We start from the raw sequence: 230686 nt of genomic DNA on the forward strand, positions 1-230686 counted from the left end.
CGATCCTGCTGCGGGTCACCGGGGTTCGTCACGCTCAGTTCCCCAGGATGACGGAGCCGTCGGTGTCCTCGCCGGCTGCACCCTCGGTCGTGGCCGGGGCACTGATGCTCGGCGACGACACCCGGCGGGACCGCGAACGGCCCTGACCCGGCTGCTTCGGCTCGGGCAGCGCCTGGAGCACGGAGTCCAACAGCGACTCGGCGTCCGGGGCGACCTGACGCGGCTCGCGCTTCGGGGCGGCGTTGAGCGGGATGTCCAGGATCGCGACCGTGTTGTCGGTCGGGGTCACCGTCGCGCTGGAGCTGACCCGACGGCGGGCCGGGGCCTTGGCCTTCGGCTCGGCGGCAGGAGCAGCAGCCTCGGCGACCGCCTGCTTCGGCGCAGCCTGCTTCGGCTGGTCGCGCTTCGGCTCGGCCTGCTTCGGCTCGACAGCGGCCTCCGCCTCGACTGCGACGGGCGCCGACTCGGCGACCTCGGTGGCCTCGGTCGCGGCAGCGTTCGACTGCTCACCGCTCCGTCCACCACGGCCGCCACGGCGCCGACGCTTCGACCCGGTGGGCTGTTCGCCCGCTCCGGAGTCGTCGGACGCGGACGTCGCCGCGGGGACGTCGGCCGAGGTCGGTGCCTCCGCCGAGGTCGGCGATGCCGGTGAGTCCTCGTGCGGGATCGTCGAGGCGGCGATCCGCGACAGCGCACTCTTCACGTCGTCGGTGATCTGGTGCGCCTGGCTCGACTGCCCGTTCGACGAACCGGAACCCGAGCCACCGCCGGAGTTGCCCCCGCCGTTGCCGTGCCCGTTGCCACCGTTGCCGTTGCTGCCGTTGCCACCGGCACCGCTGCGTCCCTTGCGACGCCCCTTGCTCGGGCCAGGGTCGGCGTTGTTGTCGTTGACCTTCGCGTTGACCTCGTCGAGCGACTCGCGCAGGCCGACGCCGATTTTCTTGCGGGTCATCTGCACGAGGCCGAGCGAGGTGACCTCGGCGACCTGGTGCTTCGTGCGGTCGCGGCTCAGGCACTCGATCAGGCGACGGAGCACGAGGTCGCGGTTCTCCTCGAGCACCATGTCGATGAAGTCGACGACGATGATGCCGCCGATGTCGCGCAGGCGGAGCTGGCGGACGAGTTCCTCGGCGGCCTCGAGGTTGTTCTTCGTGACGGTCTCCTCGAGGTTGCCCCCGGAGCCGACGAACTTGCCCGTGTTGACGTCGACGACCGTCATGGCCTCGGTGCGGTCGATGACGAGCGAACCACCGGAGGGCAGCCAGACCTTGCGGTCGAGCGCCTTGTCGATCTGCTCGTTCAGGCGGTACTCCTCGAAGGAGTCCGGGCCCTCGTAGCGGACGACGCGGTCCTTCAGGTCGGGCGCGACGGCCGACAGGTACTCGTCGATGGTGCCGCCGGCGGCCTCGCCGTCGATGATGAGCTTCGTGAAGTCCTCGTTGAAGACGTCACGCACGATCTTGACGAGCAGGTCCGGCTCCGAGTGCAACATCACCGGGGCCTGGCCACCGGCGATCTTCTTCTGGATGGCCTCCCACTGGCTGGTCAGGCGCTGCACGTCGCGGGTGAGCTGCTCCTCCGTCGCACCTTCGGCAGCGGTGCGCACGATGACGCCCGCGTGCTCCGGCAGGACCTCCTTGAGGATCTTCTTCAGGCGCGCACGCTCGGTGTCGGGCAGCTTGCGGGAGATCCCGTTCATCGAGCCGTTCGGCACGTAGACCAGGTACCGACCGGGCAGCGAGACCTGGCTGGTCAGACGGGCACCCTTGTGGCCGACGGGGTCCTTCGTGACCTGCACCAGGACCTTGTCGCCCGGCTTGAGCGCGGCCTCGATGCGACGGCCGTGGCTGGTGTCGACCGAGTTCCAGTCGACCTCGCCGGCGTACAGCACGGCGTTGCGGCCGCGGCCGATGTCGACGAAGGCGGCCTCCATCGAGGGCAGTACGTTCTGCACCTTGCCGAGGTACACGTTGCCGATCAGCGACACGTTCTCGGACTTGGTGATGTAGTGCTCGGCGAGGATGCCGTCCTCGAGCACGCCGATCTCGATGGTCGACGAGCTGGAGCGCACGATCATCTGGCGGTCGACGCTCTCGCGGCGGGCGAGGAACTCGTCCTCGCTCACGACCTGGCGGCGGCGTCCGGCGTCACGGCCGTCGCGACGGCGCTGCTTCTTCGCCTCGAGCCGGGTCGAGCCCTTGATGCGCTGCGGCTCGGTGATGAGCTCGGGCTCGCGGCGGCGGGGCTCCTGGTTGTCGCGCGGCTCGCGCGGCGCACGGGCCTCGCGGTCGGCGCTGCTCCCCCGACGACGCGAGCGCCGGCGGGATCCGCCCTGCTCCTCGCGGTCCTCGGAGTCGTACCGGTCATCGCGGTCGAACCGGTCCTCGCGCTCGGATCGCTCGGAGCGGTCGGAGCGGTCGTAGCGGTCGTCTCGGTCGTCCTCGTCGCGTTCGTACCGCGCGGCACGGCGCGGCAGCTCCGGCAGGACGGGGGCGTGGAAGATCAGGCTGAGCGTGCTCGTCGCCTTCGGGACGAACGGCTCGGCTGGGGCGGCGGGTTCGCTCGCCTCGGCCGTCGGCTCGGTCTCGGTCGGACGGGAGGCACCACTCGGCTCCGCCACGTCGGCTGCGGGCTCGGTCGGCTCGGCCGTGACCACCGGCAGGTCGCCGGTCAGCGTGCTCACGTCGTCCGGCTCGGCGCTCTGCGCGGAGACGGCCTCGACCGCGACGGACACGGCTTCTGCCCGTGCCCCGTCCGCCGGTGCCCCGTCCGTCAGCGCGAGGGGCTCGTCGACGGCCGGCACCTGCACGGCGTCGGCCGTGACCTGCTGGCCGGACGACCGGGCGCGGCGTCCGCCGAACAGGCGGGTCCGACGCTTCGGGGCGTTCTCGTCGTTGGTCGTGTTGTCGTTGTTCTGCTCCACCATGGACTGGCGCACTCCTCGGCCCCACTCGCACCCTCGTCAGGCGGCGGGAATTCTTTGGTTGTGGCGGTGGCGTCGACGCCCCGCGCTCGCTGTCTTCGTGATCGGTCTGCGTCAACTTCTCGTTGCGTCCGCTGCCGTTCCGGTCCGGGCACCCGGCCCGGGTCGGCTCGGCGTCGGAGTGACGCTGTCCCGACCACGGTGCGCTCTCACCGCACCTGATCGTCCGGACACTGCCCCGTGGGGCACTGCCCGGAAAGCTCTCTTCGGTCTGCGGTTGCCCGCACGACCTCCGGCCAGTATCGCACGCCGCTCCCGGAAAGGACCGGAAGCCGCATGCGATGATGACGGCGTGAGCACGTCAGCGCCTGCCCCCCGTCGTCCGATCGCGATGGCCGTCTTCCTCTTGATCACCGGGTTCGTCGGCCTGTACGGGTCCTTCTCCCTGGTGCTCGACGAGTTCAAGAAGTACGCCGACCCCGACACGGTGCTCTCGTGCGACGTGAACCCGTTCATCAGCTGCTCGGACGTGATGGCGAGCTGGCAGGGCCACTTGTTCGGGTTCCCGAACCCACTGCTCGGCGTGATGGGCTTCGTGGCGCCGATCGCCGTCGCGGTGATGATGCTCGCGGGCTTCCGCAACGGTTCGCGGTGGTTCTGGATCGCGTTCAACGCCGGCGTGTTCCTGGCGTGGGTCTTCGTGACGTGGCTCTTCACCCAGACCGTCTGGTTCATCGGCGCGCTGTGCCCGTGGTGCATGCTCGTGTGGTCGATGACGATCCCGATGTTCTGGGTGTTCACGATCTGGAACGCCGCGCAGGGCCGCTTCGGTGCCCGCACCCAGCGGGTCGGCCGGGCACTGCTCCCGTTCTGCTGGGCGTTCCCGCTGGCGAACTACCTGTTCATCATCGTGACGATCATCATCAAGTTCCCGACCATCCTGACGGTCTTCTGATCCACCGCTGGGCGTCCCCGATGCGGCGCCCATGATGCATCGATGACGCGTCACCGAATTCCTGGGGGCTTCCCAGGCAGGACGCCCGATCGATCTCCGGGCAGCACCTACGCTCGATCTCGATGAGCGAGAACGAGAGCAAGAAGGTCCGTCGCGACGCCGCCCGAGAGCGCGCTCGCGAAGCCCGGGTGCAGGAGCAGGCGCGACGTCGCCGCAACAAGACGCTCGGGATCAGCGGCATCATCGTCGGCAGCTTGGCGGTCGTCGCCGTGGTCGTCCTGGTGATCGCGAACTCGGTGCAACCCGCGGGGCCCGGGCCGCGGAACATGGCGAGCGACGGCATCCTGTTCACCGGCCAGAGCGGCGAGATCGTGCCCGTCGAGACCAAGGCGACACCCGACGGTGGGACCCCGACGGCGACGGAGCAGGACGACTCGGTGGCGAACATCACCGTGTACTCGGACTACATGTGCCCGTACTGCAACCAGTTCGAGACGGCGCAGATGGACCAGATCGAGCAGTGGGTGAAGGCCGGGTCCGCGACGCTCGAACTGCACCCGTTCAACCTGCTCGACCGGGTGTCGCTCGGGTCGAAGTACTCCACCCGCTCCGCCGCCGCGGCCGCCTGTGTCGCGGACTACGACCCCGACGCGTTCCTGTCGTACAACACGTCGCTCTACGAGAACCAGCCGTCCGAGAGCACCAAGGGCCTGACGAACGACGAGCTGGCGTCCCTGGCGAAGGACGCCGGCGCGACGAACAGCAAGGTCACCTCGTGCATCACCGGGCAGCACTTCGCCGGGTGGGTCGCCGACGCCACGAACCGGGTGATGAACGACCCGATCCCGAACTCGTCACTCGACAAGGTGACGAGCACCCCGACGATCATCGTGAACGGCAAGCAGTTCACCGGCTCCCTGACCGACACCGACGCCTTCGCGTCGTTCGTCGAGCAGAACGGCGGCGCCGCGTAGGCACGAGGCAGCGCGACGACGAAGGCCCCCGCTTCCGGATGGAAGCGTGGGCCTTCGCTCGTGCGGGTGGTGCTACTTCGCCGCGGCGTCGATCGCGGTGATGACCGTGCTGAGGTCGTCGAGACGCTTGCCGTTGACGACCACGGTCGGCGTGCCGAAGCCCTGCGTGCCCTGCAGCGCCTCGTCCGCGGTGACGAGCTTCGTGGACTTGGTCACCCAGCCCTTGAACTGCTCGGTCGACAGGCACTCGGAGACGTTCGACCCGGTCGCGCCGCCCGCCTGCACGAGCTTCGCGATCTCGGCGTTCGTCAGGCCCGAGGTGCCCTCGGTGGGCTGGTTGTCGAAGAACTGCGTCTGGACGTCCAGGAACTTGTCCGGCGCGTAGTTCGCGACGCACATCGCGGCGTTCGCGGCCCGGCTGGCGTAGCGCGAGCTCTGGTAGCTGCGGTCGAGGATCGACACCGGCTGGATGGCCAGCGTCGCGTCGCCCGACTTCACCTTGTCCAGGATCTGGTCGGCGTAGGCGGCCTCGAACTGCTTGCAGACCGGGCAGGCCCAGTCGACGTACTCGGTGACCGCGACCGCACCGTCGGTGTTCGACGTCGGGACTGCCGACGGGGTTCCCTTCGCGGTGACGGCCTTCGTGGTCACCGGGGTGACCTCGCCGCCCTCGCCGGTGAACTGGATCGCGCCGGTGGCCATGTTCTTCGGCCCGGCAGCGGACACGGCGGGCGCGTTGTTCACGTTCACCACGACGAGCGTGATGATCGCGGCGATCGCGATGATGCCCAGGCCGATACCGCCCTGCAGGAACCACTTGTTGCGGCGCTTGCGACGCTTCTCGGCGTCGGCGCGCTGGCGCGAGACCTCACGCGCGTGCTGACGACGCTCGTTCTTGGTGGGTCGGTCGTTGTTCGTCACGAGTCGTTCCCCCGGCGTCTCAGGCGAACCAGAGCGCGAGCTCGCGCGCCGACGACTCGGTGCTGTCCGACCCGTGCACCAGGTTCTGCTGCACCTTGAGGCCCCAGTCGCGACCGAGGTCGCCACGGATGGTGCCCGGCGCGGCGCTGGTGGGGTCGGTGGTGCCGGCGAGCGACCGGAAGCCGGCGATCACGCCGTTGCCGGCGACGCGCACGGCGACGACCGGACCGGACTGCATGAACTCGACGAGCGGCTCGAAGAACGGCTTGCCCTGGTGCTCCTCGTAGTGCGCGTCCAACAGGTCGCGCGGCGCGGTGAGCATCTTCAGGTCGACGATCTCGTAGCCCTTCGACTCGATGCGGCGGAGGATCTCACCGGTGAGCTGGCGGGCGACGCCGTCGGGCTTGACGAGGACGAGGGTCTCTTCGAGGTCGGACACGCAGTACTCCTAGTGTGTTCGCGGGATCGGAGGGGTGGTCAGTCCTCGCCCATGGCGGCCCGGCGCGCGGCGTTCTGGCGGTCGAGCTGACCGCCCTTGACGAAGCAGAAGACCCACAGCGCCAGGAACACCACGGCGACCGCGAACATGAACGGTTCGATGAACCCGGTGGCGAGGATGGCCGCCTGCAGCAGCCACCCGAACCCTACACCGGCGGGGTTGCCGGTCAGACGTGAGGCCAGCGCCAGCACGACCATCGCACCGATGCCGCCGCCGAACGCCAGGGCCGGCGGCAGGGTCCCCTTGCCGAACACGACGAGCATCGGGAAGAAGAACATGATCGCCTCGAGCACGAGCGCGATCGACAGCAGGCTCTCCTGCGCCCCGCGGTCGCGTCGCGGCTTCCGGGTGCGCGGTGCGCGCCCCGGCCGGGAGGTGGGCCCACGCGAGCCGGTTCCAGACGACCGCGGAGCTTGCGGAGAGGTCGGCTGGCCGTGCTCGTGGGGACGTGGTGCGTTCGTCACTTCGTCTCGCCTTCCCGGTGGACCAGGTCCATGACCGCACCCACCATCACGATGGAGCCCGCGACGAGCACGAGGGCGTCCTCGGCGTCCGCCTCGTCCGCCAGGTCGCGTGCCTGCTGCAGCGCGGCGGCGAGCGACGGTTCGACGACGACACGGTCCGCGCCGACCTCGTCCACGACGACCTTCGCGAAGGCGTCCGCGTCGAGGGCACGCTCCCCCGGGGGCTGCGTGACGACGAAGGTCTCGACGGTGCCCTTCAGCGCGCGGACGAACCCGCGGGCGTCCTTGTCGCCGAGGATCCCGACGACGCCGACGACGTGCTCGGACGGGAACGCCACGGGCAGGGCCTCGGCCAGGGCCTTGGCACCGTGCGGGTTGTGCGCCGCGTCGACCACGACGGTCGGGTCGGTGGCGATCGGCTGGAGGCGACCGGGGCTGGTGGCACCGGCGAGGCCCTCGGACAGGACGTCCTCGTCGAGCGCCTGGGTGCCCCGACCGAGGAACGACTCGACCGCGGCGATCGCCACGGCCGCGTTGTGCGCCTGGTGCCGACCGAACAGCGGCAGGAACAGGTCATCGTAGCGGCCGGCGATCCCCTGCACGGTGATGAGCTGACCGCCCACCGCCGGCGTCACGTCCACGACGCTGAAACCGGTGCCCTCGACCGCGAGGGTCGACTCGGTGAGCTCGGCGGCACGCTCGAGTTCGACGAGTGCCTCGGGGACCTGCTCGCTCGACACCACGGCGGACGACGGCTTGATGATCCCGGACTTGGTCCGCGCGATCTCCGCCACCGTGCTGCCGAGCTGCTTCGCGTGGTCGATGGCGATCGGCGTGAACACCGCGACCTGGCTCTGCACGACGTTGGTGGAGTCCCACTCGCCGCCCATGCCGACCTCGATCACGGCGACGTCGACCGGCGCCTCGGCGAAGCACGCCAGGGCCAGGACGGTCAGTGCCTCGAAGAAGGTGAGCGGGAGCTCGCCCTTGGCGGTGAGCTCCTGGTCGGTCAGTTCGAGGACCGGGGCGATGTCGTCCCAGTTCTCGACGAGCCGGCTCGGCTCGATCGGCTGCCCGTCGATGACGATGCGCTCCCGGATCGACACCAGGTGCGGGCTCGTCATCAGGCCGGTGCGCAGACCGTGGGCACGGACGATGCTCTCGGTCGTGCGCGCGGTGGACGTCTTGCCGTTCGTGCCGGTGATGTGGATCACCGGGTACGCCAGGTGCGGGTCGCCGAGCAGCTCGACGGCGCGACGGGTCGCGGTCAGGCGGTGCTCGGGCGACTGTTCACCGATCCGGGCGTACAGGGCGGCCTCGACGCGCTTGACCTCGTCGTCGTCACCGCCGTACGGCACGGCCTCGACCGGGGCGTCTCCGGACGGCCCCACCGGGATCCGGATGCCGTCCTCGTCGTGCTGGTCGTGCTCGTCGTACTGGTCGTCGTCGCTCATGCGCGTGACACCTCCACGGTCACCTTCGCGCCGTCACCGACATCGGTGGTGGCGCCTGCCCCGAGGGGCACGATCTCGACGCTCGTCGCCAGGGTCTCCCCCGCGATGAGCTGCTGGTGGGTGCGCACCGACGCGTCGGCGGCCTCGTCGACCCCGAGGGTCAGGACGATGCGGTCGCTGACGTCCAGGTCGGCGTCGCGCCGGGCCTGCTGGACGGCACGGACGACGTCGCGGGCGAGCCCCTCGGCCTCGAGCTCGGGCGTGGTCACGGTGTCGAGCACCACGAAGCCGCCCTCGTCGAGGAACGCCACGGCGACCGACGGGTCGGCGACGGTGAGGTCGAGCGTGTACTCGCCCTCGACCAGGTCGACACCGCCGACGGTCACGCCGGACTCGGTCGCGGTCCAGTCACCCTTCTTCGCGGCCGGGATCACCTGCTGCACGGCCTTGCCGATGCGCGGGCCGGCGACGCGGGCGTTGACGGTCAGCTTCCGCTCGATGCCGTACTGCGCCAGGGATTCCTCGGCCTGCGCCTCGAGCACGACCCGCTTGACGTTCAGCTCGTCGCGCAGGATGTCGGCGAACGGTTCGACCGCCGCCGGGTCCGGCACCACGAGGGTGAGCGTGGCGAGCGGCAGCCGGACGCGCTTGCCGGTCGCCTTGCGGAGCGCGAGGCCCTTCGAGGCGACGTCGCGCACGCGGTCCATCGCCGCGACGAGGGCGTCGTCGGCGGGGAACTCGGCCGCGTCGGGGAAGTCCGTCAGGTGCACGCTCCGACCACCGGTCAGGCCCTTCCAGATCTCCTCGGTGACGAGCGGGGCGAGCGGGGCCGCGACGCGGGTCAGGGTCTCGAGCACCGTGTACAGGGTGTCGAAGGCCGCACGGGCGTCGTCCCCTGCCGCACCGTCGGCCCCGGTCCAGAACTTGTCGCGCGACCGGCGGACGTACCAGTTCGTCAGCACGTCGGCGAAGTCACGGACGGCCTGGGCAGCGAGCGGGGTGTCGAGCGCGTCGAGGTGCTGCTGCACGTCGGACACGAGCACCCGGGTCTTCGCGAGCAGGTACCGGTCGAGGACGTCGGTGCTGTCCGTTCGACGGGTGGCCTGGTACCCCGACTCCCCCGATGCGTTCGCGTAGAGGGTGAAGAAGTAGTACGTCGACCACAGCGGCAGCATGAACTCGCGGACGCCCTGGCGGATGCCCTCTTCGGTGACGACGAGGTTGCCGCCGCGGATCACCGACGAGGACATCAGGAACCAGCGCATGGCGTCTGCGCCGTCGCGGTCGAACACCTCGGAGACGTCCGGGTAGTTCCGGAGCGACTTCGACATCTTCTGGCCGTCCGAGCCGAGGACGATGCCGTGGCTGATGACGTTCTTGAAGGCCGGTCGGTCGAACAGCGCGGTGGACAGCACGTGCATGACGTAGAACCAGCCGCGGGTCTGCCCGATGTACTCGACGATGAAGTCGGCCGGGTTGTGCGACTCGAACCACTCCCGGTTCTCGAACGGGTAGTGCACCTGGGCGTACGGCATCGACCCGGAGTCGAACCAGACGTCGAACACGTCGGTGATCCGGCGCATCGTCGAGTTCCCCGTGGGGTCGTCGGGGTTCGGGCGGGTCAGGTCGTCGATGAACGGGCGGTGCAGGTCGACCTCGCCGTCGGCGTTCAGCGGCAGGCGGCCGAAGTCGCGCTCGATGTCCTCGAGCGAGCCGTACACGTCGGTGCGCGGGTACTCGGGGTCGTCGGACTGCCACACCGGGATCGGCGTGCCGAAGTAGCGGTTGCGCGACACCGACCAGTCGATGGCGTTGCCGACCCACTTGCCGAACTGGCCGTCCTTGACGTTCTCCGGCACCCAGTTGATGTCCTGGTTGAGCTCGCCCATGCGGTCGCGGAAGTCGGTGACCCGCACGAACCACGACGACACGGCCTTGTAGATGAGGGGCTTCCGGCACCGCCAGCAGTGCGGGTAGCTGTGCTCGTAGGACGCCTGGCGGAGCAGACGACCGGCGTCGCGGACGGCCTTGGTCAGCGGCTTGTTCGCGTCGGACCAGAGCATGCCGGCGACCTCGCCGAACTGCGAGGTGAAGACCCCGCCCTCGTCGAGGGAGAGCACCACGGGGATGCCGGCGGCGGCGCAGACCACCTGGTCGTCGGCACCGTAGGCCGGAGCCTGGTGCACGATGCCGGTACCCTCGCCGGTCTCGACGTAGTCGGCGACCAGGATGCGCCAGGCGTGCTCCATGCCCTCGGTCTCGGCGAGGAAGTCGAACAGGCGCTCGTACTCGACGCCGTCGAGCTCCGCACCCGTCAGGGTGCGGACGACCGCGGCAGCGGCGTCCTCGGCCGTCTCGTAGCCGAGGTCCTTCGCGTAGGCGGCCACGGTGTCCGAAGCCAACAGGTACGAGACGGAACCGGCGTCGGCGCCGTCAGCCGCGCCTCCCGGCCCCGCAGGGAGCACCACGTACGAGACCGCAGGCCCGACGGCCAGCGCGGCGTTCGTGGGCAGGGTCCAGGGGGTCGTCGTCCAGGCGAGCGCTCGCACGCCGGCCAGCCCGAGCGACTCGGCGCGCGCACCCTGCAGCGGGAACGACACCGTGACGGACTGGTCCTGGCGCATCTTGTAGACGTCGTCGTCCATGCGCAGCTCGTGGTTCGACAGCGGCGTCTGGTCGTTCCAGCAGTACGGCAGGACCCGGAAGCCCTCGTACGCCAGGCCCTTGTCCCAGAGCTGCTTCCACGCCCACAGCACGCTCTCCATGAACGTCGTGTCGAGCGTCTTGTAGTCGTCCTCGAAGTCGACCCAGCGCGCCTGGCGGGTGACGTACTGCTGCCACTCGTCGGTGTACTGCAGCACGGACTTCTTGGCGGCGGCGTTGAACACGTCGACGCCCATCTCGTCGATCTCGTGCTTCTCGGTGATGCCGAGCTGGCGCATCGCCTCGAGCTCGGCGGGCAGCCCGTGGGTGTCCCAGCCGAAGCGGCGATGCACCTGCTTGCCGCGCATCGTCTGGTAGCGCGGGAAGACGTCCTTCGCGTACCCGGTCAGCAGGTGACCGTAGTGCGGCAGGCCGTTCGCGAACGGCGGGCCGTCGTAGAAGGTCCACTCGTCGCAGCCCTGGCGCTGGTCGATGGACGCCTGGAACGTGCCGTCGCCCTTCCAGAAGGCGAGGATCCCCCGCTCGACGGCGGGGAAGGACGGCGAGGGGACGACGCCATCGGCATCGGCGTTCAACGGGTACGGCACCGGGACTCCTTGTGGGTTCGCTCGATCTCCACGAGGACGGAGCAGGCTCCGCGGTACCACCTCGCTTGCCACGCCGTGCTGTCCGCACGTCACGACCGCTCGTGTTCGGGTTCGGTGCGGCCCGGTCCGCCCGGTTCTACTGACGAGCCGCTCGCGCGGACCGCGTTCTTCCGGGAGCTCCCCGGTGATGGCCGGATCGACGCTCGTGTGACACGAGTTTAGCGGACGGGAGCATGCTGGAGGGATGCCCGACGACTCTGCCTCCGGCGAACGCCCGGAGTCCTCCCTCACCGTCATCATCGCCTTCGGCGCGAACCTGCTCGTCGCGATCGCAAAGACCATCGCGTCGCTCATCTCGGGTTCGGCCTCGATGGTGGCCGAGGCGGCGCACTCGTGGGCGGACACCGGCAACGAGATCTTCCTGCTCGTCGCCGAACGACGGGGCGCGCGGAAGCGCGACACCGCACACCCGCTCGGGTACGGACGCGAGACCTACATCTGGTCGATGTTCGCCGCGTTCGGGCTGTTCACCGCCGGCGCCATCGTGTCGATCTACCACGGCATCTCCGAGCTCGGCGAGACGGGTCCGGCCGAGGACGTCCTGCTCAACTACATCGTGCTCGCGCTGTCGTTCTGCCTCGAGGGCACGAGCTTCCTGCAGGCCTACCGCCAGGCGCACGGAGCGGCGACGAAGCGCAAGGTGCCGGTGCTGCGCCACGTGCTGCAGTCCTCGAACCCGACGCTGCGGGCCGTGTTCGCCGAGGACGCCGCTGCGCTCATCGGCCTCGTCGTCGCGTTCCTCGGGGTGTTCCTGCACCAGATCACCGGCCTGGCGATCTTCGACGCGATCGGGTCCATCGCGATCGGCCTGCTGCTCGGGGTCGTGGCGATCATCCTCATCGACCGCAACCGCCGCTTCCTGCTCGGCGAGAGCACGTCGCCCGAGCTCGAGAACGCCGTGCTCGTCGAGCTGCTCGGCCGCTCGCAGATCGAACGCGTCACCTACCTGCACCTGGAGTTCGTCGGACCGTCGCGGGTGTACCTCGTCGCCGCCGTCGACCTGACGGGCAACGAGAACGAGGAGCACGTCGCGGTGCGGTTGCGCGACGTCGAGAAGTCGCTCGAGGACAGCCCGTACATCGAGGAAGCCGTGCTGACGCTGAGCTACCCGGGCGACGCCTCGCTGCGGCCGACGAGCGACGAGGTGCCCGAGGTGGTGCGCGACGGGACGGCCTCGGACGTGGCCGCCGGCGGCGCCGGGACGCTGCGCACCGACTGACGCGCGGGCGCCCGTCGCCGGCGTCAGCGGGCGTCGAGGCCGGCGACCACCGGGGTCAGCGCCGCCGCGACGTACTCGACGAGCGGCCGGCGGGCCACCCCGTCGGCGACCCACACCCCGAACGCCGCAGCAGCCGCCCCGAGCACCGCGCCCGAGACCGTCTGCGGCCAGAGCGACCCCGGCTGCTCCCCCGTGCGCCCGGCCACGAAGGCGGCGACGGCCCCGTGCTGCGCCATCACCCGGACGGCGACCCCGGCGACGAGCTCGGAGCCGATGCCCATCACCTCGGCCTGCGCGACCGCCCACGGCACCCGCTCGGGGTCGTGGGCCCGGGCCGCGGCGAGCAGGGCCTGCTCCACCGCACGCACCGCGCTGGGTTCGGTCGAGGCCGCCAGGTACCCGGGCAGCCCCGCGACCGCGGCGTCGAGCTCGAGCCACATCACGTCCGACTTCGCCGTGAAGTAGTTGAAGAACGTCGCGCGACTGACCCCCGCACGCACGGCGATCTGGTCGACCGTGGTGCGTGCGTACCCCTGCTCGAGGAACAGCTCGGCAGCGGCGTCCGCGAGGACCTCGGCGCTCGAGCGTCGAGGGCGGCCACCGCGGCGGATCGGTTCGTCCATGTGCCCCAGTAAACCGCTAGACTCGTCCAGCCATGATCTTGGACTCAGTACAGAAAACCGTCGCCGCCGTCGCGAGCGCCACCGCCGTCGTCCTCGTCCTCGCGGGGTGCAGCGGCGCCGGGACGAGCACCACGAGCAGCAAGCCGATGAGCGGCGGGACCCTGACGTACGCCTCCGGCGACGCCGAGCCCACCTGCCTCGACCCGCACGTCGGCGGCAACTACCCGCAGGCGCTCCTGGCGACGCAGTACATCGAGGAGCTCGTCGGGCTCGAAGACGGCGAGCCGACGCCCGAGCTCGCGACGAAGTGGGCCACGAGCGACGACGGCAAGACCCTCACCTTCACGCTGCGCGACGACGTCACCTTCACCGACGGCACCCCGTTCGACGCCGCCGCCGTCGTGGCGAACATCGAGCACGTGCAGGACCCGGCCACCGCGTCGAGCACCGGGTACCTCGCGCTGCAGTCCATCACGAAGGCGACGGCCACCGACGACCACACCGTGACGCTCTCGCTGAGCCGTCCGGACAGCGCGCTGCTCGAGTCCTTCTCGCAGCCGTGGGTCGGCATGGAGTCCCCGAAGGCGCTCGAACGCAAGCAGGCGACGAACTGCGAGTCGCCCGTCGGCACCGGCCCGTTCGAGGTCACCGGATGGAAGCACGGCGACCGCGTCACCCTGACGAAGAACAGCGACCACTGGGGCACGACGAAGCCGCGCCTGTCCGGCATCACGTGGCGGTTCCTGCCCGACTCGACGTCGCGCTACGCGGCGCTGCAGTCCGGCCAGGTCGACGTCATCGACAACGCCCAGCCCGACCAGCTCAAGGCAGCGTCGGCGAAGGGCGCCATCCGCGACCTCGACGCCCCGCGCCCCGGTGCCTCGAACCGCCTCGAGCTGAACTCCGGCCACGGCGTGTTCCGTGACGAGGCCGTGCGGCAGGCGTTCATCGCGGGTGCCGAGATCGACCCCGGCCTGCAGTCGCTGTTCCTCGGCACCGCGAAGCGCTCGTACTCCGTGCTCTCGAGTGCCGAACCGCTGGCGTACTCGGAGAAGAGCCGGTTCGACTACTCGCCGTCGAAGGCGAAGCAGCTGCTCGACGACGCCGGCTGGAAGGTCGGGTCGGACGGCATCCGTGTCAAGGACGGCCAGCAGCTCACCGTGACGTTCCCGGTGTCGACGAACCAGTCGGTGCCGGCCGAGCGCAGCCTGTTCCAGCAGATCCAGGCGTCCGAGAAGGCCGTCGGGTTCAAGGTCGTGCTCGACGAACTCGACCTGTCCAGCTGGTACGCGGCCCTCGCGGCGAACGAGTACGACGTGGTCAGCGCCCCGTACACGAAGGTCGGCCCCGACGTCCTGCGCATCCTGTACGACAGCGCGAGCATCGAGCCGGCACCGTCCGGGTACTTCGCGAACCTCGCGCAGCTCGACGACCCCGCACTCGACACCCTGCTCGAGCAGGCGGCCCGCACCTCGGACGCCGACGAGCGCGCCGACCTGTACGAGCAGGCGCAGAAGACGATCCTGGCGAGCGACACCGTGCTGCCCCTCTACGACCAGCAGAACCACTTCCTGGTGCGCTCGGCCGTGCACGGCATCCAGACGACCTCGGTGTCCACGCCCTGGTTCGGCACGGCCTGGATCGACCGCTGACGCGGATGCCCTGGGTGTGGTGGGCCGTCCGACGGCTCGCGGGCGGGATCGGCGTGCTCTGGGCCGTCGCGACGATCGTGTTCGTCGCGATCCGGCTCATCCCCGGCGACCCCGCACTCGCGATCCTCGGTGGTCCGGGCTCGCAGGCCTCCGCCGAGGCCGTCGCCCAGGTCCGGCACGAGTACGGCCTCGACCAGCCGGTACTCGTGCAGTACGCGGTGTTCCTCGGACGCCTCGCCACCCTGCAGCTCGGTGACTCGTACGCCTTCCGCACCCCGGTCGCGACGCTGCTCGGCCAGCAGCTGCCCGTCACGCTCACCCTGGCGGTGGCCGGCCTGGTCGCCGCCTGGGTCCTGGCGATCCTCGCGGCCTGGTGGTCGACGCAGCGCGGTCGGTTCGCGGCCGGGCTGACGAGCGCGCTGAGCGTCACCGCGAGCGTGATGCCGCACTTCTGGCTCGGCAGCGTGCTCATCGTGGTGTTCGCGAGCGCCCTCGGTTGGGTGCCCGCGGTCAGCGACGGCACGGTGCGCGGCTGGGTGCTCCCGGTGCTGACGGTGGCCGTCCCGGTCGCCGGGTACCTGGCCGAGACCGTGCGCGACGGGGTCGTCGACGCGCAACGGTCCGCCTTCGCCCTCGCCGCGCGGGGCCGTGGCGAGACCCGACTCGGGCTGTTCGCCCGGCACCTGCTCCGCCACGCGGCGCTGCCCGGGATCGCCCTGTCCGCCTGGGCCTTCGGGTCCCTCGTGTCCGGCGCCGTCGTCGTCGAGTCCGTGTTCGCGCTGCCCGGCATCGGTCGCGCCCTGGTGACCGCGGTGACGCAGCGGGACATGCCGCTCGTCGCCGGCATCGCGCTGGTGTCCGCCGCTGCCTACGTCGTGGTGCTCGCGGTCGCGGACCTCGTCGAACGTGTCGTCGACCCGCGCACCGGCGCCCCGCGCACAGGACGCGCGCGTGCTCCGCGCGCCGCCCGACGCCGTGGAGCCGACCACGAGGCGGCCGCGCGGTGAGCGGCATCGCCGAGCCGAGCCTCCCGACCGACCGGTCCGCCGACGGACGCCCGGCAGCCGGACGCGGTCCCCGCGCCCTCGGCGTCCCCGGCGCCGTCGCGGGTGCCGTGGTCCTGCTCGCCGTCGTGGCGGCCGCGTGGCCGGCGCTGCTCGGCGGCGCCGACCCGCTCGCCGTGCACCCGTCGGAGGCGCTCCTCGCGCCGAGCGGCGCCCACCCGTTCGGCACCGACGAATCCGGACGCGACGTCCTGTCCCGGGTCGTCGCCGGCACGCGGGCCTCGCTCGTCGTCGGTGTCGCCGCGACCCTGATCGGCGGCGGGACCGGCGTCGTGCTCGGGGTCGTCGCCGGCCTCGGTGCCGGCGCCGGACGCGTCGGCCGACTGCTCGACGCCGTGATCGGCCGCGTCACCGAGGTCGCCTTCGCCCTGCCGCTGCTGCTCGTCGCCCTGGTGGTCATCGCCGTCACCGGCCCCGGCCCGGTCCCCGCCGTGCTCGCCGTCGGCTTCGCCACTGCCCCCGGCTACGCCCGCATCGTCCGTGGCCTGGTCCGCGCGGCCCGGTCGTCGCAGGTCGTCGAGACCGCCGTGCTGCTCGGCCGCTCCCCCGTCCGCATCGTGGTCCGGCACGTCCTGCCCACCGCACTCTGGCCCGTCGTCGCGGTCGCCACGCTCGGTGTCGGCCAGGCGATCGTCTGGGCCTCGGCGCTGAGCTACCTCGGCGTCGGGACACCGCCCCCGGCTCCGGAGTGGGGCGCGATGCTCGCCGACGGCCGGACCTACCTGCAGACCGCACCGTGGATGAGCACCTTCCCCGGCCTCGCCATCGTGGTGCTCGCGACCGCCGTCACCGTGCTCGGTCGCGCGATCCGCCGAACAGGAGTCGTCCGATGACCACCGTCCTCGAGGTCCAGGCGCTGCACGTCGCCATCGCGGGCACACCGATCGTGCACGACGTCGCGCTGCGGGTCGACGCCGGTGAGTGCGTCGCCCTGGTCGGCGCCTCCGGCTCCGGCAAGACCGTCACCGCCCGCGCCGCGCTCGGTCTGTCCGCGCCCGGCTCCGCCGTCCGCGCCGACGCCTTCACCGTCGCCGGCCTCGACGTCCGCGCGTTCTCCGATCGTCGGTGGCGCCAGGTGCGCGGGTCTCGGGTCGGCTACGTCGGCCAGGAGGCCCTGGGCGCGTTGGACCCGCTGCGTCCCGTCGGACGCGAGGTCGCCGACAGCCTCCGCCTGCACACCGAGTTGGGTGCGGCCGAGCGCGTGGACGCCGTGCGCGATGCCCTGCGGGCGGTGGGCCTCGACCCGGACATCGCGACCGACGGCCGACTCGCCGGCACGCTGTCGGGCGGGATGCGGCAGCGGGCCCTCATCGCCGCGGCCACCATCGGGTCGCCGGCGCTCGTGGTCGCCGACGAGCCCACGACCGCACTGGACGCCGGGGTCGCGGTCACCGTGATGGAGCAGCTGCGGGCGGCACAGCAGCGCGGGGCGGGGGTGCTCGTGATCACGCACGACCTCGGGCTCGTCGCGGGGTGGGCCGACCGGGTGGCCGTCATGCACGAGGGCCGGATCGTCGAGCAGGGTCCGGTCGCCTCGGTGTTGCAGGATCCGCAGCACGCCGCGACGCAGGCCCTGGTGCGCGCGGCCACTGGCGCTCGGTGCGAGGTTGATCACTCCGTGCGAGCTTCCGACGACGCACGGAGTGATCAACCTCGCACGGGGCGCGGCGGGAGGGCTGGCGGGAGGGCTGGCGTGCTCGTCGCCGCGGGCCTCGCGCGCGACTACGAGGGCGTCCGCGCCGTCGACGACGTGTCGTTCGGGCTCGACCGCGGGCGGGTGCTCGGGGTGATCGGCGCCTCGGGGTCGGGCAAGACCACCCTGGCGCGGATGCTCCTCGGGCTCGAGACGCCCGACGCCGGCACGGTCTCGCTCGACGGAGCCCCCTGGGTACCGCTCCCCGAACACGACCGACGACCCCGACGCCACCGGGTCGCGGCCGTCGTGCAGGACCCCGGCGCCACGTTCGACGAGCGGTGGTCGGTCGAGCGGGTCCTCGCCGACGCGTTCTCGCGGGGCGACGACCGCCGCGCCCGTGGTTCCCTCGCCGCCCGGGTGGACGCAGCCCTGCGACAGGTGGACCTCGACCCGGCGCTCCGGCCGCGGTCGCCGCTGACCCTGTCCGGTGGGCAACGGCAGCGACTCGCGATCGCCCGGGCACTCGCCACCGACCCCGAGGTGATCGTCCTCGACGAGCCGGTCACCGCCCTCGACGCCACCGTGCAGGACGCCGTGCTGACCCTGCTCGAGCGGCTCCGCGACGACACCGGCGTGGCGATGGTCTTCGTGTCGCACGACCTGCGGGCCGTTCGACGGATGGCCGACGACGTGCTGGTCGTGCACCGGGGCGCGGTCGTCGAGCACGGCCCCGCCGCGACGGTGTTCGCGCGCCCGGCGCACCCCGTGACCGCGCACCTGCTGCAGGCCGCGGAGCGGCTGGCGGCGGGCCCCGCAGCCGACTTCACGGGCTGAGCGACAGTTCGCGCGGTGCCGCGTCCGCGAACTGTCGCTGCGCGCGTGACGTCCCCCACGGCCCTGAACGTGACCGGAGGCCCGGCGCGCGTCCGTGGCGGACGTGCACCGGGCCTCCAGGGCGGGTGTGGCCGGGGTCAGGAGTCCGCGGACTCCTTCTTCGCCGCGTCACCCGAGATGATCGGGATCTCACTCGTCGCGAACTCCTTCGCCCAGTCGGACTGCGCGAACTCCGACGTCGGGTCGTTGTAGTCGTCGATCACGCCGGCGACCTCGTCCTCGGAACCGACCGTCGGGCCGGAGCCCATGAGCGGGGTGGCGGCGGTCTCCTTGGTGAAGTACACCGCGACGAGCCCGATGACAGCGGCCAGCATCAGGTAGAAGGCCGGGATGTCCTCGGCCCAGCCGTAGCCGGCGTCCTTCGCGGCGTTGATGAGCGCCGAGGTCGCGAGCGGGGTCGTGCCACCGAACAGCGACACCGAGACGTTGAACGCGATCGCGAGCGCGCCGTAGCGGATGATCGTCGGGAACAGCGCGGGCAGCGTCGACGGCATGGTCGAGGTGAACGTGACGAGCACGACACCGAGGATGAGCAGGCCGGAGAACACCCCGACGCCCGTGCCGGTCTGGACGAGCTTGAGGGCCGGCCAGGACAGCAGGATGAAGCCGATGCAGCCGGCGGCGAGCACCGGGCGACGACCGAACTTGTCGGACAGCCGGCCACCGAACGTGATGACGACCATCATGAGCAGCATCACGACGACGATCAGGATGAGGCCGAACGTGGCGTTCTGACCGAGGTTCTGCTCGAGGTAGGTCGGCATGTACGACAGCAGCATGTAGTCGGTCACGTTGAAGACCAGGACCAGGCCGATGCAGATGATGAGAGCGCGCCAGTTCTCGGCGAAGAGCTTGAGGAACGGGGTCTTCTGCCCCTCGCGCTCGGCGGCCTGCTCCTGCTGCTTCTGGAAGGCCGGGGTCTCCTCGAGCTTGAGACGCAGGTACAGCCCGATCAGTCCGAGCGGGCCCGCGATGATGAACGGGATGCGCCAGCCCCAGCTGAGCAGGGCGTCCTCGGACAGGCCGAACTGCAGGCCGGTGACGATCGACGCGCCGAGCACGTAGCCGGCCAGGGTGCCGAACTCGAGCCACGAGCCCATGAACCCACGGCGCTTGTCGGGCGAGTACTCGGCGATGAAGGTCGCGGCGCCGCCGTACTCACCGCCGGTCGAGAAGCCCTGCACGAAGCGGGCCACGAGCAGCAGGACCGGGGCCCAGAAGCCGATCGAGTCGTACGACGGGATCAGGCCGATCATCAGCGTGCCGGCGGCCATCAGGATCATCGTCAGCGCGAGGACCTTCTGCCGGCCGATCCGGTCGCCGATCGGACCGAAGACGGCGCCACCGATCGGTCGGACGATGAACGCCGCGGCGAAGAAGCCGAAGGTCGCGACGATGTTCGCGGCCGGGTCGCCCTGCGGCAGGAAGACCTGCGAGATCGTGACGGTCAGGTACGCGAAGATGCCGAAGTCGAACCACTCCATCGCGTTGCCGAGGGCGGCGGCCGCCACAGCGCGCTTGAGCAGCGACTCCTCGACGACGGTGACGTCGTCCTTCGTCAGGTTGCGCCGAGCGCGCTTCGCAGCGCCCTTCGTGCGCAGCGGTCGGTCGCCGTGCGGCAGCGGCCGATCGCCGTGCGGGTGGGGTGCGTCGTTCGGTGCCAAGTCGTTCCTCCGGTGTGCGGTGCGTCCTTCGGGCGTCCGGCGGACGGCAACGGTGCAGTTCCTGCGAACCCGCGCTCGCCGGACAAACTCCGACAGACTACCAGGTCTCCGGCGTGTCCGACAGGTCGGTGTGGTAATCGCCGCTCCGACGCGTCACCGATCGGAGCGGAGGAACACCGGGGCTGCCCGGACCCGCACCGACGCCGCACCGCGGACCACGGTCAGCCGGCTCGTCGCCCCGGTCGCCGAGACCAGCGAGGAGCCGCCCGGCACGCCGACCGACGTCGTGCGGACTCCCGACGTCGACCAGACGACGCGGACCACGTCCCCGCCCGAGCCGTACCTGACGATCCAGACCCCGCCCGTGCCGGCCCGTTCGACCGCCACGAACCGGCGATCACCGACGGTGCGCACGAGGACCGCGTAGGCCGCGGCAGCCCGCCGCGCCGTGTACCCACCGCTGGCGGAGCCGTACAGGCCGTACCCGGTCGGTGTCGACGCCGCGTCGTTCAGGGTGAACGGCACGACGAGCGTGGCACCGAGGTGCGCGGCGAGCGCTCCCCAGCGCACCAGCCAGGCGGACTGCACTGCGGGGGTGACGGTACCCGCCTGCCCCGGCGGACCGGCCTGCCAGCCGCCTTCGGTCCACCAGACCGGGACGGAGCGGTGTTGCGCCGTGAGGGCCGTCCGGAGCTCCCGCATCGCGGGCCCCAGAGTCGTCTCCGGCGGTCGTGTCCCGGTGTACGCGTGGACCGACACCGCGTCGACCGTCGCCGGACCACCTCCGGCGAGCCACTGCCGGAGCCACGGGTGCAGGCCGTCCGCCCCGAGCAGGCTCATGGCGGGACCCGCCACCACGGAGCCCGGCGCCGCAGCGTGGACGGCCGCGGACGCCGCCCGGGTCAGTGCGACGTAGCGTGCAGCACTGCTGGCCTCCGGCGCGACGGTGTTCGGCCACTCGTTCCAGATCTCGTACCCCGCCACGTCCGGGCCGAACGTCGCGGCGACGAACCCCGCGTACCGCGCGAACGCGGCGATGCCGGCGGCTGTGGTCGGACCACCACCGCCGTCGTGGTGGGGATTGCCGTAGTCGAGGACGATGAGCGGTCGGATCCCCGCCGCGCGGAGACGGTCGACGGACTTCCGGTACGACGCGGGCATGACGAGTTCGTCCCGGGCCTTCTCGACGCCCGTCCACCACAGGTCGACCCGAGCGGCCCCCACGCCGAGCCCCGCCGCGAGGGCCACCTTCGCGCCGTCCGCCGTGGTGTCGATGCCGGAACCGATCCCGAACCGAGCCGAACCGGTCGCGGCCGCGGCCGGCACCGGCGGGGACATCGGCAGGAGCAGCGCGGCCACACCGACGAAGGCGGTCGCGACTTTCTCGAAGGTATTCACGGATTGCACCCTACGAGCATTTCCTATCAATGCAAACAATTGCATTCGTGCGGCATTTGCGTATTTCCGCCGAAAGAATTCCCCATCCAGCATTCCCGCGGTCGACTCCGGGTCTCCGGCACCGGGTAACCTTGGGACACCACGCACCAGGCGTGGACAATCAGGCACCTCATCACGGACTCGGTGCCGCACACACGCACGGAAGGCGCAGCCATGACCAAGCCCATGCCCGAGAAGCCCAGCGTCGACGGACTCGAGCAGGTCTGGGGGCCGGTCTGGGAGCAGGACGGCACCTACCGCTTCGACCGTGACGCCGCCGGCCACCGCGACGCCGTCTACTCGATCGACACCCCGCCGCCGACCGCCTCCGGGTCGCTGCACATCGGGCACGTCTTCTCGTACACGCACACCGACCTCAAGGCGCGGTTCGAGCGCATGCGGGGCAAGCACGTCTTCTACCCGATGGGCTGGGACGACAACGGCCTGCCGACCGAGCGCCGCGTGCAGAACTACTACGGCGTCCGCTGCGACCCGACCCTCCCCTACGACCCCGACTTCACGCCGCCGTTCGAGGGCGGCGACGGCAAGTCGTCGAAGGCCGCCGACCAGCTGCCGATCTCGCGCCGCAACTTCATCGCGCTGTGCGACCAGCTCACGGTGCAGGACGAGCAGCAGTTCGAGGAGCTCTTCCGCACCCTCGGCCTGTCGGTGGACTGGACCCAGTCGTACCGCACCATCGACGACACCTCGCGGGCGAGCGCGCAGCGTGCCTTCCTCCGCAACCTCGAGCGCGGCGAGGCCTACCAGGCCGACGCCCCGACCCTGTGGGACGTCACGTTCCGCACCGCGGTCGCGCAGGCCGAGCTCGAGGACAAGGAGATGCCCGGCGCGTACCACGGCATCGCGTTCCACCGTGCGGACGGCGGCGACGACGTCGTGATCCAGACGACCCGTCCCGAGCTGCTGCCGGCGTGCGTCGCCCTCGTCGCGCACCCGGACGACGAGCGGTTCCAGGACCTGTTCGGCACCACGGTCCGCTCCCCCCTGTTCGACGTCGAGGTCCCGGTGCTCGCACACCACCTGGCGCAGAAGGACAAGGGTGCCGGCATCGCGATGGTCTGCACCTTCGGCGACACCACCGACGTGGTCTGGTGGCGCGAGCTGCAGCTACCGAACCGCGCGATCCTCGGCTTCGACGGCCGCGTCCGTTCCGACGAGCCCGCGTGGATCGAGTCGGCGAGCGGCAAAGCCCTCTACGCCGAGATGGCCGGCAAGACCGTGTTCTCGGCGAAGAAGGTCGTCGTGGACGCCCTGACCGAGTCCGGCGAGCTCGTCGGCGACGTCAAGACGATCAACCACCCGGTGAAGTTCTTCGAGAAGGGCGACAAGCCCCTCGAGATCGTCTCGACCCGCCAGTGGTACATCGTCAACGGCGCCCGCGACGAAGCCCTGAAGACGACGCTCCGCGCCCGCGGCGAGGAGATCGCGTTCCACCCCGACTTCATGCGCGTCCGCTACGACAACTGGGTCGGTGGCCTGTCCGGCGACTGGCTCATCTCGCGCCAGCGCTTCTTCGGCGTGCCGATCCCGGTCTGGTACCCGCTCGACGCCGACGGCAACCCGGTGTTCGACCAGCCGATCGTCCCGACCGAGGCGCAGCTGCCCGTCGACCCGTCGTCGGACCCGGCACCCGGCTACTCCGAGGACCAGCGCGGCGTGGCCGGCGGGTTCCAGGGCGAGCTCGACGTCATGGACACCTGGGCCACCTCGTCGCTCACCCCGCAGCTCGCGGGCAAGTGGGAGACCGACCCGGCGCTGTACGACCTGGTGTACCCGTACGACGTCCGCCCGCAGGCGCAGGACATCATCCGCACGTGGCTCTTCACGACGGTGCTCCGCAGCCAGCTCGAAGCGGACACCGTGCCGTGGAAGCACGCGAGCATCTCCGGCTTCATCGTCGACCCCGACCGCAAGAAGATGTCGAAGTCGAAGGGCAACGTCGTCACGCCGCTGTCGATCCTCGAGCAGCACGGTGCCGACGCGGTCCGCTACTGGGCGGCCTCGTCCAAGCTCGGCACCGATGCGGCGTTCGACCCGCAGAACCCGAAGCAGATCAAGGTCGGCCGTCGTCTGGCCATCAAGGTCCTGAACGCCGCCAAGTTCGTCTACGGCTTCCCGCTGCCCGAGGGCGCCACGAGCGTGACCGAGGCACTCGACGTCGACATGCTCGCCGAGCTCGGTGCGGTCGTCGAGCAGGCCACCGCCGCGTTCGACGGCTTCGACCACGCCCGCGCGCTCGAGATCACGGAGCGGTTCTTCTGGACCTTCTGCGACGACTACCTCGAGCTCGTGAAGGAGCGTGCCTACGGCACGGCGGCCGACGCGACGCACGAGACCCAGGCGAGCGCCGTCCTGGCGCTGCGCGGCGCGATCGACGTGCTGCTCCGACTGCTGGCACCGTTCCTCCCGTACGCGACGGAAGAGGTGTGGGCCTGGACCCACGAGACCAGCGTGCACCGGGCCTCCTGGCCGACCGCTGCTGACCTGCCCACCGACGCGGCCCCCACCGGGCTGCTCGCGGCCGTCGGACAGGCGCTCATCGGGATCCGCGGCGCGAAGACGTCGGCGAAGGCGTCCCAGAAGACGCCTGTCACGCGTGCCGTCGTCGCCGCGCCGACCGAGACGCGGGCGCTCATCGAGCGCGCGGCGGTCGACCTGGCGGCCGTCGGCCGCATCGAGAACCTGTCGTTCGTCGACGGCGACGAGCTCGCCGTCACCGAGATCGAGCTGGCGGAACAGCAGGCGTAACGTCGGTCGTCCGGGCCGGGTCGCGTCGGCGACCCGGCCCGTCCACCACCGGACAGGAGGCACGGATGCAGTTGGGCACACGATGGAGCGTGGGTGGGGAGCCGCCTGCGCGACTGCCCGAGGCGATGGTCGTCGCCGTGCGCGGGGTCGAGGACGAACTGGCGGCCGAGTCGGTCGACACGGGGACCTGGGGCTGGACCCTGACCTTCCTCGAGGGCAAGCCGATCGTCGAGCTCGACGACGGCACCTCGATCCACCTCGACGATGCCGGGCGCGCCCAGGTCACGAACCCCGACGACGCCGCGGAAGAGGACTGACGCGGGGCGCGTTCGCTCGGTGAGCAGAAATGGTCGGGTCCCCGGTGGGAACCCGACCATTTCTGCTCACGATGCGAGCGGCTACTCGGCGAGCCAGGTGAGCAGGACCTCGTTCACCTCGGCGGTGTGCGTGGTGAGCAGGCCGTGCGGGGCACCCTCGATCTCGACGTACTTCGCGGCCGGCAGGGCCTTGGTGAAGCGGCGACCGGTGGCGTCGATCGGCAGGATGTTGTCCGCCGTGCCGTGCACGATGAGCGCCGGGACGGTGACCTTGGGGATGTCCTGACGGAAGTCGGTCGGCCAGGTCAGCGGTGCTGCGGCGGACGCGATCGCACCCGAGCCGGCGGCGATGTTCCAGGCGTTGCGGACGGCCTCTTCCGAGATGCGCGAGCCGAGGTTCTCCGACAGGTTGAAGAAGTCCTGGTAGAAGTTCGTGAAGTACGCGTACCGGTCCTTCTTGACGTCGGCGGCGATGCCCTCGAAGAACGACATCGGGCCGGCGCCGTCGGGGTTGTCGTCGGTGATGGCCAGGAAGGGCTCGAGCGAGGCGAGGAACGCGACCTTCGCGATGCGGTCCTGTCCGTGGCGGCCGATGTAGCGGGCGATCTCGCCGGTGCCCATCGAGAAGCCGACCAGGATCACGTCGCGCAGGTCGAGGGTCTCGAGGACGGTGTGCAGGTCGTCGGCGAAGGTGTCGTAGTCGTAGCCGGTGCTCGGCTGTGAGGACTGCCCGAAGCCGCGGCGGTCGTACGTGATCACGCGGTAGCCGGCCTCGAGCAGGGCCGGGGTCTGACCCTCCCACGAGTTGCCGTCGAGGGGGAAGCCGTGGATCAGCACGATCGGCTGTCCGGTTCCCTTGTCCTCGTAGTGGAGTTCGATGTCGACGCTGTTCTCGGTTCCGACGGTGATGGCACCCATGATCGTTTCCTTCCCTGAGCCTCGCGGAGAACGTCAGTTCTCCGTCGATGTGCCTTACACTAGAGAACGATCGTTCCCGGCGCAACTCGGGAACGGTGAACACGCAGCGAACGGGGTACGTCATGGCAACCAGCACCATCAGCACGGTCGACGCCGGCGTCCGCGCACACATCGTGGACGTCGCCGACCAGCTGTTCTACGCGCGCGGCATCCAGTCCGTCGGCATGGACGAGATCCGCACGGGCGCAGGCGTCTCGCTGAAGAAGCTCTACGCGGCGTTCCCCGGCAAGGAGCAGCTCATCGCGGCCGTCCTGTCCGGGCGGCACGACCTGTGGGAGCGCGGCGTGCACGGCGCGGTCGAGGCGGCCACGACCCCGCGCGACAAGCTGCTCGCCGTGTACGACTTCCTCGAGTCGTGGTTCGGCGACGACACGTTCCGCGGCTGCGGGTTCATCAACGCCTTCGGCGAGCTCGGCGCGACCTCGCCCGCGGTCGCCGAGATCGCCCGCGACCACAAGGACTCGTTCCAGCGGTTCGTGCAGGAGCTCACCGCCGAGGTCGTCGCCGATCCGGACCGTGCCGAGGAACTCGCCGCACAGCTCGCCCTGCTCGCCGAGGGCGCGCAGACCACTGCTGCCATCGCCGGCACCACGGAACCTGCAGCGCACGCCCGCCGTGCCGCGTCGACGCTGATCGAGGCCGCGACGGGGCCGTCCCGCTGACCTGGTCGTTCCGGGCGTACCCGGTCGTTCCGGGCGTACCTGGTCGGTTCTTCCGACCAGGTACGCCCGATTCCGCTTTCCAGTCCGGTCGCGATGGGAAGGAACGCGACCACAGGGCGGACTGGGCCCACGCCGCCGGTTCCGGTGCGACGCGCCAGCGGCGCGACGGCCGTGCCGGTGGGGGGAGGCGCGGGGCCAGGCCGCCACGGGCCTCCCGTCCGCCCCGTCGCGGCGCGACGTCCGTAGGGTGGTTGCCATGGCAACCCCGTTCGACGTCCCGAGCACCCTCCCCTACGCCCTGCCGCCCTTCGGCGACGTGCGACTCGAGCACTACCGACCGGCCTTCGAGGCCGGCATGGCCGAGCAGCGCGCCGAGGTCGAGGCCATCGCCACCGATCCGCACGCACCGACGGTCGAGAACACCCTCATCGCCCTCGAGCGCTCCGGGCAGCTGCTGACCCGTGTCAGCCACGTGTTCTTCACGCTGTCGTCGGCGGACTCGACGCCGGAGCTGCACGACCTCGAGGCCGAGGTCTCGCCGCTCCTCGCCGCCCACCGCGACGCGATCACGCTGGACTCCCGGCTCTACGCCCGCGTGCAGTCCGTGCTCGACGGCGCCGCAGCCGCCGGGCTGGAGGGCGAAGCGCTCCGCCTGGTCGAGCGCACCCACGCCGAGATGACCCTGGCGGGCGCCGGGCTCGACGACGCCGGCAAGGAGCGCCTGACCGCGATCAACCAGGAGCTGTCCACGCTCACCACCACCTTCGAGCGCAACCTGCTCGAGGACACCAACGACTCCGCCGTGCACGTGACCAACGAAGCCGAGCTCGAGGGGCTCGACGACGGCGCGAAGTCCGCCGCTGCCGGTTCCGCTGCGGACCGCGGCCTCGAGGGCTGGCTCATCACCCTGCCGCTCTACACCGGCCACCCGTGGCTGCCGTCGCTCGCGAACCGCGACCTGCGCGAGCGCATCATGCACGCCTCGCTCGCTCGCGGCCGCCGCGGCAACCAGTACGACAACCGCGAGGTCCTGCTGCGCATCGTGCGGCTCCGTGCCGAGCGCGCCGAACTGCTCGGGTTCCCGAACCACGCCGCCGTCGTCACCGCCGACGAGACGGCGAAGACCCCCGAAGCCGTCGACGGCCTGCTGTCGTCGCTCGTCGGCGCTGCGGCACGGAACGCCGACGACGAGCGGGCCGTCCGGTCCCGCACGGTCGGGTTCGACATCGAGTCGTGGGACTGGGCCTACGCCACCGAGCTCCTGCGCGGGGAGCAGTTCGCCGCGGACAGCTCGGCGCTCCGACCGTACTTCGAGGCCGACCGGGTCCTGCACGACGGCGTCTTCCACGCCGCGGGTGCCCTCTACGGCCTGACGTTCACCGAGCGCCCGGACCTGCACGGCTACAACGACGAGGTCCGTGTCTTCGAGGTCACCGGCGACGACGACGAACCCGTCGGGCTCTACCTGCTCGACCTGTACACGCGCGACGGCAAGCGCGGCGGCGCGTGGATGAACCCCGTCGTCGAGCAGTCCGAGCTGCTCGGCACGCTGCCCGTCGTGGTGAACAACCTCAACGTCGCGAAGCCGGCGCCCGGGTCACCGACGCTGCTCATCCAGGACGAGGTCGAGACGCTCTTCCACGAGTTCGGCCACGCACTGCACGGCCTCATCGCCCGCACCACCTACCCCCGGTTCTCGGGCACGAACGTCGAGCGCGACTTCGTCGAGTTCCCGAGCCAGGTGAACGAGATGTGGGTGTCGTGGCCGTCGGTCCTGGCGAACTACGCGAAGCACCACGAGACCGGTGCCCCGCTGCCGCCCGAGCTCGTCCTGGGCCTGAGCGAGTCCGAGGGCTTCAACGAGGGCTTCGGCACGACCGAGTACCTGGCCGCGGCGCTCCTCGACCAGGCGTGGCACCGGCTGTCCTCCGCCGACGCCGCTGCGGTCACGTCGGTCGAGGACTTCGAGCGGAACGCCCTCGCCGCCGCCGGCATCGCCGTCGAGGCCGTGCCCCCGCGCTACTCGTCGACGTACTTCGCGCACACGTTCTCGGGCGGGTACGACGCCGGGTACTACGGCTACATCTGGTCCGAGGTGCTCGACGCCGACACGGTCGAGTGGTTCCGGGACAACGGCGGGCTGGACCGTGCAGCCGGTCGACGCTTCGCGGAACGACTGCTGGGCGTCGGTGGCTCGAAGGACCCGCTCGAGGCGTACCGCGACTTCCGCGGCCGCGACGCCGAGGTCGGCCCGCTGCTGCGTCGCCGCGGCCTCGAGTAGGGCGCTGCGCGCGGGAGGTCCCCTGCGGGGACCGGGCGTACCGCGTCGAATCGGGCGTACCTGATCGGAACTTCCGACCAGGTACGCCCGATCTCACTTTCCATCGCAGCCGTCATGGGAAGAACCAGGCGTCGACCCGCGGGCCGTGCCGACCGCCCCACCACGACGAAGCCCCGCACCGATCCGGTGCGGGGCTTCGGAGCGAGCGGAGCGCTACGCCGACTTCTCGACGCGCTTCGCCCGCGGCCGGGGCACGATGGTCGGCGCTGCGTTCTCGAGCACGGACTCGCGGGTGATCACCACGCGGGCGACGTCGTCGTCGGACGGGACGTCGAACATCACCGGGCCGAGGACCTCTTCGAGGATGGCGCGCAGGCCACGGGCACCGGTCTGGCGCAGCACAGCCAGGTCGGCGATCGCCTCGAGCGCGCCCTGGTCGAACTCGAGCTCGACGCCGTCGATCTGGAACATCCGCTGGTACTGCTTGATCAGCGCGTTCTTCGGCTCGGTCAGGATCTGCATGAGGGCGGCCTGGTCGAGCTGCGACACCGTGGTGACGACGGGCAGACGACCGATGAACTCGGGGATCAGGCCGAACTTGTGCAGGTCTTCCGGCAGGACCTCGGAGTACAGGTCCTGGTGGTCGGTCGCACTGTGCAGCGGCGCCCCGAAGCCGATCCCCCGCTTGCCGACGCGCGAGGACACGATGTCCTCGAGTCCGGCGAACGCACCGGCCACGATGAACAGGACGTTCGTCGTGTCGATCTGGATGAACTCCTGGTGCGGGTGCTTGCGACCACCCTGCGGCGGGACCGACGCGACGGTGCCCTCGAGGATCTTGAGCAGCGCCTGCTGCACGCCTTCGCCGGAGACGTCGCGCGTGATCGACGGGTTCTCGGCCTTGCGGGCGATCTTGTCGACCTCGTCGATGTAGATGATGCCGGTCTCGGCGCGCTTGACGTCGTAGTCGGCGGCCTGGATCAGCTTGAGCAGGATGTTCTCGACGTCTTCACCGACGTAGCCGGCCTCGGTCAGGGCGGTGGCGTCGGCAACGGCGAACGGCACGTTGAGGCGCTTCGCCAGGGTCTGCGCCAGGTAGGTCTTGCCGCAGCCGGTCGGGCCGATGAGCAGGATGTTCGACTTCGCGATCTCGATGTCGTCGCGGTCTTCGGCAGCGGTGATCTGCCCCTGCGCACGGATGCGCTTGTAGTGGTTGTAGACGGCCACGGCGAGGGCGCGCTTCGCCGGGTCCTGCCCGATGACGTACTCCTGCAGGAAGTCGAAGATCTCGCGCGGCTTCGGCAGTTCGAAGTCACCGCTCGAGGTGTCCTCGCCGGCTTCTGCCAGACGCTCCTCGATGATCTCGTTGCACAGCTCGACGCACTCGTCGCAGATGTAGACACCCGGACCGGCGATCAACTGCTGGACCTGCTTCTGGCTCTTGCCGCAGAAGGAGCACTTGAGGAGGTCCCCGCTCTCTCCGATGCGTGCCATTGCCGTGCCTCCCTGGTTGGACGTGCCGGCCCGCGCACTCGCACCGGCCGCTGGTGCACCGCTGCTGGTGGGCACCTCGTCGTGGACACGAGCCTAACCGCAACCGGTGACACCGACCGTGCGGCGCCGCGGGATTTCGCGCGCGCGTTCGCCCAGGGCGTTCGGGCCTGCTACCGTGATCCAGTCTTCTCTACAAGTTGTAGAAACACCGTCCCGACCATCGAAGGATCCCCATGCAGAAGCGTCTCGCCGCCGGCGGCGCCGTCACCCTCGGCGCCGTGGCCGTCATCGTCCTCGGCACCGCCGGCGCAGCCAGCGCGCACGTGTCCGCGACGGCCACCTCGACCGCCGCGAACTCGTACACCACGGCGACCTTCTCGGTCCCGCACGGCTGCGACGGCTCCCCCACCACGAAGATCGAGTTCCAGGTGCCGGAGTCCGTCATCGAGGTCACCCCCACCGTGAACCCGAACTGGAAGATCACGAAGGCGACCGAGCCGTACACGAGCCCCTCGGCCGCGGCCGACGGTGAGCACGCCGAGGATGCCGCCGAGCGCGTCACGAGCATCACCTACACCGCGAAGACCCCGCTCCCCGCCGACGAGCGCGACACCTTCGCCCTCTCCTTCTCGCTGCCGGACGGCAAGGCCGGCGACCTCGTCGAGTTCCCCGCGATCCAGACCTGCGAGAAGGGCTCGGTCGAGTGGAACCAGGAGCAGCAGGCCGGCGAGGCCGAGCCCGAGCACCCGGCCCCCTCGATCACGCTGACCGCGGCCGAGGCCACGGACGACGACGGTGACCCGGTCGCCGCCACCCCGACCGCCGAGGCCGCAGCCGGCTCGACGACCCCCGCGGACCCCGACCTGGTCGGCCGCTTCCTCGGCCTGGGCGGTCTGGTGCTCGGCGCCGTCGCCTTGGTCGTCGCCGTCGCCGGCACGCGTCGTCGGAGCTCCACCAAGTGACGCAGCGCGGCTCGCGTCGGACTCGGCTGCGGTCCTCTGCCTGGAGGCTCGTGGCCGGGTCCGCCGCGGCCGTCGCGATCGCGGGCGGTGCGGTCCTCGGGCTCGCGGGTCCCGCCAGCGCGCACAACTACCTGATCGCGTCCACCCCGGAGGTCGGCGGCACGCTCACGAGCCTGCCGAAGGCGTTCGAGATCACCACGAACGACAAGCTGCTCGACATCGGCGACTCCGGGTCGGGGTTCGCCTTCCGGGTCGTGGGTCCGGACGGGAAGTACTACGAGGACGGCTGCGTCGACATCGACGGCCCCTCGATGACCACGCCCGCCGCACTCGGCGACTCGGGGAAGTACACCGTCGAGTGGCAGATCGTCTCCGCCGACGGCCACACCGTCTCCGACGAGTACGCCTTCACGTGGAAGGCCCCGTCCGGCTTCTCCGCGGCCTCGGGGTCCACCACGCCGCCCACCTGCGCCACCGCGGGAGACGACTCCACCGAGGCCGCCACCACCGGCACCGCCTCGGGTGACACCGACTCGGCCGCGACCGACGCGCTCTGGATCGGCGCCGGAGGCGTCGTCCTCGTCGCCGCGGTCGTCGCGGTCCTGCTGCTCCTGCGGCGCCGCCCCGCGCCCGAGACGGACGACACCGAAGACTGAGCCGACGGGGCGGACCCGCGCCGCGCCTCCAGGCCGGTGTGCTGGCGAGCCGGCGCACCCAGGTTCCACGACTCGCCGCTCAGGTCCGCCGAGGTTCCACGGCACGTCGAAAGGGCGGTCGAGATTCCAAGATCTTGGAACCTCGACCGCCCTTCGTCGGCGCCGAAGCGGCCTACGGTGCTACTTGACGAGCGCCGGCAGGTTCTTGCGGCTGGTGAGGACCTGGTCGATCAGGCCGTACTCCACGGCTTCCTGCGCGGACATGATCTTGTCGCGCTCGATGTCGTGGTTGATCTCCGCCGGCGTCTTGTTCGAGTGCTTCGACAGCGTCTCCTCGAGCCAGGTGCGCATGCGGAGGATCTCCGCCGCCTGGATCTCGATGTCCGACGCCTGTCCGCCACCCTGCTGGACAGCGGGCTGGTGGATGAGCACGCGGGCGTTCGGCAGGGCCAGACGCTTGCCCGGCGTGCCACCGGCGAGGAGCACCGACGCGGCCGAGGCGGCCTGACCGAGGCAGACCGTCTGGATCTGCGGACGGATGTACTGCATCGTGTCGTAGATCGCCGTCATCGCGGTGAACGAGCCACCGGGCGAGTTGATGTACATGACGATGTCGCGGTCGGGGTCCATCGACTCGAGCACGAGCAGCTGGGCCATGACGTCGTCAGCCGACGCGTCGTCGACCTGGACACCGAGGAACACGATGCGGTCCTCGAAGAGCTTCGCGTACGGGTCCTGGCGCTTGTAGCCGTAGGCCGTGCGCTCCTCGAAGCTCGGCAGGATGTACCGATCGGAGGGAGCCGGGACGTTCTGCGCGCCACCGAGCATTGGGAGATGCATTCTCGTTTCCTTTTCTTCGGTGGGGGTCAGGACTGGGCGTCGGGGTCGGCAGCCGCGGTCGGCGTCGCGCCGTCACCGACGGTGCCACCACCGCCGACGACCTCGGCCGACGAGGCACGCAGGTGGTCGACGAAGCCGTACTCGAGGGCTTCCTGCGCGCTGAACCAGTTGTCGCGGTCGTTGTCCTTGAGGACCTGCTCGATCGACTTGCCGGTCTGCTCGGCCGTGAGCTCCGCCATGCGCTGCTTCATGTCGAGGATGACCTTGGCCTGCGTCTGGATGTCGGCAGCGGTGCCGCCGAACCCGCCGGACGGCTGGTGCAGCAGGACGCGGGCGTTCGGCGTGATGTAGCGCTTGCCCGGCGTGCCGGAGGACAGCAGGAACTGTCCCATCGACGCGGCCAGGCCGATGCCCACGGTGACGATGTCGTTCGGGACGAACTGCATCGTGTCGTAGATCGCCATGCCGGCGGTGATCGAGCCACCGGGCGAGTTGATGTAGAGGTAGATGTCCTTCTCAGGGTCCTCGGCGGCGAGCAGCAGCAGCTTGGCTGCGATCTCGTTCGAGTTGTCGTCGCGGACCTCGGAGCCGAGCCACACGATCCGGTCTCTCAGAAGGCGGTCAAAAACACTGGGGTTCAGTGTTGCTTCGGCCATGGAAAAACTCCCGTTCAGTTGTCGCTTGTTGTCGAACTTATCGGTTGCAACGCACCACTTCGCGTGTGTTCGCCGACAGCAATGCGGTGGTGCGGAAAACACGAGACGGGAGGCACGGTGCCAGCTGGCACCGTGCCTCCCGTCTGTATCGCTGGTGGCGTCGAGTTCGTTACTCGGCGTCCTCAGCAGGGGCCTGCGCGACGCCCGCCGTGAAGGCGGACAGGTCGACTGCGTCGCCGTTGGTGTCCTTGACGGTCACCTTCGACAGGACGGTCGCGACCGCCTTCGAGCGGGCGACCTCGCCGACCATGCCCGGGATCTGGCCGTTCTGGTCGATGACCTTGATGAACTCGGCCGGCTCCATGCCGTACTGCGCAGCAGCCTGGATGAGGTACTGGGTCAGTTCCTCCTGGGAGACCTGGATCTCCTCCTTCTCGGCGATGGAGTCGAGGAGGATCTGCGAGCGGAAGGCCTTCTCGCTGGACTCGGAGACCTCCTTGCGGTGCTCGTCGTCCTCGAGGCGGTTCTCCTGCTCGAGGTGACGGTGCACCTCGTCCTCGATGAGCTGCTCCGAGATCGGGATGTTCACGTCCTCGATGAGCTTCTCGACGAGCTTGTCGCGAGCCGCGGCGCCCTGACCGAAGGTCTTGGACTTCGCGATCTGCTCCTTCAGGTCCGCCTTGAGCTCGTCGATCGTGTCGAACTGGCTGGCGATCTGGGCGAACTCGTCGTCGGCCTCGGGGAGCTCGCGCTCCTTGACGGCTGTGACGGTGACGGCGATCTGGGCGGTCTCGCCCTCGCGGTCGCCACCGACGAGCTTCGACTCGAAGTTCGTCGACTCGCCGGCGGTCAGGGACTCGAGCGCCTCGTCGATGCCCTCGAGCAGGTCGCCGGAGCCGATCTCGTAGGAGACGCCGGTGGCCGAGTCGACCTCGTCGTCGCCGATGCTGGCGGTCAGGTCGATCTGCGCGAAGTCGCCGGTCTTCGCCGGACGGTCGACGGTCACGAGCGTGCCGAAGCGGGTGCGCAGGTTCTGCAGCTCCTCTTCGATCTCGTCGTCCGACACCTCGACGGCGTCGACGGTGAGCTCGTACGCGGAGTAGTCCGGCAGGTCGAACTCGGGACGGACGTCGACCTCGAAGGTGAGGACGAGGTCGCCCGCGAAGTCGGCGAGGTTCGGCAGTTCGGCGACGTCGGCCTCGGCACGGCCGAGGATGCGCAGCTCCTGCTCTTCGACCGCCTGGCGGTAGAAGTTGTCGATGGCGTCACCGACGGCGTGGTTCAGGACCTCGCCACGGCCGACGCGCTGGTCGACGATCGCCGGCGGGACCTTGCCCTTGCGGAAGCCGGGGATGTTGATCTGCTCGGCGATGTGCTTGTACGCGTGGTCGATGCTCGGCTTGAGATCTTCCGGCGTCACGTTCACGGTGAGCTTGACGCGGGTGTCGCTCACCTTGTCGACGGTGCTGGTGGCCACGGGATGTTCTCCTGTTGGTTGACGTTCGTGTGGTCGATGGTTCTCGAGGACCTGGTCGGGGCGACAGGAGTTGAACCTGCGACCTCCCGCTCCCAAAGCGGGCGCTCTACCAAGCTGAGCTACGCCCCGTTTGACTGGGCCAGGGTGTCCGCGCGCGCCGAAGGGCGCATGCGACGCCGATGAGTCTAGCGGTCCCCCGGTGCGCGGTTCCCGGGAGGGACGTCACTCGTCCGCTGCGGCGCGTCGCAGGCCGTTGCGCCACCGCACGCCGACCACCACCTGAACCCCGAGCGCCGCGACAGCGAGCACGATGCCGACGACGATCCGCCACACGTGCAGCAGGGCGTGCGCGGGCTGCGACTGCGGATCGCCGAACAGCTCCGGGCGCATCGAGAACACGATCGCGGCGAGGACCACCAGCGCGTAGGACACCACGCGCGACCGCTTGATCCGCCGTGCATCGGCGTCGCTCGGCGGGAGCATCACACGGGGTGGCATGTCGGTACTCGTTCGTCCGCTACGATGGTCGGGCTGCGACACGTGCGCAGCGCGGGGATGTAGCTCAATGGTAGAGCCCCAGTCTTCCAAACTGGCCACGCGGGTTCGATTCCCGTCATCCCCTCTCTCGTTCCTCCCTCTGTCTACGGTCGCCGCACGGTGCAGTGTTCTCCGGCCCGTGCACGGTTGCTTGCTCGGTGCGAGGTTGTTCCGGCGCACCGAGCGATCAACGTCGCACGGGGCGAACACGCGCGCACCGTGCGTCGTCAGGGACTGCCGAGTTCGAGCGTGATCTGCGGGGCGTCGCCGAGTTCCACCCGGGCACGCTTGCGCTCCGCCGCACGCAACGGCACGAGGTACCCGCCGTCCTTCGGGAACAACGAGGTGGTCCAGGTCACGGCGCCGATCGTCACCCGGGCAGGGATCACACCCCAGCCGTAGGTGAGCATCGGCGCGAGGTCGGCGATGACCTCGGCGACGTCCGGCGGCACGACGGCGAAGAAGAACGGTGACGGGCCGCGCCACTCGATCACCTCACCGCGGAACTCGAGCTCCATGTCGCGATCGTACGGCCGCGTCGTCGAGCGCGCCGGACCGGGTTCCGATCTCGGTCCGTGACGGTTCCGGTTCACGATCACCGGGATCTGCGAACCGGAACCGTCAAGCGCGAGGAGGAACTGGTGCCTCCTCGGAGCCAGCGGGACGTGGACGACGGACGCGCCCCGTGTTTCCAGGCCGGAACCGGGGAGCACGGGGCGCGAGCCGCCGTCAGGACGGAAGGGTCAGCGGTACGACGCGGCCTGCCCGTAGAGCTGCTGCGTCATCGCGGAGACGTAGGCGGACTTGTCACCTCCCGGCAGGTTGTACGTCATGAAGACGCCGTACCCGTCCGCCTTCGTGCGCTGCGCGAGCGACACCGCCGTCGACTGCGAGGTGTTCTGGATGTCCACCGCGGCAGCGGACAACCTGGACTTGTCGAGTCCCGGGATCGACGGCGCCGAGTACGTGCCGTAGTAGGGGTTCCAGGCGTAGTCGAGCTTCGAGCCGACGGTGCTGCTCGACGACGACAGCGAGGACGAGGCCGGGCCGATGTCGTAGAACGAGATGAGCTTGCCGGGCATCTGGGCACGCAGCGCGGTGATGAGCCAGCCGATCGACTGCTGGTTCGGCTGCGGGGTGCCGTTCGCGCCGTAGTCGGAGTACTCGTCGTCGAGGTCGACGCCATCGAGTCCGTACTTCGACACGGTGGCGGCGATCTGGGACGCGAAGTCCGACGCCGCGGCCTGGGTCGGGAAGTTGGCGATGCCCGCACCCTGGTGGTTGCCGAGGACCGACAGCGACACCTTGATGCCCTTCGCCTGCAGCGGCTTGATCTGCGTCGCGGCGTTGTCGAGGGTCGCCTGCACCTTGTCGTTGTTGTACAGAACCGCCTTGGAGCCGTTCCAGTTGATGTTCGCCGCGAAGATGATCGCGACGTCGAAGGCGTTCGCACCGCCGGACAGCGTGTAGCGGCCGACGTTCGCGAGCTGGTCGTTGTTGACCTCGACGTACGCGATGCTCGTCGGCCCGGACTTCGTAGCGGCGGCAGTACCGGCCGCTGCAGCAGCGGTCGGTGCTGCCGTCGCGGCGGACGGCACCAGTGGCGCCGCCAACATCGCGGCGATTGCCGCCACGATCCCGAACTTCATGGACTTCTTCATGACACTCCTCTTCGAGTGATGAACCGGCCGGCGGTCGCCGACCGGGGTCTCAGACGCGCGGGAACCGGAAGGTCCGCACCTCGTACGCGTCGACGGCGAACGACGACGCATCCGTATCGGTCAACGGCTCTTCGAGCAGGGTGACCTCGGCAGCCGGTCCGAACGGCCCGTCGACCTCGATCCCGCCGGTCCCCCGCCGCCCCACCGGCTCGTACACCCGCACGACCAGGTCGCCGGAGCGGTCGTCGGCGAGCTTGACGCTCGACAGCATGACCCCGCCGGACACCCGCACGAGCGGCGCGAACCCGTGCGCCCCGGTGACGGTCCGCGCGCCGGCGTTCATCCGGACGCCGGCCGCGGTGGCTCCGAGCTGGTCCGTCCCGATGACGATGCCGTACCGGTGCGTCTGCACGCCCTGGTCGGTCTCGGGGTCGGGGAACCGCGGTGCCCGCAGCAGGGACAGCCGCACGGTGGTGGTGACGTGCCCGTCGACGGCGTCGCGGGTGGTGTCGAACCCGTGGATCGAGTCGTTCACGAGCGCGACGCCGAAGCCCGGCTCGGACACCAGCACGTAGCGGTGCATCGACGTCTCGAACTTCGCGGCCTCCCACGAGGTGTTCGTGTGGGTCACCCGCTTCTGCGCCCCGAACTGCGTCTCGGCGACAGTGTGCTCGGCGCGGACGTCGAGCGGGAACGCGACCTTGAGGAACTTCTCGGTCTCGTGCCAGTCGGTCGTCTGGTCGAACTCGAGCGTGCGGGAGTCCGGTGCGAGGACGATCTCCTGCCGCACGGTCGAGTCGCCGAAGGACCGGGACACGACGACCCGGGCGACACCGGCGTCGTCGACCGAGGCCTCGAGCGACGAGACGTCCGCCAGGTCCTCGACCCGGTTCCGGTAGTACCGGTCGACGTCCCACGCGTCCCACATGTTCGGGAAGTCCTGGTGCAGCTGCAGCAGGTTCGCGGCCTGCCCGGCGGCGATCGCCTCGCGCCCGCTGGCCAGGTCGACGGCGCTCGTGACGAGTCCCTGATCGGTGACCGTGACGCGCACCAGCTCGTTCGTCAGCACGTACCCGCCGTCCTGCTCCGTCAGCGTGACAGCGGTCGGTTCCGCCACGTCGGTCGCCAGGACCGCGCCCTGCGCGGGTGCGCCGGCCTGGAGGAACGGGGCCGGGTTCACGACGACGGCTGCCTGCCCGGTACCGGCGAGCGCCGAGAGCGCCTGGCCGATGATCGCGGTCAGCGCCGCGGCCGTCTCGGCGTACTTCGCCTCGGCTTCGCGGTGCACCCAGGCGATCGAGGTGCCCGGCAGGATGTCGTGGAACTGCTGGAGCAGCACCTGCTGCCACAGGGCGTCGAGCTCGTCGTACGGGTAGGCGAAGTCGCTGCGTGCGGCGGCGGTCGTGGCCCAGAGCTCGGCCTCGATGAGGAGCTGTTCGCACCGGCGGTTGCCCTGCTTGGTGCCGTGCTGGCTGGTCAGGGTGGCGCGGTGCAGCTCGAGGTACAGCTCCCCCACCCACACCGGCGGGTCCGGCAGTTCGGCCTTCGCGCGGTCGAAGAACGTGTCCGGGTGCTCCCACCGGACCTTCGCGCTGCCCTCGAGGTCGGCGAGGCGTGAAGCCGTGCCGGTCATCTCGCGGGTCGTGCCGCCGCCGCCATCGCCCCAGCCGACCGGTGCGATCGAGCCCGTGGCAAGCCGGTTCTCACGGAACTGGCGGGAGGCCTTCGCGACCTCGCTGCCGGACAGGCGCGAGTTGTAGGTGTCCATCGACGGGAAGTGCGAGAACACCCGTGAGCCGTCGATGCCCTCCCACAGGAACGTGTGGTGCGGGAACTTGTTGACCTGGTTCCACGAGATCTTCTGCGTGAAGAACCACTCGAAGCCCGCACGGCGCATGAGCTGCGGCAGCGCCGGCGAGTACCCGAAGCTGTCCGGCAGCCAGACGCCCTTGGGTCGGATGCCGAACTTGCGCTCGAAGAACCGCTGCCCCTGCGAGAACTGGCGGACGATGCTCTCACCGGTCGGCATCACGGTGTCGGACTCGACCCACATGCCGCCGATTGGCAGGAACCGACCGGCCTCGACGGCGGCCTGCACCCGGGCGTAGACCTCGGGGCGGTGTTCCTTGATCCAGGCGTACTGCTGCGCGCTCGACATGCCGTACAGGAAGTCGTCGGTCTGGTCGATGAGCTCGGTCATGGTCGACGTGGTGCGGGCGACCTTGCGGATCGTCTCGCGGACGGGCCAGAGCCACGCGGAGTCGATGTGGGCGTGCCCGACGGCCGAGATCGTGTGCGCGGAGGCCTCGGCGGGAGCGGCGAGCACCTCGGCGAGCGCCGCACGGGCGTCCCCGGCGGTCTCCGGGATGTGCTGCAGGTCGAGCCGGTCCAACGCGTCGTCGAGGGCCTGCAGGATCCGCATCCGTCGTGGCCCCTCGGGCAGCTCGGCCTGCAGTTCGAGCAGGACGTCGATGTCGAGCGCGAGTTCGTGCACCTCGGACTCGAAGACGGCGAGGTCCATCCGGCGCGAGGTGTACAGCCGCTTCGACGACGAGGTCTGGATGTCGCCCTCGTGCGTGACGAGGAAGGGGTGGTAGTCGAGCAGGACGGGGTTCGACGCGGCCTCGACGAAGAGCTCGATCGTCTCCCCACCCTCGGCCCGTTCCGTCAGCAGCACCCACTGGTTGCGCGGGTTGATCGACTTCACCGGCGTGCCGTCGGCCAGGTAGACGAGCCCCTCGCACTGGAACCCGGGCATGTTCTTGTCGAACCCGAGGTCGATCACGGCCTCGACCCGGCGACCGGCCCACTCGGCCGGCACGGTCCCGGTCAGCCGGAACCACGTCGTCCCCCAGGCCGCACCCCAGGGCGTGCCGACCTCGTACGGTTCGAAGGTGAGCTGCAGGCCCTCGGTCGGCGGGACGGGCTCACCGGGCAGCTCGTGCCACGCGGTCTCCAACGGCACGGCGGTGGCGTGCACCGCCGGCGTGATGCGCTCGTCGAGGACCCGGCGGGCCCGTCCGGTGGTGAGGGGGATGTCGTCGTGCATGGGGGCTTCCAGGGTCGGGGCGTGGGCGCGGGTCAGCGCGTGGTCGCGGGGTGCGCGACGCGGATGGAGGTGGAGTCGAGCTCGGCGGGCACGTCGGCGCAGCGGTCGATGCCACGGGCGGCGAGCATCCCGGTGTCGCCGAGCCGAGACCGCAGGACGACCTGCGGGCCGCGACCGTCCGGTTCCGCCGACGCGACCGCGAGCCAGGCGGCGGCGAACCGTCCGCCGGGGGCGCAGTCGGCACGCATCCCGTGTCGGTCCGAGCCGTCGGGCAGCACGTCGTCGAGCACGAGCGCCGTGGCCGGCGGCACAGCAGCGGTGTCGGTGGCGCCGGACCGTGCGACGGCCGCGAAGGCCTCGCCGGCGGGCTTGATCCGGCCGTCGTTCGTGAAGAGCCCGAGGTCGTACTCGAGCTCCGGGAAGTCGGCGAGCGACCTGGCGACGTCGTGCGAGCACCACCACGTGACACCGAGCACCTCCTGCGCCCCGAGCACGTGCCGGATGGTCTGCTCGGTGAACGAGGCGGCGTCCTCCGGGGCGACGACGTTGGTGGGCGCCCCGACTTCCTGCAGCCAGTTCGGCCGTGCGGGGTCGCGGTTCCACGCGGCGGCGAGCTGGAGCAGGTACTCGCCGTGCCGCACCGATCCCGGTCCGAGTGCGCCGTGCAAGGCCGCCGAGCCGTTGAACACCCACGAGTGCGTGACGGTGGCGTCACCGTGGTCCGCCGCGTGCTCCGGTCCGAACGGCTGCGCGTCGTCGTACCAGGCCGCGTCATACTGCGCGACGGTGACCAGCGGCCGTGGACGCGACCCACCGCCGGACGGAGCCGACGCGGACGAGTCGACCCGGGCCTCCCGGCCGGACGAACCTGCCGAACCTGCCGAACCGGGCGGACCGGACGCGAGCCCGGACCGTGCCGCCGCGACCATCGCTGCCGCCCACGCGTGCCCCTGCTCCGCCGTGATGTCGTGCGGGGCGGGGTGCGGCGCGTGCGCGAACTGGTTCACCTCGTTGCCGATGGTGATGCCGAGCAGGTTCGGCTTGTCCGCGACCGCTGCGGCGAGCGCCCGGACGTACGCCGCGGTCGACGCGACGACGTCCGGGTCGGTGAACATGTTCCGACGGTGCCAGCTGTCCAGCCACGACGGCACGAAGTCGAAGCTCGACAGGTGCCCCTGCAGGGCGTCGACGTTGACGTCGAGTCCGAACGAGCCGGCGATGTCCACGACCGTCGCGACGTCCTGCAGTGCCGACGCCCGGATGAGGGTGCGGTTCGGCTGGACCACCGGCCAGAGCGGGAAGATCCGCACGTGGTCGGCGCCGAGCGAGGCGATCGCCTCGAGGTCCCTGGCGGTGTCCGACGGTGAGAAGTCGAGCCACGAGTGGAACCAGCCGACCGAGGGCGTGTAGTTGACCCCGAAGCGCATCAGCCCTTCACACCGCCCTCTTCGACGCCCTTGAAGAAGAAGCGCTGCAGGACGGCGAAGATCACGGCGATCGGGATGAACGCGATCATGGTGCCGGCGGCGATCATGCGCTGGTCGGTCGCGAACGTGCCCTGCAGGTACTGCAACCCGACGGTCAGGGTGAGGTTCTCCGGCGACTGCAGCACGATGAGCGGCCACAGGAAGTCGTCCCACGCCCCGATGAACGAGAAGATCGCGATGACGGCGATCGTCCCCTGCACGGCGGGCAACGAGATGTACCGCAGCCGCTGCATCGCGTTCGCACCGTCCATCACCGCGGCCTGGTCGATCTCCTCGGGGATCTGCCGGAACGCGTTGAACATGAGCAGCACGTTGAGTGCGGCGATCATGCCGGGTAGGGCGACGCCGACCAGGTTGTCGGCGAGGCCGAGGTCCTTGACGGTGACGAACTGCGAGATGATCGTCGCCTCGCCGGGCAGGACGAGGGTGGCGAGGAACAGTCCGAGCACGAGCTTGCGGTGCCGCCACTGCAGCCGCGCGAGGGCGAAGCCGGCGAGCGTCGCGAAGACGATGTTGCCGAACACGTCGATCGCGGCGACGAGCAGCGAGTTCCCGATGTAGCGCCACACCGGGATCGCGGCGGCCACCTTGAGGTAGTTCTCGATGGTCGGCTCGGTCGGGATGAACGACGGGTTCGCGGTGTAGATGTCCTCGCCGGCGCCCTTGAGCGAGGTGGACAGCTGCCACAGGAACGGGCCGATCGTGATGAAGAGCACCACGATGAGCAGGACGTAGCGCACGACCTTCTCGCGGGTGGACATGACACCCCAGACCGCGCGACGGCGCTTGCGTCCGCCTCGTCCGTCTCGTCCGTTCGGCCGGGAGGCCCGTCCCGCGTCCGTTGCGCCCGTCACGTCCGGCGTCGGGCTGGCTGCACCGCGCGCCCCGCCCAGGGCGGGTTCGGTGGTCGTCGTGTTCGTCACTTGTCCGCCTTGCTGTTCATCCGCGCGAGGGCGAGCATCGGGATCAGCGTCACGACGAAGAGCAGGAGGCTCAGGGCGGACGCATAGCCGAGGTTGCCGGTGAAGCCGCGGGCGTACTGCTGGATGAGCATGACGAGCGAGTTGTCCTGCCCGCCGGGTCCACCGGTGCCGTTGGTGAGGATGTAGAGCTCGCTGAACACCCGGAGCGCGGAGACGCACACCAGGATCCCGACGAGCGTCATGGTGCCCCGGACCCCCGGCATGGTGACCGACCAGAACCGGCGCACCGACCCGGCGCCGTCGAGGGCGGCCGCTTCGTGCAGGTCCTTGCCGACGTTCCCGAGAGCCGCGAGGAAGATGATCATGTAGTAGCCGAGGCCCTTCCAGACCGTCAGGCTGATCGCGCTGAGGAGCAGCAGCCACCGGTCGGTCAGGAACGGGACGCTGCCCTGCACGACGCCGAGCGCCTGCGCCATCTCGTTGATGACGCCGCGGTCGTCGAGGATCCAGGTCCAGATGAGCCCGACGACCACGGCCGACGCGATGACCGGCGTGTAGAACGCCGTGCGGAAGAACGCGATCCCCGGCAGCTTCTGCTGGACGAGCACCGCGATGAGCAGCGGCAGCACGGTCAGCAGGGGCAGGCAGATCGCCATGTAGATGACGCTGTTGAGCAGCGCCTCCCACACCTGCGGATCGGCGAGCAGGGTCTCGAAGTTCTTGAGCCCGACCCACTGGCTCACGCCCCCCAGCGGGCTCGCGTTCGTGAACGACAGCCGGACGGTGTTGATCGACGGCCAGAGGCTGAACGCGACGAGCCAGACGAGGGCCGGCAGGACGAGCAGCCAGGGCGTGAACCAGCGGTTGGCGCGCATCAGCCGTTGGCCAGCAGGCTGTTCATCTTGGTCTGAGCCGTCTGCAGCGCCTTCTCCGGCGCGACCTGGCCCTTCATGGCGAGGGCGATCTGCTGGTCGAGGAAGTCCGTCATCGCGGAGTTCGCCTCGACCGGGTTGAGGACCTTCGCGGTCTTCAGGGCCTCGTTCGCCAGGACACGGGCCTCGCCGTTGACGGTGCCGTCGTCCTTCGAGAAGTACGGGTCGGACTGCGAAGACGTGGTCGACGGGAAGATGTTGACCTTGTGCGCGAACGCCTCTTGGTTCTCCGCGTTCGTCATGAACTTCGCGAACGCCTCGGCGGTGGCGAGGTGCTTCGACTTGGCCGACACCGACAGGCCCTGCACGTACAGCGGCGGAGTGTCGAGCGCCGGGCTGACCGTCACCTTGCCCTTGAGTGACGGGTTGTTCTTCTCGAAGTCGGCGAGCGAGGTCGCGCCGCCCGTGGTCCAGGCGACCTTCTGCTGCGTGAACAGCGTCGAGTTGCCGAGGTAGTCGCTGTTCAGCACGTTCGAGGGCATGTAGCCGTCCTGGTACGCGTCCTTGTAGCGCTCGATCAGGTCGGCGGCCTTCGACGAGTCGGCGAAGGTGAACTTCGTGCCGTCCGCGTTGAGGACCTTCACGCCGGCCAGGGTGAAGTCGCCGAGGCCGGGCTTCCGGCTCATCAGGTAGTCGGCCGGGCAGTTCTCGTGCATGGTCTTCGCCTGCGTGAACAGCTCGTCGGTGGTCTTCGGCGGGTTCTTCGCGTCGAGGCCGCACTTCGCGAACATCGTCGCGTTCCAGTAGTCGACGTCGGTGTTGAGGTACCAGGGGTAGCCGAACGTGCCGTCGACGCCCTTGTACTTGTAGGAATCGAGCGCGCCGGCGACGTACGTGCTCGCGAGCTTCGTGTCGTCCTTCGCGACGTCCTGCAGGAACCCGCGCTTCGCGAGCGGCAGGGCGATGTCCGGCGGCAGGTTGATGACGTCGGGCAGCGAGTTCGACGACGCCTGGCTGAGCACCTTGTCGGCGTAGCCGTCGCCTGGCTGGTCCTGCAGCTTGACCTTCGCGTCGGGGTGGGCCTTCTCGAAGTCGGCGATCACCCCGTTCAGGTAGCCCGTGTACGTCGGCGTGAGCGCCCACGTCTGCAGCGTGATCGACCCGCTGATCTCCCCGCTGCCGGTGTCGGCCGCGTTGCCGCCGCTCGAGCAGCCGGTCAGGACGAGTGCCGTGGCGGCAGCTCCTGCGAGCAGCGCTGCGGCGCGGCTCCTCGTCGCACGTGTGGTGGTCCTCATGGCGTCTGACTCCCTCGTCATCCTGCGTGGTCATCGTGCTGAACCGGTTCAGTTCCTGTCCCTGAACCCGCTTGTCGCAGTGACTATGGAGGACTAAAACGCTATAGTCAAGCCCGTGGCCACGAACCGTCGAACGACGATCTCCGACATCGCCGCGCGTGCCGGCGTGTCCGTCAGCGCGGTCTCGTTCGCCCTCAACGACCGCCCCGGCGTGTCCGACGAGACCCGCGAACGCGTCCGCGCGATCGCTCGCGAACTCGACTGGCAACCGCACACCGCAGCGCGCGCCCTGGGCGGCGCGAAGGCTGGCTCGATCGGCTTCGTGCTGAACCGGCCGGCCCGCACGCTCGGCACCGAGTCGTTCTTCGGCGACCTGATCTCCGGCATCCAGCTCGGGCTCGCCGGCACCCACGTCGGGATGAACCTGCTCGTGGCACGCGACGCGGCCGAGGAACTCGAGACCTACCGGGCCTGGTGGCGCGGGCACCGGGTCGACGGCGTCGTCGTCATCGACCCGCGGCGCGACGACGACCGGCTCACCCTGCTCGCCGAACTCGGCATGCCCACGGTCGTCGTCGGCTCCCATCCCTCACCCGAGGGCTCCGCACCGAGCGTGTGGATCGACGACGGCGACGCGACCGACACGGTCCTGCGGTACCTGCACGCGCTCGGGCACCGTCGGATCGCGCACGTCGCCGGGCGCCCCGAGTTCGAGCACACCGCCATGCGGATCGGCCGCGTCCGGGCCTTCGCGGCGACCGAGGGGCTCACGGACGCCGTGTCGATCCCGACCGACTACTCGGCCGAGGCCGGCGCGAGCGCGACCCGGACCCTGCTGTCCCGCAGCAGCCGACCGACGGCGATCGTGTACGACAACGACGTCCTGGCGGTCGCCGGACTCGGGGTCGCGAGCGAGATGGGCGTCGCCGTGCCGACCGACGTCTCGATCGTGTCGTTCGACGACTCGGCGATGATCCAGCTCGTCCGGCCGTCCATCACCTCGCTGACCCGCGACACCGTGGAGCTCGGGCAGCGCGCGGCGACACTCCTGCGAGCGCAGATCGACGCCACTGCACCGCTGGCGTCACGGCCCGGACCACCACTGACCTTGAGCGTGCGGGAATCGACGGCGCGCGCGCAGCCCTGACCGCTCCCCGACACGCCGAGCGGCACGTCGGCGTCCGTCCACGGCGCGCGGCGGACTTGACTCCCGTTCGAACACACGTTCGAATACCGTCGTGGGACGGCGTCGCGAGAACCGGTGGCAGCCCCCGGAGCACCCGGAGGTCGAACGTCCGCGCGCCTACTCGCTCTCAGAGGACGCCCGCGGGCCCGACGTCTGCCACGCCGTCACCCCCGTGCCGGTCTGGGCGTGGATCCAGTTCCCGACATTCCACGTCCGGGTGAAGGCCTTCGCGAAGAGCTGGACCCGCGATGCCGTCATGGTCGAGTGGGCCCAGTTCGGACAGCAGGCGGACGCGTGGGTGTGGCGGTCCGCCGTGAAGCACCGCACCCTGCGCGCCGACCAGGCGGAGCGCGCGATGCGGAGTCCGCAGAACGCAGCGCGTTGACTTCTGCTCGCACCCCGAGGATGGTTTAGCGAACACCGGTTCGGCAAGTAACTCACTGATCGAGGCATTCGTTCGAGTGCCGCTCCGGGACGAGGAGGCACCATGAAGAACACAGCGGTGCCGTCCTGGGTCGCCCACGTGCTCACCCCGCCCGAGGTCATCAGCGCCTACGTCGAGGCCCGGGTCAACGATCCGGCCCTGCTGTCGGGTGAGCGCACGGAACCCACGTACGCCGACTTCCTCGGCGACGAGTAGACGGTCGTTCAGCGGCGTCGGCGGCGCGCGGACAGCGTGACGCCGACGCTGGCAGCGGTGACGCACACCAGCGCCACCGTCTCCAGCACGGACAGTCCCTCGCTGAGCACCACGAGGCCGGCCAGCGCGGCGATCGCCGGGCCGAGACTCTGCAGCACGCCGAACACCCGCGTCGGCATCCGCCGCAGCGCCAGCATCTCGAGGGCGTAGGGCAGCACGCTCGACAGCACGGCGACGGCGCCGAAGACGAGCAGCAGCACCGGTTCGCGGACCACGCCGTCGACAGCGGACGGGAGCCCGAACGGCAGCGACACGAGCATCGCGACCACCATCGACACCACCAGGCCGTCGACACCCGGGATCGCGGCGCCGACGTGCCGGTTCATCACGATGTAGCCCGCCCAGCACGCCGCCGCGAGCACGGCCCAGACCACGCCGCCGACCTCGGTCACGGCGCTCGGGCCGACCCCGAGCAGCACGACGCCGGCGAGCGCCAGGGCGGCCCAGAGCGCGTCCCGCCACCGCCGGGTGTGCACGAGGGACAGGGCGAGTGGACCGAGGAACTCGATCGTCACCGCGACCCCGATCGGGATGGTCGCGAACGACAGGTAGATGAAGACGTTCATCCCGCCGAGCGCCAGCCCGAGGCCGACCGCGCCGAGCCACTGCGCGCGGGTCCAGTGCCTGATGCGAGGACGGACGACCAGCGCGAGCACCACCGCGCCGATGACGAGCCGGAGCGTCGCGGCCCCGACCGCGCCGACGTCGTCGAAGTGGGTCTTCGCGATCGCGGCCCCGAGCTGGACGGACACCATCGCGGTGAGGGCGAGCAGCGGAGCCGGGATCCGGTCGGTACCGCGGGCCTGGTTCATCCGCGGGACCGGCTCATCCGAGGTAGGCGAGCACGGCGAGGACGCGGCGGTGGTCCTCGCCGGTGTCCTCGAGCGCGAGCTTGCCGAAGATGCTCGACACGTGCTTCTCGACGGCGCCGGTGCCGATGACGAGGGCACGGGCGATGGCCGCGTTCGTGCGACCCTCGGCCATCAGGCCGAGCACGTCGCGTTCGCGCGGGGTGAGCGCGGCGAGTGGGTCGCGCCGTCGGCTCATCAGCTGCGTGACGACCTCGGGGTCGAGCACGGTGCCACCGGCCGCGATCCGACGAACGGCGTCGTCGATCTCCTCGAGCCGGGTGACGCGGTCCTTGAGCAGGTAGCCGATGCCCGTCGCACCGGCGGCGAGGACGTCTTCGGCGTAGGTGGCCTCGACGTACTGCGAGAGGAGCAGGACCCCGGTGCGCGGGGCGATCCGGCGGGTCTCGACGGCGGCGCGGACGCCTTCGTCGGTGAAGGTCGGCGGCATCCGGACGTCCATGACGACGACGTCGGGAGCGCCGTCCGGCAGCGTCGCGAGGAACGCGCGGGCGTCGGCGTACTGACCGATGACGTCGATGCCGGCTTCGTCGAGCACGCGGGCCAGGCCCTCGCGCAGCAGGACGGCGTCGTCGACGACGACGGCCCGGATGCGTGCTGCATCCGGGCCGTCTGTCATGCCGACCAGCCTAGTGGGAGCGCGGGCGCTCCCGTGGGGTCACGACCGCGGGTTCGCCGTCGTGGGGACGCCGTTCAGGGCACCGAGCGGGATCCGCGCCGTGGCCTCGGTCGGGCCGCCCTCGGGGCTCGCGACGACCAGGTCGCCGTCGAGCGCGCGCATCCGGCCGATCAGGCCCTCGATGCCGTGGCCCTGCTGGGGTCGTGCTCCGCCGCGGCCGTCGTCGGTCACGCTGACGGTCAGGTACCAGAGCCCGGAGGCGTCGACCACGAGGCCGAGGTACACCCCGGCGGTCGTGGCACCGGCGTGCTTCATGGTGTTCGTCAGGAGCTCGCTCACCGTGAAGTACACGTTGCGCTGGATCTCCGTCGCGAGCTCGAGGCCCTCCGGCAGGCGGACGTCGAGGCCGACCGGGATCGGGGTGCGGGCGACGAGCGCTTCGAGGGCCGCCACGAGCCCGCGGTCGAGCAGGATCGGCGGGGCGAACCCGCGGGACAGCGCACGCAGTTCGTCGAGGGCGTCCTGCGCGTGCTCGGAGGCCTCGCCGATCAGCTGCTTCGCCTTCTGCGGGTCCTTCTCGAACGCGCGTTCCGCTGCCGACAGGTCCATCCGGAGCCGCACCAGGCGCTGCTGGGGGCCGTCGTGCAGGTCGCGCTCGATCTGGCGCAGGGCCTGACCCTCGGCGGTCACGGCACCGGCACGGGAGGCCTGGAGTCCGGCGACGCGCTGCTCGAGCTGCTCGGCACGGAACCCACCGAGCAGACCGAAGTCCACCCAGTAGTGCGCGATGACCGAGCCACGGGCCCAGAGCGGGAACAGCACGACCGAGGCGGCCATCGACAGCAACCCGAGGAACCCGAACCCGACGACGGAGGTCATGTCCCACCCGAAGTACTGCGCACTCAGTCCGTTCGCGAACGCGACCACCGCGAGCCCGACGGGCCAGAGGAACCCGGCGAGCAGCAGGACGCCGGCGCCCACGGTGAAGAGCGCGACGAGCGGGTAGACGACCGCTGCGTGCAGCAGGTAGAGCCAGTAGTGCGGGTTGGCGACCGCGGAACCGGTGCGCGTCCACCAGTTCTGCTGCCAGCGGGGCGTCCAGTCCACCGGGCGGATCGGACGTCGGTCAGCCCATCCGATGCGGAGCTTCTCGAACTGTCCGAGCCACCGCGCCACGAACAGCGCGATGAAGAACATCAGCAGCACGAACGGGTTGAACAGGTCGCGGAAGCCGCCGCCGAAGATCGCCGCGGGGAACGCGAAGTAGAGCGTGCAGAGCAGCACCCCGGTCAGGGCCATGTAGCCGAAGTCGCGCGGCAGGCGCTTCCACGACTCGCGGTAGAACGCACCGGCGGTCATGCCCGAGCCCGCACTGCCGCCCCGGCCGCCACCCGGCGCCGATCCGTTCGGCGGGGTCGCTCCCCACGACGCCGGCGGCGTCTGCTGGTCGTGCTGTCGCGGGTACTGCGGCATCGGCTTGGTGGCTCCAGGTGGGACGGAGTCGCCCAGCGGAACGGTCTGGGCCTGGTCGGGCGAGGGCGTGACGTCGTCCAGCGGGACGGTTCGCGCCTGGTCGAGGCGGTCGGTGTCGGTCATGACTCCAGCCTCGCGATCACGGGGCCGTTCCCCCATCCTGCCCCCTCCCCACCCCGGGTGGGGTTATCCCCCCTCTCCACAGATCTCCCGAGGCCGATCGTCACGGGACGGCCCGCAGGACATGCTCGTGGTGATGGGCGACGCACTCCGAGCACTGATCGACGCCGTCGGCCTCGAGGTCGGCCCCGGCGAGGAGGTCCGATCCGACGACGACCGCTGGACGCTCGATCTCGATCCGGACGGTACGCACGCCTGGGTCGCGACCCGGCACCGGCCGGTCTGGCTCCACCGCGACGACACACTCGTGTTCATCGAGGCTGGTGGAGCCGCACTGGTCGAGCAGCACCCGACGACGTCGATCGGCTCCGACCCCGAGCGGCACGGTCCGCCTCGAACTGCTCCTTCGTACGACTTCCCGCACGAGGCCCTGTTCGCCGACACCGGCGTCGTCGTCGGATCGGCGACGCTGGGGCCACTCGCTGCCGAGGTCCTCGCGCTCCCGTCGATCGCCACCACCCAGCCCGCGGGCTTCCCGTCGGCGGACGTCGTGCTGGCGCTGCGTCACGTCGGTCACCTCGACGGCGGCCGGTGGCACGGCGTGCAGCAGGATGCGCTCGCGCGACTCGTGGTCACGACCGTGCTCCACGACAACCCACCGCCGTTGCTGCGCGACAACAGCCTGGCGAGGGTCCTCGACCGGCTCTTCGACCCGGCGGGCGAGCACTCGACTGCGGACCTGCTCGACGGCGTCGGCATGTCTCCGCGCACCCTCGAGCGTCGGTGCACCGAGACCACGGGCTGCACGCCGGCCCAGCTCGGGCGGTGGTTCCGGAGCCTCGGCGTCCGGAGTGCACTCACCCGGGGTGACCGTCCCGCCGAGGTCGCTGCACGCTTCGGCTTCAGCACCACCGCCTCCATGCGACGCGCGCTGCAGCGGGTCCGCGCACCGGAGACCGACCTCCCTCGGAGGTTCTGACGGTTCTGGTTCACGAATCCCGCGGTTCGCGAACCAGGACCGTCAGCCGCCCGGACAGAACATGCTTTCCCCGCCGCGCGGGCTGCGCGTAGTGTGCGGGCATGCAGAACATCACGGGGGTTCGGGTGGTCTCGGCCGCGGCGGTCGTCGCAGCCGTCGTGTTCGGGGCGCGTGGACTGGTGGGGACGATCTGGCTCGCGCCGTGGGACTTGCCGAACGGACTGCTCCTCGTCGCCACGGTGGTGGCCGGGCTGGCGGGTGCGGTCGTGCTCGTCGCGGCGGTGCGGGCGAAGGACCGACGGGCGCTCGCGTTCGCGGTGTCGGTCCTGGCGTTCGCGCTCCTGTGGCCGGCGCCGGGTTGGGCCACCGCGGTGCTCGTCGTCGTCGCGCAGGGTGCACTCGTGGCGTTCGGCGTGCTGACCGTCCGGAACGAGGACGGCGCGCAGCGGGCCTTCGGCTGGGTCGTCACCGTGGCGGCGTCGCTGTGGTTCGTCAGCGCGCTGCTGTCGAACGCGGTGCTCCTCACGGCGCTGCCGCAGGAGGCACTCGGCATCGCGTTCTCCGTCCCGGGGCTGCTGCAGACCGTGGCCTACCTGGCGGCGACGGTGCTCGTCGCGGTCCCGCTCCTGCGTCCGGTGGGCCGGGGCGTGAACGCGCTCTGGGCCTCGGCCGAGGTGCGCTGACTCCGCAACGACGCTGAGCCGGCGAGCGCCCGTCAGCCGGCCCGTGCCGCCAGGCGCTCGGATCGGCGCACTGCCTGCTCGTCCGGGTCCGGCACCGGCGCGGCCTGGATGAGTCGACGCGTGTAGGGGTCCTGCGGCGACCGGAGGATGGCGTCGCGACTCCCCTGCTCGGCGACCTTCCCGCCGTGCAGCACGACGACCCGGTCGCACAGCGTGTCGACCACGGCGAGGTCGTGGGTGACGAACAGGCACGCGAAGCCGAGGCGTTGCTGCAGCTCACGGAAGACGTCGAGCACCCGCGCCTGCACCGAGACGTCGAGGGCGCTCGTCGGCTCGTCGGCGATGAGCAGTGCGGGGTCGAGCGCGACGGCGCGGGCGATCGCGACGCGCTGCCGTTGGCCGCCGGAGAGCTCGTGCGGGAAGCGCTCGCGGTACCCGCCGTCCAGGCCGACGTCGGCGAGCAGCCGGTCCACGCGTTCGTCGATCTGGGCCGACGGCAGGCGCAGGATCTGCCGGAGCGGCTCGGCGACGGTCTGTCCGACCGTGTAGCGCGGGTTGAGCGACCGGAGCGGGTTCTGGAAGACCACGCCGACGTGTCGCCGCATCTCCCGGCGCGCTGCTCGCCGGGCGACTGCCACGTCGGTGCCCTCGACGACGACCGAACCGGACGTGATCGGTGCGAGCCCCACGGCGGCGCGGCCGATGGTGGTCTTGCCGCTGCCGGACTCGCCCACGAGTCCGACGATCTCACCGCGACCGACCGTGAACGACACGTCGTCGACCGCGCGGAACCGCCCGCGCAGTGCACCGCCGTACTCGACCACGAGGTGCCGGACGTCGAGGACGATCGATGGAGCCTCCGTGACGGGGTCGACCCGCGCCTCCCGGCCGACCTCGGTGCCCATGCGTGGGACCGCAGCGAGCAGGTCACGGGTGTAGTCGGCGGACGGTGCGGCGAAGACCGCGGCGACGGTGCCCGTCTCGACGACGCGACCGCGGCGCATGACGACCACGCGGTCGGCGATGTCGGCGACGACGCCCATGTCGTGGGTGATGAGGAGGATCGCGGTGCCGGTGCGTTCGCGCAGCGCACGCAGGACGTCGAGCACCTCGGCCTGCACCGTGACGTCGAGTGCGGTCGTCGGCTCGTCGGCGATGAGCAGGTCGGGGTCGGCGGCGAGCGCCATCGCGATCATCACCCGCTGCGCCTGTCCGCCGGAGAGCTCGTGCGGGTACTGGCCGAGCCGGCGTTCGGGTTCCGGCACCTCGACGGCACGCAGGAGTTCGAGCGAACGGTGCCGGACGGCGGCGCGGTCGTGCGAGGCGTCGGCGCGGCGGACGGCCTCGGCCAGCTGGAACCCGACCGTGAACACCGGGTTGAGCGCGGCCGACGGGTCCTGGAAGATCATCGACACGCTGCGGCCGCGGACCCCGCGCAGGGTGCGCTCGTCGGTGCCGAGCACCTCGAGGTCGCCGAGCCGGATGCTGCCGGAGGAGCGCGCGCCGTCCGGCGCGATCCCCATCGCCGTCATCGCAGTCATGCTCTTGCCGGATCCGGACTCCCCGACGACGGCGACGACCTCGCCGCGGCCGACGGTGAACGAGGCGTCGTCGACCGCGCGGACCTCGGCGCCGTCGACGTCGAAGGTCACGGACAGGTGGTCGACGGTCAGGACGTCGGTCATGGGGTCTCCGAGCGGTCGGTGCGGTCGCGGGCGGCCTTGAACGCCTCCCAGTCCTCGAGCATCTTGTGGTGGTGGCCCTGCAACCACTGCATGTAGTCGCGGCCGTTGAGCAGGCGCTCGCGGACCTCGGCGTCGACGTCGCCCGCCCCGGTGCGGCCGGCGTGCTCGACCACCGCCAGGCCGTGTCCGATGATGTCGCGCTGCCGGTCGAGGTACTTCCGTTCGCCGGCGAGCCAGGAACCCCAAACGTCGGCCTCGGCGCGGAAGTAGTGGCTGCGCTCGCCGGCGACGATCTGCCGCTTCACGAACCCGGAGTCGACGAGCCGGCGAGTCGCCATCGAGACCGAACCCGAGCTGGCGCCGAGGGCGCGTTGGAGATCGGCGGACGACGAGTGCGGCGCGCGGGTCATCATGAGGTAGCCGAGCACGCGGGCGTCGGTGAGCGCCATGCCCGCACCGTCGTTGAGCATGAGGGCGAACTCCTCGACGAACGCCTGACGCTCGGGTTCGAGGACGACGTCGTCGCCCCGACCGTCGACGTCGCTCACGGTGCCAGCCCCGCCGCGACCTCGGGCGACTCGGTCGGGATCGTCCACGGTTCCTCGGTCATGCCACCGCCGGCGCGGATCGACCGGACGGCGCCGTCGGCGTCGCGCGTGAAGGTGATGTCCTCGTCGACCGAGCCGAAGCGGTTGCCGTGCGTCATCCGGAGCGTGTCCGCGTCGACGACCTCGAGTCGGGTGGGGGTGTCGAGCGGTTCGGGTCCGGACGGGTCGACCTCGACGAGCCGGTCGCCGATGCGGGCGATGTCGCTGACGCCCCACGGGTTGGCGAAGCGTCCGGTGTAGGCGGCAGTGTCGACGTCGTCGGGCACGGGGGTGCCGGGTGCGGACGTGTCCGCCGCGGCGTCGAGCATCTGCACGACGGCGGTGGCGATGAGGGTGGCGGGCCCGGCGGCGGCGCTCGTCATGACGGACACGACGAGTCCGGATGCCGGGTCGAACAGCGACTGCGTGATGTGCCCGGGGAACCCGCCGGAGTGGCCGCGGATCTCGCGCCCTCCGATGCGGTCGACGATGAACCCGGCGCCGTAGCCGCGGGCGGCCGGGTCGTCGGTGGCGCTCCAGGCCTTGCGCTGCGCGAGTCGCTTCGAGTGGTCGTCGAGCAGGCTGCCGGCCCCGATGACGTGCTGCGAGAAGTACTTGACCAGGTCGGAGGCGGTGCCGTGGAACCCGGTGGCGGCGGCCATGGCGTGGGTGTCCACGTGGTCGATGCGCTGCCGCTGCCGCGCGGTGTGGAACCCGGTGTAGCCGACCACGAAGTCGTCGGCGCGCGCGGGGTCCCAGTCCGGGCCGGTGTTCCGCAGGCCCAGGGGTTCGGTGATCGACTCGCGGACGAAGTCGTTGTAGGACTGCCCGGAGACCGCGGCGATGACGAGCCCGAGCAACGAGTAGCCGAGGTTCGAGTAGTTGAACGACGACCCGGTGGGGACCTTCTGCCCGCGGTCGAGCACGAGTGCCAACAGCTCCTGCTCGTCGGGGAACGGGCGCAGGAGCGACCAGTAGTCGCCGTCGTGGCCGTCGCGGATGACCCCGGCACCCATCTCCATGAGCTCACGGATCGTGGCGTCGGCGAGCGGGGAGCCGCCGTCGACCAGCGCCGGGACGTACGTGCCGACGGTGTCGTCGAGCCGGAGCGACCCGCGCTCGGCGAGCTGGAGCAGTGCCGTCGCGGTGAAGGTCTTCGAGTGCGAGGCGATGCGGAACAGGTCGGTGGTGGTCAGGCGACGCCCGGCCTCGACGTCGGCGTAGCCCCAGGCCTCGTCGAACAGCACCTCGCCGCCGAACCCGATGGCGACCTGCACGCCCGGCACCCGCAGCTGCCAGACCTTGTACGACACCCACTCGTGGATGTAGGGCAGGGTCTTCCGGTACGCGGAGAGGGTGTCGGTCACGGTGGTCCTTTCGAAGGGCGGTGGTTCGAGTCTGGCGCGTCGGTCGCGACGGCGCCCACCGCGACGCGGCGTGCACCGTGCCGGTCAGCGCCGACGCGGGTCGAGCGCGGCGCGCAACGTGTCGCCGAGCGCGATGACGGAGAGCACCGTGACGGCGAGGAACGCCGCGGGTGCGATGAGCATGTGCGGGGCGCGGAGGAACTGCGACGTCGCGGCGGAGAGCTGCAGCCCCCACGAGATCGCCGGGCTCTCGAGCCCGATGCCGAGGTAGGTCAGCGACGACTCGGACACGATGACGCCGCCGACGGTGATGGTCGCGAGCACGAGCAGCGGCGAGATCGACGACGGCAGCACGTACCGGGTGGTGATCCGCCAGGTGGACAGCCCCATCGTGCGGGCGGCGAGCACGAACTCGGCGTTCCGCACGCTGCGGACGCTCGACCGCACGAGCCGGGCCATCGTCGGCCACCCGAACAGCGCGAGCACGAGCGACACCGTCAGCACGGACCGCTCCCCCACGCTGTTGAGCACCACGACGGCGCCGAGCAGGAACGGGAAGCCGAGGAACACGTCGGTCAGGCGGGCGAGCACGGCGTCGACCCAGCCGCCGACCATGCCGGCGATCGTCCCGACGACGACGGCGACCATGCCGGCGAGCACGGTGGTGAGCACCGCGACTGCGATCGACGACCGGGTGCCGTACACGACGTTGGCGTACACGTCGCAGCCCTGCAGGTCGAAGCCGAACGGGTGTCCGCTGGTCGGCGAGGCGCCGCTCTGCCCGAGGTCGCACACCCGGGGGTCGCCGTGGCCGAACAGTCCGGCGAACAGCTGCGGGAACGACGCGATGAGCAGCACGACGACCAGGACCGAGGCGGGCACCCAGAAGCCCGGGGTGCGGGCCGCGGCCAGCAGGGGTCGTCGTCGGCCGCCGACGACGGGCTCGACGGTGGCGCTGAGCGCTGAGGTGGTCATGCGGCTGCTCCGGTCCGGACGCGGGGGTCGAGGGCGGCGTGCAGCAGGTCGACGAGCACGCTCGTGACGAGGAACACCAGGATGAGCGCGGTCGAGATGCCGACGACGACGGCACCCTCGTGCGACCGGATGCCCTGGAACAGCAGGTTCCCGACGCCGGGCAGGTTGAAGATGCCCTCGATGATCACGGTGCCGCCCATCAGGTACCCGAGGTCGGTCGCCAGGTAGGTGGCGGTGGGGATGAGCGAGTTCCGCATCACGTGCACGCCGACGATCCGACCGGGTGCGAGCCCCTTGGCCCGTGCGGTCCGGACGTAGTCGGCGTCGAGGGTCTCGATCATCGAGGTGCGGGTGAGCCGGGACACCGCGGCGAGGCCGAACAGCGCGATGACGAACGCCGGCAGGATGTACGCCGTCGGCCAGCCCGCGGTGACGCCGGCGACCGGGAACCAGTGCAGCCGCACCGAGAACACCAGCTGCAGGGCGACGCCGAGGACGAACACGGGGATCGCACCGACGACGATGGTGCCGACCAGGACCGTCTTGTCGAGGGCGGTCCCGCGCTTCAGGGCGGAGAGCACCCCGAGCCCGATGCCCAGGACGATCTCGAGGGCCCACGCGGTGAGCGCCAGGGTGATCGTGACGGGCCACCGCGAGGCCATCTGCTCGCCGACGGACTGCCCGTTGAAGTCGGTGCCGAAGTCGCCGCGGAACAGCCCGCCGACGTACTGCACGTACTGCAGCCAGAGCGGCTGGTCCAGGTGGTACTCGGCCCGGAGCGTGCGGACGACCGCGTCGCTGAGCGGCCGGTCGCCGCCGAGCGCCCGGATCGGGTCACCGGGCAGCGCGAACGTCATCGCGTAGATGAGGAACGTCACCCCGAGGAACACGATGGCCAGGCCGCCGAGCCGGCGACCGACGGCGAGCGTCGGACGCATCACGCGCCTCCCGACACGGCCGCCGACACCGGACGGGAGGCACGGGTCGGGTCCGCCACGTGCGCCGCGCAGGCGAGGATCGCCCCGTACTGCACCCCCACCAGTTTCCGCACCGGGATCGGGTCCGCCTCGGTGGCGGCGTCGGCCTGCCAGTGCGCGTAGCGCTCCGCCAGGCGGTCGCGCAGGCGCCGGAGCGGGGCGGACGCCGTACCGGCGGTGGTCTCCGCCTCGAACGCGCGCAGCAGCATGCCGCCGTAGCGCAGCCGGAAGCAGCGGACCAGGTCCTCGCAGCCGAAGCGCTCCGCGACGGTGGCCCGCCGGTCGACCGGCTCGCGGTCGGCCCGGCGGCGGTCGGTGTCCGCCGTGCCGGCGAGCATCGGCACGAAGGCCCGCGACGCCTCGAGGAACGGCGACGCGATCGACAGCATCGGCGACGCCTCGTCGAGCAGCTGCTGGAGTTCCTCGCCCGAGGCGCCGAGCTCGGCGGAGCAGCGCAGCAGCAGGTCGGCGTACGACTCGTCGGTCGGGGTCTGGTCGTCGGCGTCCGGGTGGCTCCAGTACGGCAGTTCGGCCACCATGCACAGTGCTCCGTGCCGCATCGCCCACGCCGCGCTCGACGCACCGTGGATGTGCTCGCCCGGGTCGACCCCGAGTGCTTCGAGGTAGTCGTACGCGGTCTCGATCCCGTCCATCGCGAACACCGCGGGGGCGAGTTCGCGCAGGAACGGCGACTCGGGCTCCCCGGTGTCGAGCGGCAGCCCGAGCGCGGCGGGGACCGCGTGCAGGGTGTCGACGACGTCGGGCAGGTCCTCGGACAGGTAGTAGTAGACCCCGCCCATCTCGCCGTTGTGCAGCGACACCAGCAGGTCCGGCTCGGTGTCGTCGATGAGCCGCATGAACGCGAGCGTCTCCGGCAGCACCTGGTCGAAGTACACCGACTTGTGGCTGTTCGGGAACGTCCACTCCACCTGGCTGTCCGGTGCCGGGCGGTAGAAGTGCCGCGAGTAGAACACGCGGTCGTGCGGGTCGTGGAACCACGCCTCGTTGAGCCGCATGCCGTCCGGGTCGATCGTCGGGACGATGTGCCAGGTGACGTCGAGCCCACGGGCGTCGTCGTCGGTGAGCACCGTCTCGGCGAGGTGCAGGGCCGTCCACGAACCGATCGGTTCGTTCGGGTGCACGCCGCCGACCACGACGGCGGCGTGCGACCCGGTGCCGATCCGGTAGGAGTGCAGTGGTTCGCCGAGGCGGCTGGTGCCGATCCGGGTGACCGTGACCTGGTCCGGGTGGGACGCTGCGAGCGCGTCGAACCGGGCGTGCAGATCATCGACGAGCGGGAAGCCGTCGTGGTCGGGGACCTCGGCCGCCAGGCGGAGGATGGTGCGCTGGTCCATGTGGTGGTGCCCTACTTCACGGCGATCTGCGCGACGACCGGGCTGCCGGCGACCGCGGGGAGCTTCGTGACCTTTTCGCTCGTGACGTACGAGTACTTGTCGAAGAAAGTCGGGACGACGGGGAAGTCCTCGAGCACGGCCTCCTGCGTCTTCGTGTAGTACTCGTTCGCCTCGTCCTGCGAGCCGGCCGAGTCGGCCTTCGCGAGCAGGGCATCGACGGTGTCGGACTGGTAGTACCCGGTGCAGGGCGAGCAACCGCCCGCCAGGGTGAACAGGGCACGGAGGGTGTTCTGCTGGCTGATGTACAGCGCCCCCCAGTGACCGAAGTGCGGGCCGGCGACCTTCTTGTCCGTCAGCTCGGAGTAGTACGAAGCCCAGTCGGTGGTGGCCTTCGCGACGGTGTCGACGCCCAGGTTCTGCCGGATCTGGTTGGCGTACGCCTCGTAGAGCGAGTCGAGGCCGCTGCCGCCGGGGTAGACGAGCGTGATCGTGCCGTCGAAGCCGCCGGACTTCGCCAGGAGCTTCTTGGCCGCCGCGGGGTCGAACTCGCACGCGTCGCCGCAGATGCCCTCTTCGGTGCCGGACATCGACGGGGGCGTGAGCGCGGTGGCGGGTTCGTACAGGCCGCCGTAGATTGCCGTGTTCACCTCGTCGCGGTCGATCGACATCGAGATCGCGCGACGGACGTCGGGGTCGGAGTACCGGTCGTCCCAGAGCGGGAAGCCGAGGTAGTCGATGCCCGGGGCGTCGAAGGAGTGCAGGCGGTCACCGAAGTCGGCCTTCGCGCTCGTCATCTTGTCGGTCGGCAGGAACAGCACGTCGGCGTTGCCCGCGAGGACGTCGGTGTAGGCGGTGTTCATGTCCGAGTAGCTCCGGAACGTGACGTCCTTCGTGACCGGCTTCGTGCCCTCGTAGTCCTTCCACGCGGTGACGGTGAACTCCTTGTCCGCCTTCCACGCCGACTGCATCTCGTAGGGGCCGTTCCCGATCGGCTTCTCGTCGTACGCCTTCAGGTCGTCGTAGGCGGCCTCGGGCATCGGGTAGAACGCCGTCTGGGCCTGGCTGAGCTGGAGCGGGAACTGGCTGTCGGCGTGGGTGAGCGTGACCGTGAAGGTGTCCTTGCCGGTGACCTGCAGCCCCGACATCTCCTTCGTCTTCGGGGTGCCCTTCGCCGGGTTGAGGTCCGTGTACCCGACGATCGCGGCGAGCTGCCCGCTGTTCTCCCACGCGTTGGGGCCGTAGGCGACGTGGTTCCAGGCCTTCACGTAGCTCTCCGGGGTGACGGCCTCGCCGTTCTGGAACGTCCAGCCGTCGCGGAGGGTGATGGTCCACGTGGTGGCGTCGTCGCTCTCGACGCTCTTCGCGGCGACGTCGTGGAGCTCGCCCTTCGCGTCGGTCTGCGTCAGCGGCGCGAACAGGCTCTGCACCTGGTCGAACGCGACGGTCTGTCGTCCGGGCGTCAGGTGGTCGGGCTCGCCGGTGGCGTACACCAGGCTCGATCCGCCGGCGGAGTCGGCCGTGCCGCTCGCCGAACAGCCGGTCACCACGAGCGCCAGTGTGGCTGCCGTGGCCAGGGCGGCGATGGTCCTGCGTCGCATGGGGGTCTCCTCGGGTCGTCGTTGATGAGTGAAGCTAGGCCCGTTCGAGCACCCGGCACAATGCTTCTTTCAATGAACTCTGAAACTTTTACCGTTCTGAAACACTCGCGAAACGACAGGTGTCGCGCTCGACCGGGGCCGTGTGCCACGCTCGGACCATGCGGCACACACCCCACTTCCTGATGACGGACGTCGACGAGGTCAAGCGCCTCGTCGCCGGCAACCCGTGGGCCACGATCGTGTCGCACACCGACGCCGGGATCGTCGCGTCGCACTACCCGTTCCTGCTCGAGACACCCGGGCCGGACGACGACCCCGACCAGGTCGTCCTCGTCTCGCACGTCGGCCGCCCCGACGAACTCGCGCACGAACTCGGCCGCCACGAGGTCCTGGTCGTGGTGCAGGGTCCGCACGGCTACGTCTCCCCCGCCTGGTACCCGCCGGAGCAGTTCGTGCCGACCTGGAACCACGTCACCGCCCACCTGTGGGGCACGCCGGAGCTGCTGTCCGACGACGAGAACTTCCGGGTGCTCGGCGAGCTCGTCGACCACTTCGAGCGCGTCATGCCCGAGCCGGTGTCCCTCGAGATCGACGAGGAGACCGCGCGCCGGATGGCGAAGGGCACCGTGGGCATCCGCATCCGGGTCACCCGGTTCGACGCCCGTGCGAAGCTCTCCCAGAACAAGGCCCCCGAGGTCGTCGACCGCATCATCGCGGGGCTGCGCGGCGACGGCCCCTACGCGTCGCCGGCGCTCGCCGACGAGATGGAGCGGGTCCGGTCCGTCGGGCCCACGACGGACAGCCGGGAGGCGCGATGAGCGAGATCCTGCTCCGTACCGTCCGCAGGGTGGGCACCTCCGGGGCCCCTGCCGACGTCCGCATCGCCGACGGCCTGGTCACCGAGATCGCGCCGGCCGGCACGCTCGACCCCGCCGGCCCCGACACCGAGGTCGTCGAGGCGGCCGGCGCCTGGCTCGGCCCCGGCCTCCGCGACCACCACACGCACTTCGACCAGTGGGCCCTGGTGCGCCGCCGCGTCGACGTCTCCGGCTGCGACTCCGCGGAGTCGACCGCCGACCTCCTCGCCGCGGTCGCGCGGACCGGGGTGCCGGACCGCGTGCTGATCGGCCACGGCTACCGCGACGGGTTGTGGCCGACCCCCGCACGACGCGAGCTGCTCGACCAGGCCGCACCGGGCCTCCCGACCGTCGTCATCAGCGGTGACCTGCACGCGGTCTGGTGCAACGCCCTCGCGCTCGCGCACTTCTCCGCACTCGTCGGCCGGCCGCTCGAGGCGGGTGACGACGGGATCCTGCGCGAGCAGGACGCCTTCGACGTGACCGGTGCACTCTCGCAGGTGCCGGACGACCTGCTCGACGGGTACGTCGTCGACGCCGCGGAAGCCGCCGCCGCCCGCGGTGTGACGGGCATCGTCGACCTCGAGATGCGCTTCGGCCTCGACCGCTGGGCGCGCCGGATCCACGCTGGCACCGACGCCCTCCGGGTCTCGTCGGGCGTCTACCCGGCGGAACTCGACGCCGTGATCGACCGCGGACTCCGCACCGGCGACGTCGTCGACCGGACCCGCGGCCTGCTCACGATGGGGCCGTTCAAGGTCGTCACCGACGGCTCGCTCGGCACCCGGACCGCGGCCATGGCCGACGGCTCCGGCGTGCTGGCGTGGGAGTTCGACGACCTCGTCGCGATCACCCGCCGAGCCGTCGACGCCGGACTCGTCCCCGCGATCCACGCCATCGGCGACCGGGCGAACACCCTCGCGCTCGACGTCTTCGAAGCCGTCGGCGCCCGCGGCACCATCGAGCACGCGCAACTGCTCGTCGACACCGACGTCGACCGGTTCGCCAGGCTCGGGGTGGCCGCCTCGGTGCAGCCCGAGCACGCCATGGACGACCGCGACATCGCCGACCGGCACTGGGCGGGCCGCACCGACCGCGCCTTCGCGTTCGCGTCGCTCGCCCGAGCCGGAGCGCGCCTGCTGCTCGGTTCGGACGCCCCCGTCGCGCCGCTCGACCCGTGGATCTCGATGGCCGCGGCCGTCGGACGCGACCGGGACGGCCGCGACCCGTGGCACCCCGCCGAACGACTCTCGGCGCTCGCCGCGTGGACGGGTTCGACGGACGGTCGGGTCAGCGTCGCGGTCGGCGACGTCGCGGACCTGGTGCTCGTCGAGTCGGACCCCCTGGCAGCGTCGTCGTCCTCGTTGCGTTCGATGCGGGTGCTCGCGACCGCGATCGCCGGACGGTTCACGTACTCAGAGCTCTGAAGCGCCCTACTTCTGGTCCTTCGGGCACCAGTAGAGCTTCCGGCCGGCCATGTCGGCCATCCGGATCTCGGTGCCGCACACCCGGCAGGGCTCACCCTGGCGGTGGTAGACCCAGTGCCGGTCCTTGCGCGACCGCTGCGCCTGCTTGTACTCGGCGTCGGACAGGCCGTCCATCGTCATCATCAGGCCGTCGCGGACGCCGTCGTGCAGCAGCTTCGACCAGTCCGCCCAAAGCGCCTTCGCCTGCTTGACGGTGATCTTCTTGCCGACCTTGTACGGGTCGATGCGCTGCCGGAACAGCAGCTCGGCCCGGTAGATGTTGCCGATGCCGCTCACCACGGACTGGTCCATGAGCAGCTGGCCGATGGCGACGTTCCGCTTCCGGACGTTGTCCACGAACGTCTTCTCGGCCTCGGGACCGTCGTCGTTCATCGGGTCGGGGCCGAGCTTGTCGAGGGCACGCTGCACCTCGGCCGGGGTCTCCACCACGCAGGCCGTCGGACCGCGCAGGTCGGCGACGGTGTCCTCGGTCAGGATCCTGACGCGCACCTGGCCGACGGGGTCCGGCGGGAACGACTCGATCGGGTCCTCGACCTTCTCCTGCTCGGCCATCCGGTACCGCGCCAGTCGGGGTGCGCCGATCGACGTGAGCGACTCCTCGCCGTCGTCGTCGGCGGACAGCGCCGTGGCGGTCGACAGGTCGCCGGCGAAGTCCCACGCACCGTAGAGCCCGAGGTGGACGCGCAGGAACAGATCACCCTCGAACTCGAGGAACATCTGCTTCGCCACCGCACGGGCAGCGATCATCCGCTTGCCGTCGATCTGGGCGGCCCCGGCGGCGAACCGCCCCTGCGGACTGGACACCTCGCAGCGCTTGCCGACGAAGTGCCGGGTGAACTGGTTGGCGATTCGGTGGACGGAGTGACCCTCGGGCATGGGACCTGTCTACTCGGCCGAGCCGTCGATCTGCTTGCCGGCGATGTGCCCCGTCTGCTCGTACTCGGCCAGCTGCGCGATGCGGCGCGCGTGACGCTCCTCGCCCGAGAACGGCTCGGCGATGAACAGGTCGACGAAGCGGATCGCTTCATCCTCGGTGTGCTGGCGGGCACCGATCGAGATGACGTTCGCGTCGTTGTGCTGGCGTGCGAGGAGTGCGGTCGACTCGTTCCAGACGAGCGCTGCGCGGACACCCTCGACCTTGTTCGCGGCGATCTGCTCACCGTTGCCGGAGCCGCCGAACACGACGCCGAGCGCCTGGACGCCGGCGCGCTGGTCCTGCACCACGGCGTGCGCGGCGTTGATGCAGAACGAGGGGTAGTCGTCGAGCGCGTCGTACTCGGTCGGTCCGTGGTCCACGACCTCGTGCCCGGCTTCGGTCAGGTGCGTTGCGAGGGTCTGGTTGAACTCGAGGCCGGCGTGGTCCGTTCCGAGGTGGATGCGCATGGAACCGATCCTATTCCTGCGGCTACTGCCCCCGGACCACCACGACGACGTACCGCGTGGGCCCCTCGCCCGGGTTCCGGTAGACCACGTCGGCGGGGTCACCGAGCTCGATCCGGTCGCCCGCGGCGAGCCGCGTCGGCTCGCCGCCGACGACGAGCTCGAGCACGCCGTCGACCACCCAGATGCAGTGCCGCAGGAACGCGTAGGCGGACGCCGGGTAGGCCACTTCGCGGCCGGCCGGGAGGCGCACCTCGGTGACGTCCGCGGGGAACGCCGCACTCGAGACCGGACGGCGGCGGTACCCGGTGTCGGGATCGGTCCAGGACTCCGCGGTCGCGCCGCGTTGGATGCCGCGTGCGTCGTCGGGGTCGGTCGCCCTGGGCACCTCGTGCTCGAGGGCTTCGTCGAGGAGCTGCGAGATCGTCAGGCCGAAGGCGCCGGAGAGCCGGCCGAGGATCGTCGCGGTGGGGCTCGACACCCCGCGCTCGACGCGGTTGATCATGGCGCGGGAGACACCGGACTCCTCGGCGAGCTCGGTGAGGCTCCACTTGCGTTCGGTGCGCAGGCGTTGGAGGCGCTCGCCGAGGGCCCGTTCCGCGAGACCCGGCTCGTCGTCTACGATGTGAGACATGACGACAGCATATGCGACGAACGGGACGGATCCGGTCGTGGTGCGCGATTGCGGACCCCGCGACCTCGACGTCGTGCACGCCTTGCACGTCGACGCCGTGCTGCACTCCACCGCCATCTGGCAGGAGACCCCGCACCCCCGCGCGTACTTCGACGGCTGGCTGGCCGAACGGCAGGGCGACGGGTACCCGGTGCTCGTCGCCGAGGTCGACGGCACCGTGGCCGGGTACGCCACGTACTCGCAGTGGCGGCCGCACCACGGGTACCGACTGACCGTCGAGCACAGCGTCTACGTGGTCGAGTCGTTCCGCGGTCGGGGCATCGCCTCGACCCTGATGCGGTCGCTCGTCGAGCGGGCGACCGCCGAGGGCCGGCACGTCATGATGGCCGGGATCTGCAGCACGAACACCGGGTCGATCGCCCTGCACACCAAGCTCGGGTTCAGCACGGTCGCGGTCGTGCCCGAGGTCGGACGCAAGTTCGACCGCTGGCTGGATCTGACGCTCATGCGCCTGCCCCTCGCCTGACGCGAGCCGAGGGGCGGGGGCGAGCCGCGCCTCCCGTCCGCTTGCCGGAGCGTCAGGCGGTGGTGTCGAAGACCGGGCCGACGGTGCGCGAGCGCTTGAGCTCGAAGAAGCCGGGGTACTTGGCCACGGCGACGACGCCGTCCCACATGTCGAGCGCTTCCTGGCCCTTGGGTGCCGGGGAGATGACCGGGCCGAAGAACGCGGTGCCGGCGACGGCGATGACGGGCGTGCCGACGTCCTGTCCGACGCGGTCGATGCCGTCCTGGTGGCTGACGCGCACGGCGGCGTCGACCTCGTCCGTCCAGGCGTACTCGAGCAGGTCGGCGTCGAGGCCGAGCTCCGCGAGCACGGCGGGGACCACCTCGTCGGGGTCCTGCTCCTGGCGGTGGTGGATGTGCTCACCGAGGGCGTCGTAGAGCGGCTTCACGATGTCCTGCCCGAGCCGGAGCCGCGCCGCCGTGACGATGCGCGGGTAGAGCTGCCCCTTGTGGATGCGCTCGCGGTACTCGTCGGGGATGTCCTGGTCCTCGTTCAGGACGAACAGGCTCATCACCTTCCACGTGACGTCGAGGTCGCGGTGCTCGGCGACCTCGCCCACCCAGCGGCTCGTCATCCAGGCCCAGGGGCAGTTCGGGTCGAACCAGAACTCCACGGTGGTGCGTTCGGTCGGGTGTTCCGTCGTGTGTTCCGTCGTCTTGTCCACAGTCGTCTCGCTCACGCTCCGAGCGTACGCGGCGTCGCTAGGCTGGGGATGACCGTCCCGCCGGTGCACGACGCCGTGCCGGGACTCCCCCTCGCGGACCACGATCGTCCGCGTCCTCAGCGAAGATGGAGCGTTGCGTGCCCGGAGAGAACCTCACCAGAACCGAAGCCCAGGAACGTGCCGGCATCGTCAGCGTGCAGACGTACGACGTCGAGCTCGACCTGACCCGCGGCGCCGAGACGTTCGGCAGCACCACCCGCGTGCGCTTCACCGCGACCGCCGGTGCGTCCACGTTCATCGACGCGATCACGAAGACCGTGCACTCCGTCACCCTGAACGGCACGGCGCTCGACGTCGCCGCGGTGAACGACGGCGTCCGCATCCAGCTCGACGACCTGCAGGAGCAGAACGAGCTCGTGGTCGTCAGCGACGCGCTGTACACGAACACCGGCGAGGGCCTGCACCGCTTCGTCGACCCCGTGGACGACGAGGTGTACCTGTACTCCCAGTTCGAGGTCCCCGACTCGCGCCGCATGTTCGCGGTGTTCGAGCAGCCCGACCTCAAGGCACAGTTCTCCTTCACCGTGACGGCGCCGTCACGGTGGCAGGTCGTGTCGAACTCCCCGACGCCCGAGCCCCACGTCGACGGTGAGAACGCGACCTGGGCCTTCGCGCCCACCGCGACCATCTCGAGCTACATCACCGCGCTCATCGCCGGCCCGTACGAGGTCGTCCGCGACGAACTCACGAGCAGCGACGGCCGCACCATCCCGCTCGGCGTCTTCGCGCGCAAGTCGCTGGCCGAGTACCTCGACCCCGAGTACGTGTTCGAGACCACGAAGAAGGGCTTCGCCTACTACGAGGAGAAGTTCGACGTCCCGTACCCGTTCGAGAAGTACGACCAGCTCTTCGTGCCGGAGTTCAACGCCGGCGCGATGGAGAACGCGGGCGCGGTCACGTTCACCGAGACCTACGTCTTCCGCTCGAAGGTGACCGACGCCATCAAGGAGCGCCGGGTCGTCACGATCCTGCACGAGCTCGCCCACATGTGGTTCGGCGACCTCGTCACCATGAAGTGGTGGAACGACCTGTGGCTGAACGAGTCGTTCGCCGAGTGGGCCTCCACGATCGCCACCGCCGAGGCCACCGAGTGGACCGAGGCCTGGACCACGTTCCAGGCGATGGAGAAGTCCTGGGCCTACCGCCAGGACCAGCTCCCCTCGACCCACCCGGTCGTCGCGACGATCAACGACCTCGAGGACGTCCAGGTCAACTTCGACGGCATCACGTACGCCAAGGGCGGCTCCGTCCTCAAGCAGCTCGTGGCGTGGGTCGGCATCGACGCGTTCTTCGCCGGCGTCTCGGCCTACTTCAAGAAGCACCACCACTCGAACACCGAGCTGCGTGACCTGCTCGTCGAGCTCGAGGCCACCAGCGGCCGTGACCTGTCCGAGTGGTCGAAGCTCTGGCTCGAGACCGCGGGCGTCAACACGCTCCGCCCGGAGATCGAGGTCGACGCGTCCGGCGCGATCACCGCGTTCGCCGTCCTGCAGGAAGCGCCGGCCGACTACCCGACGCTCCGCCCGCACCGGCTGGCCATCGGCGTCTACGCGTTCGGGACGGACGACTCCGCGCCGTTCGGTGCCGACACCGCGTCGTCCGGCGGCAAGCTCGAGCGCGTGCACCGCGTCGAGATCGACGTCGACGGCGCACGCACCGAGGTCCCCGAGCTCGTCGGCGTGCAGCGCGGCGACCTCGTGCTCCTGAACGACGACGACCTGGCCTACGCCAAGATCCGTCTCGACGAGCAGTCCCGCACGACGGCGATCGAGCACCTCGCGGCCATCGCGAACCCGCTCGCCCGCTCCATCGTGTGGGGTGCGATGTGGGACGCCACGCGCGACGCCGAGTCGCCCGCCAGCGACTACGTCCGGCTCGCGCTCGGCAACATCGCGACCGAGTCCGAGTCGACGACCATCCGCACGACCCTGTCGCAGCTGCTCCTGACGACGCGCAACTACGTCGCGCCGTCGAAGGTCGACGCCACGGTCCGCACGGTGGGCGAGACGCTCTGGCAGCTCGCGGCCTCGGCCGAGGCCGGGTCGGACGCCCAGTTCCAGTTCGTGAAGTTCTTCGCGCAGATCGCGTCGACGCCCGAGCACGTCGCCACCCTGCAGGGGCTGCGCGACGGTTCGGTCACACTGAACGGGCTCGAGATCGACACCGACCTGCGCTGGGAGCTGCTCGAGGGCCTCGTGCTCGCCGGTGCCGCCTCCGATGCCGAGGTCGACGCCGAACTCGCGGCCGACAAGACCGCGTCGGGTGAGCAGGCCGCGGCCCGCGCCCGTGCGACGATCCCGACCGCCGAGGGCAAGCTGGCCGCCTTCGCGTCGCTCGTCGACTCCTCCGAGCTGCCGAACGCGATCGTGCGCCAGACCACGGTCGGGTTCCAGCACGTGAACAGCCCCGTCGTGCTCGAAGGCCTCGTGCCGAAGTACTTCGAGGTGCTCACCCGCATCTGGGCCGAGCGCAGCTACCACATGGCCGACACCATCGTCTCGGGCCTCTACCCGGCGCCGCTCGCGTCGGCCGAGCTCCGCGACGCCGCCCACGCGTGGCTCGAGGCGCACCCGGAGACCCCGGCGCTGCGTCGCATCGTGTCCGAGAGCGTCGCGGGCACGGAGCGTGCGCTCCGGGTGCAGGCTGCCGACGCCTAAGCTCGAGTGACTGATCGGCGGGGTCTTGGCGTTCCTCATGGAACGCCGAGGCCCCGCCCTCTAGCATCGACCGGATCATGAGCCTCGCTGCAACCACCGATGAGACCACGAAGGCCGTCTCCAACGCCTTCACCGACTTCGTCACCACCTGGCACGACGCGATCGTCATCGTGATCACGATCCTCGTCGCGATCATCCTCCGGCTGATCCTGCGCCGAGTGATCCGTCAGGTCGTCGACCGCGTCGTCTCCGGCGTCAAGAAGCGACAGGGAGCGACCGACACGCAGGCGCTCATCGCGTCGCCGGTGCAGACCGCACGCGTCGTGCAGCGCACCCGCACACTCGGGAGCGTCCTGCAGAACCTGGCCACGGTCATCGTCGTGGTGATCGCCCTGGTCGTGATCATCCCGCTCCTGGTGCCGAACGCCGCCGTCGGCATCGTCGGTGGCGCGTCGCTCGTCGCCGCGGGCCTCGCCGTCGGCGCGCAGTCGATCGTGAAGGACCTGCTCTCCGGCATCTTCATGATCCTCGAGGACCAGGCCGGCGTCGGCGACGTCGTCGACACCGGGCAGGCCACGGGCGTCGTCGAGAACGTCGGGCTCCGAGTCATGCAGGTGCGCGACGTCAACGGGATCCTGTGGTTCGTGCCGAACGGGCAGATCCTGCGCGTCGGCAACCTGTCCCAGGGCTGGTCGCGCGTCCTCGTCGACATCACCGTCCCCTACGACACCGACATCGACGCTGTGCAGGACGCCCTGCTCGCGGCCGCCGTCACCATGTCGCAGGAGCCCCGCTGGCGCCAGCGCATCGTCGAGAAGCCCGAGATCTGGGGGCTGCAGTCGGTCTCCCCCGACGGCATGGTGTTCCGGCTCGTCGTCAAGACCCGCGCCTCCGAACTCGACGTCGTCGGCCGCGAACTCCGCGCCCGCCTGAAGCACGCCGTCGACGAGATCGGAGTCACCCTGCCGGCGATGGCGATGATCATGCCCGAGGGATGGGAGAACGCGACCTCGATCAACGGGCTGCGGTCGGTGCAGACGCGTCCCACCCCGGCGCCGACCAAGCCGCGCCGCCCCAAGCGCAACGTGCTCGGGCAACCCATCCGGACCGACGACCACCACGACGGCGGGAAGGACCCCCAGTGACCGATCCCACACCTCCGAGCAGTGGCCCCGGCAGGGGTGGGCTCGGCATGCCCGGCGTGCCCGGCGTGCCGGGTGTTCCGGGTGTTCCGGCGCAGCCGATCACGCTGCGGGTCGGCGAGCACGGGGTCTCGGCCACCGGCTCGCTCTTCGACCGCGTCGGTGGCGCCCCGACCTTCGACCGGCTCGTGCGCCGCTTCTACGAGGGCGTGCAGCAGGACGACGTCATCTGGCCGATGTACCCGGCCGACGACCTCGAGGGCGCGATCTGGCGCCTGTCGGCCTTCCTGCAGCAGTACTGGGGCGGGCCGGGCACCTACAGCGAGGAACGCGGACACCCCCGGCTCCGGATGCGGCACAACCCGTTCCGCATCACGTCCGAGGCCCGCGAGCGCTGGCTGCACCACATGCGTGAGGCCGTCGAGTCCCTGCAGCTCGCACCCCTCGACGAGGCCGAGCTCTGGGCGTACCTCGACCGCGCCGCGCACGCCATGACGAACACCTTCGACTGACGCCAGCTCTTCAGCCGCCCGGGTTCCGACTGCCGCCCAGGTTCCGACTGCCGTTCAGGTTCCGAAATCTGCACATCTCGGCGCCGCCTCGTCCCGTTCGTGGAACCTCGGCGAACGGTGCGCGGCATGTTGTGGAACCTCGACGGCGCTGACGCCGTCGTCGAGGGCCGTTCGTCGTCCTCAGCGCGCGTACGAGCCGGTGGCGAGGTCCTGGACCAGGGACGGGTGCGTCGGGTTCCAGCCGAAGGCGGAGCGGGCGTGGGCTCCGGACGCCTCCTGGTGCAGGAGCAGCGCGTCGGCGAAGGCCCCGCCGAGTCGCTCGCGCGAAGCATCGACGCTCTCGGCCACGACCGGTGCGCCGTGCGCCCCCGCTTCGGCGAGTTCGCGCACCGTCGGGTTGTCCCCGGTCGCGGCGACGATGTACCCGTCCTGCTCGGCACGCTCCAGCGCGAGGACGTAGAGCTCGCCGAGGTCGTCGACGTGCACCGTGGTCCAGCGCTGCGAGCCGTCACCGACCAGCGTGACCGGCTGGGTGCCGTCGCTGACGAACATCGCGGGGATGCCGGCACCCCGCCCGTACACGATGCCCGGGGCGACGATCGTGGTCCGCACGTCGCTCGCCCGCACGGCAGCCTCGTTCGCCGTGCGCCACGACGTCAGCTCGGGCGGATCGATCGGCGACTGCTCGGAGATGTCCGTCGAGTTGCCGAAGGTGAAGATGCCGCCGGTGTGCACGAACGGCTTCGGTGTGCCGGCGGACGCGCGCAGGACCGTCGCGGTGAAGTCCGGGTCGACGTCGGGCGCGGACGCCGTGTGGACGACGCCGTCGGTCTCGTGCACCAGTCGTTCGACGACCTCGGTGTCGGTGACGTCCCCGCCGAGGGCGTGCCCACCGGCGTCACGCACGTGCTGCGCCTTCTCGTCGGAGCGGACGATGGCGGTCACCTCGTGCCCGTGGGCGACGAGGGCGCGGAGGACGGAAGAGCCGATGTACCCGGACGCACCGGTGAGCAAGACGTGCATGCGGCCAGCCAACCACCTGGCCAGGACGTGACGTTCGCTACAGGTTCAGGGTCCAGGCGCGGCGTTTGACGAGCACGTGCCCGCGCGACGTCGTGAGACGGCTCCACGGACCGGTCTCGAACAGGCGGACCGGGTCGTGCCCGAGGAAGCCGAGGCTCTCCCCCGCGAAGCCTGCACCAGCGGGCAGGTGCTCGATGCCCGGCACCGGACGGCCCCAGACCTCGGATCGCACCTTGCGGATGATCGCCTCACCCGCGTTGGTCGGGACGGCGTCCGCGACCTCGGCGATGCCGTCACGGGTGGCGCGGCGCAGCAGCTCCGGCGAGACGTCGGGCAGCGGCACCCATCCGCCACGGGGCGGGGAGATCGCCGCCCACGTCACGGTGTGGACCTCGTGCGGGAGCTCGACCTCGATCGGGGTGGCCCGCGTCGGGTCGGCGCCGTCGGCGTGCTCGGCGTCCTGTGCCTCGGCGAGGAGCCGGAGCCGCTCGAGCAGGGACTGCAGCGGCACCACGGCGTCGATCGTCGCGGGCTCGGTGAGCGAGAACGTGCGGAGGCCGAGCACCGTCGGCAGCTCGTCGAGGAGTCCGAGGGGGTACAGGATCGCCGTGTAGACCGCGAGGACACCGGAGTCGGCGATGAACCGGACCGAACCGTCCTCGATCCGAGCGGCACGTCCGAGGTACGTGCGGAGGTCCCCGAGGGAGGCGGCGTCGGGAAGCGTGAACGAGGTGCCCATGTCGAACCGATCCTACCGGCGCACCCTGTGTTCGTAGACTGCACCACGTGAACGGCGAACCCGACTTCCTGCGGACACTCCGACTCGAGGACACCGGTGCGAGCACGGGTGAGACGATCCTCACCGGCGCGAACCACTGGTCCCCCGGCGGGCGGGTGTTCGGCGGCCAGGTGCTCGCCCAGTGCATCGTCGCTGCGCAGGCCACCATCGAGGGGCGTGACATCCACTCGATGCACGGGTACTTCCTGCGCCCCGGCGACATCGACGTGCCGATCACCTTCGGCGTCGAACGCATCCACGACGGTCGGTCCTTCGCGACACGGCGCGTGCAGGCCTACCAGCGCGGAGTTCCGATCTTCTCGATGATCGCGTCGTTCCAGGTGCCGGACACCGGGGTCGAGCACCAGGACCCGTACCCGGTGGACACGCCGTCACCGGAGTCGTTGCCGTCCGCCGCGTCGATCCTGTCCACCATCGACCACCCCGTCGCCAAGGCCTGGGCCGAGCGCTCGATCGACCTGCGGCACGTCGAGGGACCGGTGTTCGTCGACGTGCAGGGCGAGCACGTGCCGCACCAGGCGGTCTGGTTCCGTGTGCAGGGCGACCTGCCGGACGACCCGGCGCTGCACCGTGCGGTCCTCGGGTACGCCAGCGACCTGTCGATCCTCGAACCGATCATGCGGCGGCACGGCGTCGCCTGGGGCACGCCCGGCGTGAAGAGCGCCAGCCTCGACCACGCGATGTGGTGGCACCGCGACGGTCGGGCCGACGAGTGGATCCTGTACACGCAGGAGTCCCCCAGCGCCCAGGGCGGCCGGGGGCTCGCGTTCGGTCGGATGTTCTCCCGCGACGGACGCCTGCTGGCGACCGTGGCGCAGGAGGGCATGATGCGGGTCCCTACGGGCGGCTGAACTCCACCGGGGCCTCGAGGTACTGCTCGCACGCCGCACGCTCGGCCGCGGTCAGCCGCCGAGGACGGTTCGTGGCGGCGTCCACCATGACGAGCGCGGTCGTCGCCCGGGTGTAGAGCTCCGCCGGCTGCTGCCCGACCGGCGACCAGACCTCGTACGACACGTCGACGCTCGCCCCACCGAGCCGCCCGATCCACATCTGGATGTCGAGCGGCTGGCGCAGGTACGGGATCGACGCGAGGTACTCGAGGCGCTGTCCGGCGATCACCGTCATCGTGCCGGAGCCCGGCCGACCGTCGATGATCGGCTCGGGCAGGCTGCCGTCCGCCGACAGCTCACCCTCGTCCGGACCCCAGAACCCCACGATGCGCGCCTCCTCGAGCAGGCGCAGCATCGCGGAGTTGTTGACGTGGCCGTAGGCGTCGATGTCGCTCCACCGCATGCGGATGGGAGCGTGCAGTCTCGCCACGCGGGTCAGTCGCGGGTGAGCTTGCGGTACGTCGCGCGCCCGGGCTTCGCGGCATCGGCACCGAGGCGCTCGATCTTGTTCTCCTCGTACGCCTCGAAGTTGCCCTCGAACCAGTACCAGTTCGGCGTGCCGTCCTCGTTGAGGCCTTCCCACGCCAGGATGTGGGTCGCGATGCGGTCGAGGAACCACCGGTCGTGGGTGATGACCACGGCGCAACCGGGGTACTCGAGCAGGGCGTTCTCGAGGCTGCCGAGGGTCTCGACGTCCAGGTCGTTCGTCGGCTCGTCGAGGAGCAGCAGGTTGCCGCCCTGCTTGAGCGTCAGCGCGAGGTTCAGGCGGTTGCGCTCACCACCGGACAGGATGCCGGCACGCTTCTGCTGGTCCGGGCCCTTGAACCCGAACTGCGAGACGTAGGCGCGGGACGGGATCTCGGTCTTGCCGACCTGGATGTAGTCGAGCCCGTCGGACACGACCTCCCACAGGTTCTTGTTCGGGTCGATGCCGCCACGGCTCTGGTCGACGTACGAGATGTCGACGGTGTCGCCGATCTTCAGCGTGCCGCCGTCGAGGGGCTCGAGCCCGACGATCGTCTTGAACAGGGTCGTCTTGCCGACACCGTTCGGGCCGATGACGCCGACGATGCCGTTGCGGGGCAGCGTGAACGACAGGTCACCGATGATGACGCGCTCACCGAACTGCTTGTGCAGCTTCTCGGCATCGATGACCTGCGAGCCCAGACGCGGGCCCACGGGGATCACGATCTCCTCGAAGTCGAGCTTGCGGGTGCGCTCGGCCTCGGTGACCATCTCTTCGTACCGGGCGAGACGGGCCTTCGACTTCGCCTGACGACCCTTGGTGTTGCTGCGGACCCAGTCGAGCTCGGAGGACAGGCGCTTCGCGAGCTTCGCGTCCTTCTTGCCCTGCACCTCGAGGCGCGCACGCTTCTTCTCGAGGTACGTCGAGTAGTTGCCCTCGTACGGGTAGAGGCGACCACGGTCGACCTCGGCGATCCACTGGGCGACGTGGTCCAGGAAGTACCGGTCGTGGGTCACGGCGAGGACGGCGCCGTGGTACTGCTGCAGGTGCTGCTCGAGCCACTGCACGCTCTCGGCGTCCAGGTGGTTGGTGGGCTCGTCGAGCAGGAGCAGGTCGGGCTTCTGGAGCAGGAGCTTGCAGAGCGCGACACGACGCTTCTCACCGCCGGACAGGTGCGTGACGAGCTCGTCCCCCGGGGGGCACTGGAGCGCGGCCATGGCCTGCTCGAGCTGCGAGTCGAGGTCCCACGCGTCGGCGGCGTCGATCTCTTCCTGCAGTGTGCCCATCTCGGCGAGGAGCGCGTCGAAGTCGGCATCGGGCTCGGCCATCAGCGCGGAGATCTCGTTGAAGCGGGCGAGCTTCGCGTGGATCTCGCCGACGCCTTCCTGGACGTTCTCGAGGACGGTCTTCGTCTCGTCGAGCTCCGGCTCCTGCATGAGGATGCCGACGGTGAAGCCCGGCGTGAGCTTCGCCTCACCGTTCGACGGCTGGTCGAGACCGGCCATGATCTTCAGGATCGTCGACTTGCCCGCACCGTTCGGTCCCACGACGCCGATCTTGGCGCCGGGGAGGAACGACATCGTGACGTCGTCGAGGATCAGCTTGTCGCCGACCGACTTGCGGGCGCGGACCATCTGGTAGATGTACTCAGCCATATCGGCCCCAAGTGTAGTGACCCCGTCGGTGCGTCGCGCGCCCGGAACGGGATCGCCGCTTCGCGCACCCGGCGGGACGGGGGTCTGTCGGGATCCCTGGCGACGACGTAGGTTGTCCTCGCCAACCACCTCGGGGCCCGTCGCTCACCACGACGCGGACCGATCCAGGATCACGGACGGGATGACAACCATGACCAGGCACGCCACACGACTGCGCCGACTCGCGCTTCCCTTCGTCGGAGCGATCGCGCTCACCGTCGCCCTCGTCGCACCGGCCGCGCCGGCATCGGCCGCCGGTGCCGTCCCGAAGGGCAACCCGTACCTGCTCTACACGGCGAGCATCAGCGCCAACGGGTCCGGCACGGGCTACTCGTCGTACATCAACGTCCACGACGCCCACAACAACGCCTACTCCTTCGGCATCCAGTCGGACAAGGGGTCCCCCGAGAGCAAGGGCAAGCCGCGCTACATCTGGGAGCGCGTGCAGAACGGCAAGTTCACCTACGGCTACCTCGGTCCGGCGACGAACAAGCTCACGCCGATCGGGATGCGCTGGTACAAGAACGACGTCGCGACGATGATCGTGAACCACAAGACGATCGGCACCCTCAAGCTCAACCTGGACGGCCGGCTGTTCTTCAACGCCGAAGCGAACGCCCGACTCAACGGCGACGTCGTGCACTCGACCGTGCAGAACACGCGCATCACCGTCGGCGACCGGAAGGGCCAGACCGGCCTGAACGGCACGTGGAACACGAGCTTCTCGTTCCGCGGGCTGAAGGCGACGCAGACGAACAAGCCGAGGATCCAGGGCGCGACCTTCAAGATCGACGGCCGGGTCGCCGGGCTGCCGCGCGGTGGGAACTGGGACACCGAGCAGGTGTCCGGCATCGCGATGATCGCGCAGAAGTGGTGACCGTCCGGCGGGACTGACCGGACTCACGCGGCGACCCGGGCGAGGGGTCCGTCGTCATCCGGCGACTCGGGGTCGAACGCGGCACCGTCCTGTTCGAGCATGCGCTCCGACGGCCCGACCGGGTCGGCTTCGTCGAGTCCGTCGTCGATCCCGGCCCCGGTCCCGTGGTCGGTCCCGGGTGCGTCCTCGTCCTCGCGGTGGGCCCCGGCACCAGCCTCGGCCTCGTGCTCGTGCTCGGTGTCGTGCTCGTGCCGCGGACCGTCGAGCGCAGGAGCAGCGCCCAGCCCGCCGCCGTGCACCTCGCCGGTCCGGGGATCGACGCCCCGCACCCCGCCGTGCCCCGACGTCGTGTCGTTCACCTGCCGCGGCACCCGGACCCAGTTGCTGATGCCCCACGCCAGGTCGTGCCCGATGCCGTCGGCGTCGATCTCGACCGACGTACCGCCCCGGCCGTCGCGCTCCCAGGTGCGGATCCGGACGCGGCCGGAGACGACGATACGGTCGCCCTTCTTCAGGGACTTGAACACGTTCGACGCGAGGGAGCGGAACGCGGTGACGGTGTACCAGTTGGTCGCACCGTTGACCCAGGCCGCGCTGGCCCGGTCCCATCGACGTGACGGTGAGGCGAGCCGGAGGCTCGTGATGGCGATGCCGGTCTCGGTGACGAGGTGACGGGGTTCCGTGGCGACGATTCCGCAGACGGTGATGATGTCGTTCATGCGTCGATCGTCATCGAGCCCGGGGCTGCGGAAGCAGCCCCGGGCTCGATCTGTGGCGAGTGGACCCGATCAGGCGACCTGTGGAGGACGAGTCCCCCGGGCCTCCTGTCCGGCCCTGGACCGCTAGTGCGCTCGGAACTCGGGCCGCGCCGCGAGCGGGCCGAGCGCAGCGTGGACCGCGCCCTTCGCCGACTCGAGCGACGGGTAGAGCCCGCCGGCGCGCCCTCGTCCGTAGAGCTCGACCTGGAAGCCGTCCGCGGCACGGTGGATGCTGCCCACCGCACCCGCCGGACCGATCGCGACCCAGGTCCCGGTGTTGTTCGTCATCGTTCGACCACCTCCTCGTGGCCCCGACGCCCGAGGATCAGGACGCCAGGATGTACTGACTGTAGGCCTTGCGGACCTTGTTCACCTTCGGCAGCGCCACTGCGAGGCAGTAGCCCTGACCGGGGTTCTTCGCGAAGAAGTCCTGGTGGTACTCCTCCGCCGCGTAGAACGTCGTGAGCGGCTCGATCGTGGTGACGATCCCGCCGTCCCAGATGTCGGATGCGCGCTGGATCGCCTGCTCGAAGAGCGCGCGCTGCGCGTCGTCCGCCGGGAACATCGCCGAGCGGTACTGCGTGCCGACGTCAGCGCCCTGCCGGTTCAGCTGCCGCGGGTCGTGCAGCGTGAAGAAGACGTCGAGGATGACCTCGGCCGGGATCACCGTCTCGTCGAAGGTGACCGCGACGGCCTCGGCGTGACCGGTCGAGCCCGTGCACACCAACTCGTACGACGGGTTCTCCACCCGACCGCCGATGTAGCCGGACTCCACGTTCTGCACGCCCTGGAGCGTGCGGTACACGGCATCGAGACACCAGAAACACCCACCTGCGAGCACGAACGTGGTCATGGCGACAACCTACCTCGCCGACATCCGGCGGGGCCGAGCAGGGGACATCTCCTCCACAGCGCGCACCGCCCGTCCCGCCGTCCACGATGCGTCGGCAGAGCCCCGGCGTGTCGGTGGTGGCCCGTAGCGTCGAGACCACACCGACCAGGAGGCCACGATGCAGACCACGACCGAACCCGCACTGCGGATCCGCACCGTCCCGATCTCCCGGTCGCGCGGCGACTACCGCATCCTCGACGTCCGCGATGACCTGAGCCGCGTGACCCGCGCCAACGGCGAGATCGTCGGCTACGTCGACCGCATCGACGTCGCCGGTGACACCGCCTACCGCGCCCGTCGCTACGTCGCCACCGAGCGTCGGTTCGTCGAGCTGCCGAACGTGTGGTCCGCCGACGACGCCGTGGACTGCCTCCGTTGGTCATGATGTTCCAGATTGGAATCATCTCGGGTCGGATGCGCGGAACGCCGTTCGTCCTCCCCGGGGCCTGACCGTTTCGTGAGTATGGTGCGCGCATGGACTGGTGGAACGACCTGACCGACTGGACTTCGTCCGACGACGGGTGGCGGGTGATCTCGGGTGCCGTGATCCCCTTCGTCGCCATCGTCGTCGCCGGCGTGATCGCGGCGCTCATCGGACGGGGTGCGACCAAACGGGTCGTCGCCCTGCAGGAGCGCGAGTCGAAGAACGCCGCCGTCGCGGCGATCATCTCCGCGGCGCGCAAGGCCGCTGCTTGGGGTTCGCTCGGGCACGACGAACGCGGCTACGCGGACCACCTGGCAGAGGATGCCGACATCCGGCTCCGGCTGCTCCCCGTGCAGGGTGCGCCCCTCGCCGCCAACTGGGCACAGCACGAGATCGCCGACATCAAGAAGAACTCGTCGACCTTCAGCTTCCAGGCCGACCAGTCGCTCGCGGAGTTCCGCGACCGCCTGCTCGAGTGGCAGGCCCGTCCGGGCCGCGCTCGCAAGCTCTTCAAGGCCGACCTCGAGCGCTGGAAGTTCGAGTCCCCCGACCCGGATGCCGACCTGATCAAGCGCCAGCAGGACTGGAACGCCGACCAGAACGGCGCCGCCCGACCGCAGACCCCGGCAGCGCCCGCTCAGGCCGCTCCCGTCGAGCGCCCGACGCCGACGACGACGTCCCTGCGTCCGGCACAGCGTCCAGGAGGCACGCCCGCCTCCGCGCCGTCGGCCCCGGCCAACGCCGGGTCGGTCCCCGCCGGTGGCGCCCCCGCTGCCGCAGCCGGGTCGGCGTCCGCTCCCGCTGCAGGACCCGGGTTCTCGGTGAACCGCGGTGGGTCGGACGCCAACGCCACCCGCTCCTACGGCGAGAACACCACCCGCGTCTACGGTGACGACGCCGCACCGCCCGTGCGCCCGGCGCTCGGCACACCCACGTCCCCCGCACGCTCCACCCCGAGCCGCGGCACCGACGACACCGAGGTGGTCGACGACGACGCCGTCACCAAGGCCTTCGGCGACACCGATCGGGTGACCCCGGCCCGCGGCACCAACCGTCCCGCGTCGTCCACCGTCGCGACGCCGGCGCCCACCTCGGCCGACGCCCACGTCAACCGGACGCCCGCCAACGACGTCCCGACGACCCCGGGGACACCGACCACCCCGGGTGCACCGACGACCCCGGCGTCCGCTCCGGCTCCGAAGGTCGAGACGCCGGGCACGACGAACACGACGTCGATCCCGACCCGCATCACCCAGGCCCCGGCGGAGCCCACTGACGCGAGCGAGACGTCCGAGGCGCCGTACACGCAGCCGATCAGCGCCTCCGAACTCCGTCGCCGCGCCGCGGACGACGACGAGTAACGGGCACGGACACCCAGCACGCAGCACGCAGCACGCAGCACGCAGCGTCCGACACCCCCACGAACGAGCAACGGGCCGCCATCCGATCGGATGGCGGCCCGTTCGCGTCGTGCCCCCGGCAGGAATCGAACCCGCGGCACGGTGGGTAGAAACCACCTGCTCTATCCACTGAGCTACGGAGGCGAGCGACGTCGATTCTAACCGGGACCCGCCGCTCGAGCGGTTCCGGAACGGTTCGGCCGTCGTCTGCCCGCAGTTCGCCTCCGGGACACCCGCGCTTCGTACCGTCCGGGAGATGCACTCCTCTGCCACCGTCCTCGCCGTCGTCCCCGCACGCGCCGGCTCGAAGGGCATCCCGGGCAAGAACCTCCGGACGGTCGGAGGTCGGTCGCTCGTCCGTCGGGCCGTGGAGTCGGCACGCAGCGCAGCACTGATCGACGCCGTGGTCGTCACGACCGACGGTGACGCGATCGCCGCCGAGGCCCGCGCCGCCGGTGCCGACGTGGTCCGACGGCCGGCCGACCTCGCGGGCGACCAGGCATCGTCGGAGTCCGCGCTGCTCCACGTGCTCGACGAACTCGAGGCCGCCGGCGATGCGCTGCCCGAGATCCTGGTGTTCCTGCAGGCGACCTCGCCGTTCATCGACCCGGACGATCTCGACACGGCGATCCGGCGCGTCGCGGAGGGGCACGCCGACGTCGTGTTCGCCGCAGCGCCGTCGCACGCGTTCCTGTGGCGGGTCTCCGACGACGGTTCCGCCGTCGCCGTGAACCACGACGCGGCCACCCGTCCGCGTCGCCAGGACCGCGCGGCCGAGTACCGCGAGACCGGCGCCTCGTACGTCATGCGGACCGACGGCTTCCGGCAGCACCGGCACCGCTTCCACGGCCGCGTCGAACTCATCGCCGTCGACCCCGCCGGCGCGATCGACATCGACGACGAGACCGACCTGATCACGGCCGAAGCCACGGCCGAAGCCACAGCCCACGCCACGGCCGACGCCGTCGCTCCCCAGATCCCGGACCACGACCCATCCCTGACGCGGGCAGCCCCCCGCACTGAACGGAGCACCATGACCGTCACCATCGGCACGTCCACGATCGGCGCGGGCCACCCCGCGTACCTCATCGGCGAGATCGGCCTCAACCACAACGGTGACGTCGACATCGCCAAGCAGCTCATCGACGTCGCCGCCGACGCCGGACTGCAGGCCGTCAAGTTCCAGAAGCGCACCCCGGCCATCTCCACGCCCGAGCACATGAAGAACACGCCCCGCAGCACCCCGTGGGGCGAGATGACCTACCTGGAGTACCGCTACCGCGTCGAGTTCGACCGCGACCAGTACATCGAGATCGGCGACCACGCGACGCTGCGCGGCCTGGACTGGTTCGCCTCGCCCTGGGACGAGCCGTCGGTGGACTTCCTCGAGGACCTCAACGTCGTCGCGTACAAGATCGCCTCGGCGTCGGTGACCGACCTCGGGATGCTCGCGGCCGTCGCCGCGACCGGCAAGCCCGTCATCCTGTCGACGGGCATGTCGACGCTCGAGCAGATCGACGCCGCCGTCGACGCCCTCGGAACCGACCGCCTCGTGCTCATGCACGCCACGTCGACGTACCCGCTCCCCGCCGAGGAAGCGAACCTGCGCATGATCGACACCCTCGCGCACCGCTACTCGGGCGTGCCCGTCGGGTACTCCGGCCACGAGCCGGGCCTGCAGATCTCGATCGCCGCCGTCGCCCTCGGCGCCACCGCGGTCGAACGGCACATCACGCTCGACCGCACGATGTGGGGCTCGGACCACGCGGCCTCGCTCGAGCCGCACGGCCTGAAGACCCTGGCGCGGGACATCCGGATCATCGAGACCGCGCTCGGTGACGGGGTGAAGAGGATCTTCCCCGGCGAGCGGGCGCCGCTCGCGAAGCTGCGCCGCGTCGGCGCGTGAGCGGATGCAGTCCCCATCCGACCGCCGGCGAGCGGGCGCCGCTCGCGAAGCTGCGCCGCGTCGGCGCGTGAGCGGAGACCACGTGAGCAGAGACCACGTGAGCAGAGGGCACGTGAGCGGCCCGGTCAACGAGACCGGCGCCCTGGACGTGCCGGCTGACGGGGGTGCGTCGACCGTCAGACGGGAGGCGCGCCTCCCGTCCGGCCCGTCACCCCGCGGTCGACGGGTGGTCGCCCTGGTCGACACCGACTCGTTCGCCAAGTGGGGCGCCCACCTGCTCGCGGCGGCGCCGGCCGGCTGGGACCTCGACCTGCGGACCGTCGCGACGCCGCGTTCAGCCAGCGCGAAGCAGCTGCGCTCGGCGTTCCGCGGGCTCGACGCACGACTCGCGCACCTGCGGACGGCTCCGCCGACGCCGAAGGACGTCGATGCCGTCGTCGAGGAGCTCCGCGTCGATCCGCCCGACGCCGTCCTCGTGTCCCTGATCGGCCCGGTCGCCGAACTCGTCATCGACGAGGTGCACCGCCGGATCCCGGACCGGCCGGTGCTGGTGTCCGGCCTGCCGGGCATCTCGTTCCCGGCGAAGTGGAAGGGCATCTTCTTCCGTGCGCGGGCCGACCTGTTCGTGCTGCACAGCCACCGCGAGGTGCGGGCGTACGAGGAGATGGCCATCGAGGGCGGTGTCGAGCCGCACTTCGCGCTCGCCACCCTGCCCTTCGCCCGGAGCGCGAGCGCCAGCGCCAGCACGGGCGCGACTGCCAGCGCCAGCACGGGCGCGCCCGATGCGCCCGGCGCACACGTCCGCGACGCCGTCGTCTTCGCTGCCCAGCCGAGCGTCCCGCTGGAGCGCGTCGACCGGGCCCTCGTCGTGCAGTGGCTCGTCGCGACCGCACGGCAGCACCCGGAGTGGCGCGTCGTGATCAAGACCCGCGCGGCCGCCGGCGAACACCAGACACACCGCGAGGAACACCCCTACCCAGACCTCGTGCCGGCCGACACACCGGCGAACCTGGTGGTCGAGAGCGGGCCGATGGCCGAACACCTCGACCGTGCGGTGGCCCTCGTGACGATCAGCTCGACGGCGGTGCTCGAAGCGGCCGCACGTGGTGTGCCCGCGCTGACGTTGACAGACTTCGGCATCGGCCGCCACCTCATCAACGAGGTGTTCGTGTCGAGCGGCCTCGAGGGCGACTCTGTCGACCTGGTGGACGGCCGGTTCGGCACGGTCCGACCGAGCTGGATGCAGGACAACTACTTCCACCCGGCCTCGGACGACGACTGGCAGCGCCGGCTCACCGAGCTCATGGCGCGGCGGGACGCCGGGACGCTCGTCGACCGGGAACCCGCACGCCGCAGCCGAGGCGGGGTGCTGCGCCGGGCCTGGGAGCGGAAGAACGCCCTGGGCGGATCGGACCGCTCGGCGCTGGGCTGGCTCGCGCTCGTGATCGGGGCGCCGATCCGGACGACGAAGCGGCTGGCGCGGAAGGCCAGGGCGCTGGTCGACCCGCCGGAGCCGGTCGTGGTGGCGGCGCCGACTTCCCAACGGGCCGCGGGCGGCGAGCGCGTGGCGGCCGCCGGCGGCGCGGCGAACGCCGGGTCAGAGGGCCTTGGCGATCGCCAGCAGGAGCTGGTCGCGGGTGGGGACCCCGGGTGAACGGAAGACCTCGGCCCCGTCCTCCCGCCGCACGATGATCGTGGGCGTGGAACGGATGCCGAGGTCCTCTGCGTCGTCGGGGTACGACGCCACGTCGCGTTCGGTCACGGCGAGCCCGGGGACGAGCGCCGACGCCTCGGCCGACACCCGGCGGGCGGCGGCGCACGGCGCACAGAAGGCGGACGTCCAGAGGTCGAGCTGCATGTGACCGTGCAACGCGGCGGCGCGGGGTTCTACTCCCGGTCGAACTCGCCGCTGCGGTCGCCGCGGTCGGCGAGGTCGTCCACCGGGTCGGACTCCCCCGGCTCGTACGTGAACTCGACCGAGGTCTGGTCGAGGACCTGACGGGACTTGGTGGCGCGGTAGGTGAAGGCCGTCTGCAGGCCCTCGACGTCGGCGAACACCGTGACCTCGTCGTCCAGCGCGTCGCTCGTCGCGGTGCGGGTGTCGGTCGTGCCGTCGAAGGGTCCGCCGTGGAAGATCGCGGTGTACTCGTCGCCTTCGTGGATGGTGATGTCGCTCATGCATCCCTTCTACCAGGCGGTGCCTGTTGCGGCCTGGTGCGGCCTGTTGCGCAATGCATAGCATCGCTATATAGTTCAGCTATGGAAACAACGCGTGCGCAGACGATCGAGACGCTCCTCGTCTCCGTCAACCGCCTGATCCGCAGCGCCGCGCAGTCGACGGGCAACACCACGTCGGCCGCGGTCTGGCGCACGCTCGGCATCCTCGAGTCCGACGAGCCGCTCCGGCTCGGTGAGCTGGCGGCCGCCTCGCGCGTGGCGCAACCCACGATGACCCGGCTCGTCACGGGCATGCTCGCCGACGGCCTGGTCACGCGGAGCGTCGACCCCGACGACTCCCGCGGCCAGCTCATCGAGATCACCGACGCGGGCCGCGCCCGGCTCACCGCCTGGCGCGCCACGCTCACCGACACGGTCGGCCCGTTGTTCGCCGACCTCACCGACGACGACTGGGACGTGCTGCACCACGCGTCCGTCCTGATCGCCCAGCGCACCACCACCAGAACGGAGACCACCGCGTGAACGCCCACGCACCTGCCGGCCAGTCCGGCTCCATCCTCAAGCAGTCCTCAGCGGTCTGGGCGATCGCCTTCGCCTGCGTCGTCGCCTTCATGGGCATCGGCCTCGTCGACCCGATCCTCCCCGCGATCGCTGGATCGCTCAAGGCGACCCCGGCGCAGACCGAACTGCTCTTCACGAGCTACCTGGCCGTCACCGGCGTCGCGATGTTCTTCACGAGCTGGGTCTCGAGCCGCATCGGCGCGAAGCGCACCCTGCTCATCGGTCTGGCGCTCATCGTCCTGTTCTCGGTCCTCGCCGCGACGTCGAACAGCGTGTGGAGCATCATCGACTTCCGTGCCGGCTGGGGCCTCGGCAACGCGCTCTTCATCTCCACCGCCCTGGCGACCATCGTCGGTGCAGCGTCGGGCGGGACCGCCTCGGCGATCATCCTGTACGAGGCAGCGCTCGGCCTCGGCATCGCCGTCGGCCCGCTCGTCGGCGGCCTGCTCGGGTCGGTCAGCTGGCGCGGCCCGTTCTTCGGCGTCACCACGCTGATGGCCGTCGCGTTCATCGCGATCGTGGCGCTCCTCAAGACCGGCAGCCTCGAGAAGCCCACGCCCACGAAGCTCTCGGCGCCGTTCCGTGCCCTCGGCCGTCCCGCGCTCGCCGCACTCGCCGCGACCGCGCTCTTCTACAACATCGGCTTCTTCGTCCTGCTCGCCTACACGCCGTTCCCGCTCGGCTTCGGTGCGCTCGGCATCGGCTTCACGTTCTTCGGCTGGGGGCTCGGTCTCGCGATCACCTCCGTCTGGGTCGCCCCGATGCTCACCGCCCGTCTCCGCAGGACGACGGTGCTGAAGATCGCGCTGCCCCTGCTGGCACTCGACCTCTTCGCCGCGGCCGTCGTCGTGGACTCGCAGGTCGGCCTCATCATCTGCGTCATCATCGGTGGACTCGTGCTCGGTGTGCTGAACACGGTGCTCACGGAGTGCGTCATGGAGGCCACGGACCTGCCCCGCTCGGTCGCCTCGAGCGCCTACTCGGCCGTCCGCTTCATCGGCGGCGCCATCGCCCCGCCCGTCGCGACCCTGCTCGCCGACGCGTACGCACCCTCGGCCGCCTACGTCTTCGCCGGAGCGTCCGTCGCCGTCGCGTTCATCGTGATCCTCTGCACCACGAAGGTCCTGCGCCGCGTGGACGACGGTGCCGAGCCGGAGCGCGTCGAGGCCGAGGCCATCGGCGCCGGCGAGATGTCCTAGCCGCACACCTCCCCCGCCCCGCCGCCTCTTGCGCGAGCGGGCGAAACACCCGGGTGTCTCGAGACGCGGCCCGGGTATTTCGCCCGCTCGCGCTCTGCGCACTGGGCGCACGCACGTCCGCCCTCCGTCGTCCGCCCAGCTGGCCGCGAGCGGGCGAAATGTCTGGGCCCCCTGAAACGCGACCCGGGCATTTCGCCCGCTCGCGCGATGCGCACTGGGCGCGACCAGCCTGGAGGCGCGGCGCCAGTCCGTCGGACCGCCACCGGGCCTCCAGGCAGTCACCACCACGCCCCTCCGCCTCCGCCTCCGCCTCCGCCTCCGCCTCCGCGAGCGGGCGAAATGCCCGGGTGCCTCCCGCCGTGGCCGTGGCATTCCGCCCGCTCGCGGAAGCGCGGAGTGGCCGGAGCGCAGCCCCCTCCCGAGCGTCTCGCCGAGCGGGCGAAATACCCCGCCACCCCGCCGCGCAACCCCGGCATTTCGCCCGCTCGCGGTGCGCGCGCTGGACGCGACCAGCCGGGAGGCCCGACACGCGCCCGGCGGACCGCCATCGGGCCTCCAGGCCGTCACCACCACCGCCCCACGCGCCTCCGGCACGGCCGCGCCCGCGAGCGGGCGAAACACCAGGGTGCCTCTCGACGCGGCCCGGGCATTTCGCCCGCTCGCGGGTTCGGGGACGCGACCGCGCACCAGCGCGCACCAGCCGCGGACGCGACCGCGCACCGGCCGCGCACCACCTGCGCACGGGGCGCCCGCGGGCCGGGAATAGGATCGTGCACATGGCAACCGCGAATGACCGCCTCGTCTGGATCGACTGCGAGATGACCGGCCTCGACCTCGAGGTCGACGAACTCGTCGAGGTGGCCGTGGTCATCACCGACTTCGACCTCGAGCCCGTGCACCCCGGATTCGACATCGTGATCAAGCCGGACCAGTCCGCGCTCGACAACATGAACGAGTTCGTGACGAACATGCACGTCACGTCGGGACTCATCGAGGAGATCCCGAACGGCGTCAGCCTGGCGGACGCCGAGTACCAGGTGCTCGAGTACATCCTCGAGCACGTCCCCGCCGAGGGCACCGCTCCCCTGGCCGGCAACACCATCGGCACCGACCGTGCGTTCCTGTCCAAGTACATGCCCCGCGTCGACGGCCACCTGCACTACCGCAGCGTCGACGTGTCGAGCATCAAGGAGCTCTGCCGCCGCTGGTTCCCGCGCGTGTACTTCAACTCGCCGGAGAAGCACGGCGGGCACCGGGCCCTCGCGGACATCCTCGAGTCGATCCGCGAGCTCGAGTACTACCGCCGCGCGGGCTTCGTCGCCGAGCCGGGGCCGACCACCGACGAGGTGCGTGCCGTCCAGGCCGAGGTCGTCGAGAAGTGGGAACCGCGCCTGACCCAGCCTGCGGCCGAGTGACGACACGGGTGGTCGGCACCGCCCGCAGCATGTACTACTATTGAGTGGTCGCGCCGGTCCGCCGGTGTGTGCATGGTGGATATAGCTCAGTTGGTAGAGCGCCTGGTTGTGGTCTAGGAGGTCGCGGGTTCGAGACCCGTTATTCACCCCAGTCGAGGGAGAGTTCTGTTGCGTGTGACGCAACCGGGGCTCTCCCTCTGTGTTTGTCTGGACGCCTCCGGCGCCGTGCGGCTTCGCCGCGAGTGGTCAGGGCGGTGTGGGACGATCCCTGCGTGATGGAGATGTCCGCCGACGACTTCGAGCAGCTCGTGACCGACGAACTCGACCTGCTCCCCGACGAGATGGTCGACGGGCTCGACAACGTGGTGTTCGTGGTCGAGGACGAACCGGAGAACGGCGAAGAGCTCTTCGGCGTGTACGACGGCATCGCGGCGACCGAGCGCGGGCAGTACGGCTTCGGCGAACTGCCCGACCGCATCGTGGTGTTCCGCAAGCAGCACCTGGCCGAGTGCGACACCGTCGAGGAGCTCAAGGACGAGGTGCACACCACCCTCGTGCACGAGATCGGGCACTTCTACGGCATCGACGACGAGCGCCTGCACGAGCTCGGCTGGGCGTAGGCGCCCGACCGGCGCGAGTTTCGGGCTCAGCGACATTCCTCGGGCCCACGAGCGCGAGAACTGTCGCTCACCGCGAATACCCGCGGCCGCGGCCGCGGCCGCGCCCGCAGCCGCAGCAGCCGCCGCCGCCTCAGAACCGCGTCGGCCCCACCTCGTGGTACTTCTCCCACGCGTCCACCGGCCCCCGCCCGTGCAGTGCGTACTCCCCCACGAGCCGCTCCTTGTAGACCGCCGGGTTGTGCGACGCCACGACGCGGGCGTTCCGCCAGTGCCGGTCCAGCGCGCGCGTCCGGTCGGCCGCGGACGCCCCGCCGACCTCGAACAGCTCGGAGCACGACCGCAGCACCCGCGGCCCGATCTCGACCTGCGCCTGGTAGACCGCGTTCTCGGCGGCGTCCAGCAGTACGCGGTCGACCCCGACCCCGGGCTCGTTCGTCGCGACGACCTGGTCGAGCAGCCCCGCGGCCGCGACGACGAGCGACCGGGCGGTGAACGCCCCGGCGGACAACCGACCGATGACCGCCAGGACCTGCGGGTCCTCCCCCGGAGTCGCCGCGTTCGCGTGGATGTACGTCCGGGTCCGCGGCCGCACGAAGGCGACCGCATCGTCGGACACCGCCTGTCCGATCCCGGCCAGCACGGCCAACAGGTACAGCTGGAAGAAGGCCTGGATGTGCGACAGCGGCGCGTCCTTGTACGCCGACACCACGGCGGGGTCGACGGGCACCCCCTCGAACACGGTGGTGCCGGATGCGGTCAGCCGCTGGCCGAACCCGTCCCAGTCGTCGACGCTCGTCACACCTGGCGCGTCGACCGGAACGGCGAACGTCACGCGGTCGCCCGAGCGGTCCGCGGCCAGGTAGATCCAGTCGGCGTAGAGCGTGCCGGTCGAGTAGAACTTCCGCCCGTCGAGACGGAGGGAATCACCAACAGGCGTCACCGTCGTCGAGATGTCGGCCAGGGTCGTGCCGGTCCGCTCCGAGGTCGCGTTCCCCACGATCGCCCCGTCGACGATGCGCTGGAGCCACTCGTCCCGTCCGGCCGACGATGGCCGCAGCAGCACGAGTTCGGTGTACCCGAAGTGCCCTCGCCACAGGTGCGCGATGTTCGAGTCCGCGGCCGCCAGGTCCGCCACCAGGTGCACGAGTTCGACCAGCGTCGCGCCGAACCCGCCGCGGTCCTCGGGCACGCGCAGCCGGCCGAACCCGGCGTCGGCGAGTGCGCGGACCTCGGCGTGCGGCAACGGCCGGTCGCCGGGGGTGCCGGAGGCGAGCTCACGCTCGACCGCGCCCTCGCGGATGGTCGCGAACACGGGTGCGAAGCGTTCGCGCAGGGTCGCCAGACGATCGGCCGGGAGGCCCGTCACCCGTCCGTCGGTCGTCGTCGCGTCCGTCATGCGGTCACCTCCACGGCACGTGCCGCCTCCGACACACCGCTCGCGCCGCCCGTGAACGCGCCGCGCCACTGCCGGGCGGGGTGCGAGTCCGGCAGCTGCGTGTGCCCGAAGAGCTTCTCGCGCAGGGTGCCCTCGCGGTACTCGGACTGCATCAGCCCACGCTCCTGCAGGGTGGGCGCGATGTGGTCGACGAACTCCTCGTACGAGCCGGGCAGCGTCCAGTTGATGACGTTCACCCCGTCGACGCCGACGCGCTGCCAGTCGGCGAGTTCGTCGGCGATCTGGTCAGGCGTGCCGACGACCCGGGCACGGAGCTTGGCGGACAGGCGGGCGAGGTCGGCGATCGTGGGTTCGCGGTCGCCGGCGGCCTCGCGGAGCCACTGCAGGTGCGACTGCCCGGCGTGGGTGCGGACCTCGGACAGCGGGGTGTCCGGGTCGAGGGCCTCGCCGGTGTCCGGGTCGAAGCCGAGGTTCGAGTGCACCAGGAAGCCGTCGGCGGCCAGGTACTCGTCGATCTCCGCTTCCTTCGCCTTCGCCTCGGCCTCGGTGGACCCGGTGACGAAGGTCAGCCCGAGGAAGAACGCGATGTCCTCCCGCCGACGCCCCGCGGCCTGGGCGAGGTCGCGGGTCTCGCGGATGAGCTGCTCGGTGGCGTCGCGGTTCGAGGTCAGGATGAACTGAGCCTCGGCGTTCCGTGCCGCGAAGGCCCGACCGGCCGGCGAAGAGCCGGCCTGGAACAGCACCGGCGTCCGCTGCGGGCTCGGCGCGCTCAGGTGCGGCCCCTGCACGTCGTAGCGCTTCCCGTGGTGGTCGATGCGGTGCACCTTGTCGGGGTCGGCGTAGCCACGCACCGGGTCCTTCAGAACGGCGCCGTCCTCCCACGAGCCCTCCCAGAGCTTCGCGCAGACCTCGAGGTACTCCTCGGCCCAGACGTAGCGCTCGTCGTGCTCCTCGAGCCGGTCGGCGCCGAAGTTCCGGGCGGCGCTGTCGAGGGCGCTCGTGACGACGTTCCAGCCGATCCGGCCCCGGGTGATGTGGTCGAGGGTGGAGACCTTGCGGGCGAAGTCGAACGGGTGCGACTGGATGACGCTCGACGTGAACGCCAGGCCCAGGTGCTCGGTCGACACGGCGAGCGCGGAGAGCAGCACCGAGGGGTCGTTCGAGGGGATCTGCAGCCCCTCGCGCAGGTTGGTCGAGTAGTCGCCGCGTCCCGGTCCGTAGGTCCCGACGACGTCGGCGAAGAACATCGCGTCGAACTTGCCGCGCTCGAGGGTCTTCGCCAGGTCGGTCCAGAGCGTGACGTCGTCGAAGTCGGCCTGACGGGCGTCCGGGTGCCGCCAGAGGCCGTGCTGGATGTGCGACGTCGTGTTCATGACGAAGGCCGCGAAGCGCAGCGGTCGGTTCGGTGCATCGCTCATGCACCCCATGTTCCCCGTGGTGCCGTCACGAGGGGCAGTGAGGTGACACCGCGTTACGCGGCTGGTTCCACCGGACGTCGGAGCCGACCATGCTGCTGAGGCATGCCGACCCCGACCACTGCTGCCGCGCCTCCCGTCCGCCGTGCCGAACCGACGACGGGCGCGACCCGCCGTCGCGTCGCCCTCGCCTCGTTCGTGGGCACGACGGTCGAGTACTACGACTTCTACCTGTACGCGACGGCGTCCGCCCTGGTGTTCGCGCCCACGTTCTTCCCGTCGGTGACGCCGGCGATCGGCGTGATCGCGTCGTTCGCGACCTACGGGGTCGGCTTCGTCGCGCGGCCGCTCGGCGGGGTGATCGCCGGACACCTGGGCGACCGCATCGGACGGAAGAAGCTGCTCGTCGCGTCCCTGGTGCTGATGGGCATCGCGTCGACCCTGATCGGGGTCGTGCCGTCGGCGGCGACCATCGGCGTCGGTGCCGTCGTTGCGCTGGTGTTCCTGCGGCTGCTGCAGGGCGTCGCCGCCGGCGCCGAGTGGGGCGGGTCCGCGCTGCTGTCCGTCGAGCACGCACCCGAACGGCACCGCGGGCTGTTCGGGGCGTTCACGCAGATGGGGTCGGCGGGCGGGATGCTGCTCGCGACCGGCGTGTTCACCCTGGTGCGGTCCCTGCTCGGCAACGAGGTGTTCCTGGCCTGGGGCTGGCGGCTGCCGTTCCTGTTCTCCGCGGTGATCGTGGCCGTCGGCCTGGTGATCCGGCTCGGCGTGCAGGACGCTCCGGTGTTCCAGGAGCTGCGGGCCTCCGGCGGGGTCGAGCGGTTCCCGGTCTGGCAGGCGATCCGACACCACCCGCGCGCGATCCTGGTGACCGCCGGGCTGCGCCTGGTGCAGCCCGCGCTGTACTCGATCCTGACGACGTACTCGCTGACCTACCTCGCAGCCGTACGGGGGCCGTCGGGTTCGGACGCCGGGCTGCAGGCGGTGCTCGTCATCTCGGCGGTGTCGCTCGTGTCGACGCCGTTCTGGGGGTGGCTGTCCGACCGGGTGGGACGCCGCGTGCTCACGATCTGGTCGGCCGTCGGCATCGCCGTGCTCATCTGGCCGTTCTTCGCGTTCCTCGACGCCGGGCCGCTCGTGCTGCTGCCGCTCGTGGCGCTGATCGGGATGTGCGTCTTCCACGACAGCATCTACGGGCCTCAGGCAGCCTGGTTCGCGGAGCAGTTCCCGACCGGTCGGCGGTACTCGGGGATGTCGCTCGGGTACCAGATCGGGTCGATCTTCTCCGTCGGGCTGACGCCGCTGCTCGCTGCGGTGTTCGTGGAGCTCGGTGGGGGCTCGCCGTGGATCCTGTGCGGGTACCTCGGGGTGTACGCGGTGCTGACCATCGTGGCGGCGGTGTTCGCGGTGGATCCGGTCGCGCGGGCGCGGGGCCGCGCTGCTGCGCGGGGCGGCGTGCGGGGCGGTGCTGCTGCGCGGGGCGGCGCTGCTGCGCGGGGCGGCGCGCGGGGCGGTGCTGCTGCGCGGGGCGGCGCGCGGGGCCGAGTCTCGCGGTGAGCGACAGTTCTCGCGCTCGGACGTCCGTGAACTGTCGCGCAGCCCGAGACTCGGCGCGGCCAGCGCGAGACTCGGCGCGGCCAGCCCGAGACTCGCGGCGACCCGCTACGTCCGCAGCACCACGTCGGCCAGGGACGCCGGATCCTCGGCGGCGATGAAGTCCTGCTCCTGCGCCGCCCACCGGTCCCACTCGCGCGCGAAGGTGTCGCCGTCGCGGCCGATCGCCCGGTCCCAGCGGACTGCGTCGTCGGCCTCGAGCCACACTGCCAACGAGGCCAGCGGCACCGACGCCCGGGACACCGCCCCGCAGCCCTCGATCACGATCGGCAGGTCGGGGTCGACCGCGGTCCACTCCGCCGGGCCGTCGGCCACCCAGTCCCAACGGCGGTACCCGCCGGGAGGCCCGAGCACGTCGCGGGCCACGGCGTCGGCCGCCGCGCGGAGTCCGTCCCACCCCGGGTAGACGTCGTCGAGGTGCACGACCTGCGCCCCCAGCAGCTGCGCGAGCTGGGCGCCGAGGGTCGTCTTGCCGGTGCCGGAGCGGCCGTCGACGAGGACCACGAGGCGCCCGCCCGATGCCGCCGCGGCACCGGCCGCGGCCGCAGCGATGCCTGCGGCGAGGCCCCCGCCGTCCACCGCGTCCGACGGGTCCGACGGGTCCACCGGGTCCACCGGGTGCGCCGGCTCAGGCACGCCAGGTCCCCGCTGCCACGGCGACCGCGATCGACGCGACACCGATCCCGACGAGCACCGCGACCATCGCCCACTCCGGCCACGCGAACCGGGCGCCCCGGGCCCACGTGCGTCGCCCGGGAGCCCCGAACCCGCGCGACTCCATCGCCACCGCCAACGTCGTCGCCCGTCGCAGCGCCAGGACCAGCAGCGCGAACGCCAGCGACGCCCCGCGCCGCAGCCGTCCGGTGTCGGCAAGACCCCGCGCACGCCGCGCCATCGCGAGCTGCCGCCAGTCGTCCACCAGCAGCGTCATCATCCGGATGGCCGCGAGGGCCCCGAGCACGAACCGCGCCGGTAACCGCAGCACCTGCGCGAGCCCGTCGGCCAGGTCGGTGGGGTCGACGCGGAGAAACAACGCGACCGCGGGCAGCCCCACCGCGAGCACGCGGAGCGCCGTCGCCAGGGCGAGCGTCAGCGACCCGTCGGTGACGTGGGCGAAGCCGAAGTCGAACCACTCCCGTCCGGAGGGTCGCCCGTACAGCGCGATGCTCACCGCCGTGAGCGGCACGGCCACCAGGACCGGTGACACCCGCAGCAGCAGGGTCCGCACCGGCAGCCGCAGGAGGGGCAGCAGGGCGAGCTCGACCGCGAGGGCGACGGCTGCGGACACGACGTCCAGGCTCAGCACGAGGCACACGCCGAGCGCGAGGACGCCGACGAGCGAGGCCACCGGTTGGACGGCGGCTCGGTCGGCTCGGTCGGTTCGGCCTGGAGGCGCGGCTCGGCCCGCCGTCGTCGGCACCGTCTCCGGGGTGGTCGCCGTCGCACCCCCCTGGTCGCGTTCCACGCGCCCTTGGTTGCCTTCCACGCGCCGGGCGCCGTCCGCCGCGAGCACGACCTCGTCAGCGTCGAGCGCCCGGATCAGGTCGCGGTCGTGCGTGACGGCGACGACGGTGGTGCCGGCGTCGGCGAGTGCTCCGAGGTGCCGGACGACGGCGTCCCAGGTGGACCGGTCCTGCCCGGAGGTCGGTTCGTCGAGCACGACGACCGGCGGCCGCGCGGCGACCACCGCGGCGATGGCGAGCCGTCGCTGCTCGCCGCCGGACAGCGTGAACGGGTTGGCTTCGGCGAGGTGGGCGAGGCCGAACTCGCCGAGGAGCACGTCCGCCCGGCCAGCGGCGTCCGGAGCACCGATCGCGCGTGGGCCGGCCTCGACCTCCTCGCGGACGGAGCCGGCGACGAACTGGTGCTCGGGGTCCTGGAAGACGGTGCCGATGCGGGCGGCGAGTTCGCGGCTCGACCACGTGTGCGGCGCCGCGTCGAGGCCTGCGGCGAGGTCCGTCGTGGCCGCGAGCTCCCCCGCGACCGGAGGCAGGAGCCCCGCGAGCGTGAGGCCGAGCGTCGACTTGCCGATCCCGTTCGGCCCCGTGATCGCCAGGACCTGCCCGGCTCGGAGTTCGAGGTCGATCCCGCTTCCCACCCGCTGTCGCTTGCCCCGGCCGGTCCCGAGGTCCCGCGCTTCGAGCAGCGCGCCCGCTCCCGTGCCCGCCCCCTCGCCGAGCGGGCGAAATGCCGCGGTCCCCTCGGCAGCCGACCCGGGCATTTCGCCCGTTCGCGCAGCCGCAGCCGCAGCAGGCCGCCCGCGGGCCGCGCCACGCTCCGGCTCGGCGCCGGGCACCCACACCCCGGCCGCGGTGAGCGCGGCGCCGTGGCGGGCGAGCACCTCGGCAGGCGCGCCGTCCGCGACGACCCCGCCGCCGGGCTCGAGCAGCACGAGGCGGTCGACCAGGTCGAGCCAGGTGCCGATCCGGTGCTCCACCACGAGCAGGGTCGCCCCCGTCTCGTCGAGCAGTGCGCGGACGGCGTCGTGCACCTGGGCCACGCCGGCCGGGTCGAGGTTCGCGCAGGGTTCGTCGAGCACGAGGGCTCCCGGACGCATCGCGAGCACCCCGGCGAGCGCCAGTCGTTGCCGCTGGCCGCCGGAGAGCATCGCGGTCGAACGGTCGAGGGGCAGGTCGAGCCCGACGACCGCAAGCGCCGACCCCACCCGTGTCCAGGTCTCGTCGCGCGGGACGCCGAGGTTCTCGCACCCGAAGGCCACGTCGTCGCCGATCCGCGACATCACGGTGTGCGCCTCGGGGTCCTGCATGACGAGGCCGACACGCCCGCGGACCGCGCGGGGGTCGGCACCGTCGACCAGGACCGAACCCTGCACGGAAGCAGCGGTGTCGTCGGTGGGGTCGGGTTCGTCGGGCAGCACGGCGGCCACTGCCCGGAGCAGCGTCGACTTGCCGGAGCCGGACGGCCCGACGATCGCGACCCGCTCCCCCGGCTCGACGGTCAGGTCCACGCCGCGGACGGCCCACTCGGCACGTTCGGGGTAACGCCATCCCCAGTCGCGGAACGCGATGCGCGCGGCGCGCACGCCGACGACGTCCGGGGACGTCGACGACGGAGCGGACACCGTCACACCAGTTCGCGCGGCCGACGCCGGCTGTGCTCCCGGCCGGCCGCGAACGAGGACAGCACGCCGGTGCGTGCGAGCGCGCGGACGACCAGCCACGAGCCGGCACCCGCGATGACGGCACCGGACACGATCGCGCACACGACGTAGACGACCTTGAACGCGGCGTCGAGACCCGGGTACCAAAGCACGGTGTCGTTGATGCCGAGCGCGAGGCCGGCTGCGGCACCCGCCAGGACGACGACCGGCAGCCGGTACACGCGGTACAGGAAGAGTGCGAGGACGATCTCGGCGCCGAGTCCCTGGACCAGTCCGGCCTCGAGCGTCAGCCACCCCCACTGCGTGCCGAACAGTGCCTCGACGGACGCGGCGACCATCTCGCCGTAGAGCGCGGCGCCGGGCTTGCGGACGACGATCGCGACGAGCGGCCCGGCGAGCAACCACATGCCGCCGAACAGGGCCTTCGTTCCCGGGAGGACGAGGTCCATGACGGCGCTGATGGGTTCGTAGCCGAACTCCCACAGCCGGAAGACGACGCCGAGTGCCACCGCGAGCACGCTCGCGACGACGATGTCGACGACCCGCCAGCGCAGCGATCGCCGCGGGGCGGTGTGGACGGTTGATGACGTGCCAGAAGACATGGTGCTGGACTCCTCCCTGCGCCGGCATGATCCGGATCAGGTTCGACGGTCGGAGCGCCACTCGCTCCCTCTCAGCCCGGCGGTCCCGGACTCCCGTGTGTGTCCCAGCAGTCTAGACGTGGTCGCGACCACGTGACGGGTCGCGACCACACATCGGACGGGAGGCCCGTGGCGGGTCCGCCACGGGCCTCCCGTCCGGTGTGTCGCTACTTCTTCAGGACGCGCACCAGTTTGCGGAGCACGGTGCCGGTCACCCAGACGAGCGGGATGCTCACCGCGACGAGCGAGATGAGGTTCGGCTCGAACTCGAGGTCCTTGCCGGGGCGACGGATGTACGCGCCGACCGGGATCGACGCGCCGCCGCCACCGCCGCCGCCGTTCTCGTCGTCCCCGCCGCCCCCGAAGCCGAACCAGCCGAGGGACACCGGGATGAGGGTCTGGTCGCCGACCTCGACGGGGTCTCCGTAGTTCGTGGAGACGCCGATCGGGCGTACCTTGTCTGCGATCTGCGTGACGATGTTGGCCATGCGCGCGACGCTACTCGTCCGTTCCTCCACAGGGCGGGCCACGCGCGCACGGGTACACAGCTGGTGCTTGTCTGCGGACGCGGACGGGTGTCACCGATATGTTGGCGCGACCATCACCTGGAGGACCGTTTGCACACCTGGCCCGGCAACCCGTACCCGCTCGGGGCGACCTACGACGGAAGCGGCACGAACTTCGCGCTCTTCAGTGAGGTCGCCGAGCGCGTCGAACTCTGTCTGTTCGACACCGACGGCAACGAAGAGTGCATCCCCCTCGTCGAGGTCGACGCCTACGTCTGGCACGCGTACCTGCCGAACGTCGGCCCCGGCCAGGAGTACGGCTTCCGTGTCCACGGCCCGTACGACCCCGACAACGGCGCACGCTGCAACCCGTCGAAGCTGCTGCTCGACCCCTACGCCAAGGCGACGAGCGGCGAGATCGACTGGGACCAGTCGCTCTTCGCCTACACGTTCGGCGACCCGGACTCGACGAACGACGACGACTCCGCGGCGCACATGATGAAGGGCGTCGTGATCAACCCGTTCTTCGACTGGCAGGGCGACCGCGCACCGCGCACGCCCTACGGCGAGACGGTCATCTACGAAGCGCACGTCAAGGGCCTCACCGAGACCCACCCCGACGTGCCCGAGGAGCAGCGCGGCACCTACGCCGGCGTCTCGCACCCCGCGGTCATCGAGCACCTGAAGCGACTCGGCATCACGACGCTCGAGCTCATGCCGGTGCACCAGTTCGTGAACGACTCGACCCTGCAGGACAAGGGGCTGTCGAACTACTGGGGCTACAACACCATCGGCTTCTTCGCGCCGCACTCCTCGTACTCGTCCTCGGGCGACCAGGGGCAGCAGGTGCAGGAGTTCAAGACGATGGTGCGGGAGCTCCACCGCGCCGGCATCGAGGTCGTGCTCGACGTCGTCTACAACCACACCGCCGAGGGCAACCACCTCGGGCCGACGCTGTCGTTCCGCGGGATCGACAACGCGGCGTACTACCGCCTGGTCGACGACGACAAGAAGTTCTACATGGACTACACGGGCACCGGGAACTCGCTCAACGTCGGGCACCCGCACTCGCTGCAGCTCATCCTCGACTCGCTGCGCTACTGGGTGACCGAGATGCACGTCGACGGCTTCCGCTTCGACCTCGCCTCGGCGCTCGCCCGCGAGTTCTACGAGGTGGACCGGCTGTCCGCGTTCTTCGAGCTCGTGCAGCAGGACCCGATCGTGTCGCAGGTCAAGCTCATCGCCGAGCCGTGGGACGTCGGCCCCGGCGGCTACCAGGTCGGCAACTTCCCGCCCCAGTGGTCCGAGTGGAACGGCAAGTACCGCGACACCGTGCGCGACTTCTGGCGCGGCGAGTCGTCGACCCTCGGTGAGTTCGCGTCGCGCATCTCCGGCTCGGCCGACCTGTACGAGCACGACGGCCGGACGCCCAAGGCGAGCATCAACTTCATCACCGCCCACGACGGCTTCACGCTGTACGACCTCGTCGCCTACAACGAGAAGCACAACGACGCCAACGGCGAGGACAACAACGACGGCGAGAGCCACAACCGGTCCTGGAACTCCGGCGCCGAGGGTCCGACGGACGACGAGTCCGTGAACGCCCTGCGACTCCAGCGGCGCCGGAACTTCCTGGCGACGCTGCTCCTCAGCCAGGGCGTGCCGATGATCGCCCACGGTGACGAGCTCGGCCGTTCGCAGTCCGGCAACAACAACGTCTACGCACAGGACTCCGAGCTCAGCTGGATCGACTGGGACACCGCGGACGACGACCTCGTCCAGTTCACGGCCGACGTGGTCAAGCTGCGCCACGACCACCCGACGTTCCGTCGCACCCGGTACTTCAACGGGCGCCCGGTGCGCCGTGGTCAGGACGAGCCGCTGCCCGACGTGGTCTGGCTCACGCCCGAGGGCGACGCGATGTCGCCGGAGGACTGGGACTCCGGTTTCGGCAAGAGCGTCGGCATGTACCTCAACGGCGACGGCATCCGCGGGCGTGACTCCCGCGGCGAGCGCGTCACCGACGTGGCGTTCATCACGTACTTCAACGCCCACGACGACGTCGTGACGTTCACGCTGCCGCCCGAGGAGTACGCACCCGGCTGGACGGTCCGCATCGACACCGCCGAGCCCGGTGCCCGCGACGAGATCGTCGAGGCGGGCACCCCGCTCGACGTGCCCGCGCGCTCGATGATCGTCCTGCGTGCCGAGCCGAACCACGAGGTCTCGGTCACCCCGGTCGAGGTCCAGCACCACGACGGCGCCCCCGAGCCCCGGTCCCCGCAGGACGCCGTCACCCCGGCCAACCCGGCCGGCTCCACCGCACCGAGCGGCACCGCGCGATGACGAACGGCACGACGGGGGCCGGACGTCGCGTTCCCGTCTCGACGTACCGGCTGCAGGTCTCGGCGGACTTCGACCTGGCCGCCGCACGCGACCTCGTCGACTACGTGCACGACCTCGGGGCCGACTGGCTGTACCTGTCGCCGGTCCTGCAGTCGGAGCCCGGCTCGAACCACGGCTACGACGTCGTCGACCACACGCACGTCGACACCGACCGCGGCGGTGACGAGGCCCTCCGGGTCCTCGCCGAGGCCGCGCACGCGGTCGGGCTCGGCGTGCTGGTCGACGTCGTCCCGAACCACGTCGGGGTCGCCACCCCGGCGGTCAACCCGTGGTGGTGGTCCCTGCTCGAACTCGGCCAGGGCTCCCCCGTCGCCTGGGCGTTCGACGTCGACTGGGACGCCGGCGACGGCAAGGTCCGGGTGCCGGTCCTCGACGACCGGCTGCTCGACGCGGTCACGCTCGACACGTCCAACCCCGAGCACCCGGTGCTCCGGGTCGGCGACACCGCGTACCCGACCGCGCCGGGCACCGCCCACCCGGGCGACTCGGTCGAGGCCGTGCACGCGCTGCAGCACTACGCGTTCGTGCACTGGAAGCGTGCGGACCACGAGCTGAACTACCGCCGGTTCTTCGCGGTGAACACGCTCGCGGCCATCCGGGTCGAGGAACCAGAGGTGTTCGCGGCGTCGCACGGCGTCATCGGCGGCTGGTTCCGCGACGGCCTCGTCGACGGACTGCGCATCGACCACCCGGACGGACTGTACGACCCCGCCGGGTACCTGCAGGACCTCGCCGAGCTGACCGGCGGCGCGTACACCCTCGTCGAGAAGATCCTCGAACCCGGCGAGGAACTCCCGAGCTCCTGGCCGGTCGACGGCACGACCGGGTACGACGCCCTCGGTGTCCTGGACCGCGTTCTCGTCGACCCCGCGGGCGAACCCTCGCTGACCGCGGCGTCGGGCGCGGAGCCCGCCGACTGGCAGCAGCTCACGCACGACACCCGCCGCGGCATCGCCGACGGGATCCTCGGCAGCGAGGTCGAGCGACTCGCCCGACTGCTCGCGCCGGTCACCGCCGGAGCGGACGCGATCACGCACGAACGGCTCGTCGACGCCCTCGCCGAGGTCGTGGCGTCGTTCGACGTGTACCGCACCTACCTGCCCGAGGGCGCGCACCACCTCATCGCGGCGCTCGAACGCGCGGCAGAGTCCCGTCCCGACCTCGACGACGTCATCGACCGGATCGCACCGGCGCTCGTCGACCCGGACAACGCCGCCGCGATCCGCCTGCAGCAGACGAGCGGCATGGTGATGGCCAAGGGCGTCGAGGACACGGCGTTCTACCGCACGTCCCGCTTGACGTCCCTGAGCGAGGTCGGTGGTGACCCGAGCGTGTTCGCGGTGTCCGTGGCCGACTTCCACCAGGCGCAGCGCGACCGGCTCGGCAGCTGGCCGCACACCATGACGACGCTCACCACCCACGACACGAAGCGCAGCGAGGACACCCGCGCACGCATCGCGGTCCTGGCCGAGCTCGGCAGCGAGTGGGCCGACACGCTCGACCGGTTGCAGTCCCTCGTCCCGCTCGAGGACCGCGTGTTCGCCGACCTCCTCTGGCAGGCGATCGTCGGTGCCCGTCCCGCGAGTCGTGAGCGGCTGCACGCCTACGCCGAGAAGGCATCCCGCGAAGCCGGCGACAGCACCACCTGGACCGAGCCGGACACGGCGTTCGAGGAGCGCATGCACGCCCTCGTCGACGCAGCGTTCGACGAGCCCGCCGTGGTGGCCGTGCTCGATGCCCTCGACGAACGGATCGACACGGCGGGGTGGTCGAACGGACTCGCGCAGAAGCTCGTGCAGCTCACGGCACCCGGCGTCCCCGACGTCTACCAGGGCACCGAGTTCTGGGACCGTTCCCTCGTCGACCCCGACAACCGCCGAGCCGTGGACTACGCCGAACGACGCCACGTCCTCGCCGAGATCGACGGCCCGGACGACGACGGCCCCGAGGACCTCCCGGCGATCGGGATCGACGGCGCCGCGAAGCTCCTCGTGACCGCCCGTGCACTCCGTCTCCGGCGCGACCATCCGGAGCTCTTCACGCGGTACCTCGCGCTCGAGGCGACGGGCAGCGCGGCGGACCACGTCGTCGCGTTCGACCGCGGCGGTGCCGTGACGATCGCCACGCGACTGCCGATCGGCCTCGAACGGGTCGGTGGCTGGGGTGACACCCTCGTGCACGCCGTCCCCGTCGACCGGGTCGACCTGCTCACCGGCAGGACCTTCGCGGCCAGCCGGGGCATCGCCCTCGCGGACCTGCTCACCACCTACCCGGTCGCGCTGCTCGTGCCGGCCGCCACGGTCGGGGAACCCGGCCACGCCGACACGGTGACCGACGCGTCCGACGCGGAACGGGCCTCCCGGTCGACCGCCCGGACCACCCCGGCGACCGAGTCCGACGCGCAAGCGGAGATCGACATCCTGGAGGGTCACGCATGACCGCACCCGACCGTTACGCCGTCTGGGCGCCCGAGCCGGACCGCGTCCGGCTGGTCGTCGACGACGTCGAGTACCCGCTGACCCGGGGCGACGACGACTGGTGGTCGACCGACGCGATCATGCCGGTCGTCGGTGCCCGCTACGGGTTCCGCCTCGGCGACGACGACGCGGTCCGGCCCGACCCCCGCAGTCGCTTCCAGCCGGACGGGGTGCACGGCACGTCCGCCGTCGTCGACCCCGCGCGCTTCGCGTGGACCGACGAGTCGTGGACCGGACGTCCGGCCCGCGGCGCCGTGATCTACGAGATGCACGTCGGCACCTACACGCCGGAGGGCACCCTCGACGCGGCGGCGCAGAAGCTCGACCACCTGGTCGAGCTCGGCGTCGAGTTCGTCGAACTGCTGCCCGTGAACGGTGTGAACGGCGAGTGGAACTGGGGCTACGACGGGGTCGCCTGGTACGCGGTGCACGCCCCGTACGGCGGTCCCGACGCCTACGACCGCTTCGTCGACACGGCGCACTCACTCGGCCTGGGCGTCATCCAGGACGTCGTCTACAACCACCTCGGGCCGAGCGGCAACTACCTGCCGCTGTTCGGGCCGTACCTGGTGCAGGGGCTGTCGAACACGTGGGGCGACTCGGTGAACGTCGAGCACCCCGAGGTCCGTCGGTACGTGCTCGACAACGTGCGCATGTGGTTCCGCGACCACCACGTCGACGGGCTCCGGCTCGACGCCGTGCACGCGATCCGCGACACCACGCGGCCGCACGTCCTGGCCGAGATGGCCGACGAGGCGGACGCCTACGGTTCCTTCGTCGGTCGTCCGCTGTCGCTGATCGCCGAGTCGGACCTCAACGACCCGGTGATGTTCCGCCCGCGGGAAGCCGCCGGGTACGGGCTCGCCGGACAGTGGTCCGACGACTTCCACCACGCCGTGCACGTGGCGCTGACGGGCGAGACGAACGGCTACTACGCCGACTTCGCACCGCTGTCGGCGCTCGCGAAGGTGCTCGACCACGGGTTCTTCCACGACGGCACGTGGTCGTCGTTCCGTGGCCGACGCCACGGGCAACCGATCGACCGCGGGACTTCCCCGGCGACTGCCCTGGTCGTCACGAACCAGAACCACGACCAGATCGGCAACCGCGCGGCGGGCGACCGTCTGGCGGCGACGCTCGACGACGAAGGCCTCGTCATCGCTGCGGCGCTGACGCTGCTCGGTCCGTTCACACCCATGCTGTTCATGGGCGAGGAGTTCGCCGCGACGACACCGTGGCAGTTCTTCACGTCGCACCCGGAGCCCGAGCTCGGCAAGGCGACGGCCGAGGGCCGCATCCGCGAGTTCGCGGAGCACGGCTGGGACGAGTCGGCCGTGCCGGACCCGCAGGACCCGACGACGTTCACGAACTCGAAGCTCGACTGGGCCGACGTCAGTTCCGAGCGGGGTGCGGCGATCCTGCGTGCCTACCGGGTGCTCGTCGCCCTGCGCCGGACCGACCAGGCCTTCGTCGACCACCGGTACGAGGCGAACGCCGTGCGGTTCAGCGAGGACCGCCGGTGGCTGGTGCTCACGCGGGGGCTGCTCGGACCGGACGTGGCACCCGTGCACGTCGTGGTGAACTTCCTCGACGACGCAGCCGAGGTGCCGGTCCCCGGTGCCACCGGCGAAGAGCTCTACCGGTTCGGAGCGGCCGAGGTGGCGACGGACTGCGTGCGGTTCCGCGGGCGGGGCGTGGTGGTGCTGCGCTAGTCGCTGCGCTGTCGTCCGGGCGGGCCGGGCTTGCCCACGGGCGGCCGGGCTTGCCCACGGGCGGCCGGGCTTGCCCACGGGCGGCCGGGCTTGCCCACGGGCGGGCCGGGCTTGCCCACGGGCGGCCGATCCGCGAAAGCGACAGTGTCCCGCGAACAGTTCGCGGGACACTGTCGCTTTCGCGGTACCGCCGCCGACCCCGACCCCGACCCCGAGCGCCGACGCCGACCCCAGCGGGTCAGGCCGCGTGGTCGGCCACGGCGTGCGCGTTGGTGCGCACGGACGGCAGCTTCCGGTGGTCCTTGACCAGGGAACGGGTCTCGCGGATGCGGCGGTCGATGCCCCACTTCGTCACGAGGGCCAGGCTCTCGCGCACGATGTTGCCGCTCATCTTCGAGACGCCGAACTCCCGCTCGGTGAACGTGATCGGGGTCTCGACGACGCGCAGACCGGCCTCGAGGGCACGCCAGCACAGGTCGACCTGGAAGCAGTAGCCCTTCGACGCGACGCCGGCCAGGTCGATCCGCTCGAACGCCCGCGAGGTGAAGACCCGGAACCCGCCGGTGGCGTCGCGGACGGCGATGCCGAGGGCCAGGCGCGTGTAGAGGTTGCCGCCACGGGAGAGCAGTTCGCGGTACCAGGGCCAGTTCTCGACCTTGCCGCCCTTGATCCAGCGGGACCCGAGGACGAGGTCGTTCGTGTCCGCGAGCTCGAGCATCCACGGCAGGTACTCGGGGTGGTGCGAGCCGTCGGCGTCCATCTCGACGAGCTTGGCGTAGCCGTGCTCGAGGCCCCAGGCGAACCCGGACAGGTACGCGCCGCCGAGACCGTCCTTCACCGTGCGGTGCATGACGTGCACGCGGTCGGTCTCGCAGGCGATGGCGTCGGCGATGTCACCGGTGCCGTCCGGCGAGTTGTCGTCGACGACCAGCACGTGGACGTTCTCGTCGGTGGCGGCGAGCGTGCGCTCGACGATGGGACGGACGTTCTCCGCCTCGTCGTAGGTCGGGATGATGACCAGGGTCTCGCTCATGGTGCTCCTCGTGCTCCACATCGAATGTATCGGTCGGTGTTTGGGTCAGTCCGACGAGAGGTCTGCGAACACGATCAGATTGTCCGTGTAGTGCCCGGTGGCGGTGTCGAACACGCCGTCGCAGGTGATCAGTCGGAGCTGGGGGGTCGGGGTGGTGCCGTAGACGTCGCTCGTCGGGAACGCCGACTTGGCGGCGCGTTCCGAGCGGTCGACGGTGAAGGTGCGGGTGCTGCCGTCGGACATCGCGACGTGGATCTCGTCGCCGGCGACCAGTTCGTCGAGCCGGAAGAACACGGCGGCGCTCGTCGGACTGTCGACGTGGCCGGCGATGACTGCCGGGCCGACCTCACCGGGGACGATGCCGTCGCTGAACCACCCGGCGCTGTCCCAGTCGACGGGCGGGTCGAGTTCGCCGGCCGTGCCGCGGTGCAGGTCCTCGAGGTTCGACTGCACGCCGATCGCGGGGATCGAGACGCTGACGGGGGTCGCCTCGGATCGGGCAGCGGGTACGGCCGGGTCCTCGAACCCCTCGATGCCCGACCCTGCAGAAGCAGAAGCAGAAGCAGAAGCCGAAGCCGAACTCGACGGCGCCGCACCGGCCCGCCCGTCCGACCCGTCGCTGCCGACGGTCGACGCGAGCGCCACACCGGTGACGCCGCCGCCCACGACGACCGCGGCGAGCACGGCCCCGATCACCACGCCACGACGTCCGAACACCGTCCCGCGCCCGGCGGACCGTCGGCCGGTCACGATGCGCCTCCGGCCGTCGTCGCGCAGCCGCCGAGCACGTCCGAGGTGAGCATGGTCGAACCGAGGGCGGCCCAGGCGTCCCCGTAGTAGGTCGGCGTGGTGGCAGCCGTCCGGTCGGCCCGCTCGAGGTCGTCGGCGGCCGCACCGGAGGAACCGGCCGCGTACTCGGCGGCGGCCCGGGCGGTGTACGCCAGGGCGTTCGTGTCCCCGGTCACGGCGGTGCCGCCCAGGTCGAGCTGCGCCGCGAGCTGCGTCGTCCGACGCAGGGTCGGGGCGAGCGAGCCAGCCAGGGCGCGGTCGTCGGCGGAGCAGGCCTCGGCGTAGCGGACGGGCGTCCGCATCGCGTCGTAGCCGTACAGCACGCGCTGGTCCCCACCGGTGGCGGGCATCGGGTCGACGGTGCCGTCGGCGTGCACCTGCGACCAGTCGCTCGGCAGCTGCGACTCGTCGAGCACTGCCGCGGTCGCCGCGCGGGACCCACGGTTCAGCGCGGTCCAGCGGTCGTCGCCCGTGGCCTTCGCCAGCACCGCGAAGGCTGCCGGGGACGCGTACGAGGCGTTGTACCGGTACGGCTCGGAGTCCGCCCACGGCCCGGGCAGCAGGATCGTGCCGAGCTCCGTGGTCGCGGTCTCGTGTTCCAGGATCGCCGAGGCGATGCGCTTGCCGGCTGTCGTGTACCGGTCCTCGCCCCACGCGTCGCCGGCGAGCACCAGGGCCCGGGCGGCGTCGAGGTCGGCGTCGCTGGCCGGCTGCTCGTCGGCGACACCGTCGTCGGGCGTCCAACGCCAGGCGAGCAGGTCGTCGTCGGTCAGCATGTGCGTCTTCGTCCACTTCCAGATGTCGTCGAACCGGTCGCGGTCGCCGTTCGCGAAGGCGATGAGCAGCCCGTAGGCCTGTCCCTCGCTGACGGTGTCGTCGCCCTGGTCGGTGCGGACGACGCGGCCGTCCTGCACGTACCGGTCGAGGAACTCCGTGCGGAGCTCCTTCGGGGAGCGTGCCGCGTCGGGCGCGCTGGTCGAGGTCGGGGTGGCGACCGAGCCGCTCGAGGCCTCGGTGTCCTGCCCCCACGGGCGAACCGCGATGAGCGCGACGCCGACGGCGACGACCACCGCCGCTGCGGCGGTGACGGGTATCCAGGTCCTGCGGGTCATGCTGGCCTGCCTTTCCGTGGATGGTGACGATGGATCTGGACGGGAGGGGCGGATCACGTGAGCGTGTCGGCGCACGTGATCCGTGCCTCCCGGCCAGGGCGTCAGCGGTACAGCGAGCGGAGCGCTGCGATGGCCGTGTGGACGGCCTCTGTCATCGGTCGGTCGGCGGCTGCGCCGCCGCCACCCGTCTGCACGCCGCCGGTCGGCGTCGCGGCCGTGGCTGCGGCGTCCGTGACCGGCACGACCGTCAGGTCGCCCTTGCTGTCGTCGAGGACGAACAGGGTGGAGACCGTGTTGCCCGCGAGGTCGACACTGGCGGTGCCCTGCTGGCCGCTGCCGGAGACGTCGAGCGTCCACTTGCCGGAGTCGACGGTGGCGTACTTGGTGGCGGTGCCGAACTTCGCGCCCTCGGCGATGGCGGTGCCCTCGGAGGTGCTCACGTCGACCTGCTTCGCCGTGGTGGCGGCCTGGACCAGCCGGAGCTTCGCCTTGCCGTCACCGGGCTGCTGCAGGTCGTCGGTGAACGCCGTCGTCTTGAGGTCGGTGTTCTTGCCGTACGCGACGACCGTGCTCGCGTCGCCCTTGTCGACCTTGACGTCGGTGGAGATCACGGGCGTGGAGTCCGGGGCGTCCGAGGCCCGCATCGACAGCACGTAGGTGCCGACCGGGAGCTCCTGGTACTTGCTGACCTGGCCGTACGTGACGTCGTCGAGCTCGAAGATCGTCTTGCCGCCGGACAGGCTGGACAGTTCGACGTCGACGCCCTTGGTGTCGGGCGAGAGGTGGCCGACGCGGAGCCAGCCCTCGTCGGCGGTGGCGGCGGAGGCGGTCTGGGGTGCTGCGAGTCCGACGGTCGCGGCGACCAGGGTCGCTGCGAGTGCGCCGACGACGACGGTGCGGCGTCGCTGGGTGTGTGCGGTCATGGTCGTGCTCCTTCGGGTCGTGGTGCTGGTCGAGTGGTCTGCGGTGGTGCTGCGGGCCGCCCTGGGGCCGTGGGTGCGAGCGTCCCCGCGAGCGGGCGAAATGCCGGGGTCGGCATCCGGAGCACCCGGGTGTTTCTCCCGCTCGGCGATCCGGGCGGCGGACGGGGCGGCGGGGCGGCGGGTCACGAGGCGCTCGTCGCGGTCGTGGTCGGGTCCGCCGGGGTGTAGGTGACGGTGAGGCGTTCGCCCTCACGCTCGACCGACGCCGGCCGGAACGAATCGGGCATCGCCTCGAGGGTGGCGGCCACGCGCTCCGCCGAGGCAGCGTCGCTCGTGTGCAGGACGGCGGTGCGGAACGGCTGCCCGGTCTCGCCCGTGAGCGGGGTGAACCGGTCGACGCGGACGTCCTGGTCGGCGAGCACCTGGCCGAGCGCGATCATCGCTCGCGAGTCGACCTGACCCGCACGGAACTGCGACTTCGTGCCGTCGTCGGCCCGGAGCGCCGGGTTCGACGCCAGCTCGGTGCCCATGGTCTTCCGCAGGTCGCTGGCCCGGGTGATCGCGGTCTGTGCGGCCGTCGATCCCTCGGCGTGGATGCGTCGGACCTCGACCTGCTGGTCACCGGACCCGAAGGTCGCGACGGCCGTCGAGTTCTCGATCGCCTGGCGGATGTCGGACGACGAGTTGCCGCCAGTCCGCATGGAGTCGGTCGTGATGACGTAGTCCGAGTCCTTCCACCCGTTGGGCGACTGGCGCTCCACGGCTCCGTCAGTGTCGAGCTTGTAGTACCAGACCACGTTGTTCCGGGCGAAGCCGTCCTCGACGAGGTCGACCCACATGGCGTCGTCCACCAGCAGTCGGGAGGACTTCGAGACGTTGTCCCCGACCCACTGCTCGGCCTGCTGCATCGGCAGGTCGAGGTTGCCCAGGACGAAGCCGCGCAGCTGTGTTCCCCAGAGCGGCACCGCCACGACGAGCGCGACCGCGGTGGTGACGGCCCAGGTGATGCCGAGACCACGACGGGTCCCGGCGCCGAGGCGGGTACGGGTGCGGACCCGACCGGCGATCGCCAGGACGGCACGCTCGGCCGTGTAGGCGACCAGCAGGGCGGCGAAGGGGAGGAGCATGATGACGTACGGCACCGGCAGGTACCCGTTCGGGCGGAACATCATCGCGAGCAGGAAGACGAGCATCGCGGCGATCGGACGGACCCGTCGCATGAAGAGCCCGACGACCGCGGCGGCCGAGCCGAGCACGATGAACACCGGGTCGAGCGCCCACCACTGCGACGCGGCGGCGTTGGCCAGGCTGCCCGGGTCGAACAGCGAACCCGATGCCGAGCGCGAGCCGAGCTGGTAGGTGATGCCCTCGAACAGGCTGACCCGACCGCTGCTCGGCAGCAGCTCGCCCTTGACCGCGGCGAGCAGCAGGTACCCGCCGCCGATGATGACGAGGACGGCGCCGGCGACGCTCAGCGTGTACCGGCGGGTGCTCTTGTCGGCGCGACGGATCGCCATCCAGATGAGGAACGGCAGGGCGAGCAGGTACGTCTCCTTGGAGAGCACCGCGATGCCGAGGCACGCAGCGGCACCGGCGAACCCGGCGAGTTGCTGGCGACGGCTCAGCACGAGGACGAACGCGGCGAGCAGCCACGGCGTCGCGACGTTGTCGATGTAGACCGTGCGGTGGTACTGCAGGGCGAGCGGCGACAGCGCGAAGACGAGTCCGGCTGCGGCAGCGGTGATCCGGCCGGCACCGAGGCGGCGGGCCAGGACGAACAGCAGGATGCTCGAGACGGCGGAGAAGAAGACCATCGCCTCGCGGCCGGCCTCGACGGCGAACGGGTAGCGCGCGAACGCTCCGGTCAGACCGGTGTAGCCGGCGATCTGGATCCAGCCGAGTGGCGGGTGGTCGTACCAGTACGTGTAGTGCGTGATCTCGCCGAGGTGCATGATCGCCCAGGCCTGCGCCGTGTACGTGCCCTCATCATCGATCCGCTGCGGGGTGCCGGACATGTTCCACGCTTGCACGATGACGGTGACGGCGACGACGGGCAGCAGCCACGTCAGGCTCGCGGCGTGCCGGCGGAACCAGGCGCCGATGCCGGTTTGGTTCCCCGCGACGGCACCGCGGATCGGGATGCCGGTGGTGTTGGTGATGCTGGCGGTCATCGGGTCCCTCCTGTGGTCGTGCCGGCGAGCTCACGCTCGGAAGACGAAGACGAAGACGAAGACGACGAAGACGTCGCGCCCGCGGACCCGGACCCGGACCCGGTCAACTCCGACGCGAAGCCGACGACCTCGGCGGGCTGCTCGGCGTTCCGGTGCTGGCCCGTGTGCTCCGTCTTCTCCCAGCCGTTCTGCCCCTTGGCGTGGCGGACGACGGCTCGGACGGCTGCTGCGGCGAGGAAGATCTGGTACGGCACGAGACCGAGCACGAGCTTCACGTAGTCGCGGAACCGGACCTTCTCCTTGTAGATGCGACCGAACTCGTTGAGGCCGACGACCTCGACGGCCAGCAGCATGAGCGTCGGTGCCACCGGGATGAACGACACCAGGGCGATCGCCGTCGGCACCTTGACGAACAGGATCATCAGGACGCTGAGCGGGATGAGCAGACCGGTGGCCGCCTGGATGAACGGCATGGTCAGCATGTACCGGGCGAAGAAGCGCTGACGGAACGACGGCAGCTTCTTCCACTCCCCCTTGCCGAGCACCTGGAGGAAGCCCTGGTTCCAGCGCGTCCGCTGCTTGAGCAGCGAGGCGAAGGTCGGCGGGGTCTCCTCGCGGGTGACGGCCTCGGGGCTGTAGGCGACGACGACCTTCGCGCCGTCGGCGGACAGCCGGACGCCGAGCTCGCAGTCCTCGGCGAGGCAGTGCGCGTCCCAGCCGTTCGACCAGTCGAGGCGTTCCTTCGTCACGAAGACGGTGTTGCCGCCGAGCGGGATGAACTTCGAGCCGGCGTGGAAGTGCAGGCGCGAGCGGAACCAGAAGTAGTACTCCAGGACGTTCCGGAGCGACCACCAGCTGGACTTGAAGTTCATCAGCTGCACGCCGCCCTGCACGACGTCGGCGCCGGTCTCCTGGAACCGCGAGTCCACCAGGGTGAGCAGGTGCGGGTAGACCTCGTCCTCGGCGTCGAACACGCCGACGACGTCACCGGTCGCGTACTGCAGCGCCAGGTTCATCGCCTTCGGCTTGTTCTTCGGCAGGGTGTCGTCGACGACCACCCGGATCAGCTCGGGGTGGCGGGCTGCGGCGGCGCGCACGACGGCGTCCGTCTCCGGGTCGTCCTCGCCGACGATCGCGATGATCTCGAAGTCGGGGTGGTCCTGCTTCGCGAGCATGTCGAGCGTCTGGCCCATGACCTCCTGCTCGTGCCGCCCGGGCACCAGCAGGGTGAACCGGTGCGCGGCCGGGCGCGGGGTCTGGCTGAAGCTCGTCGACTTCAGCGCGTCACGCGAGCGCCACGCGTGCAGCATCCACCAGAGCGTCGTCAGCGCGACGATCGTGAGCAGCACGGAGATCGCGATGAGCGCGGAGTAGCCGATCCACTCACCCAGCGACCACGCGGCCTGCTGGGCGGCACCGGAGCCTCCGGTCGGGACGTCGGTGGTCCCTCGGTTCGGGACGCTCGACGGAGCAGTCCCCTCGTTCGGCTGGAGCAGCGGCCCTGCGGCCGTCAGCAGCGTGGCGGAGATGGTCATGCGGCGAGCCCCTTCGTGCGACGAGCATCGGTGGAACGGAAGACGAGGGCCTTGTACGCGGCGAACCGGAAGGCGGTTCCGAGCACGAGGCCGACGCCGTTGCCGGCGACGTTGTCGGCGAAGGTCGAGGTGAACCCGAGGACGTAGTGCGAGACGAACAGGCAGGCCGCGGCGATGCCGAGCCCGATCAGGTTCGTGGCAGCGAAGAGCAGCCCCTCGCGCACGGTCTCGCGGCGGCCGGTCTGGCGCTCGGCGCGGAACGTGATGAAGCGGTTGCCGATCCACGCCACGGCGGTCGCCACGACGGCCGACACGATCTTCGCGGCGATGGGACCGTCGGGCATGACGGTGGCGCGCAGCAGGTTGTAGATGCCCAGGTCGATGACGAAGCAGACGGCACCGATCGTGCCGAACGACGCGAGTTGCCTCGCGGTGGCGAGCAGGCGCGAGACCGTGCCGGGTCGCACGGTCGGCACCGTACCGGTGTCGGGTGACACCAGAACGGGGGTATCAGTTCGGGTCATGCCCCCGATTCGGGGGTAACGCGACTGCGGTTTGGGTGGGGTACGGGCTTACCCAGGTGTCTGCCAGTTCCACGACACGTGCCGTTCATCCGGGGTACGGACGGCCGATCTGTGCAGACCGGACCGGTCTGTGCAGGCCAACAGGGCTGTGCGGCCGACCGAGAAGCGGACGGGAGGCCCTTGGCGGCGTCGCCACGGGCCTCCCGTCCGATGGTGGGTCGCGTCTCAGGCGGGACGCTGCGCCGGGGACACGGTCTTGGCCGCGTCGCGCTCCGGGAGGTCACCCAGCGCCTCGTCGATGGCGGCGAGCGCGTCGGCATCGAGCGTGACGCCCGCGGCCTTGACGTTGTCGGTGACCTGCTCCGGACGCGACGCGCCGACGATGGCGCTGGCGACGTTGTCGTTCTGCAGCGTCCACGCGATCGCGAGCTGCGCGAGCGTGAGGCCGGCCTGGTCGGCGACGGGCTGCAGGCGCTGCACGGCCTCGAGGACCTCGTCGCGCATGAACCGCTTGATCATGTCGGCGCCGCCCTTCTCGTCCGTGGCACGCGAGCCCTCGGGCAGCGGCTGACCCGGCTTGTACTTGCCGGTCAGCACGCCCTGCGCGATGGGCGACCAGACGATCTGCGACAGGCCGAGCTGCTTCGAGGCGGGGACGACCTCGCCCTCGATGACCCGCCACAGCATCGAGTACTGCGGCTGGTTCGAGATGAACTGGAAGCCGAGCTCCTTCGCGAGCGCGGCGCCGGCGCGGATCTGCTCGGCGTTCCACTCGCTGACGCCGATGTAGAGCGCCTTGCCCTGGCGGACGACGTCCGCGAAGGCCTGCATGGTCTCTTCGAGGGGGGTCTCGTGGTCGTAGCGGTGCGCCTGGTAGAGGTCGACGTAGTCGGTCTGCAGGCGGGTCAGCGAGCCGTTGATCGACTCGAGGATGTGCTTCCTGCTCAAGCCCGTGTCGTTGTGCCCCTTCGGGCCGGTGGGCCAGTAGACCTTCGTGAAGACCTCGAGCCCCGCACGCCGCTCGCCCTTGAGTGCTTCGCCGAGGACGGTCTCGGCGGCGGTGTTGGCGTACGTGTCCGCGGTGTCGAACGTGGTGATGCCGGCGTCGAGCGCTGCCCGCACGCACTGGGAGGCGACGTCGTTCTCGACCTGCGAGCCGTGCGTCAGCCAGTTGCCGTAGGTGATCTCGGAGATCTTGAGTCCGGAGTTGCCCAGGTACCTGAATTCCATGGTCCCGACGCTACTGGAGCCCGCCGACACGTGAGGGGCCCCGCGAGTGCCTGCCGCCCGCCGCGGGGTGGGGCGGGGGTGGGTGGGGCGTGCGGTGCGGTCGGCCGCCGCGAGCGCCGGTCCCGCGAGGGTGGATCCCGTCCCGCGAGCGGGCGAAATGCCGGCGTGCCCGACGGCGACACCCTGGCAATACGACCGTTCGCGCCGTCGACGATGTCGCGACCGCGGGAGCCTCGCCGCGATGGGCGGGCTGACGCCGTCGCCGCGGTCCCGACCGCTGCGCTGACCGACCGGCCGGGCGGGCAGCGCTGCGGTCCGCGCCGGCGGGCGCCCCCGCGAGCGGGCGAAATGCCGCGGTCGCCACGCAGCCGGACCCCGGTGTTTCGCCCGCTCGACCGCGGCGCGATTCCTCCACAGGGGCGCCAGGATCGCGGGCCGTCCACACTGGAGGCACGACTCGCCACCGTCGCGCCCGCTCGGCTCCACGATGTGGAGATGACCGCCAGACGCCGACTCCCGTTGGCGCTGCGGGACGCCTCGTTCCGCGTCCGTGACGCACTGCATCGAGGGGTGTCCCGCGGCCGCCTCGAGGCACGTGACCTCGTCCGCCCGTTCCACGGCACCCGATCCGCGGTTCCGCCGCGAACCGTTGACGAACGCGCCCGCGCGCTGGCTCCCCGGCTGCGCCCCGACCAGGTGTTCAGCCACGTCACGGCCGCCGCGATCCTCGGCATCCCGCTCCCCCGCCGGCTCGAGGGCTCGCCGCGGCTCCACGTCACGACGATCGGGGTCGATCAGGCGCTTCGCGTCCGCGGCGCCGTCGGACACCGCGCCCACCTCGGCAGGGTCCGTGCGACCACCAGCCGAGGTGTGCGTCTGACGACGCCAGCGGACACGTTCGTCGCGCTGAGCACGATGTTGACGCTCGACGAACTGATCATCGCGGGTGACGCCCTCGTCGGGTGGCTCGGATGGGCGACCCTCGACGAGCTGATCCTGGCAGTCGGCCGGCGGCGCGGGCTCCGGGGCGTCGTGAAGCTGCGCCACGCTCTCGCCGAGATCAGGCCGGGTTCTCGTTCCCCGGGTGAGACCAGGGCACGGCTGACCCTCGTCCGCCAGGGACTCCCGGAACCCGCCCTGAACCACGACGTGATCGTGGACGGCAGGTGGATCGCGTGCGTGGACCTCGCCTACCCCGCAGCACGGGTGGCGATCGAGTACGAGAGCGATCTCCACCGCACCGACCCGGCCACCTTCCGGAAGGACCTCACCCGCGGTGAGCACTTGAAGGACGTGGACTGGTGGTTGGTCCGGGCCACGGCGGACGACGTCGGCCGAGGTGTCGATCGATTCGTACAGCGTGTGAGACGCCTCCTGCAGGCCGGGCTCAGCGCACCGCACGACCACCGCTTCGCGACGCTTCGGTGAACAATGGTTGACGCTTCAACCAAAAGGGTGCACACTGGCGTAGTATCAGGTTGATGCAGGCGCATGGATCGCGTCGCACCACAGACTCTCGTTCGGAAGAAGGACCACCATGACGCTCACCGCCACGACCATCCCCGGCTACCAGACCGGCACCTGGAAGATCGACCCCACCCACTCCGAGGTCACCTTCTCGGTCCGCCACCTCGCCATCAGCAAGGTCAAGGGCAAGTTCGAGACGTTCGACGCCACCGTCGTCACCGCCGAGAACCCCCTCGAGTCGACCGTCGAGGCGAACATCGACGTCGCGTCGATCAACACCGGCCAGGAGCAGCGCGACCAGCACCTGAAGACGAGCGACTTCTTCCTCACCGAGGAGCACCCGCAGCTCACCTTCCGCTCGACGAGCATCGAGGCCAAGGGCGACGACCTGCACATCGCTGGCGACCTGACCCTGCGCGGCGTCACCAAGCCCGTCGTCCTCAAGGCCGAGCTCGGTGGCTTCACGACCGACGGCTACGGCCAGGTCAAGTTCGGCGCCGAGGCGACCACGAAGATCGACCGCACCGAGTTCGGCGTGAACTGGAACGCAGCGCTCGAGGCCGGTGGCTTCACCCTCGGCAACGACGTGACGATCAACCTCGACGTCCAGTTCGTGCTCCAGGCGGCCTGAGTCCCTTCGGACTCGCTGCCTGACTGAGGGCACCGAACAGCACCACCCGAACCCGAGACACGCGCCCCGGCTCCCCACGGAGCCGGGGCGTTCGTCGTCCCCGCGGCGCTTCGGGGGTGCGTCCGTGCCCGCAGCCCGCCGCCCGCTGCGACGCGCGCGGGTGCTCCATCGCGAGCGCAACCGGGCGAACGGGCGAAATGCCGGCCTCATCTCGAACTCGACCCCGGCATTCCGCCCGCTCGCTCAGGGACCACGCGCTGGCACGCCCCTCCGGTGTCAGCGGGTGCAGTGCGCACCGACCCCGCGCCGGCGTGAACGGGCGGAAACGTCCGGTGGGTACGCGCACGACCGCGGCATTTCGCCCGCTCGGCCGGGCTCCTCGGCGTAGCGTTGGGCAGCGGACAGGGGCACGCCCGCACGCGCGGGAATCCGCACACCGGCCCCCGAGTTACAACGACACACGCACGACATGCACCACACGCACGACACGCACCACCCGCACCACGCACCACCCGCACGAAGCACCGCACGCCAGCCCGACGAACAGGAGCACCACCATGGCCACCGACTGGATCGCGATGCAGGCCCTCGCGGCAGCCGAGTTCGGCCGCCGCGTCGCCGCCGTGACGGACTGGGACGCCGCCACCCCCGACTCCGAGTGGACCACCCGCGACCTCGTGACCCACGTGGTCGACGAGCAGCGCTGGATCCCGAAGCTCCTCACCGGGTGCGACTACGCCCAGGCCGAGGCCGACCTCGAGTCCATCGGCGACGACCTCGTGTCCGAGTGGCAGCGCTTCGCGACCGCGGCGACCGATGCCTGGCGGAACGCCCCGCAGGACACCCCCGTCCACCTCAGCACCGACGTCGTTCCGGCCGGCCAGTACCTCACCGAGCAGACCAGCGACATCACCATCCACACGTGGGACCTGGCGCGGGCGACCGGTACGGACGAGTCCCTGCCGGACGAGCTCGTGCAGGCGGTGTGGGAGTACTTCGAGCCGCAGATCGAGGACCTCGCGGCCACCGGCTTGTACGCCGCCCCGGTCGACGTCGACGAGGACGCCCCACTCCAGGTCCGCCTGCTCGCCGTCACAGGCCGCGATGCCAAGGTGAGCGCATGACCAACGCAGCACCGAGCAACGCCGCACCAGGCAACGCAGCGACGAGCACCGCAGTACCAGGCAACGCAGCACCGAGCACCGCAGCGACAACCGACACCACCCGCCTCGGCGCCTCCGGCCTCGAGATCAGCACCGTGGTCCTCGGCATGATGTCCTACGGTGCCCCCGACCGCGGCTCACACGCGTGGAGCGTCGGCATCGACGAGGCCCGCCCCTTCGTCCGTCGCGCGTTCGACGCCGGCATCACCACCTTCGACACGGCGAACGTGTACTCCGACGGCTCCAGCGAGGAGATCACCGGCACGCTCCTCAAGGAGCTCGCCCCGCGCGAGGACGTCCAGGTCCTCACCAAGGTGTTCAACCGGATGCGCCCCGGTCGGAACGGCGCCGGGCTCTCCCGCGCCGCGATCATGCACGAGATCGACGCCTCGCTGACCCGACTCGGCACCGACTACGTCGACCTGTACCAGATCCACCGCTTCGACCCGGTGACCCCGATCGAGGAGACGATGGAGGCCCTGCACGACGTCGTCAAGGCCGGCAAGGCCCGCTACCTCGGCGCGAGCAGCATGTGGACGTGGCAGTTCGCGCAGATGCAGCACGTCGCCGACCTGCACGGTTGGACGCGCTTCGTCAGCATGCAGGACCAGTACAACCTGCTCGAACGCGAGGAAGAACGCGAGATGCACCCCTTCGCGCACGCGACCGGCGTCGGCGTGATCCCGTGGAGCCCCCTCGCCCGCGGCAAGGTCACCCGGCCGTGGGACGCCGAGGGCTCCGGTTCGCGCGCGAGCACCGACGAGTTCGGCAAGACGCTCTACCGCCAGGACGAGGACGCGAACCGCGCGATCGTGGGCGCCGTCGAGTCCATCGCGACTGAACGCGGCGTGAGCATGGCGCAGATCGCCCTCGCCTGGGTCGCGGGCAAGCCCGCAGTGAGCGCGCCGATCGTCGGTGCGACGAAGGAGCACCACATCGACGACGCGGTCGCGGCCGCCGCGATCACGCTGACCGACGACGAGGTGACGCGACTCGAGTCCGCGTACACGCCCCGGGTGCCGTCCGGTTTCTGACGCACCCTCGAGCGGACGGGAGGCCCGTGGCCAACTGGCCACGGGCCTCCCGTCCGTCTCCGGTCACGTCCACGACACGTGACACGCGGACGTTTCAGGCAACGGCGCCGCGCTCGCGCTCGAGGCGCGCGATGCGCACGAGCGCAGCGCGCTCGGTGCCCGTCTGGTTGCCGAGCACCCCACCGATCCCGTCGAGCACGAGTCCGGTCGCCCGGCCGACGGGCAGTTCGACGGGCCCGATCGCGGGGGCCCGCAGGCCGAGCATCGAGCGGTGGCGGGGGTCGAGCGTCGAGACGGCGCCCTGGAACAGCGCCTGGTAGCCGGGCCGCAGCATCAGCGCGAGCGGCGGGTTCTTGATGAACTTGACGACGTCGCGGGTGCGGGCCGTGACGGCCAGTTCGCCGCGGTCGAGGTACCCGTCCATCTGGGCGCGGAGCTCGGCCTCCGACTCCGGGGCGTCCTCGACGCGCATGAGCCGGCCGGCGGTGGCCCACTCGCGGACGTAGGCGTCGGCACCGCCGGGGATCGGACCGCCCCAGCGCTGCGCAGCGCGGAGGAACGCGTCGGTGAAGGCGAGGTGCACCCAGCGGGCCAGGTCGGGGTCGTTCGCCGCGTAGTCGCGTGCGACGCCGTGGCCGTCGACGTACTGGCCGCGAACGCGCTCGTGCAGGCGCAGCACCCACTCGCTCGCACCACGGGCGGTCGCGGTGTCGCCGTGCGAGACCGTGTAGATCCACCGGATGGTGCCGGCGAGTCGGCCGAACGGGTCCTCGCGGTAGCGGGAGTGGTCGGCGACGCCGGCGAGAGCTCCCGGGTGCAGGGCCTGCACGAGGAGTGCGCGGACCCCGGCGACGATCGTCTGCTTGCCGCCGTGCACCGCCCACGTCGCGGAACCGGGGCCGAAGAAGCCGGCGTCGGTGCCGTCCTCGAGTTCGTCGATCCACTCCGGCTTGCTCGTCGCCCCACCGGTGAACGTGTCGTTGAGGCGGGAGCGGAAGGCGTCGGAGACGGAGGGCATGGCGTCATCGTCCGTCCGTCCCCTGGGAGCGCGCTCGGCTTCGTGCACCCCGATGGCGCCCGATGCCGCCCGATGCTGGCCGATGCTTCCCAGCGGGCGCCGGGGTGGCCCGCTAGGTTGGGACGCGTGAGCATCGACACGCCTCGTCCCTGGCTTGCCTCGTACGCCCCGGGGGTCCCGCACGACATCGAGGAACAGCACGGTTCCCTGATCGACCTGGTCGAGGAATCGGCGCGACGGTTCCCGGGCAGGGTCGCGCTCGAGTTCTTCAAGCGGACGACCAGCTACGCCGACCTGCAGGAGCAGATCCTCCGCGCGGCGAACGGCCTCCGCAAACTCGGCGTCGGTGCCGGCGACCGGGTGGCGATCGTGCTGCCGAACTGCCCGCAGCACATCGTGGCGTTCTACGCGGTCCTGCGCCTCGGCGCGATCGTGGTCGAGCACAACCCGCTGTACACGCCGCGCGAGCTCCGCCACCAGTTCGAGGACCACGGCGCCAAGGTCGCGATCGCCTGGGACAAGTCCGTCGCGACGCTGCAGGACTTCCCTGCCGACGTGAAGCTCGACGCGATCGTGTCGGTCGACCTGACCCGCGCGATGCCCCGCAGCACCCGGCTCGCCCTGGCCCTGCCGGTGGCGAAGGCCCGCGAGTCCCGCGCGAAGCTCACCACCACGGTGCGCGGCACGACGAAGTGGGACGACCTGGTCGGCACCCGCAAGCTGTCGAAGCGACACCCGCGCCCGTCGACGGACGACATCGCCCTGATCCAGTACACCTCGGGCACCACCGGCACGCCGAAGGGCGCGGTCCTCACGCACCGGAACCTGTTGGCCAACGCAGCACAGGCCCGCGCCTGGGTGCCGCAGATCCGTCGGGGCGACAACGTCGTGTACGCGGTGCTGCCGATGTTCCACGCCTACGGCCTCACGCTGTGCCTGACCTTCGCGATGAGCATGGCCTCGCGGCTCGTGCTGTTCCCGACGTTCGACCCGGCGCTCGTGCTCACCGCGATCAAGAAGCACCCGCCGACGTTCCTGCCCGCCGTCCCGCCGATCTACGCCCGACTGCAGCACGCCGCCGACTCGGCGAAGGTCTCGCTCGAGGGCATCGAGATCGGCATCTCGGGCGCCATGCCGCTGTCGCAGGACATCGTCGAGCCGTGGGAAGCCCGGACCGGCGGGTACCTGGTCGAGGGCTACGGGCTGTCCGAGTGCTCCCCCGTGCTGATGGCCAACCCGGTGTCCCCGGCACGTCGCCTCGGCTCCATCGGTCTGCCGTTGTCCTCCACCGAGGCCCGCGTGGTCGACCCCGACGACAGCACGAAGGTGCTCGGTGTCGACGAGCCCGGTGAACTGCAGGTCCGCGGGCCGCAGGTGTTCCGCGGCTACTGGGGCAAGGCCGAGGCCACGGACGAGGTCTTCACCCCCGACGGCTGGTTCCGCACCGGCGACATCGTGGCCATCGGCGCCGACGGGTACGTCCGGATCGTCGACCGCCTGAAGGAGCTCATCATCACGGGCGGCTTCAACGTGTCGCCGTCCGAGGTCGAGGACGCCCTGCTCAAGCACCCGAGCGTCAAGGAGGTCGCGGTCGTCGGCATCACGCAGGGCGGCAACGAGCAGGTCGTCGCCGCCGTCGTGCCGAAGGACCCGTCCTCGTTCGACGCCGCGGCGCTGCGGGCGTGGGCGCGTGACCAGCTGGCGGCGTACAAGGTGCCGCGTCGGGTCGTCGTGGTCGAGGACCTGCCGCGCTCGATGATCGGCAAGGTGCTGCGGCGGAAGGTGCGGGACCAGATCCTCGCCGACGACTGACGGCTGACGGCTGACGGCTGACGGCTGACGTCGTCAGTGCCCGACGCGCGTCAGCGCAGGCGTCGCCCCGGCACCGCGAGCAAGGCGAGCCCGGCCACCACGAGTGCGATGCCGAGCCATCCCGTCGTGCCGAGGTGCTCCCCGACGACGAGCACGGCGAGCACCGCTGCGACCACGGGCTCGAGCAACGACACCAGGGTCGCGACCGAGGCACCGACGGACCGCAATCCCACGGCGTACAGCGAGTGCCCGAGGACCGTCGGCACCAGGGCCAGGTACAGGAACACCGGCCAGTTGTCGCCCTCGCCGAGGTACGGTGCGCCGCCGAGGGCCACCAGCACGACGAGCGGCACGGCAGCGATGCCGAACACGGCGCCGACGAGCCCGTGGCCGTTCGGCAGCCCCGCCGCGACGGCTTCGACCCCGGGCCCGCCGGGCACCGACACCGCCCCGGCCGCCGCGTGCAGTCCCCGCGCCACCGCCCACGAGTACAGCGCGTACGTGAGTCCGGCGAGCAGTGCACTGGCGATCCCGAGCGCGAGCGCACCACCGCCGCCGTCGCGCTCCGACCGCGCCAGGGTCACGACGACCATGCCGGCCACGCTCACCAGCGTGGCGACGATCCACCTGCTGGTGACGGGCCTCCTGTCCGAAACCCACTCGACGAGCCCCGCGAACACGGGTGACGACCCGATTGCGATCGTGGTGCCGAGGGCGACGCCCGCGTCGGCGAGGGCCGCGTAGAAGGCGACCGCGTAGACGACGAGCGCCCCTGCGCCGAGCAGCGCCCACACCCGCGTGCGGCGTTCGGCGACGGCGCGGAGCGTGCCACGTCCGGCCACGGCGGCGAGCACGAGACCGCCGATCCCGAAGGTGACGGCGCCGAAGACGAAGGCGGGGACGCCCGGGGCGAAGTGCGTCGCGGTGCCGGTGGTCCCCCAGACCGCGGCGGCGACGACCACCGCGGCGAGCCCACCGGCGGGCGTCGGGACCCGGCGCGCGCGGGCGGGACCGGTCACGAGACGTGGATGGACGGCCGGCGGTGGACGTCCGGCTCGGCTTCGCGCAGGACCTCGCGCGTGACGGGCGCGACGTCACCGGCCCCGGTGAACACGAACCGCAGGGCGTTCCGGATCGGGCTGCCCTCGTTCCACTCGAAGTAGATGCTCGGGACGACCCCGGCGGTGTCCCGGATCGCGAGCAGGGTCGAGGCGATGGTGTTCGGCACGTTGCCGGACCGGACCCGGAGCACACGGTGTCCGTGCACGACGTGCCCCTCGACCAGCAGGTCCTCTTCGAAGTCGGACGAGTCGGCGGGCAGCACCTCGAGGAACATCGTCGGGACGCGCGCCGGGATGCCGGAGTCGCGCCGTTCCTCGCGCCCCTTCGCCCGGTACGCCTCGGCGGTGCCGGCACCCGGCTCGTTCGCGATGATGCAGACCGCGCTGAACTGGTCGGCGTCGGCCTCGACGAACTGCCGGGCCGTTGCGTCCAGCTCGATCGAGGACGCGCGGAGCTCGAACGACCGGCGAACCCGCGAGACGAGCGACACCACGACGATGGCGATGATGAAGATCGCCGCGATCCGGACGCCGTCGGGCCGCTCGATGACGTTCGCGACGGTGGTGTAGACGAACACGACCGAGATGACCCCGAACGCGATGGTGCGCTTCTTCTGCTGCCGGCGACGGGCCGACAGGGTGACCGCGACCGCGGCGCTCGTGATCAGGACGAGCACGCCGGTGGCGTAGGCCCCGCCCTGGGCGTCGACGTTCGCGCGGAACACGATCGTGATCAGGAAGGCGATGAGCGTGAAGATGATGACGAGCGGCCGGGTCGCCCGCGCCCACTGCGGCGCCATGCCGTAGCGGGGCAGGAACCGCGGCACCAGGTTGAGCAGGCCGGCCATCGCGCTCGCGCCGGCGAACCACAGGATCGCGACGGTCGAGAAGTCGTAGATCGATCCGAACACCCCGCCGAGGTACTGGTGCGCCAGGAAGGCCAGGGCCCGCCCGTTCGCACCGCCGCCCGGCTGGAACTCGTGCTGCGGGATGAGGAACGTCGTCGCGATCGACGAGGTGATCAGGAACGAGCTCATGATCACGGCCGCGACGGTCAGGAGCCGCTTGGTGCCGCGGATCCGACCCTCGGGCCGGGCACTCGTGTCGTCCGACGCGTCACCGCGCACCTGCGGCATCACCGCGACGCCGGTCTCGAACCCGGACAGGCCGAGCGCGAGCTTCGGGAACACGACGAGCGCGATGCCGACCATGACGAGGGGGTTGCTGTGCTGCGCGGTGAGCCCCGACCACCAGTCGCTGGCGACCATCGGGTGCTCGAAGACGTGCCAGAGCGCGACCACCACGACGACGGCGTTCAACGCGAGGAACACCGCGACGAGGCCGACCGCGATGCCGATCGCCTCCTTGAAGCCGCGGAGGAACACCACGCCGAGCAACAGCAGCAGCGCGAGGGTGAGCGGGACGGGGATCTCGGTGAACCAGTGTGGCGTGTACGGGTTCTCGGCGATGTGCGCCGTGGCGTCCGCCGCCGACAGCGTCATCGTGATCATGAAGTCGGTGACGGCGAACCCGAGCAGGACGAGCACCAGGAGCTTGCCGGCCCACCACGGCAGGAGCTTCTCGAGCATCATGATCGACCCGGCACCGCGGAAGCTGTCGCTCGCGACCCGGCGGTACACCGGCAGCGCCCCGAACAGCGTGACGAGCACGAGCACGATCGTGGCGATCGGCGACAGCAGGCCGGCGGCGAGCGCCGCGATCGCCGGCTGGTACCCGAGGGTCGAGAAGTAGTCGACGCCGGTCAGGCACATGACCCGCCACCACGGGTGGGTCTTCTCGACCTCGACCTGGTGCGGACCCTGGTGGGACGCCCCTTGGTGGGCGCCCTGCAGCATCCAGCGACGCAGTCGGGTGCTGCGGTCGAGGGGTGGCTCCGTGGCGTCGCGCTGGGCGGCCCGCTCGGCGTCTGTCGCGGTCACGTGGACGATGCTAAGCCGTCCGGGTGACGCACGCGCGCACCCGGACGGCCCCTGTGGACAACCCGGTCCGGCTCCCGCCGGACAACCCGGTCCGGCTCCCGCCGGACAACCCGGTCCGGCTACCGCGGGGGCCTGGTGAACACCGCCACCAGCCCCGCCACCACCAGCAGGGCTCCGGCCGCCAGGCAGGCCGCCAGCAACAGGGTGGTCGGGTCGACCGAGAACACCGGGATCGCGCTCACGGCCATCGCGACCGCGAACACGAGCAGCACCACACCCCAGAAGATCGTGCCGAAGCGTGCACCACGGCGCGCCCGCGCAGGTTCCGGTGCCGGTACCGGCGCCGCAGGTGGGAACGTCTGGGTCGTCTCGTCGTCGCTCGTCATCGTCTCGTCCTTCACTCGTTGACGGTCAGCGCACGGGGCACGTCGGCGGCGCCCCCGAGGATCCACAGGTGCACGGTCGTCGTCCCGACCGCATCGGTACCGGCGGACCGTGCCGCCCGGTTCTCGACGGTGGTCGTGCCGAACAGCCCGCCGCTGCCGTCGTCGCCGGAGTCGCCGTCGGTGTCGACGCCGTACCCGACGCCGCTCACCTCGACCCGGACCGGCACGTCGGTCGGCAGCAGCACCTCGGCCCCGCCGGCGCCGAGCCACAGGTTCACGTCCCCGCCGGCGTCGGTCTCGTCGAGGCCGCGCAGGTCGAGGGTCGGCCCGCCGACGAGCATCGCGTAGTTCCGTTCCGACCCGGCGGCGACGCTGTCGACCCGCCAGGTGGTCCCGCCGATCAGCGAGACCTGCGTGCCGGCGGGCAGCACCCCGGTGACGACCAGGGCGACGACCCCGATCGTCGAGAACAGGCCGAGGGCACCGTCGTCGCGTCCCCGGATCCCGGCGACGATGGTCGCGATCGCCAGCACGGCGACCGCCGCGGCGATGCCGAGCACCGCCACCGGCCAGGCCTCCGCCTGCGCCCAGACCGCGACGCCGGCCCCGGCGACGAGCGCCAGCCCGAGCGACACGGCGACGTACGCCGCGCTCGACCGTCGCTCGGCGCGGGTCGCGCGCCACGCGGCCGCCCGCTCCCGTTCGGCGCGCATCCGCTCGTCGTGTCGTCGCTGTCGGCCCTGCGGGGTACCGGGGGCGTTCCACTGCCAGGAGGCCCGGCCCGCGTCCGACGCCTCCCCCGCGTCCGCCGTCCACGCGGCTCCACCGGCCGGGCGCGGGTCGTCGGGGCTCGTCCAGAAGTCGCGCCGTGTCCCCGCTGCCGCGGCGGCGTCAGCGTCGGGCGCCGGCCCGTCGGTGCGACGACGCGCGACCACCACGGCCAGCCAGACGATCCCGCCGACGAGCGCGATGCTCCACGCCGTGCGCAGGGTCGCCTCGAGCCAGCCGGGCATCCCCCACGCCGAGGGCACGCCCTGCCACCAGATCCCCTGGACCGCGGGCACGAAGGTCAGCACCACGAAGACGCCGATCCCGATGAGCGCCGGGTCGAGCACGCCGCGGATCATCCGCTCGACGTGGATCCGTCCTGTGGTGTCCGGCAGCAGCGCCCACCCGACGGCGTACGCCAGGAAGACCGGACCGCCGAGCAGGGCGACGACGATCGCGACGCCGCGGACGACGAGCGGGTCGAGTCCGGTGCGTCGGGCCACGGCACCGCAGACGCCGGCGAGCCAGCGGTCGTCGGTGCGGGCGACGTCGAGTCCGCGGATCCAGTCGAAGAACCGGGCCGTCGAGTCGGCGGTGCCGGCAGCCGGGCCGGGAGCCGTGTCGTGCTGGTGATCGGTCATGGTCTCCAGCATCCCGGCCCGCGGTGGCGGACACCATCGGGGTTCCCCCTGACCGGTCCCTGATCCCTGCCCCGAACCCTGCTGGTGCGGGCGCCCGAGTGCCAGGATTGGCCCATGGCCACCGCTCGGATGACCCGCCCGACCCCCAGGGTCCTCGGTGGTGTCTGCAGCGGGTTCGCGACGCACACCGGTCTGCCACTCGGGGCCGTCCGGGCGGCGACGGCGGTCCTGACCGTCTGCGGCGGGGCCGGGGTCCTGCTCTACGCGTGGCTGTGGGCCACCACCCCGAGCGCGACGGTGGCCGCGACGTCACCGCTCAAGGCCGTCCTCACGGCGCCCCGTGCGAACGGCGACGGCGACGCCGACGCCGACGCGACCGTGACCGTGAGCCGTCGAGCACCCGTCGTGGAGATCCTGCTCGGACTCGCACTGCTCGCCGCCGGGGGCGCGATCGTCGCCGTACGGCTCGGCGCCCAGGTCCCGCTCGAGGTCGTCGTGCCCGGCGTCGTGGTCGTCACCGGTGCTGCCCTGGCCTGGCGGCAGTTCGACGCCCTGCGCACCGTCCGGGCCGCGGCGTCGTCGACCCTGGTCGTCCGGGCGCTCGGTGCACTGGTGCTCGTCGTGCTCGGCATCCTGCTGTTCTTCACCACGAGCGACCGGCCGAACGTGTGGACGGTGCTCAGCGCAGCGGTCGCGGTGCTGCTCGGCGTCGCCGTGGTCGTCGCGCCCTGGGTCGTGCGGCTCGTCCGGGACCTCGCCGACGAGCGCGCGGCACGGGTCCGCGACCTCGAGCGCGCCGAACTCGCCGCGCACCTGCACGACTCGGTGCTGCAGACGCTCGCGCTCATCCAGCAGAAGGCCGAGCCCGGCTCCGATGCCGCACGGCTCGCCCGGGCGCAGGAACGCGAACTGCGGTCGTGGTTGTTCGCCGAGCAGACCGAGCCGGCCCGAGACCTCGGCGCCGAACTGCGCGACGCCGCCGCCGACATCGAGGCCGAGTACCCGGTCCGCATCGACGTCATCGCGGTCGGCCCGTCGCGCACCGACCTGCCCGACGGTGTCGTCGCCGCTGCCCGCGAGGCGATGCTCAACGCCGCCCGGCACGCCGGCGGCACGATCAGCGTGTACGCCGAGACCGCGCAGGACGTCGTCGAGGTCAGCATCCGCGACCGTGGGCCGGGCTTCGACCCCGACGCCGTGCTCGAGGGACGGTACGGCGTGCGCGAGTCGATCACCGGGCGGCTGCACCGACTCGGCGGCCGGGCGACCATCGCCCCGGGGCCCGGTCGCACCGGGACCGAGGTCCGGCTCCGGCTGCCGCTCGCGCCCACCGCCCCCCACCACGAGGAGGACGCATGACCGAGCCCGACCTGCTCACCGTCGCCATCGTCGACGACCACTCCATCTTCCGAGCCGGCGTGCGCGCCGGACTGCCACCGGGCCTCCAGGTCGTGGGTGAAGCCGCCACCGTCGACGAAGCCGTGACGCTCGTGGCGACCACTGCACCCCGTGTCGTCCTGCTCGACGTCCACCTGCCCGGCGGAGCCGGCGGTGGCGGCGCCGAGGTGATCACGCGGTCCGCTGCCGAGCACCCGGGCACGCTGTTCCTCGCGCTGAGCGTGTCCGACGCGGCCGACGACGTCGTGCGGGTGATCCGGGCCGGGGCCCGCGGGTACATCACGAAGAGTTCGTCGAGCGCCGAGGTGGCCGAGGCCGTCCGACGGGTGGCGGAGGGCGACGCGGTGTTCTCGCCCCGCCTGGCCGGCTTCGTGCTCGACGCCTTCGGTGCGGTGAGCGGCGAGACCGCGCAGCACGACGCGGAACTCGACCGGTTGTCGGCGCGCGAGCAGGAGGTGATGCGCCTCATCGCGCGCGGGTACGCCTACAAGGAGGTCGCGTCCGAGCTCTTCATCTCGGTGAAGACCGTCGAGACCCACGTGTCGAGCGTGCTGCGGAAGCTGCAGCTGTCGAACCGGCACGAGCTGACGGCGTGGGCGCTGCAGCGCAAGCTGCTCTGAGCGCCCACGCGGTCACTTCGCGCTGATCCTGGCTGTGGATGGTGCAGTCTTGTTCACCGCCCCGACGGTCTCACTTCGCGCTGATGCGGGTGTACTTGTTGACCGCCCACGGCACGAACACGACGAGCATCACGGCGATCCCGATCAGCACCGTCACGATCGGGTGCTGCATCGTCCAGATGTCCGGCACCGGCGCCGACCCGACGTTGCCGAACAGCTCACGGGCCGCCTGCACGAGCGACGACACCGGGTTCCACTCCGCGAACACCCGCAGCACCAGGGGCAGCGTGTCGCTCGGCACGAAGGCGTTCGAGATGAACGTCAGCGGGAACAGGATCATGAACGAGGCGTTGTTGATGACCTCCGGCGTCTTGACGCTCATGCCGAGCAGCGCCATCACCCAGCTGAACGCGTAGCTGAACAGCAGCAGCAGTGCGATGCCGGCCAGGAACTCGAGCGGCGACGAGTTCACCCGCCACCCGACGGCCAGCCCGGTGAGCATCATGATCGCCATCGAGATCGAGTTGAGCACGAGGTCGGAGTTGGTCCGGCCGACGAGCACCGCAGACGCCGACATCGGCAGCGTGCGGAACCGGTCGATCAGGCCTTCCTTCAGGTCCTGCGCCATCGCCGAGCCCGAGAACGTGGCCCCGAAGACGACGGTCTGCGCGAAGATCCCCGCCATCAGGAACTGCGTGTAGTCGGTGCCCTCGACCGCGATCGCGCCGCCGTAGACCTGGCTGAAGAGCAGGACGAACATGATGGGCTGCAGCACGGCGAACACGAGCATGTCCGGCGACCGCTTGATCTTGATGAGGTTCCGCTTGGTGACGGTCCAGCCGTCCTCGAACCAGATGGCGACCGGCGAGGTGACGACGACGGGCAGCTGCCGACCCGGCGCGATGGTGGTGGCGGTCATCGGGCCGTCTCCTTCTGCTTGGTGGCGGCGGCTTCGTCGGCCTCGTCCTCCGTCGCGGCGTGGCCGGTGAGCCGCAGGAACACGTCGTCGAGGGTCGGTCGGCGCATGCCCGCGTCGTGCAGCTCGATGCCGGCGTCACCGAGGTCGGCGAGCACCCGCTGCAGCGCGGTGGGGCCGGCCTCGACCGCGATGGCGTGGGTGCGGCCGTCACCAGAGGCCTCGACGTCGCCGACGCCGTAGCGCCGCAGGACGGTCGTCACGGCGTCACCGTCGGTCTCGTCCACCAGGGTCACGACGACCCGGTGGCCGCCGACCTGCGCCTTGAGGTGGTCAGCGGTGCCCTCGGCGATGACCCGGCCGTCGTCGATGACCGCGATGTCGTCGGCGAGCCGGTCGGCTTCTTCGAGGTACTGCGTGGTGAGCAGGACCGTGGCGCCCTCGGCCACCAGGTCCTCGATGATGCCCCAGAGCGCCAGCCGGCTGCGGGGGTCGAGGCCCGTGGTCGGCTCGTCGAGGAACAGCACGCGCGGGTTCATCACGAGGGCCCCGGCGAGGTCGATCCGTCGCCGCATGCCACCGGAGAAGCCCTTGACCGGGCGGTCCCCGGCCTCGGCCAGGTCGAACACGTCGATGAGCTCACGGGCACGCTCCCGCGACGTCTTCCGGCCCAGGTGGTAGAGCCGCCCGATCATCTCGAGGTTCTCGAAGCCGGTCAGGTTCTCGTCGACCGCGGCGTACTGCCCGGACACCCCGATGGACCGCCGGGTGGCCTGCGGGTCGGCGATCACGTCGATGCCGTCGATCGTGGCCGTCCCGGAGTCCGGGGTGATGAGGGTGGTGAGCACCTTCACGGTCGTGGTCTTGCCGGCGCCGTTCGGCCCGAGCAGCGCCTTCACGGTGCCCTGGGGCACGGACAGGTCGAGTCCGGCCAGTGCGTGCACCGGCCCGGACTTCGACCGGTAGGTCTTGGTCAGCCCGGAGGCTTCGATGATGGCCATGTCGCTCCCTTGTCGACCACGGAGAATATCAGTGGGTCGGTGGGAACTCGTGACCGGTCACTCAGATGCCGAAGTCACCACCGAAGTCACTGGAGCCACCGCCGAAGTCGGATCCGCTGTCGCCCCAGCCCGCACTCTCGAACCCGCCGCCGTCGGACGCGCCACCATCGGACGCACCGCCGTCACCGGAGTCGGCTCCAGTGTCCTCCGAACCACCGTCACCCGCAGCGTCAGTACCGCCATCGAACGATCCGGGGTCCGGCAGGAAGGCGCTCATGATCGCCGAACCGATGACGTAGCCGGCCACGGTGCCGAGGATCGAGGCACCGATCATGCTGCCGAACGACGGTCCGCCGCGCTGCCCACCGAAGCGGCCACCACCGCCGACGCCACCGAGCGAGCGCTCCATGAAGCCCGGTTGGCGGATCTCGGACCGCGTCGCCGACTGCGCGAGCGAGCGGGGGTCGTCGCCGCGCGGGGCCTCGCCGGGAGGCGCCGTACGGGTGAACTCGTCGTAGACCATGCGGCGCTGTTCGTCGGTCAGTTTCGCGAACGCCTCGGCATGGACCTCTTCGATGCGCTCGGGCGGCGCCGTGCGGAGCAGGTAGCGGTACCGCTCCACCGCGCGCTCGTCGTCGGTCGCCGCACCCTGCTGCTGCGCGGGTGCACCGCCCCACTGCGGCACGCCGTACTGGCCGCCCTGCTGCTGCCTGGCCGGCACCCCCGTCGGCGCGGGCTGGTGGTACGACTGCTGGCCGTACCGGTAGCCCTGCTGCTGCGGTTGCTGCGGCTGCCCCCACTGGTTCTGCTGCGCGTCGTACTGCTGCGCGTCACCGGTGCGGTCGCGGTCCGGACGTCCGAGCAGGCGGTCGAGGAATCCCATGGTCGATGCTCCTTCGGGTGCACGGGTGATCCGGTCGGACCGCCCGTGGCCTGCCACCCTATGGAGCGCGGTCGGCCGCTGACTGAGCGCCCGCTCAGAGTCAGCCGTGCGCCGCCGCGCCCGTGGGCGCACCGTGCGCCGCCGCACCCGCGGGCGCACCGTGCGCACCTGCACGACCCGTGCCGGGTTGGCAGCACCGTGCGCGCCTACAGCACCGCACCCAGCGGCCGACCCCGCACCAGAACGCAGGCCCCGCACCGTGCGCACCACCCACCCGACGGGAGGCCCGTACCCGACCCGACCCGCGCCTCCAGTCCGCACCGTGCGCATCTGCACGACCCGTGCCAGGTTGGCAGCACCGTGCGCGCCTACAGCACCGCACCCAGCGGCCAACCCCGCACCAGAACGCGGACCCCGCACCGTGCGCCGGCCACACCTGCCGCGCGCACGCGCCGGCTCAGCCCGCCGCGGCGCCCGCGGCGAGCGCGGCCGTCCACACCCCGTGCAGCTCGTCGGCGGCCCCGGGGTGCGCCACCAGGAACGGCTCCCCCACGGGCGGGAAGCCCTCGACCGGACCGGAGCGGGTCAGCACGATCCCGCCGGCCTCGTGCACGAGCAGCACGGCGGCCCCGTGGTCGACCGGGTTGAACGCCGACACGCACCCACCGATCCCCCGCCCGGCCGCGACCTGCGCGATGGTCAGCGTGCCGGAGCCCTGCAGCCGCAGCGTGCACGACCGGTCGGCCAGGGCGTCGAGGAACGCACCGAACCCGGGCCACGGCCGGTGCCCGTCGAGCTCGGTGCCGACGACCGCCCCGGCGAGCGGCCGCGGGGTGTCGTCCAGCTGGAGCGGACGGTCGCGCAGGGTGGCACCGCGTCCGCGCCGAGCCTCGAGGACCTCGCCCCGCCACGGGTCGGCCACGACGCCGACGAGCGGCCGGCCACCGCGGGTCAGGCAGAGCGACATCGACGTCCAGGGCACGCCGTTCGCCAGGTTCGTGGTGCCGTCGACGGGGTCCAGGTACCAGCGGTGCCGGTCGCCGGGGGCGTCGCCGTACTCCTCGCCGGTGAACCCGTGCGTCGGGAACGCCATCCGGACGCGGGACCGGACGTGCTGTTCGACCAGTCGGTCCACGTCGGTGACGAGGTCTGCGGGGTTCGCCTTGGTCCGCACCTCGCTGACGGGGTGCTCGCGGGTGAAGGCGATGACCTCGTGCGCGATGCGGTGCGCCAGGGCCTGGGCGCGCGAGGCGACCTCGGTCTCGGTCGGTTCGCGGTCCCGTTCCGGCCAACAGTCCCGCTCTGCGGACGACAGTGCGGCGCCGATCGCGCCGACGTCGTTCGTGGTGATCGAGTCGACGCCGAGCCGTGCCGCCCAGAGCGCCGGTTCGGCCTCGTCCACGGTCCAGACGGCGACCCGCAGCCCCAGGGCGTGCGCGGCCTCGATCGTGCGCGGGGTGAGGAACGCGATGTCGAGGTTCAGGGTGGACGGCGTCAACGCCTCGAGGTCTGCCGGAGCGGGTGGGTCGAGCGATTCCCACGCGAGCCAGACGTCGGCGTCGGGCAGCACCGAGCGGACCGCGGCCATCGCCGCCGGCGCTCCGCACCACGCCACGGTGGTGGACGCGGTGGACCCCGCGACGGTGCGGGCGGCGACGAGTCCGTCGGCCGCGTCCGTCAGGTCGACCAGCAGCACCGAGTGGCAGCCGTCGAGCCGTTCGAGGGCGGCGTCGAGCCGCGGGATCCGGTCGAGGCCGTTGCCGAGCCGGGCGACGTCGCACCAGGCGACGTCGGACACCCGGCGGGCATCGCCCCACATCCGGCCGAGGGTCTCGTCGTGCAGCAGGACGGCGACGTCGTCGGCCGTGCGACGGACGTCGACCTCGATGACCTCGGCGCCGAGCGCCTCGGCGACCGCGATGGCGGGCAGGGTGTTCTCGCGCCGGACGCGCGGCGCACCGCGGTGGGCGACGAGCCGTGGCGGACGCACGCCGGGCCTCCCGGTCGGGCTGGTGGCGACCACCTGGTCGGCGGGCGCCGACACCGGGGCGCTCATCGGGTGCCCTCGAGCAGGGCGCCGTCGCGGTACACGAGCACCTCGCCGAGGCGGACCCCGGTCTCGGTGCCGACCGTCGGGGGTGCTCCGGTGACGAACGCGCGGAGCTCGGCGCCGTCGGCGGCCAGCACGACCTCGGCGAAGTGCCCGCGCATCAGCACGCGGGCGACGGTCGCACGGATCGGCGAGTCGTCGGTGAGCACGACCTGCTCGGGTCGGATCAGGACCGTGTCCGCCACGGTGGGGCTGACCGACGTGCCGGCCAGGAACCGGCCGGTGACGGGGCTCGTCGACCCGATGAACGACGCGACGAACCCGGTCGCGGGGCGGGCGTACAGCTCGGTGGGCGTCGCGATCTGCTCGATGCGGCCGTCGTGCATGACCGCGATCCGGTCCGAGATGCTGAGCGCCTCGTCCTGGTCGTGCGTCACGATCACGGTCGTGATGCCGAGACGCTGCTGGATGCGCCGGATCTCGTCGCGGACGCTCACCCGGAGCTTCGCGTCGAGGTTCGACAGCGGCTCGTCGAGGAGCAGCACGTCGGGCTCCTGCACGATCGCCCGCGCCAGGGCGACCCGCTGCTGCTCACCGCCCGAGATCGCCGTCGGCTTCGACCCGGCGTGGTGGCTCAGCCCGACGAGGTCGAGCGCCTCACGCACCCGCTCCGCCACCCGCTGCTTCGGCACGCGTCGGGTCCGCAGTGGGAACGCCACGTTCTGCGTCACCGTCATGTGCGGCCACAGCGCGTAGTTCTGGAACACCATCGCGCTCGGACGACGCTCCGGACCGATCGACGTGACGTCGCGGTCCCCCATCGTCACGACGCCGCCGTCGGCGGGCAGGAACCCCGCCACCATCCGGAGCGTCGTCGTCTTGCCGCACCCGGACGGGCCGAGCAGCGAGACGAGCTCGCCCTTCGCGACGTCGAGGTCGATGCCGGCGACGACGTCGCGTCCGCCGAGCGTCTTGCGCAGTCCGCGGATGCTGAGTCCGCCGGATCGGGTCCGGTCCGTCGTGCTGCCGTCGGCCGGGAGGCCCGTGGTGCGTTCCGCGACGAGCGTTGCGTCCGTCATCTGGTCGCCTTTCGTGCTGGTGGTGGTCATCGGATCTGGAAGCCGTCCGCCAGGCGGCCGCCCATGATGTGCTTCCGGGCGAGCAGCAGCAGGACCACGGACGGGATGCTCAACGCGATCGCGAACACGGCCGAGACCTGCCGTGGGGAGTTCAGGACGAGCGAGTACATCGCCGTCGGCATCGTCATGTACGTCGGGGCGCCGACCAGGTACGTGCCCTGCGCCTCGTCGAACGACGCGAGGAAGGACATCACCATCGCGACGAGGATCCCCGGCCACGCGATCGGGAACGTCACCCGCCAGAAGGTCCGCCAGCGGCTCGCTCCGGCGTCGCGTGCTGCCTCCTCGAGGGACCGCGGCACGGCCGAGAACGCGGCGGCGGGCAGCCACGTCATGAACACCACGCACCCGAGGACGTGCACGATGAGGATGCCGGTGACCGTGTTCATGAGGTTCAGCGCGGTGAACATCGCCGACATCGTGACGAAGAGGCCCATCTTCGGGAACGCGTTCGTGGCGAACAGCCCGACCAGGACGAGCCGTCGCCCGGGGAACTCGATGCGGCTGATCGCCCACGCGGCCGGCAGGCAGACCACGGCGGCGATGAGGACCGTCAGCGGGGCGAGGACGAGCGAGTTCTGGACGGCGACCGCCAGGCTCCGGTCCTCGAACACGGTGCCCCACCACTGCAGCGTCCAGCCGTCGGGCAACAGGTTCGGGTACGTCCAGGTCGTGGCGAAGGCACGAGCCGCCAGCCAGAGGAGCGGACCGAGCACGAAGACGGCCAGCACGACAGCGGTCGCCCAGACGAGGGTGTTCCCGGTGAGTCGCTTGATCACGGCTGCTCCTGCTTCTGCTGCTGCTTCCGCAGCTCGCCGGCGTTCGCCCGGACCGTCGAGCGCAGGTAGAACACGCTCGCGGCCGCGGCGAAGGCGAACACGATGAACGCCATCGCCGTCGACTGCTGCGGGCGGTTGTAGGCCTGGAAGTACTTCGAGATGTCGACGCCGAGCATCGTCGGGGCGTTCGGACCGGTGAAGTACGGCACCGTGAACGACCCGAGGACCCCGATGACGGTGAACGTCGTCGCGATGACGAGCGGGGTCGCCGCCATCGGCAGGAGCACCTGCCAGACCACACGCCAGGTGCTCGCGCCGGCGTCCTTCGCGGCCTCGACCAGGGCGTCCGGGGTGCCCTGCAGCGCGCCGGCGATCATCAGCACGGCGAACGGCAGGCTCGTCCAGACGCTGCCGAACACGACGGCGACGAGGGTGTACCCCCACACCGGGACGTCGAGGCCGAACTGGGCACCGAGGCTGCGGAGGAAGCCCTGCGCATCGGTGAACGTCAGGACCGACCAGCTCGCGATGACCACCGGCACGAAGAGCGGGACCACGGCCAGGACGCTGAGGCTCTTGCCGAGGAGACCACCGCGGAGCCGGAGGATCACGGCCACCGCAACGGCGAGCGCGACGGTCAGACCGGTCGACAACGCGGTGACCCCGAGCGTCGCGACGAGGTCGCGCAGGAACGTGGCGTTGCCGAGCAGGGTGCCGTACACCGCGAACGAGAAGCCGCGCACGGTGTCGCCGCCGATGTCCGCGAGTGCCTGGTTCAGGCCGCCGGTGAACCCGAGGCTGAACAGCGCGGCGTTTACCACCGGTACGCCGACGAACAGGACCACGACGAGGACGGGCGCCGCGACGAGGGCGAGGCCCTGCCACCGCCGACGGCGGTCGAGCCGCTCCTGGACGGACAGCCGACCTGCGGTGTCCGCCGTGCCGTGGGCAGGCGACGGGACGGGCGGGAGGCCCGTGGCGGAGTCGCCACGGGCCTCCCGGTCGGTCGCCGGGCCGTCCTGGACGGTCTGGGTCACTGCGGGACCTTCGCGTCCCACGCGGCGTTCATGTCGGCGGCGAAGTCGCTCTGGAACCCGAGGCGGAGCTGCGAGGGGTTCGCGTCGGCGAACTGCTCCGCGACCGACGCCGGCAGGCTGTCGAGCGGGATGACCGGGTAGCCGGAGACGGCGCTCGCGACGAGCTGCTGCCCCTTGGAGCTCAGCACGAAGTCGGCGAGCTGTTCGGCGGCGGCCTTCTTGGCCTTCGGCTCGGTCTTCGGGATGCCGAGGAAGCTGGCGCTGCCGGTGAACGACGGGTCGGTGATCTGGATCGCCTTGACGGTCTTCGGGATCACGCCGGTCTTCTGCGAGGTGATGAACTGGTCGCTCCACACCGGCGCCATCGCGATCTGGCCGCTGCCGAGCAGCTGCACGACCTGGTCGTTGCCGTTCGGGTAGACACCCTTCTGGTACGTCGAGGGGCCGAGGTCCTCGAGCGCTGCGAAGCCCTTGTCCCACTTCGACTCGAGCGACTTGTCGTACGTCGTCTGCATCGTCGCCTGCTCATCCGCGGTCAGGTACTTCGCGAGCACCGTGGCGACGAACGAGCCGCCGGAGCCGCCGGACGACGGGGAGTTGTACGCGAACTGACCGGGGTTGGCCGTGATCCAGGCGAGGAGGTCGTCGAGGCTCTCCGGCGGGTCCGTCACCTTGCTCGAGTCGTAGGCGAGCAGGACGCTCGAGGCGCGGTACGGGATCGCGCTGTCGCCGCCCTGCTGCTTCGTGGCCTCGGGGACGTCCTTCAGGTTCGGGATCGTGCTGTCGCTGACCGTGCTGAGCAGTCCGGCCTTGCCCGCGGTGCTGACGAAGCCGGCGTCGACCAGGTCGTACGCGACGGACTTGCCGGCCTTGACCGCGGTGGCCAGGTTCGCCTGGGTCTGCGCGTCGTGCTCGCCGTGCAGGTCGATGCTCGTGCTGACGTGGATCTTCGGGTTCGCCTTCTCGAAGGCGGGGATGAGCGACTTGTCCCAGAGGTCCTGGACGTTCGTGTCGCCGCTGATGAACACGGTGAGGTTCGTGGTGCCGCCGCTCGTGTCCGCGGCGTTCGAGGCGTTGGCGCTCTGGACGCAGCCGGACAGTGCGACGGTCGCGGCCGCCGCGATGGCGAGGCCGGCGAGGACTCGGGTCTTCACGTGGGTTCTCCCTGTTCCGTGGGGTGGGGGTGGTGCTGGGTGGGGGTGGCTTGTGCGGGTCGTGCGGGGTGGGGGTAGTGCGGGCCGTGTGGGAACGTTCCCGCGCCGAGGTCGAGTGTGGCGCTGCCGGGTGAACGCCGGGTGCCGCGGGCGTCGCCGCCGGGTGAACTCCGGGGGCCGCGGCCGGCGCAGCGCCTGCTCTGGTGCGAGGTTGATCACCCCGTGCGCCGCAACAACCTCGCACCGAGTGGCGAACTTCGCACGGCGCGGTCAGCGTCGCATCCGAACGCCTGCCCGCCGCAGCTTCGCGCGCAACGTCGCCTCGTCCCAGAGATCAGCCCATCGCAACCGCACGACGTGCCGGACGCCGGGCATGGACCGCAGCCGGTCCTCCCGGTACTTCTCGGCGATGACCACGTCCTCCGCCGAACGCCCGTTCCGCATCGTCGGGTCCCGGTACTTCACCTCGCCGTCGAACTCGACCACGACGCCGGCCGAGGGGAACCAGAAGTCCACCACGATGTCCGGTTGCCCGGACGACCGGAAACGGTGCTGCAGGACGGGCTCCTCCGTGCCGAACTGATCGAACCGGGTGCGCGCGATCGACTCACCCGGCGAGTCCGACGCGGAGTCGGCGAAGTCCACCGCACGGAGCGCGCGACGGCGCCCCTTGGGGCCACGTCGCGCGATCGTGTCGCGCACGGCTGCTCGGGGAAGACCCCGACGGAGCAGGTCGTCAAGCGCCACGACGGCGTCGATGAACGGGAGCGTGAGGGCCACGTCGGCAGCGATCCGCACAGGTCCGCTCAGCTGCAGGCCTTCCGGCGTGCTGATCCGGTTCGGGTCTGGTACCGGGTCGAGGTCGGCGTGGACGACGAAGGAAGCATTCGTGGTCCGCCGATCACTCCCGACCGAGGTCACGTGCACTCGATCGGGCGGCGGCGACACCGTCGGCACACCGAGTACGACCGCCGCCGAGACGTGTGAGACGACCTGGTCGGGTCCGATGCGATCGGCGGACGCACCGACGCGGACCAGGTGCTGTTCCGCTGGCCGGAGGGCTGCCCAAGCGGCAGCGTCGACGAACTTCCCTCGCCCGATGCGGACGAGCTCCTGCGCGTCCGCCCGCCTCCTGATCACCTCGGACTCGGCTGGATGGTGCGCCGAGGTCCGGAGGACGGTGACGGCGGGAAGTGGGGCGAGGGCGATCTGACGGTTCACCCCGACGATGGTGATGGTCGGGGAACGGGAGCCGTCGGGACGGCGGCGGATCTGTGGACAAGACGAGGGCGACGCCCGCCTGTGGAGAGGCCGGAGCCGTCCGGGCTGCGAGACTGTCCGGGTGAACACACGCACCTGGGGTTGGCTCGCAGCCGTCATCGACGTCGTCCTCATCGTCGTCTTCGCGCTCATCGGCCGCTCCTCCCACGGCGAGGGCAACACCGCACTGGGGATCTGGACCACCGTCTACCCGTTCCTGGCGGGCTGGGCGATCGGGTACGTGACGAGCGGAGCCTGGGCCCGCCCGCTGCGCTTCTGGCCGACCGGCGTCGTCGTCTGGATCCTCACGGTGTTCGTCGGCATGGCGATCCGCGTCGCCACGGGTCAGGGCGACGTCGACGGCAACCCGCTGCCGATCTCCTTCGTCATCGTCGCCACGATCGTGCTCGGGGTGTTCCTGCTCGGTTGGCGCGCGATCGCCCGCGGGGTGCTGCGCTTCACCGCGTCGCGGTCCCGGCAGGACGCCGCCGCGACCGAGGCGTGAACGGCAGCCGCGTGAACGGCAGCCGCGGGTCCCAGCCGACCATCCTCGACGTCGCCGCACGAGCAGGCGTCTCGAAGTCGGCCGTGAGTCGGGTCCTCTCCGGCACCGGACGGTTCTCCGACGAGACCCGTGAGCGGGTCGAGCGCGCCGCAGCCGAGCTCGGGTACGTCGCCAACGCCATGGCACGCGGGCTCGTCAGCGGTCGGACGCACACCATCGGGATGCTCGTCCGCGATGCGTCGTCGATGGTCTACACCGCACTGCACGCCGTGATGGAGCGCCGCGCATCGGAGCTCGGCTACCGCGTCGTCACCACCACGGGTGTCGGCCGTGTCGAGGACGAGAAGTCCGCACTCGCCGCACTCGTGTCGATGCGGGTGGACGGCCTCGTGGTCTGCAGCGGCTTGATGCCGTCGGCCGACATCGCCGAGTTCGCCCCGCGGATCGCCACCGTGGTCGCCGGTCGGCCCGAACTCCACCCGGCACTGTCCAGCGTGTACTGCGACGAGGTGGACGGTGGCGCGACCATCGCCGACGCCGTCGCCGACGCCGGCCACGGCACGGTCGCCGTTCTCACCGTCCCACTCGACAACGCGATCACGCAGCACGCCCGCTCGACGGCGATGGTCGAACGGCTCCGAGCGCGTGGTGTCCGGGTCATCGACATCGACGCCAGCTTCGTGCGACCGCCCGACGACCTCGCCGCCGACCTGGTCGACGCGATGCACGAGTCGGACGTGACCGCGGTGATGTGTCCGACGGACCGGCTCATGCTCGACGTGTGCGAGGCGCTCGCCCGCCGCGGTGTCCGGGTCCCGCACGACCTGTCGGTCACCGGGTTCGACGGCGTGTACCCCCTCGCGAGCGACTGGATCGGGTTCACGACGCTCGAGCAGCCGATCGAACGCATCGGCCGCGAGGCGATCGACCTCGTGATCGGCCGGATCGACGACCCGACGCGTGCCGTCGAGCACCGCTCACTCCGGGGCACCGTCGTGCCCGGTCGCACGCTGCTCCCCCGCTGACCGACGGACCGCGCACGGTGCGAGGTTGACCACTCGGTGCAGCGCAACAAGCGCGCACGGCGTGGTCAACCTCGCACCGGGCGAAGCCCGCGCCCGCGCGCGTCGCCGTCAGAACAGCCCGCTGCGCGGACCCTCGTCCGGACCGTCGAACCCTCGGAACATGTCGGACACGAGCGCCTCGATCTGCGGTTCGACCAGGCGCTCCACCGCCTCGGCGATGCGCGGCCGGTGGTCGATGAGGGCCAGGCACACCGCCGTCCCGGTCGAGCGAGCGCACTCGTCGGACAGCTCGATCTCGTGCCGGAGTGCCGCCTTCGCCTCGTCGGACAGCGGCTCCCGTGGTGTCTGCTCCCCCGCGCCCGTCCCCGCCAGCTCCCCGAGCGTGAAGAGGAACGGCGAACCCGGCGAGGGCTCGGGATCGACGTCGAGGCCCTGGAACTCGGGCGACAGCCCCTCCGCCGGTTGGTAGCCGGCGTGCCGCTTCCGCGCCGCCGCACGCTCGAGCTCGCGCTGCAGCAGCGGCAGGTTCTTGGCGGTGTAGTCGTCGACGGCGTCCTCGACGATGGTCGAGATCCGGCCGATGAGCGCGTGCTGGACGGCGTGCGGGACGTCCTGCCCGAAGCCGGCGGCACTCGCGATCGGGGATCCGGTGCACTTCCGGCAGATGCGGGTGCGCGGGCGGGCGGTGCCGATCTGCCAGCGCGGCAGCCAGCGCAGCCAGACGTCGACAGCGCTGCGCACGCGTCCGTCGATGCCGTCCATCCCTCAACGATACGGAGCGGAGGCGCGGATCACCCGCTCATTCCGCGCGCCTGCCCAGAACGGCCGGGTTCTCAGGCCTTCGGTTCCGTCACGAAGTCGATGAGCTCCTCGACACGGCCGAGCAGCTGCGGCTCGAGGTCGGCGAAGGTGCGCACCTGCCCGAGGATCCGCTGCCACGCCCGCGCGATGTCGGCCTGCTCGGCGTTCGGCCACCCGAGCGCCTGGCAGATCCCCTTCTTCCACTCGATCGACCGCGGGATCGTCGGCCAGGCCTGCAGTCCGACGCGTGCGGGTTTCACGGACTGCCAGACGTCGACGAACGGGTGCCCGACGACGAGGACGTGCGCGCCCCACTTGCCGCGCAGGACGGCGTCGGCGAAGCGGGACTCCTTCGACCCTGGCACCAGGTGGTCGACGAGCACGCCGACGCGACGGTCACGGGTCGGCTGGAACTCGTCGAGGACGTCAGCGAGGTTGTCGACGCCGGAGAGCTCCTCGACGACGACACCCTCGACGCGAAGGTCGGTTCCCCAGACTTTCTCGACGAGCTCGGCGTCGTGCTTGCCCTCGACCATGATGCGGGAGGGCAGGGCCACCCGGGCACGCTGCGACTCCACCGCGAACGATCCGGACGCGGTGCGGAGGCGACCACCGTCGGACGCCTGCCGCACGGCGGGCGCGGCCCCGGGCCTCCAGTCCGAGTGAACGGAACCCAGCGAACCCGGCGAGCCGGCAGCAGCTGCGGCAGACCGGCCGACCGGCGCCTGCGGGCGGCCCAGTGTGACGAGCTCGCCCTCGAGCAGGAACTGCCCGGTGAAGGGGAAGGAACGGGTGCGGCCCTTCCAGTCCTCGAGCGCGATGTTGCCCGCCTCGAGCCCGACGACGGCGCCGGCCCACCCGGAGTCCGGGTCCTCGAGCACCATGTCGCGTTCGAGCGGCACCTGCCGCACCTTCTTCACCCCGCGGGAGCGCCAGTCTCCCGAGAGCACGTCCCCGCCGTACCGGTCGTCGTCCACCCGCACGAGGGTACTGTCGACGTCGGCCCGGACGACGTCGACCGCGCCGACACCCACCATCTCGACGGAAGGCCTCCCGTGCGCGCAGCGATCATCCACGCCCCAAACGACATCCGTGTCGAGGACCGCGACCAGCCCGACCTGATCACGCCGAAGGACGTCGTCGTCAAGGTCGTCGCCGCGTGCGTGTGCGGCTCGGACCTGTGGCCGTACCGCGGCGTCACGAAGACGAAGGAGCCCCGGCCGATCGGGCACGAACTCGTCGGCGAGGTCGTCGCCGTCGGCGACGCGGTCACCGACCTGCACGAGGGCGACTTCGTGATCTCCCCCTTCACCATGAACGACGGCACCTGCCAGGCCTGCCGCCACGGGATGACCAGCGGCTGCGACCACCTGTCCGGCTTCGGCGGGAAGGACGCGTACGGCGACCCGGTCGGCGGCGCGCAGGCCGAGTACGTCCGCATCCCGGATGCGTCCGCGACGCTGGTCGCGGTGCCCGGCCCCGTCGACCCGGCGCTCGTGCCGTCGCTGCTGACCCTGTCCGACGTCTTCTCCACCGGGCACCACGCCGCGGTGTCGGCGGCGGTCGGTCCGGGCAAGACCGTCGTCGTGGTCGGCGACGGCGCGGTCGGCCTGTCCGCGGTGCTCGCGTCGAAGCGACTCGGTGCCGAGCGCATCATCGCCATGAGCCGGCACGCCGATCGCCAGGCACTGGCACGCGAGTTCGGCGCGACGGACATCGTGTCCGAGCGCGGCGAGGAGGGCGTCGCGGCGATCCGCGAGCTGCTCGGCGGCGACCTGGCCGACTGCGCGGTGGAGGCCGTGGGCACCGAGGAGAGCATGGACCAGGCGCTGCACTCGGTGCGCGCGGGCGGCAACCTCGGCTTCGTCGGGGTCCCGCACGGCGTGCCGACGATCGGGACGCGCTACCTCTTCGACACGAACATCGCCGTCGCGGGCGGGATGGCACCGGCGCGGAAGTACATCCCGGAGCTGCTGCCCGACGTGCTGTCCGGAGCGATCGACCCCGGGCGCGTGTTCGACCTGGAGCTGCCGCTCGACGAGGCCGCCGAGGCGTACCGGGCGATGGACGAGCGTCGGGCGATCAAGGTGCTGCTGCGGCCGTAGGCGCCGGTCGCTCGCGGGCACCCGGCCGGCGCTCGGCGGGCCTCCGTCGGGGCGGCACGTTTCGCGCAGCAGAACGCGTGTTTCGAATCGGTAAACAAACCTTTCAGTAAAGAAGGTTGTCCGTTACAGTCCTCGACATGACCACACGAGGACGCACCCCCGGCCAGCCCGGTCTGCTGCGCGTCCTGAACGACCGTGCGGCCCTCGAGCTGCTGCTCGACGACGGCCCGCTCACCCGCAACGAGATCGCGCAGCGGACAGGGCTCAGCAAGCCCACCGCCGCCGAGATCATCCGCCGGCTCGAGTCGGCTGCGCTCATCCGCCAGGCCGGCACGGACACCCAGGCCGGGCGTCGCGGGCCGAGCGCCGTCGTGTACGAAGCGATCACCGACCGCGACCTCGGTGTCGCGGTGGACGTCCAGCTCGTCGACGTCCGGTCGACCGTGGTGGACGCCGCCGGTCGCACGTTCCCGGTCGCCACGCACCGGATGTCCGAGGCCGAGGTGCGCTCCCCCGGCGCCGACATCGTCGCCGCAGCGATCTCCCGCGCAGCCGCCGCGGCCGGTGTCGACCCCGAGCTCGTCACCGCCGTCGCGGTGGGTGTGCAGGCGAGTGTCGATCACGCCACCGATACCCTCATCTTCACCGACGGACTGCCCGGCTGGCCTCGTGAGCAGGTCAGCACGACGCTCTCCGCCGAGCTCGGCGTCCACGTCGTCGTCGAGAACGACGCCAACCTCGCCGCCATCGCCGAACGCAACATGGGGGCCGGTCGGGCTCCCGGGTCGTTCGCGCTCTTCTGGATGGCCGAGGGCCTCGGCATGGCCCTCGACCTGCACGGTCACCTGCACACCGGCGCCTCCGGTGCCGCGGGGGAGATCGGCTACCTCAGCGTGCCTGCCGACGCACGCTCCATCGACCCGACGGCCACGATCGTCGCGGACCTCATCTCCGAGTCCGCGATCATCGCCCTGGCCGCCGAGCACGGGATCACGGCACCGGACGGCACCGCAGCCGACTGGCGCCAGGTGCTCCCGCAACTGCCCGGCCTGCCCGAGCAGCACCCCTTCACCGTCGCCCTCGGCGAGCGCGTCGGGCACAACGTGCTCCCCGCCCTCGCCGTGGCCGATCCCGAGACGGTCGTCCTGCACGGCCCGACCGGGATCGCCGGTGGCCCCGCCCTGGCCGCCGCCGTGACCGCCTGGCTCCGGACCCGCTCGCGCTGGTCCACCGCCGTGGTCGCGCCCGGCGTCCCCGACACCCCTGTCCTGCACGGTGCGCGGCACGTCCTCATCGACGTCGTCCGCACCGCGCTCGCGGACCGGCTCGAGCGCATCAGTGACGATGCCCCGACGCCGGACCCCGTCGAGCGCCCCTGAACGTTCCACCCGCACCACTCGAGGCACCATCACCCAGCCCTGTCACAGGGCTCTTCGTCGCGCCCGGAAACGGGCGGCGCCCGGAAACGGGCGGCGCCCGGAAACGGACGGCGACGGAGCGAGACCAGAGAGCGAGTACCGCCTTGTCCCTCCCCGAACCGAACGTCCCGCGCCGCCGGGTGTTCCGCCGCATCGCCACCGCCACCGCCGTCGCCGCGGCCGGCGCCCTCGTCGTCGCCGGCTGCAGCTCCGGCAGCAGCGCCGACTCGATCGAGAAGAGCGCCCCGAAGGAGCTCAAGGGCACCGTGTCCCTGTGGCACTTCTTCACCGGCCGTGAAGCCGGCGTCGTGAAGACCGCCGTCGAGGGCTTCGAGAAGGCCAACCCCGACGTCACCGTCGACATCCACGCCGGCCAGGACGACGAGAAGCTGCAGAAAGCCATCTCGTCCGGCCAGAACATCGACGTGGGCCTGTCGTACTCGACCGCGATCGTCGGCAGCTTCTGCTCCTCGGGTGCGTTCCGCGACCTGTCGCGGTACATCAAGCGCGACAAGGTCGACCTGTCCGACATCCCGAAGGCGGTGCAGTCGTACACGCAGTACAAGGGCACGCGCTGCACCCTGCCGGCCCTCGCCGACGTCAGTGCACTGATGTACAACAAGCCGCTGCTCGAGAAGGCGGGCATCACGACTCCGCCGAAGACACTGGACGAACTCAAGACCGACGCACTGAAGTTGACGACGTACAACGCCGACGGCTCCATCAAGCAGCTCGGCTTCAACCCCCTCATCGACTTCTACGAGAACTCCCCCGAGCACTGGGCGCCGATGGTCGACGGCTCGTGGCTCGACAAGGACGGCAACAGCGTGATCGGCACGTCCGACGCGTGGAAGAAGCTCATCACCTGGCAGAAGGGCTTCGTCGACGAGATCGGCTACGACAAGCTCAAGGCCTTCACGTCCGGCCTCGGGCAGGAGTTCGCGGCCGACAACGCGTTCCAGACCGGTCAGGTCGCCATGCAGATCGACGGCGAGTACCGCACGGCGTTCCTCAAGGACCAGAAGCCGGACCTCGACTACGGCACGTCCCCGACCCCGGTGATGGACGGCCTCGGCAACTACGGCTCGACGTACATCGCGGGCAACGTCGCGGGCATCGCGAAGGGGTCCAAGAACCCCGAGCTGTCGTGGGCGCTCCTGAAGTACCTGTCCACCAACACCGACGCGCAGGTCACGATGGGCAACGGTCTGAAGAACATCCCGACGCTCACCTCGGCGCTGGAGTCCCCCGACCTCGAGGTCGACGAGAACTACAAGACCTTCGTCGACGTCGCGGGCAACAAGGACACGATGACCTCGCCGGGCACCGCGGACGGTGCCGCCTACATCGGCACCTTCACGAAGTTCTGGCAGGCCTACCAGCAGAACGGCGGCGACCTCGACGCGAAGCTGAAGAAGCTGGACTCCGACATCGACAACGCGAACCAGCTGGCTGGTCCGTGATGAGCCTCACCACCAAGACGACCGGCCGGGAGGCGCGGCTCGCCCGCGCCGCCCGGCCCACGGGCCCGACGGGGTCCGGTCCGGTGCCCCCGACGGCTCCGCGACGTCGGCCCCGCTCCGCAGAGTCCCGGCGCCGCCTCGTCGCCCTGACGATGCTCGCGCCGGCCCTGGCGGGCCTGGTGATCTTCTTCGCCTACCCGCTCGTCGCGTCGATCTTCTACTCGTTCACGCGCTACAACCAGCTGCAGGAGCCCGAGTTCGTCGGGTTCCTGAACTACAAGTTCCTGTTCACCCAGGACCCGCAGATCGGGCCCGCGGTGGTGAACACGCTGTGGTTCGTCGTCATCCTGGTGCCGGTCCGGATCGTGTGCGGACTCCTGGTGGCCGGGCTGCTCAGCCGGGCCAAGACGGCCACCGGGTTCTGGCGGACGCTGTTCTACCTGCCCGCCCTGGTCCCGCCGGTCGCGAGCGTCGTGGCGTTCGTGTTCCTCTTCAACCCGGGCACCGGGCCGGTGAACCAGATCCTCCGGGTCTTCGGCATCGACGGCCCGCTGTGGTTCAACGACCCGGCGTGGTCGAAGCCCTCGCTGGTGATCCTGGGCGTCTGGGTGATGGGCGACATCATGATCATCTTCCTGGCCTCACTGCTCGACGTGCCGCGCGACCTGTACGAGGCCGCGTCGCTCGACGGTGCGAACGGCGTCCAGCAGGTCCGGCACATCACCCTGCCGACGATCGCCCCGGTGATCGGGTTCGCCGCCGTGACGGGGGTGATCGCCGCGCTGCAGTACTTCACCGAGGCGGCCGTCGCCTCGGGCGTCGCGAGCGGCAAGGCGACGATCGGTGGCGGGACCGCCGCCCAGCTCGGCTACCCGGGCACCTCGCTGCTCACCTACACCGAGCTGCTCTACCAGCACGGGTTCGCGAACTTCCAGTTCGGCTACGCGTCCGCCATGGCCGTGGTCCTGTTCGTGATCACCGCGGTGGTGCTCGTCTTCACGATGCGCCGGATCAGTGTGTTCCGGCCGGAGGAGTCCTGATGACCGCCGTCTCCCAGTCCCCGCTCGCCCGGGCGCCACGGGGTCCAGCGCCCCGCACCGGCAGGCCGCGTGGTCGCTCCCTGGTGTGGATCGCCGAGCACGCCGCTCTGGTGGCCCTCGGCGTCCTGACCATCGCCCCGATCGTGTTCGTCATCCTGACCTCGCTGATGTCGAGCAACCAGGCGCTCACGGCGTCGATCGTGCCCCGGCCGTTCGACTTCTCGAACTACGCGCGGGTGTTCACCGAGCTGCCGCTCACGCAGTGGTTCGGCAACTCGTCGATGTACGCCGTCCTCGCCACCGCGTTCATGCTCATCAGCTCGGTGCCCGCGGCCTACGCGCTCGCCCAGATCAAGTTCAGGGGCGCGAACCTGATCTTCACGGTGATCATCGTCGCGATGCTCCTGCCCCCGCAGGTCACCGCGGTGCCGGTCTACGTGATGTGGTCGCACCTGCACCTGACCGGCACCCTGTGGCCGCTCATCCTGCCGAACCTGCTCGGCGACGCCTTCAGCATCTTCCTGCTCCGCCAGTTCTTCATGACCATCCCGAAGGAGTACGGCGACGCCGCCCGCATGGACGGCTGCAGCGAGTGGGGCGTGCTCTGGCGCGTGGTCGTCCCGATGGCCCGCCCGGGCATCGCGTCGGCGGCGATCTTCATGTTCTTCCACTCGTGGAACGACTACTACGGCCCGCTCCTGTACGCGTCCGAGAACCAGGCCGCCTGGCCGGTGGCGTACGGGCTCGCCACGTTCCGCGGGCAGCACGGCACCGACTGGTCGATGACGATGGCGATGACCGTCGTCGTCATGGTCCCCGTCGTCATCATCTTCTTCTTCGCACAGAAGGCATTCGTCGAGGGCATCGCGCTCACCGGCGTGAAGGGATAGCAGCTCCAGTGAAACTCACAGTCGTCGGTGGCGGATCCACCTACACCCCCGAACTCGTGGACGGCTTCGCCCGGCTCCGCGACCAGCTCCCCATCGACGAGCTCTGGCTCGTCGACCCCGACCCGGTGCGCCGCGAACTCGTCGGCGGCGTCGCCAAGCGGATGTTCGCGCACGCCGGCCACCCCGGCACGATCCACGTCACCGACGACGTCGTCGCCGGGGTCACCGACGCCGATGCCGTCATGTTCCAGCTCCGCATCGGCGGGCAGGCCGCCCGGCAGCAGGACGAGACGTGGCCGCACGAAGCGTGCTGCATCGGGCAGGAGACCACCGGCCCGGGCGGGTTCGCGAAGGCGCTCCGCACCGTGCCCGTGGTCCTGGAGTACGCCGAACTCGTCCGGAAGCACGCCAAGCCGGACGCCTGGATCGTCGACTTCACCAACCCCGTCGGCATCGTCACCCGCGCCCTGCTCGAAGCCGGACACCGCGCCGTCGGCCTGTGCAACGTCGCGATCGGGTTCCAGCGACGCTTCGCGAAGGAGTTCGGCGTCGCCCCCGACCACGTCCGGCTCGACCACGTCGGCCTGAACCACCTGACGTGGGAGCGCGGCGTGCACGTCACGGGCGCGGACGGCGTCGAGCGCGACGTCATGGCGGACCTGCTCGCCGAGTCGGACGGTGCCCTCGGCCGGACGGCGGAGAGCGTGCACATGCACCCGGACCTCCTCCGCCTGCAGCACGCGATCCCCTCGTACTACCTGCGGTACTTCTACTCGCACGACATCGTGCTGCAGGAGCAGCTGCACGAGCCCACCCGTGCCGAGGCCGTCATGGAGACCGAGCGGGCCCTGCTCGCGAAGTACGCCGACGAGTCCGTCGTGACGAAGCCCGCCGAACTCGAGCAGCGCGGCGGCGCCTACTACTCCGAGGCGGCGATCGACGTGCTGTCCTCGATCCTGGGCGACCGGGGCGACGTGCAGGTCCTGAACGTGCGGAACGACGGCACGTTCCCGTTCCTGCCGGACGACCACGTCATCGAGGTGCCGTCACGCGTCACCCGCCAGGCGATCACGCCGTTGCCGGTCTCCCCGCTCGACCCGGACATGGTCGGACTCGTGTCGCACGTCGCCGGGTACGAGCGGCTCGCGCTCGACGCCGCGGTGCACGGCGGCCGCGACCGGGTGCTCCGTGCGATGTGGGCGCACCCGCTCGTCGGGCAGGTGGACAAGGCGGAGCAGCTCACCGACCTGCTCTTGGCCGCGAACGCGGAACACATCCCGTGGGCGCGATCGGAGCAGGTGACGTGGGCGGGCTGAGCCGGACCGGCGAGGCGGGCCCGGCCCGAGCCTCCCGTCCGCCCGCGCCGGTCCCACCGGACGCGACCGACGTCGTGCTCGCCGTCGACGGCGGCGGGAGCAAGACCGACGTCGTCGCGATCGCACTCGACGGGACCATCGTCGGGCACGCGCGCGGTCCGGGGTCGAACCCGCAGACGCGGGGCTGGGACCTCGCCGGCCCGATCCTCGACGACGTCCGCGCGCAGGTCGTCAGCGAGCTGGGCGACCGGCGCATCCGGACGACGCACGTGTACCTGGCCGGACTCGACCTGCACGACGAGCTCGTCGCGGCGACCGCGGCCCTCGCGCACTGGGCCGAAGACGGCGGCGAACCGCACGTCCTGGACAACGACCTGTTCGCGCTGCTGCGGGCCGGCACCCTGTCCCCCGACGCAGCGGCCGTGGTGTGCGGCACCGGGATCAACGCCCTCGCGGTGCGGGCGGACGGCACGACCGCACGGTTCCCGGCCATCGGGGACGTCTCCGGCGACTGGGGTGGCGGCGCGTGGCTCGGCAACCGGGCGCTCTGGCACGCGGCACGGGCCGACGACGGTCGCGGCCCGGCGACGACGCTGGTCGACGCGGTGCCGGCGGCGGTGGGCCTGCGCAGCGTCCGCGAGGTCACCGAGGCCATCCACTTCGGCCGCTTGGACCAGCGCGTGTTCAACCGGCTCTGCCCGGTGCTGTTCGACGTGGCCGGAGCCGGCGACGCGGTGGCCCGGGGCGTCGTGGAGCGGCAGGCGGAGGAGATCGTCCTGCTCGCCGCGGTCGCGCTCGAGCGGTTGGGCCTCGGAGGTTCGGTGGCCGACCCGGTGCCCGTCGTGCTCGGCGGCGGCGTGCTCGCTGCTCGGCACCCGTTGCTCGTGGACGGCGTCGTCGACGGGCTCGCTGCCCGGGTCCCCGGAGCGGTGCCGACCTGGGTGACCGATCCCCCGGTGCTCGGCGCGGGGCTGGCGGCGCTGGAGTCGGTCGGTGCCGACGACGCGGCGCTCGAGCGGTACCGCGAGGCCGTGCGCTCCCGTGCCTTCGCGAGCACGACCGCGCTGATCCGCTGACGCCCGCGGGCGCGGGCGCGGCGGGCGCGCGGCGCGCCCGCCCGCCCGCCGCGAGATTTCGCGCTCAGCGACAGCTCACGGCCGCCCGGTCCCGTGAACTGTCGCACAGCCCGAAACGTGACCACGACCGGACCGGAGGCGCGGCGCCAGCCCGCGCCGCGCCTCCAGTCCGACCGGCCGCGGCCTACGCCCGCGCCAGCATCCCGAGCGTGTCGACCACGCGGTTCGAGAAGCCCCACTCGTTGTCGTACCAGGCGACGACCTTCACGTGCCGGCCCTCGTCGACGCGGGTGAGCAGCGAGTCGAAGATGCTCGACTCCGGCCGCCCGGTGATGTCCGTCGACACGAGCGGGTCCACCGTGAACGCCAGGACCCCGGCGAGCGGACCGGCAGCCGCGGCGCGGTATGCCTCGTTCACCTCGTCCACGGTCACGTCCCGCGACACGACGGTGTTCAGCTCGACGATCGACCCGACGGGCACCGGCACGCGGATGGCGTCACCGGACAGCTTGCCCTCCAGGCGGGGCAGCACCAGCCCGATGGCCTTGGCAGCCCCGGTCGTCGTCGGCACGATGTTCACGCCGGCAGCGCGGGCCCGACGCAGATCACGGTGCGGCCCGTCCTGCAGGTTCTGCTCCTGCGTGTACGCGTGCACGGTGGTCATGAACCCGTGTTCGATCCCCGCCAGGTCGTCGAGCACCGACGCCAGGGGTGCGAGCGCGTTGGTCGTGCACGACGCGTTCGAGATCACCGTGTGCACGGCCGGGTCGAACGTGTCCGAGTTCACGCCGAACGCGATGGTGGCGTCCGCTCCGGTGGCCGGCGCACTGATGAGGACCCGTCGGGCGCCGGCGGTCAGGTGCCCGGCTGCCGCGTCGCGTGCGGTGAAGCGTCCGGTGGACTCGAGGACGACCTCGACGCCGAGTTCGGCCCAGGGCAGGTCCGCCGGCGTCGTCGATGCGAGCACGCGGACGCGGCGGCCGTCGATGACGAGCGTGTCGCCGTCGACCTCGACGGTGCCGTCGAACGGCCCGAGGGCGGAGTCGTAGCGGAACAGGTGCGCGAGTGTGTCGGGGGCGGTCAGGTCGTTCACGGCGACGACCTCGAGGTCGTCACCGCCCCGTGCGAGCAGGGCGCGGAGCGTGTTGCGGCCGATGCGGCCGAAGCCGTTGATGGCGATGCGGGTCATGTGGAGTTCCTTTCGTTCCGTGGTCCATGCTCACGGGCCGGGAGGCACGGCTCCAGTGGCAGGGAAGCCAGCGTCCGAAAGGATGTCGCCACCACCGCCGCGTCGGCGCGGTCAGTCCTGGAACGTCCGGCGGTACTCGGTGGGCGAGGTCCCGAGGATCCGCCGGAAGTGCGTCCGCAGGTTCGCGTCGGAACCGAGGCCCGCTCGTTCGGCCACCTGGTCGACGCCGAGGTCGGACTGCTCCAGGAGCTCCCGGGCGAGGTCGACGCGCGCCCGCAGCACCCACTGCATCGGCGTGTACCCGGTGTCCTCCACGAACCGACGTGAGAACGTCCGGGTCGACACCGTGGCGTTCCGCGCGAGCGCTTCGAGCGTGAGCGGCTCGGCGAGGTGCCGGAGCGCCCACTCCCGGGTGTCGGCGAACACGTCGCCGAGCGGTTCGGGCACGCTCCGCGGCACGTACTGCGCCTGGCCGCCGCTGCGGTACGGGGCGCTGACGAGCCGTCGGGCGACGTGGTTCGACAGCGCCACACCGTGGTCCTGTCGGACGATGTGCAGGCACAGGTCGATCCCGCTCGCGGCGCCGGCACTCGTCAGCACCGAGCCCGCGTCGACGAACAGCACGTCCTCGTCGACGTCCACCTCGGGGTACCGCTCACGGAGCACCCGCGTGTAGTGCCAGTGCGTCGTCGCCCGGCGGCCGTCGAGCAGCCCGGCTGCCGCGAGCGCGAACGCCCCGGTGGAGATCGCCGCGATGCGGACGCCGCGCTCGTGGGCCCGCGCGAGTGCCGTGACGACGTCGGCCGGCGGCGCCGAGTCCGACGGACGACGGTAGCCGGGCACGAAGACGGTCTCCGCCCAGTCCAGTGCCTCCAGCCCGTGGTCGACCGCGTAGGCCAACCCGTCGCCGCCGGTGATCCGACCGGCCCGGGGGCCGCACACCCGCACCTCGTAGGGCATGCTCGGCCGGTTCGAGAACACCTGCGCGGGGATCCCGACGTCGAGCGGTTTCGCGCCGTCGAGCACCAGGACCGCGACGCGGTGCAGTGGGGTCCGGGCCATACCGGCGACGCTAGCCGAACACGTCACCCTCGCGTTCTCCACAGATCTGTCAGCCCCCTCCCCTAGGATCAGCACACCACGTACGCTCCGTACGTGCCGTACTCACCGGAGGCCCTCGTGCCCATCGCAGCCGACTACCCCACGTACTCGCGCGCCCGCGAGCACTTCAAGGACATGCTCGACGCCACCGCGACCGGCCGCACCGTGACGGTCGCCCGCGACGGCGCCGTCTCCGCGATGCTGCCCGTCGACCGGCTTCGCGACTACTTCTTCCGGACCGTCTCCCCGCGGGTCAGTGTCTTCCGCGAGGCCGGCGCGGTCGTCGCCCTCATGGAGGGGCGCCCGTTCGTCGCCCAGGGAACGGACGTCGACGACGCACTCGACGACCTCGCCCTGTCGCTGCGGGAGTACGCGGTCGACTGGGAAGACCGTCTCCAGCACGCCCCGAACCACCACGACGCGTGGGCGCTCGTCCAGCTGGTCAAGCTGTCCACGGACGCCGAACTGCGCGACTGGTTGGAGCGCGGCGGTGAGTAGCCCGAGGCACCCTGCTCCGAACCGCGAGCACCACGACACGTTCTGCACGACCGAGCGCTGGACACTGGTGCGCGGCGCCACCGGTCAGCCCGTCCGGCACCATCGCACCTACGAGCTCGTGCTCTGGGACGCACGCGTCCTGCGCACCCGGATCTCGAAGCCCGTCGACCGGTCGACCTACGGTGCGCGCATGTGGGCGCACGTCCTGCGCCACCAGCTGCAGGTCGATGCACCGGCCTTCTGGCGCTGCGTCGACGACGGCACGCTGCCGGACCGGGGCAGCCCCGTGCACCAGGCGCCCGCGAACGCCCTCCCGCTGTACCTGGTGCGGGCACTCCACGACCTCGGTGTGCCCGAGTCGGAGATCCTCGATCTCGGACCCGCCGGCGCTGCCGAACTCCACGCCGAGCTCCTGCGCCGGGCGGCCGAGCCGTCCTGACCGTCAGGCGTCGCGGACGGCCAGCACCCGGTGCGGCGATGCCCGTTCCGCTCGCCACCCGCTCGGCAACGAGTCCCGCAGCTCCGCCAGCGTGAAGGACCGGCGGATCGACCGCAGGCCGTCGATCCGGACGAAGGTCCCCGCGGACACCAGCGGCGACGCCAGCGCGTACGCCCGGTAGGCCTCGCGCGACCGACGGATGTCCGAGTGCACGCTGCGACCCGACGCGAGCGCCTCCGAGTCCGCCAGGAACCCGTTCCGCTCGTCGTCGCCCAGGTGGTGCAGGACGTGGTTCGACACCACGACGTCGAACCGCTCGCCCGCCGTCACCAGGTCACCGCTCGACTGCTGCCGGAAGGTGACACCCCGCGGTGCCCGTCGGTTCGCCGCGTCGATCGCCCGCGGGTCCGGGTCGACCCCGACGACCTCGACGTCGAACCCGTCGCTCGCCGCCCACCGCACGACGGCACGGGCCAGGTCGCCGCCGCCGCACCCGAGGTCGAGGACCCGGGCGCGGCCGTTCACCGGCAGGGCCGGTACGACGTGGGTCCGCCACGCCGAACGCCAGCCGCTCACCAGGGCGTTGACGAGCGCGAAGCGCCGGAAGGTCCGCGCGAGCGCGCGCGGGTCGCAGTCCGGGTCGTCCATGAGTTCGGTCAGGTCGACCGCGCGCGTGCGCAGGTCGAGGACCGGGAGGCCCGTGGAGCCGCCGTCGGGACGGCTCACGTGCGCACCATGGTCAGTCGCGCACTCTCGACCGTGAGACCGGGGCCGAAGGCGAGCGCCACGACGGCAGCACCGTCCGGGATCCCGGCGTCGAGGGCCTCGCGGAGCACGAACAGCACGGTGGCGCTCGACATGTTCCCGTGGTCGCGCAGCACCGTCCGGCTCGCCGCGATCGCCGTGTCCGGCAGGTCGAGCGCCTGCTGCGTGCGGTCGAGGATCGCGCGGCCACCGGGGTGCACGGCCCACACCGGCACGTCGGCGGCGGGACCGTCGAGCAGCGACGCGACGGCTTCGGCGACGCTCGTGCCGACGAGCTTGGGCACGGCGGTGCTCAGGACCATCTCGAAGCCCTCGTCGCCGATGTTCCACGCCATCTCGCCGGCGCTCTCGGGCACGACGGCGGTGGCGAACGCGTCGAGGCGCAGGCCGGGGCCGTCGGCGGTGACCACGACGGCGGCGGCACCGTCCCCGAAGACGCTGTTCGCGACGATCTGGTCCGGGTCGTCGCTCGCGCGGACGTGCAGGGTGCAGAGCTCGGCGCAGACGACCAACACGACGGCGCCCGGGTCCGCCTCGGCGAACGCGGCCGCGATCCGGAGTGCCGGGAACGCCGCGCAGCACCCCATGAACCCGATGTGGTGGCGGAAGACGTCACGACGCAGGCGGAGCTCGGTCACGATGTCCAGGTCCGGGCCGGGCTGCGTGAACCCGGTGCACGACACCGTGACGACGTGCGTGACCGAGGCCGCGTCGACGTCTGCGCGGTCGAGCGCGTCACGAGCAGCCTCGACGAAGAGCGGCGGCGCGAGCTCGCGGTAGCGGTCGTTGCGGGTGCCCGTGGAGGGTGAGTGCAGCGCGCCGTCCGTGTCGCGGAACGCGCCCGCTGGACGGCTCCGGTCGAGTTCGGCCAGCACGGTGTGCCGGTGCTCGACCGCCGAGGCGTCGAAGGCTGCGGGGACGAGCCGCCGGCCGAGACGACCGAGTTCGGGCTGCGCAGCGAAGAGGTCTCGCACGGCAGCCTGCTCGAGCGTCGTCTCCGGGACGGCGGTTCCGATGGCGCGGATCGTTGCGGACACGACTCATCCTGTCACCGGGTCGCTGACGCGTCCCCAGGTTCTCCCACACCGCGCAACGGACACAGCACCGTGGTTTCCCACGGTGCTGTGTCCGGAACCTGGTTCCGCGGAACGGAACGGCGACTACGCCTGCTGCGCGCGCTCCAGCACCAGCTCACGGACGCGGGCGGCGTCCGCCTGGCCCTTCATGGCCTTCATGACGGCACCGATGATGGCGCCGGCGGCCTGGACCTTGCCGTCCTTGATCTTCGCGAGCACGTCCGGCTGGCCGGCGAGTGCCTCGTCGACCGCGGCGGTGAGCGCCGAGTCGTCGGACACGACCTTGAGCCCGCGGGCCTCGACGACCTGGGTCGGCGAGCCCTCGCCGGCGATGACGCCCTCGAGCACCTGGCGTGCCAGGCGGTCGGTCAGGTCGCCGGACTCGACGAGCGCGATGACCTCGGCGACGTGCTGCGGCGACACGAGGTCGCCGGGCTCGGCGTCCTGCGCGTTCGCGACACGGCTGATCTCGCCGGTCCACCACTTGCGGGCCGCCTGCGGCGCGGCTCCGGCGGCGACGGTGCCCTCGACCTGGTCGAGCAACCCACCGTTCACGACGTCCTGGAACTCCAGGTCGGCGAAGCCCCAGTCGCCCTTCAGGCGACGGCGGCGAGCCACCGGGGCCTCGGGCAGGGACGCACGGAGCTCCTCGACGACCGCGGGGTCCGGCACGACCGGCAGCAGGTCGGGCTCGGGGAAGTAGCGGTAGTCGTCGGCATCCGACTTCGGACGGCCGGCCGAGGTGCGGCCGGTGTCCTCGTGCCAGTGACGGGTCTCCTGCGTGATCGAGCCGCCGTCGGCCAGGATCGCGGCCTGGCGCTGGATCTCGTAGCGGATCGCACGCTCGACGGCACGGAACGAGTTGACGTTCTTCGTCTCGGTGCGGGTGCCGAGCTTCTCCTGGCCGCGGGGGCGCAGCGAGATGTTGGCGTCGCAGCGAAGGTTGCCGCGCTCCATGCGGGCCTCGGAGACACCGAGTGCACGCACGAGGTCGCGGATGACCTGCACGTACGCGGCACCGAGCTCGGGGGCACGGTGCTCGGCACCGAAGATCGGCTTCGTGACGATCTCGACGAGCGGCACACCGGCGCGGTTGTAGTCGACGAGCGAGTACTCGGCACCCTGGATGCGGCCGGTGGCACCACCGACGTGCGTCAGCTTGCCGGCGTCCTCTTCCATGTGGGCGCGTTCGATCGGGATGTTGAAGATCGTGCCGTCGGCCAGCTCGACCTCGACCTCGCCCTCGAACGCGATGGGCTCGTCGAACTGCGAGACCTGGTAGTTCTTCGGGTTGTCCGGGTAGAAGTAGTTCTTCCGGGCGAACCGCGACGACTCGGCGATCGAGCAGCCGAGCGCGAGGCCGAGCTGGATCGAGTACCGGACGGCCTGCGCGTTGACGACGGGCAGCGACCCGGGCAGCCCGAGGTCGACCGGCGTCACGTTCGTGTTCGGCTCGCCACCGAAGAAGTTCGGCGCGTCCGAGAACATCTTGGTCTTCGTCGCGAGTTCGACGTGCACCTCGAAGCCGAGCACCGGCTCGTAGCGCTCCAGCGCCTCGTCGAAGTCCATGAGCGCGTCCTTCTGCGCCATCAGATCACACCTTCCTGCGCAGCCGACTGCTGACTCTGGTCGAGGTCCGGGATCCGGTCGATGAGCGGGGCTCCCCACTGCTGTTCGAGCAGACGCTCGAGTGCCGCACCGTAGCGGTACAAGCGGGCGTCCTCGCGCTGCGGGGCCATCAGCTGGACGCCGACGGGCAGGCCGTCCTCGGGTGCGAGGCCGTTCGGGATGCTCATGCCGGGCACGCCCGCCAGGTTCGCCGGGATCGTGGTGAGGTCGTTGAGGTACATCGCGAGCGGGTCGTCGATGCGCTCACCGATCGGGAACGCGGTCGTCGGGGCCGACGGGCTGATGAGCAGGTCGACCTGGTCGAACGCGGCCTGGAAGTCGCGCTGCACGAGCGTGCGGACCTTCTGCGCCGAGCCGTAGTAGGCGTCGTAGTACCCGGCGCTCAGGGCGTAGGTGCCGAGGATGATGCGACGCTTCACCTCGGGACCGAACCCGGCCTCGCGCGTGGCGGCCATGACGTCCTCGACCGTCGCACCGTTCTCCGGCGTGACGCGCAGGCCGAAGCGCACCGAGTCGAACTTCGCCAGGTTCGACGAGGCCTCGGCCGGCAGGATCAGGTAGTAGGCGCTGATCGCGTAGGCGAACGACGGGGCGTCGATCTCGACGACGACCGCACCGGCCGACTCGAGCAGCGCGACGGTCTCCTGGAAGCGCTGGGTGACCCCGGCCTGGAAGCCGTCGCCACCGGCGAGCTCCTTCACCACGCCGACGCGCAGGCCGCGCAGCGTGTCCGCCTGCAGTCCTTCGCGGGCGGCGGCGGCCATCGAGGGCCAGGCGTCGGGGATCGAGGTGGAGTCGCGCGGGTCGTGCCCGCCGATGACGTCGTGCAGGAGCGCGGCGTCGAGGACGGTGCGGGCGACCGGGCCGATCTGGTCGAGGCTGGACGCCAGGGCGATCGCGCCGTAGCGGCTGACCCCGCCGTAGGTCGGCTTCACACCGACGGTGCCGGTGACGGCGCCGGGCTGACGGATCGAGCCACCGGTGTCGGAGCCGAGGGCGATGGGTGCCTCGTGCGCGGCGACGGCAGCGGCCGAGCCACCGCCGGACCCGCCGGGGATGCGGTCGAGGTCCCACGGGTTGTGGGTCGGTCCGTACGCCGAGAACTCGGTGGTCGAGCCCATCGCGAACTCGTCCATGTTGGTCTTGCCGAGCGGCACGAGGCCGGCGGCGCGGAGCTTCGCGACCGGGGTGGCGTCGTACGGCGGCATCCACCCTTCGAGGATCTTCGAGCCCGAGGTGGTCGGCATGTCCTGCGTGCACAGGACGTCCTTGATCGCGATCGGGACACCGGCGAGGGGCCCGAGGTCGTCGCCGGCCGAGCGACGCGAGTCGATCGACTTCGCGACGGCGATGGCGTTCTGGTTGACGTGCAGGAAGGCGTGCACGTCGCCGTCGACGGCGGCGATGCGGTCGAGGTGGGCCTGCGTGGCCTCGACGCTCGAGACGTCGCGCGCCACGAGGGCGTCGGCGAGCGCCGCGGCGCTCATCCGCGTGATGTCGGTCACTGTTCTTCTCCCAGGATGGCGGTCACTCGGAACCGTTCGCCGTCGGAGTCCGGCGCTCCGGAGAGCGCCTGCTCCTGCGTCAGCGTCTGGCCGACGACGTCGGGTCGGGTGACGTTGCCGAGCGGCACGGGGTGGCTCGTCAGCGGGACGTCGTCGGTCGCGACCTCGGCGACCTTGGCGACGCTCTCGACGATGTGCGACAGCTCCCCGGTCAGCTTCTCGATCTCGTCGGGCGTGAGTGCGATACGTGCGAGGTTCGCCAGGTGCGCGACCTGCTCGCTCGTGATGTCAGGCATGGTGCTCCGTCGATCGGTTCGTGGACGTCCGACAGTCTATTGGCTGCGGTCGATCACGCAGGCGCGGCTGTGGACGGCTGCCTGGAGGCCCGTCACCGGTCCGGCGGACCGGTGACGGGCCTCCAGGCGGCGTGGACCCGAGCCGTCACTTCCCGTTCTGGTCGCCCGCTGCCGGAGCCGCCGTGGCGGCGGGTGCCGCCGGTGCTGCCGGTGCTGCCGGCGCCGCAGGTGCAGCGGGTGCAGCGGTCTGCGTCGGCGTGGTCGGCGTCGACTGGTCGGCCTGCGACGGACCGGATCCCGACGACGCCGAGGACTGCGACTGCGACGACTGCGACGAGTGGCTCGCCTGCCCGATCATCGCCTGGCTCGGCGTGGGCAGGGCGTTCCCGCCGACCGTCTGGTCCAGGTACGCCATCATCGACTTCCCGACCCCGAACTTCGCGCTGTACCCGGTGGTGCCCTGCAGGAACGGCCAGTTCGCCAGGCTCACGCTCCCCTGCACGTTCCCGATCCAGGTGGCGTTCGTGTACTTCGTCGACGACGCGACGAGCCAGTTCTGCACGTCGCCGTCGGTGGTGCCGGTCTTCGCGAACTTCGGCACGCTGTCGCCGGGGTTCGCACTCGCGGCGGTGCCGGAGCCCGACAGCACGCCCTGCAGCGCGTAGTCGACGGTGCCGGCGACGTCCGCCGAGACCCCCTGCGTGCAGGACGACGGCGTCGGGGTGATCTTCGTGCCGTCCGACTCGGTGACCGAGTCGATCGCGGTCGGCGTGCAGACGACGCCGCCGTTCGCGAAGCCGGCGTAGGCCTCGGCCAGGTCGATCGGCGACAGCTCGTTGACGCCGAGGATCGACGAGGGGGTCTGCCCGAGGGCACCGCCGTCGGCGCGGTGGATCCCCATCGACTGTGCGAGCTGCGCGATCTTGCAGAGGTCGAGCTGCTTGCCCATCGCGCCGAAGGCGGTGTTGATCGACTCGACGGTGGCGGCCTGCACGGTCATCGACGCCGGCACGGACTCGGCGTTCGCGACCGGCCACGTCCCGCCGCTGACGTTCTGGCAGGAGTTCGTGAACTCCGAGTTCTGGAACGTGTGCTCGGTGGTCGACACCGATTCGGACAGGGTGTGGCCGGTCGCGAGCCACTCGGCCAGGGTGAACACCTTGTAGGTGGAGCCGGTCTGGAACCCGCCGGAGTTGCCGTAGCCGGAGTCCGCGCTGTAGTCCACCGCGGTCGACCCCGCTGCGGCGTTGTCGCCCTGCGTGTACGACGTGTTCTGCACCATCGACATGATGCGTCCGGTGCCGGGCTCGACGGTGACGTTGGAGCCGCCGACGTCGACGCCGGCCATCGTGGCCGGCACGTAGGTCGACAGTGCGGTCTGCGCCTGGCCCTGCAGGTCGAGGTCGAGCGAGGTGTGGATCTGCAGGCCCTTGGTGTCGAGCGTCGCGATGCGCGCCGCGGCGGTCTTGCCGAACGCCGGGTCCTGCAGCACCTGGTCGCGGACGTAGTCGCAGAAGTAGCCGGCGTCGTAGTTCGTCGCCGCGGTCGAGCAGCCGTTCGCGGTCTCGGTGATCTTCGGCGTGACCGGGGTCGCGATGGCCTTCGTCATCTCGGCCTTCGTGATCGACCCGTGCGCCTGCATGCGGCGGAGGACGTAGTCGCGTCGTTCCTTGGTGAGCGCGTAGCCGTTCGCCTGCCCGTTCGCCTTGTCACCGGGCACGTCGATGCGCAGGTTCGAGGGGTTGTTGAGGATCGCCACGAGCGTGGCCGACTGCACGAGCGACAGGTCCTTCGCGTGCACGCCGAAGTAGTACTCGGCACCGGCCTCGGCGCCGTACACCCGACCGCCGAGCCCGACGATGTTCAGGTACCCGGTCAGGATGTCGTCCTTCGAGTACTTCTTGTTCACCGCGATCGCGTACCGCATCTCCTGCAGCTTCCGCTGCGGGGTGACGCCGGCTGCGTCCTCGTAGCAGGCCTCCACCTTCTTCGCCGTGGCGGCCTGGTCCTTGCCGGTGAGCTCCTCGCACTGCTGCACGAGGACGTTCTTGACGTACTGCTGCGTGATGCTCGATCCGCCCTGGACGTCGCCGCCGACGACGGTCGCGGCGACTCCGCGCAGCGTGCCGAGGACGTCGATGCCGCCCTCGTCGTAGTAGCGGGGGTCCTCGGTGTCGATGGCGGCCTGCTTGAGCGTGTCCGCCATCTGGTCGGCCGCGACGTTCGTCCGGTTCTCGGCGTAGAACGACGCGATCTTGACCTGCTTGCCGCCCTTCGTCGCGTACACCGACGACACCTGCTGCGGCGTCTGCACGTCGAGGTAACTCGGCAGGTCCTCGAAGAACGCGACCGCACCCGAGGTGCCCTCACCCGCGACGGCGACCGCGGGCGTCACCGCGACGGCGACGAGCATGCCGGCGAGCACGGACATCACCACGAACATCAGGAGAGCACCAGGCCATCGCACCACACGCATGCCCCGAACCGTAGGGAGGCGGGCTGTACTGGTTCTGCCGTGGAACCGACTGAGGCTGCGCCGTCGCTCAGGTTGCCGCTCAGGCAACACCTGTCGCGGGTCGCGATCCGCGCGGGGTCGCGGATCCGGCCGGGAGGCCCGGTGCGGCCCCGGCACGTCGGCCGCCGGTCACGATCCGGTCACGCCCAGGGCCTCGCCCCGTCAGTCGCGGGGCTGCAGGTCCTGCGGACGGACCAGGTACATGTCGACCGACGCACCGACGACACCGTCGTCACCGGTGCTGCCGCGTCGGACCTGCTCGCGGACGAGGTCACCGCGGCCGATCCCGATCAGGGCGACGTCGTGCAGCGATGCGGTCCCCGGCTTGAGGTAGTCGTTGTGCCCGACCGGACGACGGAACAGGTCGCCGGCGGCCAGCGCGTCGGCACCGCCGGCCAGGTTCATCACGGTGGCGCCGAACGACGAACCGCCCGGGTCCGTGCCGTAGTACCCGGACCCGGCGATCGGGTCGCTGTGCGCGACACCGACGAACACCTCGTCCGAGGCGACGTCCAGGTCCGCCGCCGACCGGACGTCACTGCCCGGTGACCCGAGCACGGTGAGGGTGTCGGCGCTCATCCGTCCGGAGGCGAGCGCCATGAGCGCCGTCGTCGACCCGTACGAGTGCGCCACGATGTTCAGCCGGGGCTGGTCGCCGTCGCGGATCTGCCGCAGGCCGTCGACGGTGCGCTCGAGTCGCTGCGCCCCGGAGTCGGCGAGGCTGAGCGACATGATGTTCGACAGGTCGGGCGTGCGGTAGCCCATCCACGCCACGACGGCGACGCCCGTCCCGTCGCCGGAGCCGCCGGCCGCCAGCGGCGCGAGGGTCGCTTGTTCGCTCGCCAGGTCGTTGGCGGTGTTCGTGAAGTCGGCCATCTGCCCGGTCACGGTGAAGAACATCCCGGGGACGATGACGGTGACGTCCGCCGCGGTGTCGAGGTCACCGATGCTGATCGCCGCTCGCCCCGCCGCTCGGGTGTCGAGCGTGATGAGGAACCGCTGCGGGTCACCGGGTTCGCGCCGCAACGAGTCCCGCACCTGTCCGAGCATCGCGGCGTGCGCGGCTCCGGTGTCGGGGTCGGCGAGTCCCGTGGTCAGGGTCGACCGGTTCGCGCGGTCGCGGACGGCGTACGGCACGCCCTCGAGGTTGCCGATGATCGACGGCGCGTGGACCAGGAGCGTGCCCTGTTCGTCGGCGCCGAGTCCCGCCCACCACTGCGCGACGACGGCCGCCGCGGGCGGGTCGTCCTGCGCGGTCGCCACGACACGGCGGTCGTCGGCGGCACGGCGCAGGTCACCGGCGCCGAGGACCCCGAGGTCGTCGAGGAACGCCCGACCGTGCGCGTCGGCGACGGTGTCGACGTCGATCTGTCCCCCGGTCATGACCGGCTGGGGCACCGCGTGGCGCTCGGAGACGAGCGCGACCGTCACGGTGGCCGTGGCGGCATGGGTCGGAGGCGCGACGGGGGCCTCGATCACTCCGAGCGAGTGCATCGAGGCGGTGAGCAGAGCCGCGGCGATGAGCAGCAATCGGGTCTCCCCCTGGAAGGCCGTCCCGCCGTCTCCCTGCAGACGACGGGTGATGCTCTGTCGAGTGTAAGGAGAATGCCCGAGGATCGGTCATGCGCGATGCAACTTGTCCCCCGAACTGGGTGCGTCGCACGGCGCGCCGCAGTGTGCGGCCACATCGCGGTCGTGCTCGTCGCCCCGGCTCAGCCCTCGGGCGCGGGCACCTCTGGCTCGGGGAGCGCGCTCGGCCCCTCGGTCACGAGCAGGTGGAACTGCTCGGCGTCGATGATCCGGAGCCCCAGCTGCTCGGCCTTCGTGAGCTTCGACCCGGCCCCGGGACCCGCGGCCACGAAGTCGGTCTTCTTGCTGACGCTCGACGCCGCCTTGCCGCCGGCGGTGATGATCGCCTCGAGCGCGCCCTCGCGCGTGTACCCCTCGAGGGACCCGGTCGCCACGACCGTGACGCCGCTCAGGACACCGCCCTCGATCGTCGCGCCCCCGGGGCCGGGGTGGTCCGGCGTGGTGAACTGCACGCCCGCCGTCGTCCAGCGGTCGATGATCTCGCGGTGCCAGTCGACCTCGAACCACGCGAGCAGGGCGTCGGCGATGATCCCGCCGACCCCGTCGACCGCCGCGAGTTCCTCGCGCGAGGAACTGCGGATCCGGTCGAGCGACCCGAAGTGGTTCGCGAGCGCCCGCGCCGCGACCGGTCCGACGTGGCGGATGCTCAGCCCCACCATGATGCGCCAGAGCGGTTTCGTCTTCGCCGCGTCGATGTTCGCGAGCATCTCGAACGCGTTCTTCGACGGGAAGCGGCTCGGCTCGCCGGTGTAGTCCGCACCGCGTGCTTCGGGGTCGAACGGCGGGTCGGTCTTCTTGCGCGCGCGGCTGAACGGGGTCACGCGCTTCGGGGCACCGGCGTCGTCGACCTTCTCCATGCCGGTCTCGGCGTCGCGGACGATCACCTCGATCGGGACGATGTCCTGCATCGTCAGGTCGAACAACCCGGCCTCGGTCACGAGCGGCGGGGTCTCCGGGTGCAGCGGCTGCGTGAGCGCTGCGGCTGCGACCTCGCCGAGGCCCTCGATGTCGAGCGAACCGCGCGATGCGATGTGCTCGACCCGACCGCGGACCTGCGCGGGGCAGCTCTTCGCGTTCGGGCAGCGGAGGTCGATGTCGCCTTCCTTCGCGGGGGCGAGCTCGGTGCCGCACTCCGGGCAGTGCGTCGGCATCACGAACTCGCGCTCCGTGCCGTCGCGCAGGTCGATGACCGGCCCCAGGACCTCGGGGATGACGTCGCCGGCCTTCCGCAGCACGACGGTGTCGCCGATCAGGACGCCCTTCGCCTTGACCACCTGCTGGTTGTGCAGGGTGGCCTGGCGGACGACCGACCCGGCGACCTCGGCCGGGGCCATCACCGCGAACGGGGTCGCACGCCCGGTCCGCCCGACGCTGACGACGATGTCGACGAGCTCGGTGTGGACTTCTTCCGGCGGGTACTTGTACGCGATCGCCCACCGGGGTGCGCGAGACGTCGAGCCGAGTTCCTCGTGCAGGGCGAGGTCGTCGACCTTGATGACGACGCCGTCGATCTGGTGCTCGACCGAGGCACGGCGGTCGCCCGTGGAGCGGACGAAGGCGTTCACCTCGTCGATGGTGTCGAAGACCCGGTAGTGGCTGCTCGTCGGCAGCCCCCAGGTCTCGAGCAGCTCGTACACCTCGGACTGCGAGCGGACGTCGGTCTCCTGCTCGAGTTCGCGCACGGGCCACGCGCCGATGCCGTGCACGAGCATCCGCAACCGCCGGAGCCGGTCGACCATGAGCGCACGCTTCGCCTCGGACTTGCCCTCTTCCTTCTGGCGGAGGGACCCGGCGGCGGCGTTGCGCGGGTTGGCGAAGACGCGCTCCCCCGCCTCGCGCTGGTTCGCGTTGAGCTCGTCGAACTCGGCGACCGGGAAGAAGATCTCGCCGCGGACCTCGACCAGGGGCGGGTGGCCCGTCCCCGACAGCCGGTCCGGGATCGTGCCCATCGTCCGGACGTTGCCGGTGACGTCCTCGCCCACGACACCGTCACCTCGGGTCGCCGCTGACACCAACCGGCCGTGCTCGTAGCGCAGGTTGATCGCGAGGCCGTCGATCTTCAGCTCGGTCAGGAACCGGACACGCTCGGCGCCGGCGTCGCGCTGCACCTTGACGGCCCACTCGGTGAGCTCGTCGGGGCTGAACACGTTGTCGAGCGACAGCATCCGCTCGGCGTGCTCGACCGGCGCGAACTGCGTGGTCTGCGCCTGGCCGCCGACGGTCTGGGTCGGGCTGTCCTCGGTCAGGAGCTCCGGGAACCGCTGCTCGATCGCGGCGAGCCGTCGGACCAGCACGTCGTAGTCGGCGTCGGCCTCCGGTGATCCGTTGTCGCCCTGGTAGTACGCCTGTCGCAGCTCGTTGATGCGGGCCCGCAGCCGGTCGACCTCGCGCCCGGCCTGGGCGGCGTCGAGCCCGTCGGGGTCGATGGTCTCGAACGTGGCGTCGGTCTCGCTCATGCCATCAGTTCTACCGTGTGCCACCGACGGCGCGTGCAGCGGACCCACCGCCCGGGAGCGGCGGTCTCAGGCGTCGACGGGGACGGCGCTGACGGTGCTGTCGATCGTGCACTGTCCGAGCACCCGGGTGCCGACGTAGACCACGGCCGTCTGCCCCGGGGCGACCCCGTGCAGCGGCTCGTCGACGTCGATCACGAGCACGTCGTCCTGCACCCGCGCCGTCGCCGGCACCGGGTCGGCGTGCGCCCGGATCTGCACGTCGCACGCGAACGGCGTCTGCGGGTCGGCGGGTGCGGTGCCGGCCCACGTGAAGCGGGAGCCCGACATCGACGACACGGCCAGGGCCTCCTTCGGACCGACCACGACGGTGTTGTCCTTCGGGCGGATCTCGAGCACGAACCGGGGCTTGCCGTCGGCGGCGGGGCGCCCGAGCGACAGTCCGCGGCGCTGCCCGACCGTGTAGCCGTGCGCGCCGTCGTGCGAACCGACGACGGTGCCGTCGCGCTCGACGACGTCACCGGTCTCGCTGCCGACACGGTCGGCGAGCCAGCCGCGGGTGTCGCCGTCGGGGATGAAGCAGATGTCGTAGGAGTCGGGCTTCTGGGCGACGGTCAGCCCACGCTCGGCGGCCTCGGCCCGCACCTCGTCCTTCGACGGGGTCGCCCCGAGCGGGAACATCGCGTGCTGCAGCTGCTCGGCGGTCAGGACCCCGAGCACGTAGGACTGGTCCTTCGCCCAGGCGGCGGAGCGGTGCAGCTCACGCGAGCCGTCCGGACCGGTGACGATCGAGGCGTAGTGCCCGGTCGCGACAGCGTCGAACCCGAGCGCCAGGGCCTTCTCGAGCAGGGCGGCGAACTTGATCCGCTCGTTGCACCGCATGCAGGGGTTCGGGGTGCGGCCGGCCTGGTACTCGGCGACGAAGTCGTCGACGACGTCCTCCTTGAACCGGGCCGAGAAGTCCCACACGTAGTAGGGGATGCCGAGGGCGGACGCGGCGCGCTGGGCGTCCATCGAGTCCTCGATCGTGCAGCACCCGCGACTGCCGGTGCGGAGCGTGCCCGGCATCCGGCTCAACGCCAGGTGCACGCCGACCACGTCGTGCCCGGCGTCGACCGCCCGGGCAGCAGCCACCGCCGAGTCGACCCCACCGCTCATCGCCGCCAGAACACGCATGCCTCCAGGGTAACCCGCCGACGAACCCGTACCGCTGGCGTACCGTTGGTCGAGCGATGGCCACGACGGGGAACGACTCATTCGACTTCCGGTCCGTCCTGTTGTCCGGGTTCCTGCCCGCGGCACTGTTCGCCATCGGCGAGGGCGCGATCATCCCGATCATCCCGATCGCCGCGGACTCCCTCGGCGCGACCCTGGCGTTCGCGGGCTTCGTCGCGTCGCTCATCCTGGTCGGCGAACTCATCGGCGACGTGCCGTCCGGCATCGTCGTCGCGCGGATCGGCGAGCGGAACGCGATGATCGGCGCCGCCCTGGTGTCGGTCGGCGGCCTCGTCGTCTGCACGACCGCGGCGAACGCGTGGGTGCTCGCCCTCGGGGTGTTCCTGGTCGGCGTCTCGACCGCGGTGTTCGCCCTGGCACGGCACGCCTACATGACCACCGCGATCCCCGTCCGCATCCGAGCCCGGGCGCTGTCGAGCCTGGGCGGGGTGTTCCGCTTCGGGTACTTCGTCGGACCGTTCCTCGCCGCCGGTGTGATCCACCTGACCGGCACCACCGCGAGCGCCTTCTGGATCCACGTCGTGTGCTGCCTGGCGGCGGCGACAGTGCTCCTGGTGCTGCGCGACCCGGCGACGGGTGCACGCGGTCTGCGGTTGCCGCCACGGGCCTCCCGGTCGGGGTCGGACGCGACCGGCGTGACCGAGCCGTCCACCGACACCGGAGCGGTCTTCGTCGGCAAGGAAGCACACGGCCTCTTCCGGACCCTCCGCACGAACCGGGCCGTGCTGCTGCGGCTCGGCAGCGGCGCCGCGCTCATCGGCGCGATGCGCGCCGGACGCCAGGTGATCCTGCCGCTGTGGGCGGTCAGTGTCGGGTTGAACGACTCGACGGCCGCTCTGATCATCGGCATCGCCGGTGCCGTCGACTTCGCGCTGTTCTACACGAGCGGCCAGATCATGGACCGCTGGGGGCGGTTGGCGAGCGCACTCCCCTGCATGCTCGGGCTGAGCATCAGCTACTTCCTGCTCGCCTGGAGCGGGCACCTCGACGCGCGGGTCGGCTGGTTCGTGGGGATCGCGATGGGGATGTCGCTCGCCAACGGCGTCGGCTCCGGCATCCTCATGACGCTCGGTGCCGACCTCGCCCCGCGCGACGACCCGGCGCCGTTCCTCGGAGCCTGGCGCTTCACCGGCGACTTCGGGTCCGCTGCTGCGCCGCTCGTGATCTCCGGGGTGACGGCCGTCGCGACGATCGCGGTGGCCAGCGGCGTGATGGGCGTGCTCGGCCTGATCGGTGCCGGTGTGCTGCTGCGGTACGTGCCGCGGTACCTGCCGCGCCAGCTCCGCTGACGCGCGCCGCGCGCAGCCGTTTCCCACGACTCGGTGCGAGGTTGCCCACTCGGTGCGCGCTTTCTGCGCCGCACGGAGTGATCAACCTCGCACCACCGACGTCCGCCGACGTCCGCCGACGTCCGCCGACGTCCGTCTCGCCGCGCGCGCTCGGTAGACTGCCGCTGCTCGCGGGAGTGGTGGAATCGGTAGACACGCAGGATTTAGGTTCCTGTGCCCCAGGCGTGAGGGTTCGAGTCCCTCCTTCCGCACCGACCGTTGCGTGCTCGCGCATCTCATACCACCGAGGGACGTTCCGGTCACGCGCGGACGGTACCCTCGTCGTGCGGGTGACCCTCCCGTCACCGCATCTGCACGACCGGAAGAGACATGCACTCCGTCGCACTCGCCCTGATCCCATGGCTGGATCCGCAGTACATCCTCGACCACTTCGGGGCGGTCGCAGTGCTCGTCGTCTGTGCGATCGTCTTCGCCGAGACCGGTCTGCTGATCGGCTTCATCTTCCCGGGCGACAGCCTGCTCGTCATCACCGGCCTGTTCGCGTTCGACCGCGGCGGCGAGATCGGCGGCATCCCGATCTGGGTCGCGGCCCTGATGATCGGCGCTGCGGCGTTCCTCGGTGGGGAGCTCGGCTACTACATCGGCAAGAAGGCCGGCCCGCCGATCTTCGAGCGCAAGGAGAGCGGTCTGTTCTCCAAGGCGAACGTCGAGCGGACCAACGCGTTCTTCCACCGGTTCGGCCCGCTCGCGGTGATCCTGGCGCGCTTCGTGCCGGTCGTCCGCACCTTCGCGCCGATCGCCGCCGGCGTCGGCCGCATGGACTACAAGAAGTACTCGCTCTACAACGCGATCGGCGCCGTCGTCTGGGGTGTCGGTGTGACGTTCCTCGGGTACTTCATCGGGCACATCCCGTTCGTCGCCCACATCGTGCGCGAGTACATCGACATCATCCTGCTCGCCGCCGTCCTGGTCACCGTCGTGCCGATGGCGCTGACCTACATCCGGAACGCCCGCAAGGCGAAGAAGCGCGAGCACCAGGCCGAGTCGACGGCCGTCGACCCGCAGCTGTAGCGGTACGCCGGACCGGATGCGACAGGCCCACACCGTTCGGTGTGGGCCTGTCGTCGTCGCAGGTGGGCAGTTCAGAGCCCGAAGTGCTCCCGCACGACCGGCGCGATGCCCCGGAACGCCTTGCTGCGGTGCGACAGCGCGTTCTTCTCGTCGCGGGTGAGCTCGGCCGACGACCGGTCGGCGTCGTCCGGCCGGAACACCGGGTCGTAGCCGTGTCCGCCGTCGCCGACCGGCGCGGTCAGCACCTCGCCGTTCCACACCGCTTCGACCACGTGCTCGAACCCGTCGGGCGTGACGAACGCGGCCGCGCACACGAAGGCGGCGGTCCGCTCCACGACGCCGTCGAGGTTCTGCAGCAGCAGCGCGATGTTGTCGGCGTCCGACCGGGTGCCCGCGTACCGCGCCGAGTGGATGCCCGGGGCGCCGTCGAGCGCGTCGACCGCGATGCCGGAGTCGTCGGCGAGCGCCGGCAGCCCGGTGTGGGCGACCGCGGCGCGGGCCTTGATCAGGGCGTTCGCGGCGTAGGTGTCGCCGTCCTCGACCGGCTCGGGGCCGTCGTAGCCGACCAGCTCGACGCCCTCGCCCAGCGCCGACCCGAGGATCTCGCGCAGTTCCACGACCTTGCCCTGGTTGTGGGTGGCCAGGACGACGGTGCCGGTCACGCCAGCCCCAGCACGGACTTCTGGATCGCCGCGAGCGACTGGTTGCCGGCCAGGCCCAGGTCGAGCAGGACGTTCAGCTCGTCGCGGTCGAACGGCGCGTGCTCGGCGGTCCCCTGCACCTCGATGAACTTGCCCGACCCGGTCGTGACGATGTTCATGTCGGTGTCGGCGGCGGAGTCCTCGGTGTACGCCAGGTCGAGCATCGGTTCCCCCTTGACGATGCCGACAGAGATCGCCTGCACGCTGTCGGTGAGCGGGGTGGCCTTCTTGCCGATGAAGCCCTTGCCGCGGCCCCACTCGATCGCGTCGACCATCGCCACGTAGGCGCCGGTGATCGACGCCGTGCGGGTGCCGCCGTCGGCCTGCAGCACGTCGCAGTCGATGACCAGGGTGTTCTCCCCGAGGGCCTTCGTGTCGACCACGGCGCGGAGCGAACGCCCGATCAGCCGGGAGATCTCGTGGGTGCGGCCACCGACCTTGCCCTTGATCGACTCGCGCTGCATGCGCTCGTTCGTCGACCGCGGCAGCATCGAGTACTCGGCGGTGACCCAGCCGGTTCCCTTGCCGGCGAGCCAACGGGGCACGCCGTTCGTGAACGAGGCCGTGCAGAGCACCTTGGTGTTGCCGAACGAGATGAGCGCGCTGCCCTCGGCCTGCGTGCTCCACCCCCGCTCGATGGTGACGGGACGGTGTTCCTCGGCCTGGCGGCCGTCGATGCGGGTGGTCATGGTGTCCTTTCGGTCCGGCCTGGAGGCGCGGTGCGGGTCATCGGGGCGGGCGGCGGCTGGCGGCTGGTCGCCGCTCAGGCCCGCCCACGGGGCAGCGTGATGGCGCCGGTCTCGAGGTGGCCGACGCGGACGATCTCGGGGCCGAGGAACCGGCGGGCGAGCCGCAGGAACCCGTCCTCGTCGTCGCCGGTCGACTCGAACGAGTACGTCGGGGCGGTGGTGGAGGTGCGTTCGAGGCCGTGCTCGACGAGCCGGCGGTACACGTCGTTGGCGGTCTCCTCGGCACTCGACACCAGGGTGACGTCCGGGCCCATCACGTACTGGATGGCGGCGGACATCAGCGGGTAGTGGGTGCAGCCGAGCACGAGGGTGTCGACGTCGGCGGCGCGGATCGGGTCGAGGTAGCCGGCGGCGACCTCGCGCAGCTCCGGCGACGAGGTGTCCCCCGCCTCGACGAACTCGACGAACCGCGGGCACGCCGCCAGGGTCAGGCTGACGTCGGAGGCCACCGCGAAGGCGTCCTCGTAGGCGCGCGAGGTGATGGTGCCGACCGTGCCGATGACGCCGATGCGCCCGGTCCGGGTCTGCTTCACGGCGGCGCGGGCGGCTGGCTGGATGACCTCGACCACCGGGATGCCGTACGCCTGCTCGTACCGTTCGCGGGCGTCGCGGAGCACGGCCGACGACGCCGTGTTGCAGGCGATGACGAGGGCCTTGACGCCGAGTTCGACCAGGTCGTCCATGACCTCGAGCGCGTAGCGGCGGACGTCGGCGATGGGCTTCGGGCCGTACGGCGAGTGCACGGTGTCGCCGACGTACCGGATGCTCTCGCGCGGCAGCTGGTCGATGATCGCGCGGGCCACCGTGAGCCCGCCGACCCCGCTGTCGAAGACTCCGATCGGTGCATCCGTCACGGTGACCAGCGTACCGACGCGCGCTGCGGACGTCGGGACCGACCGCCTGCGCGCCGCGGGCCGCACGCCCGAGGCGATCCGGGCCTCCCGGAGGTCACGACACTAGTGTCGACAGCGTGACCAGCGCGCTCCTGACGGACCAGTACGAACTCACCATGGTCGACGCGGCCCTGAAGGACGGGACCGCCCACCGGCGCTGCGTCTTCGAGGTGTTCGCCCGGCGACTGCCCGACGGTCGTCGCTACGGCGTCGCGGCCGGCCTCGGCCGGTTCCTGACCGCCCTCGGCGACTTCCGCTTCGGCGACGACGAGATCGGGTTCCTGCGCGACCGCGGGGTCATCGACGAGGGCACCGCAGCCTTCCTCGCCGACTACCGGTTCACCGGGGACGTCCGGGCGTACCGCGAGGGCGAGGTCTACTTCCCCAACTCCCCGATCCTGCAGGTCGAGGGCACGTTCGCCGAGGCCGTCGTGGTCGAGACGCTCGCCCTGTCGGTCTTCAACGCCGACTCCGCCATCGCCTCGGCCGCCGCGCGCATGGTCTCCGCCGCCGACGGGCGTCCGCTCGCCGAGATGGGCTCCCGCCGCACCGGCGAGTGGAACGCCGTCGCCGCAGCACGGGCCGCGTACATCGCCGGGTTCGGCGCGACGAGCAACCTCGAGGCCGGCCGCACCTGGGGCATCCCGACGATGGGCACCGCGGCGCACGCCTTCACCCTGCTGCACGACTCCGAGGAAGCGGCGTTCCGGTCGCAGCTCGACGCCCTCGGCAACGGCACGACGCTGCTCGTCGACACCTACGACATCGAGCAGGCCGTCGAGACCGCCGTCCGGCTGACCGACGGCAAGCTCGGCGGTGTCCGCATCGACAGCGGCGACCTGCCCTCGGTCGTCGCGGCCGTCCGGGCGCAGCTCGACCGGCTCGGCGCGACCGACACGAAGATCACGGTCACGAACGACCTGGACGAGTACACGATCGCGGCCCTCCGTGCGGCCCCGGTCGACTCGTACGGCGTCGGCACCTCGGTGGTCTCCGGCTCGGGGCACCCGGCCGCCGGCATGGTCTTCAAGCTCGTGGCGCACCAGTCCGCCGACGGCGACGACTGGGTCGCCGTGGCGAAGAAGTCAGCGGACAAGGCCTCGATCGGTGGCCGCAAGGAAGCCGGCCGACGCCTGCGCAACGGTGTCGCCACGGCCGAGGTCGTGCTCACCGCCGGACAGGTCGGCCCCGACGAGCGCCCGCTGCTCGTGCCCGTGGTCACCGGCGGCGAGGTCGATCCGGCGTTCCTCGGAGCGCAAGGTGTCGAGGCCGCGCGGGCGCACCACAAGCGGGCGAAGGCCGAGCTGCCGGCGGACGCCGCGCGCATCGGTCGCGGCGACCCCGCGATCCCCACCCTGGTGATCTAGCGCGCCGCTGCGCGCCGCTGCGCATCGCTTGGTGAGCAGAAATGGTCGGGTCCCCGAAGGCGACCCGACCATTTCTGCTCACGATGCGCAGGCTGCGCCTACTCGGACTTCATCTTCTCGTAGATGGCCTTGCAGTCCGGGCACACCGGGAACTTCTCCGGGTCGCGGCCCGGGATCCACTTCTTGCCGCACAGCGCCTTGACCGGCTTGCCGGACAGGGCGGACTGCAGGATCTTGTCCTTCTTGACGTAGTGCGAGAACCGCTCGTGGTCGCCGGGTTCGATCGCTTCGTCTTCGAGGAGCTTCTCGAGCTCCCGGTCCATCACGTCGAGGCCGCCGCCTGGTTCCGTCATGCTCATGGGTCCAGGGTACGACGGTCTGCGCACGTTGGTCTGCGCACCTCGAGTTCGTTCCGGAACGCTAGTTGCGCTGCGCCGCGGCCAGCAGGTCCGGGCCGCGCCGGTCGAACAGCCGCCCGCCCGCGAAGATCCCGATGACGAGCACGACCGCGCCGACCCCGATGCCCACCGCGAGCGTCAGCATCGACCACGGCTCAGCGCCGCGGACGAAGGCCAGCACCGCGAGCCACGCCGCCGGGACGGTGCAGAGCACGATGCCGATCACCATCATCGACTGCGCGACCGTCGCCGTCACCCCCGCGGCCTGCGGCTGCTGGAACGGGTGGTCGCCCGGCCGCACGGTCGGGTAGGGCAGCAGCACGGACACGACGCTCGACAGCCCGAGTCCGGACAGCAGGGCGCTGGCGCTCACGCCGATCAGCAGCGGGAACACCGTCCAGTCGTCGAACAACCAGGCGGACACCGCCGAGCCGGCCACGATCGCCGGCGCACCGACGACGAGCACAGGGACGACACGGCCGAGACGGTCGCTCCACCCGGGAGCCCCGGAGGCGACGTGCAACCACACCGCGGTGTTGTCGTACGAGACGTCGTTGTGCGGCAGGAACCCGGCGATCAGCGCCATGAGCGGCAACGGCACGAGCGCGGTCCAGTGCCACGGCACCCCGGCGACCCCGAGCGGGATGACGACGAGCGGGACGAACAGGATGATCAGGTACGAGGTGCGGTACCGCGGGTCGCGCACCCAGTAGGTCAGGGCGCGGGCGGCGACGGCGGCGACCGGAGTCGAGCCGAGCCGGTCGAACCAGCCGAGCCCCTGGTAGCGCCGGGTCCGGGTGCGACCGTCGACGGTGTCGAGCGCCCGACCGACGAGCGCCCACCACGCCCAGGCCAGCAGGGCGACGACGGCGATCGCGACGAGCAGCTTGAGGAACCCGGTGCCGACGTGGCCGCTGGCGACCTCGGCGGGCACGGCCCAGGCAGCGCCCCACGGCGTCCACCCCGCGACGTCCGCGACGCGTTGCATCTCGGTGCCCTCGGGGTCGAGCCAGTCGACGCGGAGCAGCAGCGAGACCGCCGGGATCGCGAGCACGATGATCACGAGCGCGACGAGCCACCCGGCGTCGCGGGACCGGTGCGGGCCGATCAGCCGCGAGCCGACGGTGCAGCACACGCGGACCAGGAGCGCGCAGGTGGCGATCGCGAGCAGGCCGCCGATCACCGCGAGCACACCGGTGCCGGCGTCACGCGCCCAGGCGATCGACTGGGCGACGGCCACGACGACGACCCCGATCACCGGGACGCCGATCAGCCCGGCGACGACGAGGCCGATCGCGAGCCCGCGACGGCCGATGCCGAAGACCGCGAAGCGCCGCGGGTCGAGCTGGTCGCTCCGTCCGACGACGAGCGGGACGACGGTGAACGCGAACGCGATGAGCGTGCCGACCGGCACGGTGACCGCGCGGGCCGTGTCGGGGTCGGCGGACCGCAGCGCGACCGTCTGCGTCGCGACGAACACGGCGGCGAGGAGCCCGACGAGGCTGCCGAGCACGACGAGCACGGACCGGCGGGCGCTGCCGCGGACCTCGCCCGCGAGCAGGTCGGCCCTCAGCCGGAGAAGCTGTGCAACCATTCCATGCTCTCTGCCACGACGCGGCCGCCCGCGAGTTCGACGAACTTGTCCTCGAGGCTCTTGCGACCGCGCACCTGGGCCATGGTCCCCGAGGCGAGGACCTTGCCGCCGACGATGATGGCGACGGAGTCGCAGGTGCGCTGCACGAGCTCCATGGAGTGGCTGGAGAGCACGACGGTGCCGCCACCGCGCGTGTAGCGGCGCAGGATGTCGGTGATGGTCGCGGCGCTCACGGGGTCGACCGACTCGAACGGTTCGTCGAGCACGAGGACCCGCGGAGAGTGGATGAGCGTGGCGGCCAGGGCGATCTTCTTCGCCATGCCCACCGAGTAGTCGGCGACCTGGCGACCGAGCGCCTCGCCGAGCCCGAACGCCTCGGCCAGGTCGGTGCTGCGCTCGCGGGCCGTGGCACCGTCGAGACCGCGCAGGGTGGCCGAGTAGTAGAGCAGCTGCGCACCGGTGAGGCGGTCGAACAGCCGCAGGCGGTCCGGCAGCACGCCGAGGCTGCGCTTGGCGGCCGTGGGGTCGGCCCAGACGTCGTGGTCCAGGACCGTCACGGACCCGGCGTCGGGACGCAGCAGACCGGTGATCATCGACAGGGTGGTCGTCTTGCCGGCGCCGTTCGGGCCGACCACGCCGAAGATCGAGCCCTGGCGGATCTCGAGGTCGACCTCGTCGACGGCGAGGGTCTGCCCGTACCGCTTGACGAGGCCGTCGGCGGCGAGCACGACGGGCTGCAGCTTCTGCGGGGCCTTGGGCGCGGTGGCCCGGGGAGCACGCTTCTTCGCGGCGGAGCTCGTCGCGGCGTCCGCCTCCGGTGCGTCGGTGTCCGGTGCGCCCTGCGCTGCGTGCGCGGTCGCGTCCGTCGCGGACTTCGCGGACGTCGCGTCGCTCGACGCGGGGCCGGGAGGCACGGTGCCGGTCGTGCCGGCGGCCTTCGCCGGTCGCTTGGTGCGTTGCTTCGTGGTGCGCGCCTTGGCAGGTCGGGCGCCGGTGGTCGTCGTCGGGGCCGCTGCCGCGGCACGGGCCGCGGGACCGGGCGCTGCGGTGCCGGGCACTGCGTCCGACTGCGGCTCGGTGACCGGATCGGTGTCGGCGGCCGTGGTGTCGGCAGCCGTGGTCTCGTCGGTCATCTCGTCATCAACGGAGGCGTCGCGCGCATCCGGTTCCCCCATGTCGTCGTCGTCGGCGTCGTCCCCCGCCGCGGCGTCCACCCGGTCGGCGGCACGCTCGTCGGCGTCCTGCTCGTCGGTGTCACTCGCTTCGGTCATCCAAGCAGCGTCGGTCGTGGCGTACACGTCCTCGTTCTCTGCTCTGGCGGCCATCGCCCAACCGTACCAACGCTCTCCGGACAGCGGGGAACCGCCCGCTACAGTGTCACGAAATGAGTACGAAGCGCGGCGGACCTACCCCTTGAGCGGGTGTTTCCGTATCATTCACCAGGGCACGAAGAAGTGTTCACCACTTGGAAACCTGCTCCGGCGGGCTCTCCGACACCGTGCAGCGGCCGCCCTCGTGGCCCGCGGCGTCCGGTTCTCGGCGAACTCGGACGTTCCGCGAGCAGACTCGACGAGGCCCGCCCGTGCCCCAGGGCGCGCGGGCGGACACCAGAAGGGACCAGCATGACCACGCAGATCGTGATCCTCGCAGCGGGGATGGGCAGCCGGCTCGGCCGCAGCCTGCCGAAGCCGCTCACGGAGCTCAGTGACGGCCGCACCATCATGCAGCAGCAGTTCGACAACATCCGCGCCGCGTTCGGTTCGAGCGCCCGCGTGACGATCGTCGTCGGCTACAAGTCGGAGCACATCGTCGAGGCCTTCCCCGACGCGTCCTTCGTCTACAACGAGTCCTACGACTCCACCAACACCTCGAAGAGCCTGCTGCGCGCCCTCAAGGCGACCGGCAAGAGCGGTGTCCTCTGGATGAACGGCGACGTGGTCTTCGACCCGATGGCGCTCGTCCGTGCGGCCGACATGATCGATGAGGACCACTCGTTCGTCAGCGTCAACACCGACAAGGTCTCCGACGAAGAGGTCAAGTACACCGTCGACGCCGAGGGCTTCATCCACAAGCTCTCGAAGCAGGTCGTCGGCGGGCTCGGCGAAGCCGTCGGCATCAACTACGTGTCGGCGAACGACAAGCAGGCCCTCATCCGCCAGCTCGGTCGCGTCGACGACCAGGAGTACTTCGAGGGCGGCATCGAGGCTGCCATCGCCGAGGACGGGCTACGCTGGTCCCCGATCGACATCTCCGACCTGTACGCGGTCGAGATCGACTTCGCCGAGGACCTCGAGCGCGCGAACAACCTGTTCGCCTGAACCTCCGTCAGGACCCCTTCGGCGGTTCCGCCCGAAGGGAAACCGTGACCACAGCGAGCGCGCCGACCGTGCCCGCGGCTGCCGCACCAGCGGCGACCCGGAGCGCCGGTCGGCGCTATCGTCATGCCCTCTGGCTGCTGACCGTCCGCGACCTCCGGGTCCGGTACTCGACGTCGGCGCTCGGGTACGTCTGGTCGATCCTCGACCCGCTCGTGATGTCGGCGATCTACTGGTTCGTCTTCACCCAGGTGTTCCACCGCGGTTCGGTCGGTGAAGACCCGTACATCGTCTTCCTGCTCTCCGCGCTGCTGCCGTGGATGTGGTTCACCGGGGGCGTCTCGGACTCCACGCGGGCGTTCATCAAGGAGTCGAAGCTCATCCGCTCGACGACGATCCCCCGCACCATCTGGGTCGCGCGGATCGACGCGTCGAAGGGCATCGAGTTCCTGCTGAGCCTGCCGGTGCTGGCGGCGTTCGCGATCGCGACGGGTGCGCACCTGCACTGGCAGGTCGTCTTCTTCCCGCTGGCGATCGTGCTGCAGTGCGCGCTGGTGTACGGCCTCGGCCTGATCGTCGCGCCGCTCGTCGTCTTCTTCCGCGACCTCGAGCGGGCGACCAAGCTCGTCCTGCGCTTCCTGTTCTACGCATCGCCGATCATCTACGGCACGCACGCGCTGCCCGACGCCCTGCGCCCCATCGCCGCGGTCAACCCGCTCACCGGCATCTTCGGGATGTACCGCGCCGCGTTCTTCCCGAGCCAGCTCGACTGGCTCGAGGTCGGGGCGTCGGTGGTCATCACGGGCATCGTCCTGGTCATCGGCTTCGCGGTGTTCCGACGCAGCGAGCACCGCGTGCTGAAGGAGCTGTGATGACCGCCACCGACCAGACCCGACGTACCGAGACCGTCGCGCCGGTGATCTCCGTGCGCGACGCCGGCATCTGCTTCAAGCGCAACCGACGGGCGAGCCGCAACTTCAAGGACCTCTTCGCCGGACGCGGCCGCCGCAAGCGTGCCGACGAGTTCTGGGCGCTCCGCAACGTGTCGTTCGACGTCCGTCCGGGCGAGGCGATCGGCGTCGTCGGTCGGAACGGTCAGGGCAAGTCCACGCTCCTGAAGCTCGTGGCGCAGGTGATGCTGCCGGACGAGGGCCGGATCGACGTCGGGGCCGGCGTCGCGCCGCTCATCGAGATCACCGGTGGGTTCGTCGGCGACCTGTCCGTCCGCGACAACGTCTACCTGACCGCCGGCCTGCACGGCATGTCGCGCGCCGAGATCCGTGCCGCCTTCGACGAGATCATCGACTTCGCCGAGATCGCGGACTTCGTCGACACCCCGTACAAGCACCTGTCGAGCGGCATGAAGGTGCGCATCGCGTTCGCGGTGATCTCGCGGCTCGACGAGCCCGTCATCCTGGTGGACGAGGTCCTCGCCGTCGGCGACAAGGCCTTCCGCGAGAAGTGCTACAGGCGGATCGAGGAGCTCCTCGCCGGCGGTCGGACGCTCTTCTTCGTGTCCCACAGCGACAAGGACCTGCGCCGGTTCTGCGACCGCGGTCTGTACCTCGACAAGGGCCGACTGCAGCTCGACGGCACCATCGAGGAAGCGCTGGCGCAGTACTCCGCCGACTACGGCGTCTGACCGGTCGGGTACTCCCCCTCCACAGCCAGGGCACCACGGTGCCCCCTCCACAGCGACGGGTTCCCGGGTGCTGCGCCGGGGCCCCACCGTCGGACCCTCCCCCTAACGTTCCCCCCATGCACCACCCAGCACCCGCGTACGCCGTCCCGTTCACCATCGACCGCTCGCAGGCCCCGCGCCGGTACGACCTCGTCAACACCGGGGACGAACCGGTCGACGGCCTGACCCTCACCCACCTCGGCAACGGCTACAGCCCGCCGCTGGCGGTGCACCGGCTCGAACCGGGTCGACGTCTGTCCGTCGCCGTGTTCGGCGCGGATCCGCAGGACACCGGCGTCGTGATCGTCCGCTGGCGCCGTCCGGACCGCTCCGAGTACGTGTGGCGGATGTCACTGGTCGGTCAGGGGCTGCACCCGTGACCGTGTCCGGACGGGGCTCAGCGTTCGCCGCGCTCGGCAGCGACGGTGCGCCAGCGCTCCAGCAGCCACTCGACGGCGGCGTGGAACCGGGCCGTTGCGGCACCGGGCGTGGTGTCGCCGAAGTAGCGCGCCACCCACTGCTGCAGCTTGGCGAGCTCGGCGGCGTCCCCCACGGCGGCGTCGATCCGCGCGAGCACCGACGGCGCGTCGGCCGCGGTCAGCCAGTTGGCGTCGCTCAGGTAGCCGCGTTCGTCCACATCGGCCTCCGGCGACACCGGGCGGGTCACGATCAGGGGCTTCCCGACCGCCAGGCGGTCGTAGATCATCGCGCTGATGTCGGTGATCGCCACGTCGGCGTCGGCCAGCTGCCAGCCGAGCTCGCCGCCCTCGTCGTGGACGTGGTGCGCGGTGGGGTCGGCCGCGTTCGCCGCCGTGATCGCCGCGACGATCCGCTCGTGTGCCGTTCGGTACGCCGGGTCGAGCACGCCGCTCCGCGGGTGCGGGCGGTACACCAGGCGGTGGCGGGGCGACGCGAGCACCTGCTCGGCGATGGTGGTGCCGTGGGACGCGATCGAGCCGTACGCCGCGGCGCCGCGGTCGCCCTCCCACGTCGGTGCGTACAGCACGACGGTCCGGTCGTCGGCGGGGTACGGTGCCGCGCCGGCGAAGTGGTCGGCCTGCGGGCGGCCGATCGCGATGGTCCTGGCGTCGAGGTCGTAGTCCCACAGCGCCTCGGCGAGCCGACCTCGCGCGGCGTCCCCGGCGATCAACGCGTAGTCGTACGCCTTGAACTGGTTCGTCGTCATGTACATCTTGTCGCTCTCGCCGTGGTTGACGAAGACGTGCCACATGCGCCCGTACCGCATCATCTGGAAGTTGCGGGCGTTCTGGTTGACGTACAGCACCACCTTCGGCGCCTGGGTCTCGACGAACTGCTCCAGGTCGACGACCTGACGGGCGTACACGGCGGGGACCGGCGACTCGTCGATGAGCGTGGTCATCGTGCCCGGACTGCGCGCGATGATCGCGACCGGGTGCGTCTTCGCCAGTTCGGCCAGCGGCGCGTACCACTGGCGCACCTGGTACATGTTCACGGGGCCGTCGGCGAAGTACACCGCGATCTCGATCGTGCCGGGCGCCGGCGCCGCGACCGACGGCAGGCGACGGGCGAGCTCCCGGCGGCTCCGGCGCGAGGCGAGCAGGCGCTGGGCCAGGCGCACGGCGGTCCGCACGTCACTGGTGATCGGCATGGACTGTCTCCCGTTCTGCGGTGGCGATGGGGTTCGGAGTGGTCAGACGACGGGCGGGCGCCCGGCGAGCGTCATCCGGGCGACGGTCAGCCAGCTCATCGGTCGGGTCGGCCCGCAGTCGGTGGTCCGTCCTTCGCGGATGCCGGCGAACCACGTCGTCAGGCGTCGCGGGTGTCGCCACCAGCGTGCGACCTGGATCGCGGCCCACGAGCCGACGTAGAGCGGCCGGAGCGGTGCCGGCAGGTTTCGTCGGGCCAGCCAGACGCGGTTGCGGGCGTTCAGGCGGTAGTACTCCGTGTGCCGCGCCGGGTCGATGGCCGGGTGGTGTGCGACCAGGTCGCCGGCGTACCAGGCACGTCGACCGGCGTCCCACACGCGCCACGCGAGTTCGATGCCCTCGTGCGCGTAGAAGTACTCCGCTCCCCAGCCCCCGACGACCCGGTACACGTCCATCGGCAGCACGACGGCACCCTCCCACACCGAGAACACCGGCGACGAGTGGTCCGGCTCGCCCTTGCGGATGCGTGGGACCCAGCGCCGCGGGTTGGCGGCGCCGGTCGGGTCGACCACGCGGGGCTGGAGCAGTCCGAGCGAGGGGTCGCGTTCGAAGCGGCCGACGGCGTCCTGCAGGAACGTCACCGAGGGGATCGAGGCGTCGTCGTCCAGGAAGAACACGTAGTCCCCCTCGACGACCTCGGCACCGGCGTTGCGGCCGGCCGGGATCCCGAGGTTCTCCGGCAGCGCGAGCGTCCGCACCCCGTCCGGCAGGCCGGTCGGCTCCCAGCCGTTGCCGACGCAGACCACGTCGAGTTCGACGCCCTGCTGTGCGAGCACGCTGTCGAGCCCGCGGCGCAGGTCGTCGGGCCGCGTGCCCTGGGACAGGCTCACGACGGCGACGCGGGGTCGCTGCGGGTGCGCGACCGCGTGGCGACGAACGGTGCTCGGGGTCACCGCGTCATCGGCCGCCGCGTCGTCGCTGACCGCGTCGTCGGGCACCGCGTCGTCGGTCACGCCTTGACCCGCTTGGACGCGATGATCGCCAGGAAGTGTCCGACGGTCGCCAGCACGGCCAGCGGCAGCAGCGCCCCGACCAGGATCCGGCTGGCGAGCGTGTCGCCGATCGCCAGTCCGATGAGCGCGAACAGGAACGCGAGCATGCTCAGCTCGACCGAGTGGTACAGGCGGTGGAACGGCAGGAAGCGGGCCAGGCGGCGGAGCGAGGCGAGCTTCCGGCCGGACGGCGCGGTCGAGGCGTCGCGTCGGTCGACGAGCTTGTCGAGCCCCGCGTTCGCCCGGGCGACGTGCACCATGTCGTTGAGGGCCTTGTTCAGCACGATGACCAGACCGAGCGCGCAGCCGATCGTGGTCCACATCCAGTCGGCGCCGTGGATCGGCCAGGTGGCGGCTCGGATGCCCAGCGCGACCGGGATCAGTCCCTCGGTCGTGTAGTGCCCGACCTTGTCCAGGAACACCCCGGCGGGCGAGCGGGTGCCACGCCACCGTGCGACCTCGCCGTCGCAGCAGTCCACGAGCATCTGCAGCTGTCCGAGCACCAGGGCGAGCGCTGCGCCCCAGATGCCGGGGATGAGCAGGGCCGCGGCGATGCTCCACCCGACCAGGATCATCAGGCCGGTCACCTGGTTGGCGCTGACGCGGGTCTTCAGCAGCACCCAGGTCAGGTACGGCGAGACGTCGCGCAGGTACAGCGACGCCGTCCAGTGCTCGGCGTTGGCGCGGGCGCGGACCTCGTCCGGCTGGGCGACGGCCCGCAGCTCGGCGATCGACGTCGGGCGTGCGGATCCGCGGCCGTGGGTGGCGGGGTCGGTCATGGGGTCACCGTCCGGTGTGGGTGGTCAGCTCGGAGGTGCGGGTGAGGAACCCGATGATGAAACCGAGCCCCCATCCCACGTGGATGCAGGGCAGCACCACGAGCAGCCAGAGGAAGGTCGCCACCCCGGACCGGCGCGCGACGGCGACCGACCCGAGGACGACGAAGAGCAGGTACACGGCGGGCACGGCGAACCCGAGGAGCGCCCAGGCGACCGGGCTGCCGAGGGCTGCGCCGACGACACCGACGACGCCGGCGAGGATCCCGACGGCCATGGCGGCGACCATCGCGGGCGGCACGAAGTACCGCAGGCCGTTGTTCGCGGGGAACCGACGGGCGAGCTCGCCTCGCCACAACCCGGTGGCGACGAACTGCCGCACCAGGCGCTTCAGGCTCGGTCGCGGGCGGTAGGTGACGACCAGCTCGGGCGTGAACCACACCGTGCCGCCGGTCTGGCGCAGGCGTCGGTTCAGTTCCCAGTCCTGGCCGCGCTTGATGCCCTCGTCGAACAGGCCGACCTCGAACAGGCGGTCGCGGCGGAAGACGCCGAGGTACGCGGTCTCGGCCGGGCCGGCGGTCCCACCGACGTGGTGCGGGGTGCCGCCGAGTCCGACGCGGCTGCCGTACGCCAACGCGACGGCCCGCTCGAACGGGCTGCGGCCCTCGGCGCGCATGATGCCGCCGACGTTGTCCGCACCGGACTCGAGCAGGGTGCGGACGGCGATGCGCGTGTAGTCCGGGGGCAGCACCGAGTGCGCGTCGACGCGGACCACCACGGGGTGCACCGACGCCGTGATCGCGACGTTCAGGCCGGCCGGCGTGGACCCGACCGGGTTGTCGATCGCCCGGATACGTGGGTCGGCCGCGCTCATCTCGGCCACGAGCTCGTTCGTGCCGTCGATCGAGGGGCCGAGCGCGAGGATGACCTCGAACACGCCGGTGTAGTCCTGGTCGAGCAGGCTGGCGACCGCAGCGCGGACCTCGGTGACCTCGTTGAGCACGGGCATCACGTACGAGACGCCCGGCAGGGGCTGTCCGTCTGTCTGCATGCGTACCTCGGGGTGCTGGCTGGGTGCACGGGACGCACCGGGGCGGTGCCGCCCCGCAGAGCGACCATGAGCCTATCAAGACCCGAACCCGGAACCTGCGGGGCGCCCGCGACGCGACCCGCAGACGGACGGGAGGCCCGGCGCACGTCGTGCACCGGGCCTCCCGTCCTGTCCGTGGTGGCGTCAGCCCTTGCTGTCGTACGTGCCCAGGGTCACGTCCGCCTCGCGGGACTGCCCGTTCCGGAGGTAGCTGATCGTCGTCGACGCACCGCCCGCGAAGTACCGGACCTGTGCCGTCAGGTCGGTGGCGTCCGAGACGGTCGCCGAACCGATCTTCGTGACGACGTCACCCTTCTGCAGACCGGCCTTCGCCGCCGCACCGCCGGACGAGACCGACTTGATGAGCGCACCCATCTGGGTCGCGCTCGCGTTCTCCGAGGCGTCGCCGACCGTGGCACCGAGCAGGCCGTGCGTGGCCGAGCCCTTGTCCTTGATCTCGTTCGCGACGCGCTTCACCAGGTTCGACGGGATCGAGAAGCCCACGCCGATGCTGCCGGCCGCCGAGTCCGACGACGACGAGCTGCCGGCCGAGGCGATGGCCACGTTGATGCCGATCAGCTTGCCCTTCGCGTCGAGCAGGGCGCCACCGGAGTTGCCCGGGTTGATCGACGCGTCGGTCTGGATGACGGGCAGCGAGACCGTGGTGTTCGCGGACGAGCTGCTGCCGTTGTCGCCGTTCCCCCAGAAGTCGAACGGGCCGCTGCCGCCGTTGCCGCCCTCGTTCGAGTCGCCGCCCTCGCTGGGAGCGCTCGACGTGACCTGGATGCTGCGGTTCAAGGTCGAGACGATGCCGTCCGTGACCGTGTTCGACAGGCCCAGGGGCGCACCGATCGCGACCGCGGTGTCACCGACGTTGAGCTTCGTGGAATCGGCGAACTCCATCGGCTTGAGGTCGGTCGCGTCGATCTTGATGACCGCGAGGTCGACCGTCGGGTCGGTGCCGATGAGCTTGCCCTCGTAGATCTTGCCGTTCGAGGTCGTCACGGTGATCGAACCGTTCGAGCTGTCGCCGTCGAGCGTCACCACGTGGGTGTTCGTGACGATGTAGCCGTCCTTGCTCATCACGACGCCCGAACCGGTGCCGGCCTCGTTGCTGGACGACACGTTGATCGTCACGACCGACGGCGTCGCCTGAGCAGCGACCGCGGTGACGACGGTCGCGGAGTCGTAGTCGTTGACCGTGAGGTTGCCGCCCTGCGACGAACCGGACGACGTGACGGTGCCGCCCTGCGACGACCCGGCGAGCCACCCGGCGCCGCCGCCGACCAGACCCGCGACGACCAGTCCGGCGATGATCGGCAGGACGAGCTTGCTGCGGCCCGAGCGGGTGGTGGTCGTCGTGGCCGCTGCACCCGCTGTTCCGTCAGCGAAGTAGTGGCCGTTGCGCTGGTTCGCGCCGTCCACGTCGCCGAAGGCGCTCGTGGCGGACTGCGGTGCCTGCGCCGACGCCGTCGCGTACTCCGACGAGGACGCGGGGGCAGCGGCGGAGGCCGGCTGGGCGTACTCGCCGTACCGCGGCTGGCCCGCGGTCGGCTGCTGGCCGTACTGCGGCTGCTGGGCCTGGCCGTACTGGCCCTGCTGGCCGTACTGCGACTGCTGACCGTACTGGGACTGCTGGTTCGGCTGATTCTGGCCGTACTGGGACTGCTGGTTCTGGCCGTACTGGGACTGCTGGCTCTGGCCGTACTGGGACTGCTGGCCGTACGGGCTCTGCTGGGCCTGGCCGTACTGCGGCTGCTGGTTCTGGCCGTACTGGCTCTGCTGGGCTTGCCCGTACTGGCTCGTCTGGTCTGCGGCGGGCTGCTGGCCGTACTGGGACGCCTGCCCGTACGGGGAGGTCTGCTGGCCGTACCCGGCCGGCTGCTGGCCGGCATCGCGCTGCTGGTCGCCCGAGAGCGTCGGGTACGGAGCCGTGTAGCGGTCCGTGGGGTGGTCGGTCGCCGACGGGATCACGTCGGTGTGGTCGGCGCTCGTGGCGTCGTCGGACCGCTCGGCGCTCTCGGGCTGCTCGGCGTCGTTGAACTGCTCGGAGTCGTTCGGCATCGACGTGTTCCCCTTCGTGGCCGCTGCGGCGGCGTCCTCACTGGCGGCAGGCGATGCCGCATCGTCCGGACGGCGGTCGTCGCCCTGCCCGTTGGGCGTGGTGTCGGTCATGCTGGACGTGCTCCTTTCAAGCTCGTGCAGTCTGTCGCAACCACCTGAGCGGTGCTTCTGGCGACGCTGGAAGCATCCTCTGCCGATCTTATGCGTGGGCTGTGGGTCCGTCCCCGGATCGCCGTCGGACGGCCAGCTAGGTTGGGGTCCGTTCAGCGCGACACGTCGTCGCCGTCACCGGAGGGAACCACATGCGGCAGGCAGGACCCTGGTTGCGAGCAGCCGAGGGAGCGATGCTCCTGGGACCCGACGGCGTCCCCGCGCCCACCGTCTTCGCCGAGATGAGCGCCCTCGCCGCGAGCACCGGCGCGATCAACCTCGGGCAGGGCTTCCCCGACCAGGACGGCCCCGCCGAGGTGCTCGAAGCCGCGGTCCGCGCCATCCGGGACGGCGTCAACCAGTACCCGCCCGGACGCGGGACGGTCGACCTCCGCACCGCCGTGGCCGAACACCAGCAGCGGTGGTACGGCCTCGAGGTCGACCCCGACCGGCAGGTCCTGGTCACCGCCGGCGCCACCGAAGCCCTCGCCGCGACGCTCCTCGCCCTGGTCGAACCGGGCGACGAGGTCATCACGTTCGAACCGTTCTACGACGCCTACGGTGCGCTCGTCCGGCTCGCCGGCGGCACCCACGTCACCGTGCCCCTCACCGCTCCGGACTTCCTGCCGGACGAGGACACCCTGCGCGCCGCGTTCACCGACCGCACTCGCGTCGTGCTCGTCAACACGCCGCACAACCCGACCGGCCGGGTCCTGCCCGACGAGGTCCTGCGCACGATCGTGGAACTCGCGACACGGTACGACGCCCTCATCGTCACCGACGAGGTCTACGAGCACCTGACGTTCACCGTCCCGCACACGCCAATCGCGACACTGCCCGGAGCCGCCGAGCGGACGGTCTCGATCTCGAGCGCCGGCAAGACCTTCAGCACCACCGGTTGGAAGATCGGTTGGCTCACCGCTCCCCCGACGCTCGTCGACGCGATCACGACGGTGAAGCAGTACCTGACCTTCGTCAACGGCGCACCGTTCCAGCCGGCCGTCGCCGTCGGACTGCGGTTGCCCGACGCCGTCATCACCGGGATCGCCGCCGAACTCGCCGCCAAGCACGAACTGCTCGCCTCGGGGCTCCGGTCAGCGGGCTTCGACGTCATGCGGCCGGACGGCGGGTACTTCGTGATCGCCGACACCGCGCCGCTCGGGTACGACGACGCCAGGGCCTTCTGCCTCGAGCTGCCCGCCCTGGCCGGGGTCGTCGGCGTGCCGGTGTCGGCCTTCGTCCGGCCGGACCACGCCGCGGGCTACCGGTCCCTCGTGCGCTTCGCGTTCTGCAAGCGGCGTTCCGTTCTCGAGGAGGCCGCCGGCCGCCTGGCAAGCCTCCACGCGCCGTCCTGAGCCCGATCCCGCCACCGGCGCAGTCGCGACCACGGATCGGACGGGACCTGCCGGTCAGGGGCGAGCCGTGCCTCCAGGCCGGGCGCGCAGCGCGACGTCGTACCGGCGGAGTGCCAGCGACGGGTTGACCTGCCGGACCGCCTCGGTCACAGCGGTGTCGACGGTCGCGACGAGCGTGCCGGGCGCAGAGCCGGCCGACGCCACGGCGACACCGGAGGGGTCGAGCACCACCGAGGCGCCGATGCCGATCGGGGGCGTCTGGCCGACACCGACGACCCAGACGGTGTTCTCGATCGCCCGCGCGGTGAGCAGGGTCCGCCAGTGGTGCTCCTTGCCGGGGCCGCGCACCCACTCGGCCGGCAGCACGACGACGTCGGCCGCACCGTGCTCGGGCGCTGCCAGCCGCCGGGTGACCTCGGGGAAGCGCAGGTCGTAACAGGTCTCGAGCCCGATCCGGAGGCCCGCGAACTCGAAGACCGGCAGCTGCTCCGGGTCGCCGGACTCGATGCGGTCCGACTCCCGCGACCCGAAGGCGTCGTAGAGGTGCACCTTCCGGTAGGTCGCCGCGAGCTCGCCGGTGGGGAGCACTGCCACCAGGGTGTTGCGGAAGCGCGTGGGGCCTGCCGGGGTCGCTGCGTCGGACGTTGATACGTCGGTCGTCTCGGCGATCCCGACGACGAGCGCGACACCGGTGTCGCGGGCGATGTCCTGCAGCCCTGACACGAAGGGGCCGTCGAGCGGCTGCGCTGCGGCGACGAACCGGTCGTCGATGTCGGCGGTGAAGTACGACGAGTACTCCGGCGTGACGAGCAGGGCCGCTCCCCGCGCCGCTGCGTCGGCTGCCGCGGTCCGGACGGTCTCGAGGTTGGCCACCGGGTCGTCCACGGGAGCGAACTGCGCGGCGGCGATCGTGAGGGTGCCCATCCGCCGAGCGTACCGGCGCACTGCGGAGCGTTCCGGCGTGGAGGAGCCCGGGAACGAGGAAAGCCCCGGTCCTTTCGGACCGGGGCTTTCGTGTGACGCTTGGTTGCGGGGGCAGGATTTGAACCTACGACCTCTGGGTTATGAGCCCAGCGAGCTACCGAACTGCTCCACCCCGCGGCACATTGAATAGCCTACACACGGTCGTGGCGGGGCACAAATCGTGTGCCCCGCCACGGCGTGTCAGCTGCCGTCTTCGGCTGCGGTCGCGGCCTCGATCGCCTCTTGCAGGCGCTTGTCGGCCTCGGCTGCAGCGACCAGGTCGTTGTCGGCGTAGGCCTGCTGACGGTCCTGCAGGGCGTCGTTCGCGTCGGACAGCGCCTGCTGCAGTGCGTCGTTGTCCGTGGTGCCCGAGCCGGTCGAGCCACCGGTCGACCCGGAGCCCGAGTCGGAACCGGAGTCGGACGAGCCCGACCCGGACGAACCGGAGTCGCTCCCCGAACCACTGGCATCGGAGTCTCCGGCAGCAGCACCCGAGTCACCGCCGAACAGCGAGTTGAGCGCCTCGTCGAGGGTGTCCTCGAACGCGATCTTGTCGCCGAACGCGACGAGCACCTTCTGCAGCAGCGGGTACGAACCGCTCGACGTCGACTGCACGTACACGGGCTGCACGTACAGGAAGCCGCCGCCGACCGGAAGGGTGAGCAGGTTGCCCTGCTTCACCGTCGAGTTGCCGCGCTTCAGGATGTTCAGCTCCTGCGACACCGTGGTGTCCGAGTTGAACAGGTTCTGCACCTGCGCCGGGCCCGGGATGTTGTCGGTCTTCGGCATCGTCAACAACGTGAGCTTGCCGTAGCCCGACGCCTTCTTGCCCTTGCCCGCACCTCCCGCGTCGGAGTCGGCGGCCAGGTAGCCGGTCAGCACGTTGCGGTTGTTCGCACCGGCGGACTGCTGGGGGATGTAGGTCGTGTACAGGTTGTACGCGGTCTCCTGCCCCGGCACCTTCATCGTCAGGTAGTACGGATCCTGCAGGTTCGCCTTGCTCGCGGTCGTCGTCGTCTGCGCGCCCAGGGCGTTCGTGGTCGTCGACGTGTCGGCGGCGCTCGCATCCGTGTCAGTCGACCCCGTGGTCGTGGGCTCCTGTGGTGTGTTCCATGCGTCGTCACCCGAGTAGAACGAGTTCGCGTTCGTGACGTGGTAGGTGCCGAGGATCGACCGTTGCACCTTGAACAGGTCCGTCGGGTAGCGGACGTGGTCCAGCAGCTCGGCGCTCATGCTCGACACCGACTTGACCGACGTCGGGAAGACCTTCTCCCACGTCTTCAGCACCGGGTCCTTGGTGTCCCACGCGTAGAGGGTCACCTTGCCCGTGTAGGCGTCGACCGTGGCCTTCACCGAGTTGCGGATGTAGTTGACCTGGTCGGTGCGGTACGCCGAGGACTCCGAACCGGCGATGCTGTCCGACAGGCTCTGGCTCTGCGAGTACGGGTAGGCGTCGCTCGTCGTGTAGCCGTCGACGACCCACTGGATGCGGTGGTCGACGATCGCCGGGTAGGCGTCGCTGTCGACCGTCAGGTACGGCGCGACCTTCTGGACACGCGTGATCGGGTCGCGGTCGTAGAGGATCTGCGAGTCCTTGTTGACCGCGTCCGACAGCAGGACCTGCTCCGACTGGAACTTCGCCGCGTAGACGAGTCGGTTGAAGAAGTTGCCCACACTCGGTCCGCCGTCGCCGGAGTACGTCGTGGTGGCGTTGCCGCCGTTGTCGTCGTCGGATCCGGACGGGTAGTCGAGCTCGACGTCCTTCGAACCCTTCGGCGCCCCGACGATCGAGTACGCCGGCGAGGTCTCGCCGAAGTACACGCGCTGCTGGAAGTCACCCAGCGCACCGTTCGAGGGGATGCCCGACTCGAGGAAGACCGGCTTGCCGTCGCTCGCGCGCTGGTTGCCGAAGGCCGCGGTCACGCCGTAGCCGTGGGTGTACACGAACGCCCGGTTGTACTGGGTGTTCGCGGCCGAGCTCAGACCGTCGAGGTCGATGTCGCGCACCGCGATGACGGTGTCCTCGGTCTCGCCCTTGACGTCGTACCGGTCGACGTCGAGCTCGTCCGGGAACTGGTAGTACTGCCGGTACTGCTGCAGCTGACTGAAGGTGTCGGAGACGATCTTCGGGTCGATGAGGCGGATGTTCGCCGTCGTCTGGGCGTCCTGCGCGAGGGCGCCGGAGCTGGCCTCGGTCGTGGCGTCGTAGTTCTGTTCCTTGACGTCGGAGACACCGTAGGCGTCCCGCGTGGCCTTGATGTTCCGCTCGATGTACGCGGACTCGTAGGTACGCTCCGAGGGCTTGACCTGCAGGCGCTGGACGATCCAGGGGTAGATGCCCCCGATGACGATCGCGGCGACGAGCAGCAGGCCGGTGCCGACGATCGAGATGCGCCAGCGGCCGATCACCGCGGTGACGATGAACAGGATCGCGACGATCGCCGCGATGCCCGCCATGATCTCGCGACCCGGGATGACCGCGTTGACCTCGGTGTACTGCGCACCGGTGATGAGCGAGTTCGACTTGGTGAGCGCCGCGTACTGGTCGAGCCACAGGCTGACGGCCTGCAGCGCGATGTAGAGCGCAGCGGTGACGGCGAGCTGGATGCGCGCTGCTCGGGAGATCCGGACTTCACGTCCCCCGAAGCGCAGCGCGCCGTACAGGTAGCAGGCGGCGAGGGCGGCGAGCCCCGCGATCAGCACCACGGCCGACGAGTACGCCACGATCGAGCGCCAGAACGGCAGCTCGAAGACGTAGAAGCCGATGTCCAGGCCGAACTGCGGGTCCGTCTTGCCGAACGGGGTCCGGTTGAAGTACTCGAGCACCATGCTCCAGCGCCCCGAGGTCGACAGCCCGGCGAAGATGCCGAGCACCACCGGGATGCCGATCATGACGGCGCGGCGCAGCGGTTCGATGACCTGCTGGTACCGGTCCAGCTGCGAGTTGAGCTTCGCGTAGACCGGGCGGTACCGGAAGGCCAGTCCGATGCTCAGGAAGACCGGGATCGCCATTCCCAGGAAGCCCGCGAGGAACATCAGGGTCCCTGCGATCCACCGCGTCGTGAGGACCTGCTGGAACCCGAGCTGCGCGAACCACGCGTAGTCGGTGTACAGGCTGGCGAAGATGAAGAAGCCGATCACCAGTGCGGCCAGCACGATGATCGTGACCACGATCGGGACCCGCGGCGAACGCCGCCCCGAGGTGGACGAGGTTGTCGTCACTTGATGTGCTCCAGACGTGTCGGACCGGCGGGCCCGGCTCGCGGCGGGCCGTCAGTGCACTGATCCTATTGGACCGAGCGGACAGTGAAACTGTGCGAGGACTCAGGAACCCGGTCAGGAACCGCAGCGGGCGAGCTTCGCGGTGCTCTTCCCGTCGGCGATGGTCTGCAGGTCGGTGACGGCCTGGTCGAGCGTCGACACCTTGTAGACGTCGAGCCCGTCCGGCACGTGCCCGACGACCTCGCCGCAGTTGTCGGCCGGGGCGAGGAACACCGTCGCCCCGGCTTCCCGCGCTCCGTAGAGCTTCTGCCGGATGCCGCCGATGGCTCCGACCTCGCCGTCGGCGGTGATCGTGCCCGTCCCCGCGACGTGCTTGCCGCCGTTGAGCTTGCCTGGTGTGATCTCGTCGATGATCCCGAGCGCGAACATCATGCCGGCCGAGGGGCCACCGACGTCCTGCAGCTTGATCGAGACGTCGAACGGGAAGTCGTACTTCTCCGTGACGCCGACGCCCAGGAGCGCGGTGCCCTGCTCGTCGCGCGGGGTCACCAGGACGTCCTTCGTCGCACCGTCGCGCTCGATGGTGACGGTGGCCGGGGTCGACGTGCCGTGCTTCGCGACGAGCTCGCGCAGCGAGGTGGCGTCGGCGTTCGTCGTGAGCGAGGTGCCGTCGAAGGCCGTGATGACGTCGCCCTTCTCGATCGGGCCGTCGGCAGCCGAGCCCGGCTGCACGGTACCGACCTCGAGTTCGGTCGGCAGGTCGTTCCCCTGCTGGATCAGTGCTGCGGCCACGGCGGACTGCTGCGACGCCTGCATGTCGGCGGAGTCCTGCTGGTTCACCTGCTCGGTCGTGGTGCCGGTCGGGTAGATCGCCTCGACCGGGATCACGGCCTCGGACTTCGTGAAGATCGCCCGGACGACGCTGGTCCACGACGGACGGTTCGTCGCGTCACCCTGGATGCCGACCGTCAGCATGTCGAGCGCCCCGGCGGTGGGGTAGGTCTCGTGCCCGGAGACCTGGATCAGCTTGACGTCCTTCGCGTCCTTGCCCGTCCCCTGCTTCTGGGTCCCGATGGTGTTGTAGACCGGTCCGGGGACCTCGATCAGGTACGGGCTCGGCAGCACGCTCGCCAGGATCCCCAGCACGACGGCACCGATCACGAACGCCCACCCGACGGTCCTGGCACGCGAACGACGACGGGGCGCGGGGGTGAAGAGGGTCACGCGGGGTCCTTCCAGGGGCGGTCGCCGGGCCTGACGGCGGGGCGGTCGTCCGCGCCGTACGGCGGGACTGTTCGCCCTCGGCGCAGCGGTTCGGGCGTTCCCACGGGGGCATCCCAGGTGCGGCCCCGTGAGCAGCGATTAGCGTAGTCGGCATGCCTGATGAACCACAGCCGGGGCCGGACGACGACTTCCAGGAGATGCTGCGCAAGCTGCTCTCGGGCGAGGGCCAGATCGACCCGTCGCAGCTCGCCGGTGCAGCCGGCCTGCCGAACGACCCGGCCTTCGTCGCGAACCTGATGAGCCAGCTGCAGCGTGCCGCGCAGTCCGGCGGCGACGGCATCGACTTCTCCGCGACCGCCGAGCGCGCCACCGCGATCGCCCGTGAAGGCGGCCACGCCGTCGACCCGGTGGCCTCGCAGGCGGCCGACCAGGCGTTCCAGGTCGCCGCCCTCTGGTTGGACGAGGTCACGACCGTGGCCGAGCTCACCGCCACCCCGAGCCTGTACACGCGGGAGCAGTGGGCGAAGGCGACGGTTCCGGTGTGGACCCAGATCGCCGAGCCCGTCGCGTTCAGCATCGCCGATGCGCTGACCGAGGCCATCGACCAGCGTGCTCCCGAAGAACTCAAGGCGATGCTCGGCGACGTCTCGAAGGCGATGCGCGGCGTCGGCGGTGCCCTCTTCGCCATCCAGCTCGGCCAGGTCGTCGGCCAGCTGTCGAAGGAGGTCGTGTCCGGCGGCGACGTCGGGGTCCCGCTGCTGGACGAGCAGGTCGCCGCACTCCTGCCGCAGAACGTGGCCGAGTTCGCCGAGGGACTCGACGTCTCCGAGGACGAGGTCCGCATCTACCTGGCGGTCCGCGAACTCGCCCACGCACGGCTCTTCCGCTCAGCGCGGTGGCTGCGACTGCACATCATCTCGTCGATCACGGACTACGCACGGGGCATCCACATCCCCTTCGACCGCGTCGAGGAGCTCGCCGCGGACATCGACCCGACCAACCAGGAGCAGCTGCGGGACGCGCTCGCCTCGGGCGCGCTCATCCCGCCGCGCACGCCCGAGCAGGATGCTGCGCTGGCACGACTCGAGACCATGCTCGCGCTCGTCGAGGGCTGGGTCGACACGGTGACCGCCGCCGCCACCGTCCGGCTGCCGAAGAGCAGCGCCATCGCCGAGATGGTCCGCCGTCGCCGTGCAGCCGGAGGACCCGCCGAGTCCGCGTTCGCGACGCTCGTCGGCCTCGAACTGCGACCCCGCCGTCTGCGCGAGGCCGCCGCGATGTGGCAGCGGGTGACGGACGAGCTCGGTGCCGAGCAGCGTGACGCACTCTGGTCGCACTTCGACCTCGTCCCCACGTCCGACGACGTCGACGCACCGGACGCCCTGGTCGCCCGTCTGCGGAACCCCGCGCAGACGGAGGAGGACGACGCGTTCGACAAGGCGCTCGAGGACCTGCTCAACGACGCCACCGGCGCCCGTCCGCACGAGGATGAGTCCGGCCGGATCGACGACGGCGCCCCGGGCACCGGCGAGACAGGCACCGGCGAGACGGGCACCGACGGAACGGGCACCGACGAGACAGGCACCGACGAGACAGGCACCGACGAGGACCGCCCCGGCGACCAGCCCCGCTGAGTCCGGCACCGCCGAGTTCTCCACAGATCCACCACCCGGCCCCACGCGTGCCCCCGACTCGGGCACCGTGGGGTCATGGGCATCCGCATCGATCCGACACTCGAGTTCGTCTGGCGCGACCCGACGACGGTGCAGCTCGGGGTCGATCCACCTCGTGCCGTCGTCGACGTCCCGACCACGGGCGAGGAACGGTTCCTCAGTGCCCTGCGGCGCGAGACGGGGCGCGAAGCGCTGAGCGGCCTCGCCGTCACCTCGGGCTGCCCACCGGACGTCGCCGCGCGCGTGCTCGGTGCGGCGTCCCCCGCCGTGATCGACGTCCTGCCCGAACCGCTCGAACGGGTCGAGGTGCACGGCGCCGGCGGGTTGGCGGACACGATCGCGGCCCACCTGTCCGGCGAGGGCGTGACCGTCGCCCGGACCTCGTCCCCACGGGGCGGCCCGGTCGAGCTGCCGGAGCACGAACCCCGGCTCGCCGTGGTGGTCGCCGACCACGTCGTCGACCCCGCGCTCCGCGCCGCCTGGGCCCGCAGGGGCGTGCCGCACCTGGCGGTCGTGGTGGGCGACGGCCGCATCCGCCTCGGGCCGTTCGTGGTCCCGGGGGCCGGCCCGTGCCTCCAGTGCGCGGAGTTCGCACGCGTGGACGACGACCCGGCGTGGCCCGCGATCGCGTCGCAGCTGTGGGGACGACCACCGGCGCCGCTGTCACCGTGGCGGTCCGCCGCGGTGGCCGCGGCCACCACCCGGCTGCTCGTGCAGCGCCTGCCGCTCCGGTCGCAACGTGCCGACCCGGACCAGGTGGTGTTCGACCGCGACGACCTGGCCGTCAGCCGGTGGTCGGTGCCGCCCCATCCGCGGTGCGCGTGCCGAGCACTGCCAGGAACCGACTCGGAGCGCGGGCTCCCCCACGCGTGGAACCCTGTCTCGACCACGTGATCGTCACGGTCCGCCGGGCGCGGGTCAGGCCGACGTAGAACAGGCGACGTTCCTCGTCCACCTCGGTGTCGGTGGTGGCGTGTGAGATCGGCAGGAGTCCCTCGGCGGCACCGGCGATGACCACGTTCGGCCACTCGAGCCCCTTGGACGAGTGCAGGGTCGCCAGGGTCACGGCGTCGACCTCGGGCTCGTGGTGGGTCGCGGCACGGTCCACCAGGTCCTGGGTGAACTGCTGCATGGTCGTGCCGGCGGGGGCGTCCTCGGCCAGGCCCATGATCGCCTGCAGCGCTTCCCACTGCTCGCGGACGGCGCCGGTGCCCTCGGGGGCAGTCGGCGTCCACCCACTGACCTGCAGCACGAGGCGGACACGGCGGGTCAGTTCGTCGTCGGTCTGCCGGATCGCCTCGCCGCGCATGTGGTGCACCGCGAGCTTGACCTCGGGCCGGTTGAAGAAGCGCGTGCCGCCCTGCACCCGGTAGGGGATGCCGTTGCGGCCGAGCGCGGACTCGAGGGCCGCGGACTGGGCACCGACGCGGAACAGCACTGCGCAGTCGCCGTACGACGCCCCGCCGGCGACGAGTTCCGCGATCCGTCGGGCGATGGTCTGCGCCTCGTCGCCGTCGTGCACGCACGGAACCACGACGGGGTCGGGGCCGGACTCGTCCGTCTGGGCGACCAGGTCGAGCGCGCCCGGTTGCCCGCGCATCAGGGCGTTGGCAGCGTGCACGACCTCGCGGGTGGAGCGGTAGTTCCGCTCGAGTCGGACGATCGAGCCGCGGGGGAACTCCGAGCCGAAGCCGAGCAGGTAGTCGCTCGACGCACCGGCGAACGAGTAGATCGTCTGGCTGGCGTCGCCGACGACGCACAGGTCGTCGCGGCCGCCGAGCCAGGCCCGCAGCAGGTCGTGCTGCACGGGCGAGACGTCCTGGTACTCGTCGACGACGAAGAACCGGTACTGCTGCCGCACGTAGGACGCCACGCGCGGCTCCGACTCGACCATGCCGAGCGTGGCGAGCAGGACGTCCTCGAAGTCGAGCTGTCGGCGGTCGTCCTTCAGGCGCTCGTAGGCCTTCATCAGGTCGATCACCCGGCGCGGCGAGGTGTCGCGCGGCATCACCCGTTCGGCGGCGGCGGCCTCGTACTCCTCGAGCGAGAGCATCTGCACCTTGCGCCACTCGACCTCGGCGGCCAGGTCGCGCAGCACCGGGGTGTCGACCGACATCCCGACGGTGTCCGCGGCGTGCGCGATCATCCGGCCCTTGGACTCGACGATCTTCGGCGCGTGCCCGCCGACGGTGTCCGGCCAGAAGTAGCTGAGCTGCGCCATCGCCGCAGCGTGGAAGGTGCGCGCCTGCACCGTGCCGGCGCCGAGCGAGCGGAGTCGCGACCGCAGCTCCCCGGCGGCGCGGGTGGTGAACGTCAGCGCGAGGACGTGGTTCGGTGCGTAGGTGCCGGTCGCGACGCCGTAGGCGATGCGGTGGGTGATCGCACGGGTCTTGCCGGTGCCGGCGCCCGCCAGGACCGCGACGGGGCCGAGCAGGGTCCGGGCGACGGTGCGCTGCTCGGTGTCGAGGGCGGCGAGGAGTTCATCGGGCGACGGCGGACGGACCTCGGCCGAACCGGCCGAACCGGCCGAACCGCCTGCACCGCCCGGACCAGCGCCAGCCGGCACCGGCCCACCACCAGCACTGCTCACGGCAGGTCCAGCGGCCCGCCGTACCACTCCTCGATGATGGCGCGGGCGATCGAGGTCCGACCGGGCAGCAGCAGGGTGTCCCCCGCGCGCTCCCGGATCTCCTCGCGCGAGAACCAGCGCACGTCGAGGATCTCGACGCCGTCGGGCCGGGCAGTGGACGGGTCGCCGTCCACTGCGCGGGCACGGAAGCCGACCATCAGCGACGCGGGGAACGGCCACGGCTGCGAGCCGAGGTACTCGGGCTCCTCGACGTGCACGCCGGACTCCTCGAAGACCTCGCGGCGGACGGCGTCCTCGAGCGACTCCCCCGGTTCGACGAAACCGGCGAGCAGCGAGTAGCGGTCGGCGTCCCACGCGGCGTTCGAGCCGAGCAGGATGCGGTCGTCGGCGTCGACGACACCGACGATGATCGCGGCGTCGGTACGCGGGAAGTGCTCGTGTCCTTCAGGGTCACGGCGCACCCACCCGCCGGTGACGACGTCGGTCGCGGACCCGGTGCGGGGCGAGAAGCCGTGGACGGCGTGCCAGTTCGCCATCGCCACGGCCTCGACGGCCAGGCCCTGGTCGCGCGGGGACAGCTCGGTGCCGAACATGCGCAGGCTCTCCCACGCGTCGTCGGACGGTTCGATGGCCGACGCGGTGGCGTCGTCGACGAGGGCCGCGACGAAGCGGGTGCCAGCGGGGGCGTCGGCAGCGTCCGAGACCGCGCGGCCGAGGTACAGCGTCACGGTGCCGTCGGGGACGTCGACCGCGGTCACGAAGCGCAGGGTGCCGTCGGCGTTCCGGAGCATCTCCGAGCCGTGCACCGGCAGGTACCGGGTCGCGGAGTCCTCGCGCAGGACCCGGTCGAGGTCCGGCGTCGTGCGGAACTCGGCGTCGCGGTCGAGTTCGTTGCGGGACAGCGGGAGCCGGGAGGCGAACTCGACGGTCACGGCAGAGGGCTCCTCGGTTCAGGTGCAGGCGAGGCCTGCGGGCGGGGCGTGCGGCAAGGCGTAGTGGGAAGGCTTCGGGAACAGCGTGGCGTGCACCGGTGCAGGCGTCACGCACCTACCCTGGGGGGCATGGCGGGATCCCAGTTCACTCTAGCCGCGTTGGCGACGACGGCCGTGCCCGGTCTCGTCGTCACGGGCACGCGCACGCTCGGCTCGGCCGCGGCCGGCGACTACGAGTCGGCTCTCCTCCGCGACGCCGACGGCGCCCTGACGGTCATCCGACGTCCCCGGAACCAGCGGGCGGAAGCCCGGCAGTCGGCCGACCTCGTCGCGATCCGTGCGCTGAGCGCCGGGATCCGCACGCGCCTCCCGTTCGGTGTGGCCGAGTACCGCGGTCAGGCGCCGATCGGATCGACCCGCGCCATCGTCACCACCCGGCTGCCGGGCGCGCACCCGACGCTCGCGTCGTTCGCCGAGCGCCCCGAGCTCGCCACGAGCGTCGGCCGCGCCCTCGCCGCGATCCACCAGCTGCCGACGAGCTTCGTCTCGGACGCCGGCCTGCCGTCGCTCACCCCGTTCGAGGTGCTGCGCTCCGCCGTGTCCGTGATGGACCGCGCCGTCGCCACCAAGCTCGTGCCCGCCGCCCTGGTCGAACGCTGGGAGGGTGCCGCGCGCGACCAGCAGCTGTGGCAGTTCACCCCCACCGTCGTGCACGGATCGATCGGCACCGGCGTGCTGCTCGTCGACGGCGACTCCGTCAGCGGGATCCTCGACTGGGGCGAGCTCCGACTCGGAGACCCGGCGAAGGACCTCGCCTGGGTGCTCGCCGGCCGACGCGACGCCTTCGACACCGTCCTGAGCGCCTACGAGGCGAACGGCGGCGGACGCGACCGTCAGCTCGCACAGCGCGCCCGGGTGCACCACGAACTCGAGACGGCGCACTGGCTGCTGCACGGCGTCCAGGCGAAGAGCACCGAGGTCGTCGACGACGCGGTCGCCATGATGCACCGGCTGGTCGACGCGGTGCACGCGCCGAGCGCGGAACCGCTGCAGTCGGTGTCCCCCGAGACGATGGAGATCGGCGAGGTCGAGCAGTTGCTGTCGTCGACCGAACGCCGACACGGCTGACCTCCGCTCCGACGTTCCGGCTTCTGCGCCGCGCTCACTTCTGCCGAGCGGTCACGCAACGTCGTCCGCCCCGCGTTCGAGCGACCGTCCACGACCAGTCGGCAGCCGCCGACGGGCTGTCGTGACCAGCGGTGGTCGCGCTGGGCGGTGGGCGCGACTGCCTGGAGGCCCGGTGCCGGTCCGCGAGACCGGCACCGGGCCTCCAGGGTGGCCGGCTGGGGCGCGGCGCGCTCCCCGCCCGCGTCCGGCACCGAGCCGTCACGACTCCCCGCCCTCCGAGCACCGACCGGCCACGAGCCGTCGGCCGTCGCGCCTCGCACTGACGGCCTGTGACCGGTCGCCGTGCACGCCGCGGGGTGTCGCGACCCCTCGTCCGTCAGCCGATCGCGGCCGTCCAGGCGCGCTCGAGTCCAGCACGGTCGAGCAGCTCGGTCGGGCGCACCTCGAGGTCGTCCGCGACGAAGTAGAACACGGCGTCGACCTGGTCGACCGGTCGACCGGTGAACTCGGCGTAGGCCACCCGGTACAGGGCGAGCTGCAGCGTCCGTCGGGCCAGGTCGTCGGCACCGGACGGTGCCTTGCCCGTCTTCCAGTCGACGACCTCGGCACGCCCGTCGATCTCGTAGACGGCGTCGAGCTTGCAGACGACGCTGTGTCCGAGGAACGGGATGTGGATCTCGCGCTCGACCTCGACCGGCGTGCGGCCGGCCCACCGTGAGCGGGCGAAGGTGGCCTGGAAGTCGGCCAGCCGTCGGGCGTCGTCGTCCGTGACCACAGCGTCCGGCGAGGCGTCGACCAGGTCGTCGGCGTCGAGGTCGAGCTCGTCGCCCCACACGTCGAGCGTCTCGAGCGACCCGCCCGTCCGGGCACGCTGCTCCACCCACTGGTGGAAGAGCGTGCCGAGCCGGGTCGCTCGGTACGGACGCTCCGGCATCGGCCGGCGCAGGCGTTCGGCCACCTTGTCCGGCTCGGTCAGGTAGTCCTTGAAGCCGGAGGCCGGCACACGGTGCGGGACCACGACCGCGTGCTTCGCGTTCCGGGTCGCGCGTCGTTCGGCGAGCAGCAGGTCGATGTCGGCCGCGTACCGGCCGGAGGCACCGGGGTTGGCGTTCCGGACCCGCTCAGCCGCCGCCAGCACTCGGGGCGCACGCTGCCCGAACGGCACGTGCGGCCAGAGCTGCTGGGCGCCGTCCTCGCCGAGGGGGTTCTCGTCGTGCACGGTGGTCTCCGGGATCGCGGTGCCGTCGACGACCCCGGCCTCGACCAGGTCGTGCAGGTACCGGCTCGGCTCGGTGGGGCGCACGCCGCCGGCCCAGAACGAACCGGACACGAGCAGGTCGTGGCGGGCACGGGTCAGCGCGACGTACGTGAGTCGGCGTTCCTCGTCCTCGTTGCGGGCCTTCACCTGCTCCTTGAAGGCGTCGATCGCGGTCGTGACGTCCTTCTGGGTCTCCTGCCCGCGCCACGCCAGGCTCGGCAGCTCGGCGCCGTCCCCCCGGAACTCGTACGGCAACCGGCCGAAGCCGAGCCACCCGGACGAGCCCTCCTGCGGCCGCGCGGGCAGGCCGCCCTCGACCATGCGCGGCACCGCGACGGCGTCCCACTCGAGGCCCTTCGACCCGTGGATCGTCAGGATCTGGACCGTGCCGGCTTCGGGTTCCTCGGAGCGCGGGCCCATGTCGTCACGGCGGGCGGCGGCGTCGATCCACCCCAGGAAGGAGCCGAGGTCGGCACGGTCGTCGGTGGACACGAACCCGGCGAGCTCGTCGATGAAGGCGTCGAGGTACGCCCCGCTGCCCTGCTCGTGCGCCGCGACCTCGATGTCGAGCCGCATCTCCTGCACCACGAGCGTCACGAAGTCGACCAGGTCGCTGCCGGCCCTCGACCGCAGCATCGCGAGCTGCGTGCCGAGCGACCGCATCCGGCTGCGGCCGGCGGGCGTGATGCCCTCGAGCGCGCCGTGCTCGTCCGGTGCGGTCGCCACGAAGTCCAGGGCGTCGACGATCGAACCGTGCTCCCCCGCGGCCACCGAGGCGCGGAACGCCGCCGTCAGCTCGTCGTCGAGCCGCTGCTGCGTGTGGTCACGCTGGAACAGCCACCGCGCGAGGTGGTGCAGGGCGACGACGTCCGCCGCGCCCACCCGCCACCGGGCACCCGCGAGCAACCGGATGAGGTCGTTGCCGGCAGCCGGGTCGTGCAGCACCCGCAGGCACGCGACCAGGTCCACGATCTCGGGGCGCTGCAGCAGACCGCCGGTGCCGAGCACGTGGAAGGGCACAGCACGCGCTCCGAGCGCCGCGGTGAACGACGCCAGGTCCTTGCGGGCACGGAGCAGCAGGGCCATCGACCCGGTCGGGTTCCGCTTCCGGTGGCCCTGGAACCAGGCGGCGACCTCGTCGGCCTCTTCCGGCAGGGTCTCCGGGAACACCGCCCGGACCGTCCCGGCGTCCGCACCGGGTCGCGGTGACAGGCGCTCGACGTCGACCTCGGATGCCTCGGACAGCGGCGCCACGATCGCGTTCGCCCCCGCGAGGACGTCGACCGGGTTCCGCCAGCTCGTCGACAGCGCGAACGTCACGGGCCGGACCGCATCCGGCTCGGTGCCGCCGAAGTCGTGCGGGAAGCGTGCGAGGTTCGCGGCGCTCGCACCGCGGAACCCGTAGATCGACTGGTGCGGGTCGCCCACGGCCATCACCGAGTGCCCGCGGAACAGCCGGGCGAGGAACCGGGTCTGCACCACCGAGGTGTCCTGGTACTCGTCGAGCAGCACGACGCCGAACCGCTGCCGCAGGTCCGTGACCACCCGCGGCGCGGACTCGGCCGCGGCGAGCGCCAGGGCGATCTGATCGGAGAACTCGACGAAGCCGCGGTCGACCTTCTGCCGCCGGAACTCCGCGACCAGGTCGGCGAGGGGCTCGAGCGCACCGATCGCCGCGACGGCGTCGGTGATCGCCTTGTACGGCTTGCCACGGTTGCCGGGCAGTTCGAGCAGGTCGGAGAACTCGACGGCGAACCGGCGGAGGTCCTCGGGTTCGACGAGGTGCTCGGACGTGGCTCCGGCGAGCGCCACGACGGCCGCGGTGAGGGTGTCGACGTCGCGGTCGAGTCCGGCCAGTCGGTCGTCACGCGCGGCCACCACGACGCGGCGGGCCAGCTGCCAGGCGGACGGTTCGGTCAGGACCTGGGACTCGCCGTCGCGGCCGACGAGCAGGGCGTTCTCGCGGAAGACGGCGTTCGCGAACGCGTTGTAGGTCGAGACCGTGGGCGCTTCGAAGGCGTCGCCCGGGGTGATCAGACCGACGTCCTCGAGTGCACGGATGCGGTCGTTGATGCGCACCGAGAGCTCGCCGGCGGCCTTGCGGGTGAAGGTCAGGCCGAGGACCTCGTCGGGGCGGACCATGCCGTTCGCGAGCAGCCAGACCACCCGCGACGCCATCGTCTCGGTCTTGCCGCTGCCGGCTCCGGCGACGACCAGGGCGGGGGTGAGCGGGGACTCGATGACGGCGCGCTGCTGTGCGGTCGGGCGCGGGCGGCCGAGGGCGTCGGCGATGGCGTCGGCGCCGTGCTGGACCACAGGCGCAACGAGGACGTCCGTCGTGTCGGTCGTGTCGGTCACCAGGTCACCTCCGAGACCACGTGGATGCGGCACTCGACGCCGGTCCGGGCCTTCTCGCAGTGGTCGTCCACGTTCGCCAGGAAGGTCCGTCCGGCCATGCCGAGCGCGACCCCGTGCAGGCGCTCCCGGTAGGCGTCGCGCGCCTCGGCGTCGAACGCGTGCTGGGTGCGCTCCGAGTAGGCGTGTCCGCCGCGGGGGTTCTGCACGAACACGAGTCGGGCGTCCGTCATGGGCGAGCCGGCCGGAACGCCCTCGACCGCGCCGTCCTCGATCGCCAGCTGGTACGCGCCGAGCTGCGGGTGCTCCGGCATGTCGTTCTTCTCGCTCGGCATCGAGCGTCCGGTCTTGAGGTCCACGACGCTGACACGGCCCTCGGGATCGACCTCGATGCGGTCGATACTGCCGCGCATCCGGGCGGGGCCGGTGACCAGGGCGAACGAGGTCTCGGCGCCGAGCAACCGGCGGCCAGCGCCCGCGAAGGTCCGCAGGTAGTCGCTGAGCCCCTCGATCATGCGGCGGGTGCGCGCGCGTTCCCGATCGGCCACCCACGGCGACTCGAAGGTCAGTTCGTCCCACCGGGCCTCGACCCGCTCCCACAGCGACTCGACGTCGATCTCGGTCGCGTGCTCCATCGCCTCGTGCACGATCGTGCCGATCCCCATCGCCGGACTCGGCGCACCGCCGCCGAAGGTCTGCACGAACCAGTGCACCGGGCACTCCTCGAACGTGCCGATGCGCGACGGCGAGACGGACACGGTCGGGGCGACGGGTTCGCCGCCCTCGACCTCGGGCACCGGCTCGGCGTCGAGGTCGACCAGCGGCTCGTCGGTGGTGGGCTCGGCGAGGCCGTACCAGTCGTCCGGTGCGGCCCCGGGGACCTCGGCCTCGGCCAACCGGGCCAACGCCGAGGCGGCCTCGTGGTCGCCGGACAGGACGACCCGACGTCGCAGGGACCCGGCCAGTCCGCGCAGGGACAGCGGGTGCACGGTCGGCTGCCGGTCCGGCGGCACCGGCACCAGGCGGACGAACGGCGACGGGGACTCGTCGTCGTTGGCGACGGTGCCGATCACGACCTGCGTGGTCGCGCGGGAGACGGCGCGGGCGAACAAGCGGAGTTCGTCGGCGACCACCGCGGCGCGGTCGTCGATCGGCGAACGCTCGGCCCCCGACGCTGCACGGACCAGGCCGTCCGGATCGAGCAGACTGCCGCGCACCCGGGTGTTCGGCCACACGCCGTCCTGCAGCCCGAGCACCACGACGACGTCGCACTCGAGTCCGATCGTCGCCGAGGGGGTGAGCACCCGGACCCGGCCGGCGGTGCGGTCGGGGCCGATGGAGTCCTCGGGCAGGTCGGAGCCGAGCAGGTCGTCGACGAACACCCGGGCCGGGGCGTCCGGGGTGCGTTCGACGAACCGCTTGGCGGCGGTGAACAGGCCGACGACGGCGTCGAGGTGCCGGTCCGCTTCGCCGGCACCGACCCCGCCGGCTGCGGACTGGCCGCCCCACGACTTCGCGAGGCCGCTGCGCTCCCACAAGCCCCAGAGGATCTCCTCGATGCTCGATCCGGCCTCGGCGTCGGCGTGTGCCTGCACCAGACTGCGCGCGAGTCGGGTCGCCCGTCTGGCGAAGCCCGCGTCGACCGTGGCCAGACGCTCCGGGGCACCGAGCGCGTCGATCAGGAGTTCGTCGGCCGTGCGGGTGCCGTCGCCGGCGAGCTCTTCGCGCCGCAGGGCGAGCCGCAGCCGGCGCATCGCCAGGGTGTCGAGTCCGCCGAGCGGCCCGGTGGCGAACGCCGTGGCCAGGGCGGCGTCGAGGGGCAGGACCCCGAGGGCGACCGCCGCGGCGTCGAGCAGTGCCCGCGCCGCCGAGTCGTCACGGGGGCGGACGGGCGCGGCACCGGCGGTCGCGGGGACCTCGGCCACCGAGAGCGCACGCACGAGCTCGGGGATCGCGGCGCCGCTGCGGGTGACGACGGCCATCCGGTGCCACGGCACACCGTCGAGCAGGCGGTGCTCCCGGAGCCTCCGCGCGACGGCCACGAGCAGCGCCGACCGGCTCGCCGCCTCGAGGTGCACGACGGCGTCGGCTCGGGCGTCCTCGTCGCTCGCCGTCGCCGCGCGCTGCCGACCGGCCGCTGCCGTGCCGATGCGCCCCGTGATCCCGGAGACCAACGACCGGATCGGCGCGGGGTACCGGTGCACGGTGCCGAGGAGGAGTTCGTCGACGCGGTCCACGCCGAGCCGCACGGCCAGGCGCCCGAGCACGTCCGGTTCGGCCCCGCGGAACGCCGAGGCGGCGATGTCCGGGTCGCCGAACGCGACGACCTGCACGCCGGACCGGGCGAGCGCACCGAGCAGTGCCACCTCGCCCTCGACGAGTTCCTGGGTGTCGTCGACCACGATGAGTCCGAGGGCGGCGATGCTCGCCGGGAGTTCCCCACGCAGCACGGCGGCGGTGGCGAACGCGACGAGCTCACCGGAGTCGAGGCTGGTCGCGCGGAACGCGGTGACCGAGGCCCGGTACTCGTCGACGAAGTCACCGACGGCCCGCCACTCGGGTCGACCGCCCTCGTCGCCGAGCTCGCGCATGTCCTCGGGCTCGACGCCCGCCGCGATCGCACGCATCATGACGTCGCGCAGCGCGGTCCGGAACCCGGCGCGCTCGCGCACCACCGCGGTGATGGGTTCGGGCCAGTCCGGACCGGTGCCGTCGAGCTCGTGACCGGCGAGCAGGTCGGCGATGATGCGGTCCTGCTCGCCACCGGTCAGCAGCGTGGGCGCTTCCTGCCCCTGGACCGCGGCGGCGTGCGCGACGATCTGGAAGGCCAACGAGTTCACGGTCCGGGCGAGCGCTCCGGGCACCACGCGGTCGACGGCGGCGGCGAGGCGGTCACGGAGGGCCGTGGCAGCGGTCCGCGACGAGGTCAGCGCGAGCACGGTGGCGTGCCCGTCGGGGCTGATCGCGTCCGGTCGGCGCAACCGGTCGGCGACGAGCCGGGCGAGCGTGGTCGTCTTGCCCGTGCCGGGAGCGCCGATGACCGCCGCGTGCCGGCCGTCGGGCAGCGCGAGCACGGCGGTCTGGGACGGGTCGTCGACCAGGGCGCGTGCGACGCCGACGTCTGCGGGGGCTGGCGTCAGCGTGGTCTGCGGCACGCTCGTACGGTACCCACGACCGCCGACACCACCCGGCCCGACGCGGGCGCGGCGCGCACCCGGGCCGCAGAGTGCGCCCGCGGCGAACGTCCGATGTCCTCCGGGACCGCTCGGATACGCTGTGCTCGTGGACATCAAGATCGGCATCATCAACAGCCCGCGCGAGATCGCGTTCGAGACCGCCCAGACCGCCGACGAGATCGAGAAGGCCGTGTCTGAGGCCCTCGCGTCGAAGGCGACGCACCTGTCGCTCCAGGACGAGAAGGGCCGTCGCTTCATCGTTCCGGTCGCCGCCCTGGCGTACGTCGAGGTCGGCGCGGAAGAGGCACGCCGCATCGGCTTCGTCGCCTGACGACGTGGAACTGCTCTTCGCCGTCCTCGGCGGCCTGATCATCGGCGGGATCGCGCACGTGGTCCTGCCGCGGCGCGCCAGTCGTGGCGTGCTGATCGGGCCCGCCGTGGGCGGCATCGCCGCTGCCGTGCTGTGGGAAGCGCTGACCTGGGCCGGGTGGCGGTACGACGCCACCTGGATCTGGGTCGTGGCCCTGGTCGGTGCGGGCGTCGTCGCCCTCGTCGTCGAGTGGCTGCTCGGGACGCGCCGCGACAAGAGCGACGTCGAGTACTACGAACGACTCAAGGCCCGCGGGGCCTAGGCCGTCAGGCCGAGTGCGTCCATCCGTCGGGTGTGCGCCGCGATCAGTTCGGTCCAGACCGGCTCGAGCCGCTCCTGGTCCTCGCGAGCGTGGGAGGCCAGCGCCGACCGCGCCACGAGCAGGGTGTCGCCGACCAGACGCCGACCCCACATCGCCAAGCGCGAGCCGACCTCGGGGTCGTCCTCGATGCGGGCGGTCAGTTCCTCGACGACCGCGGGTTCCTCACGCGCGTCGAACACGGAGCGCAGCCGCTGCCGCACGTCGTTCGGCAGCGACCGCAGCAGGTTGCCGAACAGGTCGTTCAGGATGCCGGCCGTGACGTAGCCGGTCAGCATCGACTCGTACCAATCGGCGCCGCTCGTGCGCTCGAGGAACCGGTCGATGGCCTCGCGGTGCGGCGCCATCAGTTCCGCCGGGTCCGAGCCGTTCCGTTCGATCTCGGCGACGATCGTGCGGTGCCGGTCGAGCGCCGTCGTCGCGAGCACACCCGTCACCAAGCGACCGGACAGCGTCGGCGCCGAGGCACCGGCACGACCCATCGTCTCGTAGACGGAGAGCTGCAGGTACGCGGCCTGGCCCAGGTAGACGTCGAGCTCGGGGGTGACGTCGTCGAGCGCCAGACGCTTGACCTGGCTTGCGTTGCGCGGGTTCCGCGACGCGAGCCACGCTGCTGCGAGCTGCGCCGCGCGCTTCCGGTTCCACCACGACACCACCCGGAGAGCATAGCGGGAACCGCCTCGCGCCCCGCTCCACCCGCCCATCGGTAGACTGGCCCGGACTTCCACCAGAACTAAGGTGATTCTTTGACTTTCGCAGACCTCTCCATCGAGCAGGACATCGTCGACGCGCTCGCGGGCAAGGGCATCCTCGAGCCCTTCCCGATCCAGCAGCAGACGATCCCGCTCGCCCTCACCGGCCAGGACATCATCGGCCAGGCCAAGACCGGTACCGGCAAGACCTTCGGGTTCGGCCTCCCCCTCATCCAGCGCCTCGGCGCCGACCCGGCGCCCGGCGTCAAGGCCCTCGTCGTCGTCCCGACCCGAGAACTCGCGGTCCAGGTGACCGAGGACCTCGAGGTCGCCACCTCGAACCGCCCGACCACCGTCGCGGCGATCTACGGCGGCAAGGCGTACGAGGGCCAGATCGAGCAGCTCAAGGCCGGCGCCCAGATCGTCGTCGGCACGCCCGGGCGCCTCATCGACCTGCAGCGCCAGCGACTCCTCGACCTGTCCCACGTGCAGGAAGTCGTCCTCGACGAGGCCGACCGCATGCTCGACCTGGGCTTCCTGTCGGACATCGAGCGCATCTTCCAGGCCATCCCCGAGGTGCGGCACACGATGCTGTTCTCGGCCACGATGCCCGCGCCGATCGTCGCCCTCGCCCGCCGGTTCATGAGCCGTCCGGTGCACATCCGGGCGACCGACCCGGACGAGGGCCTCATGCAGGCCAACATCAAGCACCTCATCTACCGCGCGCACTCCCTGGACAAGGACGAGGTCATCGCCCGCATCCTCCAGGCCGAGGGCCGCGGCAAGACCGTGATCTTCACCCGCACCAAGCGTGCGGCGGCGAAGCTGGTCGAGGAGCTCAAGGACCGCGGGTTCAACGCCGCAGCGGTGCACGGTGACCTCAACCAGGAGCAGCGCGAGCGCGCGATGGCCGCCTTCAAGGCCGGCAAGCGCGACGTGCTCATCGCCACCGACGTCGCCGCCCGCGGCATCGACGTGGACGACGTCACGCACGTCATCAACCACACGATCCCGGACGACCCGGACACCTACCTGCACCGCGCCGGTCGTACCGGCCGTGCCGGCAAGACCGGCATCGCGGTCACGTTCGTCGACTGGGACGACCTGCACAAGTGGACGCTGATCGACAAGGCCCTCGAGTTCGGCATCCCCGAGCCCGTCGAGACCTACTCGTCGTCGCCGCACCTGTTCGAGGAACTCGACATCCCGAAGGGCACCAAGGGCCGTCTGCCCGGTGCCTCGTCGCACGCCGCGTCGGCCGGTGCCCCCGCCGAGAAGCGCAGCAGTGACCGTCCGGCGTCCGGTCCGCGTGACGCGTCGCGTTCGCGGTCGCGCAGCCGCACCCGGTCAGGAGGCTCGGAGCAGCCCGCCTCGCAGGCTCCCGCCACCGAGTCCGCGGCTCCGACCTCCGCGCCCACCGACGACACGTCGGCCACCGAGGGCGGGACCACCGACGGCGCCGCGAAGCGTCGCCGCCGTCGCCGCCGTCGCGGAGCCGGCACCGGCGATGCCTCGGCGACCGCCTCAGCACCGCAGGGTTCGTCGGACGGCGAGTAGCGCCTCCAGACCGAAGGGTCCGTCGCTGACGCGACGGGCCCTTCGTCGTCCCCACCTGCCGACTGCGCCCGCGAAAGCGACAGATCGCCGCGAACCGTCGGCGGGAATCTGTCGCTTTCGCGGAGGGGTCAGGCCGCGCCGAGCGAGAACTGTCGCTTCGGTGGGGACGAGCCTCGGGTCAGGACAGGCGCGAGCCCGGGCCGACCACGGGGGCGCTGCCGGTGGCCTCGGACAGGATGGCGTCGAACGCGACCCGCGCCGTCCGGTGCTCGCCGAGCCGGTTCGGCTTGCCCGTGCCGTGGTAGTCGCTCGAACCGGTGACGAACAGGCCGTAGCGCGACGCCCAGTCGAGCAGGGTGCGCTTGCCGTGCGCCAGGTTCTCGCGGTGGTCGACCTCGAGCCCGCCCAGCCCGGCGTCGACGAGGTCGCGGAGCATCGGCTCGTCGATGACGATCCCCCGCGACGAGGCTGCCGGGTGCGCGATGACCGGCACACCACCCGCCTGTCGGATGAGTTCGACGCCGCGCAGGGGCGACGGCGCCTCGTGCGGTTCGTAGTAGCCGGACGCCGGGTGCAGGATGCCGCGGAACGCCGCGCTCCGGTCGGACTCGAGGCCCCGCGCGACGAGCGCGTCGGCGATGTGCGGGCGGCCGATGGTGGCCCCGGGGCTCGCCTGCGCCAGGACGTCGGCCCAGGTGATCGGGTGGTCTTCGCCGATGCGGTCGACCATGCGGTGCGCGCGGGAGAGGCGGCCGGAGCGGATGCGGTCCGTCTCCTCGACCAGGCCCGGGTCGTGTGGATCGACCAGGTAGCCGAGGACGTGCACGCTGCGGAAGCCGATGCGCGTGCTGAGCTCGAGACCCGGCAGGAGCGTCAACGGCAGCTCGCGTGCGGACCCGGACGCGTCGGCCCAGCCGGCGGTCGTGTCGTGGTCGGTCAGCGCGACGGCGTCCAGGCCGGCGGCCGCGGCCGCTCGGACGAGCTCCGCGGGTCGCTCGGTGCCGTCGGAGACACTCGAGTGCGCGTGCAGGTCGATGAACGGGTCGGGCACGTCGACAATGCTATCCACAGGTGAGGGGCCGCACAGGACGCCGGTGCAGCGCGGTGCGATGATGGGGGCATGGCCGACACGACTCCCCGCGCGACGAGCAACCGATCCACGACCCCCGGGTCCTCGACCTTCAAGGACTTCATCGGGTCGCAGTGGGCCGACCGCGAGCAGACGATCCCCGAGCCCCGCGAGCAGGCCGCCTTCGCTGCCGAGCGTCGGGCCCGCATCTCCGAGCTGCACCCGGGCCGCACGATCGTCGTCCCCGCCGGACAGGCCAAGGTCCGCTCGAACGACTGCGACTACCCCTTCCGCCCGCACTCCACGTTCGCGCACCTGACCGGGTGGGGCACCGACACCGTCGTCGGCTCCGTCCTCGTGATGACGCCGAACGGCTCCGGGCACGACGCCACGCTCTACTTCCGTGCCACGGCCGGTCGTGAGTCGGAAGAGTTCTACGCGAACCCCGAGATCGGCGAGTTCTGGGTCGGCCCGCGTCCCTCGCTCGACGCCGTCGCCGCCGACCTCGGGCTGGCCACGGCCGACCTCGGTGCCTTCTCGGACGTCGCCGACGGGCTCGACGCCTCGGCGCTGCTCGTGCGCGAGGCCGACGACGACCTGACCCGCACCCTCGACGCACGACTCGGCAGCGCCGTCGGCGGCGCGCCGGAGACCGACGACGCACCGGCGACCGACGACGTCCTCGCCCGCGACCTGTCCGAGCAGCGCCTGGTGAAGGACGCGTACGAGGTGGGCGAGCTCCGCAAGGCCGTCGACGCGACGAAGCACGGCTTCGACGACGTGATCGCCGACTTCGACGCCGTCCTGGCACACCAGCGGGGCGAGCGCATCGTCGAGGGCACCTTCAACCGCCGGGCTCGTGCAGACGGCAACACGGTCGGCTACGACACGATCGCCGCCTCGGGCCACCACGCCTGCATCCTGCACTGGACCCGGAACGACGGCGCCGTGCAGCCGGGTGACCTGATCCTCATCGACGCCGGGGTCGAGGTCGACTCGTTCTACACGGCCGACATCACCCGCACGCTGCCGGTCAGCGGCACGTTCTCCCCCGTGCAGCGCATGGTCTACGACGCCGTGCTCGAGGCGGCCGACGCCGCGTTCGCCATCGTCAAGCCGGGCATCACGTTCCGCCAGGTGCACGCCACCGCGATGGAGGTCATCGCCCGCAAGACCGCCGAGTGGGGCTTCCTGCCCGTCTCGGCGGAAGAGTCGCTCGAGCCGGACAACCAGTTCCACCGCCGCTACATGGTGCACGGCACGAGCCACCACCTCGGCCTCGACGTGCACGACTGCGCGAAGGCCCGTCGCGAGATGTACATCGACGGCGTCGTGCAGCCCGGCATGGTGTTCACGATCGAGCCCGGTCTGTACTTCCAGCAGGACGACCTGACCGTGCCCGAGGAGTTCCGCGGCATCGGCGTCCGGATCGAGGACGACATCCTGGTCACCGAGGACGGGGCCGAGAACCTGTCGATCGGCATCCCCCGGACCCCCTCGGAAGTGGAGGGGTGGATCGCCCGCTCCGGCCGCTAGCCTGAGCGGGTGACGACGCCCGACGCCTCCACCGACTCCCGCACGCCGCAGTTCTCGATCGAGGTCGAGCACTTCGACTCCCCCGACGCGCAGCGACTCCGAGCCGCGCAGCGCCTGGAGATCGACCGTGCCTACGGCGGCGACACCGAACCCGGCGAGAAGCCGACGGCGGACTCCATCGCGGTGTTCTTCCTGGCGCGCGACGAGGCCGGCACTCCGCTGGCGTGCGGCGGACTGCGGGTCGTCGACGACGGCATCACCGAGATCAAGCGCATGTACGTCCGGCCGGAGTCCCGCGGCTCGGGTGTGGCAGCCGCGCTGCTGCGTCGGCTCGAAGAGGCCGCGCTGGACCTCGGGTCACCGGCGCTCGTGCTCGAGACGGGGAACGAGCAGAAGCGCGCCGTCGGGTTCTACGAGCGCGAGGGCTTCACGCGCATCGCCAACTTCGGCCCGTACGTCGGCGCCCCGCTGTCGATCTGCTACTCGAAGGTGCTGTAGCCCGAGCACTTCGAGCCCGAGCCCACCGACACTGCACGCGTCAGGCGCGCTCGTCGCCCTTCGGCGACGACGGGGTCGACGAAGACGACGGTGCCGGCGGCGTCGCACCGGGCACCCGCTCGCCGTACTGCGGCGGGTCCTGCGGACGACGCTCGGGGATCGCCGGCCCACCCGAGGTGGGTCGGTCGGCGGGGGCGGCAGCGGACGGGTCGGCGTTCTCGCCGTACCGGGGCCCGTCGTTCGTGCCGTACCGCGGCGCGCTCGACGCACCCGGCGCCGTGGGCGCATCCGTCTGCGCGCCGGGGGCCGACGTGCCGGGCTGCTGCGGGCCTCCTGGCTGCTGGTGGGGTGTGGCGTGTCCGCCGTACGGCGACTGCTGCTGCGGCGGGGCGGGACGCCACGGCTGCTGTCCCTGCACCGGTGCGCCGGGAGCGCCCTGCTGGGGCTGCTCGTTCCAGTGCGTGGACGGCGTCGCACCGTGCTCACCCAGGATCCGCTGCGCCTGACCGGTCAGCTGCGGGTTGACGACGATCTGGTAGTTCGTGGCGAGCACCTGGTGGACGCTCGTGAAGTCGCGCTGTCGCTTGGTGATCGCGAACGAGACGATGCCGTAGAGCATGCCGAACGCTGCACCGATGATCGCGGCGGCGAGGATCAGGCCACCGGAGCTCGGCGAGAACAGGGTGAGCACGATGCCGAAGAAGATGCCGAGCCAGAGACCGGACAGGGCTCCGGCGATCGCCGCACGGCCGTAGGTCATCTTGCCGGTGACGCGCTCGACGGTCTTCAGGTCGTTGCCCACGATCGAGAGCTGGTTGACCGGGAAGTCGGCGTCGGCGAGCTTCGCCACGACGCGCTGCGCATCGGGGTAGCTGTCGTACGTGCCGAGGACGTCGCCCTTGGGCAGCGTCGGGAAGGCCTGGGCGGTCCTGCCGGCGAAGGGACTCTGATTGCTCACACAGCCATCATTCACCGCGCACCTTGCAATCGCACGTGCACCGCCGGGGAAGCGCCAGCACGCAACCGACTACGCTGGGTCGGGTGAGCGCCACGAAGGTCTTCGTCGCCCGCCTCGCCGGGTGCTCCGTCTTCGACCCCGCGGGCGACCGGGTGGGCAAGGTCCGGGACGTCCTGGTGGTCTACCGCCGGGCCGATCCCCCGCACGTCGTGGGGTTGATCGTCGAGGTGCCGGGCAAGCGCCGCATCTTCGTCAGCGTCGGCCGCATCACCTCGATCGGTGCCGGCCAGGTCATCACCACCGGGCTCGTCAACATGCGCCGCTTCGAGCAGCGCGGCGGCGAGGTCCGGGTGATCGCCGAGATGCTCGGTCGCAAGGTGCTCATCAAGAACCAGCGCATCCGCGCCACCATCGAGGACGTCGCGATCGAGGACCGCGGGCAGGGCGACTGGGAGGTCGCGCAGCTCTTCCTCCGCAAGCCGAAGACCACCCCGTCGCCGTTCGGCAAGGGCCCGACGACGTTCGCGACGTGGAACGAGGTCACCGAGGACGAGCTCCCCGGCGAGGCCCAGTCCGCCGAGCACGTCATCGCGGCGTACTCCGACCTGGTGCCCGCCGACCTGGCGAGCACGCTGCTCGACCTGCCGGAGGAACGCCGGTTCGAGGTCGCCGAGGAGCTGCCCGACGACCGACTGGCCGACGTGCTCGAGGAGATGCCCGACCAGGAGCGCGTCGAGATCCTGTCGAGGCTCGAGGACTCCCGCGCGGCCGACGTCCTCGACCAGATGCAGCCGGACGACGCCGCCGACGTGCTCGCGCAGTTCTCCGACGAACGGAGCGAGGCGCTCCTGCAGCTCATGGAGCCGGAGGAGGCGCAGGACGTCCGCATGCTCCTGGAGTACGAGCCGGACACCGCCGGTGGTCTGATGACCACCGAGCCCGTCATCGTCTCCGCCGACGCGACCGTCGCCGAGGGGCTCGCACTCGTCCGCCGACACGACCTCGCCCCGGTGCTCGGTGCCGCGGTGTGCGTCACGCTGCCGCCGTACGAGCCGCCGACCGGTCGGTTCCTCGGGCTGGTGCACTTCCAGCGCATGCTCCGCTACCCGCCGAACGAACGGCTCGGCACGCTCATCGACCAGCAGACCGAGCCGGTCCGGGTCGACGCGAGCGCCGCCGAGGTCACCCGCGTGATGGCGACCTACAACCTGCTGTCCGTCCCCGTGGTCGACGACGCCCACCGCCTCGTCGGGGTGGTGACGATCGACGATGTCCTCGACCACGTCCTGCCGGACGACTGGCGAAGTCAGGGCGAGGGGGAACCCTCACCGCTTCCACGCCAACGCCCGCGCAAGACACCCGTGACGACGGGAAGGAGGACCACCCGTGGCCCGAACGGATGAGAACCGTCGTGATCGCGAGCGCTCCGACGTCCGCCTCGACTCCCCCAAGGGCATGCGCACGCGCGTGCTCCCGACCCGCCGTCGTGGCGGACGCGGTGACACGTTCGGTCGCGCGACCGAGGGCATCGCACGGGGCATGGGCACGCCGTGGTTCCTCATCGGCCTCACCCTGTTCTGTGTGGTCTGGATGGGCTACAACACCCTCGCGCCGAAGCCGTGGCAGTTCGACTCCGCCGCGATCGGCTTCACCGCACTGACCCTGGTGCTGTCGCTGCAGGCCTCGTACGCCGCCCCGCTCATCCTGCTCGCGCAGAACCGGCAGGACGACCGCGACCGCGTGCAGTTCGAGCAGGACCGGCAGCGTGCGGAGCGCAACCTGGCGGACACCGAGTACCTGGCGCGCGAGGTCGTCGCGCTCCGGCTGGCGATGCGCGACATGGCGTCGAAGGACTTCATCCGCGCCGAGCTCCGCTCCCTGCTCGAGGAACTCGACCGGCGCGACGCCGACGACGCCGGCTACGCGAACGAGCCCGGCAGCTCCACCCGTGGATGACGCGGCTCCCGCCGACGAGCAGCTGGGCACGGCGGTCCTCGCTGCGCTCGGCCGTGTGATCGACCCCGAGATCCGTCGGCCCGTCACGGAGCTCGACATGATCCGTGGGGTCGACGTGCAGCCGGGAGGCGCGGTGCGCGTCGACCTGCAGCTCACGATCGTGGGGTGCCCCGCCGCCGACACCATCGAGCGCGACGTGCGCGTCGCCGCCGGTTCCGTGGACGGGGTGTCGTCGGTCGACGTCGACGTGTCGGTGATGGCCCCCGCGACGCGTGCCGCGCTGACCGAACGCCTGCGGGCCGGCCGGCCGAACGGCATCCAGTTCACGGCGGACTCGCTCACCCGGGTGATCGCCGTCACGAGCGGCAAGGGTGGTGTCGGCAAGTCGACGGTCACCGCCAACCTCGCCGTCGCGCTCGCCCGCCGGGGCCTGCGGGTCGGGATCGTCGACGTCGACGTGCACGGCTTCAGCATCCCCGGGCTGATGGGACTGACCTACGAGCACGGCGTCGCGCCGCGGCCGACCCGGGTGGACAGCATGATCCTGCCGCCCGTCGCCCACGACGTGAAGGTCGTGTCGATCGGGATGTTCGTCGACGACGCCTCCACCGCGGTCTCCTGGCGTGGCCCGATGCTGCACCGCACCGTGAACCAGTTCCTGACCGACGTGTTCTTCGGCGACCTGGACGTGCTCCTGCTCGACCTGCCGCCCGGTACCGGCGACGTCGCGATCTCGGTCGGCCAGCTCCTCCCCCACGCCGAGGTCCTGGTCGTCACCACACCCCAGGCCGCTGCGGCCGACGTCGCCGAGCGCAGCGGGATCGTCGCACGCCAGACGGGCCAGCGGGTGATCGGGGTCATCGAGAACATGGCCGGGCTCGTCCAGCCCGACGGCTCGGTCCTGCACCTGTTCGGCAAGGGCGGTGGCGCCGAGACCGCCGCACGGCTGTCCCGCGGGCAGGACGCCCCCGTGCCGGTGCTCGGCAGCGTGCCGCTGTCCGTGCCGCTCCGTGAGGGCGGGGACACCGGCCTGCCGGTCGTGCTCGGCGCGCCGGAGGACCCCGCGGCAGTCGCCCTCGCCGCGATCGCCGACGGCATCACGACGATGGGGCGCGGACTGGCCGGACGGAAGCTGGGGCTGTCGCTGTCCTAGGCTCGTCAGCATGAGCATGGATCACGTCAGCGTCGACTGGGACCGCGCCCGCGACGCGAACCGGGCGAACTGGGACGACCGAGTTCCCATCCACGAGGGCGCCTACGCCGTGGACGAGCTGTCCGACCCGGCACACCGCTCCGACGTCGTGCGCGACGACCTGCCGGCGCTGACGCCGTGGCTGCCGGACGGCTCGCTCGCCGGCCTCGACGTCTGCCACCTGCAGTGCCACATCGGCACCGACACCGTGTCGCTCGCCCGCGAGGGAGCCCGGCTCACCGGCGTCGACTTCTCCCCCGCGGCGCTCGCCTCCGCCGCCGGCCTCGCGACGCGGCTCGGCCTCGACGTCACCTGGGTGGAGACCGACGTGCTCGACGCCCGCGCTGCCGTCTCCGGCGACTTCGACGTCGTCTACACGAGCATCGGCACGATCTGCTGGCTCCCCGACCTCGACCGCTGGGCAGCGCAGGTCGCCGGCTTGCTGCGCCCGGGCGGGGTGTTCTTCATCCGCGACGGCCACCCCGCGCTCTACGCCCTCGACGAGACCGCCGACGAACTCGTCACCCGGTACCGGTACTTCCCGGACGGCACCGCGCAGCAGTGGGACGACGCCGGCACCTACGCCGGCGACGGCACCGTTGCGAACACCCGCACGTTCGAGTGGCCGCACCCGCTGTCCGAGATCGTGAACGCCCTGCTCGGCGCCGGACTCCGACTCCGCCGCCTGGACGAGGGGCGCACACTGCCCTGGCGCTTCAGTCCTCGCATGGAGGACACCGGCGACGGCTCGTGGGCGTGGCCCGACGCTGACCGCGACCGGGTTCCCCTGACGTACACGATCGTCGCCACCCGCGACTGACGACGGGCGCCTGCCATCCGCTCGGCGCGCGCCTGTACGTTCGTTCATGGACAGGTCGTTCCACCCCGGAGCATTATGCAAGGGCATTGCACAATGCCCTTGCGGAATGTGACCGCCTGGGCTCCACCCGCCGGACGACGACGTCCGGCCGAGGACAGGAGAACCGTGTGAACCAGAACACCCGAGTACGGATCGGCCTCGTGGCCACCGTCGCCGCAGTGATCGCCGGGGGATCACTCGCCGCAGCACCGGCCATCGCCGCGACACCGTCGTGCGCGACCGCGTGGACCGCCGGCACCGCGTACTCCGGCGGTGCCACCGTCAGCGAGAACGGATCGAACTACACCGCGAACTGGTGGACGCAGGGCGACGACCCCGCGACGCACGCCGGGGCGACGGGCAGCGGCCAGCCGTGGACGTCGACCGGCGCCTGCTCCGGCACGGGCGGCGGGGCCACTCCTCCAGGTGGGGGGACGACGACCCCCGGCACGGGCGGGAGCGGCGGCACGGCCAGCGGACTGGTGTTCAGCCCGTACAAGGACATCACCGTGAACCTCGACTGGAACACGAACGTCATGAACACCGCGGTCACCGGGACGCGGATCCCGGTGGTCGGCTCGAGCAACAGCCTGGTGTCGACCCGGGAGCCCGGCCTCAAGGCGCTCACCCTCGCCTTCGCGACCGGCACGTGCGGCAGCGAGAACTGGGGTGGCGTCGCGGCGGATGCCTTCGCGAACGCCAACATCCCGAAGCTCGACGCCGCCGGGGTGAACTACATCGTCAGCACCGGTGGAGCCGCCGGTTCGTTCAAGTGCTCGGGCGCCGCACTGCAGTCGTTCATCGCCCGGTACGCGACCCCGCACATGATCGGCGTCGACTTCGACATCGAGAGCGGTCAGTCCGCCGCCGACGTGCAGAACCTCGTGGGCGCCGCAGCCCTCGCCCAGGCGAAGTACCCGGGCATGCGCTTCTCGTTCACGCTCGCGACCCTGGCCGCCAGCGACGGCTCGTACGGCGGGCTGAACAGCACCGGCGACGCCACCGTGAAGGCGATCAAGGCGTCGACCCTGACGAACTACACGATCAACCTCATGACGATGGACTTCGGCCGCGCGACCACCGCGAACTGCGTGCTCTCCGGCTCCACCTGCCAGATGGGCAAGTCCTCGATCCAGGCCGTCACGAACCTGCAGCACACGTACGGCATCGCGTCGTCGAAGATCGAGGTCACCCCGATGATCGGCGTCAACGACACCACCGACGAGGTCTTCACCCTCGCCGACGTCGACACCCTGTCCGCCTACGCGAAGGCCAACGGCCTCGCCGGGATCCACTACTGGTCGCTCGACCGGGACACGCCCTGCGCCTCGACGACGGCGTCGTCCACGTGCAGCTCCGTCCCGAGCGCACCGGCACTCGCCTGGACGGATCGCTTCCTCGCCGACCTGAAGTAGCCGACCTGAAGTAGTCGTCACCACACCGAACACGGGAGGCCCGGTGCCAGCTGGCACCGGGCCTCCCGTCCGTCAGGTGGTCACGTGACGGGCGTCAGGTCGCTTCCGCGTCGAAGGGCGGCGCTTCTCCCGCGGCCAGCGGCACGACGGGAGCCGTCGCGCGGACCTTGGAGGCGGTCACCTGCGCGGTCTGGACCGCGGCGGCGCTGCTGGCGCTGCCGGAGTCGAGGAGCGCATCGCGGATGATCCGGCGGGGGTCGTACTGTCGCGGGTCGAGCTTCTGCCACTCGATGTCGTCGAACTCCGGGCCCATCTCGTCGCGCATCCGCTCCTTCGCGGTGTCGGCGAACCGGCGGACGGCCTTCACGAACTCGGCCAACTTCTGGGCGTACATCGGCAGGCGCTGCGGCCCGAGCAGGAGCACGGCAATGATCCCGATGATCAGGATCTTGTCGAGCGGGATGTTCACGTGAGCGAGCCTAACCCGTACGGCTCCGATGCACCCCTAGAGTTGTCAACCGAACGGAGTGTGCGTGTCAGAGAAAGAGTCGAACTGGAAGTTCGCCGAGGACATCGTCTCGGAGTCCGAGGCGATCGCCCGCGCTCGTGAGCACTCCCTGGAGCTCGGTGTCGAGGCGATCTCGCCCGCGATCGGCGCGCAGATCGGCGTCATCGCCGCAGCCTCCCGAGCCACGAGCATCATCGAGATCGGGACGGGCCTGGGAGTCTCCGGGCTGTACCTGCTCGGCGGCGCGCCGGACGCGACCCTGACCACGATCGACGTCGAGGTCGACCACCAGCAGTTCGCCCGCGACGCCTACATCAGCGCCGGAACCGCCCCCGCCCGGATCCGGCTCATCCCGGGCCGCGCGAACCAGGTGCTCCCCCGGATGAACGAGGCGTCGTACGACGTCGTCCTGGTCGATGCCGACCCCGAGCACGTCATCGAGTACGTCGAGCACGGGCTGCGGCTCGCACGCCTCGGCGGGACCGTCCTGGTGCCACACGCACTGTGGCGCGGACGCGTCGCCGACCCGGTCAAGCGCGACCGAGCGACGACCGACTTCCGGCTGCTGCTCACCGAGGTGTCGACGTCGGGGGCGGTGCGCAGTGCGCTCTCGCCGGCTGGTGACGGGCTGCTGCAGTTGACGAAGGTCACCGCGTAGCAGCCGTCCCCACCGGTCACTCGAGGTGCCGCAGGTACCGCTCCGGTGACTCGAGGAACGACCGCTGGTTGCGCACCAGATCGAGGTCCTCCCACTCGGTGCGCCGGAACCCCCACTCGCCGACCTCGTGGATCGTCGCGCCGGGGAACGCCGCCAGGACCGGTGAGTGCGTCGAGAGCACGACCTGCCCGACCCCGCTGTCGACGATCGACCGCAGCAACGCGATGAGCGTCAGGCACCCGGAGAAGGACAGCGCCGACTCCGGTTCGTCGAGGATCCAGAGCCCCGGCCACTGCGCGCGGTCGATGACGAAGTCGAGGAACGACTCACCGTGGCTGCGCTCGTGGAACACCGGCTCGGGGCGGGAGTGGTTGGGATTGTCCTCGAGGTAGGTGAAGAAACCGTGCATGGTCTCGGCACGCAGGAAGAACCCGCCACGCGGCGCACCGAAGTCACGGCGGAGGACGATGTGCCGCCACAGCGACGACTCGGACGGACGCGTCGAGTGGTTCGCCAGGGTGGAGCCGCCCTCGGGTGACATGCCGAACCGGAGCGCGATCGCCTCGATCAGGGTGGACTTGCCGACACCGTTGTCGCCGACGAACACCGTCACCGGGTCGAGGTCGAGTCCCTCGTCGAGCAGCTGCCGCACCGGGGGCAGCGTCGCCGGCCACACGTCGCGTGGCATCGGGTCCGGGTCGCGGTACTCCTCGACGCGGCGGATCGGCATGTGGGTCCTCGGCACGAGGCCATCCTGCCGGACGCGACCGACAGCGCGACGGGCGCGCACGCCGACGGCGCGGCGCCCCGGACGCAGACGACGGGCCCGGCGCGTACACGCTCCGGACCCGTCGTTCTGGTGCTTTCGACTACGAGGCCGAGACGACCTCAGCGAGTGCGTCATGGAGTTCCTTGGCCTCGGCATCGTTGACCGAGACGACCAGGCGGCCTCCTCCTTCGAGCGGAACCCGCACGATGATGAGTCGACCCTCCTTAACAGCCTCCATCGGCCCGTCACCGGTCCTCGGCTTCATGGCTGCCATCAGATGTCCCCTTTCGTGCAGTACATGCCCGCTCATTATCTCGTATTGATGGGGCAACTGCGAAACCGCCCAGGTTGGGGGTGTCGGATCGGCGGTTCTTCGCGGGTTCCGTTCGTAACCTTGGCGGATGCCGAACATTCGCTCCATGCGCCGTCAGTCCCCCAGCGGACGACCCGAGCGGTCCGAGCCGACCGGCAGGTCCGACGACGCAGTACCCGCCGGTCTGCGGATCGGCGCGGCGTTCACCTGGCGCATCCTCGTCGTGGGTGCCGGCCTCGCCGTCCTGGTGGCGCTGGTCGTGCTGCTGCAGGACATCGTGGTGCCGTTCCTCATCGCGCTGTTGGTCTGCGCGCTCCTCATGCCGATGTCGTCGTTCCTGCAGCGGCACCGGTGGCCGAAGTGGACGGCGGTGCTGTCGAGTCTCGTGGCGCTGGTGCTGGCGCTCGGCGGGCTGGCGCTGCTCGTCACCGAGCAGGTGCGGTCCGACCTGCCGTCGCTCGAACGCCGGCTCCACCACAGCGTGCAGTCCCTGCGGACCCTGCTCGACAGTGAGCCGTTCGGGATCACGGCGAAGGACGTCGACTCGTGGGTGTCGAACGGCTTCGACTACCTGCAGGCGCACGCCTCGACGATCCTGTCCGGGTTCCAGGCCGCCGGCACCGGCGCCGTGCACGTGCTCGAGGGGCTGTTCATCATCGTGTTCACGACGCTGTTCGTGCTCATCGACGGCCCGCGCATCTGGGGGTGGGTCGTCCGGCTCTTCCCGCGCCGGGCACGTGCTCGCATCGACGTCGCGGGGCACGCCGGGTGGAAGACCCTGACGAGCTTCATCCGCGTCCAGCTCGTGGTCGCCGTCACCGACGCCCTCGGTGTCACCATCGGCGCCCTCGCGCTGCAGATCCCGCTGGCGATCCCGATCGGCGTGATCGTGTTCTTCGGCGCGTTCGTCCCCGTCGTCGGTGCGATCGTCGCCGGCGCGGTCGCGGTGCTCATCGCACTCGTGTTCAACGGCTGGGTGCCGGCGCTCGTGATGCTCGGCATCGTGGTCGTCGTGCAGCAGCTCGAGAGCCACGTCCTGCACCCGTTCCTGACCGGCACGGCCGTCAAGGTCCACCCGCTCGGGGTCGTCCTCGGGGTGACCGCGGGCACGACGATCGCGGGTGTCGTCGGCGCGTTCTTCGCGGTGCCGTTCATCGCCACCGTCAACGCGATGGTCGTGGCGGCGGCGAACTGGCGGCCGGGTGACCCGGAGCCGATGTCAGCGACGGTGCCGAAGCGCGAGCGGAGCGGTCCCGCCGCACGGCTCCTGGCCCGTGCCCAGGCCCGTGAGCGCCGTGCCGATCACGGCGGGGTCCAGTCGTAGCCGTTGATCCACCAGCAGTAGTACAGCCAGACCCACTGCAGCCCGACGAACGCCACCACGACGGCCACCCGGTACACGCGGGACCGCGGCAGCGCCACGATGCCGAGCAGCGGCGCGATCGGCACCAGGATCCGCCAGGTGCTCGACTGCGGGAAGAACACGGCGAGCAGGTACACGACGTAGGCGATGCCCCAGAGGCGCAGCTCGATCCCGAGCACCCGGGCTGCGGGGATGCAGACGAACGCCACGAATCCGACGACCACGACGGCCAGCAGGACCCCGCCGGCGGGCTGGTGGAACCACCACCCGAAGCCCTGGATCCACGGCGCGAACGGCACGAGCTCCTGCCACCCGACGTAGGACGACCGCCAGGCGAGCTCGGTGTCGGTGTACGCCTTGGGCACCCCGGTGACGGCCCAGGCGATCGCCGGCCACGCCAGGCCGACCAGTCCGGACACGACCGCGACCACGGCGGGCGGCACGAGGCGGCGCAGGGTGAGCGGTTCCGACGACCGCACCCACGCGGGCCGGATCGCCCACGCGCCGACGAACAGCACGACGAGCAGGGCGAAGGCGAGCCCGGTCGGCCGGGTCATGCCGAGCAGGAGCACGACGGGCAGCATCGTCCACCACCGCCGGTCGACCATGAGCAGCAGCGCGACGAGCAGCAGGAACAGCCCCATCGACTCGGCGTACGCCACCTGGAACATCGCCGACACGGGCGCGACGCAGAACAGCACCGTGGCGAAGGTCGATCGCGCCGGGTCGACGAAGCGCCCCATCAGGCGACGGAACACGAGCGCAGCGCCGAGTCCGGCGAGCAGCGAGACCGCCACCGCGACGAACTCGAACGACGCTCCGGTGAGCAGCATCAGGCCGCGCACCAGGAACGGGTACGCGGGCATGAACGCCCACGCGTTCTCGGTCACGTGCCCTGCCGCGTCCACGGGCAGGGTCGACGGGTAGCCGCCGGTCGCGATGACGCGGTACCAGGCGCCGTCCCAGATGGACGCGAACGACAGGTACGCCGGGTGCTGGACGGTGAACGAGTTCGCCGCCTGCACGCTCGCGAAGGCCTGCATCATCAGTCCGGTGACGAACCGGGCGAGCACGTAGACGACCGTGATGCGGACCCACCACGGCACCACCCGGTAGCGGGCGCGCCAACGGGTGCGTGCTGGGGTCGGCCGGGTGGCCCCGGCCGTCGTCAGGCCGTCAGCCACCGACGGAGGCCGGCCTCGACCGCGGTGATCTGCGCGACCGGGACCTGCTCGTCGTCGTGGTGGGCGAAGACCGGTTCACCGGGTCCGTAGTTGACCGCGGGCACCCCGAGCGCCGAGAAGCGGGCGACGTCGGTCCAGCCGTACTTCGGGCGGGGCTCCGGGCCACCGACCGCCGACACGAAGTCCTGCGCGAGCGGGGCGTCGAGGCCGGGGCGGGCACCGGCGGCGAGGTCGACGATGGTCACGTCGTAGCCGTCGAAGAGTTCGCGGATGTGCGCCACGGCCTCGTCAGCCGAACGCGACGGCGCGAAGCGGTAGTTCACGTGCACCATCGCCTCGTCCGGGATGATGTTGCCCGCGATGCCGCCGCTGATCCCGACGGCGTTGAGGCCCTCGCGGTACTCGAGCCCGTCGACCGTGACGGTCCGGGGCTCGTAGGCGGCCAGCGTGGCGAGGATCGGTGCCGTCTTATGGATCGCGTTGTCGCCGATCCAGCTGCGGGCGCTGTGCGAGCGCTTGCCGAACGTGCGGATCTCGGCGCGGAGGTTGCCGTTGCAGCCACCCTCGATCTGCGCGCCGGACGGCTCCCCCAGGATGGCGAAGTCGGCGGCCAGCAGTTCCGGACGGGTCCGGGCGAGACGACCGAGGCCGTTCAGCAGGTCGCTGACCTCTTCGTGGTCGTACCAGACCCACGTGACGTCGACCGAGGGCTCGACCAGGTCGTACGCGAGCTTGAGCTGCACCGCGCAGCCGGCCTTCATGTCGACGGTGCCGCGACCCCACAGGATCTCGGTGCCGTCCTCGGCGGTGCGGAACTCGGTCGGCAGGTTGTCGTTGAGCGGCACGGTGTCGATGTGCCCGGCGATCACGACGCGGCGGTCGCGGCCGAGGTTCGTGCGGGCGACGATCGCGTCGCCGTCCCGGATCACCTCGAGGTGCGGCAGCGGTGCGAGCACCGCCTCGATCGCGTCAGCGAGGGCCTGCTCGTTCCCCGACACCGATTCGATGTCGCAGATGGCACGGGTGATGTCGATGGACGAGGCGGTGAGGTCGAGCTGCTCCGGCATGCGGTCACCTTATCTGCCGTCGCTCCCGTCGCGCTGGCCCACGGCACGGCGGCCGGGAGGCACGGTGCGGTTCCGCAGCGTCCGTCCGGTCGGTCCGGTGCTCCCGTCCAGTGCGTCGGTACCCTGGTGCGGTGACCGACACGACCGCTGCCACCGACCCGACCGCCACCGCCGACCGCCCGACGCACGCCTGGGGCCACGGCCTCGCGACGATCGCCGCCGACGGCACGACGCTCGACACCTGGTACCCGGAGACCCACCTCGGCCCGCTGCCCGATGACGCGGTGTTCCCCGCAGAACTGCAGGCGCACGTCGGCGACGACCCCCGCCGCGAGGTCCGGATCGAGGCCGTCACCACCGAGGTCACCATCGACGCCGCCCCGACCAGCACCGAGGACGCGTACCTGCGCCTGCACCTGTTGAGCCACCTGCACGTGCGTCCGAACACCATCAACCTCGACGGTGTCTTCGGGTACCTCCCGATCGTCGCGTGGACGAACGCCGGGCCGGTCCACCCGGAGTCCCTGACCCGCCTGCGCCCGTCGCTGCAGCGCGCCGGCATCGCCGTGCACGCCATCGACAAGTTCCCCCGTCTGGTCGACTACGTCGTGCCGGACCGCGTCCGCATCGGTGACGCCAACCGCGTCCGTCTCGGGGCGCACCTGGCGCCGGGCACGACCGTCATGCACGAGGGCTTCGTGAACTTCAACGCCGGCACCCTCGGCGACGCCATGATCGAGGGCCGTGTCTCGCAGGGCGTCGTCGTCGGCAACGGCACCGACATCGGCGGCGGGGCGTCCATCATGGGCACGCTCTCCGGCGGCGGCACGCACCGGGTCTCCCTGGGCGAGCGCGCGCTGCTCGGTGCGAACGCGGGTCTCGGCATCTCCCTCGGCGACGACTCCGTCATCGAGGCCGGCCTGTACGTCACGGCGGGAACGAAGGTCGTCCTGGTCGGCGCCGCACCGAACCCGGACGGCACGCCGAAGACCGTCAAGGCCGCCGAGCTGTCCGGCACCCCGAACGTCCTGTTCCGGCGCAACAGCGTCAGCGGCGCCGTCGAGGCGCTGCAGCGCAAGGGCGAGGGCATCCAGCTCAACACCGCGCTCCACGCGTAGGACGCGTCGGACGGGAGGCCCGTGGCCACGCCGCCACGGGCCTCCCGTCCGTCACTTCGTGAGCAGAAATGGTCGGGTCCCATCTCGGGACCCGACCATTTCTGCTCACCAAGCGGCTACCGCGCGGGGAGGTCCCGCTTCGGTGCACCCACGTAGAGCTGCTGCGGGCGACCGATCTTGTTGAGCGGGTCGTTGTTCAGCTCGCGCCACTGCGCGATCCAGCCGGGCAGGCGGCCGATCGCGAACAGCACCGTGAACATGCGCGGCGGGAAGCCCATCGCCTTGTAGATGATGCCGGTGTAGAAGTCGACGTTCGGGTAGAGCTTGCGGTCGATGAAGTACTGGTCGCTCAACGCGATCTGCTCGAGCTCCTTCGCGATGTCGAGCAGGTCGTCCTGCACGCCGAGGGACTCGAGGACCTCGTCCGCCGACTCCTTGACGAGCTTCGCGCGGGGGTCGTAGTTCTTGTAGACGCGGTGTCCGAAGCCCATGAGCTTCACGCCGCGCTCCTTGTTCTTCACCCGCTCGACGAAGCGCTGCACGGGCTCTCCGGAGTCCTTGATCTGCTGCAGCATCTCGAGCACGGCCTCGTTCGCGCCGCCGTGCAGTGGCCCGTACAGGGCGTTGATGCCGGCCGAGATCGACGCGAACATGTTCGCCTTCGTCGAGCCGACCAGGCGGACCGTCGCGGTGGAGGCGTTCTGCTCGTGGTCCTCGTGCAGGATGAGGAGCCGGTCGAGGGCCTTCGACAGCACCGGGTTCGGCTGGTAGGTCTCGGCCATGGTGCCGAAGTTCAAGCGCAGGAAGTTGTCGACGAAGGACAGCCCGTTGTCCGGGTACAGGAACGCCTGCCCGATGGACTTCTTGTGCGCGTACGCGGCGATGACCGGCAGCTTGGCGAGCAACCGCACGGTCTGCAGCTCGACCTTCTCCGGGTCGTCGACGTCCATGTCGTCCTCGTAGTACGTCGACAGGGCGCTGACGGCGCTGGACAGCACGGACATCGGGTGCGCGGAGTGCGGGAGCGCGTCGAACAGGCGCCGGAGGTCCTCGTGCAGCAGGGTGTGCCGACGGATGCGGGCGTCGAAGTCGGCGAGTTCGGACTCGTCGGGCAGCTCGCCGTAGATCAGGAGCCACGCGACCTCGAGGAAGGTGCAGTTCGACGCGACCTGGTCGATCGGGTACCCGCGGTACCGCAGGATGCCCTCGTCGCCGTCGATGTAGGTGATCGCGCTCTTGGTCGACCCGGTGTTCACGAACCCGTAGTCGAGCGTGTTCATCCCGGTCTGCTTCTTGAACGTCGAGATGTCCATGGTGGACGCGCCGTCGACGCTCGGCAGGATCGGGAACTCCGCGCTGCCGCCCGGGTACGTCAGCGTCGCGGTCTCGCCCGTCTGTTCGGCGGCGGGACTCACGGGCACGGGCGTCGTGGGCGGTGTGGCCGTCTTCTGAGCGTCGTTGGCAGTGTCAGTCACGTTGACAGCCTAATCGCGGCGTCTGTCGCTCGTGCACACATCGATGGTCACGACTTGGTGGGAACCCCCGGTTGCGCTCCGGGCGGAATGCACGATCCGGCCGGTCGCGGGGTGCGTCCCCGCGCTACGCGGTGCCGAGCCGACGGCTGCTGGCCAGCCGCTGGGCCGCCGCGGCGATGCGCTCGTCGGTCGCCGTGAGGGCCACCCGGACGTGCTCCCCGCCCGCCGTGCCGTAGAACGTGCCCGGTGCGACGAGGATCCCGCGGTCGGCCAACCACGACACCGTGTCGAGCGCCGGCTCACCGCGGGTCGCCCAGAGGTACAGGCCGGCCTCGCTGTGGTCGATGCGGAAGCCGGCGTCCTCGAGTGCCCGTCGGAGCATGTTCCGGCGCGCCCGGTAGCGGGCCTTCTGCTGCTGCACGTGGGTCTGGTCCGCGAGTGCGACGATCATCGCTTCCTGCACCGGCAGCGGCGGCATGAGCCCCGCGTGCTTCCGGACCGCGAGCACGTCGGCGAGGATCCGGGCGTCACCGGCGACGAACGCCGCGCGGTACCCGGCCAGGTTCGACTGCTTCGACAGCGAGTACACGCTGAGCACGCCGTCGACCGAGTCGCCGACGACGCGGGGGTCGAGGATCGTGGGGGTCGGGGTGGTCGCGTACTGCGGGTCCCAGCCGAGCTCGGCGTAGCACTCGTCGCCGACGATGACGGCACCGAGTTGGCGGGCCCGGTCGACCGCTGCGCGCAGGTCGTCGATGGAGAGCACGCGGCCGTCGGGGTTGCCGGGCGAGTTCAGCCACACCAGCTTCGTCGTCGCCGGCCACGCGGCCGGGTCATCCGAGGCGAGGGCGTCCGCACCGACCAGGGCCGCACCGAGCTCGTAGGTGGGGTACGCAGCGGCGGGGAACACCACGGTGTCGCCGGCGCCGATGCCGAGCCAGAGCGCCAGGCCGGCGATGAACTCCTTCGACCCGATCGTCGGCAGCGTGTGCGCCTCGGTCAGCTGCACCCCGTGCCGGCGGCCGTACCAGTCGGCGATGGCCTGCCGCAGCGCCGGGGTGCCGGCGACCTGCGGGTAGGCGTGCGCGTCGGTGGCGTCGGCGAGAGCACGCCGGACGACCTCGGGGGTGGGGTCGACGGGCGAGCCGACGCTGAGGTCGACGATGCCGCCCTCGTACCCGGCCGCGCGCTGCTTGAACGGGACGAGCTGGTCCCAGGGGAAGTCGGGCAGGTCGAGCGCCACGTGCGTGTCCGGCTCAGCCGCGGGGCGGTTCGGCCATGACGACCGGGTGGTCCTTGTGGATCACACCGACCTTCGCGGCGCCACCGGGCGAGCCGACTTCCTGGAAGAACTCGACGTTGGCCTTGTAGTAGTCGGCCCACTCGTCGGGCAGGTCGTCCTCGTAGTAGATGGCCTCGACCGGGCACACCGGCTCGCACGCACCGCAGTCGACGCACTCGTCGGGGTGGATGTACAGCGAGCGGTCGCCCTCGTAGATGCAGTCGACGGGGCATTCGTCGATGCAGGCACGGTCCTTGACGTCGACACAGGGCTGGGCGATCACGTAGGTCACGGTTCGGGTGCTCCCTTCGACGAGCGGGTTCGAGTCTACTCGCGGCCCGGGGCCGTCCGGGACCGCAGCCCCGACAGGTCCGGCCACGCGAGCACCAGGGCGGCGATGACGGCGGGGGCGAACGTCCACACGTACCCGGCCGCGTTCGCCAGCACGAGCGGCGAGCCCTGGCCACCGACGGAGACGAGCACCTGGGTGGCGACGAGGATGCCGATGCCGATCGCGGCGACCATCGCCCGCGACCGGTACAGCAGCCGGATGCCCACGGTCAGCCCGATCACGAGCAGCGTGGTGATGACCATGCCGATCGGGAACGCGGCGGCGCCGACGGTCTGCTGGTGCGTCACGGTGCCGAGGCCGCCGGTGACGAGCCCGAGCACGAGCGCGACGGCGACCGCGGCGACCTTTCCCTGGCCGGACATCTCGGCGTAGGTCTGCGGTGCCGGGGGCTGCGGGTCGGCGTCGTGCCGGAAGGCCTCGACGGCGGGGGCGTGCTCGCGGACGCCGTGCGGCATCACCCACGACAGCGCGGTCGGGTCGGCGGGGTCGACCGGGTCGACGGTGACCTGCGAGCGGTACTGCTCGACGGCGGCACGCACCTTCGCCCGCACCGGCAGGACGTCGACGGTGACGTCGGCGTCCCCGGTCTCCGGGGCGACGATCATCGAGAACGCCACTTCCTCTGCCCGGGCCGCGTACCGAGCCGCGTGGTGCACACGCACGTGGTCGGGGTGGCCGTACCCGCCGTCGTCGGCGTAGCTCACGACCGCGTCGGCACCGGTGGAGCGGATCGCGGCACGGACGTCGTCGACGACCTCACCCAGGTCGGCGGCGGTCAGCGAGTCGGCGGGGGCGTCGTCGGCGGCGGTCGCCCGCCCGTCCGGCCCCCACTGCATGCCGGAGTCGACGTACCGGCGTTCCGGCAGGTCGGTGGGCCGGGCACCGCGACCGCCGAGCCACAGGTGCGCCGGGCCGCCGAGGGCTGCGAGTGCCGCGTCGATCTCGGTCTCGCGGTGCGCGGCGACGCGCTGGGCGTCGCCGGCCAGGGGCGCGAGCCGCTCGGTGAGCATCTCGCCGCGCTCACCGCGGGTCGCCGTCAACACGGTGACCTCGGCGCCGAGCTCGAGCAGGGTCGCGATCGTCCCACCGGACGACAGGGTCTCGTCGTCGGGGTGGGCGTGCACGAACAGGACGCGCTCGGGGCGCGTGACGGAGGCCTTCGACATCGCCCCCAAGGGTACGGGACTAGCGGGCCGTGACGATGTAGGTCGCGGTGACGCCGTCGTCGCCGTCCGAGAACGTGAGCACGACGCGGTACCCGTCGCTGCGGAACATCCCGAACGCACTCGACGAGTCGGCGCGCTTCGCCGATTCGGTGTAACCGGCGTCGGCGAGCTGCTGCGCGGCGGAGGCGAAGTCGTCGACCGACCCGGCGCGCACCTGCACGACCCACCCGGAGCCGTTCGGTCCCGCTCCCCCGCCGAGCACCGTGCCGTCGACGAGCGGCACGTCGGACGACGGGAACCCGTCGGGCACCTTGCCGTCAGAGGTGACGTTCGCGCCCTTGAGCGCCGTGTCGAGCGCCCCGTCGATGCCGCCCGCGACCGAGGACATGCCGTCCTGGATCGCCTTGCCGTCGATGCCCGCGACGCCGTCCGCGACCGTCGAGGCCACCGAGGACCCGAGGTCCGTCGCCTGCTTCACGGAGTCGGACGAGCAGCCGGTGAGTCCGGCCAGGGCGATGCCGGCGGCGACGGCGGCGATCAGCGGGGTACGGAGGGAACGCATGCGCCGACGGTAACGGGTGAGCCGGGAGGCACGGCGCGAGTTGGCTGTGAACGTCCTGTCCCCGGGACGGTCACCCGCGCGGCGGGGCCGCCCCGCGCCTCCCGTCCGCCCGTCGCGCCCGTCGCGCGAACCTGGCCGAAACGGGCGTACCTGGTCCTTCGTTCCGACCAGGTACGCCCGTTCCCGCTTCCTACCGCCCGCGCAATGGGAAGGAAACGTCAGGCGACGTAGGCGCGCGTCGCGGCGACCAAGGCGTCGACGCCGACCGGGATCGCGGTCTCGGCCTGCGGCGCGTAGAACGGCGAGTGGTTGCTCGGGATGTCCTCGCCGCGGCGGAACAGCTCCGGGTCGGTGATGCCCGTGAACCAGTACACGAGCGGGACGCCCGCCGCCGTCGCGAGCTGCCCGACGTCCTCCGACGCCATCGCCAGCCCGATCTCGAGCTCGCGCGCACCCGGCACGGCGGCGCTGACGGCCGCGAGCACCCGGGCAGCGGACGCCGCGTCGTTCACGGTCACCTCGGCACCGGGCGACCGCACGATCGTCGGCTCCGGCAGCCCGCCGGCGTCGCTCTCGGCACGGACGATCCGCTCGATCGACGCGATGATGCGCGCACGGGTGTCCTCGTTGCGGGCACGCGTCGAGATCTCGATGACGGCCTGGTCGGGGATGATGTTCGCGCGGGTCCCGGCGTGGAAGCTGCCGACGGTGACGACACCGGCTTCGCTCGGCGAGACCTCGCGCGAGACGACGGTCTGCAGCCGGACGACGGCGGACGCGGCGGTGACGACCGGGTCGAGGGATGCCTGCGGTGCGGAGCCGTGCGCCCCACGACCGTTGAAGGTCACGGTGAGCCGGTCGCTCGACGCCATCACCGGGCCGGAGCCGATCGCGACGATGCCGACCGGGGCCGGAGCCGAGTGCTGGCCGAGCACGACGTCGGGCTTCGGGAACCGGTCGACCAGGCCGTCCTCGACCATGGCGCGGGCGCCGGAGATGACCTCCTCCGCCGGCTGGAAGACGCCGACGACCGTGCCGCTCCACTGGTCCCGGGTGGCGACGAGGCGCTCGAGCGTGCCGAGCAGCCAGGTGACGTGGATGTCGTGGCCGCACGCGTGCATCGTCGGGACGTCGTTGCCGTCCTCGTCGGTGCCGCGGTGCTGGCTGGCGTAGGACAGCCCCGTGCGTTCCTGGACCGGCAGGCCGTCCATGTCGGCGCGGAGCCACACGACCGGGCCCTCGCCGTTCGACAGGACGCCGACGACACCGGTGCCGCCGACGCCGGTGGTCACCTCGATGCCACCGAGTTCGGCGAGCCGGTCGGCCACGATGCCCGCAGTGCGGTGCTCCTGGAAACCGAGCTCGGGGTGGGCGTGCAGGTCCTGGTACAGCGAGAGGAGGTCGAGGGTCACGGCATCCACCGTAACCCCCGACCTCCTCAGGTCGTGCTCTTGCTGACGCGACGCGTCGCTTGGTGCTTACGCGTCCTGACGCTTCAGGCGGGCGTACGAGCGCTGGCGGGCCTGCGCGTCGAGCTCGACCTTGCGGATGCGGACGACGGCCGGGGTGACCTCGACGCACTCGTCCTCGCGCGCGAACTCCAGGCACTCCTCGAGGGAGAGCTGGCGCGACGGCGTCATCGACTCGAAGGAGTCGGCGTTCGCCGAACGCATGTTCGTGAGCTTCTTCTCCTTCGTGATGTTGACGTCCATGTCGTCGGCGCGCGAGTTCTCGCCGATGACCATGCCCTCGTAGACCTCTTCGGTGGGGTTGACGAAGAACGTCATCCGCTCCTGCAGGTTCGTGATGGCGAACGGCGTGACGACACCCGAGCGGTCGGAGACGATCGAGCCGTTGATGCGGGTCTGGATCGGGCCGGCCCACTCGTCGTAGCCATGCGAGATCGCGTTGGCGATGCCGGTGCCGCGGGTCTCGGTCAGGAACGACGTGCGGAAGCCGATCAGGCCGCGCGACGGGACGATGAACTCCATGCGCACCCAGCCGGTGCCGTGGTTCGTCATGTTCTCCATGCGGCCCTTGCGAGCGGCCATGAGCTGCGTGATCGCGCCGAGGTGCTCCTCCGGCGTGTCGATCGTCATGTGCTCGTACGGCTCCTGCAGCTTGCCATTCTCGTCACGCTTCGTGACGACCTGCGGCTTGCCGACGGTGAGCTCGAAGCCCTCACGACGCATCTGCTCGACCAGGATGGCGAGCGCGAGCTCACCACGGCCCTGGACCTCCCACGCATCGGGGCGACCGATGTCGAGGACCTTGAGCGAGACGTTGCCGATGAGCTCGCGGTCGAGGCGCTCCTTGACCATGCGGGCGGTCAGCTTGTGACCCTTGACCTTGCCGACGAGCGGGCTGGTGTTCGTGCCGATCGTCATCGAGATCGCCGGGTCGTCGACCGTGATGGTCGGCAGCGGGCGGACGTCCTCGGGGTCGGTCAGCGTCTCACCGATGGTGATCGTGTCGAAGCCGGCGACGGCGACGATGTCACCGGGGCCCGCCGACTCGGCCGGGTAGCGCTCGAGGGCCTTGGTGATGAGGAGCTCGGTGATGCGGGCGTTCACGACGGTGCCGTCGTGCTTGACCCACGCGACCGTCTGGCCCTTCTTCATCGTGCCGTGGAAGATGCGCAGCAGCGCGAGGCGACCGAGGAACGGCGACGCGTCGAGGTTGGTGACGTGGGCCTGCAGCGGGTGCTGGTCGTCGTACTTCGGCGCGGGGACGTGCTGCAGGATCGCTTCGAACAGCGGCTCGAGGTCGTCGTTGTCGGGCAGCGAGCCGTCGGCCGGCTTGTTGCGCGACGCGGCACCGGCACGACCCGAGGCGTAGACCACGGGGACGTCGAGGATCGCGTCGAGGTCGAGGTCGTCGACCTCGTCCGACAGGTCGGACGCCAGGCCGAGGAGCAGGTCCTGCGACTCGGAGACGACCTCGTCGATGCGGGAGTCGGGGCGGTCCGTCTTGTTGACGAGCAGGATCACCGGGAGCTTGGCGGCGAGCGCCTTGCGGAGCACGAAGCGCGTCTGGGGCAGCGGGCCCTCGGACGCGTCGACGAGCAGGACGACACCGTCGACCATGGAGAGGCCTCGCTCGACCTCACCACCGAAGTCGGCGTGACCCGGGGTGTCGATCACGTTGATGGTGATGGGGCCGTCCGCGCCGAACTCGGTCGCGTGCTTGCCGTTGTAGAGCACCGACGTGTTCTTCGCGAGGATCGTGATGCCCTTCTCGCGCTCGAGGTCGTTCGAGTCCATCATGCGGTCTTCGCCCTCGAAGTGGGCGTCGAACGAGTTGGTCTGCGTGAGCATCGCGTCGACGAGGGTGGTCTTGCCGTGGTCGACGTGTGCCACGATGGCGACGTTGCGCAGGTCGGACCGGGTGGCGAGCGCCATACAGGACATCCTTCAATTTCTGGGAGAGTGTCGGGCCAGTGATTTGTCGGCACCGCACCCGCGGGCAGAACGCCCGACACGCCAGTCTACCGGTAGTTCGCAACCGTCAGGAGTACAGCAGATGAGCCGACGGCGAACGTGGGTCGAGATCACCATCGTGCTGCTGCTCTCACTGGGTGCCAGCGCGCTGTACTCGATCCTCCAGATCATCGACGACCTGTCGCAGACGACCCCGCTCGGCGAGCAGTCCACGGCACTCAACACCTCGTCGACGACGGTGCAGTACATCGACCTGGCCCGGCAGCTGCTCGGCATCGCAGTGGACCTGGCACCGGTCGCGCTCGTCTGTTTCCTGCTGTGGAGCACGTCGCGCCCGCACCTGTCCCGGCTCGGCATCGACCGGTTCCGGGTGAAGCCCGACCTGGGCGGTCCGGCGCTCATCGCGCTGTGCATCGGGATCCCGGGGCTCGCCCTGTACTTCGCCGGGCGTGCGCTCGGCATCACGGTGGACGTGGACCCCGCTGCCCTGAACTCGTACTGGTGGACGGTGCCGGTCCTGCTGCTGTCCGCGATCCGCTCCGGCCTGCAGGAGGAGGTCATCGTGATCGGGTACCTCTACGCCCGGCTCGGCGACCTGGGCTGGGGGCGGTGGCAGGTGATCCTGTCGACGGCACTGCTGCGCGGGAGCTACCACCTGTACCAGGGCTTCGGCGCGTTCGTCGGCAACGCCGTGATGGGCATCGTGTTCGGCTGGATCTACACGAAGTGGGGCCGCCTGATGCCCCTGATCATCACGCACTGCCTGCTCGACGCCGCGGTG

At 71.2% G+C, this 230686-nt stretch carries 201 protein-coding genes, 6 tRNA genes, 1 pseudogene and 1 riboswitch (2 of these 209 only partly in view); of the genes and pseudogenes, 85 read left to right on the forward strand and 123 right to left on the reverse strand.

All coding sequences use genetic code 11. The features are described 5' to 3' along the window. Together EDF28_RS14995 and EDF28_RS15000 are read right to left on the reverse strand one after the other, a co-directional pair. Nucleotides 1-32, reverse strand: partial view of a hypothetical protein gene (locus EDF28_RS14995; protein WP_123938842.1) — the beginning only. Its footprint begins 889 nt before the window's first position; 32 of the gene's 921 nt are visible here — the first part of the coding sequence; its start codon is at nucleotides 30-32; the stop codon falls past the left edge of the window. Nucleotides 33-34: 2 nt separating this feature from the next. After that, complete coding sequence (locus EDF28_RS15000) at nucleotides 35-2926, reverse strand: Rne/Rng family ribonuclease (RefSeq protein ID WP_123938843.1); 2892 nt, start codon at nucleotides 2924-2926, stop codon at nucleotides 35-37. A gap of 349 nt (nucleotides 2927-3275) precedes the next feature. Here EDF28_RS15000 and EDF28_RS15005 point away from each other — a divergent pair, with 349 nt between their 5' ends. Then, complete coding sequence (locus EDF28_RS15005; RefSeq protein ID WP_243649877.1) at nucleotides 3276-3878, forward strand: vitamin K epoxide reductase family protein; 603 nt, start codon at nucleotides 3276-3278, stop codon at nucleotides 3876-3878. Nucleotides 3879-4000: 122 nt separating this feature from the next. Further along, nucleotides 4001-4852, forward strand: a complete 852-nt coding sequence (locus EDF28_RS15010) for a thioredoxin domain-containing protein (protein ID WP_123938844.1) — start codon at nucleotides 4001-4003, stop codon at nucleotides 4850-4852. 72 nt (nucleotides 4853-4924) lie between these two features. On the opposite strand, the gene EDF28_RS15015 is transcribed toward EDF28_RS15010, so the two are convergent. The 5 genes from EDF28_RS15015 to ileS are packed head-to-tail and all read right to left on the reverse strand — an operon-like array spanning nucleotide 4925 to nucleotide 11441. Next, nucleotides 4925-5773: a thioredoxin domain-containing protein gene (locus EDF28_RS15015; RefSeq protein ID WP_123938845.1), complete on the reverse strand. Its 849-nt coding sequence runs from the start codon at nucleotides 5771-5773 to the stop codon at nucleotides 4925-4927. Between the two features lie 19 nt (nucleotides 5774-5792). Next, nucleotides 5793-6212 (reverse strand): nucleoside-diphosphate kinase, encoded by a 420-nt coding sequence (ndk, locus tag EDF28_RS15020; protein WP_111084529.1) that lies wholly within the window; start codon nucleotides 6210-6212, stop codon nucleotides 5793-5795. A gap of 38 nt (nucleotides 6213-6250) precedes the next feature. Next, nucleotides 6251-6736 (reverse strand): DUF4233 domain-containing protein, encoded by a 486-nt coding sequence (locus EDF28_RS19610; protein WP_123938846.1) that lies wholly within the window; start codon nucleotides 6734-6736, stop codon nucleotides 6251-6253. Then, on the reverse strand, nucleotides 6733-8190 hold the full coding sequence (locus tag EDF28_RS15030; RefSeq protein ID WP_185094260.1) for a folylpolyglutamate synthase/dihydrofolate synthase family protein: 1458 nt from the start codon (nucleotides 8188-8190) through the stop codon (nucleotides 6733-6735). Before EDF28_RS15030 ends, EDF28_RS19610 begins: the two co-directional genes overlap by 4 nt. After that, nucleotides 8187-11441, reverse strand: a complete 3255-nt coding sequence (gene ileS / locus EDF28_RS15035) for an isoleucine--tRNA ligase (protein WP_123938847.1) — start codon at nucleotides 11439-11441, stop codon at nucleotides 8187-8189. Before ileS ends, EDF28_RS15030 begins: the two co-directional genes overlap by 4 nt. A gap of 244 nt (nucleotides 11442-11685) precedes the next feature. Between ileS and EDF28_RS15040 the strand changes: the two genes are divergently transcribed. After that, a complete protein-coding gene (locus EDF28_RS15040) occupies nucleotides 11686-12720 on the forward strand; it encodes a cation diffusion facilitator family transporter (protein ID WP_123938848.1) in 1035 nt (344 codons plus the stop codon). Nucleotides 12721-12743: 23 nt separating this feature from the next. Here EDF28_RS15040 and EDF28_RS15045 read toward each other — a convergent pair whose 3' ends face one another. Then, nucleotides 12744-13343, reverse strand: coding sequence for a TetR/AcrR family transcriptional regulator (locus EDF28_RS15045; protein WP_123938849.1), 600 nt, complete (start codon nucleotides 13341-13343; stop codon nucleotides 12744-12746). Between the two features lie 32 nt (nucleotides 13344-13375). On the opposite strand from EDF28_RS15045, the gene EDF28_RS15050 reads away from it, so the two are divergent. From EDF28_RS15050 to EDF28_RS15065, 4 genes are read left to right on the forward strand one after another with little or no spacing between them, the layout of a single operon-like run. Then, nucleotides 13376-14995, forward strand: coding sequence for an ABC transporter substrate-binding protein (locus EDF28_RS15050; protein WP_123938850.1), 1620 nt, complete (start codon nucleotides 13376-13378; stop codon nucleotides 14993-14995). 5 nt (nucleotides 14996-15000) lie between these two features. Beyond that, nucleotides 15001-16002, forward strand: coding sequence for an ABC transporter permease (locus tag EDF28_RS15055; RefSeq protein ID WP_260155039.1), 1002 nt, complete (start codon nucleotides 15001-15003; stop codon nucleotides 16000-16002). Then, a complete protein-coding gene (locus EDF28_RS15060; RefSeq protein ID WP_123938851.1) occupies nucleotides 15999-16892 on the forward strand; it encodes an ABC transporter permease in 894 nt (297 codons plus the stop codon). Before EDF28_RS15055 ends, EDF28_RS15060 begins: the two co-directional genes overlap by 4 nt. Further along, complete coding sequence (locus EDF28_RS15065; protein WP_123938852.1) at nucleotides 16889-18529, forward strand: ABC transporter ATP-binding protein; 1641 nt, start codon at nucleotides 16889-16891, stop codon at nucleotides 18527-18529. The genes EDF28_RS15060 and EDF28_RS15065 overlap by 4 nt, the downstream gene beginning before the upstream one ends. Before the next feature lie 137 nt (nucleotides 18530-18666). On the opposite strand, the gene proP is transcribed toward EDF28_RS15065, so the two are convergent. Continuing rightward, complete coding sequence (gene proP, locus EDF28_RS15070; RefSeq protein WP_260155040.1) at nucleotides 18667-20253, reverse strand: glycine betaine/L-proline transporter ProP; 1587 nt, start codon at nucleotides 20251-20253, stop codon at nucleotides 18667-18669. A gap of 153 nt (nucleotides 20254-20406) precedes the next feature. After that, a complete protein-coding gene (locus EDF28_RS15075; RefSeq protein ID WP_123938853.1) occupies nucleotides 20407-21651 on the reverse strand; it encodes a hypothetical protein in 1245 nt (414 codons plus the stop codon). A 213-nt stretch (nucleotides 21652-21864) separates the two neighbouring features. Between EDF28_RS15075 and valS the strand changes: the two genes are divergently transcribed. Together valS and EDF28_RS15085 are read left to right on the forward strand one after the other, a co-directional pair. Further along, nucleotides 21865-24459, forward strand: coding sequence for a valine--tRNA ligase (gene valS, locus EDF28_RS15080; protein WP_260155041.1), 2595 nt, complete (start codon nucleotides 21865-21867; stop codon nucleotides 24457-24459). A 65-nt stretch (nucleotides 24460-24524) separates the two neighbouring features. Next, complete coding sequence (locus EDF28_RS15085; RefSeq protein WP_123938854.1) at nucleotides 24525-24776, forward strand: hypothetical protein; 252 nt, start codon at nucleotides 24525-24527, stop codon at nucleotides 24774-24776. 81 nt (nucleotides 24777-24857) lie between these two features. Here the strand turns inward: EDF28_RS15085 and EDF28_RS15090 are convergent, their stop codons facing one another. Next, on the reverse strand, nucleotides 24858-25694 hold the full coding sequence (locus EDF28_RS15090) for an alpha/beta fold hydrolase (RefSeq protein ID WP_123938855.1): 837 nt from the start codon (nucleotides 25692-25694) through the stop codon (nucleotides 24858-24860). 122 nt (nucleotides 25695-25816) lie between these two features. Here EDF28_RS15090 and EDF28_RS15095 point away from each other — a divergent pair, with 122 nt between their 5' ends. Both EDF28_RS15095 and EDF28_RS15100 read left to right on the forward strand, forming a co-directional pair. Further along, nucleotides 25817-26416, forward strand: coding sequence for a TetR/AcrR family transcriptional regulator (locus EDF28_RS15095; RefSeq protein WP_123938856.1), 600 nt, complete (start codon nucleotides 25817-25819; stop codon nucleotides 26414-26416). Between the two features lie 256 nt (nucleotides 26417-26672). Then, nucleotides 26673-28697 carry a M3 family metallopeptidase gene (locus EDF28_RS15100; RefSeq protein ID WP_123938857.1) on the forward strand — a complete coding sequence of 675 codons (2025 nt, stop codon included), beginning with the start codon at nucleotides 26673-26675 and terminating at the stop codon, nucleotides 28695-28697. 213 nt (nucleotides 28698-28910) lie between these two features. On the opposite strand, the gene clpX is transcribed toward EDF28_RS15100, so the two are convergent. Continuing rightward, complete coding sequence (gene clpX, locus EDF28_RS15105; RefSeq protein ID WP_111084519.1) at nucleotides 28911-30191, reverse strand: ATP-dependent Clp protease ATP-binding subunit ClpX; 1281 nt, start codon at nucleotides 30189-30191, stop codon at nucleotides 28911-28913. A 233-nt stretch (nucleotides 30192-30424) separates the two neighbouring features. Here clpX and EDF28_RS15110 point away from each other — a divergent pair, with 233 nt between their 5' ends. Both EDF28_RS15110 and EDF28_RS15115 read left to right on the forward strand, forming a co-directional pair. Then, nucleotides 30425-31153 (forward strand): YcnI family protein, encoded by a 729-nt coding sequence (locus EDF28_RS15110; protein WP_123938858.1) that lies wholly within the window; start codon nucleotides 30425-30427, stop codon nucleotides 31151-31153. Between the two features lie 50 nt (nucleotides 31154-31203). Beyond that, nucleotides 31204-31809, forward strand: coding sequence for a copper resistance CopC family protein (locus tag EDF28_RS15115; protein ID WP_185094262.1), 606 nt, complete (start codon nucleotides 31204-31206; stop codon nucleotides 31807-31809). Nucleotides 31810-31989: 180 nt separating this feature from the next. Here the strand turns inward: EDF28_RS15115 and EDF28_RS15120 are convergent, their stop codons facing one another. From EDF28_RS15120 to EDF28_RS15140, 5 genes are all read right to left on the reverse strand, one after another. Then, nucleotides 31990-32649 (reverse strand): ATP-dependent Clp protease proteolytic subunit, encoded by a 660-nt coding sequence (locus EDF28_RS15120; protein ID WP_111075987.1) that lies wholly within the window; start codon nucleotides 32647-32649, stop codon nucleotides 31990-31992. 26 nt (nucleotides 32650-32675) lie between these two features. Beyond that, entirely contained in the window at nucleotides 32676-33305 is a 630-nt protein-coding gene (locus tag EDF28_RS15125) for an ATP-dependent Clp protease proteolytic subunit (protein ID WP_111084515.1), read from the reverse strand. Nucleotides 33306-33474: 169 nt separating this feature from the next. After that, a complete protein-coding gene (tig, locus tag EDF28_RS15130) occupies nucleotides 33475-34782 on the reverse strand; it encodes a trigger factor (RefSeq protein ID WP_159572754.1) in 1308 nt (435 codons plus the stop codon). A gap of 52 nt (nucleotides 34783-34834) precedes the next feature. Next, a tRNA-Pro gene (locus EDF28_RS15135) sits at nucleotides 34835-34911 on the reverse strand. Between the two features lie 93 nt (nucleotides 34912-35004). Further along, the gene (locus tag EDF28_RS15140; RefSeq protein ID WP_123938860.1) at nucleotides 35005-35280 is read right to left on the reverse strand and encodes a hypothetical protein; all 276 of its coding nucleotides are present in this window, start codon (nucleotides 35278-35280) and stop codon (nucleotides 35005-35007) included. Nucleotides 35281-35333: 53 nt separating this feature from the next. Here EDF28_RS15140 and EDF28_RS15145 point away from each other — a divergent pair. Continuing rightward, nucleotides 35334-35404 (forward strand) — tRNA-Gly (locus EDF28_RS15145). A 142-nt stretch (nucleotides 35405-35546) separates the two neighbouring features. Here EDF28_RS15145 and EDF28_RS15150 read toward each other — a convergent pair. The 7 genes from EDF28_RS15150 to EDF28_RS15180 all read right to left on the reverse strand — a co-directional run bounded on the left by EDF28_RS15150 (nucleotide 35547) and on the right by EDF28_RS15180 (nucleotide 44606). Beyond that, complete coding sequence (locus EDF28_RS15150) at nucleotides 35547-35837, reverse strand: DUF1905 domain-containing protein (RefSeq protein ID WP_123938861.1); 291 nt, start codon at nucleotides 35835-35837, stop codon at nucleotides 35547-35549. A 225-nt stretch (nucleotides 35838-36062) separates the two neighbouring features. Beyond that, nucleotides 36063-36980: an endo-beta-N-acetylglucosaminidase H gene (locus EDF28_RS15155; RefSeq protein WP_123938862.1), complete on the reverse strand. Its 918-nt coding sequence runs from the start codon at nucleotides 36978-36980 to the stop codon at nucleotides 36063-36065. 49 nt (nucleotides 36981-37029) lie between these two features. Further along, nucleotides 37030-40029 carry a glycoside hydrolase family 38 C-terminal domain-containing protein gene (locus tag EDF28_RS15160; protein WP_123938863.1) on the reverse strand — a complete coding sequence of 1000 codons (3000 nt, stop codon included), beginning with the start codon at nucleotides 40027-40029 and terminating at the stop codon, nucleotides 37030-37032. Between the two features lie 32 nt (nucleotides 40030-40061). Then, entirely contained in the window at nucleotides 40062-41456 is a 1395-nt protein-coding gene (locus EDF28_RS15165) for a cellulase family glycosylhydrolase (protein ID WP_123938864.1), read from the reverse strand. Then, nucleotides 41456-42277 (reverse strand): carbohydrate ABC transporter permease, encoded by an 822-nt coding sequence (locus EDF28_RS15170; protein WP_123294190.1) that lies wholly within the window; start codon nucleotides 42275-42277, stop codon nucleotides 41456-41458. Before EDF28_RS15170 ends, EDF28_RS15165 begins: the two co-directional genes overlap by 1 nt. A gap of 158 nt (nucleotides 42278-42435) precedes the next feature. Continuing rightward, the gene (locus tag EDF28_RS15175; RefSeq protein ID WP_111084508.1) at nucleotides 42436-43314 is read right to left on the reverse strand and encodes a carbohydrate ABC transporter permease; all 879 of its coding nucleotides are present in this window, start codon (nucleotides 43312-43314) and stop codon (nucleotides 42436-42438) included. Then, nucleotides 43314-44606, reverse strand: a complete 1293-nt coding sequence (locus EDF28_RS15180) for an ABC transporter substrate-binding protein (RefSeq protein WP_123938865.1) — start codon at nucleotides 44604-44606, stop codon at nucleotides 43314-43316. Before EDF28_RS15180 ends, EDF28_RS15175 begins: the two co-directional genes overlap by 1 nt. 115 nt (nucleotides 44607-44721) lie before the next feature. Here EDF28_RS15180 and EDF28_RS15185 point away from each other — a divergent pair, with 115 nt between their 5' ends. The 3 genes from EDF28_RS15185 to EDF28_RS19310 all read left to right on the forward strand — a co-directional run bounded on the left by EDF28_RS15185 (nucleotide 44722) and on the right by EDF28_RS19310 (nucleotide 46432). Beyond that, nucleotides 44722-45753, forward strand: a complete 1032-nt coding sequence (locus tag EDF28_RS15185) for a LacI family DNA-binding transcriptional regulator (RefSeq protein ID WP_123938866.1) — start codon at nucleotides 44722-44724, stop codon at nucleotides 45751-45753. 91 nt (nucleotides 45754-45844) lie between these two features. Then, nucleotides 45845-46177, forward strand: coding sequence for a hypothetical protein (locus EDF28_RS15190; RefSeq protein ID WP_123293983.1), 333 nt, complete (start codon nucleotides 45845-45847; stop codon nucleotides 46175-46177). Nucleotides 46178-46279: 102 nt separating this feature from the next. Then, nucleotides 46280-46432, forward strand: coding sequence for a hypothetical protein (locus EDF28_RS19310; protein ID WP_165901332.1), 153 nt, complete (start codon nucleotides 46280-46282; stop codon nucleotides 46430-46432). A gap of 8 nt (nucleotides 46433-46440) precedes the next feature. Here EDF28_RS19310 and EDF28_RS15195 read toward each other — a convergent pair whose 3' ends face one another. The 3 genes from EDF28_RS15195 to EDF28_RS15205 are packed head-to-tail and all read right to left on the reverse strand — an operon-like array spanning nucleotide 46441 to nucleotide 49576. Next, on the reverse strand, nucleotides 46441-47304 hold the full coding sequence (locus EDF28_RS15195) for a DMT family transporter (RefSeq protein ID WP_123938867.1): 864 nt from the start codon (nucleotides 47302-47304) through the stop codon (nucleotides 46441-46443). Between the two features lie 13 nt (nucleotides 47305-47317). After that, entirely contained in the window at nucleotides 47318-47980 is a 663-nt protein-coding gene (locus EDF28_RS15200) for a response regulator transcription factor (RefSeq protein ID WP_111084503.1), read from the reverse strand. 39 nt (nucleotides 47981-48019) lie between these two features. Then, complete coding sequence (locus EDF28_RS15205; RefSeq protein ID WP_123293985.1) at nucleotides 48020-49576, reverse strand: sensor histidine kinase; 1557 nt, start codon at nucleotides 49574-49576, stop codon at nucleotides 48020-48022. A gap of 133 nt (nucleotides 49577-49709) precedes the next feature. On the opposite strand from EDF28_RS15205, the gene EDF28_RS15215 reads away from it, so the two are divergent. Next, nucleotides 49710-50552, forward strand: a complete 843-nt coding sequence (locus EDF28_RS15215) for a helix-turn-helix domain-containing protein (protein WP_185094263.1) — start codon at nucleotides 49710-49712, stop codon at nucleotides 50550-50552. A 101-nt stretch (nucleotides 50553-50653) separates the two neighbouring features. Continuing rightward, complete coding sequence (locus EDF28_RS15220) at nucleotides 50654-51235, forward strand: hypothetical protein (RefSeq protein WP_123938870.1); 582 nt, start codon at nucleotides 50654-50656, stop codon at nucleotides 51233-51235. Between the two features lie 32 nt (nucleotides 51236-51267). Here EDF28_RS15220 and EDF28_RS15225 read toward each other — a convergent pair whose 3' ends face one another. The 7 genes from EDF28_RS15225 to EDF28_RS15255 form a co-directional block, all read right to left on the reverse strand. Further along, nucleotides 51268-52920, reverse strand: coding sequence for an ABC transporter ATP-binding protein (locus EDF28_RS15225; protein WP_123938871.1), 1653 nt, complete (start codon nucleotides 52918-52920; stop codon nucleotides 51268-51270). Continuing rightward, a complete protein-coding gene (locus EDF28_RS15230; RefSeq protein ID WP_123938872.1) occupies nucleotides 52917-53468 on the reverse strand; it encodes a GbsR/MarR family transcriptional regulator in 552 nt (183 codons plus the stop codon). The genes EDF28_RS15225 and EDF28_RS15230 overlap by 4 nt, the downstream gene beginning before the upstream one ends. Beyond that, nucleotides 53465-54874 (reverse strand): serine hydrolase, encoded by a 1410-nt coding sequence (locus tag EDF28_RS15235; protein WP_260155042.1) that lies wholly within the window; start codon nucleotides 54872-54874, stop codon nucleotides 53465-53467. Before EDF28_RS15235 ends, EDF28_RS15230 begins: the two co-directional genes overlap by 4 nt. 84 nt (nucleotides 54875-54958) lie before the next feature. Then, nucleotides 54959-55849 carry an ABC transporter permease gene (locus EDF28_RS15240; protein WP_123938873.1) on the reverse strand — a complete coding sequence of 297 codons (891 nt, stop codon included), beginning with the start codon at nucleotides 55847-55849 and terminating at the stop codon, nucleotides 54959-54961. Further along, nucleotides 55846-56787, reverse strand: a complete 942-nt coding sequence (locus EDF28_RS15245; RefSeq protein ID WP_123293990.1) for an ABC transporter permease — start codon at nucleotides 56785-56787, stop codon at nucleotides 55846-55848. The genes EDF28_RS15240 and EDF28_RS15245 overlap by 4 nt, the downstream gene beginning before the upstream one ends. Next, nucleotides 56787-58181 carry a M14 family zinc carboxypeptidase gene (locus tag EDF28_RS15250; RefSeq protein ID WP_123938874.1) on the reverse strand — a complete coding sequence of 465 codons (1395 nt, stop codon included), beginning with the start codon at nucleotides 58179-58181 and terminating at the stop codon, nucleotides 56787-56789. The genes EDF28_RS15245 and EDF28_RS15250 overlap by 1 nt, the downstream gene beginning before the upstream one ends. Nucleotides 58182-58192: 11 nt before the next feature. After that, nucleotides 58193-59779, reverse strand: coding sequence for an ABC transporter substrate-binding protein (locus EDF28_RS15255; protein WP_260155043.1), 1587 nt, complete (start codon nucleotides 59777-59779; stop codon nucleotides 58193-58195). A 158-nt stretch (nucleotides 59780-59937) separates the two neighbouring features. Here EDF28_RS15255 and EDF28_RS15260 point away from each other — a divergent pair, with 158 nt between their 5' ends. Continuing rightward, complete coding sequence (locus EDF28_RS15260; RefSeq protein ID WP_123938875.1) at nucleotides 59938-60597, forward strand: FMN-binding negative transcriptional regulator; 660 nt, start codon at nucleotides 59938-59940, stop codon at nucleotides 60595-60597. After that, nucleotides 60594-62063 (forward strand): amidohydrolase, encoded by a 1470-nt coding sequence (locus tag EDF28_RS15265; RefSeq protein WP_123938876.1) that lies wholly within the window; start codon nucleotides 60594-60596, stop codon nucleotides 62061-62063. The genes EDF28_RS15260 and EDF28_RS15265 overlap by 4 nt, the downstream gene beginning before the upstream one ends. A 6-nt stretch (nucleotides 62064-62069) precedes the next feature. On the opposite strand, the gene EDF28_RS15270 is transcribed toward EDF28_RS15265, so the two are convergent. Genes EDF28_RS15270 through EDF28_RS15280 form a run of 3 tightly spaced genes read right to left on the reverse strand, consistent with a single transcriptional unit; the run spans nucleotide 62070 to nucleotide 64137 of the window. Next, the gene (locus EDF28_RS15270) at nucleotides 62070-62999 is read right to left on the reverse strand and encodes an Fpg/Nei family DNA glycosylase (protein ID WP_123938877.1); all 930 of its coding nucleotides are present in this window, start codon (nucleotides 62997-62999) and stop codon (nucleotides 62070-62072) included. Nucleotides 63000-63008: 9 nt separating this feature from the next. Next, entirely contained in the window at nucleotides 63009-63506 is a 498-nt protein-coding gene (locus tag EDF28_RS15275) for a ribose-5-phosphate isomerase (protein ID WP_123293994.1), read from the reverse strand. A 22-nt stretch (nucleotides 63507-63528) separates the two neighbouring features. Next, a complete protein-coding gene (locus EDF28_RS15280) occupies nucleotides 63529-64137 on the reverse strand; it encodes an XRE family transcriptional regulator (RefSeq protein ID WP_123673322.1) in 609 nt (202 codons plus the stop codon). On the opposite strand from EDF28_RS15280, the gene EDF28_RS15285 reads away from it, so the two are divergent. Further along, complete coding sequence (locus EDF28_RS15285) at nucleotides 64136-64663, forward strand: GNAT family N-acetyltransferase (protein ID WP_123938878.1); 528 nt, start codon at nucleotides 64136-64138, stop codon at nucleotides 64661-64663. The genes EDF28_RS15280 and EDF28_RS15285 overlap by 2 nt on opposite strands. Nucleotides 64664-64715: 52 nt before the next feature. Here the strand turns inward: EDF28_RS15285 and EDF28_RS15290 are convergent, their stop codons facing one another. Further along, nucleotides 64716-65381: a DsbA family protein gene (locus EDF28_RS15290; protein ID WP_123938879.1), complete on the reverse strand. Its 666-nt coding sequence runs from the start codon at nucleotides 65379-65381 to the stop codon at nucleotides 64716-64718. 122 nt (nucleotides 65382-65503) lie between these two features. On the opposite strand from EDF28_RS15290, the gene pepN reads away from it, so the two are divergent. The 3 genes from pepN to EDF28_RS15305 all read left to right on the forward strand — a co-directional run bounded on the left by pepN (nucleotide 65504) and on the right by EDF28_RS15305 (nucleotide 69737). Further along, nucleotides 65504-68083 (forward strand): aminopeptidase N, encoded by a 2580-nt coding sequence (gene pepN / locus EDF28_RS15295; RefSeq protein WP_123938880.1) that lies wholly within the window; start codon nucleotides 65504-65506, stop codon nucleotides 68081-68083. 77 nt (nucleotides 68084-68160) lie between these two features. Next, nucleotides 68161-69228 carry a mechanosensitive ion channel family protein gene (locus EDF28_RS15300; protein WP_123938881.1) on the forward strand — a complete coding sequence of 356 codons (1068 nt, stop codon included), beginning with the start codon at nucleotides 68161-68163 and terminating at the stop codon, nucleotides 69226-69228. A 47-nt stretch (nucleotides 69229-69275) separates the two neighbouring features. Next, a complete protein-coding gene (locus EDF28_RS15305; RefSeq protein WP_123939014.1) occupies nucleotides 69276-69737 on the forward strand; it encodes a globin in 462 nt (153 codons plus the stop codon). A gap of 180 nt (nucleotides 69738-69917) precedes the next feature. Here EDF28_RS15305 and EDF28_RS15310 read toward each other — a convergent pair whose 3' ends face one another. Further along, nucleotides 69918-70760: an NAD-dependent epimerase/dehydratase family protein gene (locus EDF28_RS15310; RefSeq protein WP_123938882.1), complete on the reverse strand. Its 843-nt coding sequence runs from the start codon at nucleotides 70758-70760 to the stop codon at nucleotides 69918-69920. Between the two features lie 37 nt (nucleotides 70761-70797). Then, nucleotides 70798-71499, reverse strand: a complete 702-nt coding sequence (locus tag EDF28_RS15315; protein ID WP_111086787.1) for a hypothetical protein — start codon at nucleotides 71497-71499, stop codon at nucleotides 70798-70800. A 47-nt stretch (nucleotides 71500-71546) separates the two neighbouring features. Between EDF28_RS15315 and EDF28_RS15320 the strand changes: the two genes are divergently transcribed. Next, on the forward strand, nucleotides 71547-72410 hold the full coding sequence (locus EDF28_RS15320) for an acyl-CoA thioesterase II (protein WP_123294002.1): 864 nt from the start codon (nucleotides 71547-71549) through the stop codon (nucleotides 72408-72410). On the opposite strand, the gene EDF28_RS15325 is transcribed toward EDF28_RS15320, so the two are convergent. Together EDF28_RS15325 and ettA are read right to left on the reverse strand one after the other, a co-directional pair. Further along, entirely contained in the window at nucleotides 72397-72852 is a 456-nt protein-coding gene (locus EDF28_RS15325; RefSeq protein WP_123294003.1) for a thioesterase family protein, read from the reverse strand. The two genes, EDF28_RS15320 and EDF28_RS15325, sit on opposite strands and share 14 nt — an antisense overlap. A gap of 32 nt (nucleotides 72853-72884) precedes the next feature. Beyond that, nucleotides 72885-74570, reverse strand: a complete 1686-nt coding sequence (ettA, locus tag EDF28_RS15330; protein WP_123938883.1) for an energy-dependent translational throttle protein EttA — start codon at nucleotides 74568-74570, stop codon at nucleotides 72885-72887. 190 nt (nucleotides 74571-74760) lie between these two features. Here ettA and EDF28_RS15335 point away from each other — a divergent pair, with 190 nt between their 5' ends. Then, nucleotides 74761-75486 (forward strand): hypothetical protein, encoded by a 726-nt coding sequence (locus tag EDF28_RS15335; protein WP_123938884.1) that lies wholly within the window; start codon nucleotides 74761-74763, stop codon nucleotides 75484-75486. A 23-nt stretch (nucleotides 75487-75509) separates the two neighbouring features. On the opposite strand, the gene EDF28_RS15340 is transcribed toward EDF28_RS15335, so the two are convergent. The 3 genes from EDF28_RS15340 to msrA all read right to left on the reverse strand — a co-directional run bounded on the left by EDF28_RS15340 (nucleotide 75510) and on the right by msrA (nucleotide 77097). Continuing rightward, a complete protein-coding gene (locus tag EDF28_RS15340; RefSeq protein ID WP_123938885.1) occupies nucleotides 75510-76205 on the reverse strand; it encodes a single-stranded DNA-binding protein in 696 nt (231 codons plus the stop codon). A gap of 123 nt (nucleotides 76206-76328) precedes the next feature. Then, nucleotides 76329-76532 carry a methyltransferase gene (locus tag EDF28_RS15345; protein WP_123294006.1) on the reverse strand — a complete coding sequence of 68 codons (204 nt, stop codon included), beginning with the start codon at nucleotides 76530-76532 and terminating at the stop codon, nucleotides 76329-76331. A 37-nt stretch (nucleotides 76533-76569) separates the two neighbouring features. After that, nucleotides 76570-77097 (reverse strand): peptide-methionine (S)-S-oxide reductase MsrA, encoded by a 528-nt coding sequence (msrA, locus tag EDF28_RS15350; protein ID WP_123938886.1) that lies wholly within the window; start codon nucleotides 77095-77097, stop codon nucleotides 76570-76572. Nucleotides 77098-77254: 157 nt separating this feature from the next. On the opposite strand from msrA, the gene EDF28_RS15355 reads away from it, so the two are divergent. Both EDF28_RS15355 and EDF28_RS15360 read left to right on the forward strand, forming a co-directional pair. After that, nucleotides 77255-77521, forward strand: coding sequence for a hypothetical protein (locus EDF28_RS15355; RefSeq protein WP_123938887.1), 267 nt, complete (start codon nucleotides 77255-77257; stop codon nucleotides 77519-77521). Between the two features lie 89 nt (nucleotides 77522-77610). Continuing rightward, the gene (locus EDF28_RS15360; protein WP_123938888.1) at nucleotides 77611-78921 is read left to right on the forward strand and encodes a hypothetical protein; all 1311 of its coding nucleotides are present in this window, start codon (nucleotides 77611-77613) and stop codon (nucleotides 78919-78921) included. 110 nt (nucleotides 78922-79031) lie between these two features. On the opposite strand, the gene EDF28_RS15365 is transcribed toward EDF28_RS15360, so the two are convergent. Then, a tRNA-Arg gene (locus EDF28_RS15365) sits at nucleotides 79032-79104 on the reverse strand. Nucleotides 79105-79216: 112 nt separating this feature from the next. Here EDF28_RS15365 and EDF28_RS19430 point away from each other — a divergent pair. From EDF28_RS19430 to EDF28_RS15375, 3 genes and pseudogenes are all read left to right on the forward strand, one after another. Then, nucleotides 79217-79759: pseudogene (locus tag EDF28_RS19430) on the forward strand (cytidylyltransferase domain-containing protein); the annotation flags it as partial. 234 nt (nucleotides 79760-79993) lie between these two features. After that, nucleotides 79994-80866, forward strand: coding sequence for an N-acetylneuraminate synthase family protein (locus EDF28_RS19435; protein ID WP_123294011.1), 873 nt, complete (start codon nucleotides 79994-79996; stop codon nucleotides 80864-80866). 112 nt (nucleotides 80867-80978) lie between these two features. Continuing rightward, on the forward strand, nucleotides 80979-82520 hold the full coding sequence (locus tag EDF28_RS15375; RefSeq protein WP_123938890.1) for a DUF6716 putative glycosyltransferase: 1542 nt from the start codon (nucleotides 80979-80981) through the stop codon (nucleotides 82518-82520). On the opposite strand, the gene EDF28_RS15380 is transcribed toward EDF28_RS15375, so the two are convergent. Together EDF28_RS15380 and EDF28_RS15385 are read right to left on the reverse strand one after the other, a co-directional pair. Further along, complete coding sequence (locus tag EDF28_RS15380) at nucleotides 82464-82724, reverse strand: thioredoxin family protein (protein ID WP_123313641.1); 261 nt, start codon at nucleotides 82722-82724, stop codon at nucleotides 82464-82466. The two genes, EDF28_RS15375 and EDF28_RS15380, sit on opposite strands and share 57 nt — an antisense overlap. 29 nt (nucleotides 82725-82753) lie before the next feature. After that, nucleotides 82754-83044: an oligoribonuclease gene (locus EDF28_RS15385; protein ID WP_111086801.1), complete on the reverse strand. Its 291-nt coding sequence runs from the start codon at nucleotides 83042-83044 to the stop codon at nucleotides 82754-82756. Between the two features lie 81 nt (nucleotides 83045-83125). Here EDF28_RS15385 and EDF28_RS15390 point away from each other — a divergent pair, with 81 nt between their 5' ends. The 5 genes from EDF28_RS15390 (at nucleotide 83126) to EDF28_RS15410 (ending at nucleotide 86839) form a co-directional block, all read left to right on the forward strand. Further along, the gene (locus EDF28_RS15390; RefSeq protein WP_123294015.1) at nucleotides 83126-83566 is read left to right on the forward strand and encodes a MarR family winged helix-turn-helix transcriptional regulator; all 441 of its coding nucleotides are present in this window, start codon (nucleotides 83126-83128) and stop codon (nucleotides 83564-83566) included. Then, a complete protein-coding gene (locus EDF28_RS15395; protein ID WP_123938891.1) occupies nucleotides 83563-84804 on the forward strand; it encodes an MFS transporter in 1242 nt (413 codons plus the stop codon). The genes EDF28_RS15390 and EDF28_RS15395 overlap by 4 nt, the downstream gene beginning before the upstream one ends. A gap of 776 nt (nucleotides 84805-85580) precedes the next feature. Beyond that, the gene (gene orn / locus EDF28_RS15400) at nucleotides 85581-86219 is read left to right on the forward strand and encodes an oligoribonuclease (RefSeq protein WP_123938892.1); all 639 of its coding nucleotides are present in this window, start codon (nucleotides 85581-85583) and stop codon (nucleotides 86217-86219) included. A 75-nt stretch (nucleotides 86220-86294) separates the two neighbouring features. Beyond that, nucleotides 86295-86370: transfer RNA gene (locus tag EDF28_RS15405), tRNA-His, on the forward strand. A gap of 124 nt (nucleotides 86371-86494) precedes the next feature. After that, complete coding sequence (locus EDF28_RS15410; RefSeq protein WP_123341128.1) at nucleotides 86495-86839, forward strand: metallopeptidase family protein; 345 nt, start codon at nucleotides 86495-86497, stop codon at nucleotides 86837-86839. Nucleotides 86840-86969: 130 nt separating this feature from the next. Here EDF28_RS15410 and EDF28_RS15415 read toward each other — a convergent pair whose 3' ends face one another. After that, nucleotides 86970-88235 (reverse strand): acyl-CoA dehydrogenase family protein, encoded by a 1266-nt coding sequence (locus EDF28_RS15415; protein ID WP_123938894.1) that lies wholly within the window; start codon nucleotides 88233-88235, stop codon nucleotides 86970-86972. Beyond that, nucleotides 88232-89653, reverse strand: a complete 1422-nt coding sequence (locus EDF28_RS15420) for an LLM class flavin-dependent oxidoreductase (protein ID WP_123938895.1) — start codon at nucleotides 89651-89653, stop codon at nucleotides 88232-88234. Before EDF28_RS15420 ends, EDF28_RS15415 begins: the two co-directional genes overlap by 4 nt. Nucleotides 89654-89755: 102 nt before the next feature. Here EDF28_RS15420 and EDF28_RS15425 point away from each other — a divergent pair, with 102 nt between their 5' ends. Then, nucleotides 89756-91207: an MFS transporter gene (locus EDF28_RS15425; protein ID WP_123938896.1), complete on the forward strand. Its 1452-nt coding sequence runs from the start codon at nucleotides 89756-89758 to the stop codon at nucleotides 91205-91207. A 105-nt stretch (nucleotides 91208-91312) separates the two neighbouring features. Here the strand turns inward: EDF28_RS15425 and EDF28_RS15430 are convergent, their stop codons facing one another. From EDF28_RS15430 to EDF28_RS15445, 4 genes are all read right to left on the reverse strand, one after another. Then, nucleotides 91313-91900 (reverse strand): ATP-binding protein, encoded by a 588-nt coding sequence (locus EDF28_RS15430; protein ID WP_260155045.1) that lies wholly within the window; start codon nucleotides 91898-91900, stop codon nucleotides 91313-91315. Beyond that, a complete protein-coding gene (locus EDF28_RS15435; protein WP_221182572.1) occupies nucleotides 91893-94346 on the reverse strand; it encodes an ATP-binding cassette domain-containing protein in 2454 nt (817 codons plus the stop codon). Before EDF28_RS15435 ends, EDF28_RS15430 begins: the two co-directional genes overlap by 8 nt. Before the next feature lie 2 nt (nucleotides 94347-94348). Continuing rightward, nucleotides 94349-94987, reverse strand: coding sequence for an ECF transporter S component (locus EDF28_RS15440; RefSeq protein WP_123938898.1), 639 nt, complete (start codon nucleotides 94985-94987; stop codon nucleotides 94349-94351). Beyond that, nucleotides 94983-95094: riboswitch (TPP riboswitch) on the reverse strand. (Overlaps the previous gene by 5 nt.) A 99-nt stretch (nucleotides 95095-95193) precedes the next feature. Next, nucleotides 95194-95514: a hypothetical protein gene (locus tag EDF28_RS15445; RefSeq protein WP_111086838.1), complete on the reverse strand. Its 321-nt coding sequence runs from the start codon at nucleotides 95512-95514 to the stop codon at nucleotides 95194-95196. Between the two features lie 129 nt (nucleotides 95515-95643). Here EDF28_RS15445 and glgX point away from each other — a divergent pair, with 129 nt between their 5' ends. Genes glgX through treZ form a run of 3 tightly spaced genes read left to right on the forward strand, consistent with a single transcriptional unit; the run spans nucleotide 95644 to nucleotide 102127 of the window. Next, the gene (gene glgX / locus EDF28_RS15450) at nucleotides 95644-97878 is read left to right on the forward strand and encodes a glycogen debranching protein GlgX (protein ID WP_123294024.1); all 2235 of its coding nucleotides are present in this window, start codon (nucleotides 95644-95646) and stop codon (nucleotides 97876-97878) included. Then, nucleotides 97875-100376 carry a malto-oligosyltrehalose synthase gene (gene treY / locus EDF28_RS15455; protein WP_123938899.1) on the forward strand — a complete coding sequence of 834 codons (2502 nt, stop codon included), beginning with the start codon at nucleotides 97875-97877 and terminating at the stop codon, nucleotides 100374-100376. Before glgX ends, treY begins: the two co-directional genes overlap by 4 nt. After that, on the forward strand, nucleotides 100373-102127 hold the full coding sequence (gene treZ, locus EDF28_RS15460; RefSeq protein WP_123938900.1) for a malto-oligosyltrehalose trehalohydrolase: 1755 nt from the start codon (nucleotides 100373-100375) through the stop codon (nucleotides 102125-102127). The genes treY and treZ overlap by 4 nt, the downstream gene beginning before the upstream one ends. Before the next feature lie 238 nt (nucleotides 102128-102365). Here treZ and EDF28_RS15465 read toward each other — a convergent pair whose 3' ends face one another. The 8 genes from EDF28_RS15465 to EDF28_RS15500 form a co-directional block, all read right to left on the reverse strand. After that, entirely contained in the window at nucleotides 102366-103160 is a 795-nt protein-coding gene (locus EDF28_RS15465) for a polyprenol monophosphomannose synthase (RefSeq protein ID WP_123938901.1), read from the reverse strand. Nucleotides 103161-103205: 45 nt separating this feature from the next. Next, a complete protein-coding gene (locus tag EDF28_RS19315; protein WP_185094265.1) occupies nucleotides 103206-103910 on the reverse strand; it encodes a class F sortase in 705 nt (234 codons plus the stop codon). Further along, the gene (locus tag EDF28_RS15475; protein WP_123938903.1) at nucleotides 103907-105061 is read right to left on the reverse strand and encodes a glycosyl hydrolase family 8; all 1155 of its coding nucleotides are present in this window, start codon (nucleotides 105059-105061) and stop codon (nucleotides 103907-103909) included. The genes EDF28_RS19315 and EDF28_RS15475 overlap by 4 nt, the downstream gene beginning before the upstream one ends. A gap of 101 nt (nucleotides 105062-105162) precedes the next feature. Then, the gene (locus tag EDF28_RS15480; RefSeq protein ID WP_123294030.1) at nucleotides 105163-105984 is read right to left on the reverse strand and encodes a DUF4397 domain-containing protein; all 822 of its coding nucleotides are present in this window, start codon (nucleotides 105982-105984) and stop codon (nucleotides 105163-105165) included. A gap of 182 nt (nucleotides 105985-106166) precedes the next feature. Continuing rightward, complete coding sequence (locus tag EDF28_RS15485) at nucleotides 106167-108155, reverse strand: glycosyltransferase family 39 protein (RefSeq protein WP_123938904.1); 1989 nt, start codon at nucleotides 108153-108155, stop codon at nucleotides 106167-106169. Continuing rightward, complete coding sequence (locus tag EDF28_RS15490; protein ID WP_185094266.1) at nucleotides 108152-109690, reverse strand: glycosyltransferase; 1539 nt, start codon at nucleotides 109688-109690, stop codon at nucleotides 108152-108154. Before EDF28_RS15490 ends, EDF28_RS15485 begins: the two co-directional genes overlap by 4 nt. Next, nucleotides 109687-110157 (reverse strand): GtrA family protein, encoded by a 471-nt coding sequence (locus EDF28_RS15495; RefSeq protein WP_243649870.1) that lies wholly within the window; start codon nucleotides 110155-110157, stop codon nucleotides 109687-109689. Before EDF28_RS15495 ends, EDF28_RS15490 begins: the two co-directional genes overlap by 4 nt. A 282-nt stretch (nucleotides 110158-110439) precedes the next feature. Next, on the reverse strand, nucleotides 110440-111444 hold the full coding sequence (locus tag EDF28_RS15500) for an aldo/keto reductase family protein (RefSeq protein ID WP_123938906.1): 1005 nt from the start codon (nucleotides 111442-111444) through the stop codon (nucleotides 110440-110442). Nucleotides 111445-111939: 495 nt separating this feature from the next. Here EDF28_RS15500 and EDF28_RS15505 point away from each other — a divergent pair, with 495 nt between their 5' ends. The 4 genes from EDF28_RS15505 to EDF28_RS15520 all read left to right on the forward strand — a co-directional run bounded on the left by EDF28_RS15505 (nucleotide 111940) and on the right by EDF28_RS15520 (nucleotide 115739). After that, nucleotides 111940-112872 carry a hypothetical protein gene (locus tag EDF28_RS15505; RefSeq protein WP_123938907.1) on the forward strand — a complete coding sequence of 311 codons (933 nt, stop codon included), beginning with the start codon at nucleotides 111940-111942 and terminating at the stop codon, nucleotides 112870-112872. Between the two features lie 109 nt (nucleotides 112873-112981). Continuing rightward, nucleotides 112982-113542, forward strand: coding sequence for a YceI family protein (locus EDF28_RS15510; protein WP_111086826.1), 561 nt, complete (start codon nucleotides 112982-112984; stop codon nucleotides 113540-113542). Between the two features lie 557 nt (nucleotides 113543-114099). Further along, nucleotides 114100-114666, forward strand: coding sequence for a TIGR03086 family metal-binding protein (locus EDF28_RS15515; protein WP_111086825.1), 567 nt, complete (start codon nucleotides 114100-114102; stop codon nucleotides 114664-114666). Nucleotides 114667-114812: 146 nt separating this feature from the next. Beyond that, complete coding sequence (locus tag EDF28_RS15520) at nucleotides 114813-115739, forward strand: aldo/keto reductase (RefSeq protein WP_260155058.1); 927 nt, start codon at nucleotides 114813-114815, stop codon at nucleotides 115737-115739. 94 nt (nucleotides 115740-115833) lie between these two features. Here the strand turns inward: EDF28_RS15520 and EDF28_RS15525 are convergent, their stop codons facing one another. Further along, nucleotides 115834-116757 (reverse strand): oxygenase MpaB family protein, encoded by a 924-nt coding sequence (locus tag EDF28_RS15525; protein WP_123938909.1) that lies wholly within the window; start codon nucleotides 116755-116757, stop codon nucleotides 115834-115836. 126 nt (nucleotides 116758-116883) lie between these two features. Between EDF28_RS15525 and EDF28_RS15530 the strand changes: the two genes are divergently transcribed. Further along, nucleotides 116884-118569: a long-chain-fatty-acid--CoA ligase gene (locus tag EDF28_RS15530; protein WP_123938910.1), complete on the forward strand. Its 1686-nt coding sequence runs from the start codon at nucleotides 116884-116886 to the stop codon at nucleotides 118567-118569. Between the two features lie 50 nt (nucleotides 118570-118619). Here the strand turns inward: EDF28_RS15530 and EDF28_RS15535 are convergent, their stop codons facing one another. The 4 genes from EDF28_RS15535 to EDF28_RS15550 form a co-directional block, all read right to left on the reverse strand. Next, on the reverse strand, nucleotides 118620-119588 hold the full coding sequence (locus tag EDF28_RS15535) for a DMT family transporter (protein ID WP_123938911.1): 969 nt from the start codon (nucleotides 119586-119588) through the stop codon (nucleotides 118620-118622). Then, entirely contained in the window at nucleotides 119585-121486 is a 1902-nt protein-coding gene (locus EDF28_RS15540) for an amino acid transporter (protein ID WP_243648898.1), read from the reverse strand. The genes EDF28_RS15535 and EDF28_RS15540 overlap by 4 nt, the downstream gene beginning before the upstream one ends. A gap of 203 nt (nucleotides 121487-121689) precedes the next feature. Further along, on the reverse strand, nucleotides 121690-121956 hold the full coding sequence (locus EDF28_RS15545; protein ID WP_123938912.1) for a hypothetical protein: 267 nt from the start codon (nucleotides 121954-121956) through the stop codon (nucleotides 121690-121692). Nucleotides 121957-121967: 11 nt separating this feature from the next. After that, nucleotides 121968-123365, reverse strand: a complete 1398-nt coding sequence (locus tag EDF28_RS15550) for a PspC domain-containing protein (protein WP_185094267.1) — start codon at nucleotides 123363-123365, stop codon at nucleotides 121968-121970. Nucleotides 123366-123479: 114 nt separating this feature from the next. On the opposite strand from EDF28_RS15550, the gene EDF28_RS15555 reads away from it, so the two are divergent. Then, nucleotides 123480-124724, forward strand: coding sequence for an ATP-binding protein (locus EDF28_RS15555; protein WP_123938914.1), 1245 nt, complete (start codon nucleotides 123480-123482; stop codon nucleotides 124722-124724). Continuing rightward, nucleotides 124721-125383, forward strand: coding sequence for a response regulator transcription factor (locus EDF28_RS15560; RefSeq protein WP_123938915.1), 663 nt, complete (start codon nucleotides 124721-124723; stop codon nucleotides 125381-125383). The genes EDF28_RS15555 and EDF28_RS15560 overlap by 4 nt, the downstream gene beginning before the upstream one ends. Before the next feature lie 70 nt (nucleotides 125384-125453). On the opposite strand, the gene EDF28_RS15565 is transcribed toward EDF28_RS15560, so the two are convergent. The 9 genes from EDF28_RS15565 to EDF28_RS15605 form a co-directional block, all read right to left on the reverse strand. Further along, nucleotides 125454-126302, reverse strand: coding sequence for an ABC transporter permease (locus EDF28_RS15565; protein ID WP_123294045.1), 849 nt, complete (start codon nucleotides 126300-126302; stop codon nucleotides 125454-125456). Further along, the gene (locus tag EDF28_RS15570) at nucleotides 126299-127300 is read right to left on the reverse strand and encodes an ATP-binding cassette domain-containing protein (RefSeq protein WP_123294046.1); all 1002 of its coding nucleotides are present in this window, start codon (nucleotides 127298-127300) and stop codon (nucleotides 126299-126301) included. Before EDF28_RS15570 ends, EDF28_RS15565 begins: the two co-directional genes overlap by 4 nt. Nucleotides 127301-127361: 61 nt before the next feature. Continuing rightward, on the reverse strand, nucleotides 127362-128183 hold the full coding sequence (locus EDF28_RS15575) for a hypothetical protein (protein WP_260155046.1): 822 nt from the start codon (nucleotides 128181-128183) through the stop codon (nucleotides 127362-127364). Between the two features lie 457 nt (nucleotides 128184-128640). Continuing rightward, nucleotides 128641-130239 (reverse strand): inositol monophosphatase family protein, encoded by a 1599-nt coding sequence (locus tag EDF28_RS15580; protein WP_123938916.1) that lies wholly within the window; start codon nucleotides 130237-130239, stop codon nucleotides 128641-128643. Beyond that, nucleotides 130236-131312 (reverse strand): ABC transporter ATP-binding protein, encoded by a 1077-nt coding sequence (locus EDF28_RS15585; RefSeq protein ID WP_235036063.1) that lies wholly within the window; start codon nucleotides 131310-131312, stop codon nucleotides 130236-130238. The genes EDF28_RS15580 and EDF28_RS15585 overlap by 4 nt, the downstream gene beginning before the upstream one ends. Before the next feature lie 26 nt (nucleotides 131313-131338). Further along, the gene (locus EDF28_RS15590; RefSeq protein ID WP_123340755.1) at nucleotides 131339-132151 is read right to left on the reverse strand and encodes an ABC transporter permease; all 813 of its coding nucleotides are present in this window, start codon (nucleotides 132149-132151) and stop codon (nucleotides 131339-131341) included. Continuing rightward, nucleotides 132148-133188 carry an ABC transporter permease gene (locus EDF28_RS15595; protein WP_123938918.1) on the reverse strand — a complete coding sequence of 347 codons (1041 nt, stop codon included), beginning with the start codon at nucleotides 133186-133188 and terminating at the stop codon, nucleotides 132148-132150. The genes EDF28_RS15590 and EDF28_RS15595 overlap by 4 nt, the downstream gene beginning before the upstream one ends. Continuing rightward, nucleotides 133185-134342 (reverse strand): extracellular solute-binding protein, encoded by a 1158-nt coding sequence (locus EDF28_RS15600; protein ID WP_123938919.1) that lies wholly within the window; start codon nucleotides 134340-134342, stop codon nucleotides 133185-133187. The genes EDF28_RS15595 and EDF28_RS15600 overlap by 4 nt, the downstream gene beginning before the upstream one ends. A 270-nt stretch (nucleotides 134343-134612) precedes the next feature. Next, nucleotides 134613-135563 carry a hypothetical protein gene (locus EDF28_RS15605; protein ID WP_123938920.1) on the reverse strand — a complete coding sequence of 317 codons (951 nt, stop codon included), beginning with the start codon at nucleotides 135561-135563 and terminating at the stop codon, nucleotides 134613-134615. A gap of 121 nt (nucleotides 135564-135684) precedes the next feature. Here EDF28_RS15605 and EDF28_RS19440 point away from each other — a divergent pair, with 121 nt between their 5' ends. Then, a complete protein-coding gene (locus EDF28_RS19440) occupies nucleotides 135685-136107 on the forward strand; it encodes a DUF3054 domain-containing protein (protein ID WP_235035981.1) in 423 nt (140 codons plus the stop codon). 11 nt (nucleotides 136108-136118) lie between these two features. Continuing rightward, nucleotides 136119-137132, forward strand: coding sequence for a LacI family DNA-binding transcriptional regulator (locus EDF28_RS19445; protein ID WP_194673589.1), 1014 nt, complete (start codon nucleotides 136119-136121; stop codon nucleotides 137130-137132). 108 nt (nucleotides 137133-137240) lie between these two features. On the opposite strand, the gene EDF28_RS15615 is transcribed toward EDF28_RS19445, so the two are convergent. Further along, nucleotides 137241-137894: a spermidine/putrescine ABC transporter substrate-binding protein gene (locus EDF28_RS15615; protein ID WP_123294054.1), complete on the reverse strand. Its 654-nt coding sequence runs from the start codon at nucleotides 137892-137894 to the stop codon at nucleotides 137241-137243. Between the two features lie 71 nt (nucleotides 137895-137965). Then, on the reverse strand, nucleotides 137966-138910 hold the full coding sequence (locus tag EDF28_RS15620) for a DUF3097 domain-containing protein (RefSeq protein WP_123938922.1): 945 nt from the start codon (nucleotides 138908-138910) through the stop codon (nucleotides 137966-137968). A gap of 78 nt (nucleotides 138911-138988) precedes the next feature. Between EDF28_RS15620 and EDF28_RS15625 the strand changes: the two genes are divergently transcribed. From EDF28_RS15625 to EDF28_RS15655, 7 genes are all read left to right on the forward strand, one after another. After that, nucleotides 138989-140038, forward strand: a complete 1050-nt coding sequence (locus EDF28_RS15625) for an alcohol dehydrogenase catalytic domain-containing protein (protein ID WP_123938923.1) — start codon at nucleotides 138989-138991, stop codon at nucleotides 140036-140038. Between the two features lie 137 nt (nucleotides 140039-140175). Continuing rightward, nucleotides 140176-141417 (forward strand): ROK family transcriptional regulator, encoded by a 1242-nt coding sequence (locus EDF28_RS15630; protein ID WP_123938924.1) that lies wholly within the window; start codon nucleotides 140176-140178, stop codon nucleotides 141415-141417. A 143-nt stretch (nucleotides 141418-141560) separates the two neighbouring features. After that, entirely contained in the window at nucleotides 141561-142919 is a 1359-nt protein-coding gene (locus tag EDF28_RS15635; RefSeq protein WP_260155047.1) for an extracellular solute-binding protein, read from the forward strand. After that, entirely contained in the window at nucleotides 142919-143959 is a 1041-nt protein-coding gene (locus EDF28_RS15640) for a carbohydrate ABC transporter permease (protein WP_207913218.1), read from the forward strand. The genes EDF28_RS15635 and EDF28_RS15640 overlap by 1 nt, the downstream gene beginning before the upstream one ends. Next, entirely contained in the window at nucleotides 143959-144849 is an 891-nt protein-coding gene (locus EDF28_RS15645; protein WP_123938925.1) for a carbohydrate ABC transporter permease, read from the forward strand. The genes EDF28_RS15640 and EDF28_RS15645 overlap by 1 nt, the downstream gene beginning before the upstream one ends. Before the next feature lie 8 nt (nucleotides 144850-144857). Further along, on the forward strand, nucleotides 144858-146165 hold the full coding sequence (locus tag EDF28_RS15650; protein WP_123340745.1) for a 6-phospho-beta-glucosidase: 1308 nt from the start codon (nucleotides 144858-144860) through the stop codon (nucleotides 146163-146165). Next, the gene (locus EDF28_RS15655; RefSeq protein WP_260155048.1) at nucleotides 146153-147241 is read left to right on the forward strand and encodes an N-acetylglucosamine kinase; all 1089 of its coding nucleotides are present in this window, start codon (nucleotides 146153-146155) and stop codon (nucleotides 147239-147241) included. Before EDF28_RS15650 ends, EDF28_RS15655 begins: the two co-directional genes overlap by 13 nt. Before the next feature lie 184 nt (nucleotides 147242-147425). Here EDF28_RS15655 and gap read toward each other — a convergent pair whose 3' ends face one another. Together gap and EDF28_RS15665 are read right to left on the reverse strand one after the other, a co-directional pair. Beyond that, nucleotides 147426-148430: a type I glyceraldehyde-3-phosphate dehydrogenase gene (gene gap, locus EDF28_RS15660; protein WP_123938926.1), complete on the reverse strand. Its 1005-nt coding sequence runs from the start codon at nucleotides 148428-148430 to the stop codon at nucleotides 147426-147428. A gap of 111 nt (nucleotides 148431-148541) precedes the next feature. Continuing rightward, nucleotides 148542-149492: a GlxA family transcriptional regulator gene (locus EDF28_RS15665; protein ID WP_123938927.1), complete on the reverse strand. Its 951-nt coding sequence runs from the start codon at nucleotides 149490-149492 to the stop codon at nucleotides 148542-148544. Nucleotides 149493-149585: 93 nt separating this feature from the next. Between EDF28_RS15665 and EDF28_RS15670 the strand changes: the two genes are divergently transcribed. After that, nucleotides 149586-150029 (forward strand): prevent-host-death protein, encoded by a 444-nt coding sequence (locus tag EDF28_RS15670; RefSeq protein ID WP_123294062.1) that lies wholly within the window; start codon nucleotides 149586-149588, stop codon nucleotides 150027-150029. Further along, nucleotides 150022-150468, forward strand: a complete 447-nt coding sequence (locus tag EDF28_RS15675; protein ID WP_185094268.1) for a cytotoxic translational repressor of toxin-antitoxin stability system — start codon at nucleotides 150022-150024, stop codon at nucleotides 150466-150468. The genes EDF28_RS15670 and EDF28_RS15675 overlap by 8 nt, the downstream gene beginning before the upstream one ends. 3 nt (nucleotides 150469-150471) lie before the next feature. On the opposite strand, the gene EDF28_RS15680 is transcribed toward EDF28_RS15675, so the two are convergent. From EDF28_RS15680 to mnmA, 9 genes are all read right to left on the reverse strand, one after another. After that, nucleotides 150472-151194 (reverse strand): methyltransferase domain-containing protein, encoded by a 723-nt coding sequence (locus EDF28_RS15680; protein ID WP_123938928.1) that lies wholly within the window; start codon nucleotides 151192-151194, stop codon nucleotides 150472-150474. Then, entirely contained in the window at nucleotides 151191-152270 is a 1080-nt protein-coding gene (locus EDF28_RS15685; protein WP_123938929.1) for a type III polyketide synthase, read from the reverse strand. The genes EDF28_RS15680 and EDF28_RS15685 overlap by 4 nt, the downstream gene beginning before the upstream one ends. Nucleotides 152271-152393: 123 nt before the next feature. Further along, complete coding sequence (gene gatB, locus EDF28_RS15690; protein WP_123938930.1) at nucleotides 152394-153899, reverse strand: Asp-tRNA(Asn)/Glu-tRNA(Gln) amidotransferase subunit GatB; 1506 nt, start codon at nucleotides 153897-153899, stop codon at nucleotides 152394-152396. Next, the gene (gene gatA, locus EDF28_RS15695; protein ID WP_111085022.1) at nucleotides 153899-155443 is read right to left on the reverse strand and encodes an Asp-tRNA(Asn)/Glu-tRNA(Gln) amidotransferase subunit GatA; all 1545 of its coding nucleotides are present in this window, start codon (nucleotides 155441-155443) and stop codon (nucleotides 153899-153901) included. The genes gatB and gatA overlap by 1 nt, the downstream gene beginning before the upstream one ends. After that, a complete protein-coding gene (gatC, locus tag EDF28_RS15700) occupies nucleotides 155440-155739 on the reverse strand; it encodes an Asp-tRNA(Asn)/Glu-tRNA(Gln) amidotransferase subunit GatC (protein ID WP_111085021.1) in 300 nt (99 codons plus the stop codon). Before gatC ends, gatA begins: the two co-directional genes overlap by 4 nt. 145 nt (nucleotides 155740-155884) lie before the next feature. Beyond that, entirely contained in the window at nucleotides 155885-158215 is a 2331-nt protein-coding gene (locus EDF28_RS15705; RefSeq protein WP_123938931.1) for a transglycosylase domain-containing protein, read from the reverse strand. 201 nt (nucleotides 158216-158416) lie between these two features. Continuing rightward, nucleotides 158417-159784, reverse strand: coding sequence for an alpha/beta hydrolase (locus EDF28_RS15710; RefSeq protein ID WP_123938932.1), 1368 nt, complete (start codon nucleotides 159782-159784; stop codon nucleotides 158417-158419). Nucleotides 159785-159966: 182 nt separating this feature from the next. Then, nucleotides 159967-162300: an NAD-dependent DNA ligase LigA gene (gene ligA, locus EDF28_RS15715; protein WP_123938933.1), complete on the reverse strand. Its 2334-nt coding sequence runs from the start codon at nucleotides 162298-162300 to the stop codon at nucleotides 159967-159969. A gap of 66 nt (nucleotides 162301-162366) precedes the next feature. Then, complete coding sequence (mnmA, locus tag EDF28_RS15720; protein WP_123340734.1) at nucleotides 162367-163473, reverse strand: tRNA 2-thiouridine(34) synthase MnmA; 1107 nt, start codon at nucleotides 163471-163473, stop codon at nucleotides 162367-162369. A gap of 56 nt (nucleotides 163474-163529) precedes the next feature. Here mnmA and EDF28_RS15725 point away from each other — a divergent pair, with 56 nt between their 5' ends. From EDF28_RS15725 to EDF28_RS15735, 3 genes are all read left to right on the forward strand, one after another. Beyond that, nucleotides 163530-164822 carry an MFS transporter gene (locus EDF28_RS15725; RefSeq protein ID WP_123294070.1) on the forward strand — a complete coding sequence of 431 codons (1293 nt, stop codon included), beginning with the start codon at nucleotides 163530-163532 and terminating at the stop codon, nucleotides 164820-164822. Between the two features lie 170 nt (nucleotides 164823-164992). Continuing rightward, nucleotides 164993-165073 (forward strand) — tRNA-Leu (locus tag EDF28_RS15730). 118 nt (nucleotides 165074-165191) lie between these two features. Continuing rightward, complete coding sequence (locus tag EDF28_RS15735; RefSeq protein ID WP_123294071.1) at nucleotides 165192-165893, forward strand: DedA family protein; 702 nt, start codon at nucleotides 165192-165194, stop codon at nucleotides 165891-165893. Nucleotides 165894-165964: 71 nt separating this feature from the next. On the opposite strand, the gene rdgB is transcribed toward EDF28_RS15735, so the two are convergent. The 3 genes from rdgB to murI all read right to left on the reverse strand — a co-directional run bounded on the left by rdgB (nucleotide 165965) and on the right by murI (nucleotide 168197). Further along, on the reverse strand, nucleotides 165965-166555 hold the full coding sequence (rdgB, locus tag EDF28_RS15740) for an RdgB/HAM1 family non-canonical purine NTP pyrophosphatase (protein WP_123340733.1): 591 nt from the start codon (nucleotides 166553-166555) through the stop codon (nucleotides 165965-165967). Beyond that, the gene (gene rph, locus EDF28_RS15745) at nucleotides 166552-167283 is read right to left on the reverse strand and encodes a ribonuclease PH (protein ID WP_123938934.1); all 732 of its coding nucleotides are present in this window, start codon (nucleotides 167281-167283) and stop codon (nucleotides 166552-166554) included. Before rph ends, rdgB begins: the two co-directional genes overlap by 4 nt. A 74-nt stretch (nucleotides 167284-167357) precedes the next feature. After that, nucleotides 167358-168197: a glutamate racemase gene (gene murI / locus EDF28_RS15750; RefSeq protein ID WP_123938935.1), complete on the reverse strand. Its 840-nt coding sequence runs from the start codon at nucleotides 168195-168197 to the stop codon at nucleotides 167358-167360. A gap of 155 nt (nucleotides 168198-168352) precedes the next feature. Between murI and EDF28_RS15755 the strand changes: the two genes are divergently transcribed. After that, entirely contained in the window at nucleotides 168353-169603 is a 1251-nt protein-coding gene (locus EDF28_RS15755; RefSeq protein ID WP_395875361.1) for a nicotinate phosphoribosyltransferase, read from the forward strand. 98 nt (nucleotides 169604-169701) lie between these two features. Here EDF28_RS15755 and EDF28_RS15760 read toward each other — a convergent pair whose 3' ends face one another. From EDF28_RS15760 to EDF28_RS15770, 3 genes are all read right to left on the reverse strand, one after another. Further along, nucleotides 169702-169962 (reverse strand): DUF3039 domain-containing protein, encoded by a 261-nt coding sequence (locus EDF28_RS15760; protein ID WP_111033217.1) that lies wholly within the window; start codon nucleotides 169960-169962, stop codon nucleotides 169702-169704. 61 nt (nucleotides 169963-170023) lie between these two features. Next, nucleotides 170024-171595 carry an ABC transporter permease gene (locus tag EDF28_RS15765; RefSeq protein WP_123938937.1) on the reverse strand — a complete coding sequence of 524 codons (1572 nt, stop codon included), beginning with the start codon at nucleotides 171593-171595 and terminating at the stop codon, nucleotides 170024-170026. Beyond that, nucleotides 171571-172920 (reverse strand): ABC transporter ATP-binding protein, encoded by a 1350-nt coding sequence (locus EDF28_RS15770; protein WP_260155049.1) that lies wholly within the window; start codon nucleotides 172918-172920, stop codon nucleotides 171571-171573. The genes EDF28_RS15765 and EDF28_RS15770 overlap by 25 nt, the downstream gene beginning before the upstream one ends. A 297-nt stretch (nucleotides 172921-173217) precedes the next feature. Between EDF28_RS15770 and EDF28_RS15775 the strand changes: the two genes are divergently transcribed. From EDF28_RS15775 to EDF28_RS15790, 4 genes are all read left to right on the forward strand, one after another. Continuing rightward, entirely contained in the window at nucleotides 173218-173913 is a 696-nt protein-coding gene (locus EDF28_RS15775; RefSeq protein WP_111085011.1) for an NTP transferase domain-containing protein, read from the forward strand. Between the two features lie 44 nt (nucleotides 173914-173957). Next, nucleotides 173958-174782, forward strand: coding sequence for an ABC transporter permease (locus tag EDF28_RS15780; protein WP_395875334.1), 825 nt, complete (start codon nucleotides 173958-173960; stop codon nucleotides 174780-174782). Next, complete coding sequence (locus EDF28_RS15785; protein WP_123938938.1) at nucleotides 174782-175552, forward strand: ABC transporter ATP-binding protein; 771 nt, start codon at nucleotides 174782-174784, stop codon at nucleotides 175550-175552. The genes EDF28_RS15780 and EDF28_RS15785 overlap by 1 nt, the downstream gene beginning before the upstream one ends. A gap of 116 nt (nucleotides 175553-175668) precedes the next feature. Further along, nucleotides 175669-175971, forward strand: coding sequence for a hypothetical protein (locus tag EDF28_RS15790; RefSeq protein WP_111085009.1), 303 nt, complete (start codon nucleotides 175669-175671; stop codon nucleotides 175969-175971). A 17-nt stretch (nucleotides 175972-175988) separates the two neighbouring features. On the opposite strand, the gene EDF28_RS15795 is transcribed toward EDF28_RS15790, so the two are convergent. The 5 genes from EDF28_RS15795 to EDF28_RS15815 all read right to left on the reverse strand — a co-directional run bounded on the left by EDF28_RS15795 (nucleotide 175989) and on the right by EDF28_RS15815 (nucleotide 182312). Then, nucleotides 175989-177221, reverse strand: a complete 1233-nt coding sequence (locus EDF28_RS15795) for a CDP-glycerol glycerophosphotransferase family protein (protein ID WP_123938939.1) — start codon at nucleotides 177219-177221, stop codon at nucleotides 175989-175991. Between the two features lie 42 nt (nucleotides 177222-177263). Further along, entirely contained in the window at nucleotides 177264-178172 is a 909-nt protein-coding gene (locus EDF28_RS15800; RefSeq protein ID WP_123939023.1) for a glycosyltransferase family 2 protein, read from the reverse strand. 56 nt (nucleotides 178173-178228) lie between these two features. After that, complete coding sequence (locus EDF28_RS15805) at nucleotides 178229-179050, reverse strand: CDP-alcohol phosphatidyltransferase family protein (RefSeq protein WP_123294078.1); 822 nt, start codon at nucleotides 179048-179050, stop codon at nucleotides 178229-178231. 4 nt (nucleotides 179051-179054) lie between these two features. Further along, the gene (locus EDF28_RS15810) at nucleotides 179055-180098 is read right to left on the reverse strand and encodes a glycosyltransferase family 2 protein (RefSeq protein WP_123294079.1); all 1044 of its coding nucleotides are present in this window, start codon (nucleotides 180096-180098) and stop codon (nucleotides 179055-179057) included. A 183-nt stretch (nucleotides 180099-180281) separates the two neighbouring features. After that, nucleotides 180282-182312: a S1C family serine protease gene (locus tag EDF28_RS15815; protein ID WP_260155050.1), complete on the reverse strand. Its 2031-nt coding sequence runs from the start codon at nucleotides 182310-182312 to the stop codon at nucleotides 180282-180284. 191 nt (nucleotides 182313-182503) lie between these two features. On the opposite strand from EDF28_RS15815, the gene EDF28_RS15820 reads away from it, so the two are divergent. Then, nucleotides 182504-183706: an aminotransferase class I/II-fold pyridoxal phosphate-dependent enzyme gene (locus EDF28_RS15820; protein ID WP_123938940.1), complete on the forward strand. Its 1203-nt coding sequence runs from the start codon at nucleotides 182504-182506 to the stop codon at nucleotides 183704-183706. Between the two features lie 54 nt (nucleotides 183707-183760). Here EDF28_RS15820 and EDF28_RS15825 read toward each other — a convergent pair whose 3' ends face one another. The 4 genes from EDF28_RS15825 to EDF28_RS15840 all read right to left on the reverse strand — a co-directional run bounded on the left by EDF28_RS15825 (nucleotide 183761) and on the right by EDF28_RS15840 (nucleotide 189115). Further along, nucleotides 183761-184630: a carbon-nitrogen hydrolase family protein gene (locus tag EDF28_RS15825; RefSeq protein ID WP_123938941.1), complete on the reverse strand. Its 870-nt coding sequence runs from the start codon at nucleotides 184628-184630 to the stop codon at nucleotides 183761-183763. Between the two features lie 100 nt (nucleotides 184631-184730). Next, nucleotides 184731-184807, reverse strand: a tRNA-Met gene (locus EDF28_RS15830). Between the two features lie 63 nt (nucleotides 184808-184870). Then, on the reverse strand, nucleotides 184871-187840 hold the full coding sequence (locus EDF28_RS15835) for a UPF0182 family protein (RefSeq protein WP_185094269.1): 2970 nt from the start codon (nucleotides 187838-187840) through the stop codon (nucleotides 184871-184873). A 165-nt stretch (nucleotides 187841-188005) separates the two neighbouring features. Then, nucleotides 188006-189115 carry a PDZ domain-containing protein gene (locus EDF28_RS15840; protein ID WP_260155051.1) on the reverse strand — a complete coding sequence of 370 codons (1110 nt, stop codon included), beginning with the start codon at nucleotides 189113-189115 and terminating at the stop codon, nucleotides 188006-188008. 152 nt (nucleotides 189116-189267) lie between these two features. Here EDF28_RS15840 and EDF28_RS15845 point away from each other — a divergent pair, with 152 nt between their 5' ends. After that, nucleotides 189268-190749, forward strand: a complete 1482-nt coding sequence (locus EDF28_RS15845) for a zinc-dependent metalloprotease (RefSeq protein ID WP_260155052.1) — start codon at nucleotides 189268-189270, stop codon at nucleotides 190747-190749. 75 nt (nucleotides 190750-190824) lie between these two features. Further along, nucleotides 190825-191682 carry a TOMM precursor leader peptide-binding protein gene (locus EDF28_RS15850; RefSeq protein WP_123938943.1) on the forward strand — a complete coding sequence of 286 codons (858 nt, stop codon included), beginning with the start codon at nucleotides 190825-190827 and terminating at the stop codon, nucleotides 191680-191682. Here EDF28_RS15850 and EDF28_RS15855 read toward each other — a convergent pair. Both EDF28_RS15855 and nudC read right to left on the reverse strand, forming a co-directional pair. Then, nucleotides 191573-193378 (reverse strand): ATP-dependent helicase, encoded by a 1806-nt coding sequence (locus EDF28_RS15855; protein WP_260155053.1) that lies wholly within the window; start codon nucleotides 193376-193378, stop codon nucleotides 191573-191575. The genes EDF28_RS15850 and EDF28_RS15855 overlap by 110 nt on opposite strands. Then, nucleotides 193375-194310, reverse strand: coding sequence for an NAD(+) diphosphatase (gene nudC, locus EDF28_RS15860; RefSeq protein ID WP_123938944.1), 936 nt, complete (start codon nucleotides 194308-194310; stop codon nucleotides 193375-193377). Before nudC ends, EDF28_RS15855 begins: the two co-directional genes overlap by 4 nt. Before the next feature lie 129 nt (nucleotides 194311-194439). On the opposite strand from nudC, the gene EDF28_RS15865 reads away from it, so the two are divergent. Then, nucleotides 194440-195438, forward strand: a complete 999-nt coding sequence (locus EDF28_RS15865; protein WP_123938945.1) for a phosphotransferase — start codon at nucleotides 194440-194442, stop codon at nucleotides 195436-195438. 376 nt (nucleotides 195439-195814) lie between these two features. Here the strand turns inward: EDF28_RS15865 and EDF28_RS15870 are convergent, their stop codons facing one another. Then, a complete protein-coding gene (locus tag EDF28_RS15870; protein WP_123938946.1) occupies nucleotides 195815-199054 on the reverse strand; it encodes an ATP-dependent DNA helicase in 3240 nt (1079 codons plus the stop codon). Continuing rightward, nucleotides 199051-202206 carry a UrvD/REP family ATP-dependent DNA helicase gene (locus EDF28_RS15875; RefSeq protein WP_185094270.1) on the reverse strand — a complete coding sequence of 1052 codons (3156 nt, stop codon included), beginning with the start codon at nucleotides 202204-202206 and terminating at the stop codon, nucleotides 199051-199053. Before EDF28_RS15875 ends, EDF28_RS15870 begins: the two co-directional genes overlap by 4 nt. A 127-nt stretch (nucleotides 202207-202333) precedes the next feature. On the opposite strand from EDF28_RS15875, the gene EDF28_RS15880 reads away from it, so the two are divergent. Beyond that, nucleotides 202334-202558: a DUF3107 domain-containing protein gene (locus EDF28_RS15880; protein ID WP_111084998.1), complete on the forward strand. Its 225-nt coding sequence runs from the start codon at nucleotides 202334-202336 to the stop codon at nucleotides 202556-202558. A 4-nt stretch (nucleotides 202559-202562) separates the two neighbouring features. Beyond that, nucleotides 202563-202859: a hypothetical protein gene (locus EDF28_RS15885; protein ID WP_123938948.1), complete on the forward strand. Its 297-nt coding sequence runs from the start codon at nucleotides 202563-202565 to the stop codon at nucleotides 202857-202859. Here the strand turns inward: EDF28_RS15885 and EDF28_RS15890 are convergent. After that, nucleotides 202856-203569 carry a ferritin-like domain-containing protein gene (locus EDF28_RS15890; RefSeq protein ID WP_260155054.1) on the reverse strand — a complete coding sequence of 238 codons (714 nt, stop codon included), beginning with the start codon at nucleotides 203567-203569 and terminating at the stop codon, nucleotides 202856-202858. The genes EDF28_RS15885 and EDF28_RS15890 overlap by 4 nt on opposite strands. Nucleotides 203570-203662: 93 nt before the next feature. Between EDF28_RS15890 and EDF28_RS15895 the strand changes: the two genes are divergently transcribed. Further along, on the forward strand, nucleotides 203663-205165 hold the full coding sequence (locus tag EDF28_RS15895; protein ID WP_123294092.1) for a DEAD/DEAH box helicase: 1503 nt from the start codon (nucleotides 203663-203665) through the stop codon (nucleotides 205163-205165). A gap of 178 nt (nucleotides 205166-205343) precedes the next feature. Here EDF28_RS15895 and EDF28_RS15900 read toward each other — a convergent pair whose 3' ends face one another. Then, entirely contained in the window at nucleotides 205344-206216 is an 873-nt protein-coding gene (locus tag EDF28_RS15900; protein WP_123938949.1) for a PHP domain-containing protein, read from the reverse strand. A gap of 69 nt (nucleotides 206217-206285) precedes the next feature. On the opposite strand from EDF28_RS15900, the gene EDF28_RS15905 reads away from it, so the two are divergent. Both EDF28_RS15905 and EDF28_RS15910 read left to right on the forward strand, forming a co-directional pair. Further along, on the forward strand, nucleotides 206286-207770 hold the full coding sequence (locus EDF28_RS15905) for an aminopeptidase P family protein (protein WP_123294094.1): 1485 nt from the start codon (nucleotides 206286-206288) through the stop codon (nucleotides 207768-207770). 9 nt (nucleotides 207771-207779) lie between these two features. Then, entirely contained in the window at nucleotides 207780-208268 is a 489-nt protein-coding gene (locus tag EDF28_RS15910; protein WP_123294095.1) for a GNAT family N-acetyltransferase, read from the forward strand. Nucleotides 208269-208308: 40 nt separating this feature from the next. Here the strand turns inward: EDF28_RS15910 and EDF28_RS15915 are convergent, their stop codons facing one another. Next, a complete protein-coding gene (locus EDF28_RS15915; RefSeq protein WP_123938950.1) occupies nucleotides 208309-209226 on the reverse strand; it encodes a general stress protein in 918 nt (305 codons plus the stop codon). 83 nt (nucleotides 209227-209309) lie between these two features. Between EDF28_RS15915 and EDF28_RS15920 the strand changes: the two genes are divergently transcribed. The 5 genes from EDF28_RS15920 (at nucleotide 209310) to EDF28_RS15940 (ending at nucleotide 214648) form a co-directional block, all read left to right on the forward strand. Further along, entirely contained in the window at nucleotides 209310-210629 is a 1320-nt protein-coding gene (locus tag EDF28_RS15920) for a magnesium transporter MgtE N-terminal domain-containing protein (protein ID WP_111084991.1), read from the forward strand. 52 nt (nucleotides 210630-210681) lie between these two features. Then, nucleotides 210682-211182: a DUF1003 domain-containing protein gene (locus tag EDF28_RS15925; RefSeq protein ID WP_111085044.1), complete on the forward strand. Its 501-nt coding sequence runs from the start codon at nucleotides 210682-210684 to the stop codon at nucleotides 211180-211182. Continuing rightward, nucleotides 211175-212335: an Mrp/NBP35 family ATP-binding protein gene (locus EDF28_RS15930; RefSeq protein WP_123938951.1), complete on the forward strand. Its 1161-nt coding sequence runs from the start codon at nucleotides 211175-211177 to the stop codon at nucleotides 212333-212335. Before EDF28_RS15925 ends, EDF28_RS15930 begins: the two co-directional genes overlap by 8 nt. 10 nt (nucleotides 212336-212345) lie before the next feature. Then, on the forward strand, nucleotides 212346-213194 hold the full coding sequence (locus EDF28_RS15935) for a bifunctional 2-polyprenyl-6-hydroxyphenol methylase/3-demethylubiquinol 3-O-methyltransferase UbiG (RefSeq protein WP_123938952.1): 849 nt from the start codon (nucleotides 212346-212348) through the stop codon (nucleotides 213192-213194). 167 nt (nucleotides 213195-213361) lie between these two features. Next, complete coding sequence (locus tag EDF28_RS15940) at nucleotides 213362-214648, forward strand: carbohydrate-binding protein (RefSeq protein WP_185094271.1); 1287 nt, start codon at nucleotides 213362-213364, stop codon at nucleotides 214646-214648. Nucleotides 214649-214742: 94 nt separating this feature from the next. On the opposite strand, the gene EDF28_RS15945 is transcribed toward EDF28_RS15940, so the two are convergent. Continuing rightward, nucleotides 214743-215117, reverse strand: a complete 375-nt coding sequence (locus EDF28_RS15945) for a twin-arginine translocase TatA/TatE family subunit (protein ID WP_111084987.1) — start codon at nucleotides 215115-215117, stop codon at nucleotides 214743-214745. Nucleotides 215118-215181: 64 nt separating this feature from the next. Between EDF28_RS15945 and EDF28_RS15950 the strand changes: the two genes are divergently transcribed. After that, nucleotides 215182-215814 carry an O-methyltransferase gene (locus EDF28_RS15950; protein ID WP_123294100.1) on the forward strand — a complete coding sequence of 211 codons (633 nt, stop codon included), beginning with the start codon at nucleotides 215182-215184 and terminating at the stop codon, nucleotides 215812-215814. 16 nt (nucleotides 215815-215830) lie between these two features. On the opposite strand, the gene EDF28_RS15955 is transcribed toward EDF28_RS15950, so the two are convergent. Beyond that, nucleotides 215831-216559 carry an AAA family ATPase gene (locus EDF28_RS15955; protein WP_123938954.1) on the reverse strand — a complete coding sequence of 243 codons (729 nt, stop codon included), beginning with the start codon at nucleotides 216557-216559 and terminating at the stop codon, nucleotides 215831-215833. A 124-nt stretch (nucleotides 216560-216683) separates the two neighbouring features. After that, nucleotides 216684-216857: a DUF3117 domain-containing protein gene (locus EDF28_RS15960; protein ID WP_123673120.1), complete on the reverse strand. Its 174-nt coding sequence runs from the start codon at nucleotides 216855-216857 to the stop codon at nucleotides 216684-216686. A 127-nt stretch (nucleotides 216858-216984) separates the two neighbouring features. Here EDF28_RS15960 and EDF28_RS15965 point away from each other — a divergent pair, with 127 nt between their 5' ends. Beyond that, nucleotides 216985-218220, forward strand: coding sequence for an AI-2E family transporter (locus tag EDF28_RS15965; protein WP_260155055.1), 1236 nt, complete (start codon nucleotides 216985-216987; stop codon nucleotides 218218-218220). Here the strand turns inward: EDF28_RS15965 and EDF28_RS15970 are convergent. Next, nucleotides 218199-219443, reverse strand: coding sequence for a hypothetical protein (locus EDF28_RS15970; RefSeq protein WP_123938955.1), 1245 nt, complete (start codon nucleotides 219441-219443; stop codon nucleotides 218199-218201). The genes EDF28_RS15965 and EDF28_RS15970 overlap by 22 nt on opposite strands. Beyond that, nucleotides 219428-220510: a succinyl-diaminopimelate desuccinylase gene (gene dapE / locus EDF28_RS15975; protein WP_123294103.1), complete on the reverse strand. Its 1083-nt coding sequence runs from the start codon at nucleotides 220508-220510 to the stop codon at nucleotides 219428-219430. Before dapE ends, EDF28_RS15970 begins: the two co-directional genes overlap by 16 nt. 131 nt (nucleotides 220511-220641) lie before the next feature. Here dapE and dapD point away from each other — a divergent pair, with 131 nt between their 5' ends. Then, complete coding sequence (gene dapD, locus EDF28_RS15980; protein ID WP_123938956.1) at nucleotides 220642-221628, forward strand: 2,3,4,5-tetrahydropyridine-2,6-dicarboxylate N-succinyltransferase; 987 nt, start codon at nucleotides 220642-220644, stop codon at nucleotides 221626-221628. 116 nt (nucleotides 221629-221744) lie between these two features. Here the strand turns inward: dapD and EDF28_RS15985 are convergent, their stop codons facing one another. The 7 genes from EDF28_RS15985 to typA all read right to left on the reverse strand — a co-directional run bounded on the left by EDF28_RS15985 (nucleotide 221745) and on the right by typA (nucleotide 229866). After that, entirely contained in the window at nucleotides 221745-223043 is a 1299-nt protein-coding gene (locus tag EDF28_RS15985) for a citrate synthase (protein WP_123340789.1), read from the reverse strand. A 184-nt stretch (nucleotides 223044-223227) separates the two neighbouring features. Then, entirely contained in the window at nucleotides 223228-224346 is a 1119-nt protein-coding gene (gene dapC, locus EDF28_RS15990) for a succinyldiaminopimelate transaminase (RefSeq protein ID WP_123938957.1), read from the reverse strand. A 13-nt stretch (nucleotides 224347-224359) separates the two neighbouring features. After that, nucleotides 224360-224677 (reverse strand): ferredoxin, encoded by a 318-nt coding sequence (gene fdxA / locus EDF28_RS15995; RefSeq protein ID WP_069711637.1) that lies wholly within the window; start codon nucleotides 224675-224677, stop codon nucleotides 224360-224362. 35 nt (nucleotides 224678-224712) lie between these two features. After that, nucleotides 224713-225903: a PIG-L family deacetylase gene (locus tag EDF28_RS16000; RefSeq protein ID WP_123938958.1), complete on the reverse strand. Its 1191-nt coding sequence runs from the start codon at nucleotides 225901-225903 to the stop codon at nucleotides 224713-224715. A 19-nt stretch (nucleotides 225904-225922) separates the two neighbouring features. Then, entirely contained in the window at nucleotides 225923-226465 is a 543-nt protein-coding gene (locus EDF28_RS16005; protein WP_123673112.1) for a hypothetical protein, read from the reverse strand. Between the two features lie 218 nt (nucleotides 226466-226683). Next, nucleotides 226684-227877: an amidohydrolase gene (locus EDF28_RS16010; protein ID WP_185094272.1), complete on the reverse strand. Its 1194-nt coding sequence runs from the start codon at nucleotides 227875-227877 to the stop codon at nucleotides 226684-226686. Nucleotides 227878-227943: 66 nt separating this feature from the next. Continuing rightward, on the reverse strand, nucleotides 227944-229866 hold the full coding sequence (gene typA / locus EDF28_RS16015; protein WP_123938960.1) for a translational GTPase TypA: 1923 nt from the start codon (nucleotides 229864-229866) through the stop codon (nucleotides 227944-227946). A 121-nt stretch (nucleotides 229867-229987) separates the two neighbouring features. Between typA and EDF28_RS16020 the strand changes: the two genes are divergently transcribed. Beyond that, a protein-coding gene (locus EDF28_RS16020) for a CPBP family intramembrane glutamic endopeptidase (RefSeq protein ID WP_123938961.1) crosses the window boundary here: on the forward strand, nucleotides 229988-230686 show its 5' portion. 51 nt of this gene lie beyond the right edge of the window; the window shows 699 of its 750 coding nt (coding positions 1-699); it begins with the start codon at nucleotides 229988-229990; its stop codon lies beyond the right edge, outside the window.

Origin of the sequence: Curtobacterium sp. PhB137, from assembly GCF_003814955.1 — a bacterium.
In the GTDB taxonomy this organism is placed as follows: domain Bacteria; phylum Actinomycetota; class Actinomycetes; order Actinomycetales; family Microbacteriaceae; genus Curtobacterium.

What these genes read in the sequence shown, in the direction of transcription:
- EDF28_RS15000 (WP_123938843.1), bottom strand. Translation starts at nt 2,926, where the DNA reads ATGGTGGAGCAGAACAACGACAACACGACCAACGACGAGAACGCCCCG.
- EDF28_RS15010 (WP_123938844.1), top strand. Translation starts at nt 4,001, where the DNA reads ATGAGCGAGAACGAGAGCAAGAAGGTCCGTCGCGACGCCGCCCGAGAG.
- EDF28_RS15030 (WP_185094260.1), bottom strand. Translation starts at nt 8,190, where the DNA reads ATGAGCGACGACGACCAGTACGACGAGCACGACCAGCACGACGAGGAC.
- EDF28_RS15040 (WP_123938848.1), top strand. Translation starts at nt 11,686, where the DNA reads ATGCCCGACGACTCTGCCTCCGGCGAACGCCCGGAGTCCTCCCTCACC.
- EDF28_RS15045 (WP_123938849.1), bottom strand. Translation starts at nt 13,343, where the DNA reads ATGGACGAACCGATCCGCCGCGGTGGCCGCCCTCGACGCTCGAGCGCC.
- EDF28_RS15050 (WP_123938850.1), top strand. Translation starts at nt 13,376, where the DNA reads ATGATCTTGGACTCAGTACAGAAAACCGTCGCCGCCGTCGCGAGCGCC.
- EDF28_RS15055 (WP_260155039.1), top strand. Translation starts at nt 15,001, where the DNA reads ATGCCCTGGGTGTGGTGGGCCGTCCGACGGCTCGCGGGCGGGATCGGC.
- EDF28_RS15065 (WP_123938852.1), top strand. Translation starts at nt 16,889, where the DNA reads ATGACCACCGTCCTCGAGGTCCAGGCGCTGCACGTCGCCATCGCGGGC.
- valS (WP_260155041.1), top strand. Translation starts at nt 21,865, where the DNA reads ATGACCAAGCCCATGCCCGAGAAGCCCAGCGTCGACGGACTCGAGCAG.
- EDF28_RS15085 (WP_123938854.1), top strand. Translation starts at nt 24,525, where the DNA reads ATGCAGTTGGGCACACGATGGAGCGTGGGTGGGGAGCCGCCTGCGCGA.
- EDF28_RS15090 (WP_123938855.1), bottom strand. Translation starts at nt 25,694, where the DNA reads ATGGGTGCCATCACCGTCGGAACCGAGAACAGCGTCGACATCGAACTC.
- EDF28_RS15095 (WP_123938856.1), top strand. Translation starts at nt 25,817, where the DNA reads ATGGCAACCAGCACCATCAGCACGGTCGACGCCGGCGTCCGCGCACAC.
- EDF28_RS15100 (WP_123938857.1), top strand. Translation starts at nt 26,673, where the DNA reads ATGGCAACCCCGTTCGACGTCCCGAGCACCCTCCCCTACGCCCTGCCG.
- clpX (WP_111084519.1), bottom strand. Translation starts at nt 30,191, where the DNA reads ATGGCACGCATCGGAGAGAGCGGGGACCTCCTCAAGTGCTCCTTCTGC.
- EDF28_RS15110 (WP_123938858.1), top strand. Translation starts at nt 30,425, where the DNA reads ATGCAGAAGCGTCTCGCCGCCGGCGGCGCCGTCACCCTCGGCGCCGTG.
- EDF28_RS15120 (WP_111075987.1), bottom strand. Translation starts at nt 32,649, where the DNA reads ATGCATCTCCCAATGCTCGGTGGCGCGCAGAACGTCCCGGCTCCCTCC.
- EDF28_RS15125 (WP_111084515.1), bottom strand. Translation starts at nt 33,305, where the DNA reads ATGGCCGAAGCAACACTGAACCCCAGTGTTTTTGACCGCCTTCTGAGA.
- EDF28_RS15140 (WP_123938860.1), bottom strand. Translation starts at nt 35,280, where the DNA reads ATGCCACCCCGTGTGATGCTCCCGCCGAGCGACGCCGATGCACGGCGG.
- EDF28_RS15150 (WP_123938861.1), bottom strand. Translation starts at nt 35,837, where the DNA reads ATGGAGCTCGAGTTCCGCGGTGAGGTGATCGAGTGGCGCGGCCCGTCA.
- EDF28_RS15155 (WP_123938862.1), bottom strand. Translation starts at nt 36,980, where the DNA reads ATGAAGAAGTCCATGAAGTTCGGGATCGTGGCGGCAATCGCCGCGATG.
- EDF28_RS15160 (WP_123938863.1), bottom strand. Translation starts at nt 40,029, where the DNA reads ATGCACGACGACATCCCCCTCACCACCGGACGGGCCCGCCGGGTCCTC.
- EDF28_RS15165 (WP_123938864.1), bottom strand. Translation starts at nt 41,456, where the DNA reads ATGCGCTTCGGGGTCAACTACACGCCCTCGGTCGGCTGGTTCCACTCG.
- EDF28_RS15170 (WP_123294190.1), bottom strand. Translation starts at nt 42,277, where the DNA reads ATGTCCACCCGCGAGAAGGTCGTGCGCTACGTCCTGCTCATCGTGGTG.
- EDF28_RS15175 (WP_111084508.1), bottom strand. Translation starts at nt 43,314, where the DNA reads ATGCGCGCCAACCGCTGGTTCACGCCCTGGCTGCTCGTCCTGCCGGCC.
- EDF28_RS15180 (WP_123938865.1), bottom strand. Translation starts at nt 44,606, where the DNA reads ATGAGGACCACCACACGTGCGACGAGGAGCCGCGCCGCAGCGCTGCTC.
- EDF28_RS19310 (WP_165901332.1), top strand. Translation starts at nt 46,280, where the DNA reads ATGAAGAACACAGCGGTGCCGTCCTGGGTCGCCCACGTGCTCACCCCG.
- EDF28_RS15195 (WP_123938867.1), bottom strand. Translation starts at nt 47,304, where the DNA reads ATGAACCAGGCCCGCGGTACCGACCGGATCCCGGCTCCGCTGCTCGCC.
- EDF28_RS15200 (WP_111084503.1), bottom strand. Translation starts at nt 47,980, where the DNA reads ATGACAGACGGCCCGGATGCAGCACGCATCCGGGCCGTCGTCGTCGAC.
- EDF28_RS15205 (WP_123293985.1), bottom strand. Translation starts at nt 49,576, where the DNA reads ATGACCGACACCGACCGCCTCGACCAGGCGCGAACCGTCCCGCTGGAC.
- EDF28_RS15215 (WP_185094263.1), top strand. Translation starts at nt 49,710, where the DNA reads ATGGGCGACGCACTCCGAGCACTGATCGACGCCGTCGGCCTCGAGGTC.
- EDF28_RS15220 (WP_123938870.1), top strand. Translation starts at nt 50,654, where the DNA reads ATGCAGAACATCACGGGGGTTCGGGTGGTCTCGGCCGCGGCGGTCGTC.
- EDF28_RS15225 (WP_123938871.1), bottom strand. Translation starts at nt 52,920, where the DNA reads ATGACCGACGTCCTGACCGTCGACCACCTGTCCGTGACCTTCGACGTC.
- EDF28_RS15240 (WP_123938873.1), bottom strand. Translation starts at nt 55,849, where the DNA reads ATGACCACCTCAGCGCTCAGCGCCACCGTCGAGCCCGTCGTCGGCGGC.
- EDF28_RS15245 (WP_123293990.1), bottom strand. Translation starts at nt 56,787, where the DNA reads ATGCGTCCGACGCTCGCCGTCGGTCGCCGGCTCGGCGGCCTGGCCATC.
- EDF28_RS15250 (WP_123938874.1), bottom strand. Translation starts at nt 58,181, where the DNA reads ATGGACCAGCGCACCATCCTCCGCCTGGCGGCCGAGGTCCCCGACCAC.
- EDF28_RS15255 (WP_260155043.1), bottom strand. Translation starts at nt 59,779, where the DNA reads ATGCGACGCAGGACCATCGCCGCCCTGGCCACGGCAGCCACACTGGCG.
- EDF28_RS15260 (WP_123938875.1), top strand. Translation starts at nt 59,938, where the DNA reads ATGCGGCACACACCCCACTTCCTGATGACGGACGTCGACGAGGTCAAG.
- EDF28_RS15265 (WP_123938876.1), top strand. Translation starts at nt 60,594, where the DNA reads ATGAGCGAGATCCTGCTCCGTACCGTCCGCAGGGTGGGCACCTCCGGG.
- EDF28_RS15270 (WP_123938877.1), bottom strand. Translation starts at nt 62,999, where the DNA reads ATGCCCGAGGGTCACTCCGTCCACCGAATCGCCAACCAGTTCACCCGG.
- EDF28_RS15275 (WP_123293994.1), bottom strand. Translation starts at nt 63,506, where the DNA reads ATGCGCATCCACCTCGGAACGGACCACGCCGGCCTCGAGTTCAACCAG.
- EDF28_RS15285 (WP_123938878.1), top strand. Translation starts at nt 64,136, where the DNA reads ATGACGACAGCATATGCGACGAACGGGACGGATCCGGTCGTGGTGCGC.
- EDF28_RS15280 (WP_123673322.1), bottom strand. Translation starts at nt 64,137, where the DNA reads ATGTCTCACATCGTAGACGACGAGCCGGGTCTCGCGGAACGGGCCCTC.
- EDF28_RS15300 (WP_123938881.1), top strand. Translation starts at nt 68,161, where the DNA reads ATGAGCCTCGCTGCAACCACCGATGAGACCACGAAGGCCGTCTCCAAC.
- EDF28_RS15305 (WP_123939014.1), top strand. Translation starts at nt 69,276, where the DNA reads ATGCCCGGCGTGCCCGGCGTGCCGGGTGTTCCGGGTGTTCCGGCGCAG.
- EDF28_RS15310 (WP_123938882.1), bottom strand. Translation starts at nt 70,760, where the DNA reads ATGCACGTCTTGCTCACCGGTGCGTCCGGGTACATCGGCTCTTCCGTC.
- EDF28_RS15315 (WP_111086787.1), bottom strand. Translation starts at nt 71,499, where the DNA reads ATGGGCACCTCGTTCACGCTTCCCGACGCCGCCTCCCTCGGGGACCTC.
- EDF28_RS15325 (WP_123294003.1), bottom strand. Translation starts at nt 72,852, where the DNA reads ATGCGGTGGAGCGACATCGACGCCTACGGCCACGTCAACAACTCCGCG.
- ettA (WP_123938883.1), bottom strand. Translation starts at nt 74,570, where the DNA reads ATGGCTGAGTACATCTACCAGATGGTCCGCGCCCGCAAGTCGGTCGGC.
- EDF28_RS15335 (WP_123938884.1), top strand. Translation starts at nt 74,761, where the DNA reads ATGACCAGGCACGCCACACGACTGCGCCGACTCGCGCTTCCCTTCGTC.
- EDF28_RS15340 (WP_123938885.1), bottom strand. Translation starts at nt 76,205, where the DNA reads ATGAACGACATCATCACCGTCTGCGGAATCGTCGCCACGGAACCCCGT.
- EDF28_RS15345 (WP_123294006.1), bottom strand. Translation starts at nt 76,532, where the DNA reads ATGACGAACAACACCGGGACCTGGGTCGCGATCGGTCCGGCGGGTGCG.
- msrA (WP_123938886.1), bottom strand. Translation starts at nt 77,097, where the DNA reads ATGACCACGTTCGTGCTCGCAGGTGGGTGTTTCTGGTGTCTCGATGCC.
- EDF28_RS15355 (WP_123938887.1), top strand. Translation starts at nt 77,255, where the DNA reads ATGCAGACCACGACCGAACCCGCACTGCGGATCCGCACCGTCCCGATC.
- EDF28_RS15360 (WP_123938888.1), top strand. Translation starts at nt 77,611, where the DNA reads ATGGACTGGTGGAACGACCTGACCGACTGGACTTCGTCCGACGACGGG.
- EDF28_RS19435 (WP_123294011.1), top strand. Translation starts at nt 79,994, where the DNA reads ATGACCGTCACCATCGGCACGTCCACGATCGGCGCGGGCCACCCCGCG.
- EDF28_RS15380 (WP_123313641.1), bottom strand. Translation starts at nt 82,724, where the DNA reads ATGCAGCTCGACCTCTGGACGTCCGCCTTCTGTGCGCCGTGCGCCGCC.
- EDF28_RS15385 (WP_111086801.1), bottom strand. Translation starts at nt 83,044, where the DNA reads ATGAGCGACATCACCATCCACGAAGGCGACGAGTACACCGCGATCTTC.
- EDF28_RS15390 (WP_123294015.1), top strand. Translation starts at nt 83,126, where the DNA reads ATGGAAACAACGCGTGCGCAGACGATCGAGACGCTCCTCGTCTCCGTC.
- orn (WP_123938892.1), top strand. Translation starts at nt 85,581, where the DNA reads ATGGCAACCGCGAATGACCGCCTCGTCTGGATCGACTGCGAGATGACC.
- EDF28_RS15410 (WP_123341128.1), top strand. Translation starts at nt 86,495, where the DNA reads ATGGAGATGTCCGCCGACGACTTCGAGCAGCTCGTGACCGACGAACTC.
- EDF28_RS15415 (WP_123938894.1), bottom strand. Translation starts at nt 88,235, where the DNA reads ATGACGGACGCGACGACGACCGACGGACGGGTGACGGGCCTCCCGGCC.
- EDF28_RS15420 (WP_123938895.1), bottom strand. Translation starts at nt 89,653, where the DNA reads ATGAGCGATGCACCGAACCGACCGCTGCGCTTCGCGGCCTTCGTCATG.
- EDF28_RS15425 (WP_123938896.1), top strand. Translation starts at nt 89,756, where the DNA reads ATGCCGACCCCGACCACTGCTGCCGCGCCTCCCGTCCGCCGTGCCGAA.
- EDF28_RS15440 (WP_123938898.1), bottom strand. Translation starts at nt 94,987, where the DNA reads ATGTCTTCTGGCACGTCATCAACCGTCCACACCGCCCCGCGGCGATCG.
- EDF28_RS15445 (WP_111086838.1), bottom strand. Translation starts at nt 95,514, where the DNA reads ATGGCCAACATCGTCACGCAGATCGCAGACAAGGTACGCCCGATCGGC.
- treY (WP_123938899.1), top strand. Translation starts at nt 97,875, where the DNA reads ATGACGAACGGCACGACGGGGGCCGGACGTCGCGTTCCCGTCTCGACG.
- treZ (WP_123938900.1), top strand. Translation starts at nt 100,373, where the DNA reads ATGACCGCACCCGACCGTTACGCCGTCTGGGCGCCCGAGCCGGACCGC.
- EDF28_RS15465 (WP_123938901.1), bottom strand. Translation starts at nt 103,160, where the DNA reads ATGAGCGAGACCCTGGTCATCATCCCGACCTACGACGAGGCGGAGAAC.
- EDF28_RS15475 (WP_123938903.1), bottom strand. Translation starts at nt 105,061, where the DNA reads ATGACCCGCAGGACCTGGATACCCGTCACCGCCGCAGCGGCGGTGGTC.
- EDF28_RS15480 (WP_123294030.1), bottom strand. Translation starts at nt 105,984, where the DNA reads ATGACCGCACACACCCAGCGACGCCGCACCGTCGTCGTCGGCGCACTC.
- EDF28_RS15485 (WP_123938904.1), bottom strand. Translation starts at nt 108,155, where the DNA reads ATGACCGCCAGCATCACCAACACCACCGGCATCCCGATCCGCGGTGCC.
- EDF28_RS15490 (WP_185094266.1), bottom strand. Translation starts at nt 109,690, where the DNA reads ATGACCATCTCCGCCACGCTGCTGACGGCCGCAGGGCCGCTGCTCCAG.
- EDF28_RS15500 (WP_123938906.1), bottom strand. Translation starts at nt 111,444, where the DNA reads ATGGAATTCAGGTACCTGGGCAACTCCGGACTCAAGATCTCCGAGATC.
- EDF28_RS15505 (WP_123938907.1), top strand. Translation starts at nt 111,940, where the DNA reads ATGACCGCCAGACGCCGACTCCCGTTGGCGCTGCGGGACGCCTCGTTC.
- EDF28_RS15510 (WP_111086826.1), top strand. Translation starts at nt 112,982, where the DNA reads ATGACGCTCACCGCCACGACCATCCCCGGCTACCAGACCGGCACCTGG.
- EDF28_RS15515 (WP_111086825.1), top strand. Translation starts at nt 114,100, where the DNA reads ATGGCCACCGACTGGATCGCGATGCAGGCCCTCGCGGCAGCCGAGTTC.
- EDF28_RS15520 (WP_260155058.1), top strand. Translation starts at nt 114,813, where the DNA reads ATGATGTCCTACGGTGCCCCCGACCGCGGCTCACACGCGTGGAGCGTC.
- EDF28_RS15525 (WP_123938909.1), bottom strand. Translation starts at nt 116,757, where the DNA reads ATGCCCTCCGTCTCCGACGCCTTCCGCTCCCGCCTCAACGACACGTTC.
- EDF28_RS15540 (WP_243648898.1), bottom strand. Translation starts at nt 121,486, where the DNA reads ATGCTGCAGGGCGCCCACCAAGGGGCGTCCCACCAGGGTCCGCACCAG.
- EDF28_RS15545 (WP_123938912.1), bottom strand. Translation starts at nt 121,956, where the DNA reads ATGACGAGCGACGACGAGACGACCCAGACGTTCCCACCTGCGGCGCCG.
- EDF28_RS15550 (WP_185094267.1), bottom strand. Translation starts at nt 123,365, where the DNA reads ATGACCGATCACCAGCACGACACGGCTCCCGGCCCGGCTGCCGGCACC.
- EDF28_RS15555 (WP_123938914.1), top strand. Translation starts at nt 123,480, where the DNA reads ATGGCCACCGCTCGGATGACCCGCCCGACCCCCAGGGTCCTCGGTGGT.
- EDF28_RS15560 (WP_123938915.1), top strand. Translation starts at nt 124,721, where the DNA reads ATGACCGAGCCCGACCTGCTCACCGTCGCCATCGTCGACGACCACTCC.
- EDF28_RS15565 (WP_123294045.1), bottom strand. Translation starts at nt 126,302, where the DNA reads ATGACCGCCACCACCATCGCGCCGGGTCGGCAGCTGCCCGTCGTCGTC.
- EDF28_RS15570 (WP_123294046.1), bottom strand. Translation starts at nt 127,300, where the DNA reads ATGGCCATCATCGAAGCCTCCGGGCTGACCAAGACCTACCGGTCGAAG.
- EDF28_RS15575 (WP_260155046.1), bottom strand. Translation starts at nt 128,183, where the DNA reads ATGGGATTCCTCGACCGCCTGCTCGGACGTCCGGACCGCGACCGCACC.
- EDF28_RS15580 (WP_123938916.1), bottom strand. Translation starts at nt 130,239, where the DNA reads ATGAGCGCCCCGGTGTCGGCGCCCGCCGACCAGGTGGTCGCCACCAGC.
- EDF28_RS15585 (WP_235036063.1), bottom strand. Translation starts at nt 131,312, where the DNA reads ATGACGGACGCAACGCTCGTCGCGGAACGCACCACGGGCCTCCCGGCC.
- EDF28_RS15615 (WP_123294054.1), bottom strand. Translation starts at nt 137,894, where the DNA reads ATGGACGGCATCGACGGACGCGTGCGCAGCGCTGTCGACGTCTGGCTG.
- EDF28_RS15630 (WP_123938924.1), top strand. Translation starts at nt 140,176, where the DNA reads ATGACCACACGAGGACGCACCCCCGGCCAGCCCGGTCTGCTGCGCGTC.
- EDF28_RS15640 (WP_207913218.1), top strand. Translation starts at nt 142,919, where the DNA reads ATGAGCCTCACCACCAAGACGACCGGCCGGGAGGCGCGGCTCGCCCGC.
- EDF28_RS15645 (WP_123938925.1), top strand. Translation starts at nt 143,959, where the DNA reads ATGACCGCCGTCTCCCAGTCCCCGCTCGCCCGGGCGCCACGGGGTCCA.
- gap (WP_123938926.1), bottom strand. Translation starts at nt 148,430, where the DNA reads ATGACCCGCATCGCCATCAACGGCTTCGGCCGCATCGGCCGCAACACG.
- EDF28_RS15665 (WP_123938927.1), bottom strand. Translation starts at nt 149,492, where the DNA reads ATGGCCCGGACCCCACTGCACCGCGTCGCGGTCCTGGTGCTCGACGGC.
- gatB (WP_123938930.1), bottom strand. Translation starts at nt 153,899, where the DNA reads ATGGCGCAGAAGGACGCGCTCATGGACTTCGACGAGGCGCTGGAGCGC.
- gatC (WP_111085021.1), bottom strand. Translation starts at nt 155,739, where the DNA reads ATGCCTGACATCACGAGCGAGCAGGTCGCGCACCTGGCGAACCTCGCA.
- EDF28_RS15705 (WP_123938931.1), bottom strand. Translation starts at nt 158,215, where the DNA reads ATGCGTGTGGTGCGATGGCCTGGTGCTCTCCTGATGTTCGTGGTGATG.
- ligA (WP_123938933.1), bottom strand. Translation starts at nt 162,300, where the DNA reads ATGAGCGAGACCGACGCCACGTTCGAGACCATCGACCCCGACGGGCTC.
- mnmA (WP_123340734.1), bottom strand. Translation starts at nt 163,473, where the DNA reads ATGCGTGTTCTGGCGGCGATGAGCGGTGGGGTCGACTCGGCGGTGGCT.
- EDF28_RS15725 (WP_123294070.1), top strand. Translation starts at nt 163,530, where the DNA reads ATGGCCACGACGGGGAACGACTCATTCGACTTCCGGTCCGTCCTGTTG.
- EDF28_RS15735 (WP_123294071.1), top strand. Translation starts at nt 165,192, where the DNA reads ATGCACTCCGTCGCACTCGCCCTGATCCCATGGCTGGATCCGCAGTAC.
- rph (WP_123938934.1), bottom strand. Translation starts at nt 167,283, where the DNA reads ATGACCACCCGCATCGACGGCCGCCAGGCCGAGGAACACCGTCCCGTC.
- EDF28_RS15755 (WP_395875361.1), top strand. Translation starts at nt 168,353, where the DNA reads ATGGTCGACGCGGCCCTGAAGGACGGGACCGCCCACCGGCGCTGCGTC.
- EDF28_RS15760 (WP_111033217.1), bottom strand. Translation starts at nt 169,962, where the DNA reads ATGAGCATGACGGAACCAGGCGGCGGCCTCGACGTGATGGACCGGGAG.
- EDF28_RS15765 (WP_123938937.1), bottom strand. Translation starts at nt 171,595, where the DNA reads ATGGTTGCACAGCTTCTCCGGCTGAGGGCCGACCTGCTCGCGGGCGAG.
- EDF28_RS15770 (WP_260155049.1), bottom strand. Translation starts at nt 172,920, where the DNA reads ATGGCCGCCAGAGCAGAGAACGAGGACGTGTACGCCACGACCGACGCT.
- EDF28_RS15775 (WP_111085011.1), top strand. Translation starts at nt 173,218, where the DNA reads ATGACCACGCAGATCGTGATCCTCGCAGCGGGGATGGGCAGCCGGCTC.
- EDF28_RS15785 (WP_123938938.1), top strand. Translation starts at nt 174,782, where the DNA reads ATGACCGCCACCGACCAGACCCGACGTACCGAGACCGTCGCGCCGGTG.
- EDF28_RS15790 (WP_111085009.1), top strand. Translation starts at nt 175,669, where the DNA reads ATGCACCACCCAGCACCCGCGTACGCCGTCCCGTTCACCATCGACCGC.
- EDF28_RS15795 (WP_123938939.1), bottom strand. Translation starts at nt 177,221, where the DNA reads ATGCCGATCACCAGTGACGTGCGGACCGCCGTGCGCCTGGCCCAGCGC.
- EDF28_RS15805 (WP_123294078.1), bottom strand. Translation starts at nt 179,050, where the DNA reads ATGACCGACCCCGCCACCCACGGCCGCGGATCCGCACGCCCGACGTCG.
- EDF28_RS15810 (WP_123294079.1), bottom strand. Translation starts at nt 180,098, where the DNA reads ATGCAGACAGACGGACAGCCCCTGCCGGGCGTCTCGTACGTGATGCCC.
- EDF28_RS15815 (WP_260155050.1), bottom strand. Translation starts at nt 182,312, where the DNA reads ATGACCGACACCACGCCCAACGGGCAGGGCGACGACCGCCGTCCGGAC.
- EDF28_RS15820 (WP_123938940.1), top strand. Translation starts at nt 182,504, where the DNA reads ATGCGGCAGGCAGGACCCTGGTTGCGAGCAGCCGAGGGAGCGATGCTC.
- EDF28_RS15825 (WP_123938941.1), bottom strand. Translation starts at nt 184,630, where the DNA reads ATGGGCACCCTCACGATCGCCGCCGCGCAGTTCGCTCCCGTGGACGAC.
- EDF28_RS15845 (WP_260155052.1), top strand. Translation starts at nt 189,268, where the DNA reads ATGCCTGATGAACCACAGCCGGGGCCGGACGACGACTTCCAGGAGATG.
- EDF28_RS15850 (WP_123938943.1), top strand. Translation starts at nt 190,825, where the DNA reads ATGGGCATCCGCATCGATCCGACACTCGAGTTCGTCTGGCGCGACCCG.
- EDF28_RS15865 (WP_123938945.1), top strand. Translation starts at nt 194,440, where the DNA reads ATGGCGGGATCCCAGTTCACTCTAGCCGCGTTGGCGACGACGGCCGTG.
- EDF28_RS15905 (WP_123294094.1), top strand. Translation starts at nt 206,286, where the DNA reads ATGGCCGACACGACTCCCCGCGCGACGAGCAACCGATCCACGACCCCC.
- EDF28_RS15925 (WP_111085044.1), top strand. Translation starts at nt 210,682, where the DNA reads ATGCGCACGCGCGTGCTCCCGACCCGCCGTCGTGGCGGACGCGGTGAC.
- EDF28_RS15935 (WP_123938952.1), top strand. Translation starts at nt 212,346, where the DNA reads ATGAGCATGGATCACGTCAGCGTCGACTGGGACCGCGCCCGCGACGCG.
- EDF28_RS15960 (WP_123673120.1), bottom strand. Translation starts at nt 216,857, where the DNA reads ATGGCAGCCATGAAGCCGAGGACCGGTGACGGGCCGATGGAGGCTGTT.
- EDF28_RS15965 (WP_260155055.1), top strand. Translation starts at nt 216,985, where the DNA reads ATGCCGAACATTCGCTCCATGCGCCGTCAGTCCCCCAGCGGACGACCC.
- dapE (WP_123294103.1), bottom strand. Translation starts at nt 220,510, where the DNA reads ATGCCGGAGCAGCTCGACCTCACCGCCTCGTCCATCGACATCACCCGT.
- EDF28_RS16000 (WP_123938958.1), bottom strand. Translation starts at nt 225,903, where the DNA reads ATGTCGAAGGCCTCCGTCACGCGCCCCGAGCGCGTCCTGTTCGTGCAC.
- EDF28_RS16005 (WP_123673112.1), bottom strand. Translation starts at nt 226,465, where the DNA reads ATGCGTTCCCTCCGTACCCCGCTGATCGCCGCCGTCGCCGCCGGCATC.
- typA (WP_123938960.1), bottom strand. Translation starts at nt 229,866, where the DNA reads ATGGCGCTCGCCACCCGGTCCGACCTGCGCAACGTCGCCATCGTGGCA.